Origin of the sequence: Flavobacterium omnivorum (assembly GCF_900099915.1) — a bacterium.
Classification (GTDB): domain Bacteria; phylum Bacteroidota; class Bacteroidia; order Flavobacteriales; family Flavobacteriaceae; genus Flavobacterium; species Flavobacterium omnivorum.
In genome coordinates this window covers 230,685-461,370 of sequence record NZ_FNDB01000001.1, presented here as the reverse complement: position 1 = coordinate 461,370, position 230,686 = coordinate 230,685, and the positions used below count along the sequence as shown (strand labels likewise).

The following is a 230,686-nucleotide window of genomic DNA, read 5'->3' as shown; positions in this document are numbered from 1 at the left end:
AAATCAGACTTGATGGATTTCATAATATTACCAAAACCAATGATTGGGCTTTTAACTGATTTAATGGTGAAAACATCTTGATTAACAAATTCAGGGTTTTTATCAGGACCCATTTCATAACTTTCTATTTCCGGTTGTCTGTAACTCCACTCTAACGGATATTTTTCTGAATTTACTTCTTGAGCAGTTAACTTAGTTGCCATCGCAACCAGCATTAGTACTGTGATTAAAATAATTTTTTGCATAATGTTCGATTTTTGATTGATGATTGATTTTAATTTATTCTGCGTAATTTCTATTGACTAAAACTGTTTTTATAGCATTAAAATTCTTGTTGAATTTATCCAATGCCGATTCTCTAAATGATTGACTTAATTCTGATTCAGCATTAGATAACAAACTATTTGGATCTATTGAAATAGTTTTTCTGTTTTTTTCAATTGATTTATTAGTAGTTTTAGGCTCAAATTTAGTGTTACTAACTTCCGCTAATAATTTTTCTGCTGAAACGTATCTATTGATGCTGTTTGATTGGTAATTCTTATTTTCAGATACAATGACTACATCTTGATTTCCTCGTGATGGATTGCCGTTTGAAACTTTATCTTCTTTAGTATTAAATTCTTTTGACTGCTTATTCACATTATTATTTTCAGCAACAACTTTATACTCCTTCGTTATTGTTTTTTGAATCTGGCTAGATACAACGTCTTTACGTAGTACTTCTGGCTTTTCTAAATTATTCTCATCTGGTTTTTCTTCTAGAACTATTGGAGCAGTCGGATCTACTTTTACAATTTCAACTCCATTAAAAAAAACAGTGCATACAAGTAGAAAACCTACAAAACTCGCAGCAATGTAAATCCAATTAGTATTCCGTTTGCTTTTTGTTTTTTCAGCAGAATCTAACATAGCTTCTAATCGGTCCCAAGCTTGTGCAGAGGGCTGAATAGTTCTTCGTTCCAACTTCTGTTTTATTTCAAGATCTAATTTATTCGGTTCCATACTCGTAATTTTTCAAGGTATTGATCTGTGCTTGCAGCATTTTTCTAGCATGCGACAATTGCGATTTTGATGTTCCTTCCTTAATCCCTAACATACTGGCAATTTCATGATGCTTGAATCCTTCGATAGCATACAAATTGAAAACCATTTTGTAGCCGTCCGGCAAACTATCTATCAAAAATTGAATGTCAGCAATTGCAAATTGGCTTTCAGTATTGTTAAAACTTCCTTCAAAATAAGTTTCATCTTCAATATATTTCAACTTTTTCTCCACTCGAATAAAAGAAATACATTCGTTGACCATAATTCTCCTTATCCAGCCTTCAAAACTTCCTTTGTGCTGAAAATTCTGCAGATTTGTAAACACTTTCATAAAAGCGGTAATCATAAGGTCTTCAGCCTGATGAATGTCTTTTATATATTGGCGGCAAACGCTTAACATTTTTGGAGAAAACAGCGTGTAAATCCGCTGTTGTGCTTGTCGATTGTTTTCGACAGCCAACAGGATCAATTCATTTTCCTCTTGATGTAAGTTGATTACTTTCATAAATAAATGCAATGGCAAAATTCAATTCCAATATTTTCATTGCTAGTGCAATTCATTTTTTGATAGTGAAACTGACTTCTATTAGCATAGACGATTTACAATGCAAAAAGGTTGCATAGCAATAAAATTAATTTAAAAAAAATATCGTTCACTGAGATTCTTTTTTCGTCAGAATGACAAAATGATGCTATTTTTTTCTTTCAATAACATAATTGACCATTAAGATCAGTGCATCTTTAAACTCGGAATCAGGATAATTATCCAGCAATAAAAGTGCTTCTTGCTGAAATTCAACCATTTTTTGTTCCGCATAAAGTAAACCATTATTGTTTTTTACAAAAGCAATAACTTCTTTTACGCGTTTCTTGTCTTTATTATGGTTTTTAATGGAATTAATTAACCAGCTCTTTTCTTTAGATGTAGTAGTATTCAAAACATGAATAAGAGGCAAAGTCATTTTTTGTTCTTTGATGTCGATTCCGGTCGGTTTCCCAATGGCTTCATCCGTATAATCGAATAGATCATCTTTTATTTGAAAAGCCATTCCAATAAGCTCCCCAAATTTTCGCATATTCTCTACCTGAACCTCATCTTCAATAACTGATTTTGCCCCAAGGGCACAACAGGCAGCAATAAGTGTAGCGGTTTTTTTTCGAATGATTTCGTAGTATACATCCTCTGTGATATCTAGTCTTCGGGCTTTTTCTATTTGAAGTAACTCGCCTTCACTCATTTCGCGCACAGCGACAGAAATAATGCGGAGCAAATCGAAATCACCATTATCAATAGAAAGCAACAGTCCTTTAGACAATAAATAATCCCCAACCAAAACTGCAATTTTATTTTTCCAAAGTGCGTTGATGGAGAAAAAACCTCTTCTACGATTACTGTCATCGACTACATCATCATGAACTAATGTTGCGGTATGAATCAATTCGATAACGCAGGCGCCTCGATAGGTTCGTTCATTTATGATTCCTCCTGAAACCATTTTGGCCGTCAGAAAAACGAACATAGGCCGCATTTGCTTCCCTTTTCTATTTACAATATAATAGGTAATCCTATTTAACAACGCCACATTGGAGGTCATCGATTCGTAGAACTTTTTTTCAAAAAGTTCCATTTCATCGAAAATAGGTTGTTTAATTTGAGAGGTCACATTCATTAGAATTCAAAGATACTATTTTTAATAAAAGAACGTTATCTATTTTACACTTAGAATTGAATTCTTTGCTTCCGGTTAATAAATTATAAAAACAAAAATTAATTAAATCCAGAGTATAAATATCTATTATTCAATTAATTATAACAAAACTACTTAATAGTATTATCATGAAAACAACTATAATAATACTCATCACCTTTTTATCATTGCGTTTATTTAGTAGTTGCGATACTAGTGATAAAATTGAAAACACTACAGTATTATCGGTTAAAGATATTACTGTAGATTCTAAAATTGATGCCTCCTTAGATTACATCATAAATATAGTTGAAGATCAGTATGCGGTGCAACAAAGTACTGCTAACAAAACTAAAACCACTATCAAAAGTATTTTACCTGCTTGTGCAACAAGTACAACTTTATTAGCCAATGGTTCTTGGACGAGAACAATCGACTTTGGTACTGGAGGCTGCATGATGCTAAACGGTAACAGTATAACAGGAAAAATTATTATCCGGTTTTCCCATGATTTTAATGCCACTGAAAGGACTTTATCCTATAGCTTTGAAAATTTTTATCACAATGGCAAACTGTTTCAGGGCAATAAATCCATCCGTTATTCCCTAAAAACTACTAAACTACTTGCAGCAGTCCATCCTGTCTCAATATTTACCGTTGATATGATAATAACTTTTGAAGATGGGAAAATTTATACTAGAACAGGTACTAAAACAAAAGAAGTGATCGGAGGTAACAATACGCCTCTCAGCTGGGAAGACACTATTTTTCTGGCAACAGGGAACAGCACTACTGTATTTCCAAATGGAACGTCCATTAGCCGTGTGATCACAACACCGCTGCGTTATGTGTTGCGCTGTAAATCCATATTTCCATTAGAAGGCATTCTTGCTATCACAAAAAATAAATCTGAAGGAACCTTAGACTTTGGCAAAGGAACATGTGATAATTTAGCTCTACTAACGATTGCTGGAGTCGCTACAGAAATTATATTAGAAAAATAAAAACTAAAACAGGATTGCATAGTAAAAATAGTAATCCTGCTTTATTCAGCTTCTTTGTTAGCCAGTTGACCACAAGCTGCATCAATATCTTTTCCGCGACTGCGCCTTACTTTCACAACAATTCCACTTGCTTCCAGCGCTTGGATGTAGGCATCTATGGATTCTTCTGAAGCTTGTTGAAATTCTCCATCATCAATAGGATTGTATTCAATCAAATTGACTTTACAAGGAACATATTTGCAGAACTTTACTAATGCATCAATGGATTCTTTATTATCATTGATGTCTTTCCAAACCACGTACTCGTAAGAGATTTTGCTTTTGGTTTTTCGGTACCAATATTCTAATGATTCGCGTAAATCAGCTAACGGAAAATTAGTGCTAAACGGCATAATTCTAGAACGAATTTCGTCAATAGCGGAGTGCAAAGAAACGGCGAGTTTGAATTTAACGTCATCATCGGCCAGTTTTTTTATCATTTTAGGAACTCCCGAAGTCGATACCATAATTCGTTTTGGTGACATTCCCAAACCTTCTGGCGAGATAATCATTTCGATTGCCTTCAGCACATTGTTGTAATTCATGAGCGGTTCTCCCATTCCCATAAAAACAATATTCGACAAGGGATGATTATAATACAACCGACTTTCTTTATCTATGGCAATTACCTGATCGTAAATCTCAGCAGGTTCTAAGTTGCGCATTCTTTTTAATCGCGCTGTTGCGCAAAAATTACAATCTAAACTACAGCCTACTTGACTGGAAACACAAGCCGTCGTTCTGGTATTTGTTGGGATTAAAACTGATTCTACCACCAATCCATCGTGCAACCGAACGGCATTTTTAACTGTTCCATCTTCACTGCGTTGCATTGTGTCGACTTTGATGTGATTGATAACAAAATTAGCTTCTAGCATTGTTCGTGTTCCTTTAGAAACATTAGTCATATCATCAAAACTATGTGCTCCTTTGCTCCACAACCATTCATAGACTTGATTGCCACGAAAGGCTTTATCGCCATTAGCAACAAAAAAATCTCGTAATTGTTCTTTTGATAAGGCTCGTACGTCTTTTTTCTCCATTTCCATGGTGCAAATTTAATGACAATTTGTTGATTTGTTGTTTTGATAATTTGATAACTTTGTACTCCATTGAAAAAAAATTGAAAAATGCATTTCATTTCCCAAGAATTAGAAGATTATATCGAGCAACATTCCGAAAAAGAACCGCTTTCACTAGCTGCTTTAAACAAAGAAACCTACCAAAAAATCTTGTTGCCAAGAATGTTAAGCGGTCATTTTCAAGGTCGCGTTTTGAGTATGTTGGCTAAGCTGATTCGGCCCATGCATATTCTTGAAATTGGAACTTATACAGGGTACTCCGCCTTGTGTTTATGCGAAGGCATGCAGGAAAATGGAACACTTCATACCATTGACATCAAAGAAGAATTAGTGGATTTTCAAAGAAAACATTTTGACAAATCACCTTGGGGAACACAAATATTTCAGTATTTGGGAGAGGCAGTTGACATCATTCCGACCCTTGATCTAAAATTCGATTTAGTTTTCATTGATGCGGACAAGGAAAATTACCTTAACTATTTTGAATTAATTGTTCCAATAATGAATAAGGGAGGAATTATATTGTCGGATAATGTTTTGTGGAGCGGTAAAGTTCTTGAACCTCTAAATCCCAAAGATTTGAGCACAAAAGTGTTATTAGAATACAATCAGTTACTAGCAAATGATTCAAGAGTAGAAACCGTCTTGTTGCCTATTAGAGATGGATTGACAGTAAGCAGAGTACTCTAGTTGTAACAATTATCGAAGAAAAAGTCTGCCTTGAAGTTGATTCCCCCAATTTTTGAGGGTAAAACATAAGCCTCCAAATTTTTGGAGTTATAAAATCACAACTAATCTCTTACGGGTAACGGAAAATACCGTTTTTGTGCTGTTTTGTATATCTTATACATTAAAAAACCAAAAGTAAATCCAAATAAATAACCGGATAAAATGTCTAGAGGATAATGCAATCCCAGATAAATTCTACTGTAAGCAAAGATCAAAGGCCATAAAAACAGAAGACTAAAACATTTGAAATGCGATCTTAAAGTAAAATATATCAAAGTAGCGACCGCCATTGAATTTGAGGCATGACCGGAGAAGAAACTGAAGGATCCTCTGACTTGAACCACACGAATAAAGGAATTGATTTCAGGATTGTTACAAGGCCGCAATCTTTCAAAACCATTTTTGAATACATTGGTCATTTGATCCGTAAAAGTTACCAGTATAGCTACAAAAAAGAGTAAATATAACGTCTGTTTTGCCCCCAGTTTTTTGAAAATAACGTACAATAAAAGTAAAAAAAGTGGAATCCAATTGCTCTGTTTGGTTATGATTATCCAAAGGCCGTCATAAGCTTTCGAACCTAGACCATTTAAAAACACAAACAATTCTATATCTAAAGAGAGTAATTTTTCTAGCATTATCCTTGACGTTTTATAGGTCCCGTACTCTCTTCAATTACTTCTTTAGTTGCCTCTATTGGAGCCGTTGATTCTCCCAGTAAACCGTCTTTGGCTTTATTTATTTCTGTGGTGATATTTGCCGATATATCGTTAAATTGAGAAGTATCGCCTAGTAGATTATCCTTCGCTTTATTAATTTCAGAGCTGATGTTTCCTCGTATATCACTCAAAGATTTTGCATCAAAACCATTAGCCTCTGCTCCTTTTTGAATTTCGCTTTTAATATCATTAGTAGCATTTTTCAATTGCGCCATTGCTTTACCCATGGTACGAGCTATTTCAGGAACTTTATCAGACCCAAAAAGCATCAGTACTATAAACATGATGAAAATTAATTCACCTCCACCTATACCAAACATATATTTTGTTTTTTATTGTTACAAAGATATTACTTTTTGAATCTTTGACTTTTAATTATTTCATAAAAAAAAAGACTCTTTTCAGAGTCTCTTTTATAATTTGGTCTTTATTTAATCAAATTTGGTCTTTATTTCTTCTTTAGGCCAAGTGTTATTTGTCACATCTATATCAGCTGTTTCTAACTTTGGATCTAATTGAATTTTTTTGATAGCCTTTTCAGTAGCGTATACTTTCTTAGCAGTATCATTATTTTTTCGCCAAATTTGAGCGGGATATTTGAACATTTCCTTTGTATCGTCTTCATAAATTAATTCAACGATAATAGGCATTAACATACCTCCTGGTTTGTTGAATTCAACTTCATAGAAATACTTTGGTGATTTTAATTTTGCTTTTTCATCAGCTGTAAAATTTTTACTTACATATTCCGAAAGTAAATTTACGTCTGCAAGGGCTAATGCTTTTTTATCTTTAGCAGATAATTCTTCGCTTGCACTAGGAACTAAATAGACGAAAGGTCCTTTTTCTTGACCAAATCTTCCTCTTCTAACTACAGCGTCCTTCAATTCTTTAGTAGCAGTCTCAGAAACATAATATTGTTTTACCTCTTTCACTCCGATATCTACAAAATCAGTGGAGTAAAACCAGCCTCTAAAAAACCAATCTAAATCTACCGCAGAAGCATCTTCCATGGTTCTAAAAAAGTCTTCCGGTGTAGGATGCTTGAATTTCCATCTGTTCGCATATACTTTGAAAGCATGATCAAACAATTCTCTTCCCATAATAGTTTCTCTTAGAATATTTAATCCTGTTGCTGGTTTACCATAAGCATTAGCTCCAAACTGAACAATCGTTTCCGAGTTGGACATTATAGGTTCCAAGAATTTTTGATCTCCACTCATGTAAGGAACAATTTTACTTGCTGGTCCACGACTAGAAGGGAAATTGGTTCCCATTTCTTGTTCCGCCATATATTGCATAAAAGTATTCAATCCTTCATCCATCCAAGACCACTGACGCTCATCCGAATTTACGATCATTGGAAAGAAGTTGTGTCCTACTTCATGAACTACTACTCCAATCATTCCGTTTTTAGTTCGCTCAGAAGTCACTCCCTTTTCGTCAGGACGACCATAATTCCAACAAATCATAGGATATTCCATCCCCTGATCCTCTGCTGATACGGAAACTGCTTTTGGATAAGGATAATCAAATGTATGGGCTGAATAGCTTTTCAAAGTATGCGCTACTGTTCTTGTAGAAGTTTCTCCCCACAGCGGATTCGCTTCTTTAGGATATACTGAAACGGCCAGAACCGTTTTATCGTTTAACTTCACTGCCATGGCATCATAGATAAATTTTCTTGATGTAGCAATTCCAAAATCCCTTACGTTTTTTGCACTGAATTTCCATGTTTTCTTTTTGTCTGAAAATCCTTTTTCAGTGGCTTCCGCTTCCGCTTGAGTTACAATAACGACAGGATTATCATAAGATTTCAAAGCTAATTCGTATCTTTTTACTTGCTCGGGTGTAAACACTTCGCTTCTATTCATCAACTCTCCCGTTGCCTCCATAACATGATCCGCAGGAACAGTAATATTGACATCAAAATTTCCAAAAGGCAACGTAAATTCTCCTGTTCCCCAAAACTGCATATTTTGCCATCCTTCCACGTCATTATACACTGCCATTCTAGGATAGAATTGTGCAATTACATATAATTTATTACCATCTTTCTCAAATAATTCATATCCGGAACGACCTCCTTCTGCTCTATAATTATTAATATTATAAGACCATTTGATTGCAAAAGAAAATTTCTCTCCCGGCTTCATTGGTGTATCTAAATTGATACGCATCATAGTTTGATTGATTGTATAAGACAAAGGATTTCCTTTAGCATCTTTTACGAACTCTATGTTGAACCCGCGCTCCAACTCTTGTTTCAAAAATTTATTAGCAAAGTTTCCTGCTGGAAAAACCTGCTCCATTCTTTGACTTTCTGCCAAAGGTGTTTGGGAGGTTTTCGCAGCTTGGTTTTGATCCAACTGTACCCATAAATACTCTAAAGTGTCTGGCGAATTATTGTAATACGTAACGGTTTCTGAACCGCTTAATTTAGAGTTTTTATCATCAAGCTCTATGTTAATCTTGTAATCTGCTTGTTGTTGATAATACGCTGGACCGGGCGCTCCTGAAGCGGTACGAAACATGTTAGGTGTAGCTAGCAAATCGTACATCTGGCTAAACTTATTGCTGTCGTACTTTCCGGTTTGTTTTGGTGTGGTGGGTGCTGTTTTTTCTTGCGCAAACAATAATGCAGGAAGAAATAAAAATAAAGATAATTTTTTCATAGGTAAGAATCTGGTTTTTCAATGGGTGAAAATAATAATTTTAAGTAGATCTATCTAAATTTATTAATATTTTAACACTCCCTTGGAAGTTGACTCCGTAAAGAGCAACGTGTTTTTAACACCCATAACAGTAAAGTGCATAATGTTTTGCTGCTCTGAGTTCCCTTCAGTGATTACTGCATTATAGATTTCAATGGAATTTATTTTTTGAATTTCCTTAATACTAAAGTAACAAATAAGCACATCGCCCTCCATCTCTTTGCTTTTGAAATGAATTGGCTTGACCTGACCATTAACTTTAATATTGAATTTTTCGTTAAAGTATTTTTTAAAAAAAATTAAATCTTCATCTGTTTCCTTTTCTGATCCTAGATTAATTTTCTTTTGGTACTTTTTCCCAATAGAGGTGTTTAAATCATCTACAAATATACGAGTCGTTATCTGGAGCATTTTCTTTTCCGGCGCATAATTAACTTGATACAGTGCAACATAAAATTTATGTGCCGTAAATGAGGTTAATGTTAGAAATAATAGGCCAAAAAAAGTAATTAATATTGTTTTTTTCATTCGAAGATTCTATTTGTTTTTTACGGGAAAATGGTATCGCCATTCTTCAATCTTATTTGTATTCTGGAATCATGGCGATTTCATTTTTCAAAAGTAGTAATTCTTTTAAACTCTTCATTCTTGGTGATTAAAAAATCAATCAGCATGAATTCATCTTGCTGATTAAGTAGGGTTCTTGATTTTGGATCATTCTCGCAATAATCAAGAAATAGTGCAATTTCTTCGCTTTTCAACTTCAAGGTATTGGTAAAAAAATAACGATCTAATCCTTTCGAAACAACATCCGAAAAATCCACTAGAGCATTTGGTCCTTCTTTTACCGCCACATCTTTTTTAAATACTTTAGAAACCATTTTGAAAATCCTAACAAAATCCATTCCGTTTTCAATAGTTCCATTTGATGGCATCGTTCTATTTATTGGCGACGATTTTGCATCGTCAATGAATTCGATATCTACAATTCCTTGAGAATTTCCTATGGCGGGTTTTATATCTGTTTTTCCTTTCACAATTACTTCTTTTAGCAGCGTCGTTTGTGCTTCTAATAAGACTACAAACAAAGGTTTTATAAAATCTTTGTCCTGAAGCACAATTTTCTTAGACTTGAAAGCAGGGCTTGAGACTAGCAGCGTGTCTTTGGCTTTAGCCAAAATATCAAAAAAACCTTGGTTGCTAATGAAAGTTCGGGTTTTAGAGTTCAAATTAAAAACATATCCGTTGTCTACCAATGTGGATTCATTTGTAAATTGACCGTGTAAAGATTTCCTGTTTCCATTTTGACCAAAGGTGAATTGGCTAAAGAAAATCAAACAAAGTAGTACTATTTTAGTTTTCATCTTGGTATTGTTAGTTATGTTAGTTTTTACTTTGCAATAAAGTTTTATATTCTTCTGCCAAAGCTATCAAAAAAAATGAAGTTTTTTGTTCATTTTTAGAATGTAAAACTTTGACAAAATTTTCGTTTTCTACTACAAAATACTTGAACCCATTTACATATTCCGCAGCTATCTTTAATTGTAGCGTGAAATATTCCTGATGATACAATTCTGAAATCAATTGTATATTCATTTCTTTTTTCTCTACGACAACTAATTTCTTAAGCCGTTTCGTTCTACCATTAATCTTATTGATAAGTGGATCTAAAGGCATTCCACCAGCCAATATACCCAATAACATGATTGCTTTGAAATCTCCTGCGGTCTTCAAATGCCTTTCTGCGGGATTATAATTTACAGGTTCTTTAGCTACAATACCTAATGAAAATACCGAAATATGCTTGTTCTTAACAATCACTTCCTTCAATTCATTCGTTTTAGCCTGCATGTGTATTACCAATCGATTGCGTATTATATCATTGCTGCTAATCTTTTTTTCATAGGTTTTAAAATTTACCTCTTTAAAAACAAGTATATCATTGGCTTTTGCCAAAATAGAAAAAGTACCGTCATTATTTGTTAAAGAGGTATTACCACTTGTTAAATTTAAGATAGTAATTCCATTGACACCTATAGAATCAACTGTAATTTTCCCATGAAGTAGCTTTTCATCGGCGGTTTGTCCAAAAGATATTTGGCAAACGAAAGATAAAAAGAACGTAAAAACTTTACTTATTTTCACTAACAATGATCTCGTTATAATTTTCAGCTAATTTTACAATTAAATACATCGTTAAAGTCTTGTTTTTTGCTCTTAATGCATTTGCAAAATCAGAATCTTCAATACAAAAATATTGAAATCCCTTGATGTAATCGGCGGGTATTTTTAAAGTTTCGGTATAATAGTTATCCTCAAAAAGGACGTCAATTCTAGCCAAAAGCTGCTCTTTTTTTTCAACGATAATTTCTTTTTTCAGCATGGCTTTTCGCCCAGATATAGTATTCAGTAATCCATCGATTCCTCCACCAGAAGTTGCTGTATATAATTTCCGCTCCGCAGCTGTATATTTTTTTTGGCCATAAGGAATAATTCCTAAACTCTCCGCTGAAATAGCCGACTCGTTAATGACAACCTCTTTCAAAATAATACTTTTGGAAACCATTTGCAAAGTAAAAACTTCTTGTTCCAGATCCTGCTGGCTCATTTTTCTGCGAACAGATTCTAGATTAACGGCAGTAAACACCAAAATATCTCCTGCTTTAACGGGGATTTTAAAAAACCCATTTGCATCTGAAATTGTTGTTTTTTCTGCTGTTAAATTCACAATATTAATGCGATCCACGGATGCAGAATCAGCACTAATTTTTCCATGAATCTCTTTTACTGCTTCTGTTTGTCCAAAAGTAACTTGCACCAACAAAAAGAGGAACAACTGTAGTGTATGTTTAATTTTCACTGGCAATTATTTGTTTGTACTTAAACGCTAATTCTCCTAATAAAAAACCAGCCATTGTTACATTTTTAGACTTCAGAACCGCTACAAATTGTTCATTTTCAACACTGTAATACTCAAATCCTTTGACATACTCTGACGGGATTTTCAATTTATGCACAAAATAGTCAATCGTAAAAAGGTTCTCTAATTGTTGTATATAAAATTCTTTCTTTTCTACCTCAACTTCTTTTTTCAACATTTTCGTTCTTCCCGAAATCCAATTTAATAATGGATCAGCCGAAACAGACCCTCCCATCATAGTTCCAGCAGTTGCAGAGGCATTAAGATCACTAGCAGTATATAACTTTCGTTCTGCTGGTGAGTATGACTTTTGCCCCTTTGGAATTATTCCTATTGCTGTTGCATTAATGTCGTTTCTCACTACAACTTCGCGCAATTCATTTATTGTGGGTATCATTTTTACCCGAAGTATTCCTTGCTCAAAATCTTTTGGAGTCAATCTCATTTTGGTTTCGTTAAATTGTGCTGCTCTAAACAATAAAGTGTCACCAACGGCTGCTTGTATATTGAAATCACCATTTTGACTTGTAATTGTAACCTTATCTGTTTTTTTATTAAGCACATAAACACCTTCTAAAACGGCAGCATCAGCAGTAACTTTTCCATTCAATTGCTGTGGAGACTTTTGTTGTGCGAACACATTTGTCGCTGCAAAAACCAGAAATAAATAAACAATTTTAAGCATTTGTCTGAAGGCGGTTATTGACCCTTTGTAAAAGTATCTTAATGCAATCTAAAATAACTACTAATGAGTTGGTAAAAAAATGTTAATTAAAAATTAGAAATAAAAAAGACTGATTTAATACCTTTAGCACAAATTATTCACAAAAATGAAAAACATACTAATCGCAAGTACCTCAACACTCGCAAACGAGGATTATCTGGCGTATTTATTGCCTGAATTACAATTACATTTTAAAAACTGTTCGACCATTCTTTTTATTCCTTATGCAAGACCAGGTGGTATTTCGCATGAAGAATATACCAATAGTGTTGCATTGGCTTTCGCCAAAATTAATAAAAAAGTGATAGGAATTCATGAGTTTGAAGATGCTGCATTAGCTGTAAAAAGCGCAGAAGGAATTTTTACGGGAGGCGGAAATACCTTTGTACTGGTATCTCAATTACACAAAAACAATGTTATGGCAATTCTTTCACAAGTAATAAAAAACGGTACACCGTATCTGGGAACTAGTGCAGGAAGTAATATTTGTGGGCTCACAATGCAAACTACTAATGATATGCCTATTGTATATCCTCCAAGTTTTCAAACTTTGGGAGTAGTTCCGTTTAATTTGAATCCTCATTATTTAGATCCAGATACAAATTCAAAACACATGGGTGAAACTCGTGAAACCAGAATAAAAGAGTTTCATGCCTTTAATTCATTGCCAGTTCTAGGACTTAGAGAAGGAAGCTGGCTGGATGTAAAAGGAGATTCCACTACCCTGAAAGGAAATTTGACTGCCCGACTGTTTAGACAAAATCAAACTCCTGTGGAATTAGAAAGTGGAACGGATTTAAGTTTTATAAAATAATAGAATAAAAAAAAAGCCAAAACAATTAAGTTTTGGCTTTGAAGAGCGAAAGACGAGGCTTTCCGTATCTGTTCGTTCACGGGATAAACTTCTCGCACAACCTTAAAATAAAAAACCTCAAAAAAATTTTGAGGTTTTAGAGCGAAAGACGAGGCTCGAACTCGCGACAACCAGCTTGGAAGGCTGGAGCTCTACCAACTGAGCTACTTTCGCATTATAACAGTAAAGAAACTTCAAAAAAAATTTAAAGTTTAGAGCGAAAGACGAGGCTCGAACTCGCGACAACCAGCTTGGAAGGCTGGAGCTCTACCAACTGAGCTACTTTCGCATTAACAACGGTGCAAATATACTTAATAAGTTTGCTTGAATGCAAATTTATTTCCCAAAAAGTCTCAATCTGACTCCTAGCCTCTTTTTTTAAAAAGGGAAATCAAATCATAAAGAATTTAATATGAAAATATTATACCTTTATAGTACACAAAAAAAAATATTTAAAAATTAATTCAAAACAGCAAAAAACAGTCACTTTGGATGCATTTCAAGTACATCAACTTTGTCTTACGGTTCAAAATCCGATAGAAAATTCGTGATTTAATAGTGATACTTTAGAGACAACCCTTCATGTTGGATTTTATTTTGCACTCAATCTTATCGCTTCGCATACTATAATTGGAGCTAAAATGAATTGTTTACCATGGAAAAACAAGAACAAATGTGGGGAATCATGGTTTCAAGCAAAAAGAAAAGGGCCGAGAGTATTAATGATATGTAAATAGAAAAAATAATACAATCAAGATATACCCTGTTTCATGAAGTCACAAACCCTAAGGAAAGCAGTTAGAATTACAAAAAAAAGTTGCCTCACAAAAAGACTATTTTATTGAAGGGAAAGAAATTTGAAACCCTTTTACCAAGCTAAAAAAACTAAGCAATGAAAAATTTATTTATAATTTTACTGCTGATCTCCTTCTTTAGTTGTAAAAAAGAAACACTAAAAAGTGCTGTAGTTTTAAAAAAAGAAATCCCCATGTTGCTTATTCAACCTGAAGGAAAACCAACCAATATCGACTCTACTTTGTTACTTTCATTCAATAACAAAGTGCTCTCCAATTTTTATAAAGCAACAAATTACAGAACCGTTTGGCAATCAGAAGAAAAGAGAAAAATAATACTCGAGGAACTTAGCCGATCAGATGAGGAAGGATTACAACCAGAAGATTACAACCTCAAATCGTTATTTGATTTTGAAAAAAAAGCGCGCTCTCTCGACTCTTTAGGTTTGGCGAAATATGATATTTTACTAACTTCAAGTTTGCAAAAATACATTGCACACCTTACAAACGGAACTGTAAATCCAAGAAAACTATATAAAAATTGGGATTTAAAAGAAAACTACATTGACCTTAACACTACAGTAGTCCAATTGCTTAACAGCGATTCATTGACTTATGAAATAGAGCAATTAAAACCGAATCATATCGTTTACAAAAGATTAAAAAAAGCACTTCAGCTCTTAAACAATTTCCCAAAAGACAACTTCAAATCGATAAAATTTACAAAAATAATAACCCCAAAAGACACCACTGCCTCCATCATTGACATCAAAAAAAGATTGATTTATTGGAAAGACATGCAACCTAATGATAGCCTTACCCCTATTTATGATCAAGAAATGGTTACGGCCTTAAAAAGATTTCAAAGTCGCCACGGTTTAGCCGCCGATGCAAAAATTGGAGCCGGAACCATTGCTTCACTTAATTTTTCTAAAACCCAACGCACACAACAAATACTGGCTAATCTGGAACGCTGGAAATGGTTTCCCAAACAAATGGGAAACGAATATATTATCATCAACATTCCCGATTACAAGTTGTTACTCGTTAAAAACAAAGATACGCTGAGAACCCACAGAGTAATCGTGGGAAGAACTAAAAGAAAAACTCCCATATTGTCGTCTACCTTAACTCAAGTGGTTTTTAACCCAACTTGGACAGTTCCACCAACTATTCTAAGAGAGGATGTTATTCCTGCCATTTTGAGGAGCCGAGAGTATTTGACACAATCGAACATTAAGGTTTATGATGCTACAGGAAGATTTGTAAGTCCTTACGAATGGCAGTTATCTCAAGCGAATACGTATCGTTATGTACAAAGTCCAGGTACTTTTAACTCGCTAGGCATGGTGAAACTTATTTTTCCTAATCGCTTTTCAGTATACTTACACGACACAAATCATAGGGATTATTTTGAAAAGATAGACCGTTCTTTAAGCTCTGGCTGTGTCAGAGTAGAAAATCCTTTAGAATTAACTGAATATTTACTCCATGATCCAGTTTCTTGGAACTTAGAAAAAATCACAGAAACGCTTCAAAAAGAAAGAACTAAATTTGTCAAAATCAAAAAAGAGGTGGCTATCCATCTATTATATTGGACCGCTTGGAGCGAGAACAACAACTTAATTTTCAGGGATGACATTTACAATCTTGACGCTAATTTGTACAATAAATTAAGAAATTGATTTTGTTCCAAATTTTGACACTCTTGAAGGATGATAAATAAAGAAACAGGATTTATCTTTTATGGCACTGATAATTTCCTTAGATAACTCAGCTGGAACAGCTGGGCAACCTTGGCTTCTACCTAATCTGTGGTTGTTTTTGATAAATGAATTAGAAACATAATCTGCTGCATGCATTACCACGCCTCTTGCTCTTGCATTATCATTTACTCCTTTTTCTAAACCATCTAGTCTAAGTGACATTCCATGTTTACCACTATAAATTTCACCTGTTGAATAAAACCCTAGGCTACTTTTAAAAGATTCTGAAGCATTTGAAAAATTAGAAGCAAATTCTTCTCCAGTATTTCTTCCATGCGCAACAAGAGAATGAAACAATATATCGCCAGTGGCTAAATCAATAACCCAAAGTCTTTTAGTATTAGAAGATAAACTAAAATCGATTAACGTTAGAATTTCTTTTTTTATCAATCCTTTTTCTTTCAAGGTATAATATCCTTTCAAAGCCTCCGTGAAACTTTCTAATTTTGGTAATGAATATGTACTAGAATGTAAATTATGGTACGCCATTTCGATTTTAGTATCAACAGTTGGCTCTAGCTTTTCGGCATAAGCAATTGAGGCACTAATCTTTGGTTCAGGAGAAATTGCAGCACTTGGGCTAAAAGAAAAAAGCATAAATAAAATAGTAAGAAGTGTCGTATAAATCATTGATTTTCTTTAAGTTACAGATTAATTCGGGTTGCAAACGTACAGTTAAATTTATCAAACTTAGTGCCTTTAACAAAAGTTTAGTCTTCTAATAACGCAAACTAGGATTAATTATTGAGTGAATAATCATAAAAAAGGCAATTTCTATGTTAATTTTATTACTTTCGTTTACATTCAATCCCAATTTATGTCAAAATTATATTTTACTACTCTCTTTTTTTTAATTTTCTTCAGTTTTGAAATTTACAGCCAAAAAAAGACACTGCAGGCAAAATCCACCTCAGAAAACATAACAATCGACGGTAAAATGAATGAGAGAATTTGGGAATCAGCCGCTATCGCCTCGGATTTCATCATGTTCGAACCTGATAATGGCAAACCGATCAGTACTGATAAAAAAACAGAAGTAAAAATATTGTATGACAACGACGCCATTTACATATCGGCCATACTGTACGATAATGAACCCGATAAAATCCAGAGAGAGATAACAAATAGAGATGTTTTTGGGGTTTCCGACCATTTCTCCGTTTACATCAATGGATTTAACGATGGTCAGCAAGATTTTCGTTTTTTTGTTAGTGCTGCAGGCGTCCAAATGGATTGTTTAGCCACGGAAGATTATGAGGATTTTACTTGGGATGCCATCTGGGATAGTGAAGTAGCGATTACGGAATTTGGCTGGGCCGTTGAAATGAAGATTCCTTATGCCGCTTTACGATTTTCCAAAGCCGAAAAACAAACCTGGGGATTGAACTTCATGCGGGAAATCAAGCGGGATGTGCAGAAATACACTTGGAATCGCATAGACACTAAAATTGGAGCGATAATACCCCAAGCTGGAATCCTAGAAGGAATTGAAAGCATACAAACACCCACCCGACTTTTTCTTATCCCGTATACATCAGCGTACTACCAAGAAAGTGACATTGGCTCTGACAGAACTTTCAAAGCGGGATTAGATCTAAAATACGGCATCAACGATTCCTTTACATTAGATGCAATTTTAGTCCCTGATTTTGGACAGACAAAATTTGATAATGCTATTTTAAACCTATTGCCTTTTGAACAAAGATTTGAAGAAAACAGACCTTTTTTTACCGAGGGAACGGATTTATTTAGCAAAGGTAGTTTGTTCTATTCCCGTAGAATTGGCGGCGCTCCCAGCACAGAGCCAACTATTACCGAGCAGGAAGAAATTACGAATTATCCCAGCACCGTCAATTTAATCAATGCTATAAAAATATCAGGACGAACTGAAAAAGGGTTAGGAATTGGATTTTTGAATGCCGTTACTGAAAAAACTAAGGCTACAATTATGAATACGGCTAATGGCCAAGTCCGAAAGGAAGTGATTGAACCATTAACAAATTATAATATGTTTGTTCTGGACCAACGATTCAATCAAAACTCCTCTGTTACCTTCGTCAATGCCAACACTACTAGAAACGGAGAATTTAGAGATGCAAATGTTTCAGCACTATTATTTGATTTAAACACTAAAGCGAACACCTACAATTTATACGGCGACTTTAAATACAATACCATCAATACTATTCATGATTATGATGGATTTAAAACAGAAATAGGAATGGAGAAAACAAGCGGAAAATATCGGTATGGATTTTCCGGGAAATATGTGTCTGAAAACTATGATGTCAATGATTTAGGAATAAATTTTTATTCGAATTATCACAATGGATATGCTCATGGAAGCTATAGAATAGTAAATCCAACTAAAGTTTTCAATACTTTCAGGATAAACGAATACGTAAATTTTGAAGTAGACAACACTTCTAAAAAATTACAAACAGGTGCTTTTGGAACTGAAATAAAAGCAACAACGTTAGACAATGACACATTGGAATTATTACTCGAAATTTCACCTTTGGAAACATTCGATTTTTACGAACCGCGTGAATATGGAAAATATGTATTTGTTCCAGAAAAAATTATTACCATACTCAATTTTACTTCCAATGATAATCATCCTTTTACAATAATTGTACAACCTACGTTCACAAAATACAATGAGAAAGGCCGAAATAGTTATGGTTTTTATCTCGGCCCAAAATACCGTTTCAACGACAAATTTTCGTTAGCGTACGCAGCTGAATACACAAAAATGAACAATGATCGCGGTTGGGTTGCCTTTGACGATTCTGGAGTTGTATTTGCAGAACGCAATCGTGAAATCCTTCAAAATGATCTTATTGGTAAATATTCGTTGAACAATAAAATGACTATCAATTTAACGGCTCGATACTATTGGTCGTATTCTAAAAATCACGACTTTTTGACGCTTCAAAACAGTGGTTATTTAACTCCAAACAACACTTATACCTTGAACAAAGACCGTAATTTCAATTCATGGAATTTCGATTTATCCTATTCTTGGTGGTTTGCTCCTGGAAGCGAAATCTCGATTTTATATCGTAGCTATGGATTAGAAAGAGCTAGTGTAGTCGAAAAAGATTTATCAAAAAACATTAAAAACATCTTTAATAGCGACCTTACCAATGTGCTTTCTATTAGCATTCGCTATTTTATTGACTACAATTCTGTTAAGAACAAATTTTAAATTTTTTATATTAAACTGTAACATTCCATTAAAAATGAAGTCTATTAAGGCAACCTTTGGAGTGAAATGGCGTTTGCTGCCTTGAAGCTATTTTGGTTTTTATATTATAGCAATCAATTATCAATCAATCAATCGCTTCATGAAAAATCAATTTCTATTTTGTTTTCTCTTACTATCCTTTATTGGCTTCAGCCAAAAAAAAGTACTCCAAACTAAATTCATTTCGGAAAAAATCGAAATTGATGGAAAACTAGAGGAACCAATCTGGCAATCAGCTGCGATAGCTTCTGATTTTATCATGTTTGAGCCTGATAATGGCAAACCAATTCCCGAAAATAAGAAAACTGAAATTAGAGTATTATATGACAATGATGCAATTTATATTGGTGCCTTACTAAACGATGAAAATCCTGAAAAAATTCTGAAAGAAATCACCCAAAGGGATAATTTTGGAACATCTGATCTTTTTGGTGTTTTTATCAATGGTTTTAATGACGGACAGCAAGATTTTCAATTTTTTGTAAATGCCGCCGATGGCCAGGCTGATTGTATTACGACTGATTCCAATGGAGAGGATTATTCCTGGGATGCTGTTTGGAAAAGCAAAGCAGTGATTACTGATAAAGGTTGGGTTGTAGAAATGCGTATTCCTTATGCTGCATTGCGTTTTTCAGCAGAAAAAAAACAAACTTGGGGCCTTAATTTTTTTAGAGAAATAAGACGAGACCGTTTTAAATATACTTGGAATTTCATTGATTCAAAACTGGGAACCTTTACCCAACAAACCGGTATTTTAGAAGGAATTGAAAATATAAAACCCCCTACCAGACTCTTTCTTTTGCCGTATTCTTCTTTTTACGTAAATGCAAATGCAGCACAAAAAACGTACGGAACACTTAAAGGCGGTTTGGATTTAAAATATGGAATAAACGACGCTTTTACGCTAGATATGATTCTTATTCCTGATTTTGGCCAAACAAAATACGATGATCAAATCCTGAACTTAGGCCCATTTGAGCAACAATTCAACGAAAACAGACCCTTTTTTACTGAAGGAACAGACTTGTTTAGCAAAGGGAATTTAGTTTATTCAAGACGAATTGGTGGAAACCCAATTAATTATCCAAGCCCTGAAGCGAATGAAGAAATTATTGACAATCCTGCAAGTGTTAATCTTATCAATGCTTTAAAAGTATCAGGAAGGACTAAAAACGGATTAGGAGTTGGGATTTTAAATGCGGTCACTGAAAAAACTTTCGCAACCATTTTCAATAAGAGTACACAACAAACTAGAAAAGAAGTAGTAGAGCCACTCGCCAATTACAATGTTTTAGTTTTAGACCAACGCTTTCGCAAAAATTCCTCCATCGCGTTTGTAAATACTAATGTGACTCGAAATGGAAGTTTTCGCGATGGAAATGTGACTGCACTAGTTTGGGATTTGAATACCAAGAAAAACACGTACAATCTTGCTGGTGATTTCAAGTACAGTTATGTTAATAGTATTGAAGCTAAAAAAGGGATTAATTCCCAATTGAACTTCTCAGAAACGAGCGGAAAATTCCGCTATGGAGTTGGTGCAGATATTACCACTAGGGATTTTGACAATAACGATTTGGGTATTAATTTCGAAACTAATTATTACAGTATTTATGGCAATTCAAGTTATAGAATTTTGAATCCAACCAAGTATTTCAACTCTTTTAATGCTAGAATAAACGCTTACTCTCAATTTCAAAAAGAAACGGGTAAAATTCAATCCAATAATATTAACATTCAGATTAACTCAAATGACAAAAAAAATCATTATTTCGGATTAGGAATGGACGCTAATCCCATAGAAACCTATGATTATTACGAACCAAGAGCAACGAATCGATTTGTTATCAGACCCACTAAAATTGGCGGATTTATTTATATTTCTACTAATTACAACAATCCTTTTGCGATTGATTTTAATCCATCCTATGCCGTTTTTGATGAGGCTGGTCGAAATTCTTACGGTTTTTCCGTTGGTCCACGGTACCGATTTAGCGATAAATTATCCCTAAACTACAACTTCAATTTTTTCAGACAAAACAATAATAAAGGATATATTGACAGCATCAATGACGATATGAATGCAGCTACGCCAAACACAATCGTCTTTGCGAATAGAAATGTAATAACGTATTCCAATACACTTTCTGGGAAGTACGCATTGAACAGCCAAATGACCTTTAACATTGCACTGCGTCATTACTGGTCGTATGCTGAAAACAAAAATGCTTTATCCCTAGAACAAAACGGAAGATTAGTAGATTTTACCGGATACACCGCAAATAAAAACTCAAGTTTTTATTCTTGGAATGCAGACTTGTCCTATACTTGGTGGTTTGCGCCAGGGAGCCAAGTATCGGTTTTATATCGAAATAATGCGGGGGCCTTTGAAAGGAATATTAATAAAGAATTCACGAATAATGTTACGAACCTTCTCACGAATGAAGCATTAAACCATGTTTTCTCCATAAGTGTGCGGTATTTCATCGATTACAATGAGGTTAAAAATAAATTCTAAATGCATTAATTTTAAAAAACAGAACCATCCACAACCAAATCATCATTATTTGTTATGCTTAGCCTCTGAATCTATAATAGTGATTTTGATTCTCTTGAAGATTTTTAGAAATACTTTATCTTTGCTTAAAATAAATTTGCAATGAATAAAAAAGTAATTCTTATGATTTTGGACGGTTGGGGTAAATCTCCTGACCCAAAGGTTTCTGCTATCGATAATGCTAACGTACCTTTTATTAACAGTTTATACAGAAATTATCCCAGCGCTCAACTTCGAACAGACGGTTTAAATGTTGGACTACCTGAGGGACAAATGGGAAATAGTGAAGTGGGCCACATGAATCTTGGTGCGGGGCGAATCGTATATCAAGATTTAGCCAAAATTAACCTTGCTGTTGCGCACGATACACTCTCTAAAGAGCAAGTTTTAGTTGATGCCTTCACGTATGCAAAAATAAACAACAAGAAAGTTCACTTTTTAGGTCTAGTATCTGATGGTGGCGTACACTCTCACACGTCTCATTTAAGAGGTTTGATTGACGCTACACAACAACACGGTTTACAAAAAGTATTCATACACGCCTTCACTGACGGTCGTGACGTAGATCCAAAATCTGGAAAACATTACATTCAAGATTTACTAGATTATATAGCCACTACTAGTGTAAAACTGGCTTCGGTAATAGGACGCTATTATGCAATGGATCGAGACAGACGTTGGGAAAGAGTAAAACTGGCTTACGATTTATTGGTAAACGGAATTGGAACCCATTCAACGAATGCAGTGGCTAGTATTGAAGAAAGTTATGAAGTCAATGTAACCGATGAATTTATTCACCCAACAGTTGTGGTGGATGAATATGACCAACCAGTAGCCACAATTGAAGAAGATGACGTGGTAATTTTCTTTAATTTCAGAACAGATAGAGGAAGAGAATTAACTGAAGTATTGACGCAAATAGATTGTCATGAGCAAAACATGCACAAACTCAATTTATATTACGTCACGTTGACCAACTATGACGAAACGTACCAAAACGTAAAAGTCGTTTACAACAAAGACAACATAACAGAAACACTTGGAGAGGTTTTAGAAAAAGCCCACAAAAAGCAAATTCGTATTGCCGAAACAGAAAAATATCCACACGTTACTTTCTTCTTTTCTGGAGGAAGAGAGCAGCCTTTTATTGGCGAAAGCCGCATTCTAAAAAACTCTCCAAAGGTAGCCACTTATGATTTACAACCGGAAATGAGTGCCTTTGAATTGACCGACGCACTTATTCCCGAACTCTATAAAGGGGAAGCTGATTTTGTTTGTCTTAATTTTGCTAATGGGGACATGGTAGGACATACTGGAATCATGAACGCTGCGATACAAGCGTGCGAAGCGGTTGACAAATGCGTAGAAAAAGTGATTACAGCTGCACTAGAAAACAACTATACTACTATCGTAATCGCGGATCATGGAAATTGTGAAACAATGATTAATCCTGATGGAAGTCCAAATACAGCACATACGACAAATCCAGTTCCAATCATTTTGGTAGACAAAGAAATAAGAACCATTCACGATGGCGTTTTGGGTGATATTGCACCAACCATCTTGGAGTTGATGGGCGTAGAAAAACCGGAAGTTATGACCTGTCATTCGCTTCTTTAAACAAAATAAATTTTAGCAAATTTAAAAGCCATTCTAAATTGAGTGGCTTTTTTTATAAATAAAAGTTAAAATTTCATTGTCAATAGTATTGCTATTAATTTTGCTATTAATTTTGACACCAATATAAAAAATATAGAAAATGAAAAAGAGCTTAATTTTGGCATTTTTACTTGTTGGTACAAATGCACTGTTTGGTCAAATTAAGTTTGATCGCAATAAAGAATATAATAATCTTGAAGAGGCCTTAAAAAACCCTGAAATGATTTTTAAACTTAACTTGAGTAATCAAACCCTAAAACTAACGGATATTGATTGGTCAAAGTTTATTAACCTCGAATATCTTAATCTTAAAAACGATCATTTAAAAGAGATCCCAACAGGAATTACACGACTAAAATCATTAAAAATAATTGATTTGAGCGGAAATGATTTTAGCAAATTACCAAGCGAGTTTTCAAATTTGACTAAATTAGAAGAGATTTTTTTAAATGATGAAAAAAACATGAACCTACCCAAGACACTCAATATCTTAGCTAAATTACCCAATTTAAAATCGTTGCACTTAGAAAACGACCAATTAAAATCACTTCCAAGTGAAATTTTAGCTTTTAAAAACCTAGAATACCTGTACTTGAACAAAAATGACTTTAAAACGATACCTGTATTAAAACCATTAGACCACTTAAAGTATTTAGATTTAAAGGATAACAAAATAAAACCAGAACTTCAAGATATGAAGAATTTAAACTTTGGTTTGAAAATTAATTTGTAATAGAGAAATATAAATGAGTATTTTAATTTTTAATTGCACTTGACTTTATCGTCAGTAACAAAAAATTATAGCGAATTTCCAACCTGCAGTATCTTACTAAAATTAGCACATATGAACTCTATTTTATCAAACATTATAATCACGGTCAACGACACCCTTTATGTAAAGAATCCTGAAACTTCCCCTTTAGGCAAGAAAATCATTAAACATAGTATCTTAATGATTGACCAAATTGGTTTTGAAAGCTTTACTTTTAAAAAATTAGGTGAATGCATCGGTTCGAATGAAAGTTCGATTTATCGGTATTTTGAAAGTAAACATAAATTAATGTTATATTTATCTTCTTGGTATTGGGGTTGGATAGAATATAGATTAGTTTTAGCAACAAATAATCTACTCGTTCCGTTAGAAAAATTAAAAAAAGCAATTACCATCGTAACAGAGAAAATAGAGGATAATTCGTCTACCGCACATATAGACGAAGGTATTTTAAATAAAATTATAATTTCAGAGTTTACCAAAACAATTTTAACCAAGGAAGTTGATGAAGAAAATAAGGAAGGTGTTTTCCTTGTTTATAAAAGTATCATAAATAGAATTGCTGATATGATAGTAGCAGTAAATCCTGATTATAAATTTGCCAAAAGCTTAGCTTCCTCCATCGTGGAAGGCGCCTTGCATCAACATTTTTTAAAGAATCATTTAAAAACAATAACCAATTGTAATGAAACTATTTCACCCACTGATTTCTACATTGATTTAGTTCAAAGAATTACAAAATAATATACAATGAAAAAAACGCCATTACAAAGATTTTACAACCTACTCGCTTTAGACAGAAAAGATGTTTATCAAATATTTTTCTATGCCATTTTTGCAGGATTAATCAGCCTATCGTTGCCACTAGGAATTCAAGCAATAACAAACTTGATCCAATCAGGAAGAGTTAGCGCTTCATGGATCGTTTTAATTGTTTTGGTAGTCTTTGGCGTTGCATTAACTGGAGTTTTATCGCTCATGCAATTGCGAATTACAGAAAACTTGCAACAAAAAATATTTGTTCGCTCTTCATTTGAATTTGCTGCTCGTTTGCCAAAAATAAAAATGGAGGAGTTATACAACAGCTACCCTCCAGAATTAGCCAATCGTTTTTTTGATACGATGACCATTCAAAAAGGAACCTCAAAGCTATTAATCGATTTCTCGGCAGCATTATTACAAATAGTCTTCGGTTTGATTCTATTGTCCTTGTATCACCCTTATTTTATAATGTTTGGCATTTTATTGTTTTTCCTTTTATATTTTATATTCAAATTCTCTTTTAAATCTGGACTTGAAACTAGCTTAAAAGAATCTAAATTTAAATACAAAGTAGCTGGATGGTTGCAAGAAATGGCGCGAAACAATTTTAGTTTTAAAAATGACCTCAACTATAATTACGGCTTGCAAAAAAACAATAATCTAGTTGCAGATTATTTAACTAATAGAGAAAAACATTTTAATGTAATCAAAAGTCAATTCACACAATTGATTATTTTTAAAATGATTATTACTGCGAGTTTATTATCGATGGGTGGTTTTTTAGTATTGTCACAGCAAATGAATATAGGACAATTTGTGGCTGCAGAAATCATTATTTTAATGGTGATCAATTCGGTCGAAAAAATAATAGTTGGATTGGAAACATTCTACGACGTACTTACTTCAATTGAAAAAATAGGGCAAGTAACAGATCTAGAATTAGAAGAGGAAGCGACTTTTAAAGGTGATATGTGTTATGCCAACATTTCATTAGAAACAGAAAACCTCACCTTCAAATTCCCTGACTCCCCTGGACACATATTAAACACCTTAACATTGAAGATCCAGCAAGGTGAAAGAATTGCAATCGAAGGAGAAAATGGCTCTGGAAAAACGACACTCATTCGAATATTATCTGGTTTATTACAACCCACATCTGGATCTTTTTTTATTAATGATGACACCTTCAATAAAATAAACCTGAAACAGTACCGTTCTCAAATTGGAAGTATTATCTGCGGCGAAACCCCATTTGAAGGAACACTATTAGACAATATAACTTTCAATGACACTGCTGTAAAAACTGAAAATTTAAAAGCAGTTCTTGACGGAGTCCAACTTTCATCCTTCATTAAATCATTGCCAAAAGGTCTCGAGACCCATATTTTTCCGGAAGGAAAACAATTATCCTCTTCTAATGCTCAAAAAGTATTGTTAGCACGCAGTATACTCCACAATCCCAAAGTACTGTTCTACGAAGATCCAACTGATAAGATGGATGACAAAGTGGCGAATCAAATTATTGACTTCATCACTTCGGATAAACACAAATGGACGATCATCGTTTCTTCGAAGAATCCTTATTGGAAAACTAAATGTACTCGCAGCATCACCATGCAAAATGGGGCAATTCAACTTGATTTAAAAAATAATTAGCCATGCTAAACATATCTAATAACAAAACAAAACTGCAGCCTCTTGACCGCTACGACACTGTTAAAAACCTAACGAACAGACCTCATTATAAAATTTTAAATAAAATAATAGCAGGTGTATCCATTGTGGCTGTAGTGGGACTATTTCTGCCTTGGACACAAAATATTTCCGGAACTGGAAGCGTCACCACATTACAACCAGACCAAAGACCACAATCAATTCAAAGTGTAATCTCTGGTAGACTTGAAAAATGGTATGTGCAAGAAGGTGATTTTGTCAAAAAAGGAGACACCATTGTATTTATCTCGGAAATAAAAGAGGATTACTTGGATCCAAACTTAGTACAAAACACCAAAAACCAAATAGATGCCAAAAAACAATCTTTGCAATCTTATGGGTCTAAGGTAAGTACTTTAACGGGACAGATTCAAGCCATCGAAAGGGAAAAAGTCCTAAAACTGGAACAAGGACAAAACAAAATCAAACAATCATTTTTAAAAATAAAGAGTGATAGTATGGATTTAGTTGCTGTAAAAACACAGCTAAAAATAGCGAACACGCAATACAATCGTTCCGTTACATTGAATAAAGAAGGGTTAAAACCACTGACGGATATTGAGGAAAAAAGACTGAAATTACAGGAAGTAGAAGCCAAAATTATTACTCAGGAAAACAAATTTTTAACTAGTAAAAACGAATTAATCAATGCTAAAGTTGAAATAAACAGAATAAGCGCTGAGTATGCAGAGAAAGTTTCAAAAGCCAATAGTGATAAATTTACCGCGTTAAGCAGTCAATTCGATACGGACGCCCAAGTGAATAAACTCCAAAATCAATACGCAAATTATAGCATTAGAAATGGAATGTATTACATTAAAGCATCACAAAACGGCTATGTCAATAGAGCCATTCAATCCGGTATTGGAGAGACCATTAAGGAAGGAACACCCATAGCAACCATCATGCCCTCCGATTATGACATTGCTGTAGAAACTTTTGTGAATCCAATTGATTTGCCTTTGTTAATTAAAGGCGAAAAAGTCAGAGTTTGGTTTGATGGTTGGCCTACTATCGTATTTTCGGGCTGGCCAAATATGTCCTATGGAACTTTTGGTGGCGAAATTGTTGCCATTGAAAATTTCATAAGTGATAACGGTAAATACCGCGTATTAATAGCACCTGACAAAAATGAAGATCAGTGGCCTAAGCAGCTGAGCATAGGAGCAGGTGCACAAACTATCGCCTTGCTAAACAACGTTCCTGTGTGGTTTGAATTATGGAGAACTTTAAACGGATTTCCACCAAATTATTACAAACCCGCTCCTAAAACCACAAAAGAAAAGAAGTAATGAAACATGTATTTTTAGCGTTTTTATTCTTTGGGTTTGCTGTCACAGCGCAAAATAGTCCCTCAAAAGAATTTACCTACACTGAGTTTCTAGGGTATGTCAAGAAATATCATCCACTGGTAAAAACTGCCAATTTAGAAATCAGTAAATCACAAGCTAACTTGATGATGGCGCGAGGTGGATTTGATCCAAAAATCGAGGTCGACTTTAGCCAAAAACAATTCAAGGATAAAGAATATTATTCAATTTTAAACAGCAGTTTCAAAATTCCTACCTGGTATGGAATCGAAATTAAGGCAGGCTTTGACAACAATGAGGGCATTTATCTAAATCCTGAAAACACAGTTCCTAATCAAGGATTAACCTCGCTTGGCATCACAGTGCCGCTAGGCCAAGGGCTATTTATTAATCAAAGAATGGCTGATGTTCGAAAAGCAAAAATGCAAATGCAACTCAGTCAGGCAGAACGAAAATTGCAAGCTATTGCGATATTGTATGATGCCTCTTTGGCGTATTTTAATTGGAAGAGAAATTTCAACGAAGTGCAATTGTATGAAGAGTACAATAGTAATGCACAAATAAGGTTCAAAGGAATACGGGCACTAATCCAGCAAGGAGACAAACCGTCAATCGATAGCGTTGAAGCTGGGATTATTGTAAAAAACCGAATATTAAACTTAGAAGATTCTGAGCTTAAATTGGCTAAAGCCAAATTAGAACTGTCTAATTTCCTTTGGTTAGAAAATAACATTCCACTTGAATTATCTGACGAACTGATTCCCGAAATACAACTGGAATTCACAATACAAGAAAGTTTAAAAACGAATAATTTGCTAAACTCTGATTTCTCTATTACCAACCATCCAAAAATCAATGCCCTGCAAAGTAAAATTGATATGCTAAACGTGGAAAAAAAGTTAAAAGCCAACATGCTTTTACCAAAGATTGACGTAGGATATTCTTATATATCAGAACCGAGCTATATTGATAATTACCAATTTCAGGATTATAAAATTGGATTAGATTTTTACTTCCCGTTGTTCCTGCGAAAAGAACGCGGAAGTTTGAAATTAGCGAAGTTTAAGGTACAGGAAACCGAATTTGCATTGGATCTAGAAAAAGTGCAGTTGACTAATAAAATCAATGCCCAGAAAATGGAAATTGAATCGCTTTTGAGGCAAAAAGAACTAATTAAAGGGTTGGTTCAAGACAATCTCACGATGTTAAATTCAGAAGAACGCTTGTTTTCTTTTGGCGAAAGCTCCTTATTTTTAATCAATATTCGAGAGAATAATTTAGTGATTGCACGTCTTTCAAAAATAGCCTTGGAGAACCGATTTTACATTTCCAATTCAGAACTTTTTAAAATAATGGCTAATCCGGATTAACTAATTTATAAAATTGTATTTTTGCACTCTGAAAATTCGAAATTATGATTATTGTAAAATCCCGTGAAGAAATAGAATTAATGCGTGAAAGTGCGTTAATAGTATCAAAAACATTAGGAATGATTGCTTCTGAAATAAAAGAAGGAGTTACCACTTTATATCTGGATAAATTAGCGGAAGAATTCATTCGTGACCATGGTGCAGAACCTAGTTTTCTAGGTTTATACGGATTCCCAAACTCGCTTTGTATGAGTCCAAACTCACAAGTAGTCCATGGTATTCCAAATAACAAACCATTAGAAAGTGGCGATGTCATCTCTGTGGATTGTGGCGCTTACAAAAACGGATACCATGGCGATCACGCGTACTCGTTTGAAATAGGTGAAGTGACACCAGAAACTAAAAAATTATTGCAAATTACTAAGGAATCATTATACATAGGAATCCGCGAACTCCGATTAGGAAATCGTGTTGAGGACGTAGGAAATGCAATCCAAAAATATACCGAAGCACACGGTTACGGCGTCGTTCGGGAACTTGTAGGTCACGGCGTGGGTCAAAAAATGCACGAAGACCCTGAAATGCCTAATTATGGCAAAAAAGGAAGAGGAAAACTTTTTGTAGAAGGCATGGTGGTCGCTATTGAACCAATGATCAACCAAGGAACTAGAAACATCAAACAACACAAAGACGGCTGGACTATCACAACCGCTGATGGAAAACCATCCGCCCATTTCGAGCATGATGTTGCTATTATTGATGGAAAACCAGAGATTCTATCTACTTTTGCCTACGTCTATAAAGCATTAGGAATTGTGAGTAATGAAGAGGATGAGTTTAGAAAAGTGCCGCTGGTCTTGTAAAAAACTTAGCAATTAAAAATAAATTACATGACCTTAATTGACTTATATGGTTCAAAAAAAGTTAAACACATAAGTCATTTAAGGTCCTATAAGAAAATCTAAATTTACAGAAGCGAAACTTTCTAAACAAACATGAAAAAACTTTTTAAATTAATACTCAATACTATTCCCCGTCCTTTATTAATAAGGCTGAGTTATGTAGCGCGACCTATCATTGCATTTACTTTAAAAGGAACAAAATTCACTGATCCTATTGACGGAAAAAGTTTCAAATCGATGTTGCCTTATGGCTACGAAACACAACGTAACAACGTGCTTTCACCAAGTACACTTTCATTGGAAAGACACCGATTGTTATGGTTGTATTTAAATGAAGAAACCGATTTTTTTAAATCTGAACTAGTTTCAGATTCTTCTTTTACGAATACTAAAAAAATTAAATTAGGAGATGCTGAAACAAATTCAGCATTAAAAGTTTTGCACTTTGCACCGGAACAAGCTTTTTATAAGTTATTTCGAAACCAGAAAAACCTAGATTACACCACAACCGATTTATTTTCACCTCTTGCTGATGTAAAGGCTGACATTTGTGATTTGCCTTTTCAGGACAATCAATATGACGTAATTTTGTGTAATCACGTTTTAGAACACATTCCGGATGATACAAAAGCCATGCAGGAATTGTATCGGGTTTTGAAACCGGGAGGAATGGCTATTTTACAAATTCCACAGGATTTATCCAGAGCCACCACTTTTGCCGATGATACTATTACGGATCAAAAAGAACGCGCTAAAATCTTTGGTCAATACGATCACGTACGCATTTATGGACGCGATTATTTTGATAAATTACGAAGTATCGGTTTCAAAGTAATTGAAGAAGATTACACCAATAAAATTGCACCTGAATTAGTAGAAAAATATTGTTTGGCAAAAGGAGAAATTATTCCGGTTTGTTTTAAATAATTCAATCCATAAATTCACATCATAAAAAAACCTGCTAAAGTTAATTTTAGCAGGTTTTTAGTTTATAAATAAATTGGTTTATTTAACTCCAATTTGATGGCTTTCTAATTTACCATTTATATAAATTTTTAAAACATAAACTCCCTTATTTAAACCACTAACAAAAAATGAAGCTCTATTATCTTTAATTTGAATTTTGGCTTTTGATTTTCCCATAATATCAAATAATTCTCCTGAAATCTTAGCATTCTTTTCCGGAAGATTATTTGCATCTCTTAAATCTATGTTTACTATTTCATTTGAAGGATTTGGATAAACCAAAAATGTTTTTTCGTCTTCTGATAGTCTCATTAAATTATTGCTACAATTGACAACTTCAAAATACAACTCACTCCATTCGCTCCAACCACAATTATTTTTAGCTCTAACTCTAACTCCTGTTTGACCAATATAATTAGGAGCTACATAAATTAGATTTCCTTGCGTATTTTGAGCAATTACGATATTTGTATTGATTCGTTCCCATTCCCAATTTGTTTTTTCCCACATTTCAGTAGTAGTCATACCCATAACATTTGCTTCTAGACTATTTGTTAAATCAAACGAGGGTAAACCTAGTTCTTGCTGGCAAAAAGTACCACTACATATTGTAGAGTCATTTGGACAAATTAGTCCAGTTATTTGTGGAACACCTACCCAGATTGTTTTTGTTAAAGTTAAATTCCCACAATTACCCCCCATAATCAAAGAAAGAATTACTTGACCAGATACATTTGGAAAAGCAGTTACTGATATATTTGCTGTTCCATTTGCTGATAAGCTGACAAGATCTGCACCTAGTGTAATTGTCCAATTGTAAGATGCGCCTCCAGCTGGCACTGTGTAGTTTGAGGTTGTACAAAGAAAATCCGCACCAGTTATTGATGTATTTGAGCAAACATAACTACAATCAAAAACTTGATTATTTGTTGTACTGTTGTCCAATTCAGTTGCAAGCCAATCGCCATTTCTTCGATTAAAAGAAATATGTTCCGCATTTAAACTACTATTTTCGTTTGAAGATGTAGTGAAATTATTGAAAGGAATGGCTTTTGTTCCTAAAGGAGGACTTGAAGCTGTGTATCTAAAAAAATAGTCTGAATCATTTAAAATAGAATAACCGCTTCCTACATCTAAAGCACTTGTAGCTGGTATAAAATCAAAATTTAAATTTACGTCTAAGTTGTAGTCATAATTATAAAACAAATTGTTATCTCCTCCATTTTCTGAAATTGCTAAGGCATTTGGAGTTACTCCGCCCGGATAATTTTCGATAAATTTATCACCGCTTTGAGAATCAACAGATTTATCAAAAATAGTTCTGGTAATTGGTATAAGCCAAAGTAACTTTTTTTCATAAGTTAATCTTCCTTTATATATTCTTGCAGTTCCAGTCGAAGGAAAAGCATTGGCTCTAAATTCTAAATCTAATTTGGTATTTCCTGGTAAAAAACCTAAAAGTGAGGCAGATGTATCATTTAATGTAACCCCAATTAATGGATCGACATTTGCAAACAAATACATTATGAAACTAGTTAAAACTGATGTTCCACCATTTCCTGTTACCGTAACTAATTCTTGATTGGAAACTAATCCTTGACTTGATGCACAATGACTGGCATTGCTTAATGCAATATTTCTGGTTTGCTGTGGATAGCCAAATTGTCTTAATTCATTTTGCCAAGTGGTATGAACCGTATTTGTTCTATTACCATTAGTATCTACGGTATTTAAAAGCATTTGATTTATCGCTGGTGCATCTAATAAATTATCGATGGTTGCTAAACCAACGTTTCCAACGCCATTCACTGGAATGGTTATGTTGCCTAATGCCGTTTGTATAAACTCGTTTACAGTGTGTCGCGCCATATTTAGAATTCCGAGCGGAATGTGAGCACCTTGATGTGGCGCATCGTGACTAATGTACAAACTAGTATCGTGATTAAAACCGTTATTTTCCATATCCCGCAAGGCATAACGGGCAACTAAGCCGCCCATACTTTGCCCTAAAACCACATTTTTATTCGAACCTGTTTTATTATCATTTACCCATTTAATAACTGCTTCTAAAACATAGGCATTTCTCTGAATAAAATCGGTACCATTGTTCCAATTGACATAAATAATATCATAGTCAACTGCGGTATTGTTAATTAAGAAATTTTCTAATTCTACACTTTCAGAATTGTCAACTGATTGAAAAAAACTATTAATATCAGAATCACCAATTGTTCCACCTTGACCTAATAAACCTGTGTCCAATCCTTCGGCTACAATAAGTGGATTGCGCAATTCGTTACAAGCACCACCACGCACTACTTGAATAGTAGCTGAGCCAAACAAACCTTGATACGCTTTTGTAGCTGGAATAGTAAACACTTGCGGCTCGCCACAAGCTGTGTTTCTGGCAAGCATTCCAGTATCGGCTTGAGTAATTTTTACTTTCTGTCTGCAATATTTGTATTGACCACCAGTTAAAATTCTATAGGTCCAAGTATAAACACCAACTGCTGTATAAGTGGTAGAAGCAACAACTCCGTTGGTTAAAATTTTATACCCTGTACTGTTGCCAAAATCTATTGCAATTTCTGTTACACTAGCATTAGTGTGCCAAAGCGTTGCTGGTAAAACCACATCAACTGTGCTTTTGTTGAGCATTATAACCGCTGATGTTATGGCAAAGGCTTGTTTACTATCATAAGGATTTTGCCAAACTCCGTTTGTGTATTTATCGTCATACTTATCATTAATAACTACTATTTTGTTATTGCTAAGCGCATTAGCATTAATTTTAGAATAGTTAAAAAATAAACCATTTAACACAACAGCAGCTTTGTTACTGAATTTGGCAATATCGTTTTGTTGTTTTTGCCAAAATTTCCAATCTTTTAATTCTTGCTGTGGTGGCGCAATACCTGTTACATTGAGTTGCGTTGTAGAAGATACAATAGAATTGTAAACTAAATTATAACGTTCTACATCGATATAATTGTTAGTGCGTAAAACCCCATCGAACTGGGCAACGTCTATAAGATCGAAACCATAATCTAAAAGAATGTTGTGCGGAATTCTGTTTTTTTCTAGCGGTGCAAACTTGGCATTGATGTCTGCCGCTAAAGAGGTATTGATGTTTTGTGCAGTTGTAAAGTAAGAAACGCACAAAAAAAGTACTGTTAAAGCATAATTTTTCATAATTTTGAAGTTGGATTAGACAAAGTTGAACGGTTGTTTAATTTAAGCTGTTGAAAGACTGTTCCGTCTAACGGAATGGTCTCTCTTTTTTAGGTTTGTTATATCATATATTTCTTTTTTTAGTTTGTGTATTGCATATCGAAACGACCGTTGGTAATTTTAATTTCAGCTCCATTATTGTCCAAAACCGTAAATTCAAAGGAGCCAGAGATAATAAAATTAGTAGGGTCAAATCTTGTTATTATTAATATTCCTGGGTTTACAGTTGTGGTAGCTCCGCTAAATGTAATACCACCACCTATATTATATTCTCCAAAATAATTATTTACCAATTCTTCTTTTAAAAGATAATTTACCTCTTGAATTAATGGCATATCAAGGCATCCAATATTGATTGATTTAAGATTTGATCCTCCATCCGTACTTCCATAAATACTTAGTGTATAAGCACCATTAACAAACTGATAAAAAGCATTAGGCGAGTTTGTGCCAAATTTTGGCGGTACAAATGCTTTACCATCAATTAAACATCCGAATGTTTGAGCACCTGTTTGTGTGGCTGGAGGTAGTTTTTCTAACTCTGTTTTAGGTTTGTCATCGTCTTTGTCGCAGCAACTCAATGTAAAAGTTGTGAGTAATAGAAATAGTAGGTTTTTCATAGCATAAGATATTAGTAATTAATGTTTTGTAAATCTACCTAAAAAGCAGAAAAACTTTAGCAAGTATTTTGTTATTAAATTGTTGTTGTTTTTAATTAATTGTTTGAGAAACAAGTACATTTTGAAATAAAATAATACATAAATATCCGTGCGCAACTCGATTTTGTCTAGATTACCAAAAGTGGTATTCATTTAGGTTGTTTAAGGCGTTACTTATTTCTTACTTTGTAAATGCTATCTAGTTTACAACAAACTATAACAAAAAGTAATGATTATCTTTTACTATATTGACGCCTTTAAATTAATAAATGCTCTAATTTTATTTTTTTGGCTAAGAGTAATTATTCCGGTTTGTTTATATAATATATAAAAAAACCTGCTACTTCCATGAAATAGCAGGTTTTTAGTTTATAAATCAGTAGGCCTATTTTTTCTCTGGCATCAACATTCCAATAACTTTATCTTTAGTAAGGTATTGTTTTGCAATGTTCTGAAGATCCTTAGCAGTAACTGCATTGACCATTTCTTCAAATTTCAATACGTCTTCTGGACTGTTGCCATTCGTGTAAGATCTTGTGAAATTAGACAACCAATACCTGTTTTCTTTACTGTCTTTTCTGAAATCAGCTAATTCTCCTTCTTTGAATTTAGCTACATCTTTTTCATCTGGACCATTATCAATAATGTTCTGCAATTCTTTTAAAGCAGAAGCTGTCAATTTCTCCGCATTATCCGGTCCACAAGGGAAACCAATAGTGAAACTGTACATTGAATTTGGAATTTTACTCAAACTCCCTCTTGCAGAAACCCCATAAACACCACTTTCGTTTTCACGTAATTGCTCTATTAGTTTAATAGTCAAAACTTCTCCTAATGCTTGCATGCTCATCGCATCTTTAGCGGAATATGTTGCATCACCGTAATACATAATAGTGACATTACTCTTAGGATCTGTTCCTTTATTAACTACTTTTTTCAGGTCCCCTTTTAGCATTCTATATCCTAAATCTACTGCTTTTTCTTTTTTGCCAGTAGCAGGTAAAGAGGCTAAATACTTAACTGCATACCCCTCCATCGCTTTATCATCGATGTTACCTACAAAATAAAACTCAAAATCAGCCGCATTCGCAAAACGCTCTTTGTATTTCTTATAGGCTAATGCATAATCCGTTTCTCCCCATGTTTTTTCATTAGGAATCAACCCGTTAAATCTTGGGTTTTCTTTATTCAAATACGAATAAAACTCTTGCTGAAAATAAAATGAAGGAGTAGAAGCCATATTATTAAAGAAAGAAGCCTGTTTTTGTTTGTAACCATCAAAAGCAGTCACATCCATATTCAAATCTGTGAAATAAGCATGCGTCATTTGGAAAAGATATTCTAAATCCTTTGGAGTAGCATTTCCACGTAAACCTTCTGTTGTAGTTCCAATATATGGATTTACGCTCGCTATTTTACCCGTCATAAATTTATTAATATCATTCAATTTTAATCCTGAAAATCCAGCTTCTGATAAAGCACCATTGGCAAATTGAACTTTTTTCATATCCTCATTAGAGTATAAATTAGTTCCTCCAAGACTCACCGCTTCAAAAAGAATTTCATCATTTTTGAAATCTGTATTCTTATACGTCACTTTCACACCATTAGATAAGACTAGTGTCTTTGTGCCAATTTTAGCATTGTTCTCACGGCTAACAATAGTACCGGGTTTTACTTCGTTTCGTATCAAACTTGATGCAACAGCAGCATCTTCATAAGGTTTAAGATCCTCGGCATTTACTTTCAAAGCATCAAGAACTTGTTGTTCTGTCACTTTTTTCAAACCTTCTTTTTCGGGACCAGTAAGAATAATGACACGGTTGTCTTCTTTCACATAATCTTTAATTAAACTATTTACGTCCTTTAAAGTAATCAAAGGCATAACCTGTTTCATCGTTTGGTACGTCCATTCAATTCCAGGAACTGGTTCTTTTTCTAAAAAATTAGCTTGATACTCCCCTACAAAATTTACTGAATTTGTTTTTTCTCTATCATTGTATGCTTTTTCAATAGAAGCAAGAAACTCTAATTTCGCACGTTCTAACTCGCCTTGCGTAAATCCAAATTTCTTTGCTCTTTCATTCTCTGTTACTAAAACTTTCAAGGCGCTTAATTGTTTGTCCTCTTGAGACATTGCCACAGATTGATATCCTTTTTTATTTCTGGCAAAAGTGCCTCCATAGTACGAATATCCATAAGTAAAGGGAGGTGTAGCTGAGTTTGTAAGTTCATCTAATCGCGTGTTCAATAATGTCGAGAATAATCCCTCAACCAAAGAGTTTTTAAAATCTCCTACTGTTACCACTTGCTTTGGAGCTCCGTAATCTTTATAAAGCAATTGTACTTGCGCGCTTGAAGCTTCTTTATCACTTTCGACAGCTACAAAAGTTTCTTTGTGATTAGGCACATCGTAAATTTTTCTTGGTTTTTCCTTAGCTGGATTTTTATAAGTTGAAAAGTGCGAAATAATTTTTTGCTCCATTTCGGCCACATCAATATCACCCACCACAATTACACTCATCAAATTAGGTCGGTACCAATCTTTGTAAAAATTAATTAGCGATTGGTACTTGAATTTTTCTAGAACTTCTTTTTGACCTATTGGCAAACGCTCCGCATAATGAGAATCATGCATCATTTTTGAAATATAGCGTCCTTGCATTCTTTTTCCTGCTCCTAATCCCAATCTATATTCTTCTAAGACTACGCCTCTTTCTTTGTCAATTTCTTCTGGAGTTAAAACCGTATTGAACGCCCAATCTTCTATAATTTGGAATCCTTTTTCTAATTTTTCAGGATCGTCTGATGGAATTGGTAAAAAATAAACTGTCTCATCAAAACTGGTATAGGCGTTCAAATGTTGTCCAAACTTCACCCCTATACTTTGCAAATAATCAACCAACTGATTCTTTGGAAAACGCTTGGTTCCATTAAAACACATGTGCTCCATAAAGTGCGCTAATCCTTGTTGGTCATCGGCTTCAAGAATAGAACCAGCGTTCACCACCAAACGAAGATCTACTTTATTCTCTGGTTTGGCATTTTTCTTGATGTAATACGTTAGGCCGTTTTCAAGTTTGCCTGTTTTGACACTAGAATCAAAAGGAATGGCTTTTGAATAATCCATTTGCTGTGCGAAAACAGCTAAAGGAAACAGCATTATTCCAAATACTAAATTGTTAATTTTTTTCATAAGGTTTGTTTGTTTGAAGTAAAAATAATACGATTACTCTTAATATCTAACATTATTGTATTTTAATTAACAGAAATTACACACGAAAAATAACTTTTTTGAAAATAAATAAATAAATTAAAAACAGGAGTATTCCTTATATTTACCGAATCTTAAGCACTGCAAAATGACACAATTATTTTTCAAAAAAGTACTCCTTTTTTCTGTTGTATTTCTGACCTGTACCGCTTTTGCGCAAGCAGAAAAAGAAGTGGCACCTCCCTTTAATATTAAAACCATCTCATTTGTACAAAATGATAAAAATATAATACCAATTGTAAAATTAGGAGAAGGATTTCAATTGCAATTTGATGATCTTTTTGGCAATGAAGCTAATTATTATTACGAAATTATTCATTGTAACTACAATTGGAACCCTACCGAAATACCTAAAAATGAATACTTAGAAGGGTTTGACAACCAAAGAATTCAAGATTACACCAACTCATTTAATACCCTACAAATCTATTCCCATTACAAATTAGCAATTCCCAATCAGTTTACCCAACAACTAAAGATCAGTGGAAATTATATGCTTAAAATTTTAGATGAAAATAGAGAAGTTGTGTTCTCTAGAAAATTCATTCTTTATGAAGATTTAGTCACCGTTCCCATCCAGGTAAAACGAGCACGAACAGTAAGTAATATTGAATCCAAACACAATTTAGATTTTACCATTAGATCCAACACCATTACTTTTCAAAATCCGTTACGAAATGTAAAGGTGCTTTTACTTCAAAACGGCCAACTGAATAGTCCCATAAAAAATATAATTCCACAATATACAATTGGAAATGATTTGATTTACAAATACGATTCTGAAACTCAGTTTTGGGCTGGAAACGAATTTTTATTTTTCGAAAATAAAGAAATAAGGGCTGCCAGTAATAATGTCGCTCGTATCGATTCTAATACTGCGATCTATGGATCCCATTTATACACTAGCGCGGCCAGAACTAATTTTCCATATGTATTTACCCAAGATGTCAATGGCGACTTTGTTGTCAAAAATATAAATGCGGCAAACAGTGAAATAGAAGCGGATTATGCTTGGGTTTATTTCAGTCTTTCGGCTCCTACTTTCAGATTAAATAAAAACATTTATGTCACTGGAATGTTCAATAATTACAATAATACTCCCGCCTATAAAATGGACTATAATCCGCAAAAAGGAATTTATGAAAAGGCAATTTTAATCAAGCAGGGGTTCACAAACTTTCAGTATGTAGTTGCTGATGACAAAGGAGTTATTGATTCTGAAAATGCAATTGACGGTAATTTTTATCAAACTGAAAACGACTACACTATTCTAGTTTATTACAGAGAAAGCATTGATCGTTACGATCGAATTGTCGGCAGAGGAATGGCGAATTCATTAAATATAATTAACTAAAAAAACTTATTTAATTTTTGTAAAACAAAATCAATTTTTTGTAAATTTGACCTTATTAACCACCACTTCATCCACATAATATGGTTTCTCAAATAACAAGAGGTATAAAAATATCGGTATTGACTAGTTTTGAAGGCACCTACTTCAAGAACTACAAGATTCACTTTGCCTTTAGTTACGTAATCACAATTGAAAACCACAGTAAGGATTCCGTTCAATTGATTTCACGTCATTGGGAAATTTTCGATTCTTTAAATGAAATAGAAATCGTAGATGGCGATGGAGTTATTGGCAAAAAACCAGTTTTAAAACCAGGAGAATTGCATACCTACAGTTCAGGTTGTTTACTATCATCCCCTTATGGCGCTATGAAAGGCCATTTTAATATGATTAACTTTACCACCACAAGAAACTTCAAAGTGATTGTACCTACGTTCAGGTTGTGCGCACCATTCGCGTTAAACTAGCTTTTTAACAGTTTCCTTTTGAGCCTATCCTGCTATCCATTTCAAGTTTTTGCCCTCTCCTTTATTTTTTTCTAAGTAAAATAAGGAGCTTCTAAAGTCGCTCTTATTTCACAAGAAAAAATATAATGAGACCCCAAAAAGCTTTCCATTGTTATCAGGGCTACCACACGACTATTCCTTTTTATCGCCTTTAGTTTAGCTCGAAAATATCATTTCTTTAAAGAAACCTTCGTACTTTTGTGCTTTAGTTACAAAGACACAACACCCATTTTCTAATTTTATAATTTTAAAAATATGTTAAAAGGATTTTTTCACGTACCAAAAGCAGTAAACGAGCCTGTAAAAGGGTATGCACCTAATTCACCTGAAAAAGCAGCTGTTCAAGCAGCTTATACTAAAATGTGGAATTCTAAAATCGACGTTCCTTTATATATCGGAAGCGAAGAAATTAGAACTGGAAATACAAAAAACATGTCTGCTCCTCACGACCATAAACATATTGTTGGAACCTATCACCTTGCTGAAAAATCTCATGTTGAGCAAGCAATTGCAAATGCACTTGAAGCTAAAACTGCTTGGGCAAATATGGCCTGGGAACAAAGAGCCGCTATTTTCCTAAAAGCAGCTGAATTGATTGCTGGTCCATACAGAGCAAGAATAAATGCTGCAACAATGATTGCACAGTCTAAAAATGTTCATCAGGCAGAAATTGATGCTTCTTGTGAATTCATCGATTTTTTACGTTTCAACGTAGAATTTATGACCCAAATTTACAACGATCAGCCAAAATCAAATTCGGATATGTGGAACCGTTTAGAGTACAGACCTCTTGAAGGTTTTGTGTATGCGATTACACCGTTCAACTTTACTGCTATTGCCGGAAATCTTCCTGCAAGTGCTGCCATGATGGGGAATGTTGTGATTTGGAAACCAAGCGACAGTCAAGTGTTCTCTGCACAAATCATCATTGAAGTTTTCAAAGAAGCAGGAGTTCCTGATGGCGTTATCAACGTTGTTTTTGGAGATGCTTTGATGATTACGGATACTGTTCTGGCAAGCCGTGATTTCGCTGGAATTCACTTTACAGGTTCAACTCATGTATTTAAAGATATCTGGGCAAAAATTGGAACAAACATTCACCATTATAAAACCTACCCAAGAATTGTTGGTGAAACTGGAGGAAAAGATTTTATCATCGCTCATCCAAGTTCGAATCCAAAACAAGTAGCAACAGGAATTGTTCGTGGTGCATTTGAATTTCAAGGTCAAAAATGTTCTGCAGCTTCAAGATCTTATGTTCCAAAAAGTTTGTGGCCAGCAATAAAAGAGCAATTAATCACCGATACAAAATCGATGAAAATGGGTTCTCCTGAAGATTTCGGAAACTTTATCACTGCGGTAATTCACGAAGGTTCATTCGACAAATTGGCTGGTTTTATAGACCAAGCTAAAAAAGATGCTGATGCCGAAATTATCGTTGGAGGAAACTATGACAAATCTGTTGGTTATTTTATTGAACCAACGATTATCGTAACTACAAATCCTCATTATTCAACCATGGAAACGGAATTGTTCGGACCCGTAATGACGATTTTCGTTTACGAAGACGACAAATGGGAAGAAACTTTAGAGCTGGTTGATACCACTTCAGAATATGCGTTAACAGGTGCGGTTTTCAGTCAAGATCGTTATGCAATTGAGCAAGCGACTACCAAATTGCAAAATGCGGCCGGTAATTTCTACATCAATGATAAACCAACGGGAGCTGTTGTAGGAATGCAACCTTTTGGTGGCGCAAGAGCATCAGGAACAAACGACAAAGCGGGTTCAGCATTGAACTTGTTGCGTTGGGCTTCGCCAAGAACGATCAAAGAAACTTTTATCACTCCAGTTGATTACAGATATCCGTTTTTAGGAGAATAAATTAGTCCTAAAGTTTGAAAGTCGAAAGTCTGAAAGAACTTTAACAATAGCAAAAAAAGCCGAATCTAAAATTTTAGATTCGGCTTTTTTTATATTTTTTCTACTCAGTTCTATCTTTCGACTTTAAGACTTTCGACCTTAAGACTACGATTGAAACTTCAAAGGCAAATGCACCACTTTCTTACTTTCAAAGAATTCATCTTCAAAGAAATCAGCAAGATTGTACTCCGTTGCTTTTGGAAAGTCTTTTAACTCTTCAGTTAAATCACCTCCTTTTAAATACAGAATTCCATTTTTCAATTCGTGTTTGTTGTTCTTTTTGATTTTGGTTTTCACCCAAGAAACAAAATCCGGCATATTCGTTACGGCACGACTCACGATAAAGTCGAAATCTCCTTTTACATTTTCGGCACGTAATTGCTCCGCTTTTACATTTTTCAATTCTAATCCTTCGGCAACAGCCTGAACCACTTTTATTTTTTTGGCAATGATATCAATCAAATAAAAACGCGTTTCCGGAAAAAGAATCGCTAATGGAATTCCTGGAAATCCACCACCGGTGCCCACATCAAGAACATAAGTACCCGGTTCAAAATTTATAATTTTGGCAATTCCCAACGAATGCAAAATATGTTTAGTATACAAAGCATCAATATCTTTCCTCGAAATAACATTGATTTTTTCATTCCAATCATGGTATAAAAAATCCAGCTTTTCGAACTGTTCTTTCTGAATATCAGTTAAATTAGGAAAATACTTAAGAATCTCGTCCATCTATTATTTTTTTAACAAAAGTAATACTTTACAGTTAAAATATTTATCTCAATTTTGTATATCGAAAAATTTATAATAATTACCTTTGAACTTTATTGAAAATATATGAGTAATAATGCGCCAACATTTGCTAAGCAAGATAGCCTAAAGTTTTTTAGAACACTTAACTCACGGGTTAACAATTACTTCAAAGAAAACAACATACAAAAAACAGGAAACTGGAAACTATATCTGAAAACTATAATTCTCTTCTCCGTCTTTCTTGCGCCCTATTTTTTAATTCTAACACTTGGTATGCCATTTTGGGCACATCTTCTTTTGACCATTGTTATGGGAATTGGAATGGCTGGAGTAGGAATGAATGTGATGCACGATGGAAATCACGGATCCTATTCTAATAAAACCTGGGTTAACAAATTCATGGGCGGAACTATTTATGTTTTGGCAGGAAATGTTCACAACTGGCAAGTACAACATAACGTTTTGCACCATACCTATACAAACATTCCGGGTCACGATGAGGACTTAGACGCAGGACGCGTCATTCGTTTTACAAAAGATGCAAAATGGTACAATTTTCACCGTTTTCAACAATATTATTCTGTTTTTCTTTATGGATTGCTAACCTTCAACTGGGCAATCACAACTGATTTTAAACAGATGCGTAATTATATTAAAAGGAAATTATCGTACGGAGAATTAAAAAGTCCGAAAGTACTTTGGACGACATTAATCATTACAAAAGTAATCTACGTTTCTATCTGGATTGTATTGCCAATCGTTATTGGAATCACCTGGTGGAAAGTATTAATAGGCTTCTTCGTAATGCATTACACTGCAGGTTTAATTTTAAGTGTCGTGTTTCAATTGGCACATGTTGTTGAAGAAACGACTAATCCATCTCCAAATGAATTAGGCGAAATGGACAATACTTGGGCGATACACCAACTGTTTACCACTACGAATTTTGCACCAAAAAACGCAATCGTAAACTGGTACACAGGAGGATTGAATCACCAGATCGAGCACCATATTTTTCCAAATATCAGTCACGTACATTATGGAAAAATTGCCAGTATCGTAAAAGAAACGGCTCAAGAATGCAACTTGCCGTATTACGAATACAAAACAATGCGAAGTGCTGTTATTGCTCATTTCAAGCATTTGAAAGAGCTGGGAATGAAACCGGAACTTACATAATCATATAACACCTAGAGATGCACTGCGGTGCATCTCTACTAATTAATAAACTAACTACAACCTATTACAATGAATCCATTATCCGATAGAATTAACAATCTAGCAACATCACAAACACTAGCAATGGCTGCTTTAGCCAGAGAATTAAAAGCACAAGGAAAAGACATTATCAGTTTAAGTTTAGGCGAACCTGATTTTAATACGCCTGACTTTATCAAAGAAGCAGCAAAAAAAGCGATTGACGAAAATTACAGTACTTATTCTCCAGTAGAAGGATATGCTGAATTAAAAGAAGCCATCTGCAGAAAATTCAAAAGAGACAATGATTTAGACTACAAACCATCTCAAATTGTAGTTTCAACTGGAGCAAAACAATCGTTATACAACATTGCACAAGTAATGCTAAACGTTGGTGACGAAGTTATTTTACCAGCTCCTTACTGGGTTTCGTATTTCGAAATCGTAAAACTATCCGGTGGAGTTCCTGTAGAAGTTCCTACATCTGTAGATACTGATTTCAAAATCACACCAGAACAATTAGAAGCGGCCATCACGCCAAAAACAAAAATGATGTGGTTCAGTTCTCCTTGTAACCCAAGTGGATCGGTGTACAACAGAGAAGAATTAACGGCTCTTGTTAAAGTCTTGGAAAAATACCCACATGTATATGTTGTTGCTGACGAAATCTATGAGCACATCAATTTCTCAGGAACTTTTTGCAGCATCGCTTCGATCCCAGGAATGTTAGAAAGAACAATTACCGTAAATGGAGTTGCTAAAGCCTTCGCCATGACAGGATGGAGAATTGGATATATTGGCGCACCAGAATTCATCGCTAAAGCGTGTACAAAAATTCAAGGTCAAGTAACGTCAGGAGCAAATTCTATCGCACAACGCGCTACTATTACAGCAGTAGATGCTGATCCAAGTGTATTGAAACACATGGTTGACGCTTTCCATAGCCGTAGAGATTTAGTGGTAGGATTATTAAAAGAAATTCCAGGAGTAAAAATCAATGTTCCTGAAGGAGCTTTTTACGTATTCCCTGATATTTCTTCTTTCTTTGGAAAAAAATTGAGAGGAACCGAAATCAAAAATGCAATGGATTTATCAATGTACCTTTTGGCCGAAGCTAACGTAGCAACGGTAACAGGTGACGCTTTTGGAAATCCTGACTGTATCCGTTTCTCTTACGCAACCAGCGACGAGATCTTGAAAGAAGCATTAAAAAGAATCAAAGATGCTTTGGCACTATAGTCAAATCTCATAAAATCGAAAGTTAGAAACTCAAAAATCCAACTTACAATACCATCAAAGCCTCAAGATATTCTTGGGGTTTTGTTGTTTTTGGGCGTGACCACAAAGGTCGGGCTTTCCGCTGCAATCTTTTTATTTTTAAAGAAAAAATATAAAGGATTTCCACTGCTATCCCTCACGCAAACCCTGCCAAAATCCTAATTATGCTAATCCAGTAAGGAATGTTCGCCAGCTGTCACTCTATTAACAAACCACTCAAGAACAATCGATATTTGTAAGAAAAAATTAATATATTTGGAAAGAAAGTAAAATAATTAGAAAATGACATTAAAAGAAGCCGTATTAAAAAGTTTAGAAGATATTAATAACATTACCAATTACTTAGCGGTTCTCAATCATATTGTTGACAAAAATTATTATGACTTTGGTGGTGCAAAAACTCCTAGCTCAACAATTTCAGCAATTCTTGGCGACTTTATACGTAATGGTGACACCAGAGTAAAACGAATTAAGCAAAATGGAGGGACATATTCGTACTATTTGACAAAAAACGAACAAAATATTGGGATTGAAATTTTAAGTGGTGATACCGATAATCAAAGTGCAAAACCCATCAAGATTAATAAGTCAAAAACTTATGACGAAAGAGATCTGCATAAACTTTTAAGTAGTTATTTAAAAAATACAGACACTTACTCTAAGACCATTTTTCATGAACAATCAAATGGAAAAGACAACAATCAAATTTGGACACATCCTGATATGGTTGGAATCAAATTTTTAAATTTACAGACAAAAGCAAGTCAAAATTTTCTAAAATCCATAAATCGTATTGATACTTTTAAACTAAGTTCATACGAGTTAAAGAGAGAAATCAATAGTGACAGCGAACTAAAAAAAGCTTTTTTTCAAGCCGTTTCAAATTCAAGTTGGGCTAACTATGGATATTTAGTAGCATTTGAATTTAGTGATAGTTTAAATGAAGAAATGGCAAGATTAAATCAATCATTTGGAATTGGAATAATTCAGCTGAATGCAAATCCATATCAAAGCAAAGTCCTTTACCCCTCAATTTTTCGTGACTTAGACTTTAAGACTATTGATAAACTTTGCAAAATGAACAAAGAGTTTGAAAGATTTATTGAACAAACAGAAAAATTAATGACCGCAAACGAAAAATACGTCACTGGCGTTGAAAAAGAGCTTGACGAATTTTGCGATAATTATTTTGTAAACGACACAGAAGTAGAAAATTATTGCATAGAAAAATACATACCAGTAAACGAAGTATAGTGCAAATGGCTTCAACAGTATTCTAGTTCACTTAATTTCATTCAAATCAAGATAACAATTTACTCAAATTTTTTGTATAAGATTGGCAGCAACTCTTTCCGCGTCCATAAAAAATAACCAAATTAATATCAATAATCTAAACCCAAACCATCATGCTCACTGCCATCAACCCAAAGTTACCTATGCGTAACAAAATAATCACAAGAGATTTCTATATAAACCAATTGGGTTTTAAGGAATGGGGAAACGCAGATTTTGACGGGTATTTGATGGTGCAAAAAGACAGTATTGAAATTCATTTTTTTGAATTTGCAACAATTAATGCTGTCGAAAATTACTCAGGAGTTTACATTCGGGTGCAGGATATCGAAACCGTTTATAAAAACTTCTTGAACAACGGCGTTACCATTCATCCCAATGGTCCTCTGGAAATCAAGCCTTGGGGACAAAAAGAATTTGCGATATTGGATCCTGATCATAATCTATTGACTTTCGGGCAAAATTTGTAGGTAATCTGCAGTCATAAAAAAGCAATTTAGTATTTTTACATTCTAATTAAGACTTCAAAAAAAATGAAAATACTATTGCTAGGCTCAGGCGAATTAGGAAAAGAATTTACAATCGCTGCACAACGTATCGGACAAACCGTAATCGCGGTGGACAGTTACGAAAATGCTCCGGCAATGCAAGTTGCCCATGATTTTGAAGTCATCAACATGCTAGACGGAGATGCGTTAGACAAAATCGTCGCCAAACACCAACCAGATTTCATCGTTCCTGAAATAGAAGCCATTAGAACCGAACGTTTTTATGATTACGAGAAACAAGGTATAAACGTAGTTCCTTCTGCGAAAGCGTCAAACTTCACGATGAATAGGAAAGCGATTCGGGATTTAGCGTCCAAAGAATTAGGTTTAAAAACCGCCAAGTATCGCTACGCCACCACTGCCGAGGAATTACAAAAAGGAGTCGAAGCCGTTGGAATGCCCTGCGTGGTAAAACCCTTAATGTCTTCGTCTGGAAAAGGACAATCAACCATAAAAACCGAAGAGGATATCGAAAAAGCATGGAATTATGCCGTGGAAGGTTCCCGCGGCGATGTGGTAGAAGTAATTGTAGAAGCTTTCGTCAAATTCAATTCAGAGATTACTTTATTAACGGTGGTACAAAATAATAATCCAACACTTTTCTGTACGCCAATAGGTCACCGGCAAGAACGTGGCGATTATCAGGAAAGCTGGCAACCCGCCAGAATATCCGACAAGGATTTATACGAAGCGCAAGACATGTCCGAAAAAGTAACCGAAGCCTTGGGTGGCGCAGGACTTTTTGGAGTCGAATTTTTCTTGGCTGATGATGGCGTTTATTTCTCGGAATTATCGCCTCGACCTCATGATACAGGAATGGTAACTTTAGCCGGAACGCAAAACTTTAATGAATTTGAGTTGCATTTACGAGCTATTCTCAGTTTACCTATTTTCGAAATTACATTAGAAAAAGTGGGAGCGAGTGCTGTAATTTTAGCTTCGGAAAATTCTACAAATCCAACCTATTCCGGAATAGAAAAAATTGCTTCCTTACCCAAAACAGATTTCAGAATCTTTGGCAAACCAACTTCTCGTCCGCACAGAAGAATGGCTGTAGCTTTAGTCAATGATACTTTAGAAACTCCAATTGAAGAAGTGGTAGAAAAAGCGAAGAAAGCAGCCAGTTTGGTTACCGTGCATTCGTAATTTACTATAGATAATATTGTCAAGTCGAGCGCAGTCGAGACTCAACGGTTAGTCTCGACTGCGCTCGACTTGACAAACGTCTTAAGGAAACGAGATTGATCCCCCATTACTTTTTAGAAACACGAAAATCTGTCGGAGTCATTCCTGTATATTTCTTGAACAATCGGGTGAAATACGAATAATCATCAAAGCCTAATCGCGTTGCAATTTCATTGACGGTAAACTTTTTATCCATCAACATGCGTTTTGCTTCGAGAATGATTCTGTCTGTAATTACTTCAGTAGTGGTTTTTTGAAGCATTTCATTGCAAATCCTGTTCAAGTGTTTCAAAGTTATAGCCAATTGCGATGCATAGAAAGAAGGTGCTTTTTCTATCCTATAATTATTTTCTAAAACCGTTTCAAACATTTTAATTTTCACATTGTAGGAATGTGCTTCGTGCAGATGGGTTTCATTATATTTTCTGGCAATTTCAATGTGGATAATATCTAACAAATTCATGATTTTATCTTGATTCAACAGCTGATCCGATTGCGTTTCTGCAATCAGACTTTCAAAATAAGGGAGAATTGCTTTTGATTCGGTTGCATCGAAAATCATTTCCGGCTTATTGTCCACCGAAGAATAAAATGGATAGTCGGCGATTGTTTTTTGTCCAAAATACAGATTATACATTTCCTGCGAATAGAAAATTACAAATCCTTCCACATCATCAGACAAATGCCAATGATGCATTTGTCCGGGTTGCAGGAAAAACATACTTCCCTGCTGAATCGCAAACACATCAAAATCAATTTCATGTGTTCCCGAACCTTTAGTAAAAAAGACTAGAACATAGGAATTATGTCGGTGCGGTTCCTCTACAAAACTATGATCAATTAAATGATTCTTGAAGGTATTAATGTACAAATCACTATTCACTGAATTACAGTTAAATCGCTGAATGTTATAAATAGGATATTTTTTCATTTTGTTAAAAATGTCTTTATTGTGCTACTATAAGCGAATATAGAAAACATCCATGACATGAATAAGAAATACCTTTGATAAAATTTATAACGATGTCAAATTCTATTGTACACATCCTGCATAACGATTGCCCTCACTGTCTTCAGGGGAAAGTTTTCAAAGAAAAAAATATTTTCTTACACATTGGGTTTCCCAAAATGAATGAATATTGCCCGCATTGCAACAATAAGTTCGAGAAAGAACCTGGCTATTTTTATGGCGCCATGTATGTGAATTATGGTCTGACAGTGGCGCAAAGTATTGCTACGTTCACTATTGCTCAATTTTTCTTTACTGAAAATTTTGATTTACGAATCATTCCAATCATTGCGGTGGTGATTATTGCCATGGCTTCTATTAATATTCGTCTTTCCAGATTATTGTGGATTTACATGTTTAAAAATTATTCGATGTAAAAAAACCTGTATCTTAGCTAAAGGAAAAATTGAAACATTTATGAAAAAGTTACTATACTTAGCTATTTTATTCTCTGCAACACTTGCAAGTGCTCAGGATAAAGATAAAAAAGAAGAGCCAAAACCTCAAATTGTCGAAGCTTCGTGCGGACAATGCCAATTTGGAATGGAGGGTCACGGTTGCGAATTAGCAGTTCGCATCGAAGGAAAATCCTATTTTGTTGACGGAAGTTCCATCGATTCCCACGGAGATGCACATGCCAGTGATGGTTTTTGTACCGCTATTAGAAAAGCGGAAGTTGTTGGTAAAGTCGTTGACAATAAATTCAAAGTCACCTCATTTAAAGTATTACCTAAAAAATAGAAAAAGGGCTTAAAGAAAATTCTTTAAGCCCTTTTGAACTACTTCGATTTCATACTTGATTTTAGATTGATATTCTCAAAACTGGAAACATCTATTACTTCTTCTAAATCCACATCAAAGGAAATTTGTATACTATCACCCACCATTGTTACTGGCAATTGATTGGATATTTGGGATGAACCCACAAAAATATTAGGATAATCTTTGACCTTGAAATAATAGAAACTATTCCCGTTTTTGACATCATTCTGGATTCGGGTCACCACTGATTTCAGTATTTTTTTATTGGAAACACTATTCGGATTTATTTTATTATCCGACATATTATATACGTTTTTAAACGAAGTCAACGTTTCTCGCATTGTATTGCCCACCCCTACAATGGTATAATCTGAAATGGCTACCATCGCAAACATTTTAACTAATCCGCCATCATCTTTCAGCGTCATCACATAGGTGGGAATGTTATTAATATTGTAAGGAATAGGCAAAGAAGCCTTGTATCCTTTTTCTTGAACTTTCCCTTGCGCGGAACTTTGAGCAGCAAATTCAGTTGCACCACCTTGTTTGTAAAAGGTAGTTTCTTTGGTTCTGGTATCTACCAATACAAAACCCACTGCCGACTCATCTTTCCCCACCGAAGTCAATCCAGTATACCAATACGATTTATTGTTCTTTCCGTAAACCAATGTCAAACCTTCTGTAATTTGAAGTTTGTCCGCGTTAGAAAAATTCCAATACCCGTGCACATATTCACCCCAATCGTTCAATTGATCTTCAATAAAATCCAATGGCTGGATTCGATCAACCCATTTTGGAGTTGCGGCAATACGATACTCATTCATAGTACCAGATTGTGCATCAACGACAATAGTTCCAATAGCCTCTTTTCCAGCAAAACCAATTTTTTTTCCATATTTGGTAACAATCCAAAATGGTTTTCCTGCATCATCTATTTCAAAACTAAAATCAGCCAAACCAACAGTAGCATTGCCGTTAAAATAAACGTGTCTGTGAATATCACTTTGAAAATAGGCGCCTGGTTGGTATTTAATTTTGATATCCTTCCCTCCTATACTCTGAACTAATTTTACATCACGTTCATTAGTTGCAGAAACCATAACATATCCCGCGGTTCCTTCTTGATTGTTAAACCATTTAAAAAAACCCGAATGCAGTAGCGGTGCTACCCAATACAAATTGTTATCTACTTTTTGGATGCAAAAATCACCTAATTCTACTTGACTTCCTAAAGCAGGTTGCGAACCTAAAACTTTTTCTCCCAAAAGATGGGCTAGTTCCTCATCGACCACACGGATTTTATCAATAGAAATTGGAGCAATGTGATTGGTGATTTTTTGACCGTTTTTAACCTCGCCAATTAATTTTTGATACGAATCGCTTCGGAAAATTTTTATGCTGGTTACAAAAGGAAGCGCAATACAATACACTAAAAGCATTCCTGCCAGAATAGACAAAAACTTGTTTGGCTTGGAAACAATCTTAACTTGTTTGGTTTGCTGCGAAACGGAAAGCCCTATTGAAAACAAAATTCCAAGAATCACCAACAGTAAAAAAATAACAGCAAAACCAGTAAAACCATAATGAAGTACAGGCAGGTTGATGTAAAAAAGTAAAAATCCAAAAAGGAATAAGAACGCAATGGAGAAAATCTTTTTCATAATATTCAATCTTTATAGTTTCTAATTAGTCTTTAATACTACTAAATGTTACACATTAGAAAGCGTCAATTTTAAAGAATAGAGTCACCTGATTTGTAATAGCACAAAAAATAGTATTTTTGCATCCCGATTGAAACTAACTTTTCAATCTTCAAATTTTTTCAATCTTTAAAATAAACACATGAAAGCATACGTATTTCCAGGTCAAGGCGCGCAATTTACAGGAATGGGTAAAGAATTATATGAGAATTCTGCGCTGGCAAAAGAATTATTCGAAAGAGCCAATGAAATTTTAGGTTTCCGTATCACAGACATCATGTTTGAAGGAACAGCCGAGGAATTGAAAGAAACCAAAGTGACGCAGCCTGCTGTTTTCTTGCATTCAGTGATTTTAGCAAAAACATTAGGTGAAGATTTTAAACCAGAAATGGTAGCTGGACATTCATTAGGTGAATTTTCCGCTTTAGTAGCTAATGGTGCTTTGTCCTTTGAAGATGGATTAAAATTAGTTTCACAAAGAGCTTTGGCCATGCAAAAAGCCTGCGAAATAAAACCATCGACAATGGCTGCCGTTTTAGGATTGGCTGACACTATTGTGGAGGAAGTTTGCGCTTCTATTGACGGAATTGTAGTCGCTGCAAATTACAACTGCCCAGGGCAATTAGTGATTTCTGGAGAAACATCAGCAGTCGAAAAAGCGTGTGAAGCGATGAAAGCAGCAGGTGCAAAACGGGCGTTATTATTACCTGTTGGCGGTGCTTTTCACTCACCAATGATGGAACCTGCTCGTGAAGAATTGGCTGCAGCTATTAAAGCGACTACGTTCTCAACTCCTGTTTGTCCGGTATACCAAAATGTAACGGCTAGTGCAGTTTCTGACCCAAACGAAATCAAAAAGAACTTAATTATTCAGTTGACTGCTCCGGTAAAATGGACACAATCTGTACAACAAATGATTGCTGACGGTGCTACTTTATTTACTGAAGTAGGTCCAGGAAAAGTATTAGCTGGATTGATTGGAAAAATTGATAAAGAAGCGGTTACTGCAAATGCGTAAATTTTCGAATATCTTATAAAACTGAAAATCCCAAATTATTATTGTGATAATTTGGGATTCTTAGTATATTTTTATGGAGATGCACTGCAGTGCATCTCTACTATTGTGCATTTTTAAGAACGAATTTTCTGTTCCCATTTCCAGGCACTTGCCATCGCTTCTTCCAGCGTAGATTGCGCTTTCCATCCCAAAACATCGTTCGCTTTATCGGTATTGGCGTAAGCCGAAGTTATATCACCTTCTCTGCGTCCTACAATTTTATAAGGCAATTTTTTACCACTCACTTTTTCGAAAGTATGGATCACTTCTAAAACGGAGCTTCCGGTTCCGGTTCCCAGATTAAAGGTTTCTACTTTAGCTGTATTTCTTTTGTTCAGTAAGCGTTGCAAAGCGATAACATGGGCTTTCGCCAAATCGACTACGTGAATATAATCGCGAATGGCAGTCCCATCCGGAGTTGGATAATCGTCTCCATAAACAGCTAATTCTTTGCGCAATCCATAGCCAGTTTGAGTAATAAACGGCACTAAATTCTGAGGAACTCCTATAGGCAATTCTCCTATTTCAGCTGATGGATGTGAACCGATAGGATTAAAATAACGCAATAAAATAGCATTAATATTAGTAACCTTGGCAGTATCAGTTATTATTTCTTCTCCTATTTGCTTTGTATTACCATAAGGCGACATCGCTGTTTGAATAGAAGCATTTTCAGTAATGGGCATAGTTTCGGCTTGACCATAAACCGTACAAGAAGAACTGAAAATAAAATTCGCTTCCGGTTTTTGCTGCAATTCCTGCAAAACGTAAACCAAGGCATTGATATTATTTTCATAGTACAACAACGGATTTTCTACACTTTCTCCCACTGCTTTCGAAGCTGCAAAATGAATGACACCTGAAATATCATGATGCCTTTTGAAAAAATCCTGCACTTTTTCTTTTTCGCGTAAATCTAATTTTTCGAAAGCCGGAACTTTTCCCGTAATATTCTGAATTCCGTCCAAAACACTCAAGGAAGTATTTGATAAATTGTCTACAACTATAACTTCATATCCTTCGTTTTGCAATTCAACTACGGTATGTGATCCTATAAAACCCAAACCTCCTGTAACTAGTATTTTCATGATATCTTGTTTTTAGATGAACGCGATGTATTACGTCTTCTCGTTTATAAAAAAGACGCGATACATCGCGTCTCTACTAAAATTATCCTAAATATTCTAAAACCGAATCCGTGATAAACTTAATTTGCTCGTCATCTAATTCGGTGTGCATAGGCAATGAAAGGACTTCCGTCACTAATTGATTGGTTACTGGAAAATCTTCTTCTTTGTAACGAGAATCAGCGTATGCTTTTTGCGAATGCAACGGAATTGGGTAATAAATAGCACAAGGTATTCCTTTGTCTAATAAATGCTGCATCAAACCATTCCTGTCAGCACCAATAATTCGTAACGTATATTGATGGAAAACGTGACAGTCGCAAATATCACAAATACTTGGCGCAACGATATTTTTATGCCCTTCAAAAGCAGCAGAATATTTCCTGGCTGCGTCTTGTCTGGCTCTTCCATAATCATCTAATAAAGGCAACTTAGCGTTCAAAACCGCTGCCTGAATACTGTCTAATCTAGAATTTACACCTACAACATCATGATGGTATCGCTCATACATTCCGTGATTTACAATTCCGCGAAGTTTGTGCGCCAAAGCATCATCATTCGTAAAAATCGCTCCACCATCTCCATAACATCCAAGATTTTTAGAAGGAAAAAACGAAGTTGCTCCCACGTGTCCAATCGTTCCCGCTTTCTTTTTAGTCCCATCCGAAAATTTACAGTTGGCACCAATCGCTTGCGCATTATCTTCGATAACGTATAAGTTATATTCTTTGGCGATAGCCATAATAGCTTCCATATTGGCGGCACGACCAAACAAATGTACCGGTACAATTGCTTTTGTTTTTGGCGTAATCGCTTTTTTGATTCCTTCAATAGAAATATTCATGTTGAACAAATCCACATCTACTAAAACGGGAGTCAATTGCAATAGAGCAATGACTTCCACTGTCGCAGCAAAAGTAAAATCGGCAGTGATTACCTCATCACCGGGCTTTAAATCCACTCCCATCATGGCAATTTGCAACGCATCGGTTCCATTTGCACAAGGAATTACGTGTTTTACGTCAAGATATTCTTCTAAAGATTTTTGAAATTGATGAACTTGAGGTCCATTAATATAGGTATTAGTGTCTAAAACTTCCTGAATAGAAATGTTAACGACGTCTTTTATTTTTTCATATTGACTTTTTAAGTCAACCATTTGGATTTTTTTCATTGTAATTTATCTTTAATGTTCGAAAGAATACCAATTCTTAATACAGTAAATACTTTCTTAAAACGAAGAACAAAAATAGTTATTTATGAATTGAAACCAATGCAACCGACAGGAAAAAAGATAATATTCCAATGAAATAAAAAGGAAGTACCCGTAACCAAAATTTAAATATTACTGCAGAAGAAATTAAAATAAAGAAAACGTATTTTAGCCCAAAAATTTAAATGATGTTTTCATTATATAATTTAATGGTTCAATTTGCTGGTTTTTTATTAAAAATCATGGCACTTTTCAATCCAAAAATGAAACTTTTTGTAGATGGCAGGAAAGTTGTTTTTCCTGTTTTGGAGCAAAAAATAAAACCCTCGGACAAAACGATCTGGTTTCATGCCGCATCACTTGGCGAATACGAGCAAGGTTTACCCGTAATTGAAAAAGTTAAAGAACAATTTCCTACGCACAAAATCGTGGTTACTTTTTTTTCTCCTTCGGGTTATGAAGTCCGTAAAAACAATACTGTTGCTGATGTTACAGTGTATTTGCCTTTGGACACCAAGAAAAATGCACAACAATTTCTACAACTCGTTCATCCCGATTTAGTGTTTTTTATCAAATATGAGTATTGGCCCAATTATTTATTTGAACTCAAAAAATCAAATACTAAAACCTATTTGGTTTCAGGAATTCTTAGACCAAATCAACTGTTTTTTAAATGGTACGGTGCTTTTTACAGAGACGCGCTGGATGCGTTCACGTACTTTTTTGTTCAAAATGAAACTTCTAAAAAGCTACTGCAGCAGTTAGGAAAAAACAATGTTGCCGTTTCTGGTGACACCCGTTTTGACCGAGTGGCCACAATTTTAGAAAAAAATAATTCGCTAGATTTTATTTCTGATTTTAAAGACAATAAACTTACCATTGTAGTGGGAAGTTCATGGCCAAAAGACGAAGATTTAATAGTCAATTTTATTAATTCGAATACTTTGAATGTGAAATTTATAATTGCGCCACATAATATTAAGGAAGACCAAATTCAACAGTTAAAAAACAGCATCACTAAAAAAACTGTTTTATTCTCTGAAAAAGAAGGAAAGCAGCTTGCCAATTTCGATGTTTTCATTATTGACACCATCGGGATTTTAACTAAAATCTACAGTTATGCAGATATTGCGTATGTGGGTGGCGGTTTTGGTAATCCCGGAGTTCATAATGTATTGGAACCCGCTACTTTTGGTGTTCCAATCCTTATTGGCCCTAACTATTCGCATTTTGCAGAAGCAATTGCGCTAGTCAATATGGAAGCTTGTCTTGCGGTCAGCAATCAAAAAGAATTAAACGAAGCTCTTGAGAACCTAATACGTAATGATGACATTCGTAACGAAAAAGGACACATGTGCAACACTTTTGTACAAATGAACAAAGGCGCTACTACAATCATTTTAAAACATATTCTGAATGATTGAGTTCAAACCTATTACTACTGCTGATATAGAAACCATCGTCTCCATGATGCAGGAATTTTATGCTATCGATAATTATCCCATCAAAAGTGACGTTTCCAAAGCTTTGTTTGAAGAATTTATTTCTAATAAAAATCTGGGCAAAGCATGGCTGATTGTATCAGACAACGAAATTGTGGGGTATCTAATTCTAACCTTTGTTTTTAGTTTTGAATACCAAGGAAAAATTGCTTTTTTAGATGAATTATATGTGACTGAAAAATCTCGTGGAAAAGGGATTGGCAGTGAAGCCATTGCGTTTATTAAAACTGAAAGTCATAAACTATCGTTAAAACTGATTTATCTGGAAGTAGAACCGCACAATGAAAAAGCACAAAAATTGTATCTTGCCAATGGTTTTGAATCGCACAAAAGGCAATTGATGCAATACAAAATCAAATAAAATTACACTCTAAATTTAATACCATGAAAATTTTAAAATTATTCTTATTACTATTTGTCATTCAGACGCAAGCCCAGCAGGGAGGCATGTGGATTCCTTCGCTGCTGAAAGGAATGAATGAAACCGAAATGAAAAATCTGGGTATGAAAATGTCCGTACAAGATATTTATGATGTGAATCAGTCGAGTATGAAAGATGCGGTTCCACATTTTAATGGAGGTTGTACCTCAGAAGTTATTTCCCCAAAAGGATTGATTTTAACCAATCACCACTGCGGATATTCACAAATCCAATCCCACTCTACTGTCGAACAAGATTACTTGACAGATGGATTTTGGGCCTATAAAATGGAAGACGAATTACCAAACGAAGGTTTGACAGTAACTTTCATTGTCAAAATAGATGATGTAACCGTATCCGTTCTGGAAGGAACTGCTACACTTACCAGCGAAGCTGCCAAGCAAAAGAAAATTCAAGAAAACATTTCGGCATTAAGTAATTCGTTGCCAAAGGAAAATTGGCAGGAAAATAAAATCCGTACCTTTTATGAAGGCAATCAATACATGCTTTTTGTAACAGAAACCTTTACGGATGTTCGTCTAGTTGGCGCTCCACCTACATCAATAGGGAAATTTGGTTCCGACACAGATAACTGGGTTTGGCCACGTCATACCGGAGATTTTTCATTGTTTAGAATTTATGCGGACAAAAACAATCGCCCGGCTGCCTATTCAAAAGACAACGTGCCTTATACGCCTAAACATTTCTTGCCTATTTCATTAGATGGCGTAGCCGAAGATGATTTTACTTTGGTATTTGGTTACCCAGGAAAAACAAACGAATATTTACCTTCGGTTGCGATTGAGCAAATTGTAAACGAACTGAATCCTGCAAAAATCGAAATCAGAGACAAAGCCTTGAAAGTTGCCGATAGTTTTATGCGAAAAGACAATGCTATCAAAATTCAATACGCTTCAAAATATGCAAGTATTGCCAATTATTGGAAAAAATGGATCGGCGAAACGCAGGGCTTACAAAAATCAAATGCAGTTGCTGTAAAAGAAGAGTCTGAAAAAGCCTTTCAGCAAAAAATAACAAAAGCAGGCAAAGAAAAAGAATACGGAACATTGTTGGCTGACTTTGACAAAAACTATAAGGAAATTGCTCCTTATGCTTTAGCAAGAGACTATTTTACAGAAGTAGTATTGCGCAATACTGAATTGTTGAGTACAGGATATAAATTATATCAATTGGAGCAAGTATACAATGCTAGAGGAGAGCAAACTTTCAATGACAGAAAAAACAATTTGATTACTGGACTGGCTGATTTTTACAAGAATTTCAATGCAACTGTTGATGAAAAAATTTTTGAGCAGTTAATCGAATTGTATGCGACAAAATCCCCAAAACAATTTTTACCAAAAGGCTTGGTGAATGTGAACGCTAAAAATCTAGCTTCGGAAGTTTATACCAAATCTCAACTGAAAAATTACGCTGGTTTGAAACAATTGCTATCCGGAGATGCCCGTACTGTTTTGGCAAATTTAAATAATGATCCAGGTTTCTTGCTTGTAAAAGAATTAGCCGACAAATATTCTAAAGAAGTTGCGCCAAAATACGACGAGCTGAACTTAACGATTACGGCATTGCAACGCACGTACATGAAAGCGCAATTAGAATTGAATACAGAAAGCCGTATTTTTCCGGATGCTAACAGCACCTTACGTGTAACCTACGGAAAAGTAAAAGGATACGAGCCTAAAGATGCTACAGTGTACACTCCAGTAACGTATTTAGACGGCGTAATGGAAAAATATATTCCAGGAGACTATGAGTTTGATGTTCCTGCCAAATTGATCGATTTATACAAAACAAAGGATTACGGTCCTTACGGCGAAAATGGAAAAATGCCTGTGTGTTTTATTGGTACAAATCACACTACAGGAGGTAATTCAGGAAGTCCGGCAATTGACGCTAACGGGAACTTAATAGGGCTCAATTTTGACAGAGTTTGGGAAGGAACAATGAGTGATATTTATTACGATCCAAGTATTTGCAGAAATATCATGGTCGATATCCGTTACGTACTGTTCATTATGGATAAATATGCCGGAGCAAAAAACTTAATCAGTGAATTAAAACTAGTGCATCCAAAGAAAATTAAACCCTTGAAAAAGAAAAACTTACAAAAAAAATAGACGCAAAATAAGGCCTACAGAACGCTATCAAACAGTAATGACCCATTTATACTAACTGGCATAATAATTGGTATCTGTTTGTATGTTGACAAAAAATATTATTTTTTAAAAAAAAAATAAAAAAATATTTTACATATTAAAAAATTTATATCTTTGCCACGAATTAATAATTAACCTTTTATATTAAATTAAGATGAAAAAAGTATTTTTAAGTTTAGCTGCTGTTGCTGTATTGACTGTTGTATCATGTAAAAAAGCTGACGCTCCTGCTGAAGATTCTGCAACTGCTGTTGATTCTGCTGCTATGGTAGTTGATTCTGCTGCTATGGTAGTTGATTCTGCTGCACAAGTTGTTGATTCTGCTGCTGCTGCTGCTACTGGTGCTGCTGAAGTTGCTACTGACGCTGCTACAGAAGTAAAAAAATAATTAGAAGTCAAATTCTAAAAATTTTAAAGCCATCCGCTCTGCGAGATGGCTTTTTTAATTTGCAACAGTTTCCTCAACAAGAAATAGCTTTACAAAACAAAAAAAAGAGAGTCTTGGCTATAATACCAACACTCTCTTTTTTTTATCAATTCAATTAAAAACCTCAATCAATAAAAATAAAATCATTTCCTGAGAAATCTAATATTTCAGATACAAAACCATATTTTATGATTTCGTCAATTCCCTTTTGTAAACGTAAAGAAGTAGTATACTTCCTGCTTGTTGCAAAATGACTATCACCAAGCATTAATTTGAAATAAAACTTCCCACTAGAAGATTTAAACTTCAAAAAATTAGCCGATTGCATATTCGTTTTAAATCTTTCGATATCTTCTTCACACTCAAACTTGAGTTCATAACTCAAACTCGTAAAAACAACTTTTCCCTTCCTGGAAGTAAATACAAATTTATATTCGTCGTTATATCTTTTACTAATTACAAAAGCTCCCATAGTTTATTAAAATAACAAATATTCAAATTACAGATTACTAAAAAAGGAGTTGCTATTAGTTTCTAAAAATTTACTTATTTATCAAAAACCATAAAAACAAAAAAAAGCCTCTTCAATTGAAGAGGCTTTAGTACTCAGAGCGGGACTTGAACCCGCACGAACATTGCTGTTCACTGGATTTTAAGTCCAGCGTGTCTACCAATTTCACCATCCGAGCATTATGTGGTGTGGAGCGAAAAACGGGGCTCGAACCCGCGACCTCGACCTTGGCAAGGTCGCGCTCTACCAACTGAGCTATTTTCGCATTTTCAATTCTTAAAAAAAACCGCGATACTTGTTCTGTATTGCGGATGCAAATTTAGGACATTTATTGAATTACACAAGCCTTTTTTGCAAAAAATTTACAGATAAAAGTTAACCTTCTGATAACGTAAACTTTAAAACGAAAAATTTATTTTCTGGTCAACATTCTTTTAATTTCATTGAGTTTCATTAGTGCTTCCATCGGAGTAATGGTATTAATGTCCAAATTTAAGATCTCTTCTTTGATCTCTTCCAACAAAGGATCATCTAGATTAAAAAAGCTCATTTGCATGTCGTCTTGCGCTGCTTTAATACCGTTTAAAGCATCACTAGAATGATTTTTCTCCAATTTTTTCAAGAGCTTTTGTGCTTTCAAAATTACAATTTGCGGCATTCCAGCCATCTTCGCCACATGTATCCCAAAACTATGGGCGCTTCCTCCTTTGACCAATTTTCGAATAAAAAGTACCGTATCTTTCAATTCCTTTACAGCCACATTATAATTCTGAATTCTAGGCAATGATTCACTCATTTCATTCAACTCATGATAATGAGTTGCAAACAAAGTTTTAGGCTTAGAAGGATGTTCGTGCAAAAACTCTGCAATTGCCCATGCGATAGAAATCCCATCATACGTACTCGTACCTCTTCCAATTTCATCTAAAAGCACTAAACTACGATCAGAAATATTATTTAAGATAGAAGCAGTTTCATTCATTTCGACCATAAAAGTAGATTCGCCCATCGAAATATTATCGCTTGCTCCTACTCTGGTAAATATTTTATCGACAATTCCCATTCTCACGCTTTCTGCAGGAACAAAACTCCCCATTTGACACAAGAGTACAATTAAAGCAGTTTGGCGCAAAATAGCCGACTTTCCAGACATATTAGGACCTGTAATCATGATCAATTGCTGCGTTTCACGATCCAAGAAAACATCATTGGCGATATAAGGCATTCCAAAAGGCAATTGTTTTTCGATAACGGGATGCCTTCCATTTTTAATTTCCAGTTCGAATGTTTGATCGAGTTCCGGACAAACATATTTGTTTTCAATGGCCAATTGCGTGAACGAACAAAGACAATCCAACTGTGCTATTAAATTAGCATTCATCTGAACAGGCTTTATGTAAGTTGCAATCCAACTGACCAACTGTTCAAACAATTCTACTTCTATTTTATGAATTTTTTCTTCGGCACCCAGAATTTTGGTTTCATATTCTTTTAATTCTTCGGTAATGTAGCGTTCTGCATTGACCAAGGTTTGTTTCCGAATCCATTCCGTGGGAACTTTGTCCTTGTGCATGTTCCTAACTTCGATGTAATATCCAAAAACGTTATTAAAAGAGATTTTCAACGACGAAATTCCAGTTGCTTGTGATTCTCGTTTTTCAATTCCTTCCAAGAATTCCTTTCCTGAAGTTGATATGGCCCTTAGCTCATCTAATTCGGCATTAATCCCTTTGGCAATTGCATTCCCTTTGGCAATAGCAACAGGAGCATCTTGGTTCAAAACCGTTTTAATTTTTTCACGTAGCAATTCGCAACTGTGCAAACTGTCACCGATTACTTTTACAGCTTCTTGTGGGCTTTCCAAAGCCAATGTTTTTACTGGAATAATTGCATCTAATGATTCTTTCAAATACACCACTTCGCGAGGCGATACTTTTCCAGCTGCAATTTTTGAAATCAACCGCTCTAAATCGGAAATTTGCTTAATTTGATTTTGGATGTTTTTCAGAACGCTTTGATTTTCTTTTAAATAAGAAACCACTTGGTGCCGACCTTGAATTTTATGACTGTCTTTTAACGGCAATGCCAACCAACGTTTTAGCAAACGACCACCCATTGGCGAAAGCGTTTTATCAATAACATCAAGCAGCGTGACCGCATTTGGATTATAACTGTGATATAATTCTAAATTTCGAATCGTAAACCGATCCATCCAAACATAGGCGTCTTCGGCAATACGTTGAATCGCAGTTATATGTTGCACTCGATTGTGCTGCGTCTCAGATAAATAATACAAAATAGCGCCCGAAGCAATAATTCCTTCTTTGAGTTCTTCGATTCCAAATCCTTTTAAAGAAACGGTTTGAAAATGTTTAGTTAAGGTTTCGAATGCGTAATCTTCCTTATAAATCCAGTCTTCGAGATAAAAACTATGGTAATCGTCACCGAAAATTTCCCGGAAATCACTTTTATTGTTTTTTGGAATCAGAACTTCACTTGGATTAAAATTCTGCAACAGCTTATCAATATATTCTGCGTTTCCTTGAGCTGTCAAAAACTCTCCGGTGGAAACATCAAGAAAGGAAATTCCTATAGATTTATTTGCGAAATAAATGGATGCTAAAAAGTTATTCGTTTTAGATTGTAAAACCTCATCATTCATAGAAACCCCGGGAGTTACTAGTTCAGTAACACCACGCTTTACGATAGTTTTGGTCATTTTAGGATCTTCAAGCTGATCACAGATAGCTACACGAAGTCCCGCTTTTACTAATTTTGGCAAATACGTATTCAAAGAATGATGTGGAAAACCTGCCAAAGCCGTTTCCGTCTCAGAACCCGCTCCACGCTTAGTCAAGACAATTCCTAAAATTTTAGAAGCACGTACAGCATCTTCACCAAATGTCTCATAAAAATCCCCCACACGAAACAAAAGACAAGCATCAGGATATTTCCTTTTTATCTCGTTGTATTGTTTCATTAACGGTGTTTCCCTAACTATTTTATCTTTAGATGCCAATGGTTTTGTGTTTGAAATTAAATAAAATTTAAGCGAATTTATAGATTTTAAAACAAAAATGCGATCTCCTTGAAAAATTAAACTATTTTTTTAAGAGAATATTAAGGCGTAAATTCTAATTTTTACATAGCTTTGTGAATATTTATAAAACTGAACAAAGATGAAAAAAATAATTGCTCTAGCCTTGCTAGTTACTTTAGGAGTTACTACTTCTAATGCACAAGAAACAACTAAAAAATTAAAAGCCACCAATACTAAACTTGCTACTGCAAAAGTAAATGGAGCTGGAATGGTGTTTGTTACAGAGACTATTGATTATGGTACTGTCGCTTACAACTCTGACGGCCGACGTGAGTTTGTATTCACTAATAACGGAAACAAACCCTTAATCATAACTAATGCTCAAGGTTCATGTGGTTGTACTGTACCAACATATCCAAAAGAGCCAATTGCTCCAGGTGCAAAAGGTGTTATTGGAGTAAAATATGATACTTCAAGAGCAGGACAAGCATTTACCAAAACAGTTACTTTGACAACTAATGCTGTTGTACCAAGTAAAACACTTACAATAAAAGGAAATGTTTTAGCTGCTGATGCTGCAAAAAGCTAAATTTTAAAAAACAATAATAAAAAGCTCCCTCCTTGTCGGGAGCTTTTTTATGCATAAAAATCCCAAAAAAATATGAGAAAGCTTGAAAACAGCGAATTGGATCGAAAATCCATTGAAGCTTTTAAACAATCGGAAAAAACACCCCTTATTTTGGTTTTAGATGATATTCGCAGCTTGCATAATATTGGTTCTGTTTTTAGAACTGCCGATGCTTTTTTAATTGAAAAAATTTATTTGTGCGGCATCACTGCAACTCCTCCTAATAAAGAAATTCACAAAACAGCCCTTGGTGCCACAGAAACAGTTGTTTGGGAACATCAGAAAAATGTATTAGAAGTCATTGAAAATTTAAAAAAAGAAAACGTAATCACACTTGCCATAGAACAAGTGGAAAGTGCTATTTTTCTACAAAATTTTGAGATTAAAAAGGGAGAAAAATATGCTTTAGTTTTTGGAAACGAAGTCTATGGAGTTTCACAAGAAGCAGTTGCGCTGTGTGATGGCTCCATCGAAATCCCACAATTAGGCACCAAACATTCTTTGAATATATCTGTAAGCGCAGGGATTGTGGTTTGGGATTTATTTTCTAAAATGAATTGGCCGAAATAAAAAATGCAAAAAGAATCAGTACTTTTATAGAATGAAAATTAATGTTTTTTTGAAAATAATTTTAATTATTTTGTTCTTCATTCCGAAGGCAAGTTTTGCAATTGATACTAATCCTACAATTTCGGCATCGGGAAACCAGACCTATTGTCCAGGTAGTTATACAAAAATTACCAGTTCTGGTTCTGTTCAATTAAGTGACCCCAATAATGTTGTAAATCAAATTTATATTCAAATATCTACAGGTTATATTAGTGGCCAGGACAAATTAATACTAACTAACCTTCTCTCTCATCCAACAATTGGAGTAGATACTTTCGATACAATCACAGGAAAACTGAGAATATATGCTAATGGGGCAACAGTGGCAGATTTTGTAGCTGCCATAGAAGATATCGTATTCTACAATTCCTCAACTTCACCTTCTGGAACTCGGACTTTTTCTATCACTATTGGTCAGGCAAACTATTTGCCGAGAAATAAGCATTTTTATGAATATGTTTCCTATCCAGGAGTCAAATGGAAAGAAGCGAAAGATGCAGCCGCACTAAAAGTTTATTACGGTTTGCGAGGCTATTTAGCAACCTTAACATCAGACGACGAAGCGATACTAGCGGGAGTACAAGCCAAAGGCGCAGGATGGATTGGAGCTAGTGATGATTCATCAGAAGGAGCATCAGAGGGTGATTGGAAATGGGTAACAGGTCCGGAAAAAGGAAGTTCTTTTTGGCGTGGGAACGGAAGTGGTTATCGTACTCCTCCATATTATTATGACTTTTGGAATGAAACTGGTAATGATTCAAGTAAGTGGGAACCCAACAATGAAGGAAATGAAAACTATGCTCATATTTTATATAATGTTGGTAAAAAAGGCTCTTGGAATGATTTATCCAATTCAGGCAGTACTGATCCAACAAGTGATTATTATCCATTAGGTTACATTGTTGAATATGGTGATTTAGATCCCGGAGATATTAATGCTATTCAAATCTCAGCTAGTACCACAATTACAATTCCTAAAATAACATCTACAACACCCAATTCAAGATGTGGTTCCGGGCCAGTTACACTGAAAGCTACAGCCACAGATGGAACAATCAATTGGTATGCTACTTCCTCAGGTGGAACGCCATTAACAACCGGCGACACTTATAATCCAGTCCTAACAAATACCACAACTTACTATATAGATGCAGGATGCTCCACTTCCAGAATTGCCATAATTGCCACCATTATAAATTTACCAGATGCACCAGTTGTTATCTCACCTGTTTTCTATTGTCAAGATGAAGCTCCTGTTGCTTTGTCTGCAACTATTTCTCCAAATAGTATCTTAAATTGGTACACCGTAGCAATAGGTGGAACTTCAAATGCAACAAGACCTATCCCGTCAACAACAACAATTGGCACAACATCCTATTTTGTGAGCCAAACGAATACTGCTACAGGTTGTGAAGGACCTCGTTCTGAAATAAAAGTAACCAGTAATGCGCGGCCTCTAGCTCCAGTTGCCAGTGACATTAGTTATTGCCAAAACGAAACTGTAATAGCGGCTTTAAACGCAACAACATCTACAAATTGCACTTTAAATTGGTATGTCTCTGCAACGGGTGGAACCCCAAGTTCATCAAGCCCTATTCCAGCAACAACAACTGTAGGCATTTCCTCTTATTTTGTGAGTCAAACTAGTAACATTACAAATTGCGAAGGACCTCGTTCCGAAATAAAAGTAACCATTAACGCGCGTCCCTCTGCTCCAGAAGCTACTGCCATTAGTTACTGCAAAAATGAGATGGCACTTCCATTATCTGCAACGGCAGCTACAAATTGTATATTAAATTGGTATACCGCAGCAACGGGCGGAACATCTACTACAACAAATCCTGTTCCATCTACTACAAACCAGGGTTCAACATCTTATTTCGTGAGCCAAACTAATAGCACTACTGGATGTGAAGGTCCTAGAACGGAACTAATAGTTACTGTAAATGCACTTCCCGTTGTGGTAAATATCACTATTTCTCAATGCGACACCGATGCAATTCCAGATGGAAAAACTTTGTTTAATTTAAGGGTAAATAATAGTGTAATTTCGGAAAATTACACAGAGGAAACTTTTACCTTTTACAACACTCAGGAAGGCGCAAATAACGCATTAGCTTCGGATTTAATTGTAAATGATTTGTCCTTTGAAAACACAACTGCTTCCACAACTGTAATTTGGGCGAGAGTAGCCAATAATACTACTGGTTGTCATACCGTTGCCGAAATAATACTAAAAGTCTCAGCCACCAACATTGATCCAAACTATAAAATCCCAATATTAGTAGTATGTGATGATAATTTAGACCTCAATGGAAACGACACGAGTGACAACAACAAAAGAGACGGAATAACTACTTTCGACATGACAGCGTCTAAAGCCGTAATACAAAACCTTTTGCCTACTTCGGATACTTACACTATCAATTACTACAAAAATGAAGCGGATGCCTTGGCAGAAACTAACGTAATTACAGATATTTCGAATTATAGAAATATTGGCTACCCTAATTCTCAAGATATTTGGATGCGGATTGACAGTAACTTAGATAATGCCTGTTACGGTCTAGGCCCGTATTTGACTTTAATTGTTGAAGCTTTACCTGTTGCAAATACAGTTGTTATTCCTCGACAATGCGACGACAACAACGATGGAATATTTACATTCAATACTTCTTCGTTGGAATCTGATTTATTACAAGGACAAACCAATGTTACGGTTACTTATTTCGATCTAGCCAATAATCCTCTGAAAGATGCTAACGGAGTTTTGATCACGAGTCCATTTCCGGCAAATTTTCTTTCAACTTCTCAAACCATTAAGGCGGTTGTAACCAATAATACAACTCAACAATGTTTTGATGAAACAACCATAACATTTATTGTAGATGCTTCGCCAATTGCTAACGCTGTTCCTTCAGACCTTACAACAACTTGTGACGACGAAGCGAATCCAATCAATCAAGATGGGAAATTTGCGTTTGAAACCGCTTTATACGAATCCATTATTTTAGGTGGACAAACTGGAATGATTGTCAAATATTACGATCAAAATAATATGCTTTTGCCAAGTCCATTACCCAATCCATTTGTAACCAATACACAAAATATTACTGTAAATGTTCAGAACCCATTAAACACAATTTGTACGGCATCGACGACATTAAATTTTGTTGTCAACCCTATTTCAAATATTGACTTGAATTTGGATGGCCTTTCAAATGAACTAGTTTGTTCCAATCTTACGAGCTTTTTTGTAACGCTGGATGCAGGTGTTTTAGACGGTTCACCAACAAGTAATTACGATTATATTTGGACGAAAGATGGAATAATTTTCGGCACAAATTCCCCAACATTAAATGTAAACACTGTGGGAGATTATACCGTTGAAGTAATCAATAATGCGGGATGCAGTCGCATTAGAACGATAACGGTCAACGCTTCGAATGTAGCTACTATTGACTCTATTGATATTGTAGACTTGACAAATAGCAATACATTGACAATTAACACTTCTGGAACTGGAGATTATGAATACAGCTTGGATGACCCCAATAATTTTTGGCAAGACTCCAATTTTTTTGATAATGTTCCTGCTGGAATTCACGAGGTTTTCATCAATGACAAAAATGGTTGTGGTATCGCTAGTCAAACTATTTCTGTAATAGGAGCGCCAAAATTCTTTACACCAAACAGCGATGGTTATAATGATTATTGGAGTATTAAAGGAATAAATAACACTTTCAATTCAAAATCGATCATCTACATTTTTGACCGATACGGAAAACTCTTAAAGCAATGGGTTCCTAATTCAAGTCAAGGTTGGGACGGCACTTTCAATGGAACACCTTTACCAACAGATGATTATTGGTTTTCCTTGAAATTAGAAGATGGAAGAGAAACAAAAGGCCATTTTACTTTGAAAAGATAAAATATTTTATTTACTAATTTTCTTTTGTATCTGCTCTAAAATGTAAAGATAATCTTCTTGATTTTTTACAAAATCTCGGTCTGATACATCAATTATCAAAACATTCAAGTCCGTCTGAGATTTGATATAATCCAGATAACCACTATTGATTTTATCTAAATATTCTGCTGGAATTTTTTGTTCATAGCTTCTGCCACGCTTTTTTATATTTTGCAAAAGCCGTTCTGAATTTTGATACAAATAAATATACAAATCCGGTTTGGGCATTTCTCTGTAAATGATGTCAAATAGATTGCGATACAAGCGATATTCATCTTCGGCAAGTGTTATTTTGGCAAAAATCAAGGATTTAAAAATATGATAATCAGCAACCAGAAAGTCTTTAAACAAATCAAATTGTGCCAAATCATCGGATAATTGCTGGTATCTATCCGCAAGAAATGACATTTCAAGTGGAAATGCATACCGGTTTTGATCTTTATAAAATTTAGGTAAAAAAGGATTATCTGCGAAACGTTCTAACACGGTTTTCGCATTGAAATCCTCAGAAATTTTTGTAGCCAAAGTAGTTTTCCCCGCTCCAATGTTCCCTTCAAAGGCAACATAATTGAATTGCTCCAACGGAATATTTCGCAAAGGCTGTGTTAAATCCTGCACAATTGTACAAACACTGTCATCTGGAGATATAAGGATTAATTCCGATATGTTTTTTTGAAGAACGGGATGTTTCCAATCCAATGCTAAATCCTGAACGGGAAGCAATACAAAATTCCTATTCTGCATTAACGGATGTGGAATTTGGAGTTTATCAGTTGTAATAATTTCTAAATCGAATGCAATCAAATCAATATCAATCGTGCGAGATTGGTATACTTTTGTCTTGTTTCGCAAACGCCCCAACCGTTTTTCAATTTTTAAGACCTGCGTCAGAATTTTAGCTGCGGAACTGAAAGTATGCAAAACCACTGCACAATTATAAAAAGCATCACTTTCAAATCCCCAAGCGGGCGTTTCATACAATCTGGAAACTTTTATAACCGTACCAACTTCCTGATGTATCCATTCTAAACAGCGCTCGATATTTTCCAAACGATTGCCTTCATTACTCCCTATCGATAAAATAACCTGATGCTGTGATTTCATAATTAGGTGCAAATTAACTAAAAGAATTTTAGAATTAGCAATATATTTGCATCAGGTATTGATAAATAAAGTGGAAAGGTCTAAACGATTGCTTGTAACATTTTCTGCTTTTTTACGACCTATAAAAAAAATATAATTATGAAATTTTTAGGCAATGTATTAGCGACGATTATAGGGATTTTTGTTTTTTTCATGCTGTCCTTTTTTGGAATTATACTCATTGGGGCTCTATTTGGTGGTGAATCAGAAGGTGTTACAGTAAAAAACAATTCTGTAATTGAATTAAACTTAGAAAACATACAAAATGATTATGCCGGAAAATACAAAGATCCGTGGGTAACTATTTTTTCAGAAAACAAAAAAGTAGGCGTTACAGATATCATTAATGCCATTGAAGAAGCAAAAACAGACAATGATATTAAAGGTATTTCTATTCTAAACAATGCTTCATCATTAGGCATGGCGCAAAGTAAAGCTTTGAGAGATGCTCTGGAAAGTTTTAAAAAATCAGGAAAATTTGTAATGGCGTATGCCAATTCGTATTCTCAAAAAGAATATTATTTGAACTCCGTTGCCAGCCCAATTTATATTAATCCGGTTGGAGAAATGGATTTCAAAGGGTTATCTTCTGAAATTATGTTCTTTAAAGATTTTCAAGAAAAATCAGGATTAAAAATGGAAGTTATTCGTCACGGAAAGTACAAAAGTGCAGTGGAACCCTTTTTAGAAAATAAAATGAGTGATGCGAACAGAGAACAAACAACAGCATTATTAAATTCTGTTTGGAGTTCCATGACTTCTGACATCGCAAAAAGCAGAAACATATCAGTGGCTAAATTAAATGAAATTGCTAACGGACTTCTAGCCCGAACTCCAGAAATGGCAAAATCACAAAAATTAATTGACATTATTGCCTATGAAGATGTGTACCATAATGCCATCCAAAAAGCGCTTAAAGTAGCTAATGACGAAGACTACAACAGCGTATCGGTTGTGGATTACGCTCAAAAAATCGCTACAACCTCACAAACTTTCGACAGTTCAGATCAAATTGCCATTATCTATGCCCAAGGAGAAATATTGAGTGGTGAAGGCGATGTAAATGTGATTGGAGAAGGTTCTATGCGTCGTTCGTTACAAGAAGCTCGAAAAAATAAAAATGTAAAAGCCATTGTGCTTCGCATTGACAGTCCCGGAGGAAGCGCTTTGACATCAGATTTGATTTGGAGAGAAATTGAATTGACCAAAAAAGTAAAACCAATAGTCGTTTCTATGGGGAATTATGCAGCATCAGGTGGCTATTATATTGCTTGTAATGCCAACACAATTTTTGCAGAAGAAAATACAATCACAGGTTCGATAGGGGTATTTGGAATATTACCAAACTTTACACCATTGGCTACTAAAATTGGTATCTACACAGAGCAAGTTAAAACGCACGAAAATTCAGCAAATTATAGTCCCTTTGTCCCTTTGGACGAAAAATTCAAAGCGGTGACTTTAGAAGGTGTTGAGCACATTTATAAAACCTTTGTCACCCACGTAGCACAAGGAAGAAAAATGACATTTGCACAAGTGGACGCTATCGCTCAAGGGAGAGTTTGGACTGGATCAGAAGCACTTAAAATTGGACTAGTAGATAAAATTGGAGGCTTAGATGATGCAATTGCAAAAGCGGCTTCTTTGGCAAAAGTGAAAAGTTACAGTACTCAAAATTATCCAGAATACGAGAAAAACTTTAATGATCTTTTAGCTAATCTTCCGTTTGCAAAATCGAAAGCTGATTTCATAAAAGAAGAAATAGGAGAAGAAAACTATCGTATGATGCAGGAAATAAAAAAGTTGCAAGCACGAAAAGGAATCCAAGCCATCATGCCGTTTGAAATCAAGATTAATTAATTTTTAAAATATCCGTTCAAAATCCGTTTAAATAATTATTTGAACGGATTTTTTTTTAAATCTAAAATGTAAACCAGACCGCTCCACAAAACTGTTGGTGATTTCAATATACACATCTAAATTATATTCCACTATTTTTGTGGCTGTAGGGCATCATTTTTGCAGAATAAATAATATTAAAGAAAATCAAATTATGCTAAAGACAATTTTAAAAATTATTGGAGCTCTTATCATCCTGTTCCTAGTTGCATTATTTACAATTCCTTACTTTTTTAAGGATCAAATAAAAGCTAAAATTGCTGAAGCAATCAATGAAAAAGTGGACGCACGAGTTACTTTTTCTGATGTGGATTTAAGTTTGATCAAAAGTTTTCCAAATGCAAATGTTTCACTCGACCAATTAGTGATCATAAACAAAGCCCCTTTTGAAGGAGATACTTTAGTTTCTTTGGACGAATTAGATTTAAAAATGTCTATCAAAGAATTGTTCAAAGGCAAAGAGGAAGCTATAAAAATTGACGGAATCACTTCAAAAAATGGATTGATCAATATCATTTTCAACAAAGACGGAATCGGGAATTATGATATCGCCTTAAAAAATCAAGAAACTGCTAAGGCTGGCAAAAGTGATCCTTTATCATTAACGATTAAGAATTATGCTATTGAAAATTTCAAGTTTCGTTATTTTGATGAAAAATCAAAAATCAAAATGGTAATCGACAGTATCAATCATGAAGGTGTTGGAGATTTTGCAGCCCAAAAATTAGATTTGGTTACTAAGTCCACTGCGAAAATCACTTTAGATATGGACAAAGTCAATTACATGAGTAATGTTGCCTTGACGCTCGATGCCATTTTAGGAATTGATTTAGAAAAAAGTAAATATACCTTCAAAGAAAATAAAGCGTTGATCAATCAATTACCGTTGGAATTTGATGGTTTTATCCAAATGGTAGAAACCGGACAGCAATACAATTTGAAATTTAAAACCCCAACTTCTACTTTCAAAAACTTCTTGGGAATTATTCCTGCGGCGTATGCGTCTAGTCTGGACAATGTGAAAACAACCGGAGATTTTACCGTTGCGGGTTTTGCCAAAGGCTTATATTCTGACACAAGGGTTCCAAAATTTAATATTGAAATCGCGTCCAAGAACGCCTCCTTCAAATACCCTAACTTACCAAAAACAGTTCAAAATATCGTTATTGACACTAAAATCATCAACGAAACTGGTATTCTAAACGACACGTATGTCAACTTAGACAAACTCTCTTTCAAAATTGACCAAGATGTTTTTAATGCTAAAGCCAACATTAGAAACATTACGGAAAATGCAATTGTCGATGCTGTTTTGAAAGGAACTATCAATTTAGCCAATCTTTCACAAGCGTATCCTATAAAACTGGACAAACCACTATCAGGAATTTTAAAGGCGGATGTGACTACAAAATTCGACATGCAATCTGTAGAGAAAAGTCAGTATGAAAATATCAATAATGCGGGAACTATGAGTTTATCCGGTTTCAAGTATGCAGATGAAAATGGCAAAACAATGAACATTAGCACTGCCGTAGTTCAATTTAATCCGAGTCAAGTCAATTTGAAAGAACTGAACGCGACTACCGGAAAAAGCGATATTAGTGTAACCGGAGTTTTAGAAAATTTCTACGGATTTATATTTAGAAACCAAGAGTTGAAAGGAAATTTATACATGAATTCGAAACAATTAGCCGTTGACGATTTCATGACAACTGGCGAAACGGCGAAAACGGGAACAGCAACAGCTAAAAAACCAGACGCTATGAAGATTCCTGCGTTTTTAAATTGTACGCTTACGGCAAAAGCGACTACGGTTTTATATGATAATTTAACCTTGAAAGACGTATCAGGAAAACTGATTGTGAAAGATGAAAAAGTAACTTTAGAAAATGTGAAAACATCTATTTTCGGTGGAACAATTGGAGTAAATGGAGCTGTTTCCACAAAAGGAAAAACGCCGGTTTTCAATATGGATTTAAAATTAAATCAAGTCGACATTGCGCAGTCGTTCACCCAACTGGATCTGTTGAAAAAAATAGCGCCAATTGCGGGAATCATCAACGGAAAATTAAATTCAAGCATCAAATTAAACGGAAATCTAAATGCAACGGAGTTTACTCCTGACTTGAAAACGCTTACCGGAGATTTATTAGGACAACTACTTTCTACGACGGTAAATTCAAAAAATTCGACCTTACTGACGGCTCTAGGCTCTAACTTGAAATTCATTGATGTGAGTAAAATCAATTTAAACGATATCAAAGCGGCAATTACGTTTAAAGATGGGAAAGTAAATGTTAAACCATTTGACATCAAGTACAAAGATATCAAAGCAACAGTTGGAGGTACTCATGGTTTTGACCAAAGCATGAATTACAATTTAAAATTTGATGTTCCTGCTAAATATTTGGGCTCGGAGGCCAATGCATTAATAGCAAAATTATCTGCTGCTGATGCTGCTAAATTAGAAAGCTTCCCGATAAATGCCGTATTAGTAGGTAATTTTACGAATCCTAAAATCACCACGGATATTAATAGTGCGGTAACTAAATTGACGACTCAATTGGTTAACCAACAAAAAGACAGACTGGTAAAACAAGGAACTTCGGCTTTAACGGATTATATCAATAAAAACAAGAAACCCGGAGACACTACTAAAACAACCACTCCTCCTGTGCCAGCGACTAAGGAAGAAGTAAAAGCGAAAGCCTCTGAATTATTAAATGGATTGTTTAATAGAAAGAAAAAAGTAGATACTACAAAAATAAATTAAGACCTCTTCATAAAACAAAAAAGAGGAATTTCACCAAGTGAGATTCCTCTTTTTTATTGAATTTTATACTTGAATCTAAACAACAAAACTATTTGCTTTTGAGATTTTACCATTAAGGAATTAAGAAAAATTAAGCTCTAAATCTTAATGAAACTTAATTTCTTAATGGTTAAAAAAATACATGAAAAAATATTTAAACCATTAAGGAATTAAGAAAAATTAAGCTCTAAATCTTAATGGAACTTAATTTCTTAATGGTTAAAAAACCTATGTTTCTTATACATTAATCGTCACTACATAACCTTCAGAACCACGAACATTGAAAACTGTTCCATCTTCAAAAAGTAAATATTGTCCTTTTATTCCGGTCAATTTTCCTTGAAAGTGAGGCGATTTATCCAAGCTTAAACTTGCAACTTTAGTAGGATATTCTAGGACGGGATAATGCATTTCGTACAAGTCATTCTTCTGCGAATAAAAGTACTCCTGAACTTCCGTTGGGATTAAATTTTCGACTTTCAATCGTTCCGCAACTAAGTCAATTTGCTCCACATTATTCGTCAACATTTTTCTCCAATTGGTTTTATCGGCATAATAATTTTTCAGCGCTACCTCGGTAATTCCAGCTAGGTATCGATTAGGAACTTCCACAATAGAAATCGCCTGTGTTGCGCCCTGATCAATCCATCGGGTGGGCATTTGGGTTTTGCGGGTCACGCCTACTTTGACTTCACTGGACAAGGCCAAATATACAATATGCGGTTGCAATTGTACTTTTTCTTCATACGCCAAATCTCGATCTTGAATTCCAAGATGAGCGGTACTCAGCTCTGGTTTCATAATCCAATCGCCAACAGCCGCGCTGGAATAGAAACAATCATAACAAAATCCCTGACGGAATATTTTTTTCTTTTTTCCACAATTCAAACACTGAAAGCCTACAAAACTAATTTCTAGGTTCTTGTTCAGCAATTGGTTTATATTCAAAAAACTATCCTCGAAAACTAAGTAATATTGAATTGGGTTTCCAAATTCAGTTTGCATTTTTTTGAGTACACCTTCGTATGTCATTGTGATTTTAGATTGTTGATTAACGATTTCTGATTTTAGATTTAGCGATCCCATTTTAGAATTCAGATTAGTAGCATCCTTTACTGAGTTCAAATCTTTACTGTGATATAGAATTGTTTTTTGCAAAAAAACACTATTTTTGATATTTTGACAAAGTTAGTATTTGTCAATCGATATTCAAATCTTATCTTTTAGCCTTTTTCTAATAGAAAAAAATCTGAAATATAAAATCGTTAATCAACAATCTGAAATCTATATGCCACTAACCATAATCAATTCGTTTGCATCCTGGGTTCTCAAACAAAGAATTCATCAGATCGAACTTTTCTTGAAATATCCAAATGAAGTTCAGGAAGAATTGCTTATGAATTTACTTCAGGCTTCTAAAAATACTGTTTTAGGCAAGCAATACGAATTTGCTACAATAAAATCTTACGCAAATTTTACAGAGCGAGTTCCGATTTCGACGTATGAAGAATTGCAGCCGCTGATAGAAAGAACACGCAAAGGAGAACAAAACGTTTTTTGGGAAACACCTATAAAATGGTTTGCCAAATCCAGCGGAACAACCAATGCCAAAAGTAAATTTATTCCGGTAAGCAATGAAGCCTTAGAGGATTGTCATTATAAAGGAAGTAAAGATTTGTTGTGTTTGTATTTGAATAACAACGAGGATTCCGAACTGTTTCTGGGAAAAAGTCTGCGTCTTGGCGGAAGTTCCCAAATCTATGAAGACAACAACACGTTTTTTGGCGATTTATCCGCAATTTTAATCGAAAACATGCCCATTTGGGCGGAGTTCAGCAGCACGCCAAGCAACAAAATTTCCTTGATGAGCGAATGGGAAACTAAAATTGCAGCGATTATAAACGATACAAAAAACGAAAATGTAACCAGTTTTGCCGGTGTTCCTTCCTGGATGTTAGTTTTAATGAATAAAATGCTGGAAGAAACCGGGAAAGGAAATCTATTCGAACTTTGGCCTAACTTAGAAGTCTACTTTCACGGAGGCGTAAATTTTGAACCGTACCGAGAACAATACAAAAAAATACTCCCTAAAAAAGAGTTTAAATATTACGAAATATACAATGCCTCTGAAGGTTTTTTTGCCATTCAGGATTTAAATAATTCCAGTGATTTATTATTGATGTTGGATTACGGAATTTTCTATGAGTTCATTCCAATGGATACTTTTGGGACACCAGATCAAAAAATTATTCGGTTAGCAGATGTAGAATTATTCAAAAATTATGCTTTGGTAATTACTACCAATTCTGGTTTGTGGCGCTATTTGATAGGCGACACCGTTCGTTTCACATCATTGAATCCGTACCGAATTCGGGTTACGGGCAGAACCAAGCATCACATTAATGTTTTTGGAGAAGAATTGATGGTCGAAAATACCGATCAGGCTATAGCCAAAGCGTGTAAACTAACCCAGACGGAAGTAGTTGATTACACGGTTGCGCCTATATTTATGGAAGGCAAAGAAAAAGGTGCCCATGAATGGATGATTGAATTTAAAAACCCTCCTGCTGATGTATCACAATTCCAGAAAGCATTAGATGAATCTATACAATCCTTAAACTCCGATTATGAAGCAAAACGCTACAACAACATGACGTTAAATCCGTTAGTAATCAATGTAGCGCGGAAAAATTTGTTTTACGATTGGTTAAAAGACCGTGACAAATTGGGCGGACAACATAAGATCCCAAGACTTTCTAACCAAAGGGATTACTTGGAACAATTGAAAAGCATGCAGTTTCAAAGCGTATAAAAATAATTAAAAAGATGAAAAACACCTTCTACATCTTGATTGCACTTTTTGTATTGAGTTCCTGCGGACCGCACAGAATGAGTTGCGGCGCAAGAGGAATTTGTAAATCTCCCGATAAACAAACATTTGAACAACCTCAAAAAATAAAGCATAAAATTACAGTAGCGTTTTATACCTTACCAAATAAGTATTCTAAATAAAAAAGTTATTCTAGTAAACAAACACTCACTTAATGTGCAGTTTTTATTTGAATATCCAGGTCAAAAAATTAAATTAACATCATGATAGAAAACATCGCCTATTTCGTTCCAGCACTTTTAATTTTAATTATTTCAATTATTTTGATTGATTTGTATTTATTAGCTCGAAAAACACTTGTACTTAAAATAAAATATTATTCAGACCTAGTGAATAGAATTAAACCTAAGGAATCTGAAAATCTCCCGACCAACAAACATGACTAAAACCTGAAAAAGTGTTTACTGTTAAAGCATAAAAAAGGCTGTACAAAAACGAATCTGGTACAGCCCTTATTATTTTTTATCATTATATAATTTACTCCTCCTCCATCATATCAATATGCCTGTCGTGGTAACCTAAAAGGTATAAAACACCGTCGAGTCCTAAGCTGGAAATAGAACTTTCTGCTTTTTCTTTTACCGTAGGTTTGGCATGAAAAGCAATTCCTAAACCTGCCAAATTTAACATTGGCAAATCATTGGCGCCATCACCAACTGCAATGGTTTGATTGATATGAATCCCCTCTTTATCGGCAATGGCTTGAAGGTATTCTGCTTTCTTTTTACCATCAACAATTTCGCCAAGATAATTACCAGTCAATTTCCCGTCTTTGATTTCCAATTCGTTAGCGTGAACGTAATCAATCCCTAATTCCTTTTGCAGGTATTTCCCAAAAAAGGTAAATCCCCCGGATAAAATAGCGGTTTTATAGCCGTAATATTTCAAGGCCTTCATCAAGCGATGTGCTCCTTTCGTTATTGGCAGATTTTCAGCAACATTTTGCAGTACGTCCTCACTTAAACCTTCTAACAAAGCCATACGTTGCTTGAAGCTTTCGCTAAAATCAATTTCGCCGTTCATCGCTGCTTCTGTAATGGCTTTTACTTGCTCGCCGACACCAGCCAATTCAGCCAATTCATCAATTACTTCCGTTTGAATTAAGGTCGAATCCATATCAAAACACACCAAGCGGCGGTTTCTGCGGTACATATTATCCTCTTGAAAGGAAATATCTACATCCAATGTTCTGGAAATTTCCATAAAACTGGCGGTCATAAACGTTTTATCGACAATCGTTCCTGTAACTGATAATTGTATGCAAGAACGCGGAAACTCCTCTTTCTCCAAAATAGAAACCCTGCCGGTTAATCTTTTGATCGCGTCAATATTTAAATTTTGGTTTGACAATATTTTAGTGACAGCCGCCAATTGAACTGCTGTCAGGGTTTCGCCTAGAACATTGATGGTATAGCGCTGTTTGCGTTGTCCTTTGACCCATATTTCATAATCAGGAATAGAAATTGGTATGAACTTTACTTTCACGCCCAATTCATAGGCTTTGAACAATAAATCTTTTAAAACAGGCCCTGAAGAGGAACCCGCTTTTATTTCAAATAAAATACCTAGAGAAAGCGTATCATGGATATCTGCTTGACCAATATCCAGAATAATGGCATCGTAAGTCGCCAAAATGGATGTTAAACCAGCAGTAACTCCGGGTTTGTCCTGACCTGAAACTTTTAGTAAAATTACTTCTATTTCGTCTGTATGCATGCTATGTTTATATGATTTAGAATAGACAAAAATCGACAATCTGAAGTTGATAAAAAAAAATATCGCTCCTTTTTTCAAACAATAACAAATAGTGTAATTTCCCCATAAAAAAACCTGTCCAAATGAATGAACAGGTTCGTATTTTTAAGAAAAATGCATTTTTTATGATGCAATCTCCAAACGTTTCAATAAATTTTTATTCAACGTTTCTTTAGCGTAATCCACGTCAATTTCTAATATTTTGTCTTCAGAGCTTGGTAATTCATACATCGCATCAGTTAAGATGGCTTCACATAAAGAACGCAATCCACGAGCTCCTAATTTGTATTCTAACGCTTTGTCCACAATAAAATCCAACGCTTCATCTGTGATGGTAAAAGTTACTTCATCCATCAAAAACAATTTCTCGTATTGTTTGATTAGCGCATTTTTAGGTTGTGTCAAAATCGCACGCAAGGTTTCTCTGTCTAAAGGATCCATGTGTGTCAATACTGGCAAACGACCTATAATCTCCGGAATCAATCCAAAATCTTTGATGTCTTTTGGGATAATGTATTGCAACAAATTGTCTTTATCAATATTATCCACATTTTTTGAAGTAGAATACCCCACGGCTTGACGGTTCAATCGTTTCGAAATAATTCTTTCGATTCCATCAAAAGCACCACCGGCAATAAACAAAATATTCTGAGTATTTACCTCAACAAATTTTTGGTCTGGGTGCTTGCGTCCTCCTTTTGGTGGCACATTCACAACAGTTCCTTCTAATAATTTCAATAATGCTTGTTGCACTCCTTCACCAGAAACGTCACGTGTAATAGACGGATTGTCACTTTTACGTGCAATTTTATCTATTTCGTCAATGAATACAATTCCGCGTTCTGCTTTGGCTACATCATAATCAGCAGCTTGCAAAAGACGCGTCAAAATACTTTCGACATCTTCCCCAACATAACCTGCTTCAGTAAGAACGGTAGCATCAACAATAGCTAAAGGTACATCCAACATTTTTGCAATGGTTTTAGCCACCAATGTTTTTCCTGTTCCTGTTTGTCCCACCATGATGATGTTACTTTTTTCAATCTCAACCTCATCGTCTAATTGCTGTTGCATCAAACGTTTGTAGTGATTGTAAACTGCAACCGACATTACTTTTTTAGTTTGGTCCTGTCCAATAACATATTGATCCAAGAACGCTCTGATTTCTTTTGGTTTCTTCAAAATCAAATCTCCAACCAGTTTCGAACTTCCGCCAGATTTTAATTCTTCTAAAACAATTCCGTGCGCTTGTTCGATACATTTATCACAAATATGTGCATTGATACCAGCAATCAACAATTGAGTTTCTGGCTTCTTTCTTCCACAAAACGAACACTCTAATACTACTTTTGCCATTCTTTTTTTGTTTAAAGTTTAAAAAGTTTAAAGTTTAAAGTTCCCGCAGTAACCTTAAACTTTAAACCTTAAACTTGTAACTATTTTTATCCTCTTATTAAAACCTCATCAATCATTCCGTATGCTTTTGCTTCTTCAGCAATCATCCAATAATCACGCTCACTATCTGTATGAACCTTATCGAAAGTCTGTCCGGAGTGGTGAGAGATAATTTTATATAATTCATCTTTCAGTTTCAACATTTCACGTAGGTTGATTTCCATATCAGTAGCAACTCCTTGCGCTCCTCCTGATGGTTGGTGAATCATTACTCTTGAATGTGGCAATGCCGAACGTTTCCCTGCAGCTCCTGCACATAACAGCACCGCTCCCATAGAAGCTGCCATTCCTGTACAAATTGTTGCTACATCTGGTTTGATGTATTGCATCGTGTCATAAATCCCTAATCCTGCGTAAACGCTTCCTCCTGGAGAATTCAAGTAGATCTGAATATCTTTAGAAGCATCGGCGCTTTCAAGGAACAACAACTGTGCTTGAACGATGTTTGCAATTTGGTCATCAATTCCTGTTCCAAGGAATATAATTCTGTCCATCATCAATCTGGAGAAAACGTCTAATTGTGAAATATTCAACTGACGTTCTTCGATGATATATGGAGTCATGTTTTTGGGAGTCATTGCGCCTACGATTTTATCGTAATACATCGAGTTTACGCCGTGGTCCTTTGTAGCAAATTTTTTAAATTCTTTACCGTAGTTCATATTTTTTTGTTCTAAGTTTTACGTTATATCTTGTGATTCCATTTAATGCAAAGGTCATACCTCTTTATAAATGATGTCAATATGTCTTATTTTTTAGCCCAGATGGAAGAGAAAAGCTTTTTGAATTCCGTTTTTTAGTTTTTTTATTCTTGCAAAGCGACTGAAAGAAGCTCTTGCAGGAATTTAAAAAACTAAAACGGGAGAAAAAACTTGAAACGTACAGCTGGATTAGCTCCTGAAATTAATTCAAACAAAAGAGCGCCAAAAAATATTTTTTCTGACGCTCAAATATAACTATTTTTTATTGTTTCGTATCTGTAATCAAATCATAAAATTTTAATAATCTCTTGCTCTTAGGGCTTTTGACTTTGAACTTTACGACAGTACAAACTCTTATTTATTCTCCGTAAGAAGCAGCAATAAATTCGTCATAAGTTACTTCTTTAGTAGTAGGATTTGCTTTTTCTTTAAACAATTCCAATAATTTCTCAGCAACAACTTGGTCAGAAAGTCTTTTCACTTCGTCTTGGTTAGACAACACTCTAGCTACAATTCCTTGAACTTCTTCGTCAGTAGGATTTGTTTGCCCGAATTGCGCCATTTGCTGACGGATATTTTTTGTAGTGAATGTTTTCAAATCTTCAAAAGTGATTTTGATGTCAGATTGAGCCATTGCTCTACCTTCGATCAATTGAAAACGCAATCCTTTTTCAGAACGTACATATTCTACTTCAGCTTCCTCAGGAGATAGTTTTTTCTCTCCTACAGTTTGCAACCATTTTTTAAGGAATTCAGCTGGTAAATCAAATTTTGTGCTTTCGATTAAGAACTCAGTAACATCACCTAATAATTTTTGGTCCGCTTGCTGTGCAAATTGAGTTTCAGCATCTTCTTTGATTTTTGCTTTCAATTCTTCAAGTGAAGAAACAGTTCCAGCTCCAAACAATTTGTCAAACAATTCTTGGTTCAATTCTGCTAATTCAGCAGTGTTGATTGCTTCGATTGTGAAGTTTACATCAACCTCTAAACCGTGAACGTCATCATGACTTACTTTCATCACGTCCATCAATTGGTGGTCGTCGTCAAATAAACCTTTAGTATTTACAGTCACTACATCACCTACTTTTTTACCTATGAATAAATCAAAAGTCGCTTTGTCTTTGAAAAGATCCGCAGCAATAGTAGTAGCGTTATTAATTCCTTTTTCTTCGTTAGTGAATGTTCCAGTTACATCTGAATCTGCAGCAACAACTTCTTGAGGAATTGCAGTTCCAAATTGTTTTTGGATTCTTTCCAACTGGCCTTCTATTAATTTATCATCCGCAGTAACTACATATTTCACGATGTCGTTTTTAGCTTCAAGATCCAATTCGAAATTAGGAACCAATCCTATTTCATATTCAAAAACCAATTCTTCCGCACTCCAATCAAAGTCTTCGTTTACTTTAGCAAGTGGCGTTCCAAGAAGGTTTAATCGTTCTGATTGTACGAAACGCTCTAGAGCCAAATCAACAACTTTCTGAACTTCTTCTTGTTTGATCCCTTTACCGTATTGTTTTTCAACAAGATCTTTAGGCACCGCTCCTTTTCTAAATCCCTTAACAGTTGCCAAAGGCATTTTTTCGTTTATTCTTTTTGCAACTTGTCCTTTGTAATCCATCTGAACTACAGTCATTACAATTGTCTCAGTTACTGCGTCTGTTGCTACTCTTTTGATATCCATCTTCTTCTTTATTTATATTATAAATTCGGACTGCAAAATTATAAAATTTTTGCAACCCAAACAAGCTTTTTACCATTTTGAATTTTAGGCAGTTATTTGACAAAATCACAGGATGGAAAAGGAAAATAATTTGGGCGTGTCCCTGCGTAAAAACTACGGGTCAGGCTGTTCGTTGCAATCTTTTATTCCGCTGCGTTTCATAAAAGGATTTACACTGCCATCCTTCACGCGGGCCTTAGTTTTCAACAATAAAAAGTTGCTTTGAAAATTTGTAATAATTTATTTATATATTTGAAAATGAATAATACACGAAAGTTGTAGTATTTACAAACAAGCTATTTAACAAAGAACTTAATGGAAAGAAGGTTAACCGAAAATATCCCAATATTAGGTAGAGTTCAAGTAAATCTTGTTGACTTAGCAAGTCGCATTTACAATATATATCTATCAGAAAAAGAGGTTGAAAGACAACAATCTTCTGCACACCTAGGTCTTATATCGAAAGCATTTCAGGGAATAAATCACTCTAGATATGACTATTTAATTCTTCAATGTGTAATTTCAGAAATTGCAGATAACACATTTAAAGGAACAACGGTTTCTCAAGGCTCAATTAATATTAACGGAAAAAAATATATAGGAAATGATATCATAAAAAGTTGGTTTTTACTTTCAAATTTTGGTCATTGTAAAAACACAATTGCCGACGAAAAAGCATTACTTCTAAAAGCAGTTCAAAGAAAAGGTTTTAAGAGTTATTTAGTAAATTGTATCAAAGATGAACAACTTAGAGATTGGAGTGAAAAAACAATTAATGATTTCGACTATGTGAACTTTCATCACATTCTTTCATTGAGGAGAATCTATAAATGCTTACCGAGATTGGTCGATTTTCAAAATGAGATAATTTCAGTTTATAAACTGCTATTACTCGATATCAATCAAACTAGAATGATTTCGGATCCAAAAAAGGTTGAACAGCTTAAAATAATTCATCGTAATGTACGTAATCTTGGAGTTATTGCACTTGATACGCGAAACTCCTCGTTACCTGTTTCAATTGATATATTATCAGCAATTTTATCTTTTGATTTTTACGATGGTCGATATCAACAATCAAAAGCAAGTGACATCTTTAACCCAATACTTTCTCTTCTTTATAAATCTTTGTATTTAGATCCAAAAAGTCAAACGTACCAAAGGTCATATGAAATATCAGGTTTAAACAATATGACAGGGAGTTTTTCAGACATAATTGAATTAGCAACAAATGAAGGTTTAGCAAATCCTAACTCTACAATCCTACATCATTTTTTAAGAATAGAGCTTCATATAAACAACTTAGAAGATGAAGATACAAAAGATGCGCTAAGAAGTATACTAACTGTAAAAAGAGGGGTGAATAGCGTTGAATCTTCAATGGACTACAATCCATTTACATCCATTAGAGTAATGGATTTCTATTTAATCCCTCAATTGTTCAAATTGAAGCACTTACCAAAATTTCTCTCAAACATATCAGGAATTCTTGAAAAACAAGTTCAAGGAACTTACAGAAATCACGTAAAACATAGAGGCGAAATTGTAAAAGGTGTAAAAAGAGGCATCACTAAGGCAATAGTGGAAGAAGACCAGAAAGAAATTATTATCGATTCCTTGACTAATAGTATTTTTGAGGAAGCATGGAGAGAAGTACAGACACAAAATATTCCACCTTTTAAAGATATTTTATGGGCAGTATTACGCTATCATATTGACGATAAATTCTTCTTTGATATTGACCACCATACAGAAACCGAATTCAAATATTTCGGCATAATACTTCCAAGTGGGCTTGACTTATTAAACCCTGACATTACAAGCGCAATCGAATCAACATCTGATCACGATAGAAAACATGAATTGAAGCAATTACAAAAATCAACAAGTAAAAAGTTCAACGGAACAACTATAGCCTGCATAGCACGAATTACAATTTACGATTACTCCAAAGCTCCTGAGCATAGAATAGTAACTGATATTGATTCATTAGTTTTAAAATTCAACGATAAAAATATGTACTTAGAATTACATGAATCAAAGAATACAAAAAATCCATACACAGCTGCAAAGAAGGATATAAATAAAAAACTTATTAGAATTTTAAATAAAAACTGTATTGGCAGGCAAATTAGAGAAGTAAAAGGCTATGGTGCCAAAGTCTTAATTAAACACGATTCATAACCCAGCTCCGCAAAGTATCCTCCGCTCGTACCCACAAACAAAAACAAAAATTAAAAAAAAGGCACGAGCGGGACGCTCGCGCAAGCATAGGATTATTTTGAAAAAAACGTAAAAATTAAACCCAAATAAAATGAACAAAAGAGAAGTTACTTTTTCAAACCTTATTAAACTAATTAAAGACAGAAGACCTTTTTCAATTATAGGGATTGTATTTATTTTTTCATCAATTTTCATTTTACTTCCAAGCATTTTATTTATGACAAAGTCGTTTGTTGAAGCGTATCAAAAATATGACTTTAAGAAAATTGAGCAAAATGGAACTGAAAAAAATGCAAAAATTACTGATTTAAGACCTATAAATAATGTCACAATAAATGGGGAACATCCATTAAAAATAAGCTACGAATTTTTAGACAATGGTGTAATTAAATCTGATAAATTCCAAACTATGGATTTAGAGAAAACTAATGAAATGAAAATTGGAAGTGAAATAAAGATTAAAACTTTTGAAAATCAAACCAAAATTCAAAATTTAGAACCTTTTATTTTTCCATTTTATTTATTTTACATTTTACCATTTATCTTTTTTGTTCTCGGTTCTGTCTTTTCGGCTATAGGTTTAATTCCTGCTTTGAGAGATTATAATTTATATAAGAATGGACTTGTGAAAGAAGGAACTATTATAGCATTAACACCAAACTCAGGTTTGCCAATAACAAATATTGGGCAAAGTATTCTAATCAACTATTATTACTTAGCAGCAAACGGACAAAAGATATTTGGAAAATCTAAAACAACAGATTTTTCAATAATGACAGAGAAAAAAGCAGAAGATAAAATCAAACTTTTTGTTTCTGAAAACGACGAAACTAAATCATGCATGGTTCCGAAATTGGAAGCTATGAAAAATAATTGGAAAATATAAAAAAACACCGCCAGCTCCACAAAGTGTTCATTCAAAAAATAAATTTTCCGTAAAAGCGGAGCAAATGTCTCTGACTTTCCGACCCGCTGGTCAAAAACTGTGATCCGGTGTAAATTACCCGTTTTAAAATAAGGGCATTTAAGGGAAACAGTTCGAATACGTTTTATAAAAAGCAAAAGGGGAATGTTTTACCATTCCCCTTTTACAAACTACAAATATAAACTAGTTGGTAATTGTTATTATTCCCGTCATCATACCGTGAAATTCACAGTTGTAATATAAGGTGTTAGGTGCATTTGAAGGAACCACGATTTTCACCGCTCCACTTACTGCGCCGTTATTTGTAACTCCAGAGTTGTACGCATTGGCAGTTCCCGTACCTTGAACCGTATTAATGTAAAAAGGGTGTCCCGGTAAATTCACATTAAAAGTATATGTACCGCCTCTTCTTAAGGTTAAGTTTGGATTACTTGCGTTAGTTAATCCTTCACCATTAAAAATATAAGATGAAGAACCGCTATTAGTAACAGAGTATGTTTTTGTTTCAACCGTTCCAGCACCGCTTCCAACACTTGAACCAATATTTCCTTGCGCAACAATAGTCGACATGTTAGCATCGCTCAAGTGTGCATTTACGTAAGCCGCTAATGTTAAAAACTGCGTGTACGTTACTGCAGCGCCACCTACTAATGAAGCTACTTGTGTTTTGCTAACTCCGGTAGTACCATTTACTGGATTCAAACCCGCAATGATGTTTCCACCAGTAGCTACATTTTTTTCATGTATATGCGCTGGGTGACTCGCACCTGCCGCTGTTCCTATCAGTTTGATAGTTACTAATGTAGTTTGATTTACACGCTCTGCAAATTCTACAGTACCACTAATTCCTGCAACGTCTTTTTGATCTAATACATAACTTACTTTTTTTCCTGTTAACTCATTTTGTCCAATATCGCCTTGAGCAACAAGAGTAGCTAAATCAGTAGTACTTTGATGAAAATTGATGTACCCGTTAAAGCTTAGTAATTGGTCATAACCAAAAGCAGTTCCGTTATCTAGTTTAGAGATATTTGTAACGCTTAATCCTGTACCACCCGTTACTGGTTTGAAAGAAAATACAATTCCACCACCTTGAGCTGCTGTGTTTGCATGAATATGCCCAGGGTGTGAAGCACCATTTGTAGTGTTTTGCAATTGTACAACTGCTAATGCCTCACCGTTTACTCTTTTAAAAAAACTAGCAGTTCCAAAAATTGTTGGAAAAGCAACGCTACCCAAAGGGTATACCTTTGAAACTCCAGTAAGTTGATTCTGTCCTATATCACCTTGCGCCACAAGTGTAGCTAAGCTACTTGCACTTAAATGAACATTGATATACCCATCAAAATTAAGTAGTTCTTGATAAGTAATTTTTGTGCCATTATCTAGCGCATTAAATACAGTAGTACTTTTTCCAGTCGTACCGTCAACTGCTTTTAACGTAAGTGCTATATCACCTCCTTCGGCAGCGGTATTTAAATGAATATGTGCTGGATGTGATGCTCCTGCAACAGTATTTTTTAATTCTAATTCTACGCTTAGCGTTGCATCACTTTTTTCAATAATAGTTGCTGTTCCTGTTACACCAGAAGTTCCTACTGAGCCTAATTGATAGACTTTAGAATTGACTACAGTTGGCGCCGGAGCATCATCATTGTCACAAGCGACAAAAAATAGAGAAATACCCAGGACCAATAACAATGATTTTACTTTTAGACATTTCATATTGTTTAATTTTTTAGATTTAAGATTAAACAAATATAAACATTTTTTTAAATTTAGCTAAAAATTAAATTAAAAAAATTAAATTGAAGTTCTGATTTTTAAAGCTCTATACACAAATAAGCCCATAAATGCGTTAAAATGCAAAATTTCGACTTGAATTATACTGCCCTAAAAACAAGATCGTATATTGTAAAAAGTAGCTAGGTTCGCTGTATTGCTGGATTTTTAGCAACAGCTGCGACTGGATATCAAGAAACAGACATCAAATTTTAATTACTAATTTTGCTCCACAATAAATCAATTGATAAACGAGCTAGGATAGAATTACTGAACAAATCGATACTTTCTACAAAAAGTTATGGTAAAGACAAAATTTACATTCCAGGAGGAAAACGGGAGAACGATGAAACAGATGCTCAAGCACTCGTAAGTGAAATTCAAGAAGAGCTGACCGTACAACTTGATCCAAACAGCTTGCAGTACATAGGTGTTTTTGAAGCACAAGCACACGGACATCCTACTGAAGTCCTGGTAAAAATGACCTGTTATGCGGGAACGCTTCAGGCAAGTTCTGAAATTGAATTTTTTACATGGTTAAATTATTCCGACAGAGATAAAATTTCAGCAGTAGATCAATTGATTTTAACTACCCCGCTTCACAAAGTGTTTATTCAGAGAATAAATTTATCGTTTAAGCTGCGCAAATGTCTCTTACTTTGCGCCCACAATAATGATCAAATAATCAATTGATGTAAAGTGTTACTGGCAGATAGACATGGTTAGTAACTCTGGATATTTTTCAGAGCCTAAGAGCTAAGCAGTTGGACTTATTTAATGGCGAACTATAAAATGAGTGAAATATTATTTAACATAAGAGTCATATAAGCATTAAACCTTAAATGACCTTATTGTTATTTAAGGTATATAAGCCTAAGAAATGAAACTTAAATGACTTATATGGTAAAAAAAATGTGCCATTGTTTTTTTCTTATTGCTTATAAACTCAGATTTACATTCAAATCTCTTTTTATAAAAAAACTAATTACAATCTAAATCATCTATATTTACTTTGCAATTAGAACAAAACAACCAAGTTTGCCGATTTTTAGGAGAACTGACTTAATTAATTGTAAAACCTTTTTACGGACAGTAGAAAACAGTACAGAGAAATGAAAAAAATAATTTTAGTAGCCGGTGCGACAGGAAATTTAGGGCTAAGAATAGTAAAAGCTTTACTAAATAAAGATGCTGAAGTACGTGCAGTTGTTCGTTCCAACAGTGATATTGAAAAAATAAAAGAACTTGAAAATTTAGGTGTTAAAATTTATAAAGTGAGTAGTTGGAATTTAGAAGAATTAAAAGCTTCTTGCGTTGGTGTTTCCTGCGTAGTTTCCGCTTTAGCCGGATTACGTGAAGTGGTTATAGATGCCCAACAAGTTTTGTTAGATGCAGCAATAACAGCTAGCGTTCCTCGATTTATTCCGTCAGACTATTCATTAGATTTCACCAAGTTTTTCTATGACGAAAACCGAAACTTGGATCTAAGACGTGAATTTCACGAGTACCTTGACAAAACTTCAATTAGTGCAACTTCAATTTTTAACGGAGCTTTTACTGAATTACTAATAGATGAAATGCCTATGATTCTTTTCAAGCAGAAAATGATTCTGTACTGGGGAAATAAGGATTACAAATTGGGCTTTACCACAATGAATAATACCGCAGAATTTACAGCCAAAGCAGCTCTGGATTCAAATACTCCTCGATACCTTAGAATTGCAGGTGACCTAATAAGTCATCGTGAACTAAAAATAATAGTTAGTCAGGTAACAGGGCAGAATTTTCGTTTATTTAGACCTGGTGGACAAAGACTTCTTGCTATAATTATAAAGATTGCAAGAAAATTAGCGCCGGGAGAAAAAGAACTTTATCCTGCTTGGCAAGGCATGCAATACATGCACAATATGATAGATGAACGTTCAAAAATAGCAAAACTCGATACTAGCCGCTACCCAGAAATACATTGGACAACGGTAAAAGATTTTCTACTTAAACATCCTGGGAAAAAAAATATTTAAACTATTTGAAAGTTAAGTTATTTAGCAAATAAAAAAAATCGACGACCCAGCTCCGCAAATGTATCTGACTCTTACCTCATCTACAATACGCACAGCCAAAACCAATAATAAAAAAAGCCTCGAAAAATAATTTTCGAGGCTTTTTAAGATTGTGTTTATGAATTGTAGCCCGTAGCGGAATCGAACCGCTCTTACATGGATGAAAACCATGCGTCCTAACCGATAGACGAACGGGCCTTGTTTTGTATTGCGGGTGCAAAAATAGAGCTATTTTTGAGATGCACAAAGCCAAACCTAAAAACCTTCAAATAAAAATAGTCTCTATTGCATTCGGTAATTGTAATCAATTCAGAACTAACACTTATCAATAACACGACTGTTTTTTAACAAGCTGATTTTTCAAAGAACAAATCTAAAGTCCAATACGAAGGTGCCGCTTGTGAACACAAAAAATAAAAAACATTCCTTAATTCACAGTTACTTTTGTACTTTTGAAAGCAATCATTAAACTAAATAGATGACAACGTATTTAAAATATCTCCTTTCACTCTTTCTGGCTTTTGGCCTGATGGTGAATGATGGTACTTTAGATGCTCCATCAAATTCAGCAGATTATTATCAATTCTCGAACGTAATTCTTAGAAGAGAATTAAACTATAAGGATTCGAAATTATATTTGTTCCATCAGATAAATTCGGCTGAAAAAACTTCATTCCTATTTCAGTTAGCCTTCCTACAATTCCAAGATAGTTACACTCTTCAAATTCCGGTTCTTCTAAAATTACAGACGCTGCTTTATCAAAAAGTAAAGTTATTTGCAATGCAACACATCTTCATAAATGAGATGATTACTTCCCGAAATTCCTATAAAAGTTTATACACAGCCTAGAAATTTCTTTCTACGCATTTATGCAATTCCATGCATAAAGATGATACCAAATGTCTAATCATTTATCATTTACAAAATGTATAAACACACTAACAAATCCCGTTTGGAGAAATCCAAGCGCCCTATTCTTTGGGCAAAAAGAAAAATTATGCTAATCATTACTGCTTTTATGATCGGAATGTCAAACGGAATGAACGTGGGAGACAAAATGATTCACGGAAATCAAAATCAAACAGAACAGCAAGATAAAAAAGATTGATCTGGGGATTCATAAATAAGTTTTGAAGTTCTAGTTTCACAAGGTTCAATTTCTTTTCACTTTCAAAAGGTTTTCCCATCACGTACAAACACCACTATTTAAGAAAATGCAATGGCGTTTTTTGTATTTTGCAACAGCATTTAATTCTAAAATGACAACATGAATAAAAAGCACACAGATAGTATCATAATAGGAGCAGAATTATCAGGTATAGGCGCTGCCTGTCATTTGCCCCGTAAAATCCAGACAAAACCTCTGTTATTTTAAAAGCAAGAGCAGCACTTGGAGGTACCTGGAGTCTGTTTCAATATCCCGGAATCCGTTCCGATTCGGATATGTACACTTTTGGCTATTCCTTTAAAACATGGGAGGACCAAAAGTCGTTCGCTGATGAGCCTTCTATTTTAAAATACCTAAATGAAGCCTTAACTTAATGACATTGCGCTCTTGCTAGCGGAGGATTAAATTCAATAGTTAGACAATCCTATCTTTCCGTAGCATTCCAAAACAAACAACCAATTATTCAAGTTACGACAGCCTCCCGACTCCACAGGAAATCCAATAGAAACAAAAAAAGTGATTCTTTGCGGTAAAAAACTATCTTAGCAGTAGTAATTTAAAATTCAGTTGTATCATTTGCTAACCTATTCAATTCTTCAAAAAATCTTTTAAAATGAAATTCATAAAAAACTATTTGTTGCCACTCTGTTTCATTCTCTCTTCACTTTTCTCCAATGCACAAACAGCTGCTCGTGAAAGCGCAGCGGCTAAAATGGATCCTTTTATTCCAGTATTAGAATATCCATTAATAAAAGGATCCAAGTGGACTGGTGTAATACCGGTAAAAAATGTAACTGATAAACCCGAAGCCAATACGGTATACAAGTTACTTTTTGACCTTACCCAAAACGGCACGGCCACAGGCATGGTTGACAAACCAAACGAAGGGCTGGAGGAAATTGCACGGATTATAAATCTACATGCGGCGGCCGGCATTCAACCAAAAAACCTAAAATCTGTTGTAATTGTGCATTCAGCTGCTATTTTATCCGTTTTAAATAGCGCAGCCTATGAGAAAAAATTCAACTATTCGAATCCCAATGCTGATTTGATAGATCAGATGCAAAAAGTTGGAGTACATTTTGTTCTTTGCGGGCAGACGATGAATCTCAGAGGTGTTGAAGGAGCCGAATTGTATAAAAACATATTCATTGCTGAGGCAGCAAAGGTGGCCTTGACAAAATACCTAACTGCTGGATATGTCTCCTTTGTGATCAGCGGGGCGCATTAAATAATTCTATTTGATATAAGTAATAAGAATAAAACAATGGTACATTTTTTTTACCACATAAGTCATTTAAGTTTCATTTGTTAGGCTTATATAACTTAAACAACAATGAGGTCATTTAAGGTTTAATACTTATATGACTACTATGTTAAATATTATTTCACTCATTTTATAGTACGACATTAAATAGGTCCAACTGCTTAGCAAGTTTCTAAATTGTGAATACAGAAAATTATTTTACTAACATATTCTTTGGAACAACTAAGTGACCTAAGGATTTATAAGACAACACAATCTTTCTAATCTAGCCCTACTCCTTTTCAATACATAATGCAAAAAATATAAAATGAAAAAAGGCTCTTTTAAATTCCAATACATTCTAGCTGTGCTATACGGAATGGGTACTTTCTACCTTACTTCAAAGGAAGCACTGTTGATTACTTTTGGAGCGTTCCTAGTTGCCGGCGGTTTGTTCGGATTTATTTGGCCCAGAGAATCTTGGCGCTGGGGACTTTGGTTATTGGGACCGCTTTTTGTATTAATGAGCTTTAGTATATTGTTTGCTGGTCAGTTGGACGTTTTCATAAAAAAAGACTTGCCTTCTTTAATGGTTGCGGCAGTCTCTTCTTTTTTGGGAAGTTTTATATTTGCTCGAGTGAAGCGCCGCTCTCGCAATAGACCCTAACCTCCAATTAAAGAAAAGGTATTGTTTTATATTTCTTTAAAAAGTAGAAGTGTCACAATTAGGTTTCTATTTGTAATTAATAGTTGATAATTTAGTCTCTTCACATGAACTAAAAGTGATATCATTACTCATTTATCCAAATTTTAACAAAGTAATATCATTTAAAAAAATTAACCAAACACCTCCTTTTAAATTCCCATAGTAAAATGAATTCAATTGATAAACTGGCTTGGATTGAACTCCAAAACAAATCCATCCTATCTACAAAAAGTTTTGGAAAAAACAAATATTATATTCCTGGAGGAAAACGGGAGAACGATGAAACAGACGCTCAAGCACTTGTAAGAGAAATTCAAGAAGAGCTTACAGTACACCTTGATCCAAATAGCCTGCAATACATGGGTGTATTTGAGGCTCAAGCACATGGACATCCAGCATGTATTCTGGTGAAAATGACGTGCTACTCTGGCTCATATTCTGGCGAATTGCAAGCCAGTTCAGAAATTGAAGAAATAAGGTGGCTTAAATACGCTGACAAAGACAAAATTTCAGAAGTGGATCAATTGATTTTTGACGAATTAAAACAGCAGGATTTGTTAGATTGACAACACTACTCAACCATGACGGCGCACATGCAATGCAAGCCGCTTCCGGGTAATTCCATGATTAGATAAACTAACCTCTTTTAAAGTATTGGCGCAAAGCACCCATGAGATTAAACACAATTAGAACAAAACAACTACATTGACCATTATCATAAACAGTTAATTTATGAACTGTAAATTTTGAAGCAGATTCCTAAAATCAATGCATTTTATTGGGCATTAATTATCAGTGCCAATACAATGGGAGAAACGGCAGGGGATTTAATCTCTCAACCTCTTAATTTAGGATACGGTGGCGGAACAGTTGCCTCGCTCATTTTGTTCCTTATTGTATTGACAATTTCCATTTTTTGAAAAAACCAAAAACCACTTCTATATTGGATCGTAATAACAGTAGCAAGTACATTAGTTACTACTATTTCCGACTTTCTTTCCAAAGCCTTATCGGTCACTTATTAAGGGGTAACGCAGGAAACAGGATCTATTTATGCCACCGTTTTGTTAGTTTTTCTATTGGCCTTCACTTTTGGCATTTGGAAATGGCATTCCAAAATAGACACGATTGAAGGTGGATTAAGTAAGACCCCTGAATTTTTATATTGGCTGGCTATTTTGACGTCCAGCACACTAGGAGCAGCATTAGGCGATTTATTAGTACACGACGCGCCTTTGGGTTTTGCCGGCAGAACATTACTTTTAGTAAGCTTGCTGATGGTTGTTGTTTTACTGGTGTTTTTTTACTAGAGTAGCAAGAGAATTTTTATACTGGTTGGCTATCATTTTGACACACCCAATTGGCGCGACAATGGCAACTATTTGACAAAACCAGAAGGAATAAATTTAGAAAATATAAAGGCAAGCATGGTTTTAATCCTTGTTTTTATTGTTGTAATTGCAACCGGCAAATTAGTTCTTAAAAAACAACCCGAATAAAAAACCCATAGTTGTTGTGTCATAAGAAAAGATTGTACTGCAATTAGCGTACTTATGATAACCATTTCTGCACCAAATTCATTCTCTTAATTTCATATATTTTCCCAGCGAAGTAAGAATATTGTAATCAAACAGCTAAGAACAGAAATTAATGCCGGCTAAACTGCCAGTTCTGGAAACTCAATTTAACAGGAAACAAAAACAATCCTTTATTTTTTTATAATATTAATTGGTATATTTGATAAAACGAGGAAAGACGACTCTTTTTTAGATTTATCTACCCGAAGTAATCCTAAATAACCAGCACTTTATTGGAAAAATCCAAAAATAAAGAAAAGCTGATCTAAAATTTTATCAAAAAAAGAGTAATGAAATTATCGAAACTATTTAAAGAATTTTACGAAAGTGAAAAAGCAGGAGGTATAATTCTACTGATTGTCACCATTGTTTCTCTTTTGTTGGCTAATTCTCCCATTCAGTCGAACTACATTGGCTTTTGGCAATTCGATGTTGGTGGACACAGTATCACCCATTGGATAAATGATGGATTGATGGCAATTTTCTTTTTACTTATTGGTTTGGAACTGGAACGCGAAATTTACAAAGGCGAACTCTCGGATATAAAAAATGCTTCTTTTCCTCTCATTGGTGCTATGGGCGGTTTTCTGCTTCCTGCGGCTATTTTTCTTTTATTCAATTATGGGACAGCTACGCAATCAGGAGCAGGTATTCCCATGGCAACGGATATTGCATTTGCCATAGGAATCTTATCCTTATTAGGGAATAAAGTACCCATCTCACTAAAAATATTTCTTACAGCATTAGCTGTTATGGACGATCTAATAGCAATAATAGTGATCGCTATTTTTTATACCAAAACGATCATTTGGACTAACCTATTGATTGCATTAGCGCTATTCAGTATTTTGCTTTTACTGAACCGTCTTAAAGTTAAAAATCTAATTCCCTACCTACTTGGAGGTATTGCCATGTGGTATTTTATGTATAATTCAGGGGTTCATGCTACAATTACGGGCGTTTTACTGGCTTTCGCCATACCCTTTGGTAACGGAGATAAAAATTCGACCTCCTATATTTTACAACACGTTTTACATAAGCCTGTGGCATTTATAATTTTACCTCTTTTTGCCATTGCTAACACTGGTATTGCGATAGGAGCTGATTGGCAAGATGGATTAGGAGAAGCCAACAGTATTGGAATCATTGCAGGTCTTATAATAGGAAAGCCTTTGGGTATTTTTGCTTTTGCTTTTTTGGGGGCCTCGCTCGGACTTTGCAAACTTCCTGAAGACTTAAAATGGAAAAATATTATTGGCGTAGGACTTTTGGGTGGTATAGGATTTACAATGTCCATTTTTATAACTATCCTTGCTTATGAAGATGCAACCCTTATTAACAGTTCCAAAATAGCAATTATAATTGCTTCACTTGCCGCAGGAATTGTAGGGTTTTTATTTTTAAAGATGACCTTAAAAACGCGATAGCCCGCATTTACAAATCATAGTCATAGCAGTTAGAATGGCCTGGCATTGCCCCCTGACTTTTTATAAATTAATAACACCATTACCCCTCGAAAATGTTATGGTGTTTTTTGTTGATTCTATTTTGTATTTTGCAGCAGTATTTCTTTCTAAAACAACAACATGAACACGACACATACCGATTGTATCATCATAGGAGCTGGCTTATCCGGAATAGGCGCTGCCTGTCATTTGTCCCGTAAAAATCCCGATAAAACCTATGTGATTTTAGAAGCAAGAGCAGAACTTGGAGGCACCTGGAGTTTGTTTAAATACCCGGGAATCCGTTCTGATTCGGATATGTATACTTTTGGCTATTCCTTTAAAACATGGGAAGACCAAAAAACGTTCGCAGACGGACCTTCTATCTTGAAATACCTGAATGAAGCGGCCGACGAATATCAAGTAAGAGATCATATCCGATACCAACAAAGTGCCGTTTCGTATAACTTTGATACCAAAGAAAAATTATGGACGGTAACTACTGTAAACAGTTCCACAGCGGAACAAACAGTTTACACGTGCCAGTTTATCTTTAGTTGTAGCGGTTACTATAATTACAGCAAAGGCTACACCCCCAAATTTAAGGATCAGTCGCATTTTGAAGGTCAAATAATCCATCCTCAACAATGGCCTGACAAATTAGCTGTTGCCAATAAAAAAGTGGTAGTAATTGGAAGTGGAGCCACAGCGGTTACCATCGTACCTGAACTTGCTACCGAAGGAGCTCAGGTTGTAATGTTGCAGCGATCGCCAACTTATATTGCCGCCTTGCCCAATAAAGACAAGATTGCCGACCGATTGAAACACCTATTCCCAAAAAAAATAGCATACAGGCTAATCCGCTACAAGAATATTTTCTACTCGATTATCTTTTTTAATCTCTGCAAGTTATTTCCAGAAGCGATGAAAAACTTCATCATCAACGGTGCTAAAAAAGGCTTGGGTGACTTTCCAGTAGACCCTCATTTTATTCCCAACTACAACCCATGGGAACAGCGTTTTTGCATTGCCCCAAACGGAGATTTTTTTAGAGCCATCAGGAAAGGCAAAGCGACAGTGGTTACAGACCATATCGATCGTTTCTTACCCAATGGAATTTTATTAAAATCGGGCGAGACATTAGCGGCTGATATTATCATCACGGCAACAGGTCTTAATTTAGTGGCCTTCGGAGGAGTAAAAATTCAATTGGATTCAAAGCCCTTTGATGTTTCTAAATCTTTTGTTTATAAAGGCCTAATGTTAAGTGACCTACCCAACTTCTTTATTTTTGTGGGCTATACCAATGCGTCGTGGACGTTGAAAAGTGATCTTACCAGCGAATATATTTCACGGGTTTTAAAATATTTAGACAAACATAATTACAAAGCGGTAGAAGCAAAAGTAATTGAGACTGATTTAAAACCGGTTCCGCTACTTAACCTCAACTCTGGATACATCAACCGATCAGCGAATATGCTTCCCAGTCAAGGAAATAAGGCCCCTTGGCGCATTTATCAAAACTATGTTTTAGATTATAAAATGCTCCGACTGGATTCCGTGAAAGACAAACGACTAAAGTTTTTTTAAAAATTAGACGCTCGAAACAAATGCAATATTTAAATTAATAATTTCAAACTCTATTGAACTTACTGAGTAAAAATTGCAAATTATCAATTACTTTTAGTAGTCCGCGGGTAATTTTTTTTACTGAAATAATATTCCCAGTTTTTCTTTAAGATTATTTTCTTTTTTTGTAGAGATGTGCTGCTGCTAATAGTATAAGTGCAAAAATCAAGATAGAGCCCCACCAAAACCAATGCATTCCCATAAATGAGTAGCCATCCATGAGCATTCCTTCATGTCCTGTAGTATTCATAATTTTATCGTATTAGCAAGATATAGTGCTCCTGCGGTTATAATTGTACTGAGATTTTGCACCTCTTTTCAAAGCAATACTCAAGCTCGTATTTTAGAAAAACACGTTCTGAGTGTGATTAATAATTGACATTCAACCCAAAACCCACTCCCATATCACTATCATAATGGGTGGTGATTCCAAGATTTTTGCCAATAATGTATTTTAATCCTGCCATGTATTCTTTATCAGTATTAACCATAAAGGCCATTCTCAAGCGTTTTGCAACTGGAATATCTTCTCGCATTAACTGCATTCTTATATTTCCATCATGATATACTTCAGCTTGCGCAATTATTAGTAGTGGCAGTGTGTAACTAAAACCTAAACTTACTTGAATACGTTGGTCTTTAGTACTTTTTTGACCAAAAATATTTTTCTCTACTTCATTATAACCTAGCTTTCTGTATCGAGCATCAAAACCAATAAAGGGCATAAACCATTGATTTCTTCCAATGTATCTACCTATATGTGTTTCTGATTCATAACCATGATCATCATTATATCCTAAGCGCCATTCTGTAGCAAAACTCCAACGCGCACTTTGTACCATTGCTTGCCCATCATTTCCGTTAGTAGCAAAATCATTTTCAGCCATAAAATGCAATCCGTTACTTTCTGATTGCAACTTTTTATAGGCTACTGCTTTATTTGGTAAGTAGGGGTTTAGTTGCGAATTTTCATAGCTAAACACTCTATTCATACCTGCCATCATGTGATAGAGAATGTGACAATGAAAGAACCAGTCTCCATCAGCATTTGCTGCAAATTCAATCACATCTGTTTCCATAGGCATGATATCCAATACATTTTTTAATGGAGCGTAGTCCCCTAGTCCGTTTAACACTCTAAAATCGTGTCCATGTAAGTGCATTGGGTGACGCATCATGGAATTATTGAACAACGTGATGCGAACAATTTCTCCTTTTTTAATTAAAATTTTATCTACTTCTGAAAGTACTTTATTATCCATACTCCACACATACCGATTCATATTCCCTGTTAATTCGAACCGTATTTCTCGAACAGGAGCGTTTTTGTCAAGTGTAGTCTTCGTAGGCGATTTTAGCATTCCATAATTCAAGGTAGTGATATCTCCATTCATTACATGTTTTGAATGCTCCATTTCAGCATCCATTTTCATTGGCTCTTTGTCCGATTTAGAATGGTCCATTCCAGCATCCATTTTCATTGGCTTCTTGTCTGCAGCCCCAACTATTTCTGGATACATCACCGTATTCATATCCATTTTTTGCATAGACATGTCCATTCCCATGTCATTCATAGTTCCGTCCATATTCATCATGTTATTCATCATCTTCATGCCTTCAAAATATTTTAGTTTTGGCATTGGACTACTTAATTGTTTAATCCCTTGACCAATATAAATTGATGTTGATTTAGTTCTGTCTTCGGGTGTAGCTAAAAATTCATACGAAGCATTTCCAGCAGGAATTGTAACAATGACATCATAGGTTTCAGAAACACCAATGATTAATCGATCCACTTCTAAAGGTTCAACATCATTTCCATCATTAGCCACTACAGTCATTTTTCCACCGGCATAGTTTAACCAAAAATAAGATGAGGCGCCACCATTAGAAATTCGTAAACGTACTTTATCACCTGCTTTAAATTGCGAGAGTTGACTTTCATTCTGTCCGTTTATTAGAAATTTATCATAGTAGATATCACTCACATCCATGGCCAACATACGTTTCCATTCGTTGGTTAATTTGGTTTGAAAATGTCCTGCTTTAATAGCTTCGGCATAACTTTGCGTGGTTCCTTTTTTAATAGCAAACCAATCGGAAGCATTGTGCAACATCCGATGCACATTCTCAGGTTTATAATCGGTCCATTCACTTAAAATTACTGGGATTTGCGGAATATCATCTATTCCATTTCTAAAGGTTGGATCATCTGATTTTTTATTTAAAATCATAGAACCGTACATTCCTATTTGCTCTTGCAAACCACTATGGCTGTGGTACCAGTGTGTTCCTGATTGAATTATTGGGAATTTATACACAAATTCCGCTCCTGGTTCAATAGGCATTTGCGTCAAAAAAGGCACACCATCTTCTTTATTGGGCAACATTAAACCATGCCAGTGCAAAGAGGTAGACTCCTTCAAATGATTGTAAACATGAATTTCGGCTGTATCACCTTCGGTAAAAGTTAATGTAGGCATAGGAATTTGTCCATTTACTGCAATGGCTCTTTTTTCTTTCCCTGAAAAATTAACAATCGTATCGCGAACATGTAGGTCGTAGCGAACCGTTCTTGACGGCGCACTTTTAACTAATTTCTTAACAATCCCCTCTTTGACAGTCGTATTGGTTGCAGAAACAGTAGCATGATTACCGTGGAAATCTTCTGTTGCTGCTTTAGACTCAACAGGTTTTGCTTTTACTGAAACCGCTGTTTTCACTATTGGCTTTGACGCTTGTTTCTTCTGCACCGGTTTTTTTTCTGGTTGTGCCTTTTCTTTAATCAAATCCATACCACACTTAGGACATTTTCCGGGTTTAGTAGCATGAATTTCAGGATGCATTACACAAGTATAGGTTACAGGCTGTACCTGTTGAATAGCCATTTTTCTGGAAATATTTCTGTCATTGCTATTTTCCGCTTGCACAAAAGTACCAATAAACAGAATCAAAACTATTAGTATTATTCTCATTTTTAACATTCTAAATTTTGAATTAATTATTATTTTTTCTAAATCGGTTTAACATTACCAACGCAAAAAGAAGCAGCACAATTACTAAAATTAACCAAAATGGATTCATTCCCATGAAAGAATATTCTCCCATATGCATTTCTCCGTTACCGTTATTTAACATGATTCTTTAAGCTTGTGGTTAGATTAAATATTAATGATGCGCTTTATGATCTTCTTTCTTTTCTGGTTTTTTATTCATCGTTTTCATTTTTTTCATGTCCATTTTTTTACCTTTCATTGTTTCCATCATTTTCATCATCTCGGGACTATCCATCATCTCTTTGCACATTCCAGACATCATAGCATCATCTCCTTTTGATAATTCCATCATGTTTGCCATCATACTTTTCATCATTTCGGGATTATCCTTCATTCCTTTCATCATTTCGGACATCATACCTTTCATCATTTCCGGATTTTCCTTCATTATTACCATCATTTTAGCATGATTCTCTTTCATCATTTCTGGATTATTCTTCATCATTTCTGACATCATACTTTTCATCAATTAGGGATTTTCCTTCATCATTGTCCTCATTTTCGCTTGACTATCTTTCATCATTTCCTTTTCTTTCTCCTGCATCATCATCATACCACTTTTGCTGTTCATAAGTATACCCATCATCTCTTTAGACATACTTTCATTATTAGCAATCTCATTCATAATTTCCATTCTCTTATTTGACTTTGAGAGAACCTGATTGGTTGACTGACAGGAATATAGAAGGCCAATTAACCCAATCGATAATATAATTTTTTGTGCTGTTTTCATGATATTGAATTTATTTGTTAAAACTATTAACCCAATAAAGGTCTGCGTTTTAAAACGAAAAAACCTTGTTGAATTTTGAAAAAAATTTATATAATCACTTCCTATTTTTATTCAAAATTAAGGCTAGTCAACGAACCGAATTTCATTCTTTTCTTAGTAGAAAATCACTTGCACTTTTTCTATTACACTACGATTGCACTTTCATATTGTTTTTTTACGAACAATTTCAACAGAACATTTTGCATGAAGTGCAACGGACTGTGAAACCGATCCTAATAAAAGACGGTCGATAAGACCATAACCATGCGATCCAAGAACAATTAAATCAGCGCCAAACTTTTCCGCTTCATCAACAATAACAGTTTTAGGAACTCCCTCTATTGCCTGCGTTAAAACTGCAAGTTCAGGATTTTTATTTCTAATAATTTCCGCTGCTGCAGCTACAGACTTCTCTGCAAATTGCAAAGAATTCATATTAGCATCGTCGTAATATTCCGTTAAAACTCCCATTGGAGCCACATTCATAAGAGTATCTCCATCATAAACTGAGATGATTTTTACTTTTGTATTTAGAGGTAAAGTCCAATGAGCAAAATCTTTGACCATTGCTAAACTAAAAGGCGAACCATCGGTTGCTAATATTATTTTCATTTGAGTATACTATTTTTTAGTTATTGAAAATCAATTAATTAAAAAATAAAACCAATTAAAATCGTACTATAAAGTTAAGAAAATTTCTTCGCATTCAATGTAATTTTCCATATTTAAAACAACCCAAACCTAATTTGCAACCGAGCATAATACAAGTTGTAACTCCAAAAAATTGCAACAACTTCTTTATTTAAAGCTTTAAACTTCGTAATCTTAATGCATTTGCGATGACAGAAACCGAACTAAAACTCATTGCCAAAGCAGCTATCATTGGCGAGAGCAAAACTCCAAAAAACGGATACAAAACTCCCGCAGCAATTGGAATTCCCAATACATTATAGAAAAAGGCAAAGAATAAATTTTGTTTAATATTTTTCATAACCGCGTGGCTTAAATTCTTGGCCTTAACTATTCCTTGTAAATCGCCTTTTACCAACGTAATTTTAGCACTTTCAATAGCTACATCCGTTCCGGTTCCCATAGCAATGCCTATGTCGGCTTGCGCCAAAGCAGGAGCATCGTTGATTCCGTCCCCCGCCATGGCTACAATTTTCCCTTCGGATTGTAGTCGTTTAATTTCTTTGAGTTTATCTTCTGGTAAACAACCCGCTTTATAAGAACTTAAATGCAATTCCTGAGCGACTGCTTTTGCCGTATTTTCATTGTCACCCGTCATCATAATCACCTCAACACCTTGACGTATTAATTCTTTTATGGCTTCGACACTTGTTGGTTTTATGGCATCCGTTATCGACACAAACCCCGCTGCAATTCCGTCAACTGAAATATAGGAAACTGTTTTACCTAATTTTTGCTCAGCGATAATCTGATTTTCCAGTTCGGGCGAAACTGTAGCGCTCACTTGTTCCATCAATTTTTTATTTCCCAGCGCTACTTTTTTATTGGTTACCGTACCTGTAACCCCTTTTCCAGAAACCGCTTCAAAATCCTTCACTTCGATTAATGAAACGGTTGCAGCTTTCGCAAAATTGACTACGGCTTGCGCCAAAGGATGTTCGCTGTACTGATTTAGAGAAGCGATGCTTTGCAATAAAGAATCATCATCATTATTTATAGCGAATACTTTCTCTACAGAAGGTTTTCCTTCCGTAATTGTTCCTGTTTTATCGGTAATCAGAACATTTACTTTGTTCATATTTTCCAGGGCTTCCGCATTTTTTATCAACACTCCAGATTGGGCTCCTTTCCCTACACCCACCATCACTGACATTGGCGTGGCTAATCCCAAAGCACAAGGACAGGCAATAATTAATACCGCAATCGCATTAATAAATCCGTAAACCAATGCAGGTTCCGGTCCAAATTTTGCCCAAACAAAAAAAGTGATTACTGAAGTAATAACAACTATTGGCACAAAATATTTGGCAATTTTATCAGCTAGTTTTTGAATTGGAGCTCTGGAACGACTCGCATCATTTACCATTTGCACAATTTGCGAAAGTACCGTTTCTGAACCTATTTTTTCGGCAATCATCACAAATGATTTGTTGCCGTTTATGGTTCCGGCAATAACGGAATCATCAATCTTTTTGTCAACGGGAATAGGTTCTCCCGATATCATGGATTCATCAATCGTACTTTCTCCATCGGTAATCTTCCCATCTACCGGTATCTTATCTCCCGGTTTCACCCGTAACAAATCCCCTTTTTTTATATCATGAATGGAGATTACTTTATCATTTCCATCAATCACCAAAGTGGCTTCGGTTGGAGCCAGTTTCAACAATTCTTTTATCGCTCCGCTGGTTCTACTATGTGCTTTGGCTTCTAAAAGCTGACCCAGCAAAACTAAAGTTAGGATTACCGTTGTTGCTTCAAAATACAGATGCACTGTTCCGCCTTCTGTTTTGAATTCATTTGGAAAAAGTTCCGGAAAAAACAGGCCAAATACACTAAATAGAAAAGCGACCCCAGAACCGATTCCGATGAGCGTAAACATATTTAAATTCCATGTAATTAGAGACTTCCAGGCACGCACAAAAAACATCCAACACGCATAAAAAACCACGGGAAGTGATAATCCAAACTGTACCCAATTCCAACTTGACATATCCATTAATTTCATCAAAGGATTATTAGGTATCATTTCTGACATCGCAATGATAAAAATAGGCAGCGTAAAAACAACGGCAATTTTCATTTTACGCACTAAGTCAAGATACGTCTTGTTATCTTCGCTTTCGCTAGGTTCCATAGGTACTAAATCCATTCCGCATATCGGACAGGAACCCGGCCCTTCCTGGATTATTTCAGGATGCATGGGGCAAGTGTACATTGTTTTTGCGGGAATTAAATCGGGTGCTTTTACCAAATCCATTCCGCAAACAGGACAATCTCCCGCTTTGCCATATACTTTCTCCCCTTCGCAATGCATGGGACAATAATATTTTCCTGCCGCATTCTTGGGGATGTCTGTTTCCTCTATATGATGGTGACTGCCTTTCTCGTGTTGATGTGTTGGAGTACCACAGCACGATTTCGCAACTGGCTCTTCCGCTTTTTCATCAGCTGCAACATTGGTTGAACTCAATTCGGGTTCTTTTACTAAATGCATTCCGCAAACGGGACAATCACCCGGTTCGTCATATACTTTATTGCCTTCGCAATGCATAGGGCAATAATATTTTCCTGCCTTATTCTCGGGTATCTTGGCTTCGTCTTTATGATGTTGATTACTGTTTTTGTTTTGTTGACCTATTGGAGTACCGCAGCAAGATTTCCCAGCTGGCCCCTCGATAGTTTTTTCTTCAGCAGCTACCGGCTTGCTTATCTCAATAGAATAATTCCCGGCAGCAGCTATGGCTTCTTGCAACTGTGTAGTAGGAATATGTTTTTCCATTGTGATGGTTGCTAATGATGGCTCTAATGAAACAACAGCTTCAACCCCATCAATAGCATTCAGTGTTTTCTCCACTTTGCTGCGACAACCATCGCAACTCATTCCGGTAATGGTAAAGGTATGTTTCATTTCTTTGCATTTTTAAATTAACATTACAAATATCCGAATGAGACTACTTTATTTTGTTACACAATTCTGGATAAGCTTTGTATAATTTACAATTCATCGAGCTGTTTTCTATTTTTATCCTTCAATTGCTTGAAATGGGTCGGGGTAAAACCAGTAGTTTTTTTGAATTGATTACTTAAATGCGCCACATTACTATAGTTCAGCTGGAATGCAATTTCACTTAACGTCATTTCGTTGTAGATTAATAGTTCTTTTGCCCGTTCAATTTTTTGAGCAATAAAATAATGTTCGATTGTTGCCCCCTCTTTTTCTGAAAATAGCTTACTCAAAATACTATAATCCTGCCTTAAATCTGCGGCTAAATAATTTGACAAATTACCTTTCAGTTGTTCCTTTTTATAATGTACCAAGCCAATTATTAAATTTTTAATCCTTTCGACAGTCTTATTTTCCTTATCATCTAATAGTTCAAAACCAAGTAAGCTCAGGTTTTTTGACAGCAATTGCACTTGACTTTCGTCCAAATCACTTCTAATTTCTACTTCCCCTAATTGCATCGCAAGAATAGAAAGCCCCATTTTTTCCAACTCTGCCGAAACGGCCATTTCACAACGGCCACAAACCATGTTTTTTATATAAATTTTCACTTTATTACTTTTTGCTTTCGAGACGAATAATCATTTCATTCATTTGCTTAATTTCTCTTTCTTGAGCAGCAATTATATCTTCAGCTAATTTTTTGACTTCTGGATCTTTAAAATCTACATTACTACTTGTCATGATGGCGGATGAATGATGAGGAATCATAGCTTTCATATATTGTACGTCTCCAATAAAAGTTTGTGTTCTTAAAAGATAAAATGTTCCAAAAAATGTAAAAGTAGCAAAGACTATTATTGCAAAATTAATTTTAGTATTTGGGTACATTTTCCACATGAAAAGTAACATACTGACGGTCATTACCGCAATCATTAAAGTAGTCATTTAAAAACGAGTAATACTATTATAAATATGACTGAATTCAGCAACATTTAAAAACATTATCAGATACATGAGTATAAATGAAACGGCCATTATTAGGGCAAATTTTGCGTAAGGCTTGTTCTTTGATTCTCTGTTATTATGCTCCATAGTTTTGTTTGTTTTTATTTTAGTTCTTGATTGCCATTCGATATAATTATCAGATAACGTCTTTTTTATAATTATTTGAATTTTTAAAGTGTTTTCAAAGCTACTTAACGCAGAACTAATTCAGCCAATTTTTTTATCATAAACACCAAGTAAAAAGGTTTTAACTTTTCATCCACGCCATTAAATCGACTCCATTGCGGAATATTGACCTTCACTAATTATGGTCTAGGCAGCGGTAATTACTACTTTTTGGGTTGCGTCCATTTCTGATTTAATTTCAATCATTGAGCTAGATTCAACTCCACTTTTAACAATCCCGTTTTTAATTTTTCGAATTATATATTAATTGCTTATTTTGCTCAAATGACAGCATCTTTGGGAGTAAATAACCTTTCCTATCAGTTTGGATTTATTTTGCCAATACCGGAATATAGGACCGCAACGCCAGGTTATAATTGAGTATTTTCATTCCAATTTGCACTAATTTACAATCCGAATTAAAAGAAATCTGAAGTCTGGATTAATAAATGAAGGAAACTTTGGCTACAAGATATTCAACGCCTTAATGGTTTTTTTCACTTTTACAAGATAATCATCGCAGGACATTCCGGTAACAGTATAGGTATGGTTCATCGGGTTATTCTTAAAATCCGTCTTAAGGATTTAGCATTAAGACGGATTTGGCTAAATAAAAAATCAATTTCTATTTTTTGTCAGTATTTAAATTTTCGGAAACAGGCTCCGTTAATTTCATGCCACACTTAGGACATTTATCATTCAATTTCCCTTGAACTTCAGGATGCATTGGACAAGCATACATCGTTGGATTATTTTTCATCATTTTTGTGTCATTACCCATCATGGTTGAATCAGTATGCATCATCATCGTAGAGTCAGAATTCATCATGTTGGTATTATCATCCATCATATGAGTATCATTTGTTGGATTTTCTTTATTTTTTTGGTTACAAGAAATTAACACAAAAGCAGCCATCAGGGTAAAAAAAAATATTTTTTTCATGATTAAAGTTTGTTAATTACAGATGAATTTCTGCATAGTAATATTATGAAGAAATAGCTTTAAATTTGTTATGTTTTTATTGATTTAAATTACATAATTCACTGTACACGAGTAGCAAAACAGAACTAATTTCATCCATTTTTTCAACAAAAAAACAAATAATATTCTGCATCGCACCTTTTTATGTAATTTCTTATCATTATATATTTGACATTTTGTACAAAAGCTATTTTTGCTTTTTAAAAACCAATTGATATACTATCTCTTTTACTTTCTATCCAATTAATCAACACTTTTTTATTTTCTTGTGTAAGTATGGCATTTTTATGTATCAGTGTGTACGACGCTAATGGCATTTCATCAGATTCAATTTGCTTAACAATTCGTTCTAATTTGTTTCCCTGCTTGCGTTGAGAATAATCGCCAAACGTACTGAAATTCAAGTTTTCTTTACCTTCTATAATATGACTATCCAAAAACATTCTCGCGGGTTGAATGTAAGAGTACCACGGATATTGTGTGTTGTTACTGTGACAATCATAACAAGAAGTTCGCAAAATGTTTTTTACATCGGATGGAACGGCGTAAATTTTGCTGAAATGGCTTGGTAAAACCTGCCCGTAATCTAAATTGCGGGCAGGTTGATAAAATTGTATCAGCAAAAAAATAATCAAACCTAAAATGAATATTTTTTTGACACTAATTTTCATTTAAAATGTTTTTCTTACAGATCCGCAAGTCAGCATTTGGGAACCAAAGTATGGATTTTTGATTTCCTTAGTTTCACTTATCCAATAACCACTTTTCCCTTCGTCATACATTGGACAATAATCTTGATACAATTTTTGAGTAGTTCCAAAAGTTTTTATCAAATCATTGATGTCTTTGCTCAACATGGCAAAATGTTCTCTTTGATGTTCAATTTTCCCAGAATTATCGCCAATATGTTCTGCATGCTCCTTTGCATCATCTGCGATATCAACATATTCCTTTTTCAATTTCGCATCTAGTGATTTTGAATCTATACTATTTAACGTCGAATATATAGCTTTCCCCGCGTTTGCAGCTCCTTTTGAATCATCTTTCACAAGAGCATTTTTAAGTTTTAAATAATTGCTTACAATTTCATTAATTGTAAACGAAGTTGCCGAAACTGTTTTTGTGGTAGCCCCAGCATTTTTTGTTTCTGCATCAGTGGTACTGGCGTCCTCTTTTTCCGTTGTTGCACTTTGCGCCACTTTTTCGGTTAGTTCCATACCACATTTTGGACATTCTGCGCCTTTTTCACCGGTAACTTCAGGATGCATCGGACACGAATACAATTCCGAAGTCGTTTTGGTTACAACTGGAATATCAGTTTGCGTTTCTTTGTTTTTTTGGTTGCAAGAAACGGATACTAATGCTAATGTGATTATTGATAGGATTGTATTTTTCATTTTAATAAATTATTAATTGTTAATTATTTTATTCAATTGTCATACTTTTTGACGACATCTTTTTTTAGAATCCAGTTGAAACCCAGTATCACCTATCTTATTTTGAAACATTAAAAAAGTTATATTCTAAATTCAGATAGAATCCATTTGGCGCAGACCGTAACATAGAACTGTACAATTCGTGCCTATACGCAACATCAATTCGTGCCTGACTGTTGATGATAAATTGAATGGAAGGCACAATGTCTAAATACGATTTTCCGTTTTCGTTTAATGTCTGCCCAACAAATTCAAACATTGTATTAATATTTGTCTGTTTAAAACTAGTGTATTTTTTTGGATACATCAATCTTCCAAAAGACAAGGTATAATTAGTTGCGTTATCACTTTGCGCTGTTGGAAATCTATAATTAGGTTTATTATCAAAAGCCTTTTCAAAACTAATCGAAGCACTTATGGCTATCTTTTTTATAAGCTGTGTAGCGACAATTCCCGTTTCAAAACCAGTATTGTGCCCCATAATTTCTATCTGTTCCTGATGGATATCGGCATTATTAAAACTGTATCTTCCAAATGCTGCCATTCGAAAATGACTTTGTAAATCATCCGTGGAAAGGAAGCGATATTTAGTATAAAAACTGGCGCCTTCAGTAACCAATTGATTACTTCTATTGCTGACAAACATGGATGTTCTCACCATCAAATTTTTATTTATACCCCAAGTTACTTCGGGCATGAGATGATAACTGTATCCTGATTTCATTTGCTCCTTAAAAATGGATTGTGCCAAACGAATTCCTACTGAACCGGCAGGAACATTACTTGCCGGATCAGTTACCACAAAAAGCTCCTGAGCTGATATTCCCTGAATAAGAAAAAGCGTTAATATTGTTAAGAATTTTCTCATTAAATTATAGTTTTAATATGGTAATCATCTTCATTATCTAATGAATAGGAAGCCGTTTTTGAAAACGTTTTAAGCAATTTTTTATGCTCTTTTTGAGTTACATACCCTTTATCATAAATTTTCAATTTTGTTTCTCCGTTACTATTCTGAAGTTCTTCACCTAATAAAACCAAAGTGGAACCGTTAAATAAAATAGTTTTATCTGCTTGGATTTTTAAGCTTTCCGCAGGCATTGTGACTACTAATGAACCAATAAAGAAACCTGCTTTTTCAACAGCTTCTTTCAGTACTCTTGGCATTATTTTACTATCTTTTTTAAAATAAACCGTAAAGGTATTCGTGTTCAAATCAGTACTCACGCTATCCACACCATCAGTTGCTTTCAGTTGTTTGTTGATCGCATTGGAACACATAGAACACGTTAAACCTGTAGCAATTATTTCCGCTTTTGAGATTTGAGCGTAAGATTTTAAGCTTGTCATTAAAACCAAACAAGCGATACCAATGAATTTTAAATTTATATTTTTCATTTTCATTATTTTTTGATATGTATTATTATTTGTTCCTCCGTAGGATTGATAGCAACGAGTTTTCCCGATGCATCAAATAGATACGAATTGGGTAATGCTTCTACTCCAAAAAGCAATGCTGATTTAGCATCAAAGCCTTTAGCGTCAATTAATTGCTCGTATGCTAATTTATCTTTTTGAATGGCATTAATCCATTTCGTTTTATCTGTATCAAGCGATATCCCAACAATTTCGAAGTTTTCATCTTTATAATCATTATACAATGGAGCCAGTTTTTTATTGGCTATTCTACATGGCGCGCACCAAGAAGCCCAAAAATCAATTAAGACCGTTTTTCCTTTTAGCGAAGCCAAATTTATTGTTAACTCTTTATTGTTATTAAGTTCTAAATCAGGTAAACTATCTCCAATTTTCATTTGGGCTGTTGCAGTTGAAATACTGATTAACAAACTGAATAGCAGTATTATTTTTTCCATATTATATTCCTTTAAACACTTATTTAATCGTTTCAACAGTTTTACCACACGTCATCATTTGAGATCCGTAATATGGATTTTTTACTGCATTTTCTTTGCTCAACCAGTTCGCACCTTTACCGCCGTTTGCCATTGGACAAAACTGAAGATAGACTGGTGTTTCATATTTAGCCACTTTGATCAATTCGTACATTGATTTTGAAAGTGGAATAAAAACTTCTCTTTGTTTTTTTATGTCTTGCGTTGCCACAATTTCTTTGGAACCAACCATTAAACCTTTCATTTCTTTCATCCAAACCATGTGAACATTCATCGCAAGCTCGTCCATCTTAACTACATCTGCAGCCGTCAGAAAATCTTTAGAGATAATGGATGCTGCTTTTCCATCTGTTTTCACCAAAGCATCTTTCAACAAGAAATAAGTATCAAACACAACTTTTAAAGGTGTGTCTACTTGCTCTTTTACAACTGTATTTTCAGTGTGATTGGCATGATTTGAATGATTTTCTGTAGTAGTGGTTTCCATTTTCATTTCGGTAGAAACGGCTACTTTTGCCTCTCTTTCATATTGGCAACATCCGTGTAATGCATCATAAGTAGCATCTGGAGCAAGAAATTTATCACTGTCGTAACCCGCTAAAGCAACCCTTTTTAAGATTTCGTCCTGACTCGTTTTAGTAGAATCATACGTTAGTGTTGCCATTTTCGTGTCTTTGTTCCACTCTACCTTTGCCACTTTCTTTAAAGTTCCAGCAGTTTCGATAGTGCTTTTACACATGTCACAGTTTCCATATATTTTAACGATTTCGGTTTTACTGTTTTTAATTTGCGCGCTCGCAAATGTGACTGAAAGCAATAGTGTAATTGCCATCAATATTTTTTTTATTGAGTTCATTGTATATTAATTTTGAAGTGAAATAGTCGGAACAATAAGTAAACCATAGCTTGCACAGCTACAATTAAATGGTATTCGACAAAATTTAATGATTTTTTACAGCCTAAAATAGACTGAAACAAACAGTCTTTCGGCTGTCACAAAAGAAATTTAGCTTATTTTAGGGGGAAGCCAAATAGAACGGAAATCAGAGGAAATGAAGATTTCTGAGTAATAATAATTTTGCTTTTTAGTTGAAAAACTAAAGAGCTGATCGTTAAATTCTGCGTAATGAACTGAAGTCATTCCTAAATAAACGGTTGAACTGCTGCAGGTACTACTTTTGCAAGCACCTTTACAACCTTCATGTGATTTCTCATTTGAAGATTTTTCACTTTTACAACAATCTTTTTTATTCTTTTTTGGAGAGGACTCTTTTTTGCAACATTCCTTTTCGGTTTTTGTTCCACATGCCAAAGCCACAGTCGGTGTCATAAAGAAACCGATCATAACTACTAGCAGTATGTAAAACTTTTTAGACATTGCAAATTTTATTGAAGACAAAGGTAAAAAATTAATAAATAAAGGAAATAAATTTATTCCCAAATACGTGTTAAAATAGCATTTGTTATTTTCCGTCTCCTAATATCCCATTCATTATAGATTGTAATATAGACAATATGATGCTAAAAAATAAGGCGGTCAAAAAGGTATCCACACTAAATCCACCTACGATTTTTGTACACAACAAAATCATTAGTGCATTGATAATCAATAAAAACAAACCTAACGTAAGAATAGTAACCGGTAAGGTAAGAATAACCAATATTGGTTTGATAAATATATTGAGAAAGCCAAGAACAATTGCTACAATTAACGCGGTAGTAAATCCATCCACACGAACCCCAGGCATAAAGTTCGCAATCAGCAAAACTAAGGCCGAAGTAACAAGAATTTTAATTAGTAAGTTCATGGAGTTTTGTTTTAAAGTTTAATAAATGTAGTAAAAATTTAAAAGGATTGTATTTATTTTAAAAAGGAAGTTACTTTTTGATAAAATTCAGCTGGGTTTTCAGCATGAAGCCAATGTCCTGCTTTAGGAATAGTTTCGATACTTGAATGCGGGAAATGATGTTTTATAGTGTCAAAATCGCTATCTAAAATATACTTAGAATTCCCCCCACGAATAAATAACGTAGGTTTATCAAAAATGGCATTCTCTGACAGCGGAACTCCTATTTCTTCCATTTTAGCATTAAAAACGGCTAAATTAAAGCGGAAAGCCAATTGTCCTGGCTCTTGCCAATATAAGCTTTTCATCAAAAATTGTCTAGTTCCAAAGTCAGAAATAAACTGCGACATGATTTCTTCAACATCACTTCGGCTTGGTTTTAGTGAAAAATCAACGGCGTTTAGGCCTTCCAGAATTTCCTGATGGTGTTGCGGATAAAATTTTGGTCCAATATCCGCAACAATTAATTTACTTACTAGTTCAGGATGTGATATTGCCAATAGCATCGCTACTTTCCCGCCCATGGAATGTCCTACAATAGCAATATTCTCTAGCTTATGACCTTGACAATACTCGACAACATCCTGAACCATGATTTCATAACTAAAGTTTTCCGAGTGCAAGCTTCGTCCATGATTTCGTAAATCAAGAATATGAACCTGAAAATCAACGGCAAATTGCGTTCCTAGTGTTTTCCAATTATCCGACATTCCCAGAAATCCGTGAAGAATTAATAGTGGCTTGCCTGTTCCTTCTATCTTTGAATATAACATGTGATTTTTGATTGTGGATTAATGATTTTAGATAGTTGATTCCAATTTGGTCTATCCAGATTCATAAATCGTTTTTTTTTATGAACTATTTCAATTTTTGCAAATACATATTAACCACATTGTCCAGCCCCAGATAAATGGCTTCAGCAATTAACGCATGACCTATGGATACTTCGAGTAATCCAGGAATATTTTGTTTAAAAAACTGGATGTTATCTAAACTAAGATCGTGGCCTGCGTTAATGCCCAGTCCAAGTTCATTGGCCAAAATAGCAGATTCTGTGTACGGTAAAATTGCGTTTTGATTCCCCAAACCGTATTGACGTGCAAATGCTTCCGTGTACAATTCGATTCTTTCAGTTCCAATTTTTTTTGCTCCTTCGATCATTTCCAAAACTGGATCTACAAAAATAGAAGTCCTAATTCCGTTACGCTGAAATTCCTGAACGATTTCAGTTAAATAGGAGCCATGCTTAATAGTGTCCCAACCCGCATTTGAGGTTATTGCATCTATTGCATCTGGCACCAAAGTCACTTGAGTAGGTTTTATTTCTAAAACAAGATCCAGGAAAGTTTTCTCGGGATTCCCTTCTATATTGTATTCCGTATACACGATTGATTTGAGATCTCGAGCATCTTGATATCGGATGTGACGTTCATCCGGACGCGGATGAATCGTGATTCCTTGTGCTCCAAACTTTTGAATATCGGCTGCAACTTTTAATAAATCGGGCACATTTCCTCCACGAGCATTGCGCAAAGTGGCTATTTTATTGATATTTACACTTAACTTTGTCATTAAAATTCCTTTTTATTTTGATACTACTATTTACTTGAAGCAAAAATACAAAGTTAAATCTAGGAGTTTTTGCTTATTTTTGATTATTTTGCATCGAATATTGCCAATTGATTTATGACAGAAATTACAGAATATATAACTAACGATTTTAGAGCGATTGACAGTCAGGATAGTATTTCAACTGTTCAGGCTTTTTTTGACGGCAGTCACTTTTCGCATTTTCCAATAATTGAGGAAGGAATTTATATCGGAAGTATTGCAGGAGATGACATAGAAACTTTTGACCCTGAGAAGAAAGTGACTGATTATCGGTTTACACTTGAAGGTTTTTTTGCTAGAACCAATACTATCTGGCTTGATGTTTTGGAAGTATTTGCAAAAAATCATACCAATTTAATTCCAGTTTTAGATGAAAACAATGTCTATGTAGGGTACTACGAAATAGAAGATATTCTGAAATTTTTTCACGAAACCCCGTTCTTAAAGGAACCGGGTGCCATTATTGTGGTCAAAAAACCAATTTTAGATTATTCGATGAGTCAAATTACCCAAATTGTAGAGAGTAATAATGGTAAGCTTTTGGGCTTATTCATTTCTGAAGCAGATGTGGAAAGCGTGGAAGTGACCCTAAAAATAACGTTGGGCGCCATGAACGAAATAATCCAAACTTTTAGAAGATACGATTATGAAATCATCTCAGAGCATCAGGAAGACAGCTACATCAGTAATTTAAAGGAACGTTCTGATTATTTAGATAAATACCTTAATATATAGTTCTCATTTGACTGATTATTGGTTTAGTCCGTTACATGCCAAAATAAACAAATCACCATTAAACGATTCAATAAAAAGATGAAAGTAGCTATCTACGGCCAATATTATCAAAATAGTACCGAACCCATTATAAACGACATCTTTGTCTTTTTCAATAAAAATAAGGTAGAGATGATTATCGAGTCTCATTTTTTGTTGATGCTTAATGAACGGAAGATTGTCGAAAAAAAATATAAAACGTTCAGTTCTCATACAGAAATCGACTCCAGTTTTGATATGCTTATTAGCATAGGAGGAGATGGAACTATTTTGAGAGCCGCTACATTAGTGCGGGATTCAGGCGTTCCAATTCTAGGAATAAATGCTGGACGATTAGGATTTTTGGCAACTGTTCAAAAGGAGAACATTGCTGAATTTATGCAATTTGTAATAGATAAAAAATATACTATTTCTAAAAGAGCCTTGTTGAGTTTAAGTTGTTCGCCACCAAATGAATCTATTGAAGAAATCAATTTTGCGATGAACGAAATTACAGTTAGTAGAAAAGACACCACCTCGATGATTACGATTGACACGTATCTGAATGATGAATATTTGAACTCGTATTGGGCAGATGGTCTAATCATATCGACTCCCACGGGTTCTACCGGGTATTCTTTGAGTTGTGGCGGCCCCATTTTGACTCCTGATGTCAAAAGCTTAGTTATTACACCCATAGCACCACATAATTTAACAGCTAGACCATTGGTAGTGCCTGATGAAACTGAAATTAGATTGAAAGTTACAGGAAGGGAAGAAAACTATTTAGTTTCCTTAGATTCCAGAGTCACCTCTGTAAAAAATGAATCCATACTAACCTTAAAGAAAACTCCTTTTCAAATAAACATGGTGGAAATTCCGGAAGAAACTTTTTTAAAAACGTTGCGCAATAAATTACTGTGGGGAGAGGACAAGCGGAATTAAATCTATTTTTTCAAGAGCCATACGATTTTATCAAATTTTTCCGTTTAAATGAAACAAATGCATAATTAGCGGTTGTTACTGCACTAATTAGTAAAAAAAACTACATTTAGCAGAATGGGTATTGAAACGTAATGATAATTATTATATTTGCACGCAATTTTTGATTTAATGAACAAGATTTTTTATTTATTTATTTGCTTATTCTCAATGATGGGCGTTCAAGCTCAGTTACATGAGATTGGTATTTTTCTAGGTGGAAGTAATTATATTGGAGATGTGGGTCCTACAACTTACATCGCGCCTAATGAACTTGCTCTTGGAGTTCTTTTTAAATGGAATAAAAGTCCAAGACATGCTTACCGATTTTCTTATACACAATCTGAAATCACTTCAAGTGATTTAGATTCACAAGAAGCCGGCAGAAATCAAAGAGGCTATCGGTTTGAAAACAATTTAAAAGAAGTATCTGCAGGTCTTGAATTCAATTTTTTTGATTTCAACCTTCATGAATCAAGTGCTAAAATCACTCCCTATGTGTTCTCTGGCTTAAGTTATTTTCTAACAAAATATACCTTAACTAATACTCAAACGGGAAATTCGGTTAAAAGCAGAACAGAAAGAAGGAAATCAGTAGCTATACCAATGATTGTAGGAATCAAGTCAAACATCTCGCCCCGTTTCATATTAGCATTAGAAACCGGAGCAAGATATACATTGACTGACAATATAGATGGAAGTTACAATCAAAATTTTGGAAATATAAATAACAATGATTGGTACGTGTTCACAGGAGTTACGTTAACGTACACTTTTGGCCAAAAACCCTGTTATTGTGCAGAATAAAGAGATGAATTTACTACAGAATATTGACGTGGCAAAACTGCCAAAACATCTAGCCATCATCATGGATGGAAATGGGCGTTGGGCAAAACAGCAAGGACTTTTGAGAGCTTTGGGTCATGAAAGCGGAACAAAATCCGTAAAAGTAATCATAGAAGCCAGTGCCAAGCTAGGCATCGAATTCCTTACTTTATATGCCTTCTCGACCGAAAACTGGAACAGACCGAAACTAGAAGTTGACACCTTGATGAAAGTGCTGATCAATTCCTTGAAAAAAGAACTCACCACATTGCAAAAAAACAACATCAAACTAAATGCTATTGGAAATATTGACAAATTACCAAAATCAGCTCAAAAAGAACTTCTTGATGTAATTGACAAAACAAAAGACAACACACAAATGACGCTAACCTTGGCGTTAAGCTACGGTTCTAGGGAAGAATTAGTCGCAGCGGTAAGAAATATATGTAGTAAAGTTAAAAATAATATAATTTCAATAGACGCTATTGACGATTCCATTATTAATGAGCATCTTTACACGCAAAATTTACCGGACGTAGATTTATTAATACGAACAAGTGGAGAACATAGGATAAGTAACTTTTTGTTATGGCAGATTGCCTATGCAGAATTGTATTTTACTGACATATTGTGGCCAGACTTTAAAGAACAAGATTTATATGAGGCTATCGTTAGTTATCAAAAAAGAGAACGTAGATTTGGAAAAACAAGTGAACAAATTAAATAATTTTTTAGTGTTAAATAAAAGCATAAAAATAGCCCTTACCGTTTTGATTTTTGGAGGTTTTACACAAGTTAAAGCACAAGAAAGAGTTCCTTTTGATCAGGGTAAAAAATATATTCTAGCAGATGTAGCCATAGTTGGCGATATCAGTTTTAACTCCCAAACTGTGGTGACTTTTTCTGGCTTACAAAAAGGACAGGAAATCACAATTCCAGGTGAAGAAATTAGTGCTGCTATTAAAAAATTAGGAAAATTAGGTCTCTTTGACGAAATCTCTTTTTATGTAAATAAAATCCAAAATGACAGTATTTTCCTTGATCTAAATATTATCGAATTACCCAAATTAAATCAGGTGAAATTTGTTGGCGTTAAGAAAACTAAAACGGAAGGTTTAATCAAAGATAATTCATTGACCAAAGGAAAAGTAGTCAATGAAAACTTAGTCACTACCACTAAAAACTACATCGAAAATAAGTATAAGAAAGACGGTTACTACAACACAAAAGTAAACATTAATACTGTAAAAGATACTGCCACAGCAAACCAAGTCAACATGCTTGTAACTATTGACAAAGGTCAAAAAGTAAAAATCCAGAGTATTGACTTTGTTGGAAACACAAAAATATCTGATAAAAAATTGCGCAAAGCAATGAAGGATACAAAACAAAAAAACCCGTTCCGACTCTTAAAAGCATCTAAATTTATAAAAGATAAATACAAAACCGATTTAGAAAAAGTAATTGCTTCCTATAAAGAAAGAGGATATAGAGATGCTAGAATAATTTCAGATTCTGTTTCTTTTGACAAAAATAAAAATGCACTAAACATTACAATAAATCTAGAAGAAGGGAACAAATATTATTTTGGAGAAATTAAATTTTTAGGAAATACCGTTTATACTGATCAAGGATTAAGTCGAATATTAGGCGTAAATAAAGGAGACATCTACAATGGCGTGCTTTTGGAAAAAAGAATTGCAGATAAGTCTAAACCAGACGCAGAGGATATTACTAATTTATACCAAAACAGTGGTTATTTATTTTCAAATGTAAATGCTGTTGAAGTAAAAACAGCCAACGACACTATTGATTTTGAAATCCGAATCACTGAAGGTCCAATTGCTTACTTTAATAAAATCACAGTAGTAGGAAATGACAAGACTAATGACCGAGTAATTTACCGAGAGTTGAGAACAAAACCAGGAGAAAAATACAGTAAAGATGAGCTAGTAAGGACCATTAGAGAAATAGGACAATTAGGATTTTTTGATCCAGAAGCGATTGATCCTAAATTCAAAAATGTAGATTCTGGAGCAGGAACTGTAGACATTGAATACAATCTTGTTGAGAAAGGTTCCAGCCAAATTGAACTTCAAGGAGGTTATGGCGGAGGCGGTTTTATTGGTACACTTGGACTGTCTTTTAACAACTTTTCAGCTAGAAATTTACTCAACAAAGATGCCTACAAACCACTTCCTATGGGAGACGGTCAAAAAGTATCCTTGCGTTTACAAGCTAGTACGTTTTTTCAAACCTACAGTGTATCGTTTTCAGAACCATGGTTTGGAGGTAAAAAACCAGTATCCTTTAGCACATCACTATCTTATAGTAAACAATTTTTAAATAATTTTGTAACCCAAAGAGCAGATAAAACGAAAAGTTTTGACATCCTAACCTTATCGGTAGGTTTGGCTAAAAGACTTACTGTACCGGATGATTATTTCGTATTGTCTCAGTCCGTGAGCTACCAATATTATGCATTAAACAATTACAACACAGGGTTATTTACTTTTGGGAATGGAACTTCTAGAAACCTTGCCTATACCGTAGGACTTACAAGAAGCAGTAAAGGTGTGAATCCAATATTTCCAACCTATGGCTCAGAATTTAGTCTTTCAGCAAAATTAACTCCTCCTTATTCCTTGTTTAATGGAGTGGATTACGCAACACTAGGAGATCAGGAAGAATATAAATTGAAAAACACTGTCGATCGACAAAATGTACCTGATGCAAATGGAAACATCGTTAGCATAGGTGATTATATTGACATTAATGGAAATAAGGTAACGGACTTTAGACTAGCAGCTGCAGACGTCAGCAAAGTCGATCAAAAACGATTTAATTGGCTAGAATACTATAAAATAAAATTCAAGGCAGACTGGTACACCAAAATTTATGGTAAATTAGTCCTTAGAACATTGACCGAGTTTGGTTTCCTTGGCGCATACGATCAAAATAGAGGTGCTGTTCCATTTGAAAGATTCTTTCTTGGTGGTGATGGATTAGCTAATTTTCAAATGGATGGTAGAGAGAATATCCAATTAAGAGGATATCCTAATAACTCTTTGACTCCTACAAATGCTGCTGGAGAACAAATTGGAGGTACTGTTTTTAACAAATTTTCAATGGAATTGCGTTATCCTATTACCTTAAAATCATCCGCATCAATTTATGCATTAGCATTTATGGAAGCAGGGTCTGCTTTTGCAGATTTTAAAACCTATAATCCTTTTGCCCTAAATCGTTCCGCTGGAGTTGGGTTGCGTGTATTTATGCCAGCATTTGGTTTATTGGGAATCGATTTTGGACATGGTTTTGATGCGTTACCAGGACAAGCGAAAGCGAATGGATGGGAAACTCACTTTATCATTGGACAACAATTCTAAAAAAAATTGGTTGACAATTTCTAATAGAAAACCGTTATGACAAAACAATTTTTATGTCTATTTTTAGCCTTCATTACTGTTCAAACAATGGAAGGACAAGCCAGAGGAAATAAACTGGGCTACATTGATATGGAATACATTTTACAAAATGTACCTGATTATACGGAAGCAAAGATCCAATTAGAACAGAAAGCTCAAAAATGGAAACTGGAAATTGATACTAAAAAAATTGAAATCAATAAACTAAAAGAGGCTTTAAAAGCAGAAAAAGCATTACTCACAAAAGAATTAATTGACGAAAGAGAAACAGAGATTAGTTTCCTTGAAAACGAAAATTTAGAATACCAACAAAAAAGATTTGGTGCCAATGGCGATTTGATACTACAAAAATCTATTCTGGTAAAACCAATACAGGACCAAGTATTTACCGCCGTTCAAGATATCGCAGAGCGTCTTAAGTACGACTTTATATTTGACAAAGCCTCCGACTTGACGATGCTATTCGCAGCCAAAAGATTTGATATTAGCGAGCAAGTTTTACGGATCTTAAACCGCACTGAAAAAAGAGAACAGCTAACTAAAAAACAACAAAAAGAAGCGGAAGCCAGAGAGCTTAAAGAAGATGCTTTAGACAGCAATCCTGCACTAGCCGACAGACAAAAACTCTTAGAGGAGAAAAAAGCTGCAAGAGAAAAAGTTCTAGAAGATCGAAAATTACTTCAAGAACAAAAGAAAAAAGAATATGACGACAAAAGGAAACAAATTCAAGACGACAGAGAGGCTAAAAAAAATGGCACGGTTTCTGCAAATATAACTAAAGAAGGAAGTACAGCAACTCCAACTGGCGTTGACACAACCAAAGAAGCTGCTGATCAAGCAACACAAAAACAAGCGGATGCAAAGGCCAAATTATTGGAAAACCGCAAAAAAATCTTTGAAGATCGCAAAAAGGCATTAGAAGAAAGAAGACAAAAAATACTGGAAGATAGAGAAGCGCTGAAAAAAGCAAAACAAGAAAAATTAAAAGAAAATACAAACAATAATTAATTACTTAATATTTTAAAAACGATGAAACAAATCAAAACTCTACTAATTGCTGCAATTTTAATGTTAGGAGCAAATCAAACAATGAATGCACAAGCAAAGACAGCACATGTTGATGTAAGTGAAATTATGACAAAAATGCCGGCAATGTTAGAAGCTCAAAAACAATTAGATAAATTGAGTACGACTTACGACGCTGATTACAAAAAAATGGTTGAAGAATACCAAGGAAAATTAAAAAAATACGAAGCAGAAGCTGCAACGGTAACTGAAGCTATAAATGGTGAACGTTCTAAAGAAGTGCAGGATATGCAAAAAAGAATTGTTGACTATAGAGACAATGCTCAAAAAGAATTGCAACAAAAAGAATCTGATATCGTAAAACCATTAATGGAAAAAGTAAGAGCTTCAATCCAAAAAGTGGGTAAAGCAAAAGGATTCCAATATGTATTAGACGGTTCTTCTCTTTTACTTGCAGATGGTCCAAATTTGACTATGGATGTAAAAAAAGACTTAGGCTTCTAAAAGAATTTTTTGTCGTATAAAAGCTGCTCAATCTCTTATCAGGTTGAGCAGTTTTTTGTTTAAATCAAATCGTAGGAATTCTAAATCGTACAATGTAACTTTGTTACTATGAACAGCAATAATCAACCCATAGGGATCTTTGATTCCGGCATTGGCGGTACTTCTATTTGGTCAGCAATTCATCAATTGCTTCCAAACGAAAAAACTATTTATCTAGCAGACAGTAAAAATGCTCCTTATGGACAAAAATCCAAGGAGGAGATAATTGCATTGAGCATGAAAAATACAGAATTTCTGCTAGAGAGGAACTGCAAATTAATTGTAGTGGCATGCAATACTGCCACAACTAACGCCATTCAAGAGTTAAGATCGAAATACGATGTTCCGTTCATTGGAATTGAGCCTGCTATAAAACCGGCCGTTACAAATTCTAAAACACAAATTATAGGTATACTAGCAACACAAGGCACTTTAAATAGTGAACTTTTTCACACGGCGGTAGCTAAATATCAAGATACTACAATAATTGAACAAGTGGGTCATGGATTAGTCCAACTTATTGAAAATGGCGAAATTAATTCACCAGAAATGACTCAATTACTGCAATCGTATCTTACTCCAATGATCGAAGCCAATATGGATTATTTAGTGTTGGGTTGCAGTCATTTTCCCTATCTTATACCACAAATAAAAGAAATACTCCCCAATCACATTCATATTATTGATTCAGGTCAAGCTGTTGCCAAACAGACTCAAAAAATATTAGCCGAAAGAATAGGTTTTTCTTCGGCCGAAAAAACTGAGCCTGTTTTTTATACCAATGTCAATTCAGAGGTTTTAAAAGAGATTTTAGAAAATAAGTATACTGTAATAGAAAAAAATTTCTAGAGAATTTAGTTATTCTCCTTCCTTAAACCAATTGGAATACATCACATAATTATTGGAAATGCGTTCAATTTCTCCGGCAAAGTCAGACTGGTCGATGTCTTTTACTTTTTTTGCAGGAATACCAGCCCAAATTGAGCCTGATCCTACAACTGTATTTTGTGTTATCACAGCTCCTGCCGCAACGATAGAATTACTTTCAATCACACAATTGTCCATTACAATAGCTCCCATTCCTATCAATACATTATCATGAACCTCACAACCGTGCACTATTGCATTATGTCCAATAGAAACATTATTACCAATTACAGTTGGGTGTTTTTTATAAGTACAATGAATGATGGCTCCATCTTGTATGTTTACTTTATTCCCGATTTTAATAAAGTTAACATCGCCTCTTATAACCGCATTGAACCAAACACTACAATTTGATCCAAAGCTAACGTCCCCAACAATAGTTGCATTTTCGGCTACATAACAATCCTCAGGAATAGCGGGTGATTTGCCGTTTACAGATTTAATAAGCATAAATAAATGTTGAATTAATTAATTGCTGGACAGTTACAATCGTATTTTACAGGTCTGCAAAATAAATCGATTCCTAAAGTGATTTGGTGATAACCACCGTTATCAAACTTAACGGCTCCGGACAATTGAGAATAGGTGTAAGCAAACATAAACTTATCAAAATTAACTCCAACAATAGGTGTGATATACTGTAATTTTTGATTAGAAATTGTATTGCCAACCAAAAATTCGGCCCCATCAAAACTTCTTCGGTAGGACAATCCGGCCCAAACTCGTCCAAAATCAAGATTTTTATATGCTTTCAAATTAATATCAATCGCCTTTTCTCTAGTTTTTTCTACCATTTGAAATAAAAGAGATGGTTCCCATAATATTCGATCACGATCCCCAAAGATATATCCTGCACTCAATAAATATTTCCTTAAATTATCACTTTCATATTCTGTGTAAATATCTCTTCTTGTCTCTATCGCATTTTTTACTGTAGCATGTGCATAAAAATCCAGAAAATTATAAGAAGCACCAACATCAACATTAAAATAAGCATCTTTCTGCACTATAGTTCCATCAATAATTGGATCAAAATCACCCGATTGTCTGAATTCAGTTTCGTCTAGCTGGCTTTGAATAAAACCCGCGCTGATACCAAATGACAATTGGTTCAAATCAATTTCATCTCTGGAAAACATTAAATGATAGGCGTAAGTAAATTTAATTCCTTTTTGGGAATGATAACCGTTTTTATCGTTAAAAAGAATAACACCTGCTCCTGCATTTTCTCCTACCCTACCATTAAAACTAAGGGTTTGCAATTCTGGAGCATCTTCCTGATCAAACCACTGTTTCCGACCAGTTAGCCTAATTTTAGCGCAATTTGCAGCACCAGCCATGGAAGGATGTATCAAATAATAGTTATCTGACAAATAATCAGAATAAACCGGAATTCCTTCTTGTGAAAAAGAATAATGAGATATAAAGAATAGCGCAGCAAAAATTCTAATTTTATGATACATTGAAATACTTTTTGGTTAAATGAATAATTTCTAAATCAATATAAAGTTTTGCAATCAAAACGATGAAATGTCTTATCTCAAATTAAACTAAAGTTAATTTATTCATTAAAAAATCAAATATAGTTATTCGTAGAAAATAACTTTAGTAAATTTGTAAAAATTTCAAAAGCCATGAACAAAGTTACTATAAAAGAAACACAAAACCCAACGATATTAAAGTTTGAATTTCAAGATTTTATCACTGAAAATGAAAGTTTTGAGTTCAAGAATATTGACGAAGCTAAAACGTCTCCACTAGCGCAACAACTATTTTATTTGCCCTTTGTAAAAACAATTTATATTTCAGGTAATTTTATCGCCATCGAAAAATACAATATTGTTGAATGGGAAGATGTTAAAGATGCCGTGGCCGAGCAAATGGAAAAATTTGTCACCGATGGCGGAACAATCATCACCATAGATGAAAATAAAACTAAAAAACAGCCCGTTACGGTATATGGCGAGACAACGCCAAACCCATCCGCTTTAAAATTTGTAGTAAGCAAGATGCTAACAAAAAATGCCATTGAATTCAAAAATATTGATCAAACTGCTGCTTCACCTTTAGCTAAAGAACTGTTCAAATTTCCTTATGTAAAAGAAATATTCATTGATGAAAATTACATCTCAGTGACGAAGTATGAAATCAATGAATGGCAAGAAATAACTTTAGAATTAAGAAGCTTCATTAAACAATATATCGAAAATGGGGGAACTGTTTTAGATGAAAATTATGTTGCGACTGTCACCGCTGAGGAAACTACAAAAGCAAAAGAATTTGACAATCTAGATGTTACCTCTCAACAAATCATCAACATCCTAGAAGAATACGTAAAACCTGCAGTGCAAGCTGACGGTGGAAACATTGCTTTTGATTCGTACAATGAAAACGACAAAACTGTAAAAGTGATTTTGCAAGGCGCCTGCAGTGGTTGTCCATCATCCACTTTCACGTTAAAAAGTGGAATCGAGAATATGTTGAAAAGTATGTTAAACGACGAAAACATCAAAGTTGAAGCTATAAACGCCTAATTAAACTCATAACCTATTGCTTTATTGATAGTTACGAAAAATAAATTCTCTTTTAAAGATTGAATTCAAAAAAAATAGGTAAATTTATGCCTCACTAAATACCTAGAAATCATGTCAATATTAAAAGTAATAGAAGTACTTTCAAACTCAGAAATTAGTTGGGAAGATGCTACTCGTAAGGGAGTGGCTAAAGCCGCAAAATCCGTAAAACACATTCGTTCGGTCTATGTTCAAGAACAAAGTGCAGTGGTCATTAATGGCGCTGTTACGGAATTTAGGGTCAACTTAAAATTAACTTTCGAACTCGAATAGATTAATACAAAAACAAATTTAAAGCGTTTCATTAGAAACGCTTTTTTTATTTATGACCACTTAAATCTTACGGTTGCCTGATTACTCTTTATTATTTCGAGCCTTTAGAATAATTTCCTTATTTCTTAAAAAGCTACTTTAAATATAACACAAACCACAGAAAGCCCCTAAATTATAAAGACTGTTTTGGTGGAACGTGCAAAAAAGCTTCACTTCACTTTGATAAATAACTGCCATTATTACCGAAAATTTTAGTTTTATCCAAAGTGAAACTAAATACTTTGAACGCAATTTGCTGATTATAAACAAATTATTAATACTCGAAATAGGAAATCTTAAAAAAAAATGACTACTATTGTAAGGCAAATTAAATAAAAATAATATGGGACTATCTTCATTTTTTAAAAAATTATTTGGCTCAGCCAAAGAAACAGCAAGCGATTTAGCAGAGAAAGTAGATATTGCTTTTGAACAAGCCAAAGAAACGACAGCACCTTACTTGGAAAAAGCAGAAAATTTTGCAGAGGAAACATTTGAAAAAGTAAAAGAAACAGCAACACCTTACCTTGAAAAAGCTGAAAATTTTGCGGAGGAAACATTTGAAAAAGTAAAAGAAACAACAACACCTTATCTTGACAAAGCAGAAAATTTTGCAGAGGAAACATTTGGCAAAGTAAAGGAAACAGCAACACCTTATCTAGAAAAAGCAGAGAATTTTGCTGAAGACACCACAAAAAAAGTAAAGGGAACAACTACTCCAATTGCCGATAAAGTAGAAAATTTTGCCACTCAAGATAAAGAAACTGTGGGTGACTATTCCAGTACAGCAAGTAACTCATTAGAAACTGCGGAAGATGCCTTAAAAGAAACGGCAGAATTAACAACAGCTAAAGTAGAAAATCTATCCAGTGAAGCCAAAACTGCTCTATCCAATACTCTAGAAATAGTAAAAGAAAAAACGGAAACAATAGGTATGAAAGCAGAAGAAGTATCCAAAGACCTCGCAACGAATTTTTCAGATACTTTGGACGTAATAGAAGAAAAAGCCGATCCAACTATTCAAAAAACAGAGGACTTAGTTGATACTGCTAAAATAACTATTTCAGACATTGTTGAAAATAATGTTGAAAAAACAAGCACTTTTGTGGAGGATTCCGATGATCAAGCAAAAATAATTACCACAAAAGCTATAAATAAAATAGAAGAAGACGCAGATTAATTTATTAAAAAATAATTTATTTGTATTTTTGCTATTCAAACTTAACCTTCTCCTTTGAGAAGGTTTTTTATTTAAACAAAATGAATCTAGACCCGAAGGAACTTACAGATTACGCCAACACTTTTATAAAAGTACTAGTTGACTATTCTCCAAAATTAATTTCTGCTTTTATTATTCTATTTGCAGGACTCTATATCATCCGACTCATTAATAGATTCATCAGAAGGTTAATGGTTAAAAGAGACTTGGAACCAACATTAACTAAATTCCTAGCAGACATCTTACTTTGGGTATTAAGAGTCATCTTATTTGTTTCGTTTATTTCCAAATTAGGGATTGAAACTTCTTCATTTGTAGCTATTCTTGGTGCCATGGGACTTGCGGTAGGTTTATCACTTCAAGGTTCGTTATCTAATTTTGCTGGGGGAATGTTGATTATACTTTTCAAACCGTTTAAAGTTGGAAATACGATTGAAGCACAAGGAGTTACAGGAACAGTCTACGAAATACAAATATTCGTAACCAAACTAATCACTTTTAATAATCAAACCATTTTTATACCCAACGGATCATTGTCCAATGGAAACATCATCAACTACTCTCTTCAAAACACAAGAAGAGCAGATTTAACCATATCCATTTCCTATGACACCGATATTAGAAAGGCAAAAGATATAATAACATCCGTTTTAAACAATAATCCCAAAATACTACAAATACCAGCTGCCCAAGTATCCATAAAAGGCTTAACAGACAGCGGTATACAACTAGCGGTGAGGCCTTGGGCTACAAATGAAGACTTTTGGGATGTTTACTCAGACACTTTAGAAAATTGCAAACAAGCTTTTGATGCAGCAGGTATTTGTTTCCAACCGTTTGTAAAGGAATCGACTACCAAAACTAGTACTGCAGTTGACCCAAAACAGCAAAATTAAAAAATAGCTCGTAGTAGAAAGATTTATTGTTTTTTAGGAGCAGTAACCAAAAAATCCTTCAGGTAATAGGGTTCAAAATAAGCGACGTCCACGGTGTCGTTTATTTTGAATTTTGCATAACTCAATGCACTCATTTCTTGAGCAGAAGGATATTTTATATCTTCTAGAAAAACACAATTCCCTTTCGTTAAAACCAACTTACATTTTTCAGTGCTATCTCCCACAAAATAAAGTGTTTCCTCTAAATCGTCAAAGGAATTTTCAGTAATAATTTCAGCGAGAACTTCTCGTTTTTTTTCAAAATCAGGTGTAAAGATGGCGCTATATACCTCCATTCTTCTTGCATCAATCATTGGAACTATTAATCCATCAGAAATAGTCACTTGTGAAGCCAATGCTTGCAAAGTATCCACAGCAATTAGTGGAATGTCTAAGGCATAACAGAGCCCTTTTGCTGCTGAAACTCCAATCCGCAATCCCGTATAAGAACCAGGACCTTGACTTACTGCTATAGCAGAAAGATCATTCAATGTAATCCCTGCATCTTTAATTATTTGTTCAATAAATACATGGAGACGTTCTGCGTGTGAATATCCTTCTTCAGCTATTTCCTTATAGAAAATCGTTTTCCCTTCTTTAGCAAGAGCAACAGAACAGTTCTTCGTTGCCGTCTCAATGTTTAATATATAGCTCAATACTAGTTTTTATTTTAAATTAAAAATCACAATCACAAAATTATATTTTATGATTGTGATTTCAAAATTATTATGCTACAGCTTATTTTTTACTTTCGTCTTTTTTATCTTTATCACTTAGTAATGCCACTTTATCACCTGAATTCAAATCCTTAGTAACTGTTGAATAAGGGCCTGTAATAACTACGTCTCCTTTTTGAAGACCAGCCAAAACTTCGATATTTGTGTCGTCTTGAATTCCGGTTTTAATGATTCTGATTTTAGCTTTATCACCAACTTTCACAAAAACACACTCGAACTTTTTGTCGCTCTTGGGCGCAGCTCCTTTTTGATCTTCATTAGGATCAACCACTTTAATCTCTTTTACAGCCGCTGTATCAGATTTTATTACAACAGAACTTATTGGTACTGATAATACATTACTTTTCGTATCGGTAATGATGTCTACTGTTGCAGTCATACCTGGCCTAAAAGGAGAGTACGTATTTGGTCTTCCCTCTAATAAGTCTTCATACGATTCCTTAAGAATTCTCACTTTTACTTTAAAATTAGTCACCTGATCAGCTGTTAGAGCAGAACTTGCCGAATTAGAAATACTAGTTACGATTCCTTTGAATTGTTTTTTCAAATACGCATCCACTTCCACTTTTGCTTCGTCTCCTACTTTAATTTTTACAATATCATTTTCATTTACATCTACTTCTACTTCCATGTTATTTAGATTGGCTACTCTTAGGATCTCTGTTCCTGTCATTTGCTGTGTCCCTAAAACCCGCTCGCCTAATTCGACATTTAACATCGAAATAGTTCCATCTGCAGGTGCATAAATTGTGGTACGCCCTAAATTATCCTTAGCTTCATTTACAGTTGCTGCTGCGCTTTGCACATTAAAATAAGCCGTTTGTTTCGATGCTTTTGCTACTTCATAAGAGCCAACAGCTTTATCCCAATCTGCTTTTGAAATAATTCCTTTTTCGAACAATGTTTTATTTCGGTCATAATTGGATTTCGATTCCTTGAAAGAAGCATCTGCTTGGCTTAAATTAGCTCTAGTTCCAGATAAATTTGAAACAGAACGATTGTAACCTGAAGTATATAAATCAGGATTTATTTTAACCAACAGATCTCCTTTTTTAACGACTTGACCTTCTTTTACATTTAATGAAATAATCTCTCCTGATACTTCTGATGAAATTTTCACTTCAATTTCAGGTTGGATTTTCCCCGTAGCCGAAACAGTTTCAACAATAGTTGTAGGGACAACTTGAGCTATTTCTACTTCAGTTCCCTTATCTTTATTACCGATTACTCCTGATTTTGAAAGCACTATAAGTCCAGCAATGATCACTATTGCTCCGCCTATTAAGATATAAATTGTTTTTTTAGACATAATAAATTAGTTTTTGATGAGAGGAATTCCAAAATAGAATTCTAAGATTTTAATTTTAAAAATGTAATCGTACTTTGTTCTAATGACTTCTGACTGCGCATTAGTCAATAAAGTTTGAGATTGGTTGAAATCAAAGGAATTCATTAAACCTACATCATATTTTTCTTTTGCGTAATTATAAGCTACCTGTCTTGCTTCAAGAGCCACAACAGCTGCTTCATTTGCATTAAGCGAGCCCTTCGCATCTGCAAACGCTGTGAAAACGTTTCTCTGCAAGTCAAGGTCTTGTTGTTCAACCGCAATTTTAGATCTTTCTAAACTTACTTTAGAGCGATCTACATTATTACGGGCAGAAAATCCATTAAAAATTGGAATCGATAACTGGACGCCAAAAGATTGTCCTTTATTGTTGCTAAATTGATCAAAAAATGGTGCTGGACCTCCCAAAACCCTTGTGAAATTAGGACTCAAAACATTTTGATTTGTACCTTCTACAAAACCTAAAATAGAAGTAGGATTTGCAGTATTAGGTGCTACACCAGTCACTCTGTCGCTGTAGGAAACTCTAGAATTAAAACTGTAAAATCCTTGTAACGTAGGTTGGTAAGCGCCTTTAGCAATGACTACATTTTTCTCCGCAATTTCCAAATTAGTTCTAGCAATTTTCAATTCGGTTCTACCTTCTAAAGCCTTATCATAAATTGCGTTTGGAGTTTGTGCCAAAATATTATTTTCATCTCTAAAATCACTATCGTCTACCACATCAAAATTCTCAAAATCTTTTAATTGCAATAGTTGGGCTAAACTCAATTTAGAAATTAGCAACACATTCTCGGCAACTACGACATTTTGATTGTTCAACGCTACGGTAGCTTTAATATCCAATAAATCCCCGCGAGGAATCGATCCTGCATTTACTAACTCTTCAGAACGAGCATATTGTTTTTCATTAATTCCTAGTTGTTGCTTTTGAACCTTAAGGTTCTCTTTGTTAAAAAGTACTTGCAAAAAAGCGTTCGCTACATTCAGCGCAATATCCTCCTGCATTTTTAACAATTGATATTTGGCAGCTACTATGGAAAGATTTGCTCTACGAAGCGTGTTTTGGTTTTGCATACCTTTATAGATATCTATCCCAACATTGGCACCAGCCGAGGTAAACTGGGTGGTTTGATTCTGAAGCAAACCAGTCGTAATATCTTGGTTTAAACCAATATTCCAAGAGTGAGACGCGTTAACATTCAAAGAAGGCAAAAAGTTTCCAATGGCTCCCCTCTTGTCGATAAGTGCTGTTTTAGAATCCAGCTCGGTCTGCTTTATGGATATATTATTCTGGACAGCATATTGTACACACTCTTCTAAGGTCCACTTTTTATTTTGTGCCTGACTTATTGAGCAACAAAATAGTAAGGTAATTAAACTGAGAAAACTTCCTATGTTCATACATTTTTGAATAAAAGTGCAGTATACTGCAAACAAATTTAACTTTTTCTACTACAGATCTATGGAATAAAATAAAAATTTACTTTCTTAAAATCCATTATAAAACAATTAGACTTTCGAAATTACCATTTGTTACAAAAAATTTTAAAAAAAGAATTCTTTTGTTAATTTTGCTACTTTAAACCAAACTAAAAATGCTGAAATTCAATCTCAATGTCCTCACGATCTCTATTTTTTTATTGCTTGCAAGTTGCGGTACAACCACTAAAATAGCAGCATTAAAACCAGAACCAGATGACGCTACCCCTTTGCAATATGAAAACGTAATTTCATACATAAATTTACCCATCACGGTCAAAATAAAAGATATCGAGAATCAAACCAATGCGCTCTTAAATGGATTAATTTACGAAGACAACACTATCGAGGATGACGACATAGAATTGAAGGTTTGGAAACTTGCTCCAATTACAATAAAAAACAATCTCGGTGGAAAAGGAGAAAAAATAAGTACTATTTTACCATTAAAAGCTATTATTAAATATAGGATTGGCACCAAAAAAATGGGGATAGAAATGTATGATACCCGTGAATTTCATCTTGATGGTATTGTCACCTTAGTAAGCGATGTTGCCTTAACAAATTGGAAACTAAATACAAAAACAGAGCTACAATCACTAGAGTGGAATGAAAGCCCTACAATGACTATTTTTGGAAAAAATGTTCCTGTTACTTATTTGATCAACCCTGCCATAAAACTATTTAAATCAAAAATAGAACGAAAAATTGACGACGCTATCTCAAAATCTATGGACTTCAAACCCAATGTTCTGACTGCAATAGAAAAAATTTGCACGCCTTTTTTAATGAATGATATTTATGAAAGTTGGCTGCGAATTGTTCCTATTGAAATATATTCCACTACCGCTAAATTAAAAAATGACAATTTCGTACTAGAAATGGGGATGAAGTGCAACATGGGAACATTAATTGGAAAAAAGCCAGAAACAAAATTCAACGCATCCAAAATCACCTTAAGGACAGTTACCAAAATCCCCGAAGATCTTTCCGCAAACATTGTCGCTATTTCAACCTATCAAGAAGCCTCTAAAATTATGACGAAGAATTTTTATGGACAGGAATTTGGATCAGGATCAAAGAAAGTAAAGGTTCAAAATGTAGCTATTTGGCATAAAAATGGAAAAATGATAATTGCCCTAGATCTATTGGGATCCGTGAACGGAACGATTTATCTTTCTGGATTTCCAAAATATAATGAACAAACCAAAGAAATATTTTTTGATCAATTAAGCTATGCTTTAGATACCAAAAACAAACTGATGCAAACAGCTAATTGGCTAGCACAGGGAATAGTGCTTAAAAAAATCGAACAGAGTTGCCGATACTCTATAAAACCAAATCTTGAAGAAGGTCAAAAAAATATGATGACTTATTTAAAAAATTATTCTCCTATGCAAGGAGTTTTTATAAACGGTAAAATGGAGGAGATTCAATTTCAAAAAATTCAATTAACAAATCAAGCTATTATTGCCTTCATAAAAATTAATGGAAGCGCCAACGTAACGATCAATGGACTAAAGTAATTTTAGAAAAAAAACAGAAGACGAAATTCTTAACTAGATTTATTCTTTTTCATACGATAAATAGCATATCCAATCCCTGCAACAAGAATATAAGGGATTACCATTAAGTACACAATTCCATCATTTACAGCCGCTGCTTTTGCCGTATTTCCTTCACTAGTTAATGCAGCACGACACATTGCACATTGTGCATTTGCAGTAACTGAAAGGAGACTGAAAACAAAAAGAGATACGCAAACTACGATCTTCTGAACTTTAATTTTTACTTTAATATACATAATAAGGCGAAATCATTAAATATACAACTACTCCAGTAATGGCAACATACAACCAGATTGGAAAAGTAATCCGAGCTATTTTTTTGTGCATCTCAAAATTTTGTGCCAATGCTCTGACATAAGTAATCAACACCATTGGAATGATAGCAATCGATAAAATAATATGAGTAACTAAAATTAGTAAATAAACAATCCTCAATGATCCTATGCTTGTCTTTTCAGTATCTTCTAAGATGCGGTTGTGATTTAAATCTCCAAAAACAGCTGAATCACTAGTCATGTGATAAGCTACATACATTACTAAAAAAGCAAGAGACAAAGTGATAGCACTTGTCATTAATATACTATGAATTTTTCTGTTGCCGTTCTTAATTGCAACAACTGCTGCGATTAATAGAATGGCTGTAATACCGTTTGTAGTGGCGTAAATAGGAGGTAAAAAAGAAAGAGGTTCTACAATAATACCAAAATCTTTTAGCTTTACACCAAAAAGGATAGCAACAGCAACCGGTATTATGATAGATACGGCTACAATTAACTTATTATATTTCTTTTCTAAAGATTGCTCTTTCATTTTACTCTTTTAATAAAATATTAATGTCTTGTTGAATGTTTCTCACTCCTTTTTTATCTAAACCATCATAATACAAAATTGGATTTCCGAAATCATCATTTCTACATCGGATATTTCCATTCTTATCAATTAAGGCAAACAATCCTGAATGTTCAAAACCACCTACAACTTTTTTATTTTCACCAGCATAAAGATTGAACCCTTTATTGGCTAAATTAAAAATATACGCTTTATCTCCAGTTAAAAAATTCCAATTTGAAGACTTAACGCCCAATAATTTTGAATGATCTTTTAATACTTGTGGCGTGTCGTGTTCAGGATCGATTGTAATAGATACAATTCCAAAGTTTGGATTACCAAAGAATTTTTTTTCAATGAGAAGCATACTTTGATTCATCTTGGGACAAATTGTTGGACAGGTTGAAAAAAAGAATTCCAACACATATACTTTCCCTTTATAGGACTCGTTAGTTATTTTCTGATTGTCCTGATTAATTAATTCAAATTTAGGAGCTGGCCCTATTTTGATCAATTGATCCTCATTAGCCGTTATTGGATTCACTCGGTCTAATCGGTCACCTTGAACCACCTTATCATTCTTTATTCTTTCTACTATCTTAGGAACGGCATAAATACCAAAAATTAAAATAATAAATGAAATACCTATATATGATTTATTTTTAAGCATCGTAAGTTAAAATTAAATTTTTCTAGTAGCGTTATTATTCTTCTTGAGTGCAGCACGATATTCATAAAGAATAACCTTAAAATCATCTAGCATCTCATTGCTCAACTCTGCCGGATGAAAAGTGTTGTATCCCTCTTTACTATTTTTTACCAATTTCCTTCCTCGAAGATTTCTTTTTTTATCAATGATATAGACTTTGGGAGTTCCAAATTTATCGTCTAATTTTTCAACCAATTTTAATTGGGAGTGATAAGAAGTAATCTCAGCAGGCGAGGCAAATACAAAACGCCATTGTGCAACATCAGTAAAAGCAGCTAAAGCATCTACTACTTTCTTTGCATCTGCTTCAGTTCCAATTGGACAAATGACAACAAATTGTACATCTTTAAACTTGTGATACGTTTGATAAATTTTTTGATTTAGATTAAAAAAATTACCTCTATTTCTTAAAAGTTCTGTTCCAGAAAAACCAAGAACAGTTACTTTTCCATTCAAAGTAACTTTTTTACCATCTAAAGAATGCCAATTACCAAGATCAGCTGTATTAGGTGTAACAGTTGGCAGTTTGGTAAAACCATTCACGCCAGAGGCGAAAAATAGATAAGCAACGATAGGCAAAATAAATAGAACGAAAAGAACAATATTTTTTTTCATTATGCTGTTTCAATTATTACTATAAAATAAAAAAGGTATCCGCCAAGACGGATACCCTATTTTTGAATTAATATCTTGTTAAAAATTCCATTTGATAGTAGAATTTTTAAAAACCCCGTAAATATAATCCCCTTCGGTTAAAAGGATGAAGAGTATATATAAAATCAGAAAAATTACTGGAAAAACAACTGCACTTTTTAGGGTGCCTTTTTCACCTTCCATGTGCATAAATGCCCATACAATGTAATATGCTTTAAAAATAGTAAGGGCATAAAAGATCCAATTAAGTAAATTCATACTTAAAAAATCATTCATAAAAAGAACATCTGGTTTTAAAATCCCCAAATAAACTTCTACTACTGTAACGGCAGACAATATTCCGAAAACTTTCCAGATTCTACCTATGTTAGATACGTGTTCGTGTGACATGATAATTACTTTTTGAAATTAAACTAGATAGAAAACCGTGAATACAAATACCCAAACTAAATCGACAAAATGCCAATAAAGACCAACTTTCTCAACCATTTCATAACTTTTTCTCTTTTCATACGTTCCGATAAGCACATTGAAAAATATAATAATATTTATAATCACTCCAGAAAAAACGTGAAATCCGTGAAAACCTGTGATAAAGAAAAAGAAGTCAGCAAAAAGTTTACTTCCATACTCGTTTCGTTGCAAATTAGCCCCTTCAACGACATAATGGGCCTGACTTAATCTTGCCACCGACTCTTCTCTCGAAAGAATTGTTTTTTGCTTTTCTTTGGTTACAACCTCAGTTCTAATCAAAAGTTCTGGATGGGCTTTAAAACCTGCTTGCACTTCAGCTACAGAATAAGAGGGTAAAGATCCCTCACTCATGAACCATTTCCCTTTACTTCTTGTCAATTGCTCTCTGTCTTCCGGCAAAGTCATTGCAAAATCAGCCAAAGCTACGCGGTGTCCTTCTTTATCTACAAATTGAAGTAAACTACCTCCTTTTGTCTCAATAGCACCATATTCCCCTTTTATGAAATTTTTCCATTCCCAAGCTTGAGATCCTACGAAAATCAAACCACCGATAATGGTCAAAAACATATAAAGAACTACCTTGTTTTTTTTCATTTGATGCCCTGCATCCACGGCCAAAACCATTGTCACAGATGAAAAAATCAAAATAAAAGTCATTAATGCAACATAATACATCGGAGCAGATACTCCATGCATAAACGGAAAGTGAGTGAACACTTCGTCAGCCAATGGCCATGTCTCAATAAATTTAAATCTAGAAAAACCATAAGCTGCAAGAAATCCAGAGAACGTTAAGGCATCTGATACGATAAAAAACCACATCATTAATTTACCATAACTTGCTCCCATTGGCTCATTGCCACCTCCCCAAGTTTTTTCTTCACTATTAGCAGTAGTAACTGTCGCTTCCATAAAAGTTATTCGTTAAAAAGTTCCCAAATTTACGTTTTTTTCTTATTTAAAGAAATATAAAAACAAAAACAAATAAACCCATAATAAGTCAAGAAAGTGCCAGTACATTGCACCAAGTTCAATTCCAAGGGTTTGAGATGAATTGTATTTTTGTTTAAAATGATTATAAATTATAATTAGCAGTGAAATCACGCCACCAGCAAGGTGAATCAAGTGCACAACAGTAACTACATATAAAAAAGTAGTTGTGATTGAGCTTCCACTTCCCGTGAAATAATACCCATTATCTACTATTTGTCCAAAACCTACGAACTGCAAAATTACAAACAAAATTCCTAGAACTAATGTAGTCAAAAGAAAAAGTGTCGTTTTACTTTGATTGTTTTTTTGAATTGCCTTTTTAGCCAAGTGAAAAGTCACACTACACCCTATAATGGCAATTGTACTGTAATAAAAAGCGGTTGGCAATTGAAAATCTTTCAACCAATCTGCTCTGGATTTACTCACTACGAAAGCACTCGTAAGTCCCGCAAACATCATGGTCATACTCACCATTGCAAACAACAAAATCAATTTGTATGACCGTGCTGTTCTGGATTTTTGTTCCTCTACTGTCATTATCATTTCCATAACTATCTTAAAAATTTATCTAATATATAAACTAACTGCAATAATGTAATATAAGACACACTCACTAACATCAAGGTTCGGGCAGCTTTTGCAGTTCTTAATTTATACAATTGAACGGCATAAAATAACATCCACAATCCTAGTAAAAATACAACAACAGCCGCAATTGGCGTTATGTACAAACGTCCTGTATATCCAAAAACCGGCAAAATCGATGCTAAAATGAGCCAAACTGTATATAGTATGACCTGCAATGCGGTTCCTTTATCTTTTTTACCTGTAGGCAACATAAAAAAGCCCGCTTTTTCATAATCTTCATATAAAAACCAGCCGATCGCCCAAAAGTGCGGAAATTGCCAAAAGAATTGTATTAAAAACAACGTCCCTGCTTCTATTCCAAATTCTCCAGTAGCCGCAACCCAACCCAACATAAAAGGAATTGCCCCTGGAAAAGCACCGACAAAAACAGACAACGAAGTCATGGTTTTTAAAGGTGTGTAAACACTCGTATATAAAAATATTGAAATGGCACCAAACATGGCTGTTTTCGGATTGATCGTATAAAGTAACACAATCCCAATAATCGTCAGAAGACTTGCAATAACCACAGCGGTCCCGCGAGACATTCTACCAGCCGGAACCGGACGATTTTTTGTTCGATCCATCAATGCATCTAAATCTTTTTCAATAACTTGATTAAAAGCATTAGAAGCTCCCACCATACAATAACCACCAACAGCTAATTTCAAAAGTGTGATCCAACCCAAAGATTGCAAATCATTAATCCCAAGCATATATCCAGCTATAGACGAAAAAACAACGCTAATAGCAAGCCGTGCTTTAGTGATTTCGCGGAAATCAATGTAAACGGATTTTAATGAAAGTGTACTTTGTGTTGCGTTCAATGTTTAGGATTATTTACTTTGTAATAACTTTTGCAAAAGTAGGCTATCAAAAGGGATTTGACAAAAAACAATTCATAAAAAGAGTACTAAAAAATAAAATAACAATTAATAGTCAAAATACCAATTAAAGATATCCGCTCTCAACCCTACAGTGAGCCAATTCGTGCTTTCACTAAAAGCAGTCGCTGTGTTTTTAGTTGGGTCAAAACTTCTATAAATAAAACTTCCAAATAATTTTAAATTGGTTGCAGGATTTACCAAGTATCCTCCCTGAAAATCAGCAATAAAGACAGCAGTTTTATTTCCTTGCCCTACTTTTACCCCACTATCAAATGGTCTATTTTCATCGTAATCCTTATAAATATTCCCTCCATAATTAAAACCATTGTCGATTGAATCAAAATCCAATCCCCGTGTTCCCACAGTGATTTTTGCATCAGCAAAATACCTTCCTTTATTATAACGTGCAATAGCGATCAACTCTTTAAAATTACCTCCCCATTGATGCCCAATACTTTGATTATTATGCCCGTAATTTGTAATTGGCATGCTGTGAGAATAGACGTATGGTCGAACATGATTGTACTCTAATTGCAGTAGTAAACCATCCATTTTGAAAGCATTATAATATTTGACTCCCAACTGATATCCATACTTATTTTTCCAACTATTGTCTCCTTTTTTAACATCTCCTAAAGAAAACTCATCCAAAATAAACTGGCCATAAAAATTAATCTGATTGCTCCATTTGTATTTATAGGTTAACCCTAGAATAGCATTTCCGCTTCTAGCCGAAGAAGCAAATTCAACAGAACGGTAAAAAATAATTGGATTTACAAAACTCACATCAAATCCTCTGTCATTGGTATTCGTCCAAATCACTGATTCAAAGAAACCCAGATTTAATCTATTTGAAACGTTCCAACTCAAATAGTGATTTGCCATGAACTTTGTAGCATACGTTCTTTCTAATGTAACCTCCGGACGAACATCTTTGAGCCACATATAGGTATTGGTATATTTTATTTTCCAAAAATTAGTATTCAATTTAAAGTAAGGATACGGACTAGCGCCATCACTTTCTAACAAAGAGCGGTATCCATCTCCAATAAAATTCCTACCATAACCCAATTGCAAATCAATATATTTGCTTGGAGCAAAAGTTAAATTGGCTTCTGCCAAAGGGAAATCATACGCATCTGTTTTGAAATCTTTTGCAATTCCCATCCCTGGAATAATCGCAGGATTTCCTCCTGCTGGCTTGATCGATTCTGCATACCGATTGTAATAATCTGCAAAACGTCCCTGACTTTCAAAAACGGTCGTAGTAAAATTGAGCTTTTTGCCCAGTCCACCACGAAAATTAATTCCACGTGTGTTTACGTAAGTGTAAGAAGCCTCGCTTCCTGAAGCCTTACCAACCTGTAGATCAAATATAGGATTCAACGTAAACCAATAGTCATCCCCTTGAATTTCTACTGTATTTTCATTCCACAATTTGCGTGCCCACCAAGTGGTAGCTTTCTTTTTCAGCTTTTCCTGTGCCTCTTTTAGATTATAATATTTTGACACTTCAGCATACGTATATGGTTTTGAAGCAGTGTGGTTGTTACTACCCATCTGATTTAACGAAGCATCAAATTGCGCATAATAACTATGAGAAAAAGGCACATTTAAATGACTATCCAAATCAGGATTGTCAAATTTGGAATATACAATACTATCCAGTTCTGTTAATTTTTTAGTGTTGTTTAGCGCAATTTTGACTTTCGCCAAAGTATCTGCAACTACTACTTCTCTACTTTTTAAAGGGATCGCAAGTGCCATGGTAAATTTAGCATACGTAGGCTTTCCGTTATAGGTTGCTGGTTGAATTTTTGGAAATTTACCAAAAACTCTTTTTGTTTCTTGAATCAGTTCCTCCTCTGTGGCATCAATATAAATCACCTTAAAATTACCATTGCTATCTACTTCAAAAAGCACTTTGACATTTCCTTGAAAATCATTTTGTTTAAGACGAGCTGGAACTTCAAAATTTGTAAAAACAAAATCCTGTACCTGATTGTAAAAACAAGACTCTAAAGCCTTGAATTGTAAATTCAGGCAGTCCGAAAAAATAGGAAAACGCTCAGCAGAGTTGCTGGATTGAACTGTAACGCTTGTAATTTCTTGAGCAGAAATAGTAAAAGAATACATAATTAAAAATAATGCCAACCACCCTTTGTTCATGCTTATTTTATTGTTAAATTTAATATTCATTAGTTGAATTTTGACCATTAGCTATTTTTTTTGCGCCAGAGGTCCCTATTCGTTTCACCCCCAACTGAATCATTGCAACAGCTTCCTCATACGTGCGGACTCCACCAGCTGCTTTTACAGGAAGTGGAGACGCGTTTTCAAGCATCATTTTTATAGTAGGAATAGTAGCGCCGTTAGGTAAATTATTCTCTGTAGTGTAAAACCCCGTTGATGACTTCACAAAAACCTTTGAAATAAGTTCTTGTTCAAAATTAGAAACGATTACATTCTTTATCAAACTCGATAGTTGTATAATTTCTTTTTCGCTCAGTGCAGCCACTTCAATAATCCACTTGACCACTTTATTATTGGCCAATCCCAATTGAGTACCTCTTAAAATTTCTTCTTTTACTAAATCAGCATCCCCTTTTTTGAATGCTTCGTAGTTACAAACAAAGTCCAAATCATCGGCTCCATCTTGTATGGCCTGAACCGCTTCTTTGAGTTTATCTTCTATGGCTGATTTCCCTTCTGGAAAATCAATCACAGTACCTATTTCCAACATAGAATTCGCTTCATTAATCATCTTTTTGGCCAATGAAACTCTGTTTGGCCGAATCATAATAAGCTTAAAATGTTCCTCGACAGCCTCCTGAATAAATTCCTGAGCAACAAGAATATTTTCTTCTTCAGTGATCCCTGCTTGTTCTGCGGTTTTTAAATAGGTAGAATCTAAGTATTGCTTTATATTCATGGCATTTAAATTTCTTGGTTACAGCACATTCTAAGTCACAAAAGTACATTTTATCTGCAAACAAGTTTGAATTAAATATTTTCTCTTTATTTTGATATTGCTAAACCACAGTTAAAAGGACTTTATAATCAAAAAAGAATAACGAGCTACAGAGCGTTAAAACATGAATTTTTCATCAGAGCTATTCTACATATTCCGTACGAATAGGTACAAAAATGAAAAATCCCACCGAAGTGGGACTCTCTATATTCTTAACTTTATTTAAACTTAGTATTCAAATTAAATAACCAAATCAACGCTATTGACAAAGTCGCTCCAGACATATTTGCTAAAACATCAAAGACATCTGCTTTTCTGGTTTCTGTTAATAAGTTTTGTGCTACTTCAATCGCTATTCCAAAAAAAACAGAGAATAGAAAGGAAAACAGCAACGATTTTAGGTTATTCAAATTAGACGAGCTACTTTTTAAAAATAAAAAGCATAACGTTGTTAACACAAAGTGAAAAAACGCATGAACAAGCTTATCTAAATTTGATACATTTCCCAAGGGAACATTATTTAATTGCACCAAACAAAAAAAGGTAATTATTCCAGACCATACTAAAGCGGCCCAAAAATAGAGCTGTTTACGCACCTATTAATTCCTTGTAGGATTCGCTAGAAAGTAATCCATCAACTTGTTCCATGTTTGCTATTTTAACTTTAATCATCCATCCTGCTCCATAAGGATCAGAATTTACACTTTCCGGGGTGCTTTCTAGCGCATCATTGAAAGCAATAATTTCACCTGCTACAGGAAGAAATAAATCAGAAACGGTTTTAACAGCTTCCACTGTTCCAAAAACTTCATCTTTCTCTAACGACTGATCTAAAGTTTCTACCTCAACATAAACAATATCTCCTAATTCTTTTTGTGCAAAATCAGTGATTCCTACTGTTGCGATATCGCCTTCAATACTAACCCATTCGTGATCCTTCGTGTACTTTAAATTTGCTGGTATGTTCATCTAAATTGTAATTGATAATTATTAATTGATAATTGAAATTTGCTGTTACAAATGTAACAATCTTATGTTCAAATCAGGTTTAGATTTCGAAAAATTAATTCCCAAAATTATACCGAATTGTAAATCCAGAACGAACATTGGTCAATGGAAAAGAAGTAGAGATTACCGCCTTCGAAAAAGAATGATCGTAATAGAAAATTGCTGTCAAATTTTTGCTAAAAGCATAATCCGCTTTGACTTTTATGGACCAGATATTCTGCCCACCTGCTAATTGATTATTATCATAATCTAAATAACGAACAATGGTTTGATTATTTCTATACCCTATATCAGCAGCCAAATTAATATCACTTTTTATTATTCCTGTTGGATTATCAGCTAATCTTGAAGAAAAAATGACGTCTTTAAAGCGATACCCTAATCCTACAATATATTCAACCCCTTTTACTTCTGTCAACAAATTATTATCAAAACTCATCGATAAAGCTCTGTCTTTTTTAATTTCGGTAAGCACTTTTAAAGAACTTTTTAATTCAAAATCCATTCTTAAAAGCGGACTGAATTGTTCTACCAGATTAATATTAGACATAATGGTCTGATTGAAAAAATTACCGCTGGCATCCACTCCGTTTGGTGCATTGTCATATTCAAAGTTAGATCTAAATGCATTTATAGTATAGGAGGCTCTATAATTATGTTGCAAAGAGAAACGCTTGAAATTTTTCTTAAAAACCCCATACCGCATCAATCCATTGTATTTTATTGCCCAGTTTGGGATAGGGAAACTTCTAAAAATACCTAGAGAAACCGCAGATGCATCCCCTCCTGAATAAGCAGCTAAAAAGGCGGGCAACAATACGGCCTGATTGTTTTTTCCATAACCTAAAGGAAAACCTTCTGCATCTCTATTTATTGGATTATTAATATCAATTCCTCGATCTGTAGCTAAACGATTTGCAACTGTGAGACGGTTCATCCTAAAATCATCAAAAGCAGCTGAACTATTTTCATCGCTTGTAGCAAATGACGTTTTTATCAAAACTGCTGATATAGAAAAAATACCGGTGTTATATGGAGATCTAGCGTTATAAACTCCATCCGTAACATCATATTGTTCCGAGAAATTTTCAGAAAAAGCCCTATCCAATGTCAAATCAATTTTCAAATCGGGAAACAAATCGACATTAGCTGTTGCTTTAAACAGTTTATTCGTTACTTGAGTGAAATTTTGATTGAAGTCGGGGTAATTCGTCAGCCAACCGTTCTTAGCTGCTTCATACCTAACGTCATCCTGGCTTCCAAATATAAAGCCCAATGAAGGTCTTGAAGATCCTAAGAACCCAACACCTGGAGTATACCCAGGCAAAATTGTACCGCTATTGTATGTGTAGTTCATCTGAATATTCTTGACGCTGGTCAGAACTCCGATCAAGCCATCAAGAAATGCATTGTTTTTAGGAAGTTGATTGGCATTGGCATTCACTATTTTTTCGCCTGGTTTTGGCGCAATCATTTTCGGTTTTGGTAGTGTTTTGTTTGTATTTTTAGTCAGTCCTAAATATTTATACAACATATCCATGTTGAAGGCTGCATTTAAATTATTAGAACTTGCATTTTGAATTGTATTTCCTAAATTATAATCAGCACCATCAATATTAATCTGAGACAATGCATTGGAGGTGCGTTGCCAACTGTAGTCACCCGTGTAGGAGTAGTTTGCTTTTATGAAGCTGAATAATGGTATTTTGTTTATTGGTATATCATAATTCACAACTAGTTGCTGCATGTGTTGGTTTGGATCTCCTATGTCCCAATAACTATCCCAAATAGTAAAACTGTCGATGGGTTCATTATTTTCATTCAAATAATTTTTTACAATATTACTAGAAGATGCCGTATAATTTAATTTCAATGATTTAGTTAGATTATAATTGAAACCATATTGATAATTAAATGCAAAATTTCTGCGGTAAAGTGGGTCAAGGCCTATTCCTTCCACCTCTACCTGTCTAAATTGTTGGCGGTTATACTGTCTATTGATATTCGTATTAAACGAAATATTAGCAGGTAAATAATTAAAGTTAAAGTCACTCAATAACTTCCAGTAATTACTTTTTTTCAAAAACTTAGCTTTCTTGAATGGCTCTACTGGTTTAGGCTGAAAAGTGTACGCATAATCAACAGAAGAATTTGCCTGTTGGTCTACAAAATCTTCGATTTCAAAATCATGTCGTTCCACTTCGTTAAATGACTGAGAGAAGGTAAAATTTTCAGGATCGTAAACATGTTGTTTTTGTTCTGGTTGGCGTTCTTTTCTGACACCAATAAAATTGATGCTTTTTCGCTTGGTGTAATCAACCGCTCTGCTGGTAATATTGTCTTTCTTATTTTGATCCGTTGTATTATCTAACAACTGTTTTAATTTTATGTCTTGATTGAAAGGGTCGTACTCTGGCGTGATCGTTTCTTCGCCTATAGCATAATTAAAAGGCAGATTGACACCCCATTTTTGAGGCAATAATTTTCCAAGGTTCACATTCGTCACTATCGTGTATTGCTCCGTATCTTCCCGACTTCTCTCATTAGGACCTTGTTCTAATGATCCAAAACCAATTGTGCTTTTTCTACCCGATGCGGAGACCGTTGCAAAATCAGCTAAATTTGTGTCTACATTCAATACTGCAGCCATTCCGCCTTGGTTGTCCATATCCGCTAAACGAAGTTCATTAAACCAAACTTCTCCTTTTATATCATTGCGTAGATCACTGTTTTTCACCCCTACCATAAGTGTACGAACCAGTCCAAAATTTGGATTTCCTTTTATCCCTAACTTCAAGGTATTGGTCCCGTCCCCTTCTGGTTTAGAAGGATCAGCATCTGGATAATAAATTCCATCTAGTGGCAATGTATTTGGATCCACACTCATTGCTGAAATTTTCAATTTTGTCAACAAAGCCAATGACAAATCCATTTCATTTTCTTCTGGCCAAACTACTTCGCCGCTCAAAGGACTACAATCAGAATTGGACGCAGAGGAGGGAACAGTTACTTTTAAAGGAATCTCAATCTGGTAGAAATTTTGTGTAAAATCATTTCCAAAACGAATAAAACCAACCATCTGATTGTCTTGAAGAGGAATTTCACCTGGCAACGATTCAGCATGCAAAAACATTTTCAATTTCTTAAATTGACGCATATCGATACTTACATTTTTAAAAACGGCTCTGGAATCTTCCGGCTCTAATCCGTTTCCTGAAACCCTCAATGCTAAAGACTGCTCATTTTGATTAATTACGGTGTTATTATTAAACAATTGCTCTCTTTGTACTCCATGAGGCGTAATGTAATTCACCGGACATCTTTGATTATTTTCCTGAACGTTGACCGCCAAAACATCTAAGTTAGTGTTGTCATCAGCACTGTTTGTGTCATTAAAATCAAGCGTATTGGTATATCGCCTCCACTCGCCACGAACTAAGTCTAAGGCTCCAAAACGAACTGTAACTTCTTCACTAAAACCCGTCATAAACATCCTCATGAAACGAATGGATCTAAAATCAGAAATATTCCCTATCGTGTTTTCAGGCTGAGCAACCGGGATTTTAAATTGCAACCATCGGGCTTCGGTAGTGGAGCCATCCGGCAAAGACACTTGTGTGTTTCTGACATCAGTTATATAATTTTGACCCACGTTCATTCCGGGTTGCACATCAATACTATATTCATAATAAGCATTGATTGTATTCATGGTATTGTCTCGGTTGATATCCTCCACGTCAGGAACGGTTGACGACCCTCTATTGGGGTCATTGATATCTACCGCAGAGTTTCCGTCAGTACCATTGTACATTTTGTAGCGGTCTAAAATTCCTCCATCTGCATTCAGATAAAAAGTATAATCATCAGCAGCTGGATCCAGTTCCGAAGCAAAATTAGTATACACGCTTCCCTCATTGGCATTAGCCAAACCATCCAAACCTATATCTTGATATCTTCTGTTATCCACATTGGTATCAAAGGCATAAATCAAGGACTGAGATGCAGGAACATCTCCCCACAAAGGCCTTGGATTGACCAATATCTGATCGGGACCCAGCCCATTTTCATACTGCTTTCTTCCATCTTTTAGAACATCTTCCGAAATTTCTCCTAAATTGAAGTATATTTTTCCAGTATTTGATACTGGAGCCTGACCATTTCCTACGTACGGATCTAACACCCAAAACTGAATATACTCTACGTTTCCTTGTTCAAAATTTGTTGAATTTAAAGAACGCATAATCCCTCCAAAATTTTCATCTGGATTTGCATTTACATTTGAATTGTTGTTATAAGGCCCTCTTTCAGATGGATAATAACTCAAATCCAAGGTGTTTACTACTTGCGTCTGCCCTTGGGCAATATCAGTCAGAGGATACAATTCTCTGCTAAAAATCCTTCTGGTTTTATTGAAAGACAAGTCTTCATTTGAGATTCCAACGGGCTTCTGAGTATAAAAAACGGGATCAATTGAATACCAAGCTAATTTAGCTCTTTTGAATCCATAGCTCAAATCATTGGCACTGGCATTAAAATCATAACTACTTGTTGTGTTTCGGTCTGGTGTTGATGCTAAACTCCAGGAATAAGGGGAACGCATGTCAATTGTAGACTGAGATCCTTCAAAATCATCTACATAAATGGTCGATTCACCCTGAAACTGATCTGCTTTTGGCGAGTCCGGTTTCAAAAAAGCTATTTCGCCTCTTACCGATAGATTGGAAGGTACATCCGTGTCAATATTTGGCAATTTATTTACTAAACGGGTCAAGAAAGGAACTTCTGTTGAGAAATTAGTATTGAAACCAAAAATAGTGTTGTTTACGGATTCCTGTCCGAAACTAGATTTTTGTGTGAACGGTCTTTCAGACATTTTCAAGAAGGTTCCTCCTACCACAAAGTTGTCCGAAATTTTATGTTCAATATTTAAACCCATAAACCTTCTGGTTTGCTGACCAAAAACAGAGTTATTTTCCAAGGAGACTTCGATGGGTGTATTTGATGCCTGCAAGGACGGATCCAAAATTTGAACACGACCTAACTGATAATTAACGCTATAATCTATCCCTTCTACTAAGAGTCTTCCTGCTGCGGTAACTACCACTGACCCTTGAGGAACATTGAATGCCCCAATTGGTATACCATCGCCACCACTCGATTTGTATTTCCCTCGTAATAAGAATTTGTTTTTTTCACTATCCTGCAATGCTCCTGCCTGTGTATTTCGATACATGCTGCGAAACACATATTTCTTTTGATTTTCATTATAAGAGCTGACATTGTTGTAGTTTTCAGAGGAACCAGCATTCGACAATTTTGAAAATAGCAGTTCCCCAAAAGGCTCTTTGGTAGTAAATAGAATCCTTCCGTTTTGCGCATCTATTGTTAAGCCTGGCATAAAATCAAAAAAACCGTCCCCTCCAGCTTGAGGATCGTTATTGTAATTTAACTTATCTAAATTAAATACCTTCAACAAAGGGGTCTCAGCAACTTCGTTTTCTCTTGAAGGATTCGTTGGAAAAGGACTTCCTGGAACCTCTGTAATATAATTTAGAGGCGAAGGATCTGAATAAAGAATATTAAATCTAAAATCTTGTTGTTTCAATTGGTACCCACCTTGAATCTGATAGATATTTTTCATCATCAAATTCCAAATTGGATTTTTAACATTGGTCAAATTGCTTTTCAACATTTTCAAAACCAAACTCTGCGAAATGATAGCCTGATTGGAAGGACTATTTCCTGTCACAACAGTTGCGTCTACTCCATCGTTTCCAAATTCACCCACTTGGTACACTTTATCTCCAATGGTGTATTGATAAGCAACCGCTAAAACCTCATCATTAGCCAATCGCTGTTGTAACGAAATAAATCCTAATTGTGGATTGAAGCTGTATTCATTAGGATTCAGTTTTCTTGCGTTTTCTAATTTCGAATAATCCTGACCTTCACTTACCGTTATATTAAAACCAGAATTCGCAGTCACGATTTCACGAATATTAGGATTCAACAAACCTGTTCCAGCGTTTATTTGTGCTGGATTGTAATCATTATTTGAATTGTCAGTAGGAGAATCTATAGGATTGTTGAAAATCCCTGTAGAAGGATCTAAAACAACCACTTCGTTATCAGGAATACCGGATAATTGGCCTTCTCCTAAATCCTGAAGTGCAATGATATTTCTCAGGTTATTATTGTTTGCCAATACCCGATTTTGCTTGTTAGTTACCCAAATCTCAATCCTAGAGATCTGTACTCTACTATCAATGAATGGATAATTTGCCAGCGATTTATCATATCGATTTCTAAAATATTGGGACAAGAAAAAGTGTCGGTCACTATCATAGTCCAAAGCAAACATTTCAAAATCCTCTATCGTGCCTCCGCCTTGCGCTATTAAACTTTTTGTTTGTGATTTTTGCTCTGAAAAAACACCAGTTATTGTTGTTTTTCCAAATTGCAGTTGGGTTTTTACTCCAAATAAACTTTGTGCTCCCCGAATTAAAGAACTATTTAAAGGCATACTTACATTACCGACTTCAATTTTTTGAATGATATCATCCTCTGTAGGAGCATAATCTAATTTGATTAAATTTTGAAAAGCAAATGTAGACTGTGTATCGTAGTTCGCATTTACATTGAGTCGCGTTCCTACTTTTCCCATTAAACTCATGCTGATTCTCTGCTCAAAATCAAATGAAAGATTGGATCGGTTTCTAGGAGAAAAGGATGGATTATCTTGTTTTGTGTACCGCATTCCCAAATCCATTTCAACAGATCCCGTGGGTTTTACATCAATCGTATTGCTTCCAAAAATAGATTCAAAAAGACCTGACTTCACATAATATCTAGGCAATAAATCTCTCTTAGCAAGTTCACTTCCTTCTTTCTTGCCATCAATAGCATCTACTTTTTTCTTAAAATAATCACGCATGGATTCTTTTAAGACTAAATTTTCGTATTCTTTTGGCGTTAAAATAATAGGATAATTAATGGAAAATCCATCTACGGAATTGGTATAAACATAACGATCCGTAACTGGGTCGTACGTGTAAGCAGATAAAATACTTTGTGGGTTTTTAAGTTGCAGTTTTCCCAAAGAAAATCCAGTTTTTACAGTATCTTGAGCCACTTGCTCTACTTGGGCCTGTGACAGAAAACCACAAAATAAAACAAGCAAAAAAATAAAAATTTTATGCATACAACTCGGGGTTCTTGAATACCTTTTAAAGATTTTTCAAAGCTTTTTTAATGATTGATTCTACAGAAGCATCTGGATCTTCTTTGACAATCTTTTCTATAATTTTTTCTGAAGTTTTTCGTACAAATCCTAAAACTTCCAAAGCTGATAACGCTTCATCTCGATTTGTATTGCTTTGTGACATAGAAACTTCGTCTAAATCATATAATTTTAAGACTTTTTCTTTTAAATCTAAGATTACTCTTTGTGCGGTTTTACTCCCTATCCCTTTAATTGACTGAATGGTAACTACGTCAGCAGATGCTATAGCATTAGTGATTTGTTTTGGGTCAAGTGAAGAAAGCATAGTTCGAGCGATGCTTGCTCCTATTCCGGAAACGGATAATAAAAGTCTGAAGATCTCTCGTTCTGACTTTTCTATAAAACCAAAAAGTGTATGCGCATCTTCCTTAATTTGAAGATGCGTATATACTTTTATGAAATCTGTATTGGGTAATAAAGAATACGTATGTAGGGAAATATTAACATGGTAGCCTACGCCGCCACAATCTATGATTATATGCGTTGGTGATTTCTCAGCTAATTTTCCTTGTAAATGTGTGATCATGATTAATAAAATATTGCCAAATATAATGAAATTAACATACTTTTATGTTTTACTGGCAACTTTAACTATTTACTTTGATCCCATTTAGTTAAATCTGCTTGATTTTCTTTGCCTGTTTTTCCTGAGCATCGATTACTGCAATAGCGGCCATGTTTACCATTTCCTCCACGCTAGCACCTAATTGAAATATATGAACTGGTTTTCCTAGTCCTAACATGATAGGCCCAATAGAATCAATCTTGTTCAATTCTTTGAGAAGTTTGTACGTGATGTTTGCAGAGTCCAGATTTGGAAAAATTAAAGTATTTACTTTTTTACCTGCTAATTTGGAAAAAGGAAATTTCGCTTTTAGTAATTCTGGGTTTAAGGCAAAATCTGCTTGAATCTCCCCGTCAATTATAATATCAGGATGATTTTTATGTAAATAAGAAACTGCTTCTCTTACTTTGGCTGCGTTTTCGTTTGTAGAGGATCCAAAATTAGAAAATGAAATCATTGCAATAACTGGCTCTACCCCAAACATTTTAGCCGTTTTAGCGGTCATGATTGCTATTTTAGCTAAATCATCAGCAGATGGATTGATGTTGATCGCCGTATCGGATAAAAACATTGGCCCACGAGCCGTCATCATCATATTAGTAGTAGCAACAATAGAAGCTCCCGGTGCTTTTTCGATTAATTGCAGTATGGGTTTAACAACTGAAGGATAGCTTCTGGAATGTCCTGTTACCAGTGCATCAGCTTCGCCTTCATTAACCATCATTGCGGCAAAATAATTGCGTTCCCGCATTAATTTTTGTGCATCTAAAAAGGAAATGCCGCGTCTTTGTCTAGAAGACCAATACGTTGTAGCAAATTTATTTCTTCTATCTTTTTCCTCTTCAATTTTAGGATCTATAATTTGAACATCTGCATCAAAACCAATTTCTGCTTTTAATTCTAAGATAATTTCCTTATTACCTAATAAAATTGGAAAACCAATTCCTTCTTCCAATACGATTTGAGCTGCTTTTAACACATCTAAATGGTCTGCTTCAGCAAAAACGATTTTTTTAGGATCCATTTTAGCTCTATTTGTAATCAAACGAAGCATTTTGTTATCATTTCCTAAACGATCTAAAAGTTCTTCTTCGTATTTATTCCAATCCGTGATAGGATTCAATGCTACACCAGAATCCATTGCTGCTTTGGCAACAGCCGGAGCAACAATCGTGATTAATCTTGGATCAAAAGGTTTAGGAATAATATATTCTCTACCAAAATTTAATTTAGTAGCGCCATAAGCAATATTAACTTGTTCAGGAACGGATTGCTTTGTCAATGCCGCTAATGCTTTTACAGCTGCCATCTTCATCTCCTCATTTATTTTAGTAGCTCGAACATCAAGTGCGCCTCTAAAAATGTACGGAAACCCAAGCACGTTGTTCACCTGATTGGGATAATCTGAACGACCGGTAGCCATAATTACGTCTTTCCGAGTTGCAACAGCTAAGTTATAGTCTATTTCTGGATCTGGATTTGCCATTGCAAAAACAATAGGATTATCAGCCATTCCCAACAACATTTCTGGCGACATGATATCTCCCGTAGACAATCCTAAGAATACATCGGCATTGACTAATGCTTCTTGTAAGCTCAAGGAAGGAATATCTTTAGCGTATTTCAACTGTAAATCAGATAGTTTTTGATTGTCTTTAGTTAACAATCCCTTGCTATTGAACATAAAAATATTTTCAATTTTCACACCCAGCAAAACATACAAATTAGCACAAGCAAGTGCAGCGGAACCAGCTCCTGAAACCACTAATTTTACGTCTTCTGCTTTTTTATCTGCTAATTCTAATGCATTCAACAATGCCGCAGATGAGATGATGGCCGTACCATGCTGATCGTCATGCATTACTGGAATATTTAATTCTTCTACCAACCTTCTTTCGATTTCGAAAGATTCCGGCGCTTTAATATCTTCAAGATTAATTCCACCAAAAGTTGGTGCTATATTTTTTACCGTTTGAATGAATTCTTCAATGTCTTTTGTTCCAATTTCGATATCGAAAACATCAATATCAGCAAAGATCTTAAACAACAATCCCTTTCCTTCCATTACTGGTTTAGAGGCTTCCGGTCCAATATCACCTAATCCTAAAACAGCGGTTCCATTTGTGATTACTGCGACTAAATTTCCTTTAGCGGTATATTTATAAACATTGTTTACATCTTTTGCGATTTCTAAACACGGCTCAGCTACACCAGGAGAATAGGCCAAAGACAAATCTCTTTGTGTTGCATATTTCTTAGTGGGAACTACTTGAATTTTACCAGGAGTTGGCTTTGCGTGGTATAATAATGCTTCTCTTCTTTTGCTATTCTTTTCCATTGTTTTAGATTTTATTCTAGTTTACAAAGATAGAAGACTTGGTTTAAAAAGTCAGCTTTTATCCTATTCTTTTAAAAAAATCACACCCTCAATAACAACCACCAATAAAAATAGCCGCAAAAAATGCGGCTATTTTTAGTATTTCGTTTAGCTCCTTTTTATTGCGTAATGTAAGAGTTTAAATGCTGAATGGTATCTTTTTGCAACTCGATTATAGCTTTTACCACATCACTGATGGAGATAATTCCTATTACAATATTGTTTTCAAGAACCGGCAAGTGTCGTACTCTTTTTGTACTCATTAATTCCATGCAATACTCTAAATTATCCGATGGGCTCACGGTCACCACATTTGTTTCCATGATTTCATGAACAAAAGCTTTCTTTGAAGATTTTGATTTCAAAACGATTTTTCGAGCATAATCCCTTTCAGATAAAACGCCTTTCAAAACAGTATCTTCAATGATAAGAATTGCTCCAATGTTTTTTTCGCTCATCACGGTTAATGCTTCATATACAGTGTTAGTGGAAAGTACGGAATATACTTCCTTTCCTTTAGTGCTTAAAATTTGATTAACAGTCATAATTGATTCATTTAGTGAATCATAAAGTTAAAAAAAATATGCATTCAAACAACAAAAATATTTTTTAGCATTAAAATAGATCCTCTGGCGAAATTAATTCTCCTAATTTTATTTTTAATTCTGTGCTTAAAATTTGCAATCCATATTGATAGGACGCATTCATCCAACCAAAACCTTCCTTTGCGATGTAATCAAATTCTGTTCCTACATTACCATATTCGGCAAAAACCTTATGTGAACTGATTTCCAAATCGAATTTTTCTGGAATTGTTCCATTGTATTCTACAGCATTTATCGTAATTAACCACAACCATCGGTACACCATTTCTTGTGCTTTATCTAAATAGTTATACTTAAGTAACCCTTCCCATAACAACATTTGATGTGGTGCCCATCCAAAAGGATAATCCCATTGTCGTTGCGGTTCGTCCATGGAGATATTAGCACTACTCGCTTTCGTACTTCCTGTGATTCCACCTGTTTTTATAAAATGCGGCAGGGCTACTTCCACTAATTTTTTAGCTTGATTTTCAGTACACAATCCTGCCCACAAAGGAAAAAAGGTTGTAGCTGCCTCAAATGGAAATTGTTCTTGGTTAACAAAATCATAATCAAAATACATTCCCGCAGCTTCATTCCAGCACAATTCATTAATCTTTTCTTTTCTAAATGCAGCCTTTTGTTCCCATTCGTTTGAAGTACACTTTACATCTCCAATTTGAAAGGTGTCCCCAAAATAGGTTGCAATTAAATAAGCAATGTCTTTTTCGTATTTATAAAGAAAACTATTTACATCAACGGAATTTAAGTTCGCACACCTATTTATGAGTCGATCCGTGGTGTCATGACCACTTTCACGCAAGCTTCGGTCATGAACAAAATACAGATCCAAATCAGCGTCAACCAATTTTCTTTCTAAATATTCTTTCTCAAATGCGCGAATCGGCATGTTATATTTTTTAGCATAAGGCGCTAAAACATCGTCAAAATGCCCAGGCTCCACTTCAAAGGGCATTCCAACGCCTTCCGCTTTATATCGGTTCAAACCCGTTTCTGTTAATCGGTTTCCTAACACCATCCAAACCGTATTGTATTCTAAAATAATAGCATCCAAATGGCTCTTTAACCATTCTTGGTTAGGCACATTTTCTTTTACAATTTCAACAATTAGAGAGGAATACAATGGCGGTTGTGTTCTTGTCAAGTAATAACTTCGGTTTGCATTCAGAATTTTGCCGTAATGTGTAATTTGGTATTTAAAGTTCTCCGCGATAGCCATAGCTTTTTCGAGTTGGTTATCAATTAAAAGACCAACCCCAATAAAATAACTATCCCAGCCGTACATTTCATTAAATCTTCCGCCAGGGACTACAAATGGAACTCCTTGCAAACTATCTATTTTTTGTTCTAAAGCCAAAGCTAAAATCCCTGGTTTATTGTTTAAAGTAGCCACATATTCCATGGAATAATTTACAGGTAAAATAGCTACTTTGAAATTCTGAAGTTCTTTTTCTAAATCTTGAAAATAAGAAACCCCTTGTTTGTCCGTCGCAGCAACATAAAGTGTTGGGACATCACTATTGGTTTTTTCGTCTTCAAGAATCTGAGTCAAGCCCTTCTTGTCTATCGTTCTAGTGAGTTCATTCCAATAATCATATTTGATTTTTCTTGAAATTCGATCGACAGGATTTTCTTGTATACGGGCTAGGTCTACTTCACCCATCTCCATTTTACTTTCTTTTAGCACTGCTAATTCTTGAAGTAAATTTGACAAATAATAGGTTCCCGTAATAACCTGTTCTTGCTTTGTCTTTTCATCAATTAACACAAATCTTTTAGGGCCTTGGTCGTCTTTGGTGATTTTTTTATCTTGATCAGTATCTTCTTGAAGCAAAAGTTCTCGAAAAGTTTTATCTATGTTCAGTGAGAATTTCATGATTTAGCAGTAAGTTTTTTTAGAATAAAGAAAGAAATAAGCAATAATGACATTGGAATTAGAGTATAATAAAAGGCATTTTCCGGACCTTCATTTTTAAATAAGTAACCAATAACTCTAGAACCCAAAGTACCCCCAAGTGCAGAGAAGACGACTATTAAACCCGTCATGGAACTGTGTAGTTTTTTTGGCAAAGCACTTAAAACCACCGAATTTAATAGCGGATAAATAGGCGCAATAAACAGTCCCACTAATGGAAATGCAAATCCTATTATTGGAATATCGCCAAGCGAATTGATTTCTTTGACATCCAAGCCCACTGTTTTAGGAAGTACAAATATTACAATGAGCATAGCAGCTACAATACAAAAACTAAGTATCCAAATCCAATTGACCCTTTTTGTAATTACTCCTGCTAAAAGTCGTCCTACAGCTAATGAAATAGCCAAAATACTCGCCATCATAATACTTATATTCTCTGGAAGATGGAGCACTTTACTATTGAAAGTAGGCAACCAAGACATGATTCCCTGCTCAATCATTACAAACAAGAATGCGCTGATCACAAAAACAATCGTCAATAATTTCGCAAACAATTTAAACATTTGCTCAAAATCATCTACTAAATTAACACCCGGAATATCAGTTTGATTTTCGAATTTAGTAAAAAATAAAAAACCAAATGACAGTAACGAAATCCCAGCTAACAACCAATATACGTTCAACCAAGCATCAGGATTCGCATCAGAATTAAAAGCGGGAAATAGGAAATAAGCGAGGGCAATTCCAATCATAAATACGCCTTCAATGCTACTCATCAAACTATTATGTTCTTGTTGATTCTCCGTAATTGTTCCAATAAGCGAATAAACAGACACTTTTATCAACGCAAAAGAAACGCCTACAGTTGCAAAAAGTACCTTAGCCATATCAAATGAATTTCCAAAATACATACTAATACATGCCACAGAAACCATGGCCAGACCAATAAGCATGGCTTTTTTATACCCAAGCCTTGGCAAAAACGAAGCAATTAGAAAGGACACTATAGCGATAGGTAAATCCTTGTAAGCTTCTAGAACGCTTGCCTGCAATTCATCAACGCCATAATTTTTTTGTGCCTTTAATATCACAATTCCCACGCTGTTCAGTAGAATTGCAAATACAAAGTAATTGAGATACATGGCAATTTTAACCGTACTTTTTTTCATCTTTTAACTAATGTTTTAGGTGAACTATTATTTAGTACTAAATTATAGTCCACTAATTAAATATTCTTAAATGTGATTTGAGTTCTGCAATCTCGATTCATTTTAATATTTGAACAGGTCTGCTTTTTTTTAGATTCCAATACGAAATTTAAAAACTCATAATGTTTGTGATTCCGTTTTCTATATGGTCAATCGTAAAACTATTTGTTAAAAGGTTCACTTTTAAATGTGCAAGCGCGTCATCGTTCACCCATTTTATATCTATACCAGTAGCATCGGCATCGTTAATTTCTATTTGGCCGGAAAAAGCAGCAGATGTATTACGTAAACGAATAATTTGCAACTGTTTCTGAACAACGTCAGTTTTCAAACCTTGCTCAATATCCTGCATTGACAATGCAGTACGATTAATTTCTTTATGTCCTGCACTTCCGCCATTATCTGCCGCTTCATAATTGTTTTTTCCCGCAAAAATATCTAAGTACCACACTTGTGGTATTCCTGGAACAAACATTTGGATGACTCTTGCTAAAAGCAACTTTTGCTCGTCCTCTCCCAAAGCACTAAAAAAAGTAGCATTGATTTGATAATAAGAAATTTTATTTCCTGAAGGATCGTATAAGTTTTTAACACGCCCACCACGTTCCATTATTGTAGTCATTATCCCTTCAATCTCGGCATCCTCTAACAATCCTTTATTATAAAACCCATTTACCTCTTTGCCTTTCAAGTCTAAAACAGGAATTCCATCATGGCAACCTAACATGTTTACTGTTTTGTATCCTTTAGCAATAATTTCTTTGGCCCAGCTTAACAAAGCACTACTTGTTTTGTTTTCGATAGTATGTATCGTTAAACCTGGTAAGAAAAAGTCGTAAATATAGTATCCTTTAGTGGCAACCTCATCATGTAGATGCAAACCATACTCTGCATGAATTTCTGGCAGAAGCATCAAATTATTTTTTTGTGCGATTTGATTAATACGTTCTAGATATTCCCAAGTTCCCGGTTTATTAAAAAAATTGGACTCCCCAACTTCTTTGTGCAAATAGGCGAAAGCATCTAAGCGAAGAATAGTACATCCGTAACCCTTGAGCTTTTTCAGGGTCTCCTCATAGAAATCCCAAACCAAAGGTGATTTCCCATTGACATCCATTTGCCCTAAATAGGAACGATTTTGTTCTACAATTTGTAAAATATCAGCTTTTAATGGCGTACAATCTTTAAAATCAATCGTTGTAAAATCTTGATTATTTGCTATGGCCTGATTAATGACTGGAACAATATATAAACATTGCGCTTCCGTTAATCCTTTTATGTTTTCCAACTCATCTATTGTGATTGAATTGTAGGTGATTTGTTGATAAAAAGTATTCCAATAGGGTTGTTCTGAACCATCTGGAAAACGCACTTTTAGGATTGGCAACCCCAACTTTCTCATGAATAACTTGTTGAGAAACTCTGGTTTTGGAATGATAATTCCATCTTCATTTTTAACACCGTTTCCCTCCCAAAATTCATTCCAATTGATGAAAAAATCTTTATACTTAGATTTATTTCCATACTGCAATAGGTCTTTGAACTGAGGAGATGCAACAGAAAGATGGTTTAAAACAATGTCAAATTTCAATTTAATTTGAAGTTCTTCTAAATCTTTTAAGTCCTTAGTGTCCACTAAATCTGTATTAATATCATAATCAATAATAGAAAAACCTCTATCTAAGTCACTATTGAAAAAGGTAGGCAAGACGTATAACAAAGAAAAAACATCTTTGAATTCGGTCATTTTGAGCATTTCAATCGTATCACTGAATTTTTCACCAATACTATCTGGATACACATTAAGCATTACACCATTGCTGATTTTCGTACTATTTTGTTGCATGATATTTTATAAAAGTTTTGAAAGGATATTGATATTATCCGGTAATCGACCCACATTTTGCAATTTTAAAGCGGCTAATTTTAAAGCAATATCTAAACATTCTTGGATTGATTTTTCCTTGATATAAGCAAATAAAAATCCGGACCAAAAGGCATCGCCAGCACCTGTCGTGTCCATAACCTTATCAATCTTTATAGCTGGCATTTCAATTACTTTTTCTCCTTTTTGAGATAATTTCACCCCTTTGCTGCCTAAAGTCAAACAAACAGTATCCGCACCTTGATCATGAAAAAACTGAAAAATTTCTTCATGAGGAAGTTCTTTTTCAAAAAGGCGTAGCATATCGTCCTCACTAATTTTTATCAATGGATTGAATTGGCAATAGGTTTTAATTACTTTAAACGCTTTCTTTTGACTTTTCCATAGTTTTCTTGCGTAATTCACATCGATACTCAGCTTACAACCTAGGTTATATGCTTCTTGCGCCTTTTTTAAGATCGTTTTTTGCGCAGGATTTTTACTCAATGCAAAACAAGTAGTGTGAAATATGGTTGTATTAGCTAGTGTTTCACTTGAAATTTGCTCTTCATAAATACAACAATCTGCAGAGCGATACGGTATGAAATCTGGAGTACCGTCTGATCTTGAAACAAAAATAACGCTTGTAGATTTGTCTTCTAAAATGTTCAAATGATCCGTATTCACTCCAACATCACCAAGTCGCTCCGCAATATATGTCCCAAAACCATCGTTCCCTACCGTTGCAACCATAATAGTATTTAAACCCAATCGGGTTGAATTCATAGCAACGTTAGTAGGGGAACCGCCTAAATACCTATGATAATCTCTTGTTTCATTTATCAATACTCCTTCTTGATGCCCGATGAAATCAACAAGAACTTCACCTACACAAAGAATGTCTATTTTATCCATCTTGTTGTCTATTGAATTATTCACTTACTTTTATCTTTTTTATTTTTATCAATAGTGTACATACTGCTGCAATCGCTAATAATACCCCTGCAAAACTTATTGCTTGACGTGGATCATTGTCTAGAAAATTCCTTAGTATGAAACCAAATGATAGGTTTTGAATAATCATAGGAATCACAATCATCATATTAATAATACCCATATACACGCCATATCTTTCTTTTGAAATAACAGCAACAACCATCAAATAAGGAATTCCCATCATACTTGCCCATGCAATTCCATAACCAATAATCACTGCAAAAAACACATATTGATTTTGTACCATTGGAAACCATAAAAAAGAAACGGCCCCAAATAACAGACACACAAAATGAATCATTTTAGCACCATGCTTTTTGGCTAATTTTGCCAAATAAAAAGCAATTGAAAAGGTAACTATAAAACCAAATGCACCGATTAATCCGTTCCATTCTACCGCTTTTTCATAGCCTGCAGGGTTCTTTGGGGTTACATCCCAAACGGATAATGCAATACTTTTTGAATTATTTTGCCAATAACACATCATCGCATACCATTGAAACAAATACACCAAGAAAAGTTGCCACATTACTTTTGGCATTTCCAAAACTGCTTTGTAGATATCAATAAAAGGAGAAAAAATATTTAAAGGCTCCGCTTTCAAAACAGCCAATTCTTCCTCAGTAGGCGGAATTTCCTTGGTTTTACTCATGCTCCACCAAATAGAAGTAACAGAGAGTACAGCACCTAGAAAAAAGGAAGCGTATATCCAAGTGGGCAAAGAACCTGTGTAACCAACAAAGACAATTGGAAACAGAAAAAGAGAGATATACGCTAAAAACTGCCCAAAACCAGTAAAGAAACTTTGTGCTTGAAAACCCATTGGTTGTTGTTCTTCATCTAGTGTATCTGCAATAAAAGCACGATAAGGCTCCATCGCAGTATTGTTACCCACATCTAGAATCCAAAGTAAACCGGCTGCCATCCACAGTGAACTGCTGAATGGAAATAAAAATAAAGCGATACTACAAATTATGGCTCCAATAAAAAAGTACGGTTTGCGCCTTCCCCATCTTGGATGCCATGTTTTATCACTCATTGCCCCTATGATGGGCTGAATCAGTAATCCCGTTAAAGGTCCCGCAAGATTTAATATCGGAATTTGATCTGGACTGGCGTGCAAAAAATCATAAATGGGATTTACAGCACTTTGTTGCAAGCCAAAACTATATTGTATTCCAAAAAAACCAACATTCATATTGATTATTTGCCAGAAGCTTAATTTTACCTTTAAATTCATTCTAGGTGGTTAATTTGTTAATTTTTTCTAAATTTAATTTTAATATTGCCAATTAAAAACAGAATAAAAACAAAAACGTTTTCGGAAGACCCGAAAACGTTTTCGATTATTTAAATCAATTAAAAAAACCTTTCTATTTTGATGCAAAAGGGACAATTATTCGGGTCTCCCATTCCAATTCATTTCCTCCATTAAAAGGATTTGACAAGAAATTTTCCAACACTTTATTTTCCAATGCAATATGGTGCTTTTCTGCATAATCCAGTAGCGCAAACCAGGCTCTATCTGAGGTTCTGAAATTTCCAAAATAAGTCGCTTTCAATCCTTTGACTGCTGCTAAAGTTTTGAATTTTACTACTTCATTCTCAATGATTATTGTGTTTTTATCAATTGGAAAACAATAATTAAAATCGATCTTTTCTTGATCTAGATTCCAATTTGTAATTTCAATATAAGGTCTTCCTATAATTTTTATTTTATTTTCAAACAAAAAACCGGTAATTATTGCATCGTTTCGAATCATTGTTTGTCCTTTTTCCTGCAATACACTTTTCAACTTAATGTAAGCTACAAATGTTTCTTCCGAAGTTCCTTCTCCATCAATTCTTACTTTAAAACTTTTCAAGTGTTGGCCCAAACCTTTCTTAAAATCAGTTATTTTTTTGATCTGTTCTTGCTTGAAATCTGTATTGAAAAAAGGCACTGTTAGTTTATTATACCAACTATGATTCCTATCTTTTACCCCGACATTCACTTTAGTCACCGAATCGTTTATAGCGGTAATATCCCACGTATATTCCATTTGGACGGCTCCTTTTTTCATTTCTTGTTTGATAAAATCAAAGTTTCGTTTTTCTACGATCGTATACTTTTCTTTTTCTTTTTCCCATTGAACAACAGACCACTCCTGAATTCCTTGAAAAACGGTTCCAGTAGCTGCATTTACTTTAAACGAAATGCAATAATCAGTCTTCTTTACAAATAAATACCAAATTAAAAACAAGGATAAAAACGCACTACAAACTATTATAATTTTCTTTCTGACTGTCATTATTTTTTAATCATCTTTAATTTTTCGACAATAAAATTTCCTATAGTTTTACCATGATCAATTCCGTTTACAATGGCGGCTCTGTAATGAATTCCTCCATACAAGCGACTCATAGCCGCTTCCTGGGCGGCGGCGTTAAAAGATCCGAAATTTCTTTTTGGCAACCCAAACTGCAATTCAGTATCATCTGTATACGAAAAATTATCTCCAAAAACTGAGGTTAAAACTATTGCTGAACATGTTGAAACCACAGAATGACCGCTAGTATATTCTGGAAAAGGAGGCGTTTGCAATAAGGGTTTCCAATTTTCATCAATATTCTGATTGATTACTGTTTCCGGACGTACTACATTACTTTTGAATTTTTGATCCCAACAACTGATAAAACCTTCAAAAATACCAATCGAGGTTTTCGTGTAAGCAAAAACTGTTTTAGCAAAATCAGCGTTTGATTTTTTTGAGGCAATTTTTACAATTCCTATCCAATGAGCTCCTGGTGTAATTTTCTTTTTAGCGAACATCATGTGTCCTTGGGAAACCGAAACGTAAGGATTACAATCCCAGAATTGAGCAATTTTAATTTCTTCTGAATTATCTCCTTTTTTAACCATCTCTTTGCTAATATCATAGACTTCTTGAACTTCTTTAAAAAAAGGAGATTTTTTATCTAACGAAAATGCAAAAGCAGGAATTGGTTTAAATTGAGCGGCAGAGTCAAGAACCAAAGTCCTTATTTCACCCCAATGTGGCTCCACGGCATCCATGTATGCTGGAGGTGTAGGTTGCCATCTTCCTGGTTGATTGGCATAAACCGAAAATTTAGACATCGTACGTGTTTCTTTATAATTGTCTTTTGCCATCCATTTCTTTATGCGCTCAGCAACTTTTAGTCCGTATTCTTTAGAAACTGTAAACTCTTCTTCATTTTCGTCAGTCCATTTTTGATATAAACTATCTCTGAATTTGTCTACTATTTCCTCTGAGAAAACTAATTGCTTACTTAGTTCCATGTGTGCGACAAGAGCTGCCAAAGGCTGATTCACGGCACTTTTCGAATCTAACTTGGGTATTGAATCTAACCCGTTCAATTGATTCTGAAGACTGATATACATCTTACTGTTTTGAGCCATGATTTCATAAGCCGCAATGTTTGGATACACAAAAATCCTACTGGCAACAGGTGGCGAAAAGATATCATGAATCATAATTTGAGTAACATTATCTATTGCAGCATGGTATTCATCTGTAGTAACTACAATAGATTTTTCCTTTTTACATGAAATAAAAAGAAGACTAATTATTGCAATACTAAAAAATTTTGCTTTCATTTTTATTAATTTGTAGGTTGCTTTCTATTTCCATTTTTAGCTGAAGGCATTTCGTAAAGTTCTGCTTTTTTATTGTTGATGGTAACCAGCATGTATTTTTTGCCATTTAAAGTAATAATATCAAGGTTTCTAACCGCTTTTTGGGTCAAATCAATTCCTACTTGATTACCTAAAAATATGGTTTTCTCGTTTTTGATTAAAGCTCCTGAAAAACCGTCAAACCTGCTGTGGTATGGAGAAACTCCAAAATAATTTCCTGCCGCAAAAACTTCCTCTTTCGCATCTGAATCAAAATTAGCTTTTAGAAAACTAGTAATAGGAGCGACTTGCATTTTATTTGAAAAAGGAACAAAAGTGAATTTCCCTTTATCGTTTCTTAAGTAACCGGACTTCAAATTATGTACTTCAAATAACTTTGCTTTTTCAAGCATTTTTGGATCAAAAACTTCTTCCAGTGTTTTTCCTGCGAAAGATTTATAACTATTGAATTTCTTTTTTAGCATTCCGCTGAATTGTTCCGCTAATTCGTCCAGCCCTAAAGTTGTGTAGTATTTTGCGTTTTTTTCTATTGCCACAATAGTTTCAAAAGATCCGTTAGCGTCAAAATCATCATAATACATTTTCATTGGAAAATCCTGTGAAGCTTTAAATTTAGAATTCATTCCCCAGTTTCCAACCAAATAATCTTGATCGCCATCCTGATCGATATCAAAAGGAATTATGGATTGCCATAATCCATTGCTTTTTTCCGGAAAAACAGTTGCTGTTACATCCGTAAATTTACCGTTTTTATTTGCGAAAAATGTAGGTTTCATCCATTCTCCAATTACAATTAAATCCATTTTTCCATCCTTGTTGAAATCAGTAAAAACAGCAGCTGTAACCATTCCGATTTTTTCAAAAGTTTTGCTCTGGACCACCGTAAAAACTCCTTTGTTATTGTTTAACAAATAGCCATCTGGAAGGCTGCCAAATCTATTGTTTATGGAATTATTACCCACAAAAAGGTCTAAGTCTCCATCATTATCATAATCAAAAGCCTTAACAACAGAGCCGTTTTGTGCTATTTTAGGCAATGCTACTTCAAGAAATTGAATGCTTTTATTCAAATACAAACGATCCTGTAAGTCCGCTGCATTTTCACCTCCACCGGAAGCAACATACAAATCATTCAATTTATCATTATTGAAATCTCCAATCACTACGGAAGCGTCTTCAAAAACAGAATCCTTTTCGATTTCAGCCACTTTATTTTTTACAAATCCAGTAGCATTTTGAAAATAGATCATTGCTTTTTTACCTTTGGAACCACCAAAGAATATATCCTCTTTTCCATCGCCGTTTAAATCCCCAATTGCCGTTGCAGGACCTCGATCTGACCGTTGATACGGAATTAATTTTTGAACTAAAAAGTCGATATAGTCATTTTCCTGATGCACAAAATCGATTCCTAATCCTGTTTCTAACTTTTTAAAAATGGGTAAAACAGTAGGATGTAACTTTTTGTAATCAAAAGCGTTCCTGTCTTTATTTGCTTTTATAGTGAGCGTTTGAGCCGTTTTAACATTCTTCAAGGTTTGGTAGGTCTTATCGGGCCAAATCACAACTAATGAATCAATTTGTTTTGTTTTACCATAGCCAAAATGGATTATTGGTTCAGATGAAGATTGAAATCCCCTAGTAGTCTGCAGTTCCTTAAATTGTTTTTTACCTTTGGAATACGAAATTACTTTGGCTCCAATTCCAAAAGTATTTTTTCCTATAAATCGCAGTTTCAATTTTAAATAGTTTGCTTTCGCATCCGTTTTATTAATGTAAACTGACGCAATAGCATTCGTATTATTAGTGATTACATCCAAATCTCCATCATTATCGAGATCAGCATAACCGCTACCATTTGAGATTATAGAATCATTTTCGATCCAATCCTTCGAGCGGTTTTTAAATTGTAAATCAGTTGCCCCTTGAAAAACATAATTCGTTACATTCCCCTTTGGCATTCGCTTCAAAGCCTCTTTATCTAGTAACTTTGTGGTGTTAATTTTACTTTTTATTTGATCATTTGAATAATATTTTACATAGTCCAAATCATTTGGACGCTTTGGAATTCCGTTACTTACAAAAATATCCTGCTCCCCATCTTGATCATAATCCCCAAATAAAGTACTCCAACTCCAATCCGTTGCCGCTACACCGCTCAACAAAGCTGTTTCAGTGAAACCGCCTCCCGCTTGATTAAGCTGTAGCATATTTCTGGAGTATTGGTAATGATAGCCTAATTTTTCGGTTCTCATTTTTAGCATTTGTACATTATCATCCCCAAGAGAAGATTTCAAAACTTTTTCATCTTCGGGAAGCATATCTAAACTCAGAATATCAGGAAAACCATCATGATTTACATCTGCAACATCAACCCCCATAGAAAAACGACTGGTGTGACCAAAATACTGTTTGAGACTCTCGGTAAAAGTGCCATCGCCGTTATTTAGATAATAGTAATCATCCTCGTGAAAATCATTGCCTACGTAAATATCTGGATATCCATCTAAATTGAAATCAGAAACCGCCAATCCCAAACCGTAGCCATTCGCACCGCCAAAAATTCCTGCCTGATCACTTACATCGACAAATTTTCCGTTATCATTGCGAAATAATTTATCTCCACACTCATAGCTTCTTTTGTTTCTAACGGAAGCATTACCAAAAGAGGATTCAGAGTGCACGGCGTGATTCAATAAATACATGTCTAAATCTCCATCTAAATCAAAATCAAAAAATGCTGCCGAAGAACTATAATTATCAAGATCTAATCCGTATTCAGCCGCGCTTTCTGTAAATGTGTTGTCCTTGTTATTGATGAATAATTCATTTTGACCTTCGAAACCATTAATGCCTACTACCGCACAAACATAAATATCAAGATAACCATCTCCATTTACGTCAGCCATAACGGTACCGGTGTTCCAATCACTTTGACCTTCTACTCCGGCTTTTACCGAAATTTCTTCAAATTTATTTTTTCCTTTATTCAAGTATAATTTATTTTTTCCTTGATTAGATGTAAAATAAATATCAACTAAACCATCGTTATTAATGTCGCCAAGAGCTACACCACCACCATTATAATAGTACAGGTAATCTAAAATGGAAATGTTTTTAGACTCAACTAATTCGTTATTGAAATTGATATTACTGTCGTCAGAAGACAGTTTTTCAAACAATTGCCCTTCTTTTTTGGAACAACCCATAAACAGCAATGAAGCCAGTCCTATTCTGAAAAAATTATTCATTACGTCTAAATATTTTTGGGGTATTATCATTAACAACAGCTATAATCGATACCGTTTTATTTTTGTCTTTAATTAGCTTCAGGTTTTTCACCTCTCCTCTAATGAAGAAACCAGATTGATTATAAGGCAACCAAGAAAAAGTTCCGTTTTTACTACCTAGAAGAACGCTACCGTAGTTGGCATCCAATCTGGAAAACTGTGGTTTAAATTCGTATTGATTTCCTCCCAATACCAAATCCAAAATTCCGTCACTATTCACATCCATTATACAAATTGAATTTACAGATGAGAATTGAACTTCTTTTGGGAGTGTTTTAATTTCAAATTTACCATTTCCTTTATTTATTGCAATGATACTTTCTTGTATATTAATCGTCTTTTGTATCGAATTACTAACTATTTCTGGGACAAATAATTCTTGAAAGGTCTTGGTAGCATAATCCTTGTAACTCAAATTTTTCTTTTTGATCGATGGAATTTGTCGCGCTAATTCTTGCTTTAAATTTATTGGTAAATCTTTACCTTCAATTGATTGAGTTGCTATTTGTTCAATAGTTCCATTATTATCAAAATCATTGACAAATAATTTCAATGGGTTTGCAGCAGCTGGTTTGTACGGAGTATTTGTCCCTTTATTACCCAAAATTAAATCTTTCTTACCATCATTATTTAAGTCCACACAACGCACTGCGTTCCAGAAACCTTTGTAATCAATAAGATTAGATTTATATTCAGTCAATCTTCGACCGGTATTTTTGAAAATCATTGGAGCGGTCCAATCACCAACCAAGATTAAATCTTTTTTGGAATCATTGTCAATATCTTCCCAAATGGCATCAGTGATCATTCCAACAGTATTAATTTTGAATGCCTTTTTGTCAATTACATTAGTGAAATTTCCTTTTCCATCGTTTTCCAATAACAAATGCTTCGGATCAATTCCATATACACCGGGAACGCTTCGACTTCCAATAAATATGTCCATATCGCCATCATTATCAAAATCATAAGGAGCTATTACAGCTACATTATTATTGGTCGTTGGCATATTAGTTTTGCTTTTTGCAAAAACTCCTTTTCCGTTATTTAAATACAAACGATTTTCATAGTTGGCCTGATCTGCTTTTTCATTTCCACCTGAACCTACTAACAAATCAATATCACCATCATTATCTGCATCAAAGAAACTGGCTGCCGTATCTTCAAAATTAAAATCGACATCTAAGTCTTGCTGTGAAGTTATAGTAAAATTACCATTACCATTATTCAAATATATTTTACCGGCCTGACCTTTGGCTCCGCCAATAAAAACATCTTCATTTCCGTCACCATTTATATCCGCAACGGCAAGCGAAGGACCTTCTTGCGAAAGCATTTTAGAAATTAATCCTTCATAATCAAAATCAATATAATTATTTTCTTTATGTGTTAAAAAAGTTGTTTTCTTTTCATTAAACAAGGGTTTTGATGTTATAGCTTTTGGAACATAATCTACTTTGGCATTTACAATATTCAAATTAATAGTAGAATTATTGACGATTTTTTTAATGGTTTGAAATTTACCGTTTGGCCAAATCACTTGCAGGGAATCAATTTTTTTAGTTCCAATTCCAAAAGTCATTACATAATCAATTGAGGATTGAAAACCTCTGGAAGGAATTAATTCTTGTCTCAGAATTTCTTTACCCGAGAATAATTCGACAACACTTCCAACAGCAAACTTATTTTGGCCTTCACCTTTCAACCTTACTTTTACGAAATGATTATTTTTGTTTTTCTCTGAATTATTTCGATAGACGAAAGATTCCATATTAACATTATTGACAATCAAATCTAAATCGCCGTCATTATCTAAATCTCCATAGGCAGCGCCATTAGAAAAACTAGGAGTGTCTAGTCCCCATTTCGTAGCTTCATTACTAAAGGTCAAATTTTTATTATTCTTGAAGGCGTAATTAGGGATTGGGGTACTTGGCATTTTACTGATAATAGTCTGAATTTCTTCTTTTTTACCTGTAACCACCATTTTTTGCATAAATTCATTGGCAAAAAAGTCAACAAAATCTTGATTCGTTAAATCGTTATAAATTCCGTTACAAACGTAAATATCTTTGTATCCGTCATTATCCATATCAAATAACAAAGCGCCCCAACTCCAGTCCGTTTTGGCAACACCAGCATGATTTGCTATTTCAAGAAATTGATTATTCCCATTATTAATTTGCAATGTATTTTGCATGTATTGATAATAGAAATCTAAATTTACTTTTCTTGTAAATAAATCATAATTTTCAAAATTTGTAGTCGTTTTTAAGCGTTCGTCCGGTTCCGGTAACATATCCGTTACAAAAATATCGGCTTTCCCGTCATTGTTGACATCTGCCATATCAGCTCCCATGGAGGATTGACTAATATGTGATGTCCATCCCTGAATTTGTTCGGTAAAGGTTCCGTTTTTATTATTGATGTATAAATAATCTCTTTCATAAAAATCATTCGAAATGTAAATATCCGGATATAAATCCCCGTTTACATCTCCTAGGGTAACTCCAAGACCAAAGCCTATCAAACTACCATAAATACCTGATTTTTCACTTACATCCACAAATTTTCCGTTATCATTACGCAATAGTTTATCACCTCCACCTTTTAATATTTCGGCAACATCCCAATCTTTATCTCTTAAATCTCTTTTATTAGAATAATTAAGGCTGCTTACTGGAATAAAACTATTGTTTAAAATATAAACGTCTAAATCCCCATCTTTATCATAATCAAAAAAGGCTGCATGAGTTGTAATTCCAGTATCAGCCAGATTGTATTCAGCTGCTTTTTCAGTAAAAGTATTATTGCCGTTATTGATAAAAAGCTCGTTTTTTTGTTGATTTCCTAGACTATTCCCTGCGTTACACACATAAATATCAAGGAATCCATCCGCATTTAAATCAACCATTACTACTCCTGTAGACCAGGTTTTGGTTCCTTCGACACCTGCTTTTTTAGAAATATCTTCAAATTCAAAATTTCCTTTATTTAAATATAATTTGTTGGTTCCAAGATTTGAAGTAAAATACACATCAGAAAGACCATCATTGTTGATGTCACCAATAGCAACACCTCCGCCATTATAAAAGTTTCGGTATTTGAATATATTCATATCCGCTCCATTCTTTACTTCATTAACAAAATTAATTCCTGTTTTAGAAGCGTCTAATTTGGAAAACAAAGCGTCTTTATTTTCTGAATTTTCTTTGGAACAATTGGAAAAAAGTAGAATAATTAAGGGTAATAAGACAAAACGATTTGACATATTATATTGTGGTATTTTAGTTAGGGAATTGTATGAATTAGAATTGCCTAATTTATATAATATTGGTATAAAAAAGAATAAAATAGTTAAAAAATAAAGAGGGTAATAAATACCCTCTTTATGACTAACTCAAAAAACAATAAATAGTAAACAAATCTTTAGTAACCTGGATTTTGTGTCAAATTCGCATTAAACAATGCATCGGCAGGAATTGGAAATAAAATATATTTATCAGCAGAAACATAAGGTTTCAATTCTCTAATTGCTAAGAATTTACCAAAACGAATCATATCATTTCTTCTCCATCCTTCTAACCACAATTCTTTTCCTCTTTCTAAGTACACTCCATCCAAAGTAGCAGCAGAAGCCGCTTGACCTGATCTAGCAGCGATGTCGGTCATAATAGTTCCAACACTTCCTGTACCGCCTCTTAATATTGCTTCCGCTTTCATTAACAAAGCATCAGAATAACGCATGAATACATAATCATTATCAGGAGTATTAATGTTAGCTGCATCTGGAATGTATTTTTGCATTCTGATACCAGCCGTCTCTAACGTAGTTCCGCTTGTAATTAAAGTTACTGCCGGAGTAAAAAATAATGGATTCCCTCTTCTATCTTTCAATGCAACTGTTCCTCCTGGCTTGTACATTTGGCCTACTTGTAATCCAACAGGATTTCCGAAAGCAGAGATGATTGCCGCATCAGCATTTTTGATACGTCTGTCATTTGGATTAAACTTGTTGTAGTATTCTGCAACAGTAGAGAACCCATTCCATCCATCAGGAGTTTGGTTGTAGTGCATTGACATTCTCCAGTGGTATTGAATTCCTCCACCTGCTCCACCTCTTGTATTCTTAGCCGAGAATAAGATCTCCGGTGAAGTATTGTTCGCAGGTTTAAAATTATCCCAATAATCTGAAGCTAAACTACTACTGATTGCATTTATATGTCCCACCACTTTATTCATGTCAGCGGCAGCAAATGTATAAGGACCTACAGCAGCAGCAGCGGTAAATACTCCTTTATTCAAATACAATTTAGCTAATAGAAAATGCGCTGCATCTTTGTTAGCAAAACTAGCATCATTAACTGTTCTTGCAGGGAGTTGAGCTACCACAGCTTCTAATTCGCTAATTACGAAATCAGTTGCCTCAGTTCTAGTCCAAACTTTTGGATTGTCTGTTAACTTGGAACCTGCTTCTCTGTAAGGAACTTGACCAAACAAATCAATTACATTATAATAGTAGAATGCTCTCAAAAAACGAGCCTGAGGCACTTCAGAAGCCGTACCATTTTCTACTACTAAACTACAGTTGTAAACATTAGACAATAAAGCATTCCACGCATTTCTTACCTCATTGTGATCCGGTGCCCAGGTATGTACGTGAATTTGTCTCCAAGTAGCATTATCATCCCAGTCACCACCTCGTGTTGGTCCCACTAACGCATCTGTTGACATTTCATCCAAAGCAAACATCTGTCCCTGAGTTTCAAAGCTTCGCAACCCTTCATAAGATGATTGTAATAAAGCCGCAGTATTAATAGCGCCACCCTCTTCAGAACTATTAATATAACCATCTAATACTTCTTCATCTAAATTGGTGCAACTTACGCCTAACGCAATTGTGCTTACAAAAAAGATGCTTTTTATAATATTTATTCTTTTCATTGTTCTATTAATTAAAATGTTACGTTAATACCAACAGCTACACTTTTTTCTCTTGGATACGATAAGTATTCCATACCTGCCGAAGGCACTCCATTCAAAGATTTATCTGTATCCACCTCTGGATCAGATCCAGAATAACTGGTGATGATAAATAAATTAGACGCATTTACAAAGAAACGAGCTGATTTCATTTTAAACTTCTCTATTACATCTCCTTTGAAAGTATATCCCAAAGTTAAATTCCCCATTCTTAAGAAATCTCCTTTTTCTAAATACCTAGTAGATGGTGCAGAAACATCCGCCGTCGATTGAGGTGATGTCGCTACTTCTAGTGTTACGTTTTTACCTGGATCACCACTAAATGCACTTTTAGCGAAATTAGCATTGGTTGTGTTATTATAGATGTAATGACCAAACGCTCCGTAGAAAGAAGCACTAGCATCGAAGCCTTTGTATGCTAAAGAAGTATTGAAACCAACATTGATTTTAGGTAAAGGTTGTTTGTCTAATAATTTTTTATCTGCAGTACCTAAACCCGTATCGTTACCGGCTGCATCTGCATAAATAGACATTCCATCAGCATCATACCCTCTCCACTCATAAAGATAATAAGTGTAGGCAGGGTAATTAGTTGTAACTATTTGAGCATAAGCTCCAGACAAACCTTGACCGTTTAACGCTCCTGTAGCAATAAATCCTGCGAAGTTTTTTACTTCGTTTGATAAAAAGGAAGCATTACCTGAAATATCCCATGTGAAATCTTGCGTATTAATAACGCTATAATTCAAAGAAACTTCTACCCCTTTATTGATTAAGTTACCAGCTAAGTTCACAAAACGTGGCGCTGGCGGGCCTGGTTGAGAAGAGGCCGATGGAACTGGAAAAATTAAATCTTTGGTATCTCTTTGAAAATAATCAACAGAACCAGTTAACCTATTGTTTAACAATTCAAAATCAGCACCTACACCATACGATTTAGTAGTTTCCCATCTTAAATTTTCATTTGCGTTGATTTGTTCACCAACACCTCCATCTATTGCATAGGAAGCTCTTGCTATAGCGGAATTTGGTGCAAACTCTTGATTTCCTGTGATACCATAATTTCCTCTAACTTTGAAACTATTGAACAAACCCTCTTGATCTTCGATCACTTTGTAAGCAATACCTACAGAAGGGAAATAATCATATTTGTTATTTTTTCCTAGTTTAGTAGAACCATCAGCACGTAAAGTAGCCGTTACAATTAACTTTTTGTATAAAGTAGCATTTACTCTTCCAAAATAGGACTGCAATTCTACTCTATTTCTGAATGAATTAACTCTAAACTCATTTCTCAAACCCGCTTCGATATTGTCAATTAAATTTGTTTGTTCAGGCCTGTAACCTTTTCCCGTAGCAGTACTTCCATCTACAGTGTAATCGTAATACGAATAACCCACTAAGGCATCTAAATTAAAATTTTCACTGAAATCATTATTATAATTCAAGGTATGCTCAAAAGTTCTATTGAATTTATTCAAGTTAGAAATACTAGCCTGTCCATATTTAGTAACTAAAGTCTGAGGATCCGTTGCTTGAGCAACATTCGTGATTTGAATTGTTGGCAATAACTGACTTTTTCTACTTGAATTTGAGGTCTCTACACCAAACAAAAATTGGTATTTCAATTTACTATTGATCTTCCAAGTAGTATTAATACTAGCTAATAATTTGTTAGTATTTGTATAATCTTTGTATGCATTTAGCAATTGAACAGGATTCAAATAATCATTTCCTACGAAGGTGTAAGATCCGTCAGTTGCATAAATAGGTAGCGTTGGATTCCAGTATAGCGCTGCGCCCATAAGATTCCCAACTGCTCCAGCATTATTAGACAATAAAGTAGCCTCATCTTTCAAAGAAGCATAAATTATTCTTTCCTCTATTTTTAATGCACCATTGAAGTAATCATTTGAATTGTAAACAGTAGCGTTGTATTTATCCAACCCTGTGTTTTTAACGATACCATCCGTACTAGAAGCACCTAATGAAATTCTAGTATTGGAATTTTCTGTAGTTTTAGCAAAAGATAAATCATGATTAGTTGAAAAACCACTTCTCAAAACAGCATCTTCCCAATCATAAGATCTAGATCCCTTATCTTTACCACCAGCAGCAACAAATTGATTCGCATCCATAACATCCAGGTTACCTGACAATTTACTGAACTGTACAGAGGAGCTGTAATTTATTTGTGGTACATTCGATTTTCCTTTTTTAGTTGTGATTACAATTACTCCATTAGATCCACGAGAACCATATATAGCGGTAGAAGAAGCATCTTTCAATACACTTATACTTTCTATATCATTTTGATTCACAAAGTTTAATGGATTTTTAGAAGAAGAACTTCCTAATAAATCATCTCCACCACCGGAAACATTTCCACCATCCAAAGGAACTCCATCAATAACGATTAATGGGCTATTCCCTGAACGAATAGATGAATTACCACGAACTCTAATTGCTACACCAGCTCCAGGCTCACCACTAGACTGTGTAACTTGAACACCCGCTACCTTACCTCTTAATAATTGTGCTGGCGACGGAGAAGAAACATTATCAAAATCTTTTGCACTAATTTGATCAACTGCACCAGTCGCATCTTTCTTTCTCACTGAACCGTAGCCTATCACTACAACTTCCTTTAATTCAGCGGAGTCTTCATTTAATACCACATTAACTGTGCTTTTTCCTGCTACATTTAATTCTTGAGTTTTAAGACCAATGTAACTAAAAACTAAAACTGCGTTTGAGCCCACATTCTTGATAGTAAATTTTCCATCGAAATCAGTTTGTGCTCCATTTGTTGTTCCTTTAACTAAGACAGAAGCCCCTGGAAGTGGACCACTGGCATCCGATACTGTACCAGACACATCTTGCGAATACGTCAAACTTGTACAAAGTACCGCTAGAAACACCATCAAGCCTTTAATTAGACTATTTTTCATACGTAATAAATAAGTTGGTTAATAATTTGTTTAAATGGTTTGTTTAAATATTAACATCAAACATAAATATAAATTTATGATAATATTAAGATATTAACAAACTATAACGTTTTCGTTATGCCGAAAACGTTTTCGATTTTAAAATTAATACCTTAAAAATTTAATAGTAAAATTATATTAACCATAAAAATAGGAGCTTAAAAAACACATTAGTTCACTTTATTAGCAATTATATTACAAATCGATTGTCGATTAATCAAAAAAAAGCCTTTTAACAAAATATCATTGCGAATTATTCATCATTATTAAGTTAAACACAACAAATTGACAATATACACTCAAGACTTTTAATTATTAAAAAAATAGTAGCTAAAATTAGCGATTCCTTTTTTTACCCCTCAATTTAAAGGCTCAAAATAGCATAATAACAAAACGTGTTATAGTAAAAAAAAATCGCTTCAAAATTTTTATATTAGCAAGTATAAACCTATAAAAATAAAAGTAATCCCTTGTGAGATTTAAAAATAAAAACCTCGACATAAGGGAAATCGAATCGATAATGCTCCTTTCTGACTTTAGCTGTTTTTTAAACCAACTATATTCTTCTTTTAGCTTGAAGCTTTCTATCATCACAACAAGGAATGAAAGCAACCTAGCTTTATTTTTTTAAATTAAAGGAAGACCTACTCTTGTAATAACAAATTTCAAAAAGTAGGTGCCAAATAAAAAACAAAGACCAATTGAATTAAAAAATAGCAAACAAAAAAAGCCACGAACACCAATTTAAATCCTTTCAAAATGGATCAATTTAGTATTCGTGGCAGATAAAATATTTGAAAATTACTTAATTTCTATAGTTTTATTATCCACTCCAAGACCAATAATCTTAAGCGATTTCCATTGTTTTGGCAACAATCCTTTATTGTATTTTAGTCCCATATCAGTTTGTTCCACTCCACCAAAACCATAAATAACCGCCTGAAGCATGGCTCCTGCTCCGGTAGCAAAATACGGATTATTACTATTGGCCGATTCCGAGAATACTCCAAAAGGTGGTCTACTGTTTGGCAAATACGATTTTACAAAATAACTATACGCTTTTTCTTTATCGCCCAAGCGCGCATACAAAACGGACAATACTCCAGAAGCCATTGCTGGACCGTCCTTTTTATCAATTTTTTCAGCGTAATATTCTAAATCTCTTTTTATTTGATCTTTGTCTGTGATTACGTGTAAAGGATATGCTAGTAAATTCACATCGGCTTGTTTGATCATTTGCCCTTGATATCCTTTGTAATTTTGTGTTATTCCTTTTTCGGTATGTATGGCTAATTTTTCAGATACTGCTACCCATTTTGGATTTATTGGTTCGCCCAAAATTGTTGCTGCTTTGATCGTGTTTTTCAAAGACTCAATAGCGGAGGCATTAGTAAAAGCATTATCATCTACATGTTGCGCATATTCATCAGCACCGACTACATTTAAAATAGAAAAACTTCCATCCTGATTTTGCACCACTCGACTTACCCAGAAATCAGCAGTTTCTTTTAGAACTGTCCATTCTTTTCCCAACCAAGATTTATCTTGCGTGTAGGCGTAATAATTCCAAAATGCAATCGAAACATCAGCCGTAATGTGCTGCTCAAAAATACCGGTCAGCGCCCACGTTGGTGTAGCTTCTTCTCCTGTATCATCAGATTCCCAAGGATACATTGCTCCTTTATAGCCGTAAATAAAAGCTTTTTGTTTTGCTTTTTGCAAACGGTCTGAACGGTAATCTAAACACGATTTTGCCATGTCAGGCTGCAGCGCCAAAAGCGTTGGATACATCCAAAGTTCCGTGTCCCAAAAAATATGTCCGTTATATCCTTGAGATGATAATCCCATAGGTGCAATACTTTGTCTGGTATCAGGACGGATATACGAATACAAATTATACAATGCAAAACGAACGCGTTGTTGGGCATCTAAATCTCCTTCAATTTGTATGTCGCCTGTTTTCCATAGTTCAGCCCAAGCTTGCTTGTGTCGGTTTAATAATTTATCAATTCCTTCCTGTAGCGCATAAATGGGTTGTCTTTCGGATTCATTTAAAGGATCTGTAACATCTTTAGACGTGCAAATTCCTCCTGCAACTGCAAAACGATATTTTTTTCCTTTCAAAAGTTTTTTGGTAAACCCAACTTCATTTCCGGTTTGTTTTAAAGTTTCACTTTCACCATCAAAAAGAAAAGTCGTTGAAGCCGCAACTGTATATTTACCCGTTAGTGTTTTGGCAGTTGTTCCAAAAACCGGCATTAAATATTGATTGTCTTTCAACACTCGAAACTGACTTTTAGCGTCTTTCAATTCGTCAGGAACAACCATATAATTGTTAGCCGTGATTTCTATATCTTTAGTAGGAGTAATTTCGACAATTGCCATCGCTGAAAAAGGAATAGCTCTATTCGCTAAAATAGTATAGTTAATAGTAGCCAAATCCTTAAATGAAAAGGAAGTGGTACTCGTTCCCTCTTTCATCGAAATCACCTGACTCCAATTATCAATATTATCAGACTTGATTTCCTGATTATTGATGTTCAAATGCAGATTCAGAAATTCTATTCCGCGAACTATTCTGCTGATTCCATTTTCGGGACTTCCATCATAAACGCCATTCAGAATAATTTCTTTTGTTTTTAAAGGCGTATCATCGGTAACAATTCCTATTTGACCATTTGCCATAGCAACACCAAAATAATTTTCTCTTGAATTTGCGTATAAATGCCACTCATCTGATTTGCTTTGACTAAAAGCGACTGAACTTAGTAAGAGCATGAAAAACAAACTTTTAACTTTTGAAATCATAGTTTAATTTTTTAATAATATTTTCAAACTTATATAATTTATTTCTTAAAATGATTAATAGTTACATAATCTACCTTGAATACAAATCGAAAACGTTTTCGGCAAATCAAAAACGTTTTTACTCCTAATATTTTGAATAATTAAAAAATAGAATCCTATTTTTATACAGACACTATAATAATTAAACCTTATTTTAATGAAGTTCACAAATAAAATATTCCCCTTTTATTTCGTATTCGGAGCCTCTTTATTCTTGTTTTCCTGTAAAGAAGAAGCAAAAAATGAAGTTGTTACCATCGCTTCTTCCGATAGTATAAAAACTGATTCCACGGTGCAATACAAAGAACCTTACAGACCACAATTTCATTTTTCTCCAGAAAAAAAATGGATGAATGACCCAAACGGAATGGTTTTCTACAAAGGAATTTATCATCTGTTTTACCAATATTATCCTGACGACATTGTTTGGGGACCGATGCATTGGGGACACGCAACAAGTACGGATTTAATTCATTGGACAAATAAAAAAATCGCTTTGTTTCCTGACAAATTAGGAATGATATTTTCAGGAAGCGCCGTACTAGATTTAAAAAACACTTCTGGTCTTGGAACAAAAGAAAACCCGCCAATGATTGCCATTTTTACCTATCACGACATGGCAGGTGAAAAAGCGGGAACAACAAATTATCAAACACAAGGGCTCGCCTATAGTCTGGATGAAGGCGAAACTTGGTTGAAATATGATGGAAATCCAATTGTTAAAAATTCCGGTCTAAAAGATTTTAGAGACCCTAAAGTTTTCTGGAATCCCGAAACCAATACTTGGAATATGGTATTAGTCGCAGGTGATCACGCACAATTTTATACTTCAGAAAATTTAATTAATTGGAAATTCGAAAGTGAATTTGGAAAAAATATAGGAGCGCACGGCGGTGTTTGGGAATGTCCTGATATTTTTAAATTAAAAGTTGCCGGTTCCAATGAAGAAAAATGGGTTTTACTCATTAGTATCAATCCTGGCGCGCCAAATGGAGGCTCCGGAACACAATATTTCGTAGGTGATTATGATGGAAATAGTTTTAAAACCTCACAGAAAGACATCAAATGGATTGACAATGGTGCTGATAATTACGCAGGTGTCACGTACAATAATGCTCCTGACAATAGACGAATATTCATAGGCTGGATGAGTAATTGGTCCTACGCTAGAGACACACCTACAAAAAACTGGAGAAGCGCGATGACACTTCCTCGAGAACTATCACTTGCTATAATAAATGGTGATTATGTTCTGAAAAACACTCCTATAGAACAATTCAAAAAACAAGAAACTGTAGCATTTACAAAAGATGAAATAATCCTAAAAGCGAATCAAAAAACTACATTTGATTACCAATATTTGAATCAGTCAGCAGTACAATTGAATACCAAAAACGAAAATTTAAAATTGGTTTTTTCCAATGAAGTAAAGGATTCTCTGGTTATCAATTACGATGCGAAAGGAAAGACTTTTTCTGTAGACCGAAGACATTCCGGTATAGTAAATTTCGAAAAAAGTTTTGGAGAAAAAATTCACAACACCAAAATTCTGAACATTACTACCAAAACAATCGATTATAAAATTATATTAGATTGGTCCTCAATTGAAATTTTTCTTAACGGCGGAGTATACAGCTTTACGGAACAAATTTTTCCTAACAAACCGTACACCAAACTCAGCATTCAATCGGATAGGAATCAAGAAATTAAAAACCTTACCATTTCTAAAATAAAGGGAATCTGGTAAAAATCTTTTATAACAACCAAAATAATTAACCAAAAAATAAAATAATGAATAACAAAAAAATACTTTATTGGTCCATTGTCGTTGCATTTGCAGGATTTTTATTTGGATTTGACACTGTAGTAATTTCGGGAGCTGATAAACAATTGCAGCAATTATGGGGTTCTTCTGATTTGTTCCATGGACTAGTAGTGATGTCATCCGCATTATGGGGAACGGTTATTGGCGCCATTTTTGGGGCGTTTCCAACGAATATTTTAGGTCGAAAAAAGACGTTAATAATCATTGGATTACTATTTTTTGTTTCCTCGGTGGGAACGGCATTCGCCAATGATCCTGTTTTCTTTTCCATTTTTAGATTTCTTGGAGGAATCGGTATCGGAGCATCTACTATTGCGGCTCCAACCTATGTTTCTGAAATTGCTCCAGCAAAAGACAGAGGAAAACTGGTGGCTTTATATCAATTTAATATTGTTTTTGGTATTCTGATCGCATTTACATCAAACTATTATTTACAAGATATTGGAGAAAATGCTTGGCGATGGATGTTAGGAATACAAGCGTTCCCTTCTTTTCTATACATTATTTTGGTATTTGGAATTCCCGAAAGTCCGCGTTGGATTTTAGAATACAAAAAAGACAGAGAAAAAGCAGTCGCTATTTTGAAACAAATTAATAGTGACGCCGCAGTGGAAGCGGAAATCGCAGCCATCGAAAAAGAAACATTCCATGAAGAAAAAAACGAATCTATTTTCATGGCAAAATACAGAAAACCATTAATGCTTGCATTTTTCATTGCATTTTTCAATCAACTATCTGGGATTAATGCCTTTCTATATTATGCACCCCGAATTTTTGAGTTGGCAGGATTAGAAAAATCAGCTTCTTTTTTGAGCAGTATCGGAATTGGAGTAATCAATTTGATCTTTACTATGATTGGAATCTCGCTAATCGATAAGTATGGAAGAAAAACATTGATGTATTTGGGTTCTGTAGGATACATCATTTCTTTGGGATTAGTGACTACGGCTTTTTATTTTGAGTGGAAAGGAATGGCTGTTCCATTATTTTTCTTCTTGTTTATAGCCTCACACGCGATAGGACAAGGAGCCGTGATTTGGGTATTTATCTCAGAATTATTCCCAAATAAATTAAGAGCCGCTGGGACTTCTTTTGGAACGTCTGTCCACTGGATTTTAGCAGCTTTAATTCCGTCTTTTATTCCGTTTTTGTTTAAAGAAATTGGAACAACAACCGTTTTTGCCATCTTTTGTATCATGATGGTTTTCCAATTGCTTTGGGTATTTACAAAAATGCCGGAAACCAAAGGAAGAACATTAGAAGAACTATCTGAAAGTCTATCAAAAAACGAATAACCATGAATAAAAATATAATCTGTTTTGGAGAAGTTTTGTTTGATGTTTTCCCTACACACCGAAAAATTGGTGGAGCGCCATTAAATGTTGCATTAAGACTCGCATCACTTGGAATAAATGCACAAATAATAAGCCGAATTGGAAAGGATGAAATCGGTAAAGAAATCTTTGCTTTTATTAAAAAAAACGGAGTTGCTACCGATACAATTCAAATAGACGAAAACTTATCCACTGGTCAAGTCATTGTCCAATTAAACGACAAAGGTTCTGCTTCCTACACCATCAATTATCCTGTTGCTTGGGACAAAATTATATGTATTCCGGAAGACGAAATCAGGGTCAAAAAAGCGGATGCACTTGTTTTTGGCAGTCTTGTATGTAGAGATCCTATTTCACAAAATTCACTTTTAGAAATCATAAACTATGCAAAATACGCTGTTTTTGATGTGAACTTACGTGCTCCCTTTTACACTAAGGAAATACTAATTAATCTGATGATGCAGTCTGATTTTATAAAATTCAATGATGATGAATTATATGAAATAAGTGCTTTCCTGAATTCTCCCTATCATTCATTGGAACAAAACATACTTTTTATTGCAGAACAGACCAACACAAAACATATTTGTGTAACTAAAGGAAGTCACGGCGCTGTTTTGTACTACAATGAAAAAATGTACTACAATAGTGGCTACAAAATTGATGTTGTTGATACGGTAGGATCCGGAGATTCTTTTTTAGCGGGTTTACTTTCTAAACTACTATATAAAGAAAATCCGCAAGAAGCGATTGATTTTGCTTGTGCTTTAGGAGCGATTGTTGCCAAGAATGAAGGAGCAAATCCCAAAATTTCCAGTAAAGAAATCAATGATTTTATGCATCCTAAAAAGAAATTTGAAGAACTAAAATCATAATACTTGACAATGAATTGGTCTTAATTTAGCTTTCTGTTTTAAAAATCGTAAAAAACAATTAAACTGTTTCTTGAAAATTGATTTGCAATAAATAAATTGTAAATTCGTTTTCAAGAAGCGGTTTTTTGCTTTCAATACCAGAGAATTCAACCATGAACAACACCACTCTCAAAGAGATAGCCGCACAATTAGGAATTTCGATTACTACCGCTTCAAAAGCTTTGAAAGGGTACTCTGATGTCAGTGAAAAAACAAAAAAAGCAGTAATTGAACTTGCTCAAAAACTTAATTATACTCCAAATAGCTTTGCTGTAAATCTAAGAACCAAAGAATCAAAAACCATAGGTTTAATAATTCCCACTTTAGTTCATGATTTTTTTTCTTATGTAATTAAAGGAATCCTTGAAGAAGCAGAAAAAAGAGATTATTTAGTTATTATTTTACAATCCAATGAAAAATTAGAGTTTGAAAAAAAACAAATTGATTTACTTTTAAACAAAAGAGTAGATGGTATATTGATGTCATTGTCTAATGAAACCGGTGATTTTGATCACTTAAAATCAATCATTTCTCATAATACTCCCTTAGTACTTTTTGATAAAATTGCTAAACTTGTCCATTGTTCCAAAGTAACTATTAATGACAAAAAAGCGGCTTACGATGCTGTATGCTATCTCATAAAAAAAGGCTACAAAAAGATAGCCCATTTTAGAGGTTCTTATTTACCTCAAAATGCAATTGATCGATTTTTAGGATACAAAAAAGCACTAGAAGATAACGGTATTATTTATGATTCTTCTCTAGTTTTTGTATGTGAAAACAATGCGGATTTCCAAGACGGTTATGAAAATGCTAAAAAAGTGATGGATGAACATCCAGAAATTGATGCAATATTTGCAGTTACCGATTTAGTGGCCATTGGAATCATTAAGTACTTTAATGAAATAGGGGTTTCCATTCCACAACAAATAGCAGTTTTAGGTTTCAGTAATTGGTTTATGTCAAGCGTAATATCCCCAAAACTTTCCACGATTGACCAACCCGGTTTTAAAATTGGAAGCAGGTCAGCATCGATTCTATTTGATGAAATCAATCTAAAAAAGAATAACTTACCAATAGTTTTCCAATCCATTGAATTAGAAACCAGTATCATTGAAAGAGAATCGACATAAAAAAATTGAATTTATTAATACATCTTACCGTTGTTTATTTTATATAACGAATCCATATTAATTTGTTTATTTTGATAAAAAAACTATAAATAAGATAAAAATTAATATCTTGGTAAAGAATATTTTAAGTTTCATGCGTCAATTGCAAACATAGATTAAAGGCTGGCAAAGATTTAAAGCAAAGTTGTTTCTATAAAATATTTTCCTAAAATTAAATCTGTACAAATTCGATTCATGAAAGATATCACTCTTAAGGAAATTGCAACAAAATTGGGAATTTCAATAACTACTGTTTCGAAAGCGCTCAAGAATTATCCTGATGTTAGTGAGAAAACTAAAAAGTCAGTAATTGAGCTTGCGCAACATTTACATTATACCCCAAACAGTTTTGCCGTAAATTTAAGAACCAAAGAATCTAAAACTATAGGCTTAATCATTCCTGAAGTAGTCCATCATTTTTTCTCAAATGTGGTAAATGCTATTATTGATCAGGCCGAAAAAAGTGGATACTTGGTAATCATATTACAGTCAAATGAGACGCTGGCTTTAGAAAAAAAGCAAGTGGAATTACTAATAAACAAGAGAGTGGACGGCATCATCATGTCTTTATCTAATGAATCTAATAATGATGATCATATCAAGGAAATTATGAATCGGAAGATTCCTTTTGTGATGTTTGACAAAATTGCCAAGCTTTCAAAATGTTCCAAAGTAATCATCGACGACCAAAAAGCAGCTTTTAATGCCGTTCAGCATTTAATAGATAATGGTTGCAAAAAAATAGTTCATATTCGTGGCCCATTAAATCCTCAAAATTCAATAGACCGATATATTGGCTATAAAAAAGCGTTAGAGAAAAACAACATTCCTTTTGACGCAAAATTAGTTTATACTTGCGAAAATGTAACCTTTGAAGAAGGAAGAGCATTTGCTGAACAAATAATTGAGGAGCACTCTGATGTGGACGGGATATTTGCAATAACAGATTTAGTTGCTGTAGGTGTTTTGGCTTATTTCAATGAAAATAAAATTAATGTTCCGGAACAAGTAGCAATAATTGGTTTTAGTAATTGGTTTATGTCACAAGTTCTGACACCGAAACTAAGTACCGTTGATCAACCGAGCCACGAAATGGGAATTGCATCTTTCAACCTATTACTGGAAGAAATGAATTGTCATAAAGAAGGAGTTCCTTTTACGCCAAAAACACTTGAATTAGAAACTACCGTTATCATTAGAGAATCTTCAATTCGATTGAAAAATTAGAATTTAAATACTTATTCAAGGAAATTAATGTTTCTTTTTATTCCTTGAAACTTCGCTCTTTTAAGTGGGGAATTTTTAAAAACTGCTTTAAATGTTTCTTCGGTTATTTCTAACCAGTCCTTTTTAGACATGGCAAGTAATTCTGGATTTGGATTAAATAAAGGTTCGTTATGCTGTTTTGAAAACTTATTCCAAGGACAAACATCCTGACACACATCACATCCAAAAGCCCAATCATCAAATTTCCCTTTCATTTCGTGAGGAATATTTTCTTTTAATTCAATCGTAAAATAAGAAATACATTTACTTCCATCAACAACATAAGGCGCAACAATTGCCTCAGTAGGACAAGCATCAATGCAGGCAGTACAAGTTCCACAATGATCTGTGGTAGGATTATCGTAGTCTAACTCTAAATCAATAAGGAGTTCCGCAATAAAGTAAAAAGAACCCACTTTTTGTGTCAATAAATTACTGTTTTTGCCAATCCAGCCTAAACCACTTTTGGCTGCCCAGGCTTTGTCTAATACAGGTGCAGAATCTACAAAAGCACGTCCAGAAACCTCGCCTATTGCAGATTGAATTGAAAATAAAAATTCTTTTAGCTTCTCTTTAATTACAAAATGATAATCTTCACCATAAGCGTACTTAGAAATTTTAAACGAATCAGGATTTTGAAATTGTTCTGGATAATAATTTAACAAAAGTGAAACAACACTTTTAGCATCATCCACGAGCAACTTTGGATTTAATCTTTTGTCAAAATGGTTTTCCATATACGACATTTGCCCATTTCTATTCCTATTTAGCCAGTCCTCCAGTCTTGGAGCCTCTTCTTCAAGAAAACCAGCTTTGGCTATACCGCAGGACAAAAAACCAAGACGTTTGGCCTCGGATTTAATGAATTGGGTATGTGTAGTTTTTGAATTTATAATGCTAAAGATAACGAAGGGAATTCTCTTCTTAATATATTAAAATAATCCACCTTGCACATTAATTTTTACTTTTCCTAAATGGGAATAGGCTTTCTCAGTTACTTCCCTACCTCTTGGTGTTCTCATAATAAATCCTTCTTGAATCAAAAAGGGCTCGTACACCTCTTCTATAGTTTCGCTACTTTCAGAAACGGCCGTAGCCAAAGTTGACAAACCAACAGGTCCTCCCTTAAATTTATCAATAATAGTATTTAATATTTTATTATCCATCTCATCCAATCCATGAGCATCAACATTGAGGGCTTTTAAAGCGTAACGAGCAATTTCTATATCAATGGTACCATTGCCTTTTATTTGGGCAAAATCACGCACGCGACGCAACAAAGCATTAGCAATTCTTGGAGTTCCTCGGCTTCTACCTGCAATTTCTATGGCTGCTTCCATCGAAATAGGCATTTTAAAAATTGCGGCACTTCTTTCAACAATTGTAGTTAGTAATTCCGTTGTATAATACTGCAAACGAGATGATATTCCAAAACGGGCTCTCATGGGAGCAGTCAAAAGACCAGAACGAGTCGTTGCTCCAATTAAAGTAAAAGGATTTAGATTAATTTGTACAGTACGAGCATTTGGCCCAGATTCAATCATGATATCGATCTTAAAATCTTCCATTGCTGAATACAAATACTCCTCCACTATGGGACTCAACCGATGAATTTCATCAATAAACAAAACGTCTCTTTCTTCAAGATTAGTTAACAAACCAGCCAAATCACCTGGCTTATCCAAAACAGGACCAGAGGTGATTTTAATTCCAACTTGTAACTCGTTAGCCAAAATATTAGCTAAAGTTGTTTTTCCAAGTCCCGGAGGTCCATGAAAAAGAGTATGGTCAAGAGCTTCGTTTCGTTGATTTGCAGCTTGAACAAAAACTTTTAAATTTTCCAATATTTGATCTTGACCGGCAAAATCATCAAAAGAAAGTGGTCTTAATTTTTTTTCAAGATCAAGCTCTTCTGCATTATAACCATTTGACGTTGGGTCTAAATTTTCATTCATGAAACAAAGATAAAGAAAGAAATGAGTTAACTAGAATTCAAATTGATCCTTTTCGAAAATTGCTTTGAAAAAACAGTAAAATCTTGACAAGAAGGAAAAATTAAAAGTTATAAATTAAAAGACAAAAAAAAAGCCCTTACTTTCGTAAAGGCTTTTCCTATTATTTTAGTGATGTAAAACTTCTTCACCTTCTTTCATTGGCACATTCTGCGGTACAAAATCCACATCGTGAGATGGATTACTATAATCATAAGGCCAACGATATACCTCAGGAATTGCACCTGGCCAGTTACCATGAATGTGTTCTACAGGAGCAGTCCATTCTAAAGTATTTGATTTCCATGGGTTCATTACTGATTTTTTCCCGTAGAAAATACTAACAAAGAAATTATATAAAAAGACCAATTGAAAAGCTCCACCAATTAATGCAAAAGTCGTAATCAATACATTAACATTTTGTAAATCATCAAATAATGGAAAGTTAGTATTTGTATAATAACGTCTAGGCAAACCAGCTAATCCAATAAAGTGCATTGGAAAGAAAACACCATAAGCACAAATTGCAGTTACCCAAAAATGCACATAACCAAGATTCTTATTTAACATTCTTCCAAACATTCTTGGAAACCAATGATAGATACCAGCAAACATACCATAAAGAGCAGATATACCCATTACTAAGTGAAAGTGAGCTACAACGAAATAGGTATCATGGACATTAATATCAAGTGTACTATCTCCAAGAATAATTCCTGTCAAACCACCAGTAATAAATGTAGAAACTAAACCAATTGAAAATAACATAGCCGGATTCAACTGCAAGTTACCTTTCCAAAGTGTTGTGATGTAATTAAAAGCTTTAACAGCCGAAGGAATAGCAATCAACAATGTTGTAAATGTAAACACAGAACCTAAAAATGGATTCATTCCAGATACAAACATGTGGTGACCCCAAACAATAGTTGATAAAAACGCAATAGCCAAAATTGACATAATCATCGCTCGGTAACCAAAAATTGGTTTACGAGAATTTGTTGCTATAACCTCAGAAGTAATTCCCAATGCCGGAAGTAAAACAATATAAACTTCTGGATGCCCTAAGAACCAGAACAAGTGCTCAAACAATACAGGTGATCCACCTTGATAATGTAAAACTTCTCCAGCAATATAAATATCGGATAAGAAGAAAGAAGTACCAAAACTTCTATCGAAAATCAAAAGTAAAGCTGCAGATAAAAGAACTGGAAAAGAAACAATACCGATAATAGCAGTAACAAAGAAAGCCCAAATTGTAAGTGGCAATCTTGTCATAGACATTCCTTTAGTTCTTAAATTAATTACTGTAACTACATAGTTTAAAGATCCCATTAAGGAAGATGCGATAAAAATAGCCATAGAAACCAACCATAATGTCATTCCCATCCCAGAACCCGGAATCGCTTGTGGTAAAGCACTAAGCGGCGGGTAAATTGTCCATCCAGAAGATGCTGGACCAGCTTCTACAAAAAGAGATCCAATCATGATGACACTAGATAGAAAAAACAGCCAGTAGGAAATCATATTCATAAACCCAGACGCCATATCTCTAGCTCCAATCTGAAGCGGTATCAATAAATTACTAAAGGTTCCGCTGAGTGCCGCGGTTAATACAAAGAAAACCATTATCGTCCCGTGTATTGTGACCAATGCTAAATAAATATCGTTAGCCATCACTCCATTAGGAGCAAACTTATCTCCAAGTAAAATATTGAAAATTCTAAATGATTCTTCAGGCCATGCTAATTGCATTCTAAAAAGCATAGACATTCCTACTCCAATAATTCCCATAAATATACCGGTAATCAGATATTGTTTGGCAATCATCTTATGATCAATACTAAAAATATATTTAGTAATAAAAGTGTCTTTATGGTGGTGTTCGTGTTCGTGATCTATTGCGTGATCGTGACCTTCTGCTGACATATATGTTTACTTTAAATTTTCTTAATTAATTATTTAACAGGCATTACTGCAACAACTTTTACAGAATCACCTGCCTTTGTAGAATGAACTCCAGCTGCACCGTCTGTTGTAGCTGTTTCACTCGCTAAAGCGGCTTTGACTTCATTCACCACAGTAGCTTTATCTTTCAACCAAGCCTTATAATCTTCGGGAGTGTCTACTATAATCTTCATTTGCATGTTGTAATGAGAGGCACCACAAATTTTATTACAAAGAAGCAAGTAATCAAAAGTATAAGGATCCAAAGCAGTTTCACCCTTGGCAACAAGAGCAGCACTTTTTTTAGTTCTAATAGCATTAATGTTAGCTACTTTTTCAACCATGTATGGCAATTCTCTGTACTCGGCAGTAGTATATATTGGTTCAAAAGCAAATTGAGTCACCATTCCTGGAACACAATTCATTTGCGCTCTAAAATACGGCATATAAGCGGAATGTAAAACATCCTGAGAACGCATTTTAAAGAGAATTTTTTTACCCTTTGGAATATGAAGTTCCGTTACAACAATATCATCTTGAGCGTAAGGATCAGCTAAATCAACACCAACAGCATTGGCACCTTCAATATACCTAACATTTGCTTTTCCCAAAACATTATCATCCCCTGAATATCTTGCTTTCCAGTTAAATTGTTGTGCATACAATTCAATAACAACAGTATCTTCATCCTCATCAACAAACATAATATTTGTCCAAGCATACAAACCGTATAATATCAAACCTGCCAAAACAACAGCCGGGATAACGCTCCAGATTGCCTCTAACTTATTATTATCTGCAAAGTATAATGCTTTCTGATCCTTCTTTCCTCTGTATTTAAAGGCAAAGTAATGCAGCAAAACCTGAGTAATTGCTTGAACAATAAAAATAAGAGCCCAGGTAATGTTCATCAGGTTGTCCACTTCACCCCCATGGGCTGAAGCAGGAGTATGAAGAACAAGCGGACCCCATTTAAATAATCCGTAAATTGAGAAAATATAAATAAAAGCTAAAAAACCAAACATTAAATAACCTTGAACGTTATTATCAGCATCTGTAGCTACTTCCGAACTATCTGAATTAGAACCAACTTGCGTCAGATCGAATATTTTAGTCAATTGCCATAAAGCAACAGCTAATAAAACTAAAACTATAATTACCAACAAACTTGTCATCTGTTTTTTACTTTAAATATTAATAATGAAAATGTTTACTTTCTTCAATGAAAGGATTTCTTTTTGGCAACAAAGGTACTTTGGTTAATGCTGTAAAAACAACATAAATAAACAATCCAAGGAAGAAAAGTACAGAAGCAATTTCAGAAATTCCAATAAACCAACGGTCACCCACAGTTCCAGGCATAATCATATTAAAGAAATCAATATAATGACCTGCCAATATTACAACACCAGCCATAACTATAACCCATGTAATCCTTTTGAAATCTGTATTAATTAATATTAATAAAGGAAAAACAAAGTTCATGACCACAGCCCCAAAAAACGGAAGGTTGTACAATTCTATTCTAGTAATAAAATAAGTTACTTCTTCAGGAATGTTTGCATACCAGATCAGCATGTATTGCGAAAACCATAAATACGTCCAGAAAACACTGAAACCAAACATAAATTTCGCCAAATCATGAATATGACTTGTATTCACATGGTCCAAAACGCCTTTTGATTTCAAATATAAAGTAACTAAGGCTATCGTTGTAATTGCACTCACAAAGAAACTTGAGAATACATACCAACCAAACAAAGTACTAAACCAATGCGGATCAATAGACATAATCCAATCCCAAGACATTATAGATTCGGTTACGATAAAAAACACAAGAAACATCGCAGAAAGCTTAAAGTTCTTTTTGTAATTAAGATTATCATTTGCATCGTCTTGTGCCAAACAATTCTTTCTAGAATAATAACGGTATAAATTCCATCCAATCAAAAAGATTGCAGCTCTTATAATCCAGAAAGGAAAATTCAAATACCCTGATTTATTAGCAATCAGTTTATCTGTAGCCACTATTTCAGGATCCAACCATATAAAAAGGTGATTTAGATGAAAACCACATAGTAGTAGGAAAATGAAGAAGATAACAGATCCCACAGGCAAATAAGCCGTGATACCTTGCATAATTCTAAATAAAACCGGAGACCAACCTGCCTGTGCAACTTGTTGGATAGCATAAAATGCCAAAACACCAAGTGAAACTAACATAAAAAAGATACAAGCAACGTAAAAAGCAGCCCAAGGCTTATTTTGTAGTTGATGTAATACATGATTAAGGTGTTCTAAATGTTCCGCTTCTTCACTAACAACATGACCTTCTTTTTTGATGATTGTCTCGGCATGCGCCACTTCAGAATGAGCCTCTTTAGCCACCACAGTGGTGTCATCAGTAGCTGGCATTGTAGCAGCTGTATCCTCCACTTTTGTTTCAGTATTTACCTCATGATTAGCACTGGATGCATCATGTTTAGTCTCAGACGAACTTGAGGCTTCATGTTTTGCTTCACCATGACCACCATGACTTTCGGCCGCAAGAAGTTTTTCAACATCTTGAATATCTTTTGGTGCAGTTAAAAAACCATATCCAATCCCTAATAAACCTATGGCCATTAGAATGAATGAAAGAGTTTTTAATTTACTTGAAAATGTATACATATCTATAACGATCAGTTTGTTCAACAATTATAATTTTGCTCTTAATTCAACAACATAAGAAGCTACCAACCAACGCTCATGCTGGTCTAATTGATTGGAGTAAGCGCCCATGGAATTTATCCCATAAGTCATAACATGATAAATGCTACCTTCATTAATATCCCTATCTTTATAATTAGGAATACCCAATAATTTCCCTTGCGTTACTAATTTACCTTTACCGTTTCCTTCATTACCATGGCAAATTGCGCAATATATTTCGTAGAGCTCTTTAGATTTCGCGTGATCTTTTTCAGATATTGAATCTAGAGGAGATGCCGAATTTAGTTTGGCTAAATCATAACCTTCTGTAGAATTATCAAAACCATAAGGAACAAAGCCTCTTTTAATAGTTCCATCAACAGGTAGTTGACCCTCTTTACCATTTTTAAAAGCGGTCGATTCAGCATAAGTGTCGTACCCTATATGCTCATACATATTTGGGAAATATTGATAGTTAGGTGCCGTTGTATTATGGCACGAAGAAACTAAAATAGTTATCCCAAAAAGAAGTGTTATTTTATAAATACTTTTCATATCTCTAATTAATGCTTTTCTATTACTTTAACTTCTACAGCTCCGGTACCTTGGAAAAAAGAAATTAATTCTTCTTCATTATCATTTACCGCAACTTCCATTAAGAAATGGTCATCAGTAGTTCTTACATCAGGATTTTCAGCTTGCTTGAATGGCCATAATTTACTTCTCATGTAGAAAGTTATTACCATCAAATGCGCTGCAAAAAACACGGTCAACTCAAACATAATTGGAACAAAAGCTGGCATGTTTTCTATATAACTAAAACTTGGCTTCCCACCAATATCTTGTGGCCAATCTTGAATCATGATATAATTCATCATTGCCGTTGCAACCGAAATTCCAACACAACCATAAAGAAAAGCACAAATGGCTAATCTTGTAGGCGCAATTCCCATAGCTTTATCCAAACCGTGAACCGGGAATGGAGTAAAAACTTCCTCAATATGGTGATGAGCTGCTCTGGTTTTTTTAACCGCATCCATCAAAATATCATCGTCATTATAAATGGCGTATATTACTTTATTACTCATGGTGTGAATCTTTATTTGCTTCTCTTTCTCTTTTGTAATTATCTCCAGTACCTTTCAAAATTGTTTTTACCTCTGCTTGTGCGATAACTGGGAATGTTCTTGAATACAATAAGAACAGCACAAAGAAGAAACCGATTGTTCCGATAAAAATACCAATATCAACAAATGTTGGTGAAAACATAGTCCAAGATGATGGTAAATAATCTCTATGTAACGAAGTTACGATAATTACAAATCTTTCAAACCACATTCCAATATTTACAACGATCGAAATTATGAACGAAAACATGATACTTGTTCTTAATTTTTTAAACCACATGAATTGCGGTGAGAAAACATTACATGTCATCATTGACCAATAAGCCCACCAGTAAGGTCCAGTAGCTCTATTAAGAAAAGCATATTGTTCATATTCTACTCCAGAATACCAAGCAACAAACAATTCCGTAATGTAAGCAACACCTACTATAGAACCCGTAATCATGATTACAATGTTCATTAATTCTATATGTTGAACAGTAATGTAAGCCTCAAGATTAGAAACTTTTCTCATGATAATCAACAAAGTGTTCACCATTGCAAAACCAGAGAAAACCGCTCCAGCCACGAAATAAGGAGGAAATATTGTTGTATGCCATCCTGGTATTACAGAGGTAGCAAAATCCATCGATACAATCGTATGTACAGAAAGTACAAGAGGAGTAGCTAAACCAGCCAATACTAGAGAAACTTCTTCAAAACGTTGCCAATCTTTTGCTCTACCGCTCCAGCCAAAACTCAGTATTGAATATACTCTTTTGTTAAAAGGAGTTACAGCTCTATCGCGCAACATCGCAAAATCAGGTAACAAACCAGTCCACCAGAAAACTAATGATACCGAAAGATATGTAGAAATTGCAAATACATCCCAAAGCAATGGCGAGTTAAAGTTAACCCAAAGAGAACCAAACTGATTCGGTATAGGTAAAACCCAATACGCTAACCATGGACGACCCATGTGGATAATTGGAAACAAGCCTGCTTGAATAACGGAGAAAATTGTCATTGCTTCTGCAGAACGGTTAATCGCCATTCTCCAACGCTGACGGAAAAGCAATAGTACTGCAGAAATCAATGTTCCTGCGTGACCGATACCAACCCACCAAACGAAGTTCGTGATATCCCAAGCCCATCCAACAGTTTTATTTAATCCCCATGTTCCAATCCCTGTAGATACGGTGTAGATGATACAGCCTAATCCCCAAAGGAAGGCTATTAATGCAATTGAAAATACAATCCACCAATGTTTATTTGCTTTCCCTTCAACAGGCGCAGCTACATCTACAGTTACATCGTGATATGATTTATCACCTATAACTAAGGGTTTTCTAATGGTTGCTTCGTAGTGAGACGACATAATCCTTTATATTGATTCTTAATTAATTCTTTTTTTGTACTAGGTATTTCTAACTTTAACGTGATAAATCACATTTGGTTTTGTTCCAACATGCTCCAATAAGTGATACATTCTTTCATCAGCAGCTAATTTTGCAATTACTGCTTCTGTATCATTTACATCTCCAAATTTCATTGCTCCATTAGAACAAGCATTTGAACAAGCGGTTTGAAACTCCCCATCAACGACCGGTCTTCCTTCGTTTTTAGCCTTCAAAATAGTCGCTTGTGTCATTTGAATACACATTGAACATTTCTCCATAACTCCACGAGAACGAACATTGACATCTGGATTTAGTACCATACGTCCTAAATCATCATTCATATGATAATCGAATTCACTGTTTTTGTTATACAAGAACCAGTTAAAACGACGTACTTTATACGGACAGTTGTTAGCACAGTAACGAGTACCAACGCATCTGTTATAAGCCATGTGATTCTGACCTTGACGAGAGTGCGAAGTTGCAGCAACTGGACAAACTGTTTCACAAGGTGCGTGATTACAATGTTGACACATTACCGGTTGAAAAGAAACTTGTGGATTATCACCCGCTTTCTCCATTTCATTAAATGTAGATAGGGAACTAGACAAACCTGCAATATTTTCTTTTCTTTCATTATCACCTTCAAAAGTACTTTCAGAAGAATAATATCTATCAATACGCAACCAGTGCATATCACGACTTCTTCTTACTTCCGATTTTCCAACAACAGGAACGTTGTTCTCAGCATGACAAGCAATCACACAAGCACCACAACCTGTACAAGCATTTAGGTCAATAGAAAGATTAAAATGGTGACCCATCGAACGATCAAATGAATCCCATAAATCAACCTTCGTAGCTTCTACTTCTTTATGATCCAAAGAAACCATTGGTTGTTCATTCCAAACGTGGGCATCTTTTGTATTGAAAATTTCTAACGAAGTTTCTTTGATGATATCTCCTCGTCCCATTAATGTTTTCTGACCTTGAACACAAGCAAACTCATGTTCTCCTCCAGCTTTGACTAAAGTTACAGATTGTACAGTATTGAAACCTTTATATAGAGCGTAGGCATTTAAACCTACCATCATTTCTTCCTTCAAAGCCGCTTTGCGACCGTAACCTAATGCTAAACCAATAGTTCCAACAGCTTGGCCTGGTTGAACAATAACTGGAACATTTTCCAGTTTCAACCCATCCGCAGTAGTAATAGTAGCATAACTTCCATTTAAGCCTCCATTTGCTACAATTTCATTGGAAAGCTCATATTTCTTAGCGTCCGCGTTAGAAACAGTAACATAGTTATCCCAAGAAACTCTTGTAATTGGATCTGGAAATTCTTGTAACCAAGGGTTGTTCGCCTGTTGTCCGTCACCCAAACCAGTTTTAGTATACAAAACCAACTCTAGTCCTTGTACTGGTTTTGACTGAACAAGCGCGCTTGCGGCAGCACTATAATCTGCAGATCCTGCAGAAACAGCTGGTATAACTCCAACAAAAATTCCATCATGCAATACTTTATTCCAAGAAGAACCTGCATTTGCTGTTGCTGCATTACCCTTAATATAATCGTAAAATGTTCCTGAAAGACCATTTAAGGACAATAAGACATCTTGAAATTGTTTTGTATTAAAAAGCGGTCGTATAGTAGGCTGAGTGATTCCGTAAGTACCTTTTGTAAAACTTACATCATTCCATGATTCCAAATAATGCGGAACGGCAGCAGCTACTGTACTTAACAAAGCAGTTTCATCTTCTTTCAAAGAAAATGAAACCGATGTCTTCACCTTTTTTAGACCTTCAACGAAAGAAGCACTATCCGCGAGAGTATAAACAGGATTAACACCACTCATAATCAAAGTATGAACGCTTCCTGCTTTCATATCAGCTACTAATTGAGCAACTTTTGCATTTGATCCTTTTCTAATTTGTCTAACTCCTAAAGTACTAAAAGCTTCACTAGCTAATGCTTGGTTAATAGCCAAGACTAATAATTGAGCATTTTTATCATCAATACCAGATACCAAAACACCTTTTGAGCCAGCAGCCTTTAATTGTTGAGCTGCTTTTGTAACTTCTGATTTAAATTTATCTTCTAAACTTACAGTGAAGGCAGAACCCGTTACAACGTTGTATATGTGAACTAATGCTTGTTTTTGATTAGAAGTAGACATTGGCAGTCTTTTATCAGCAGCAGCACCAGATAGAGTCATATTTGCTTCTAACTGAAAATGGCGTGACATTTTACCTGCCTTAGGAACTCGTCCTTGCGTATAACTTGAGTCATACCCACCACCTTGCCAATCCCCAAGGAAATCAGCTCCAACAGAAACAATAAGAGACGCTTTTGAGAAATCGTAATCTACCAAAGCTCTTTCTCCATAAACCGTTTCAAATGCATCCAATGCTTCAGATGAGGACACTGCATCGTAAATTACATGTTTAGCATTTGGGTTTTTGCCTAGAAATTCAGCTATCAATTTTTCAGTTGATGGACTAGCAAGCGTATTTGTTAATAGCACAACCTGACCACCTTTTGCTGCAGCATCAGCTATACTAGATTTAATTTTAGAATCAACAACAGACCATGCAGCATTTTTACCTTCAACTTTTGGCTCTTTTAAACGCAGACTATCATACAAAGACAATATCGACGCATGAATTCTTGCATTAGCACTAAACTTAGCACCAGCCATGGTGTTATTGTCTATTTTAATAGGACGCCCTTCACGAGTTTTTATTAAAAGATTAGCAAAATCAAATCCATCAAAAACGGAAGTTGCATAATAATCCGCAACCCCAGGAATGATTTGCTCTGGCTGAAGCACATAAGGTATTGATTTGTTTACAGGACCTTCGCAAGCTGCAAGCGTAGCCGCAGCAGTACTAAAACCAACGTACTTTAAAAAATCACGACGTGATGTTGATGAAGAAGACAAAGAGTCACTATTTCCTAAAAATTCATCAGTAGGAATTTCTTCAACAAATTCGTTATTTTTAAGCGCCTCAACAATAGAACTATTTTTGTCTAGTTCTTCAACACTTTTCCAGTATTTTTTGTTTGATGACATATATAAATATTAAAATCTTAATAATTTGATTAATAATGGCATTTACCACATTCTAAACCTCCCATTTGGGCGGCAGTCAGTTTGTCTACCCCATATTTCTTAGAAAGCTGCTCATGAATTTTAGTGTAATATTCATTCCCTTCCATTTTAACTTCCGTTTTTCTATGGCAGTTTATACACCAACCCATTGTCAAAGGAGCAAATTGTTTTTGAATTTCATATTCTTGTACTGGACCATGACAAGTTTGACATTCAATACCGGCCACATTAACGTGCTGCGAGTGATTAAAGTAAACAAACGATGGCAAGTTGTGAATACGTATCCATTTCACAGGTTCTGTTTTTCCAGTATATTTTTGATTAGTTGCATCCCATCCAACAGCCTTGTATAACTTTTGAATTTCCGCATCATAAAAAGCTTTAGAATATTCTGGCGTAGCCGTTGTATCTGAAACTTCTCCAATACTTTTATGGCAATTCATACAAACATTCAAGGAAGGAATTCCAGAATGCTTGCTTACTCTAGCGGACGAGTGACAGTATTTACAACTGATTCCATTACTTCCGGCATGTATTCTGTGCGAATAATGTATCGGCTGTATTGGAGCATAATCCTGATCAACTCCTATTTGCATTAAAAAACCATAAACAAAATAAGCACTAGCCAGCAATAAAAATACCGCACTAACTAACACCAAAAATTGATTTCTAGCAAAAGCTTTCCATATAGGTGTTGTTGGAGTTTTCGGAGCTACCTCAATACCATTCGCTTTAGCAACTTTGGATAAAACTTTGTTTACTAAAAACAACATTACTACCAAAATAAGCATCACGAGTGACAAGGCTCCTAATATAATGTTGTTTGAAACACCACTATCAGACGAAGCAGTTCCAGGAACAGCTTCTGTTGCAGTTGCAGCCGCAGGAGCTTCAGCCTTTGGTTCTGAAGTATAAGCAATAATATTGTCTATATCCCCATCCGTAAGTTGAGGAAAAGCTGACATTACTGCCTTATTGTTTTCCTCATACACTTTTACAGCTTGCGCATCCCCAGACTTAATTAGCTCAGAGCTGTTACGAACCCATTTATGAAGCCATGAAGCATCATATTTAGCCGCAATACCTCTAAGCATCGGACCAGTTGCTTTTGCATCTAGTTTGTGACAAGCAGCACAGTTTGCACTAAAAAGCTCTTTACCCTTAACAGGGTCAGCACCTTGTGAAGGAGCTGCAGCATCTGGAGCTGCGGCGTCAACCGCAGGAATAGCTTCTTGAGCAAATGAAGTAAAGGAAATAGATAGCATCAAAGCTATGCTAAAAAATAATTTCCTTGAGATCGAATTATGGTTACCCACCTTTTTCATATAGTATAATGATTATCTACTAAAAATTGGCACAGTTTTTTCTAAGTGATTTATAAAAACTGATCCTTTATTTTAAAACTTGCACAAAAATACGACTTAAGAACTATTCTCAAAACCTTAAAATAGTCTTAATTTCAATTTATATCTATTCTAAATAACATTTGATCTTGAGTATCGTTTCTTAAATATTACTTTTGTGCAAAAACAATCACATTATGAGAATTTTAGCCCTACGAAAAGCCTTTTTCATCTCCCTCACATTCTGCATTTCCTATCTGAACACCAATGCACAAGATGGAAATATAACTGTAAAACAAGACTCTAAATTTGAACAATTTTTAAATGAAAAGAGAAAAACTAATATTTCGAATGCTATAAATGAACGCTATAAAATTCAAATATTCAGCGGAGAAAGTGAAAAAGCAAAAAGCACATTGAATGCCTTTAGACAAGAATTTAGAGAAATAGAAGGTACCATCTTTTTCTTTACACCCAACTATAAAGTCTGGGTAGGAAATTTTAAAACAAGAATTGACGCCGAAAGAAATCTTATAGAAATTCGAAAAAGTTATCCTAATGTGCATTTGATAAGACCTAATAAGTAAAATTAACCTTCTTTAAATTAAAACAAGAAACCACTCAAATAGAGTGGTTTCTTGTTTTAAAATGCTTTGTCTTCCTAATGTTATCGGCCACAATTAGGACGTTTAAAGCAGCCTTTTTGCGGTTAATCACACATGAGCCAATATGAGACTAAATAACCCAGTAAACGCTTTATCATAATACATTTACAAAACGTGACAACACCTTTAAAAACAACCTACTCGATAAAATAAAACCAATTCAAATTGAAAAGGTTTCCCGTTTTAATTTGTTTATAATGCCTTTGTTTGTGGGTACAGTTTGCAAAACTACGCTAACAGCTACATCTTGAACATATCAAGGACGTCGGAGTTTTAAAACCAGCACTGAAGTCGAAAAAAATATAGCCAACGTTAGGAATAGAAACAAAAATACCCTTCTGATATAGCCGAGCAGATAACTTTCAGTTTAAAATTTAAGCAGAAACAAAAAAGCAACTCAAATTTAGCTGCTTTTTTGTTTGTCGACATTTTAGTTGCTATTGTTTCAGGACATGAGATGCGCTAGCGTTTATGAGATAATTATATAATATCCGAGCCATTCGGGTTAATATCTCTTCAGGTATTTTTGCCAATTGTCAGGTTACATATTTTTCATTTGTTCTATAGTTCCTTCAGGAATAGGCTCTTTATAATAATCTAATCCTTTCGATTTTAAAAATGTAATAACCTCCATTTTTTTCTTGTATTGTTCCGAGTCTAAATCAAATATAGAACATCTTAATAAATATAAAAAAGAAACATCTTCTCTTCCTACTCATACAAAAAGTGTTATAGGCACCTTATAATGAGCTCCGTTTTCTAAAAGATACATCACCACATCCATTTGTTCTAGTATTAAAGCTTCAGATAAAGCAGTTTGAACAATTCCCATTTTAGTATAATTGATATCAGCTCCCGCCTCAACTAATAGTTTTACAATTTCAAGATTGTTTTTTTCCATTACAGAAGGCAAAACAGCTTTAGTTAATGCAGAATTCCTTCCCGAATTGATTCTCTTTTTTGGATCAGAAAATACATTTTCGATTGAATTTGGAGCTCCTTCATAGGCTAATAGCAGTTTTAAGTATTTTGGATCAGCATTGCCTGCAGCAACTATCAGAGATTTTCCTCCTTTAAACGTATCGTGCTGATTAGGTTTTGCTACCAATTCTACTAGTGTTTTTTACTGAAGCATACTCACTATTAAATATAGCCAGCATTAACAATGTCTTACCAAACCGAGAATATTAATAATCTACCGAGACCTTTTTTTGAAGTACTTCTTCCTTTATTTTTTTGATATCCCCAGCTTCGACTGCTTTGGCAAGTGTCCAAGCAGGAGTGCTTTGAAACAATCTGTAATCGTTGCCCATTAATTTACTTTCATCAACTGGTTTTTCCTGATTGTAACAACTGGCAAGACAAAACAAAATACTAATAAAAATTATTTTTTTCTTAATATAATTAAATGTTCAACTAAATAAAAAAAATCCCGATTACTCGGGATTTCTCATAAATATTTTAAAATTCTATTTCAATTTCTTCTTAACAGCTACTTCATGGTACGATTCAATAACATCTCTTTCTTCGATGTCGTTGTATCCTTTTACTTGAATACCACAATCATATCCTTTAGCTACTTCTTTTACATCATCTTTGAAACGTTTCAATGCTAATAGTTCTCCTGTAAAGACAACCACACCTTCTCTAATGATTCTCATCTTAGCACTTCTGACAATTTTACCGTCCATTACCATACAACCAGCAATTGAACCAACTTTAGAAATTTTGAAGATCTCTCTAATCTCTGCTGTACCTAAAATCTCTTCTTTCATTTCAGGAGCTAACATTCCTTCCATTGCATCTTTTAAGTCATCAATAGCAGCATAAATAATAGAGTAGTAACGGATATCAATTTCTTCTTTATCAGCTAACTGCCTTGCATTTCCAGCAGGACGAACATTAAATCCGATGATAATGGCATCTGATGCAGAAGCCAACATTACGTCAGTTTCAGTAATTGCTCCAACCCCTTTATGGATAATATTGATTTGAATTTCTTCGGTAGATAATTTAGAGAACGAATCAGATAATGCTTCAACAGAACCATCCACATCTCCTTTAAGGATAATGTTTAATTCTTTAAACTGACCCAATGCAATTCTACGTCCAATTTCATCCAATGTAATATGACGCTGTGTACGTACGGATTGTTCACGCATTAATTGAGAACGTTTAGAGGCAATTTGTTTCGCTTCTTTTTCGTCTTCAAAAATATTGAATTTATCACCCGCAGTTGCTGCTCCATCAAGACCAAGAACTGAAACCGGAGTCGAAGGACCCGCTACAGTTACTATGTTCCCTCTTTCATCATGCATGGCTTTAATTTTACCATGATGCTTACCAGCCAACATATAATCTCCAATTTTCAACGTTCCGTTTTGAACTAAAATCGTAGAAACATATCCTTTTCCTTTGTCCAAGAATGCCTCAACAACAGTTCCTTGTGCCGCTTTATTTGGATTTGCTTTCAAATCTAAAAGTTCTGCTTCTAACAATACTTTTTCTAATAATTCCTTCACACCTGTTCCCACTTTCGCAGAAATATCATGTGATTGAATTTTTCCACCCCAATCTTCAACCAATAAATTCATACCTGCTAATCTTTCTTTTACTTTTTCAGGATTAGCGTTTGGCTTATCAATTTTATTGATAGCAAATATGATAGGAACACCAGCTGCTTGAGCATGGCTAATTGCTTCTTTGGTTTGCGGCATGATGTCATCATCAGCAGCAATCACAATAATAGCAATATCGGTAACTTGAGCACCACGAGCACGCATCGCAGTAAATGCCTCGTGACCTGGTGTATCTAAGAATGCAATTTTTTGTCCGTTATCCAAAGTTACTCCGTAGGCACCAATATGTTGTGTAATTCCTCCAGACTCCCCAGCGATTACGTTTTCTTTACGAATGTAATCCAGCAACGATGTTTTACCGTGATCGACGTGACCCATTACCGTCACAATTGGCGCTCTGAAAACTAAATCTTCTTCTCTGTCCTCAACAACTTGAATCGCTTCTTCGATGTCAACAGTAATAAATTCAACTTCATAACCAAATTCATCTGCAACGATAGTCAAGGTTTCTGCGTCAAGACGTTGGTTCATGGTTACCATGATTCCAAGTGACATACACGTACCGATCACTTTCGTGATAGGCACATCCATCATGATTGCAATTTCACCTACCGTAACAAACTCAGTAACCTTAATGGTTTTACTTCCTTCGTCAATAGCTCTTTGCTCATCATCAGATTTCTGACGGTGCGTATCTCTCTTATCTCTTCTGTATTTAGCCGCTTTAGATTTACCACCTTTACCTTGTAGTTTCTCTAAAGTCTCTCTAATTTGATTTTTAACTTCTTCTTCAGTAGGTTCTACTTTTGCAACAATAGCAGGTCTGTTTCCTTTTACAAAACCAGGTCTTGAACTTCTGTTCGCATTAAATCCACCGCCACCTACATTAGGCGTAATCTTGTTAGGATTTGGTGCACCAGGAACTCCTGGTATTGCGGGCGGTCTTGGCGCACCTGGTTTAGGAGCAATCCTTTTGCGCTTATTTTTATTTGCATTGGCTGCAGCCGAACCTGGAGCACCCGGTTTATTCGGAGTGATTTTTGGTTCTTCTTTTTTCTTTTTCGGCTTATTGAACTGAGATAAATCAATTATCTGACCTGTTAAAGTAGTTCCCGATAGTTTTTGATATTGCGTAGTGATGGTTTCATCAACAGGAGCTTCATCTGCTTTCGCAGGCTCAGTTTTCGCAACCACTTTTGGTTCAGCAGCAACTTCTTCTTTTGGAGCCTCTGCTTTAACTTCTTTTATTCCAACAATAGGTTTTACCTCTTTTTTGTCTGAAACAATTTTTTCTTCCAAAGCCTTTTCTTGCAACGGTTGTTCTGGAGTTACTTTTTCTGGAGCCACTTCTTTTACAACTGGTTTTACTTCCTGTGCCTTAGCAACTGGAGTTTCAACTTTGTCAACTGCTTTTGTAGGCGAAATAATGGAGGGTTTCTTTGGATTCAGGTCAATTTTACCCACTTGAACAGGTCCTGCTATAACTGCTCGCGCTTTTATAACCTCCTGTTGTTTTAGACGATCCTCCTCAATTTTGCGTTTGTCTTCAATTTCTTTCTCTCGTTCTAAACGCAAAGCCTCTTTTTCTTTCCTTTTCTCTTCTCCTACTTCTTTAGAAGCTTCTTTATTCCCTTTGTCACCTGCAAACTGACCGCACAAGACCTTGTACACATCATCAGAAATCTTTGTGTTTGGATTTGCCTCAATAGCAATTCCTTTATCTTTTAGATAATCCACAGCTCTTTCCAAAGAAATATTCAATTCCCTTAAAACTTTGTTTATTCTAATAATTCTCTCTTCAGACATACAACCTTTTTATTATTACCTTTTTTGTTATTCCTCACTCTACTCCCGCCTCGGTACCTACCGAGTAAGAATTAATTGTAAAGTGGCATGTTTATCGTTGAAGAAATAGTGACTAACTGTCAAATTCCTCTTTCAATATTCTCATTACATCTAAAATCGTTTCCTCTTCTAGGTCTGTTCTGCGTACTAAATCTTCGACATCTTGTTTTAAAATACTTTTTGCAGTATCTAAACCAATTTTTGCAAACTCTTCAATAACCCAGTCTTCAATTTCATCTGAAAACTCTGTTAATTCAACATCATCCTCATCAGCAGTTGCACCAGCAACATCGCCTTCGCGAATAACATCTAACTCATAGCCAGTCAACAAACCCGCTAATTTAATATTATGTCCACCACGACCAATTGCTTTTGAAACTTCTTCAAGCTTCAAGAAAACCTCTGCTCTTTTTGTCTCTTCATTAATTTTAATAGATGACACTTTAGCTGGACTTAAAGCTCTAGTAATAAACAATTGAATGTTACTAGTATAATTAATTACATCGATATTTTCATTCCCTAATTCACGAACAATTCCGTGAATACGAGACCCTTTCATACCTACACAAGCTCCTACTGGATCAATTCTATCATCGTAAGAATCAACGGCTACTTTAGCTTTTTCACCTGGGATTCTCACTACTTTCTTAACCATAATTAAACCGTCAAAAACTTCAGGAATTTCTTGTTCAAACAATTTCTCTAAAAACTTCTCCGAAGTTCTAGACATGATGATTTGAGGTTTATTTCCTTTTAATTCAACGCTTTCAATTATTCCTCTAACATTATCTCCCTTGCGGAAAAAATCAGAAGGAATTTGTTTTTCTTTTGGCAAAATGATTTCGTTTCCTTCATCATCAACCAAAATTACAACTCTAGGACGCACATGGTGTACTTCAGCAGTATATATATCGCCAATTAAATCTTTAAACTGTTTGTAAAGATTTGTATTGTCATGCTCATGAATTTTTGAAATTAAATTTTGGCGTAGCGCTAAAATTGCTCTTCTTCCTAAGTCAATTAACTTCACTTCTTCAGAAACTTCTTCACCAATTTCAAAATCAGGCTCGATTTTTCTAGCTTCAGTTAAAGTAATTTCAAGGTGATCAAAATCCAAATCTTCATCAGAAACAATCACTCTTCTTTGCCATATTTCCATATCTCCCTTATCAGGATTTATAATAATATCGAAATTATCATCTGAACCGTATTTTTTTTTCAATGCATTTCTAAATACATCTTCTAAAATTGCCATAAGCGTTACACGATCAATAAGTTTATCATCTTTAAACTCTGAGAATGAATCGATTAATGCTAAATTTTCCATGCGAATTCTTTAATTAAAATGTTACTGTAACAATTGCTTCTTTTATATCTTCATAAGGCAACTTAAGTTCTTTTTGAACTGTTTCTTTACCTTTCCCTACCTTTTTAGGTTCTCTTGCTTCCCAAGACAAAACTACAAAATCATCACTAGCTTCTACTAATTCTGCCTCAATTATTTCTGTCCCAGTTTTTACAATCAAAGTTCTCCCGACATTTTTCTTGTATTGCCTTACTAATTTCAATGGCGACCCAACCCCTACCGAAGCTACTTCTAAGGAATAATCTTGTTCTTCCCGATCCAAGTCATTGTCTATAAAACGACTTACATCTATACAATCCTGAAGCGCTACTCCATTATCACCATCTACAGTCACAATAACCTTGAAAGCATCAGTGATAACAAGGTCTATCAAAAAAATTGATGGCTTTTCTAGAAGGCATTCTGCCAATAACGTATTTACTTTTTCTTTAAATGTCATATTTTTATAAAAAGAGGGGACATTTAGTCCCCTCATTATCTAGATTTTAATAAATAACGGTGCAAATATAGTGTTTTTTTTTATAAACTAAAATAATCACTTGGTGTAAAATAATTTCTTACCTTTAAAAGTCAATTAAAACAACCGTTTTTACCATAATTTAACACTTTCTTATTATGAAACGTATTTTAGTTCCCACCGATTTTTCTGAACATGCCGAAAAAGCTTTAAAAGCAGCAGCATTGATTGCAAAAAAAACTAAATGCGAACTATTTATCTTGCATTTATTAGAAATACCGAATCAGATGAACGAAGCAATAACAGGAGGCAACGGCAGTCTTGAAGAAACGCTGTTTTTAAAAAAAGCCAATGAGAAAATACAAAAAACTAAAGAGCAACCTTACTTAACTGGAATTTCTGTACACGCTTCCGTTCAATATGAAAGAGCTTTTAGTGGCATTTTAGCCTTTAATAAAAAAAATAAAATTGATCTCATCGTAATGGGATCTCATGGAACCTCTGGCATTGAAGAGCTTTTGCTTGGCTCCAATACCGAAAAAGTGGTGCGCCTCTCTGAAATACCAGTTTTAGTCATCAAAAAAGAGATAGGCGAATTAAAATTCAAAAACATGGTATTCGCCTCTGATTTTTCACCAGAAACAAAAAAACCTTTTGCCAAAATGCGAGATTTTGCCGCAATTTTTGAGGCAAATCTATTTTTAGTTTTTATCTGCACCCCAAACAGCTTTAAGACTACTCTTGACGCGGAAAAAACAATGAACAAGTTCATCAAGAACTACGACATTCAAAACTACTCTTTACACATTTTTAATGATACTACTATCGAAAACGGAATTGTCAATTTTTCAAAAACTATCGATGCTGATTTAATAGGACTTTGCACCCACGGTAGAACTGGATTAGCTCATTTCTTCACTGGAAGCATCAGCGAAGACGTAGTCAATCATTTTACAAAACCCATCATCACCTTCAAAATCTGACTCCTGATTAACTTCAATCTTGTAAATCGCATTTATAATTTAAAGAAATAAAAATTCAATAAGAATTTCTTAAATGTATTCCATAAAAAAAAGCCCCTCAAAATTGAGGGGCTTTCTGTTGGTCTACAAGGACTCGAACCTTGAACGACTGCACCAAAAACAGTTGTGTTACCATTACACCATAGACCAGCATTGCTGCTAAGCGAGTGCAAATTTAAAATAATATTTAGTTTGTACAAACTTTTTTAGCCTTTTTATCAAAAAAAATTTGCCTTAATTTGAATTTAGAACTAGAATATGATTAAAAAACCTCACAATCAACATGTTATTAAATTGCAATACTTTTCCAGAAAATAATGTTAATGCTACTATGGTTAAACAAAAAAACATTTTCTTTGTAACTTACAATTAAATTAAATTTTAGTACATGGATAAAGCAGCATTCAATTTCAATAAATGGAATACCATCATTGGTTGGCTTACATTTGGAATCGCATTATTAACCTACACTTTGACTGTTGAACCTACCATGAGTTTTTGGGATTGTGGTGAATACATTGCTACTGCAGCAAAATTAGAAGTTGGACACCCACCGGGAGCTCCATTATATCAAATGATTGGTGCTTTTTTCGCCATGTTTGCTGCTGATGATACTAAAATTGCCTTAATGGTCAATATGATGTCCGTATTCTCCAGTGCATTTACCATTTTATTTTTGTTTTGGTCCTCATCCATGGTGCTAAAAAAATTAGTTTCTCGATTTTCAGACTCAAATCTAAAAGAGGAACCGCTTAAGCAACTAAATAAAAGTAATGAAATTGTAATATTAGGAAGTTCATTTGTTGGCGCTTTAGCTTATACATTCTCTGATAGTTTTTGGTTTAACGCTGTGGAGGCCGAAGTTTACGCGATGGCTTCTTTATTTATTGCGTTGCTATTTTGGCTGGGTTTACGCTGGGAACAAGACATGGATAAACCAAGAGGAAACAAATGGTTACTAATCATTTCTCTTGTTGTTGGTCTTTCCTTTGGAGTTCACTTCATGGCATTACTAACAATTCCTGCCATAGGCTTTCTTTATTTTTTCAAAAATTATAAAGTTGTTACTCTTAAAAGTTTCCTCATTGCCAATGTAGTGGTAATAGCTATTTTACTTTTTATTTTCAAATTGCTCCTTCCAATGACCATGGGATTCTTTGGTAAAACCGAAGTCTTTATGGTGAATAGTCTAGGATTACCATTTGATTCAGGAACTCTATTTGTTACTGTTTTGCTGGTAGCCTTGTTTTATTTTGGATTAAAATACACCAACAACAAAGGTCTTGCAACTGCCAACACCTTAATTCTATGCATCCTTTTTATCCTAATTGGTTTTTCTACATGGACGATGTTACCGATTCGCGCTAACGCCAATACTGTGATCAACGAAAATAAACCTTCTGATGCTCGTGAAGTTCTTGCCTACTACAATAGAGAACAATACGGAGTCAATCCATTGTTTTACGGCCCTCAATATACCGAAGGATTTGCTGGTTTAGACAAAAACAATCCCTATCTGGACAAAGCACCCAACTACGAAAGAGATTATAAGACCAACACCTACGTTATTGTAAATAATTTCAAAAATGCAGATCAAAATACAGATGATAACCACAAAACGATATTACCAAGAATGTGGAGTGGTGACCATATTGAAAATTATATGAATTTTACAAATCCTCCTGAATTTAGGTTAAACCCTAATTATGCTTATGAGGATGATTTAGCTAAATACGGCATTGATCCAAGTCAACTAAGCGAGGAAGATTATAATAAGGCTATTGCACAACTGAAAAACGAAACACAGAAAACCATAAATGAATTCAGACAAGCCTACGCACAAAAACAAATTGATAATGAAGGGTATATTAAGTTCCTAAAAAGCTATGGTGATTATCTTATCGTTGAGAAACCTGCAACCGTGGACAATCTAGGTTTTATGGTTGAATACCAGTTTGGGTATATGTACTGGAGGTATTTAATGTGGAACTTTGTTGGTCGTCAAAATGATATTCAAGGAAGATACGATTACCTCGATGGCAACTGGCTTAGTGGGATATCGTTTATAGATGAATTGCATTTAGGAAGCCAAGAGAACCTACCTTCGGATGTGTTGAATAATAAAGGCCGAAATGTCTATTTCTTCCTGCCATTTATTCTTGGTCTAATTGGTTTAATGTACCATGCAAATAAAGATCTTAAAAGCTTTTATGTACTCCTTGCTTTATTTCTATTTACTGGAATAGCATTGAAAATCTACTTAAATGAAAGACCATTTGAGCCTCGAGAAAGAGATTATGCTTTAGTGGGTTCTTTTTACGTATTTGCAATTTGGATAGGTTTTGGGGTTTACGCCTTATATGAAAGTGCGCAAAAATATTTAGCCCCAAAAATTGCTGGCCCAATAGTTATCTGCGCCAGTTTACTAGCTGCTCCGGTACTTATGGCGTCTCAAAACTGGGATGACCACGATCGTTCTGGAAAATACACTGCTGTAGCGATGGCAAAAGCATACCTTACCTCCTGCGACCCTAATGCAATTTTGTTTACTATTGGTGATAACGATACTTTTCCGCTTTGGTACGCTCAAGAAATTGAAAAAGTAAGAACGGACGTCAAAATTGTGAATACTCAATTATTCATGACGGATTGGTATATCGATCAAATGAAAACCAAAACATACGAGTCAGATCCATTGCCTATTTCATTTACTCACGATCAATATGTAGGTGACAAACTGGACTATGTAGCCCACATTCCTAAAATTGAAAGTCGTTGGGATATAAAAGATTTCATGAGTTTCATAAAAAACCCTAAATCTACTGTTGAAATGCAAAACGGTCAAACCATTCATTTTTATCCTACGAATAAAATCAGAATTCCAGTTGACAAAGACATTATCATCAAAAACAAAGTTGTTTCCCCTAAATACAATGACTCTATAGTTCCATACATTGACTTGGACATTAAAGGCAATGCCTTATATAAAAATAGATTAATGATGCTAGATATCGTTGCCAACAACAATTGGAAACGCCCTATTTACTTTAGTGGAGGTGCATTTGATAATGAAGATTATATCTGGATGAAAGAATACTTGCAATTAGAAGGTATGGTTTATAAATTAGTTCCAATAAGAACCATCATCCCTAAAGATGGAGGTCCGCTTGAAATGGGACAAATTGATGCCGATAAAATGTATGCCAAAGTAATGAAATGGGATTGGGGAAATAGCGAAAGCCCAACCATTTATCATGATCCAGAGACTCGAAGAAACAGTATAACCTACCGAACCAATCTCTCAAGATTAATGAATCAGCTAATTCTTGAAGGACAAAAAGATAAGGCTAAAAACATTATCGATTTGGCTATGACAAAAATGCCAGTGGAATATTTTGAATATTATTCCTTAGTAGAACCTTTCGCTGGTGGATATTACAAAATTGGCGAAAAAGTAAAAGCACAGCAATTGCTAACAAAACTAGTGGGTAAGTACCAAGAAAACCTCAACTATTACGGCAACCTTAAATCTTCTGAACAAAACAGTATTGCAACTCCTATTATTATCGACATTGAGCGCTACCGAAGTCTCTTGCAGGTGATGAAAGAGAACGGCGACCTGGATTTCTACAATACAAACAGAATCACGTTCAACACCTACATTAAAATGTTTGAACGTTTTGGCCGTGAAAAAGAATAATTTTAAGTAGAAAGTAAGACGAGGAGTTGCTAATAAATTTATTGTGTCATAAATTTATTAGCAACTCCTCGTGTCTTTTTAAAAATTAAGGAAGAAATAATTTGTAAAAAACAGATTACTTCTTAGTTTCGATTAAATAAAAACCAGCATTATATTTATATTCCTAATTTTCAACTGATGAGCTTCTACTGGATAAAGACCAACTGGTTCATAAAAAAGATATTTTCTAATTATATATGGGACGTTTCCAATACAGGAAATACCGTTTACCTTACATTTGACGATGGCCCTGTTCCAGAAGTTACAGGATGGGTTTTGGAAGAATTAAAAAAATACGATGTAAAAGCAACTTTTTTTTGCATAGGAGAGAATATCAAAAAAAACTCAGCCCTATTTAAAAAATTAATTAATAACGGCCATGAAGTAGGAAACCACACATTTAATCATCTAAATGGTTGGAAAACAGAAACGGAAACTTACATAGAAAACACAAAACGTTGCGAAGATGTCATTCAAAGCAATAGTAATTACACTTTAAAATCTAAACTATTCCGCCCCCCTTACGGCAAATTAAAAAGGTCTCAAGCAAGAGAAATACGAGCATTAGGATATGACATAATTATGTGGGATGTACTCAGCGCTGACTTCGACACGACCCTATCCAAAGAAAAATGTTTAGATAATGTATTATCAAATATAAAACCAGGAAGTATCATTGTTTTTCATGACAGTATAAAAGCCTTCAAAAACCTGGAGTACGTGTTACCAAGAACGCTAGCTTTTTTAAAAAATAATGATTTTCAATGCGCTGTTTTATGAAACAAAAGACAGAGTTACAATTGTTCCTGAACGATTCCAATAAGCGTATTGGCATCTAATTCTCCAGACTGTCTCCAGATCATTTGACCTTGTTTATAAATCATCAAAGTAGGCAAGCCTTTGATGCGTAGGGCATCCGCTAACTCTTGATTTTTATCTACATCAATTTTTATGACTTTTGCTTTATCGCCAAGAGCAGCTGCTACATCTCTGATAACAGGATGCATTGAAACGGAAGATTCGTTCCATTCTGTGTAAAAATCGATTAACACAGGTACTTGAGTATTTATAAGTTCTCCAAATTTTGACATAAAACCAAAAATTTAATTTTTTAAAATTCACTAAAAAGAGATATTTATTTTACAAATGTAGCATTTTTAACGTATTATGCCTCATTAACACCTTTTTTTAGTTCAATGACCGTTATTTCCGGCATAATACCTACTCTACCTGGGTAAGCATGAAAACCAAAACCTCTATTAACGTAAACGTATCTACCTAGATTTTCATATAAACCCGCCCATTGTTTATAGACGTACTGTGCCAAACTCCATTTAAAGTAACCTGGGATTTCAATACCAAATTGCATTCCATGAGTATGTCCAGAAAGTGTAAGATGATAATGTTTATCGTCATGTTGCACCACATGTTCCCAATGCGAAGGATCATGGCTCATCAAAATCTTGAAATCTTCTTTCTTTAGTTGCCCTGAAGCCTTGCTTAAATCTCCGGCTTGTTTAAAATTATGACCCCAATTCTCAACACCTACTAAGGCTATTTTATCTTCTCCTTTTTGGATAAAAGTATGTTCATTCAACAATAAATCGAAACCTATTTCCCCGTATAAGTTTTTTATAGCTTGAAAATTATCTTCTTTTGCGGCCTCCGTTGGCCACGTAACATATTCTCCATAATCGTGATTGCCCAAAACCGAATATTTACCATATTCGTGCTTTTTAATTTTATTGAATGTTTCTATCCAAGGATGCATTTCCTTTGCATCCGTATTCACGATATCGCCTGTAAACAAAATAAGATCTGAATTTTGCTCATTTACCAAATCAATGGCATAATTAATTTTTTCTGGATTATCAAAACTTCCACTGTGAACATCTGATATTTGAGTAATCGTGAAACCATCAAAAGAATCTGGTAAATCTGGAAAAAAGATGCGTTGCTTGATTACTTTATAATTGTATTTTCCAACGGTTACCCCATAAATTAATGACAAAAAAGGAACTGCTGCTAATCCCAGTCCTATTTGACTCACAAACTTTCTTCTAGAATTAAGGAAATCCGTGCCCTTGTCATAATCTACAAAAAAATTAACAGATCCTACACACAACCTGTAGATGTCTTCCCCCATTAATGTAAGTGTCAAAATTAATTTTGGAACATAAACAATCAGCAACAAACCCATGGTAAACATCATTTGTTGTGTTTGCCCTACGCTTCGGTCAAATTGCATCAAAGAATAGACAATATATACTAAAAATAAGAGGCTAATAAACTGAATTGAAAACAATGCTGGCCTTGATTTTATCAAAGTTTTTAATACTTGAAAAGTGTAAAGCTCAATAATGAGAAGAATTAAACACAAGAATACGATACGAAAGATCATTATAAAAAATTTTTAACAAAATAACAAAACAATTTACTGAAATGGTTTTTTATTAGTTAAAGTTTAACGCTTGATTAAAGCTAAAGAACAGCTGAAATTTGAAAAAGTGAGTTAAAAATAAAAACCGCATTATTACGTTTAAAATAATGCGATTTTATCTCATTTTTTTTTAAAGCTATCTCATTGTCATATTAAATGATCGTATTGTCATATTTTTATCATTACCAGCCGTTCTTTCTGAATATAATTCTAAATAATCACCACTATCCAGCTGAACATTAGCCAATATTGGAATGTTCTGAATAAATCCAGAATTAGCATCAATAAAAGATTCAGAAGATGTTATTTTAGACACTAATACCCCTAAAGAATTAAATCTTTGAAAGTAAAATATGTAATCCGTATTACCTGTTGTTCCTGTAGATTCAAAAGCTAATGAAGCCGAAACAGTAAAGCTTTTTGTTTTTTTTCCTAAATAGACTAATCTGTTGTTGGTTGAAGCATTAGTCGTTCCCATTCTATATAAATTAGTCGCTATTGTAGTTCCTGGGACTTTTACCGGTGAATTTACTGTCGGGTGATTAAAGACCGGGCTTGTTAAAGTTCTATTCAAATAAATGTTACCCGATGAAAATGCATCACCTTCATTTGGAATTCCCGCGCACCTAACAGACCAACTGTTATTAAAATTATATCCAGAATAAATTACAGGAGAATATGATTTTACATAAGCCCCTGCACCCGAAACTGCCCCTGTAAAAACAACTGACTCCATAACCGCATCTCCAGATATTGTCGGACTAGAAGATACGTCAAAGCCAATACTTGTTCCTGTAACTTCACTGAAACCACCTTGTTTTTGCACTAGACCAAAAGTACCTACTAACTTTTCATACGTTCCTGAATTAGCAAGAGATGTACTACCACCAAACCAACCTGTATTATTAATCAATAACTTATTTATATCCTGATAAATAACTCCATTAGCGTTACCAAAATATTGAACGATACTCACAAATACCAATGAAAAATTTTTGATAAGACCTACATTAGCTGAATTTCCGATAATAGCATCTCTTAAAATAAGATTTTGTGTTTGAGCCCCAATAGCTCCTGGCCCTGTAATATTAAAAATATTCCCTGCAGAAGCAACCAAAGTTAATACTCTAATTGACCCTCCAGTTGTACCAACAAAAAGATCTCCAGTAGTTTTTACCAATTTGTCATCTCCAGAGTCCAAACCAGCAATATAAGCGTTATTTAATTCAATAGGTAGATCTAAGATTACTTGCCCGTTAATCTCATATAATGTGCCGGGATCCAACAGATACTTTGCATTACTTCCTGCCGTTTTCTCCGCAGCCAAAACTGTCGCCAAAACATCTGTAGATCTTATACGTTTAAAGTTTGTTCTGCCTGTAGTGGCACTATTGATTACATTCCACGAGGTTATTGCTGAATTGTAGTGGTAAAAAGATTTTAAATCAATGTCATAAACCATTAATCCATCGGCTGGCGACGCAATAGCCGTTCGTTGTGCCGTTGTCATTCTAGGGGTCAACATTCCTTGGGTTGTCGATGAAACATCTAAAACAGAACTTGCGTTTGGTGTTATCGTTCCTATGCCCACCTGTCCAAACAAATTTGTTGTTATTATCATGAAAAATAACAAAAAGGCTTGCAAAACATTTGTAGTAGCGTAATTTTTTTTCATAATAAATAAAATAAAAGATGAAATAATAGAGAATAAAATGGATTCTCAAAACCATTTGGTAAAATTAAACAATATGTCGATTAAATACATATTATGTCGACCAAATACATCTTTTTAATTATAACATATAATTAATCTTATAATTTAAATATATTAAAATTAGCCATTTGCTATTTATAGCTGTTTTCTTTCGAGTAAAAGCATACGGAATCATTACTAAAAAAATACACACTAGTTTAATTTTCATTAGCTTGAAATTAGTTCGTATTGCAGATATAAACAGAAATTTTTCTGAACAGCTCTCCTTTATCTCACAAGTTTTGTACTTTTGAAAACTTTACAAAAATCACAATTCATGTCACAACAAAAACGCCTGTTCCTTCTAGATGCTTATGCCTTAATCTTTAGAGGGTATTACGCCTTCATAAAAAACCCAAGAATCAACTCCAAAGGAATGGACACTTCAGCTATTATGGGATTCATGAATTCCTTAATGGATGTAATCAAAAGAGAAAAACCAGATCATTTAGCTGTCGCTTTTGATAACGGTGGAAGCCAATTAAGAAACGAGATTTTTCCGGAGTATAAAGCCCATCGCGATGCTACACCAGAGGCCATAAAAATTGCCATTCCTTATATTCAAGAACTCTTAAAAGCCATGCATATCCCTATAATTGAGGTCAAAGGATATGAAGCTGATGACTTAATTGGAACAATTGCCAAGCAGGCGGAAAAGCAGAATTACAAAGTCTTTATGGTTACACCGGATAAGGATTTTGCACAACTGGTTTCTGAAAATATATTTATGTACAAACCCGCCCGAATGGGTAATGGAATCGAAATTTGGGGAATCCCCGAAGTTTTAGCCAAATTCGAAATTGAAAGACCAGATCAAGTAATTGACTTTCTTGGGATGATGGGCGATGCAGCCGATAACATTCCCGGACTTCCTGGCGTAGGCGAAGTTACTGCTAAAAAATTCTTGAAGGAATTTGGAACCATGGAAAATCTTTTAGCTAATACCGATAAGCTAAAAGGTAAAATGAAAGAAAATATTGAAGCAAACAAAGAAAAAGGATTATTATCTAAAACCTTGGCGACAATTTTACTAGATTGCCCCGTTATTTTTGACGAAACAGACTATGAATTATCAACTCCTGATGTCGAAAAAACAGATGCGCTATTCAATGAATTAGAATTCCGTAGAATGGCAGAGCAGTTTGATGCCATATTCAAAAAAGGAGGAACTGCCTCTACCAATATCAATCCGGTTGACGAAACCAAATTGTACAAAAAACCACAACCAAAAAGTGAAGATCAATTCGACTTATTTGGAAGTGCGATTCAAGACGATTCATCTGATGAAACACGTCATCAATATTATAGTTCATTAGAAAATACAGAACATTCCTATCAGATAATTCAAGGAGATTTAGGCCTGCGATTGCTATTACAAAATTTGCAAAAACAATCTTCTGTTTGTTTTGATACAGAAACAACTGGACTAGATGCTTTGCATGCTGAGTTAGTCGGAATATCCTTTTCGTACGAAAAAGGAAAAGGATTCTATGTTCCTTTTCCAGAAAATCAAGAGGAAGCACAGACTTTAGTCGAGAAATTCATTCCTTTTTTCGAAAATGAAAACATTGAAAAAATTGGACAGAATTTAAAATACGATTTAAAGATTCTTTCTAATTACAATATTACCGTGAAAGGAAAATTATTCGATACGATGATTGCACATTATCTGATTAATCCGGATATGCGTCATAATATGGATATTTTATCGGAAACGTATTTAACATATTCTCCACAATCCATTGAAACCTTAATTGGTAAAAAAGGAAAAAACCAAAAATCAATGCGTGATGTTGAACTTGAGGAAATAAAAGAATACGCCGTTGAAGATGCTGATGTAACCTTGCAACTCAAGGAAATATTCACTTTGGAATTAGACAAAACTGGAACCAAGAAACTTTTTGAGGAAATCGAAATTCCATTAGTAAAAGTTCTGGCAGATATGGAAAAAGAAGGAATCCATGTAGATGTAGATTTCTTAAAATCATTATCGAAAACATTAGGCGATGACATTAAAATTTTAGAAGCCAACATCTTTGAAACTGCTGGCGAGAAATTCAATTTGGCTTCTCCAAAGCAATTAGGCGATGTTTTATTCGATAAATTAAAAATTGGAGGTGTAAAACAAAAGAAAACCAAAACCGGTCAATATGCAACCGGAGAGGAAATCTTGAGTTATTTAGCTGCTGAAAACCCAATTGTAAAAGACATTCTGGATTGGAGACAATTAGTGAAACTACAAAATACTTATGTTGAGGCTTTACCAAACCAAGTTGATAAAATCACAAACCGCATTCACACCGATTACATGCAAACGGTGGCTGCAACAGGTCGTTTAAGTTCGAATAATCCCAACTTACAAAATATCCCGATTCGTACCGAACGTGGAAGACAAATTAGAAAAGCATTTGTGGCCCGAGATGAAAATTACACTTTGGTTTCTGCAGATTATTCTCAAATAGAATTGCGTGTAATTGCCGCATTGAGCGGGGAAGAAAACATGATTAAAGCATTCCAAAATAACGAAGACATTCACAAATCTACTGCTTCAAAAGTCTTTAATGTCCCGCTGGAAGAAGTGACTCGCGAGCAACGAAGTCATGCCAAAACGGTCAATTTCGGAATTATATATGGGGTTTCAGCTTTTGGATTGAGTAATCAAACTAACTTATCTCGCAAAGAGAGCGCTGATTTAATTGAGGCGTATTACCAAACGTATCCAAGATTAAAATCCTACATTCAGGAACAAATAGATTTCGCAAGAGAGAACGGTTATGTACAAACCATTTTGGGGCGTCGCCGCTATTTAAAAGATATCAATTCACAAAACGCCATTGTTCGCGGTGGTGCAGAACGAAATGCGGTAAATGCACCAATTCAAGGAAGCGCTGCTGATATTATCAAAATTGCGATGATAAACATTCATGACAAACTAACGTCTGAAAACTGGAAAAGTAAAATGTTGTTACAGGTTCACGATGAGCTTGTGTTTGATGTACATAATGATGAACTCGAAAAAATCAAACCAATGATTAAGCACGAAATGGAACATGCTTTTAAACTTGATGTACCTTTGGATGTAGATTTAGGAATGGGGAAAGATTGGCTGGAAGCGCATTAAAATAACTTTTCATTAACTCATAAAAAAAATCTCTAATCATTCAAAAACGATTAGAGATTTTTTTATGCTGTTTATTAAAATGAGTTGCTATAATTTTCTTGTAGACTCTCTTTCTTTCAATTTTGTTTTGATTACCACCGTTTCATAAGGAACGTGCTCTTCTTTAGATTCTAATCTATCAATGAGTAATTTAGCAGCCACTTCACCTATCTCAATTCCGTGCTGACTTACCGTCGTTAAACTTGGAGACAATCTGCGGGAGGCAAGAATTCCGTCCGCAAAACCTATGATAGAAAGTTCTTCGGGAATTTTGTATCCTTTTTTGAGCCCAATTCTCAAAGCAGCTACGGAATCGTTTTCATCTAAAGCAAAAATACCATCGATTTTATTGGTATCAAAAATAGTTTCTATCTGATTATTTAGATTTTCATCCGAATCAGTTCTCAAAATTATAGCATCGTTAACAGGAATCTTGTTGTTCTCCAGAGCCTTCAGATAGCCTTCGACACGTAACTTCCCAACGCTCAAATTATCAACTGACGAAAACAGAGCGATGTTTTTGCAACCTAAATCAATCAAATGCTGGGTAGAATCCAGCGCCGAATCAAAATCATCTACAATTACTTTATCACAATCAACACCGTCTGCAATTCGATCAAACATTACGATTGGAGTTCCATCATTAATGATTGCAGAGAAATGCTCGTAATCTTGATTTTTTTGTGCTTCCTCAGAAACTGAAACTATAAAGCCATCAATAGTTCCATTGCTAAGCATTTCTAAAGTATGCGCTTCTTTTTCAGCTGATTCGTTGGAGATACACATAATGACATTGTATCCTTTTTCATCAGCGATTTTCTCAATACCGCTAAACACTTTAGCAAAAAAGGAATTTAGGATATTTGGAATAATAACGCCAATAGTTTTGGTTTTTCTATTTTTAAGGTTCAGACCAATTACATTAGGCTTGTAATTTTTAAGCTTCGCATATTCTTTTATTTTCACTTTAGTTAGGTCACTTATTTCCGGACTATCATTCAGTGCTTTTGAAACTGTTGAAACAGAAACATTAAGTTCTTTTGCGATTTGTTTTAACGTAGCTTTAGCTTTCATAAAGGGATATTTATTGTAATTGATAAAGGAAAAATACCTACAAGGTATAAATAATTAGAATAATAACTGTTTAATTGACAAAAATAGCATTTATAATAGAGAATTTAGGTTTAAAAAATCAGGAATAGTCAATAAAATCATAAAAAAAATCATGATTCCAGTAACTTCACTGCACGTGTAATAATCCAAAATTTGACAATAGAAATTAATTTTAAATATCCATTTGATAATCAGCACTAAAACAAGATAAAAATAATAGTTTAAGGTATTTGCATTTAAAATAATTAATTGTACTTTTGCAACCCCTTTATTGGGGATGGAATGTTTAATTAAAATAATATTATGGACGCATTAAGCTACAAGACACAATCAGCAAGCAAAGCCACCGTTACAAAAGAGTGGATTGTTGTAGATGCTGATGGGCATAACTTAGGTCGTATGGCTTCGAAGATCGCAATGATCCTTAGAGGGAAATACAAAGCAAGTTACACACCACATGTTGACTGTGGAGATAACGTAATTGTTATCAACTCAGAAAAAATCAACCTTACAGGAAACAAGATGAAAGAGAAAACTTACATCCGTCACACTGGCTACCCTGGAGGACAAAGAACTTTAACTGCTGAAGTATTGCAATCAAAAAACCCTGCATTACTAGTTGAAAAAGCGATAAAAGGAATGTTACCTAAAAACAAGTTAGGGGCTGAACTTTTTAGAAATTTAAATGTTGTTGTAGGATCAGAGCACAAACAAGGGGCTCAAAAACCTAGAACAGTTAACCTTAACGATCTTAAGTAATGGGAGTTATTCACAAAATCGGTAGAAGAAAAACCGCTGTTGCACGTGTTTATGTTTCGGAAGGAACAGGAGTAATCACTGTAAACAAAAAAGCATTCGAAACATACTTCCCAACTGCAACTTTACAGTACAAAGTATTACAACCGATGTCTATGACAGAAAATGTAAGCAACTTTGACGTAAAAGTAAACGTTTACGGAGGTGGTTCAACTGGTCAAGCAGAAGCTGTAAGAATGGCATTAGCACGTGTTATGTGTGAAGTAAATGCTGAGAACAGAGCTATCTTGAAACCAGAAGGTTTATTGACAAGAGATCCAAGAATGGTTGAACGTAAGAAATTCGGTCAGAAGAAAGCTCGTAAGAGATTTCAATTCTCTAAACGTTAATACTGAACTTCAATCTGAACTCGTTTCAGGTTTTCAAGAACACATACTGAATTTAATTCAGTATAATTATTCTAAAGTTGCTGAAAAAATTTCAGCATAAATTTAAAAAAACAAAGTTGTTGTTGCTCTCCTACCGAGGTAGGAAATAGTTTAGCATCTAAATGTTTAAAGCCGGGAGACCGCCATTTATTCATTGCTAATCAACAGAACGTAAACTAGAACAAAAATGGCAAACAAAGTAGAAGTTAAAGACTTACTAGAAGCAGGTGTTCACTTTGGACACATGACTAGAAAATGGGATCCAAACATGGCTCCTTACATCTATATGGAGCGTAATGGTATACACATTATCAATCTATATAAAACTGCAGCAAAAATTGAAGAAGCGAATGAAGCTTTGAAAAAAATCGCTGCATCAGGTAGAAAAATATTATTCGTTGCTACCAAAAAACAAGCAAAAGACATCGTTGCTGAAAAAGCAAAAGCTGCAAACATGCCTTACATCACTGAAAGATGGCCTGGTGGAATGCTAACTAACTTCGTAACTATCCGTAAAGCTGTTAAAAAAATGGCTACTATTGATAAAATGAAGAAAGATGGTACTTTCATGACTCTTTCTAAAAAAGAGCGTTTGCAAGTAGATCGTCTTCGTGCTAAATTAGAGAAAAACTTAGGTTCAATCGCTGACATGTCAAGACTACCAGCTGCATTGTTCGTAGTTGATATCAAAGCAGAACACATCGCAATAAAAGAAGCTCAAAAATTAAACATTCCAGTTTTCGCAATGGTGGATACTAATTCTGACCCAAGAGAGGTTGAATTCGTAATCCCATCTAACGATGATGCTTCTAAATCAATTGATAAAATTTTAACTTTGGTTACCGCTGCAATTGTTGAAGGACTTTCTGATAGAGGTTCTGACAAAGAAGGCGAAGCAACTGCTGAAGTTGTTGCTCCTGCTGAAACGGTAGCTCCTGCTGTAGAAGCTGCAGCTCCAACTGCAACTGAAGAATAAAACAAAAAGAAATTCCAAATTCTAAAATTCCAAATTCCAAAAATTATCTCAGCAATGATTTAATTTATCAATTGGATTAAGGATTTCTGAATTTGGAATTTTTTATTAAAACTATTTTTTAATTTAAAATAAAAAAATTATGGCAACAATTACTGCTGCAGACGTAAATAAATTAAGAACAATCACTGGTGCAGGTATGATGGACTGCAAAAAAGCCTTGGTTGAAGCAGAAGGAGATTTCGATTTAGCGATCGAAAACTTACGTAAAAAAGGACAAAAAGTAGCTGCTAATCGTTCTGATAGAGAATCTACAGAAGGTGCTGCAATTGCTGTTGTCAATGCGGACAAAACTGCTGGAGTTGTGATCACATTAAACTGTGAGACTGACTTCGTAGGAATGAACGAAAGCTTTGTAAAAATGGCTACTGAAATGGCAAATTTAGCATTGAACTACAATACTAAAGAAGAATTTTTAGCAGCTGACTTCAACGGAATCACTGTTGCTGATAAATTAATCGAACAAACTGGAGTTATTGGTGAAAAACTAGAAATTAGAACTTTCGAGAAATTAGAAGGTGCTTTTATCGGTTCTTACATTCACTCCGGAAACAAAATTGCTACTTTAGTGGCGCTATCTGCAAATGTAGAAGGTGCTGAGGAAGTTTCAAGAAACGTGTCTATGCAAGCAGCTGCAATGGCTCCAATTGCTTTAGACGAAACCGGTGTTGATGCTGACACAATCGCTAAAGAAATCGAAATTGCTAAAGATATCCTACGTCAAGAAGGAAAACCAGAAGCAATGTTAGACAATATCGCTAAAGGTAAATTAGCTCGTTTCTTTAAAGACAACACGTTAGTAAACCAAGATTACATCAAAGACAACAAAATGAGCGTTGCTGCTTATGTTAAATCTTTAGACAAAGATCTTATCGTTACCGGTTTCAAAAGAGCTGCGTTAGGATAGATTGATTTTTTGATTTCAATAAACACTATTTGATATCATATAGATATAAAACCCCATTTCAAATTACTTTGAAATGGGGTTTTATAATTAAAATTTATTCATTAAAAAACTACTGCGACTAATAAATAATGAGTACCGCAAATTATACAATAACGATTTGATTAAATTAACAATGAATTCCACTCCTACTTATACATATCGTGAAAATATAATTCAAAAATAATTTTAACTAACATTGTTTGTTTTTTTTATTAAAAAAATTATAATTATTGTATATTTTTTGATAATTTTAACATTTTAAACCCAAATCTTAAAATTATGAAACATTTATTTATTGCAGCTCTAGCCTTGTTCACGTTTTCCTCGTGTACTGACGAAAATTTAAACTCTCCAGAGGTAGTACAAAAAAAGGTACAACCAAGTTATGTTGCGAACCAATTACTTATTAAATTCAAACCTACAGAAACTGGAGCTAAAACATCAACAAGTATTTTATCTTTAATTGGAGGAACTACAGTAGAAGTTATCAATACTAATTCTATGAAAGCTTCCAGTGCTAAAACAAGCACGACAAGTGGAAATCTTTTATTAGTAAATTCAAAGTTAAGCACAATGGATGCTATTGAGCTTATTAAAGATTTAAAAGGAGTAGAATATGCAGAGCCAAACTGGATATACAATCATTTTGCAGTTTCAAATGACACTTATTATTCCAATAGTTCACTTTGGGGCATGTATGGATCTACAACTTCTCCATCGAATCAGTTCGGTTCGCAAGCTGCAACTGCCTGGGCAAACAATAAATTAGGATCAGCAACTGTGTATATCGGTATTATTGACGAAGGTTATATGTATGCTCATGATGATTTAGCAGCAAATGCAGGTAAAAACCCAGGAGAAATAGATGCTAATGGCATAGATGATGATGGCAATGGCCTTGTTGATGATGTGTATGGCTGGGATTTTGCAGGAAACAACAATACTGTTTTTGATGGAGTTGATGATGATCATGGAACACATGTAGCAGGAACAATAGGTGCTGTAGGTGGCAATGGAAAAGGAGTTGCTGGTGTTGTATGGAATGTAAAAATGATAAATGCCAAATTTTTAAGTGGAACAGGCGGAACATTAGCTAATGCTATTAAAGCAATTGACTATTTCACTGATTTAAAAACAAGACATGGCTTGAACATTGTAGCTACTAATAACTCTTGGGGAGGAGGAGGATTCTCACAAGGTCTTCAGGATGCAATTGAGAGAGCCAATACTGCTGGAATACTGTTCATTGCTGCTGCAGGGAATAGTGGAACTGACAATGATGCCACACCAAGTTATCCTGCAAGTTATCCTAACGCAAATGTAATCGCAGTTGCTTCAATTACAAGTACAGGAGCTTTGTCAAGTTTCTCTCAATTTGGCGCAACATCAGTAGATATAGGAGCTCCAGGCTCAGGAATTTGGTCAACAGTTCCTGCAAGATCTAAAGGTAAGTTTATATCTAGCTATGCTAGTTATAACGGAACTTCAATGGCAACTCCACATGTTTCTGGAGCGGCAGCTTTGTATGCATCTTTGAATCCTGGAGCAACAGCGGCACAAATTAAAGCGGCACTATTAAACAGTGCTACTCCTACTTCATCTCTTTCTGGAAAATGTGCAACAGGTGGTAGATTGAATGTAAGCGGATTTTAATCCAATTAAAACTAATTAAACAAAGGAGTCCACAAGTTGGACTCTTTTTTTTAGGGTAATATATTTTTTTTACATCGTTTAAAAACTGGAATCATTAAAATATACTAAGTAGAGAATGAAAACAAGAAGATATGTTAGATCTGATTGCTAAGCACAAATTGACTTATTTAATTAAAAATTTTAACTTAATAATCGAAAAACTGTCTCCAACCAAAATACTAAAGTTACATGATCCTTCTTTTTTACCGCAATGATTAGAAATTAATCAAACGATTTTATTCAATAAAAATAATAAAAAAAACCATGTTTAAAATAAATCTAAATCGGAAACATCAATACAAATTAATACTTTTCAAATAAAATATTAATTTTGATTACAAATTGTAAATCATGTTCAAAACTAAAAAAGATCTTGTCTTTGTTATTCTAGCCGGAATCTTTATCACTAATGCTGTTACGGCAGAACTCATCGGCGGGAAACTGATACAAATAGGTCCGTTTGTAATGAGCATTGGTATTTTGCCTTGGCCTATTGTTTTCCTGACAACTGATTTAATCAACGAATATTTTGGAGAAAAAGGAGTAAAGAAATTGTCTCTAATCACAGCCTGTTTAATCGCCTACTCTTTCCTTGTTTTACTTTTCGCGATCAATATACCCGCCGCAAAAGGAATAAGCCCAGTCAACGATGAGCAGTTTTTTGCCGTTTTTGGACAAAGCATGTGGATCATAGTGGGAAGTATTATTGCGTTCTTGGTTTCTCAATTGATAGATGTAATTGTTTTTTGGTTTTTCAAAAACCGCACAGGAAACAAAAAAATATGGCTTAGAGCCACAGGTTCCACTGTCATTTCGCAATTATTCGATTCTTTTATTGTTCTGGGAATTGCTTTTTGGTTGCCCGGAAAAATAAACTTTGACATTTTTATAACCTCCGCCTTAACAGGATATACCTTTAAACTCGGCATTGCCATCCTTTTGACTCCTTTAATTTACTTGGGTCACTACATTATAAAAAACTATTTAGCCTCAGAAAAAGAATAATTATGGACGAAAAAACAAGATGTGGTTGGTGTACTTCCAGTGATTTATACAAAAAATACCATGACGAAGAATGGGGTGTTCCCGTTTATGAGGACCAAAAATTATTTGAATTCTTAATCTTAGAAACTTTCCAGGCGGGACTAAGTTGGATTACAATCCTAAAAAAGAGAGAAAATTTCCAATTGGCTTTTGATGATTTTGACTATAAAAAAGTAGCCCTTTATACTGAAAATAAAATCCAGGAATTACTCCTTGATGCAGGAATTATTCGCAATCAATTAAAAATTCGCGCAGCCGTTTCTAATGCTGCTGCCTTTATGAAAGTGCAGGAGGAATTTGGCAGTTTTTCTAAATACATTTGGGCATTCACCGCTGGACAACCTATTCAAAACAACCGACAATCCTTACAAGAAGTCCCTGCAACCACTACGCTATCAGATGAAATTAGTAAAGATTTAAAAAAACGTGGGTTTAAATTCGTTGGTTCTACAGTGGTTTATGCACACATGCAAGCCACCGGAATGATCGATGATCACGTATCTGATTGTTGGAAAAAAAGTTAATATCTAAAAATCATTTACTTTCCAATATCTCCATAAAATCAGTTCTTTCTATTTCGCGACACCCCAAACTTTCAAGATGCGGATTATAAACTTGACAATCCAGCAGTTTATAATTTTCTACTTTTAATTGATGAACCAAAGCTATAAAAGCCACTTTGGAAGCATTAGAAACTTTAGAAAACATGCTTTCACCACAGAAAACATGTCCTAAATCAATTCCATATAAGCCACCCACCAAAACGGCATCTTGCCAAACTTCAACGGATTTAGCGATTCCTAATTCGTGCAATTTACAGTAGGCCTCAATCATATCATTGGTAATCCAAGTTCCGTTTTGACCGTCACGTTCTATATTCTGACAGTTTGAAATTACATCCCTGAAATTTTGATTAAAAGTAACCTTGAAAACATTTCGATTCAGGATATTTCGCATGCTTTTAGAAACAATCAATTCATCGAGAAACAAAACCATTCTGGGATTTGGTGACCACCACATGATGGGCTCGCCTTCTTCAAACCACGGAAAGATCCCGCTTGTGTAAGCAAGCTGTAATCGTTCCGAAGATAAATCTCCACCAACGGCTAAAGTCCCATCGTGATTGGCTTGCTCGACAGGAGGAAAAAATAAGGTTGGGGATAAATAATACATTTTTCAATTTCAAAAATTAATGGTACTAGTAAAAAACAAAAAAAGTCAGAAATTCAAGTAAAACTTAAACTTCTGACTTCTAAATTCTAACTTTTTTATCTCCTAGAATGGCAAATCGTCTGCTTCTTCTTCGTTTAGGTTTGTTGCTGGTGCAAAAGCTTCAGCAGCCGGCATTGGAGGCATTTGTGAAGCAGTCGCTTCAGTAGCTACTCTTTCTACTCTCCATCCTTGAATTGCATTAAAATATTTAGTCACTCCTTGTGGATCAACCCATTCGCGTCCTCTTAAATTGATCGAAACTTTTACGGCTTCACCAACTTTAAAACTGTTCAATAAATCACATTTATCTTGTACAAATTCCACTAAAATATGTTGTGGATATTGTTCTTCCGTGGTTACAACTAATTCTCTTTTCAAGAAACTTCCGCTTCCCACATTTTTTGCATCCCCAAGCATTTTAATTTTTCCTGTAACTTCCATCTTCGTTATTTTTAATGTTATTTATTTTTTTATTTTTTTGCCAAAAGCACTTTCCAGGCAGACAGAACATCCTCGTCGTCCAGATATTTTTTAGCCTCTAAGTGTACTTTATGCTGATCATCAGCACTCAAAACGCCTTTCACAGCAAATTTCTGTTTTACAAATATACTAACTTCTTCCATTGTAGGCAAGGCTTCTACATTCCCCAACATGCCTAAATCATTTCCGTTAAAAACTGGACTTTCTTTTACAAAATTTGGAATTGCATCCACCCCAATTCCCAAAGTTGTCAATGGTTTTGGCACTTCAAAAAGTCCTTGGTTGGATCTGGAATACCAATTCCCTCCTAACCTGGAAACTAAATCGATTTTATATTGATCAATAGCTCCATTTTCGTCTAAAACAGATTCGGAAATATGAATACGTACCACTTCACAAAGCACTAAATTCCCAGCTCCACCTTCGGTTCCCAAAGGAATAATCTGAGTGACTTTGCATTCAAATTGAACAGGAGATTCTTTTACTCTAAAAGGTTTTACGACCTCTGATGCAATTGGCGTCAAGCCAGATTTCACAAATTCATCTACGCCATCAGCATATTCTGTACTGGCCAGAGAAATTTGCTGCACCATATCATAATTGACCACATTAATGACTACTTCACGGGTACCTTCAACATTTATTAAGGTATGTTTTATCGAATTATCACGCACCCGTCTTGCTGGCGAAAATATAAGAATAGGCGGATTAGCACTGAACACATTGAAGAAACTAAAAGGCGATACATTAGGATTCCCATCAGCGTCCATTGTACTAGCAAAAGCGATAGGCCTAGGACCTACAGAACTTTGCAAGTACCCTTGTAACTTTGCCGTTTCAATACTTTTAGGATCAATCGTAATCATAATTTTTATTTATTTCTTAAAGATACAAAAGTAAACAATTGAATTAAGTTTAAGAAGCAGTTGTGTAGAAATAGAATGAAATTAGGTTTTAGATATTTCAAAAATAAATTCTTTGATTGAAACTAAAATACAAAAGCTTTTATTTCGTTATATTTATCATTCAAATTTTCATTTATGCAGTTTTCTGAAAGAAGAAATACAACCCGTTGGATTATCATTTTTGCCTCTTTTTTTATAATTTCCTTAATTCTTTGGAACACTTACACTTTTTTTCAAATTTTTAAAAATGAAGAACGCTTAAAAATGAACCTTTGGGCACAAGCCCAAAAAACACTGATTAACGCGGGCGAAAATACAGAAGTCGAACTTCCACTTCAGATTTTCAGCAACAACACTTCGATTCCCATTGTGCTCACCGAAAATGATAGCATCATAAATACCGTTAATATTGATGAATCCGTTGTAGAGAACAAGCAAAAAGCAATCGCTTTTTTACGAGACTTAAAAAATGAAAATGAGCCTATTGTAATTGAATACGTCCCAGGAAAATTTCAAAATTTATACTATGGTAATTCTGCTTTACTGAATAAATTAAAGTATTATCCTGTTGCCTTGGTACTTATTATTGTTTTATTTGGAAGTTTGGTTTATAACTTTTACCGGAGTACCAAAATGGCTACGCAAAATAAACTTTGGGCCGGAATGGCCAAAGAAACCGCACACCAGATAGGAACGCCGCTCTCTTCCTTAATTGGCTGGGTCGAACTCTTGAAATCTGAAAATGTAGACGAAAGTACCACCTTTGAAATTGAAAAAGACATTGAGCGTTTGCAAACCATAACCGACCGTTTCTCGAAAATAGGATCGGAACCCAAATTAGAAAACAAAGATATCGTAGCCGAAACTCAACAATCCTACGACTATTTACAATCCCGATTTTCCAAGCAAATTGAGTTTTCATTTAAGGCGCCAAAGTCGCCTATTATGGTTTCATTGAATCCCACTCTACACAGTTGGACCATAGAAAACTTAGTGAAAAACGCCATAGACGCGATGAAAGGCAAAGGAAAACTAGCCTTAGAAATTGAGCAAGAAGGAGATTATGTAAAAATAAATGTATCAGATACCGGCGGCGGAATTCAGAAAAATCAATTCAAAAGTATTTTCGAACCTGGTTTTACCACCAAAAAAAGAGGTTGGGGATTAGGACTTTCATTGACCAAAAGAATTGTAGAAGAATACCACAAAGGAACCATTAAAGTCTCACATTCCGAAATTGGAAAAGGAACAACGATGCAAGTGAGTTTAAAAAAAGCCCTCTAATTTGATGAAATTCTATTCTGGGTGATTTTAAAAAACATTGTTTTTCTACTAATTTTAGACTTGCTCAAATAGTTTTGTACAAATGAAACATGTTCATTGGCTTGTGCCAAAGCTTTACTCAGGGATTTTTTGATTGAAGCCACATTAGCTGAATTCTCACTTCCTACAGCACCCAATGCATAGATTGAGTCTTGGCATTTAGCTAGTTTTTTCTGTGGAGTCTGGATCATATTGCTAATTTCATCGTCTGAAAAAGTAGGCTTGAACTGATTGTTTCGGTAATGAACAAAATCATTCAGCAAGACAACTGCAAGGTTCATTTCGTTTACAATTGCGTTTAATTTCTCGATATTGGCATTTCTTCGCAAATACTCTAATTTTTTCTTTTTGAACTCAAAACGTTCTAGAACCAAAGCGTTTTTTAATCCGTTTTTTTCTATTCTTTGTGCTGAGGCATGCAACTGATCGGCTTCAGACAGTGCATTGTATTTGCTGATTTCTTGTTCATAATCAAAGTATTTTTTGGATGTATTCATTTGGACTTTTCCTTCGTAAAATTCACCATTAGTAATGGGATAGTGCAGAAATTGCCATAAATAGTCAAATGGAATATGCGAGGCAATTATTTTAGCTGGATCGGCCTTAAAATAAAGATTATTTAGTTTTTTAATAAATTGCCCATTGTGAACGTATCCCGATCCCCAAGTTGGATCAAACAAATACCATTTATTGTCTACTTTTGCAGCAGTCCAAGCGTGCGCTAATTTTCCTATTGTACCATTTTGCTTATTGTAACCTTGGATAATATAGGACTCAATTCCAATTTTATCAGACAGTTCCTTTAGAACGGCAGCATAATGACTGCAAACTCCTTTTCTAGTTTTTAAAGTTCTAGTAATTTTATCTTGCGCTGTTTCACTAAAATTAACGGCATATCTATTAGCTACATCATATCTAATATTTGATGCAGTCCAGTAAAAAGCAGCTCGAATTTTATCCGCCTCTGTTTTAAAATTAGTATTGATATATGCGGCAATTGCCGTTGTAGAAGTAGTCTGATTTGAAGGAATAGCGGTCATTTTAGCGTCGACTAGCATATTTCCTATACTGCCTTGACCAAAACTTAAAAGTGAAATAAAAAGTGCAAAAAGTATAAAATTATTTTTCATATTGTAGCAGGGACTCAAAGTAAAAGGGAATAAGTTTTCACCTATTCCCTTTTAAACGAAAACCATACCAATTTATTTTATTTGTCCAACTTTTATAAATTCGATTGGATTTTTATTGCTAATGCTTCAAATTCATCTTTTGACATGGACACTTTATTTTGAAAACGCATTTCATCCATTTCATTCAATGGAATCAAATGAACATGTGCATGCGGCACCTCGAGTCCTACAACTGCCATACCAATTCGTTTGCATGGAACTGTTTTTTCAAGGGCAATTGCTATTTTTTTAGAAAATTGCATGAGTCCAATATATAAATCATCTTCAATTTCAAAAATCTTATTGATTTCTTGTTTCGGAATACAGAGTGTGTGTCCTTTTGCATTTGGATTTACATCCAAAAAAGCTAAGAAGTTTTCGTCCTCTGCAATTTTATAACACGGGATTTCTCCGTTAACTATTTTAGTAAATATTGACATAGCTGATTTGTTACAGTGGTTTATTGTTTAAAACATTAAAGAAATAACCAGATAGACTTAAAAAAAATTAATCTCTTGTGATTTCTAAAATTTCGAATTTTAAAACTCCATTTGGGACTGTAATCTCTGCAAATTCACCTACTGATTTTCCTAATAATCCTTTACCAATTGGCGAAGTAACAGATATTTTTCCAGTTTTTAAATCGGCTTCACTTTCAGCTACCAAGGTATATTTCATTTCCATTCCATTGGTCTGGTTTTTGATTTTGACATTGGACAAAACCAACACTTTAGAAACATCCAGATGTGTTTCATCAATTAATCTAGCGTTAGAATGTACTTCTTCTAGTTTAGCGATACGCATCTCTAGCATTCCTTGTGCTTCTTTGGCTGCATCGTACTCTGCGTTCTCAGAAAGATCGCCTTTGTCTCTTGCTTCGGCTATATCAGCAGATGCTTTTGGACGCATTACGCTTTTTAAATAATCCAATTCTTCTCTTAATTTCTTCAACCCTTCTGCGGTGTAATACGATACTGTACTCATAACTTCTTACTTTATATAAATAGAAAAAATCCCATCAGGACGGGATTTCTTTCCACAAAGATACTACTATTTTTTTTTCGTCTATAAATATATGTTAATCATATATAATTCAAAGTTAAATAAATTAAATTTGTTTCACTAATACTTTGACACTATTTTAAAATGAAAAAATATTCCTTCTTTTTATTAATTCTTCCTTTACTTTTTTCGTGTAGTGATTCTGGTTTTAACAATACAAATCCATATCTGCCTAATTATAGTTTTACTATGGATATCAATATGAAGTTGCCTTCCTATTCCAATCTAAAGTTTGTGAGTAACGCTGTTATTATTCCTGCACTTGGAGTACGAGGCGTTATTATTTTTAATACTGGAAGCGGCTATAATGCATTTGACGCTGCATGTCCTAATCAAGCTTTAAGTTCTTGCTCCACTATGACTATCAAAGGCATCAATGCTGTTTGTAGCTGTGACAACATAGAATACAGTTTATTTTCTGGCCAGGGACCATTACAATATCCTTTAAAGCAATATCGGGTTCAAGTAAATGGAGATGTGTTGCGCGTTTATAATTAAATCAAAAAATCCTGACAGCGAACCATCAGGATTTCATCCAATAACAAACAATTCAATTCTCTAAAACTTCAACGTCAATCCCACTAGGAAATTAATTCCCGCTTGCGGATAATAATACGGATAAACATCATACATATATCCATTAGAATCGTATTGCTTGTCTAAAAAGTTATTCACTAAACCCGTTATAATTATTTCTTTAAAAATAGTCTTAGGTTTAAAAGTGTAGGCAATGTTCAAATCATTCACGAAGTAATCTGCCAACTTAGCGGCAGGCAATTCAATGTTGTTCATGTATTGTTCCCCAACGAATTTTTGCAACCAAGAAACATGCAGATTTTCAATGGGCGTATAGACCAAAATATTTCCTGCAATAACGGATGGTGAATACGCAATATCAGTAGTTCCGTAATTTTGACCTGCAACAGCTAAATCCAAATTTTTATTTGCACTCAAGGTAAAATTTGGACGAATAATCAACTGATCTGTCAATGCTATTGTCGCATCCACTTCCAGCCCTAAGCGATAACTTTTTTCGCTGTTGGAACGTATTGGAGCACCTACATCATCTAAATTTCCTGTCAGAATCAATTGGTCTTTGTAGGCCATATAATATACGTTTGTATTGAACTGTACTTTCTCTGCAACGTATCTCCAACCCAATTCAAAGTCATTTAGCTTTTCTGGCTTTACGTTTCCGCCTTCATAATCACTTCTATTTGGTTCACGATTGGCTCTGGCATAGGATAAATACACAGAATTTCCAGCATTGATCGTATAGGTTAATCCTGTTTTGGGGTTAAAGAAATTGAAAGTATCATCCACAACTGTTGGCTGAACGCCATTCGCCTCGTAATTCACTGATCTATATTGCAAATCTCCAAATAAACTTAGCTGTTCCGTGATTTGGTAATTGGCTTTCGCAAAAATATTTCCATCCGTTTTATTGGCATAATCATCATAGTAGCGATCTCCCAACTCACTCTGAGAAGCATTTCGTGCCCAAATAACTTTTCCAAAATGGTCGCCTTCATATTTGTTCCAACCACCACCAAAAATCACATCCAGATTTTCATCCTTATAATTAGCAGAAAAAGTAGTTCCGTAGAAATCATTTTCCAACCATTTTTGACGCACTAAATCCGTTCTGTTTATTGTTGTTCCTCCAATAGTAATGGGCGTCAAGTTATAGCTGGAAAATCTAGCATCTTCTTTATAGTTTTCATAAAATCCTTTGCCTTTTGT

191 protein-coding genes and 6 tRNA genes (2 of these 197 only partly in view) are annotated in these 230,686 nt (G+C 34.6%); 82 read left to right on the top strand and 115 right to left on the bottom strand.

Annotated elements, in window-relative coordinates:
- The 4 genes from BLS90_RS02035 to BLS90_RS02020 all read right to left on the bottom strand — a co-directional run.
- Positions 1–245 carry the 5' end (the start) of a hypothetical protein gene (locus BLS90_RS02035; protein WP_245705025.1) on the bottom strand. The gene continues 1,351 nt to the left of window position 1, outside the view, so only the first 245 of its 1,596 coding nucleotides appear in the window; its start codon is at positions 243–245; its stop codon lies off the left edge, out of view.
- A 34-nt stretch (positions 246–279) separates the two neighbouring features.
- Entirely contained in the window at positions 280–1,005 is a 726-nt protein-coding gene (locus tag BLS90_RS02030) for a hypothetical protein (protein WP_091254559.1), read from the bottom strand.
- Positions 992–1,552, bottom strand: a complete 561-nt coding sequence (locus BLS90_RS02025; RefSeq protein ID WP_091254556.1) for an RNA polymerase sigma factor — start codon at positions 1,550–1,552, stop codon at positions 992–994. Before BLS90_RS02025 ends, BLS90_RS02030 begins: the two co-directional genes overlap by 14 nt.
- A gap of 187 nt (positions 1,553–1,739) precedes the next feature.
- Positions 1,740–2,717, bottom strand: coding sequence for a polyprenyl synthetase family protein (locus tag BLS90_RS02020; protein ID WP_091254553.1), 978 nt, complete (start codon positions 2,715–2,717; stop codon positions 1,740–1,742).
- Positions 2,718–2,884: 167 nt separating this feature from the next.
- Between BLS90_RS02020 and BLS90_RS02015 the strand changes: the two genes are divergently transcribed.
- A complete protein-coding gene (locus BLS90_RS02015; protein ID WP_139171371.1) occupies positions 2,885–3,739 on the top strand; it encodes a hypothetical protein in 855 nt (284 codons plus the stop codon).
- A 41-nt stretch (positions 3,740–3,780) separates the two neighbouring features.
- On the opposite strand, the gene rlmN is transcribed toward BLS90_RS02015, so the two are convergent.
- Positions 3,781–4,827: a 23S rRNA (adenine(2503)-C(2))-methyltransferase RlmN gene (gene rlmN, locus BLS90_RS02010; RefSeq protein ID WP_091254546.1), complete on the bottom strand. Its 1,047-nt coding sequence runs from the start codon at positions 4,825–4,827 to the stop codon at positions 3,781–3,783.
- An 81-nt stretch (positions 4,828–4,908) separates the two neighbouring features.
- Between rlmN and BLS90_RS02005 the strand changes: the two genes are divergently transcribed.
- Positions 4,909–5,550: an O-methyltransferase gene (locus tag BLS90_RS02005; RefSeq protein WP_091254543.1), complete on the top strand. Its 642-nt coding sequence runs from the start codon at positions 4,909–4,911 to the stop codon at positions 5,548–5,550.
- 101 nt (positions 5,551–5,651) lie between these two features.
- Here BLS90_RS02005 and BLS90_RS02000 read toward each other — a convergent pair whose 3' ends face one another.
- The 8 genes from BLS90_RS02000 to BLS90_RS01965 form a co-directional block, all read right to left on the bottom strand.
- Positions 5,652–6,227: a phosphatase PAP2 family protein gene (locus BLS90_RS02000; protein ID WP_091254540.1), complete on the bottom strand. Its 576-nt coding sequence runs from the start codon at positions 6,225–6,227 to the stop codon at positions 5,652–5,654.
- Positions 6,227–6,628 (bottom strand): twin-arginine translocase TatA/TatE family subunit, encoded by a 402-nt coding sequence (locus BLS90_RS01995; protein ID WP_091254537.1) that lies wholly within the window; start codon positions 6,626–6,628, stop codon positions 6,227–6,229. The genes BLS90_RS02000 and BLS90_RS01995 overlap by 1 nt, the downstream gene beginning before the upstream one ends.
- 111 nt (positions 6,629–6,739) lie before the next feature.
- A complete protein-coding gene (locus tag BLS90_RS01990) occupies positions 6,740–8,983 on the bottom strand; it encodes a M1 family metallopeptidase (protein WP_091254533.1) in 2,244 nt (747 codons plus the stop codon).
- A 63-nt stretch (positions 8,984–9,046) separates the two neighbouring features.
- A complete protein-coding gene (locus tag BLS90_RS01985; RefSeq protein WP_091254530.1) occupies positions 9,047–9,550 on the bottom strand; it encodes a DUF6702 family protein in 504 nt (167 codons plus the stop codon).
- 80 nt (positions 9,551–9,630) lie between these two features.
- Entirely contained in the window at positions 9,631–10,386 is a 756-nt protein-coding gene (locus BLS90_RS01980; RefSeq protein ID WP_245705024.1) for a hypothetical protein, read from the bottom strand.
- A 19-nt stretch (positions 10,387–10,405) separates the two neighbouring features.
- Positions 10,406–11,167, bottom strand: a complete 762-nt coding sequence (locus BLS90_RS01975) for a peptidase associated/transthyretin-like domain-containing protein (RefSeq protein WP_139171370.1) — start codon at positions 11,165–11,167, stop codon at positions 10,406–10,408.
- Positions 11,154–11,882, bottom strand: coding sequence for a hypothetical protein (locus BLS90_RS01970; RefSeq protein ID WP_245705023.1), 729 nt, complete (start codon positions 11,880–11,882; stop codon positions 11,154–11,156). The genes BLS90_RS01975 and BLS90_RS01970 overlap by 14 nt, the downstream gene beginning before the upstream one ends.
- On the bottom strand, positions 11,872–12,627 hold the full coding sequence (locus BLS90_RS01965; protein ID WP_091254523.1) for a hypothetical protein: 756 nt from the start codon (positions 12,625–12,627) through the stop codon (positions 11,872–11,874). The genes BLS90_RS01970 and BLS90_RS01965 overlap by 11 nt, the downstream gene beginning before the upstream one ends.
- Positions 12,628–12,772: 145 nt before the next feature.
- On the opposite strand from BLS90_RS01965, the gene pepE reads away from it, so the two are divergent.
- Positions 12,773–13,480 carry a dipeptidase PepE gene (gene pepE / locus BLS90_RS01960; protein ID WP_091254519.1) on the top strand — a complete coding sequence of 236 codons (708 nt, stop codon included), beginning with the start codon at positions 12,773–12,775 and terminating at the stop codon, positions 13,478–13,480.
- Positions 13,481–13,620: 140 nt separating this feature from the next.
- Here the strand turns inward: pepE and BLS90_RS01955 are convergent.
- Positions 13,621–13,693 (bottom strand) — tRNA-Gly (locus BLS90_RS01955).
- Between the two features lie 42 nt (positions 13,694–13,735).
- Positions 13,736–13,808, bottom strand: a tRNA-Gly gene (locus BLS90_RS01950).
- Between the two features lie 603 nt (positions 13,809–14,411).
- On the opposite strand from BLS90_RS01950, the gene BLS90_RS01945 reads away from it, so the two are divergent.
- Positions 14,412–15,998: a L,D-transpeptidase family protein gene (locus BLS90_RS01945; RefSeq protein WP_091254516.1), complete on the top strand. Its 1,587-nt coding sequence runs from the start codon at positions 14,412–14,414 to the stop codon at positions 15,996–15,998.
- On the opposite strand, the gene BLS90_RS01940 is transcribed toward BLS90_RS01945, so the two are convergent.
- Entirely contained in the window at positions 15,987–16,709 is a 723-nt protein-coding gene (locus tag BLS90_RS01940) for a murein L,D-transpeptidase catalytic domain family protein (RefSeq protein ID WP_091254512.1), read from the bottom strand. The genes BLS90_RS01945 and BLS90_RS01940 overlap by 12 nt on opposite strands.
- Before the next feature lie 307 nt (positions 16,710–17,016).
- Here BLS90_RS01940 and BLS90_RS01935 point away from each other — a divergent pair, with 307 nt between their 5' ends.
- The 10 genes from BLS90_RS01935 (at position 17,017) to BLS90_RS01890 (ending at position 31,301) form a co-directional block, all read left to right on the top strand.
- Complete coding sequence (locus tag BLS90_RS01935) at positions 17,017–19,290, top strand: DUF5916 domain-containing protein (RefSeq protein WP_245705022.1); 2,274 nt, start codon at positions 17,017–17,019, stop codon at positions 19,288–19,290.
- Between the two features lie 139 nt (positions 19,291–19,429).
- Positions 19,430–21,847, top strand: a complete 2,418-nt coding sequence (locus BLS90_RS01930; protein ID WP_091254506.1) for a DUF5916 domain-containing protein — start codon at positions 19,430–19,432, stop codon at positions 21,845–21,847.
- A 141-nt stretch (positions 21,848–21,988) separates the two neighbouring features.
- A complete protein-coding gene (gene gpmI / locus BLS90_RS01925; protein ID WP_091254503.1) occupies positions 21,989–23,506 on the top strand; it encodes a 2,3-bisphosphoglycerate-independent phosphoglycerate mutase in 1,518 nt (505 codons plus the stop codon).
- A gap of 139 nt (positions 23,507–23,645) precedes the next feature.
- Entirely contained in the window at positions 23,646–24,278 is a 633-nt protein-coding gene (locus BLS90_RS01920; RefSeq protein WP_091254499.1) for a leucine-rich repeat domain-containing protein, read from the top strand.
- 111 nt (positions 24,279–24,389) lie between these two features.
- Entirely contained in the window at positions 24,390–25,061 is a 672-nt protein-coding gene (locus tag BLS90_RS01915) for a TetR/AcrR family transcriptional regulator (RefSeq protein WP_091254496.1), read from the top strand.
- A gap of 6 nt (positions 25,062–25,067) precedes the next feature.
- On the top strand, positions 25,068–26,735 hold the full coding sequence (locus tag BLS90_RS01910; protein ID WP_091254493.1) for a peptidase domain-containing ABC transporter: 1,668 nt from the start codon (positions 25,068–25,070) through the stop codon (positions 26,733–26,735).
- 2 nt (positions 26,736–26,737) lie between these two features.
- On the top strand, positions 26,738–28,084 hold the full coding sequence (locus BLS90_RS01905) for an HlyD family secretion protein (RefSeq protein ID WP_091254490.1): 1,347 nt from the start codon (positions 26,738–26,740) through the stop codon (positions 28,082–28,084).
- Entirely contained in the window at positions 28,084–29,472 is a 1,389-nt protein-coding gene (locus BLS90_RS01900) for a TolC family protein (protein WP_091254486.1), read from the top strand. Before BLS90_RS01905 ends, BLS90_RS01900 begins: the two co-directional genes overlap by 1 nt.
- Positions 29,473–29,516: 44 nt before the next feature.
- On the top strand, positions 29,517–30,335 hold the full coding sequence (gene map / locus BLS90_RS01895) for a type I methionyl aminopeptidase (RefSeq protein ID WP_091254482.1): 819 nt from the start codon (positions 29,517–29,519) through the stop codon (positions 30,333–30,335).
- 132 nt (positions 30,336–30,467) lie between these two features.
- Entirely contained in the window at positions 30,468–31,301 is an 834-nt protein-coding gene (locus tag BLS90_RS01890; protein ID WP_091254479.1) for a class I SAM-dependent methyltransferase, read from the top strand.
- Positions 31,302–31,379: 78 nt separating this feature from the next.
- Here the strand turns inward: BLS90_RS01890 and BLS90_RS01885 are convergent, their stop codons facing one another.
- The 3 genes from BLS90_RS01885 to BLS90_RS01875 all read right to left on the bottom strand — a co-directional run bounded on the left by BLS90_RS01885 (position 31,380) and on the right by BLS90_RS01875 (position 38,426).
- Positions 31,380–34,532: a T9SS type A sorting domain-containing protein gene (locus BLS90_RS01885; protein WP_091254475.1), complete on the bottom strand. Its 3,153-nt coding sequence runs from the start codon at positions 34,530–34,532 to the stop codon at positions 31,380–31,382.
- Between the two features lie 119 nt (positions 34,533–34,651).
- Positions 34,652–35,191: a hypothetical protein gene (locus BLS90_RS01880; RefSeq protein ID WP_091254471.1), complete on the bottom strand. Its 540-nt coding sequence runs from the start codon at positions 35,189–35,191 to the stop codon at positions 34,652–34,654.
- Between the two features lie 424 nt (positions 35,192–35,615).
- A complete protein-coding gene (locus BLS90_RS01875) occupies positions 35,616–38,426 on the bottom strand; it encodes a M16 family metallopeptidase (protein ID WP_091254468.1) in 2,811 nt (936 codons plus the stop codon).
- A gap of 166 nt (positions 38,427–38,592) precedes the next feature.
- Here BLS90_RS01875 and BLS90_RS01870 point away from each other — a divergent pair, with 166 nt between their 5' ends.
- From BLS90_RS01870 to pruA, 3 genes are all read left to right on the top strand, one after another.
- Positions 38,593–39,858 carry a type IX secretion system plug protein gene (locus tag BLS90_RS01870; protein ID WP_091254463.1) on the top strand — a complete coding sequence of 422 codons (1,266 nt, stop codon included), beginning with the start codon at positions 38,593–38,595 and terminating at the stop codon, positions 39,856–39,858.
- Positions 39,859–39,938: 80 nt separating this feature from the next.
- Complete coding sequence (gene apaG, locus BLS90_RS01865; protein WP_091254460.1) at positions 39,939–40,325, top strand: Co2+/Mg2+ efflux protein ApaG; 387 nt, start codon at positions 39,939–39,941, stop codon at positions 40,323–40,325.
- Positions 40,326–40,619: 294 nt separating this feature from the next.
- Positions 40,620–42,248: an L-glutamate gamma-semialdehyde dehydrogenase gene (pruA, locus tag BLS90_RS01860; protein WP_091254457.1), complete on the top strand. Its 1,629-nt coding sequence runs from the start codon at positions 40,620–40,622 to the stop codon at positions 42,246–42,248.
- 144 nt (positions 42,249–42,392) lie between these two features.
- Here the strand turns inward: pruA and rsmG are convergent, their stop codons facing one another.
- Positions 42,393–43,022: a 16S rRNA (guanine(527)-N(7))-methyltransferase RsmG gene (rsmG, locus tag BLS90_RS01855; RefSeq protein ID WP_091254455.1), complete on the bottom strand. Its 630-nt coding sequence runs from the start codon at positions 43,020–43,022 to the stop codon at positions 42,393–42,395.
- 105 nt (positions 43,023–43,127) lie between these two features.
- Between rsmG and BLS90_RS01850 the strand changes: the two genes are divergently transcribed.
- From BLS90_RS01850 to purT, 5 genes are all read left to right on the top strand, one after another.
- Entirely contained in the window at positions 43,128–44,222 is a 1,095-nt protein-coding gene (locus BLS90_RS01850; protein WP_091254453.1) for a fatty acid desaturase family protein, read from the top strand.
- 69 nt (positions 44,223–44,291) lie between these two features.
- The gene (locus BLS90_RS01845) at positions 44,292–45,479 is read left to right on the top strand and encodes a pyridoxal phosphate-dependent aminotransferase (protein ID WP_091254451.1); all 1,188 of its coding nucleotides are present in this window, start codon (positions 44,292–44,294) and stop codon (positions 45,477–45,479) included.
- Positions 45,480–45,800: 321 nt separating this feature from the next.
- Entirely contained in the window at positions 45,801–46,772 is a 972-nt protein-coding gene (locus BLS90_RS01840) for a hypothetical protein (RefSeq protein WP_091254448.1), read from the top strand.
- Between the two features lie 152 nt (positions 46,773–46,924).
- Positions 46,925–47,281: a bleomycin resistance protein gene (locus BLS90_RS01835; protein ID WP_091254444.1), complete on the top strand. Its 357-nt coding sequence runs from the start codon at positions 46,925–46,927 to the stop codon at positions 47,279–47,281.
- A 63-nt stretch (positions 47,282–47,344) separates the two neighbouring features.
- A complete protein-coding gene (gene purT / locus BLS90_RS01830) occupies positions 47,345–48,505 on the top strand; it encodes a formate-dependent phosphoribosylglycinamide formyltransferase (protein WP_091254441.1) in 1,161 nt (386 codons plus the stop codon).
- 106 nt (positions 48,506–48,611) lie between these two features.
- On the opposite strand, the gene BLS90_RS01825 is transcribed toward purT, so the two are convergent.
- A complete protein-coding gene (locus BLS90_RS01825) occupies positions 48,612–49,475 on the bottom strand; it encodes an AraC family transcriptional regulator (protein ID WP_091254436.1) in 864 nt (287 codons plus the stop codon).
- A 92-nt stretch (positions 49,476–49,567) separates the two neighbouring features.
- Here BLS90_RS01825 and BLS90_RS01820 point away from each other — a divergent pair, with 92 nt between their 5' ends.
- Both BLS90_RS01820 and BLS90_RS01815 read left to right on the top strand, forming a co-directional pair.
- Complete coding sequence (locus BLS90_RS01820; protein WP_091254433.1) at positions 49,568–49,930, top strand: DUF983 domain-containing protein; 363 nt, start codon at positions 49,568–49,570, stop codon at positions 49,928–49,930.
- Between the two features lie 40 nt (positions 49,931–49,970).
- Positions 49,971–50,294 (top strand): DUF6370 family protein, encoded by a 324-nt coding sequence (locus BLS90_RS01815; protein ID WP_091254431.1) that lies wholly within the window; start codon positions 49,971–49,973, stop codon positions 50,292–50,294.
- Positions 50,295–50,332: 38 nt separating this feature from the next.
- Here BLS90_RS01815 and BLS90_RS01810 read toward each other — a convergent pair whose 3' ends face one another.
- The gene (locus BLS90_RS01810) at positions 50,333–51,976 is read right to left on the bottom strand and encodes a hypothetical protein (protein ID WP_091254428.1); all 1,644 of its coding nucleotides are present in this window, start codon (positions 51,974–51,976) and stop codon (positions 50,333–50,335) included.
- Between the two features lie 181 nt (positions 51,977–52,157).
- Here BLS90_RS01810 and fabD point away from each other — a divergent pair, with 181 nt between their 5' ends.
- Positions 52,158–53,033, top strand: coding sequence for an ACP S-malonyltransferase (gene fabD, locus BLS90_RS01805; RefSeq protein ID WP_091254424.1), 876 nt, complete (start codon positions 52,158–52,160; stop codon positions 53,031–53,033).
- A 113-nt stretch (positions 53,034–53,146) separates the two neighbouring features.
- Here fabD and galE read toward each other — a convergent pair whose 3' ends face one another.
- Both galE and BLS90_RS01795 read right to left on the bottom strand, forming a co-directional pair.
- Entirely contained in the window at positions 53,147–54,160 is a 1,014-nt protein-coding gene (gene galE / locus BLS90_RS01800; protein WP_091254421.1) for a UDP-glucose 4-epimerase GalE, read from the bottom strand.
- An 82-nt stretch (positions 54,161–54,242) separates the two neighbouring features.
- The gene (locus BLS90_RS01795) at positions 54,243–55,373 is read right to left on the bottom strand and encodes a DegT/DnrJ/EryC1/StrS family aminotransferase (RefSeq protein ID WP_091254417.1); all 1,131 of its coding nucleotides are present in this window, start codon (positions 55,371–55,373) and stop codon (positions 54,243–54,245) included.
- Between the two features lie 227 nt (positions 55,374–55,600).
- On the opposite strand from BLS90_RS01795, the gene BLS90_RS01790 reads away from it, so the two are divergent.
- The 4 genes from BLS90_RS01790 to BLS90_RS01775 all read left to right on the top strand — a co-directional run bounded on the left by BLS90_RS01790 (position 55,601) and on the right by BLS90_RS01775 (position 59,900).
- Positions 55,601–56,836: a 3-deoxy-D-manno-octulosonic acid transferase gene (locus BLS90_RS01790; protein WP_091254414.1), complete on the top strand. Its 1,236-nt coding sequence runs from the start codon at positions 55,601–55,603 to the stop codon at positions 56,834–56,836.
- Positions 56,829–57,275 (top strand): GNAT family N-acetyltransferase, encoded by a 447-nt coding sequence (locus BLS90_RS01785; protein ID WP_091254411.1) that lies wholly within the window; start codon positions 56,829–56,831, stop codon positions 57,273–57,275. Before BLS90_RS01790 ends, BLS90_RS01785 begins: the two co-directional genes overlap by 8 nt.
- 23 nt (positions 57,276–57,298) lie before the next feature.
- Positions 57,299–59,473, top strand: a complete 2,175-nt coding sequence (locus tag BLS90_RS01780) for a S46 family peptidase (RefSeq protein WP_091254408.1) — start codon at positions 57,299–57,301, stop codon at positions 59,471–59,473.
- Between the two features lie 193 nt (positions 59,474–59,666).
- Positions 59,667–59,900, top strand: coding sequence for a PG1828 family lipoprotein (locus BLS90_RS01775; RefSeq protein WP_091254405.1), 234 nt, complete (start codon positions 59,667–59,669; stop codon positions 59,898–59,900).
- Positions 59,901–60,063: 163 nt separating this feature from the next.
- Here the strand turns inward: BLS90_RS01775 and BLS90_RS01770 are convergent, their stop codons facing one another.
- From BLS90_RS01770 to mutS, 4 genes are all read right to left on the bottom strand, one after another.
- Positions 60,064–60,411, bottom strand: a complete 348-nt coding sequence (locus BLS90_RS01770) for a YegP family protein (RefSeq protein ID WP_091254402.1) — start codon at positions 60,409–60,411, stop codon at positions 60,064–60,066.
- 131 nt (positions 60,412–60,542) lie between these two features.
- A tRNA-Leu gene (locus tag BLS90_RS01765) sits at positions 60,543–60,628 on the bottom strand.
- An 11-nt stretch (positions 60,629–60,639) separates the two neighbouring features.
- A tRNA-Gly gene (locus BLS90_RS01760) sits at positions 60,640–60,715 on the bottom strand.
- 147 nt (positions 60,716–60,862) lie between these two features.
- A complete protein-coding gene (gene mutS / locus BLS90_RS01755; RefSeq protein ID WP_091254399.1) occupies positions 60,863–63,430 on the bottom strand; it encodes a DNA mismatch repair protein MutS in 2,568 nt (855 codons plus the stop codon).
- Positions 63,431–63,629: 199 nt separating this feature from the next.
- Here mutS and BLS90_RS01750 point away from each other — a divergent pair, with 199 nt between their 5' ends.
- The 3 genes from BLS90_RS01750 (at position 63,630) to BLS90_RS01740 (ending at position 68,658) form a co-directional block, all read left to right on the top strand.
- Positions 63,630–64,079, top strand: coding sequence for a DUF1573 domain-containing protein (locus tag BLS90_RS01750; RefSeq protein ID WP_091254394.1), 450 nt, complete (start codon positions 63,630–63,632; stop codon positions 64,077–64,079).
- Positions 64,080–64,151: 72 nt separating this feature from the next.
- Positions 64,152–64,688 carry an RNA methyltransferase gene (locus BLS90_RS01745; RefSeq protein ID WP_091254390.1) on the top strand — a complete coding sequence of 179 codons (537 nt, stop codon included), beginning with the start codon at positions 64,152–64,154 and terminating at the stop codon, positions 64,686–64,688.
- Positions 64,689–64,737: 49 nt separating this feature from the next.
- On the top strand, positions 64,738–68,658 hold the full coding sequence (locus BLS90_RS01740) for an Ig-like domain-containing protein (protein ID WP_175455413.1): 3,921 nt from the start codon (positions 64,738–64,740) through the stop codon (positions 68,656–68,658).
- Between the two features lie 6 nt (positions 68,659–68,664).
- Here the strand turns inward: BLS90_RS01740 and folK are convergent, their stop codons facing one another.
- Positions 68,665–69,801: a 2-amino-4-hydroxy-6-hydroxymethyldihydropteridine diphosphokinase gene (gene folK / locus BLS90_RS01735; RefSeq protein WP_091254384.1), complete on the bottom strand. Its 1,137-nt coding sequence runs from the start codon at positions 69,799–69,801 to the stop codon at positions 68,665–68,667.
- A gap of 138 nt (positions 69,802–69,939) precedes the next feature.
- Between folK and sppA the strand changes: the two genes are divergently transcribed.
- Complete coding sequence (gene sppA, locus BLS90_RS01730) at positions 69,940–71,700, top strand: signal peptide peptidase SppA (RefSeq protein WP_091254382.1); 1,761 nt, start codon at positions 69,940–69,942, stop codon at positions 71,698–71,700.
- A gap of 193 nt (positions 71,701–71,893) precedes the next feature.
- A complete protein-coding gene (locus BLS90_RS01725) occupies positions 71,894–74,512 on the top strand; it encodes an AsmA-like C-terminal region-containing protein (protein WP_091254379.1) in 2,619 nt (872 codons plus the stop codon).
- A gap of 276 nt (positions 74,513–74,788) precedes the next feature.
- On the opposite strand, the gene BLS90_RS01720 is transcribed toward BLS90_RS01725, so the two are convergent.
- On the bottom strand, positions 74,789–75,583 hold the full coding sequence (locus BLS90_RS01720) for a DUF2797 domain-containing protein (RefSeq protein ID WP_091254648.1): 795 nt from the start codon (positions 75,581–75,583) through the stop codon (positions 74,789–74,791).
- A gap of 256 nt (positions 75,584–75,839) precedes the next feature.
- Between BLS90_RS01720 and BLS90_RS01715 the strand changes: the two genes are divergently transcribed.
- The 3 genes from BLS90_RS01715 to BLS90_RS01705 all read left to right on the top strand — a co-directional run bounded on the left by BLS90_RS01715 (position 75,840) and on the right by BLS90_RS01705 (position 77,827).
- Entirely contained in the window at positions 75,840–77,363 is a 1,524-nt protein-coding gene (locus BLS90_RS01715; protein WP_091254646.1) for a GH3 auxin-responsive promoter family protein, read from the top strand.
- A gap of 14 nt (positions 77,364–77,377) precedes the next feature.
- The gene (locus tag BLS90_RS01710) at positions 77,378–77,563 is read left to right on the top strand and encodes a hypothetical protein (RefSeq protein WP_091254375.1); all 186 of its coding nucleotides are present in this window, start codon (positions 77,378–77,380) and stop codon (positions 77,561–77,563) included.
- 81 nt (positions 77,564–77,644) lie between these two features.
- On the top strand, positions 77,645–77,827 hold the full coding sequence (locus BLS90_RS01705; protein WP_091254371.1) for a hypothetical protein: 183 nt from the start codon (positions 77,645–77,647) through the stop codon (positions 77,825–77,827).
- 91 nt (positions 77,828–77,918) lie between these two features.
- Here the strand turns inward: BLS90_RS01705 and serB are convergent, their stop codons facing one another.
- From serB to BLS90_RS01685, 4 genes are all read right to left on the bottom strand, one after another.
- Complete coding sequence (gene serB, locus BLS90_RS01700) at positions 77,919–79,157, bottom strand: phosphoserine phosphatase SerB (RefSeq protein WP_091165569.1); 1,239 nt, start codon at positions 79,155–79,157, stop codon at positions 77,919–77,921.
- Positions 79,158–79,319: 162 nt separating this feature from the next.
- The gene (gene clpX / locus BLS90_RS01695; protein ID WP_091254369.1) at positions 79,320–80,552 is read right to left on the bottom strand and encodes an ATP-dependent Clp protease ATP-binding subunit ClpX; all 1,233 of its coding nucleotides are present in this window, start codon (positions 80,550–80,552) and stop codon (positions 79,320–79,322) included.
- Positions 80,553–80,638: 86 nt separating this feature from the next.
- Complete coding sequence (gene clpP / locus BLS90_RS01690) at positions 80,639–81,313, bottom strand: ATP-dependent Clp endopeptidase proteolytic subunit ClpP (RefSeq protein ID WP_073351820.1); 675 nt, start codon at positions 81,311–81,313, stop codon at positions 80,639–80,641.
- A gap of 397 nt (positions 81,314–81,710) precedes the next feature.
- The gene (locus BLS90_RS01685; RefSeq protein WP_091254365.1) at positions 81,711–83,036 is read right to left on the bottom strand and encodes a trigger factor; all 1,326 of its coding nucleotides are present in this window, start codon (positions 83,034–83,036) and stop codon (positions 81,711–81,713) included.
- A gap of 354 nt (positions 83,037–83,390) precedes the next feature.
- On the opposite strand from BLS90_RS01685, the gene BLS90_RS01680 reads away from it, so the two are divergent.
- Positions 83,391–85,259, top strand: a complete 1,869-nt coding sequence (locus BLS90_RS01680) for a hypothetical protein (protein ID WP_091254362.1) — start codon at positions 83,391–83,393, stop codon at positions 85,257–85,259.
- Between the two features lie 130 nt (positions 85,260–85,389).
- Positions 85,390–86,184 (top strand): hypothetical protein, encoded by a 795-nt coding sequence (locus BLS90_RS01675; RefSeq protein ID WP_091254358.1) that lies wholly within the window; start codon positions 85,390–85,392, stop codon positions 86,182–86,184.
- Between the two features lie 222 nt (positions 86,185–86,406).
- Here BLS90_RS01675 and BLS90_RS01670 read toward each other — a convergent pair whose 3' ends face one another.
- Entirely contained in the window at positions 86,407–87,948 is a 1,542-nt protein-coding gene (locus BLS90_RS01670) for a hypothetical protein (protein ID WP_091254354.1), read from the bottom strand.
- A 282-nt stretch (positions 87,949–88,230) separates the two neighbouring features.
- On the opposite strand from BLS90_RS01670, the gene BLS90_RS01665 reads away from it, so the two are divergent.
- Positions 88,231–88,698 (top strand): NUDIX hydrolase, encoded by a 468-nt coding sequence (locus tag BLS90_RS01665; RefSeq protein WP_175455412.1) that lies wholly within the window; start codon positions 88,231–88,233, stop codon positions 88,696–88,698.
- A 419-nt stretch (positions 88,699–89,117) separates the two neighbouring features.
- Positions 89,118–90,026: an NmrA family NAD(P)-binding protein gene (locus BLS90_RS01660; protein WP_091254351.1), complete on the top strand. Its 909-nt coding sequence runs from the start codon at positions 89,118–89,120 to the stop codon at positions 90,024–90,026.
- A 165-nt stretch (positions 90,027–90,191) separates the two neighbouring features.
- Here the strand turns inward: BLS90_RS01660 and BLS90_RS01655 are convergent.
- Positions 90,192–90,263, bottom strand: a tRNA-Glu gene (locus BLS90_RS01655).
- A 280-nt stretch (positions 90,264–90,543) separates the two neighbouring features.
- Here BLS90_RS01655 and BLS90_RS01650 point away from each other — a divergent pair.
- From BLS90_RS01650 to BLS90_RS01615, 9 genes are all read left to right on the top strand, one after another.
- The gene (locus BLS90_RS01650) at positions 90,544–90,915 is read left to right on the top strand and encodes a hypothetical protein (protein WP_091254347.1); all 372 of its coding nucleotides are present in this window, start codon (positions 90,544–90,546) and stop codon (positions 90,913–90,915) included.
- Positions 90,916–90,991: 76 nt separating this feature from the next.
- Entirely contained in the window at positions 90,992–91,174 is a 183-nt protein-coding gene (locus BLS90_RS01645; protein ID WP_091254343.1) for a hypothetical protein, read from the top strand.
- Positions 91,175–91,847: 673 nt separating this feature from the next.
- Positions 91,848–92,465, top strand: coding sequence for a DsrE family protein (locus BLS90_RS01640; RefSeq protein ID WP_091254340.1), 618 nt, complete (start codon positions 91,848–91,850; stop codon positions 92,463–92,465).
- Positions 92,466–92,808: 343 nt separating this feature from the next.
- On the top strand, positions 92,809–93,147 hold the full coding sequence (locus tag BLS90_RS01635; protein ID WP_091254336.1) for a hypothetical protein: 339 nt from the start codon (positions 92,809–92,811) through the stop codon (positions 93,145–93,147).
- Positions 93,148–93,353: 206 nt separating this feature from the next.
- Positions 93,354–93,752 (top strand): NUDIX hydrolase, encoded by a 399-nt coding sequence (locus tag BLS90_RS01630; protein ID WP_091254332.1) that lies wholly within the window; start codon positions 93,354–93,356, stop codon positions 93,750–93,752.
- A gap of 180 nt (positions 93,753–93,932) precedes the next feature.
- Positions 93,933–94,106, top strand: a complete 174-nt coding sequence (locus BLS90_RS16620; protein ID WP_139171369.1) for a hypothetical protein — start codon at positions 93,933–93,935, stop codon at positions 94,104–94,106.
- A gap of 144 nt (positions 94,107–94,250) precedes the next feature.
- Complete coding sequence (locus BLS90_RS01625; protein WP_175455411.1) at positions 94,251–94,496, top strand: hypothetical protein; 246 nt, start codon at positions 94,251–94,253, stop codon at positions 94,494–94,496.
- 557 nt (positions 94,497–95,053) lie between these two features.
- Entirely contained in the window at positions 95,054–96,190 is a 1,137-nt protein-coding gene (gene nhaA, locus BLS90_RS01620; RefSeq protein ID WP_091254326.1) for a Na+/H+ antiporter NhaA, read from the top strand.
- A gap of 159 nt (positions 96,191–96,349) precedes the next feature.
- The gene (locus tag BLS90_RS01615; RefSeq protein WP_091254323.1) at positions 96,350–97,798 is read left to right on the top strand and encodes a flavin-containing monooxygenase; all 1,449 of its coding nucleotides are present in this window, start codon (positions 96,350–96,352) and stop codon (positions 97,796–97,798) included.
- Between the two features lie 151 nt (positions 97,799–97,949).
- Here the strand turns inward: BLS90_RS01615 and BLS90_RS16740 are convergent, their stop codons facing one another.
- The 19 genes from BLS90_RS16740 to BLS90_RS01530 all read right to left on the bottom strand — a co-directional run bounded on the left by BLS90_RS16740 (position 97,950) and on the right by BLS90_RS01530 (position 114,225).
- Positions 97,950–98,087, bottom strand: a complete 138-nt coding sequence (locus tag BLS90_RS16740; RefSeq protein WP_175455410.1) for a hypothetical protein — start codon at positions 98,085–98,087, stop codon at positions 97,950–97,952.
- Between the two features lie 118 nt (positions 98,088–98,205).
- Entirely contained in the window at positions 98,206–100,812 is a 2,607-nt protein-coding gene (locus tag BLS90_RS01610) for a multicopper oxidase domain-containing protein (RefSeq protein WP_220083860.1), read from the bottom strand.
- Positions 100,813–101,005: 193 nt separating this feature from the next.
- Complete coding sequence (locus BLS90_RS17035) at positions 101,006–101,359, bottom strand: hypothetical protein (RefSeq protein WP_245705021.1); 354 nt, start codon at positions 101,357–101,359, stop codon at positions 101,006–101,008.
- Positions 101,360–101,362: 3 nt separating this feature from the next.
- Positions 101,363–101,626, bottom strand: coding sequence for a hypothetical protein (locus BLS90_RS17030; protein ID WP_245705020.1), 264 nt, complete (start codon positions 101,624–101,626; stop codon positions 101,363–101,365).
- Positions 101,627–101,827: 201 nt separating this feature from the next.
- A complete protein-coding gene (locus tag BLS90_RS01600; protein WP_091254320.1) occupies positions 101,828–102,277 on the bottom strand; it encodes a universal stress protein in 450 nt (149 codons plus the stop codon).
- A 190-nt stretch (positions 102,278–102,467) separates the two neighbouring features.
- Complete coding sequence (locus BLS90_RS01595) at positions 102,468–105,266, bottom strand: heavy metal translocating P-type ATPase (RefSeq protein ID WP_091254317.1); 2,799 nt, start codon at positions 105,264–105,266, stop codon at positions 102,468–102,470.
- A gap of 86 nt (positions 105,267–105,352) precedes the next feature.
- The gene (locus BLS90_RS01590; protein ID WP_091254314.1) at positions 105,353–105,871 is read right to left on the bottom strand and encodes a helix-turn-helix domain-containing protein; all 519 of its coding nucleotides are present in this window, start codon (positions 105,869–105,871) and stop codon (positions 105,353–105,355) included.
- A 46-nt stretch (positions 105,872–105,917) separates the two neighbouring features.
- A complete protein-coding gene (locus BLS90_RS01585) occupies positions 105,918–106,238 on the bottom strand; it encodes a DUF305 domain-containing protein (protein ID WP_394331015.1) in 321 nt (106 codons plus the stop codon).
- 862 nt (positions 106,239–107,100) lie between these two features.
- Positions 107,101–107,418, bottom strand: coding sequence for a heavy metal-binding domain-containing protein (locus BLS90_RS01580; RefSeq protein WP_091254311.1), 318 nt, complete (start codon positions 107,416–107,418; stop codon positions 107,101–107,103).
- 239 nt (positions 107,419–107,657) lie between these two features.
- Positions 107,658–108,128, bottom strand: a complete 471-nt coding sequence (locus BLS90_RS01575) for a heme-binding domain-containing protein (protein WP_091254308.1) — start codon at positions 108,126–108,128, stop codon at positions 107,658–107,660.
- Complete coding sequence (locus BLS90_RS01570; protein WP_091254305.1) at positions 108,129–108,854, bottom strand: DUF3347 domain-containing protein; 726 nt, start codon at positions 108,852–108,854, stop codon at positions 108,129–108,131. It lies immediately after the preceding gene.
- A gap of 97 nt (positions 108,855–108,951) precedes the next feature.
- Entirely contained in the window at positions 108,952–109,761 is an 810-nt protein-coding gene (locus BLS90_RS01565) for a hypothetical protein (protein WP_091254302.1), read from the bottom strand.
- Complete coding sequence (locus BLS90_RS01560; protein ID WP_091254641.1) at positions 109,761–110,291, bottom strand: heavy-metal-associated domain-containing protein; 531 nt, start codon at positions 110,289–110,291, stop codon at positions 109,761–109,763. The genes BLS90_RS01565 and BLS90_RS01560 overlap by 1 nt, the downstream gene beginning before the upstream one ends.
- Before the next feature lie 5 nt (positions 110,292–110,296).
- Positions 110,297–110,767 carry a TlpA family protein disulfide reductase gene (locus tag BLS90_RS01555; RefSeq protein WP_091254298.1) on the bottom strand — a complete coding sequence of 157 codons (471 nt, stop codon included), beginning with the start codon at positions 110,765–110,767 and terminating at the stop codon, positions 110,297–110,299.
- A gap of 19 nt (positions 110,768–110,786) precedes the next feature.
- The gene (locus tag BLS90_RS01550; RefSeq protein ID WP_091254294.1) at positions 110,787–111,662 is read right to left on the bottom strand and encodes a DUF3347 domain-containing protein; all 876 of its coding nucleotides are present in this window, start codon (positions 111,660–111,662) and stop codon (positions 110,787–110,789) included.
- 150 nt (positions 111,663–111,812) lie between these two features.
- Positions 111,813–112,184: a hypothetical protein gene (locus BLS90_RS01545; RefSeq protein WP_139171367.1), complete on the bottom strand. Its 372-nt coding sequence runs from the start codon at positions 112,182–112,184 to the stop codon at positions 111,813–111,815.
- Between the two features lie 85 nt (positions 112,185–112,269).
- Positions 112,270–112,614: a phage holin family protein gene (locus tag BLS90_RS01540; protein WP_091254289.1), complete on the bottom strand. Its 345-nt coding sequence runs from the start codon at positions 112,612–112,614 to the stop codon at positions 112,270–112,272.
- Positions 112,615–112,667: 53 nt separating this feature from the next.
- On the bottom strand, positions 112,668–113,426 hold the full coding sequence (locus tag BLS90_RS01535) for an alpha/beta fold hydrolase (protein ID WP_091254285.1): 759 nt from the start codon (positions 113,424–113,426) through the stop codon (positions 112,668–112,670).
- Between the two features lie 85 nt (positions 113,427–113,511).
- Positions 113,512–114,225, bottom strand: coding sequence for a pyridoxine 5'-phosphate synthase (locus BLS90_RS01530; protein ID WP_091254281.1), 714 nt, complete (start codon positions 114,223–114,225; stop codon positions 113,512–113,514).
- A gap of 114 nt (positions 114,226–114,339) precedes the next feature.
- Between BLS90_RS01530 and BLS90_RS01525 the strand changes: the two genes are divergently transcribed.
- From BLS90_RS01525 to murI, 8 genes are all read left to right on the top strand, one after another.
- A complete protein-coding gene (locus BLS90_RS01525; protein WP_091254278.1) occupies positions 114,340–114,999 on the top strand; it encodes a CBS domain-containing protein in 660 nt (219 codons plus the stop codon).
- 78 nt (positions 115,000–115,077) lie between these two features.
- Positions 115,078–115,962, top strand: coding sequence for an NAD kinase (locus tag BLS90_RS01520; protein WP_073352093.1), 885 nt, complete (start codon positions 115,078–115,080; stop codon positions 115,960–115,962).
- Positions 115,963–116,130: 168 nt separating this feature from the next.
- Positions 116,131–116,805, top strand: a complete 675-nt coding sequence (gene porG, locus BLS90_RS01515; protein ID WP_091254275.1) for a type IX secretion system protein PorG — start codon at positions 116,131–116,133, stop codon at positions 116,803–116,805.
- Positions 116,806–116,809: 4 nt separating this feature from the next.
- On the top strand, positions 116,810–117,550 hold the full coding sequence (locus tag BLS90_RS01510; protein WP_073352097.1) for an isoprenyl transferase: 741 nt from the start codon (positions 116,810–116,812) through the stop codon (positions 117,548–117,550).
- Positions 117,483–120,212 (top strand): outer membrane protein assembly factor BamA, encoded by a 2,730-nt coding sequence (gene bamA, locus BLS90_RS01505; protein ID WP_091254271.1) that lies wholly within the window; start codon positions 117,483–117,485, stop codon positions 120,210–120,212. Before BLS90_RS01510 ends, bamA begins: the two co-directional genes overlap by 68 nt.
- A 36-nt stretch (positions 120,213–120,248) precedes the next feature.
- Positions 120,249–121,259, top strand: coding sequence for an OmpH family outer membrane protein (locus tag BLS90_RS01500; protein ID WP_091254268.1), 1,011 nt, complete (start codon positions 120,249–120,251; stop codon positions 121,257–121,259).
- A 21-nt stretch (positions 121,260–121,280) separates the two neighbouring features.
- Positions 121,281–121,781 carry an OmpH family outer membrane protein gene (locus BLS90_RS01495; protein WP_091254264.1) on the top strand — a complete coding sequence of 167 codons (501 nt, stop codon included), beginning with the start codon at positions 121,281–121,283 and terminating at the stop codon, positions 121,779–121,781.
- A gap of 108 nt (positions 121,782–121,889) precedes the next feature.
- Positions 121,890–122,669, top strand: coding sequence for a glutamate racemase (murI, locus tag BLS90_RS01490; RefSeq protein WP_091254261.1), 780 nt, complete (start codon positions 121,890–121,892; stop codon positions 122,667–122,669).
- 9 nt (positions 122,670–122,678) lie between these two features.
- On the opposite strand, the gene BLS90_RS01485 is transcribed toward murI, so the two are convergent.
- Positions 122,679–123,197, bottom strand: a complete 519-nt coding sequence (locus BLS90_RS01485) for a gamma carbonic anhydrase family protein (protein ID WP_091254258.1) — start codon at positions 123,195–123,197, stop codon at positions 122,679–122,681.
- A gap of 14 nt (positions 123,198–123,211) precedes the next feature.
- The gene (locus BLS90_RS01480) at positions 123,212–124,210 is read right to left on the bottom strand and encodes a PorP/SprF family type IX secretion system membrane protein (protein ID WP_091254253.1); all 999 of its coding nucleotides are present in this window, start codon (positions 124,208–124,210) and stop codon (positions 123,212–123,214) included.
- Positions 124,211–124,381: 171 nt separating this feature from the next.
- Between BLS90_RS01480 and BLS90_RS01475 the strand changes: the two genes are divergently transcribed.
- The 4 genes from BLS90_RS01475 (at position 124,382) to BLS90_RS01460 (ending at position 127,747) form a co-directional block, all read left to right on the top strand.
- On the top strand, positions 124,382–125,281 hold the full coding sequence (locus BLS90_RS01475; protein WP_091254249.1) for a NifU family protein: 900 nt from the start codon (positions 124,382–124,384) through the stop codon (positions 125,279–125,281).
- A 111-nt stretch (positions 125,282–125,392) separates the two neighbouring features.
- Positions 125,393–125,593, top strand: a complete 201-nt coding sequence (locus BLS90_RS01470) for a dodecin family protein (protein WP_091254246.1) — start codon at positions 125,393–125,395, stop codon at positions 125,591–125,593.
- Between the two features lie 382 nt (positions 125,594–125,975).
- Positions 125,976–126,812, top strand: coding sequence for a hypothetical protein (locus tag BLS90_RS01465; protein ID WP_091254242.1), 837 nt, complete (start codon positions 125,976–125,978; stop codon positions 126,810–126,812).
- Between the two features lie 80 nt (positions 126,813–126,892).
- On the top strand, positions 126,893–127,747 hold the full coding sequence (locus tag BLS90_RS01460; RefSeq protein ID WP_091254239.1) for a mechanosensitive ion channel family protein: 855 nt from the start codon (positions 126,893–126,895) through the stop codon (positions 127,745–127,747).
- A 23-nt stretch (positions 127,748–127,770) separates the two neighbouring features.
- Here the strand turns inward: BLS90_RS01460 and tsaB are convergent, their stop codons facing one another.
- From tsaB to BLS90_RS01445, 3 genes are all read right to left on the bottom strand, one after another.
- The gene (tsaB, locus tag BLS90_RS01455) at positions 127,771–128,442 is read right to left on the bottom strand and encodes a tRNA (adenosine(37)-N6)-threonylcarbamoyltransferase complex dimerization subunit type 1 TsaB (RefSeq protein ID WP_091254235.1); all 672 of its coding nucleotides are present in this window, start codon (positions 128,440–128,442) and stop codon (positions 127,771–127,773) included.
- A gap of 82 nt (positions 128,443–128,524) precedes the next feature.
- Positions 128,525–129,832 carry an efflux RND transporter periplasmic adaptor subunit gene (locus BLS90_RS01450; protein WP_091254232.1) on the bottom strand — a complete coding sequence of 436 codons (1,308 nt, stop codon included), beginning with the start codon at positions 129,830–129,832 and terminating at the stop codon, positions 128,525–128,527.
- A 6-nt stretch (positions 129,833–129,838) separates the two neighbouring features.
- Entirely contained in the window at positions 129,839–131,275 is a 1,437-nt protein-coding gene (locus BLS90_RS01445) for a TolC family protein (RefSeq protein ID WP_091254227.1), read from the bottom strand.
- A gap of 194 nt (positions 131,276–131,469) precedes the next feature.
- Here BLS90_RS01445 and BLS90_RS01440 point away from each other — a divergent pair, with 194 nt between their 5' ends.
- Complete coding sequence (locus BLS90_RS01440; RefSeq protein WP_091254223.1) at positions 131,470–132,879, top strand: DUF4403 family protein; 1,410 nt, start codon at positions 131,470–131,472, stop codon at positions 132,877–132,879.
- A gap of 29 nt (positions 132,880–132,908) precedes the next feature.
- On the opposite strand, the gene BLS90_RS01435 is transcribed toward BLS90_RS01440, so the two are convergent.
- From BLS90_RS01435 to BLS90_RS01300, 28 genes are all read right to left on the bottom strand, one after another.
- Complete coding sequence (locus tag BLS90_RS01435; protein ID WP_091254220.1) at positions 132,909–133,157, bottom strand: hypothetical protein; 249 nt, start codon at positions 133,155–133,157, stop codon at positions 132,909–132,911.
- The gene (locus BLS90_RS01430; RefSeq protein WP_091254216.1) at positions 133,147–133,731 is read right to left on the bottom strand and encodes a DUF420 domain-containing protein; all 585 of its coding nucleotides are present in this window, start codon (positions 133,729–133,731) and stop codon (positions 133,147–133,149) included. Before BLS90_RS01430 ends, BLS90_RS01435 begins: the two co-directional genes overlap by 11 nt.
- Before the next feature lies 1 nt (position 133,732).
- A complete protein-coding gene (locus tag BLS90_RS01425) occupies positions 133,733–134,419 on the bottom strand; it encodes an SCO family protein (RefSeq protein ID WP_091254211.1) in 687 nt (228 codons plus the stop codon).
- Between the two features lie 12 nt (positions 134,420–134,431).
- Positions 134,432–135,073 carry a GNAT family protein gene (locus BLS90_RS01420; RefSeq protein WP_091254207.1) on the bottom strand — a complete coding sequence of 214 codons (642 nt, stop codon included), beginning with the start codon at positions 135,071–135,073 and terminating at the stop codon, positions 134,432–134,434.
- Between the two features lie 78 nt (positions 135,074–135,151).
- Complete coding sequence (locus BLS90_RS01415) at positions 135,152–135,502, bottom strand: cytochrome C oxidase subunit IV family protein (RefSeq protein ID WP_091254204.1); 351 nt, start codon at positions 135,500–135,502, stop codon at positions 135,152–135,154.
- Between the two features lie 18 nt (positions 135,503–135,520).
- Positions 135,521–136,498 carry a cytochrome c oxidase subunit 3 gene (locus tag BLS90_RS01410; protein ID WP_091254199.1) on the bottom strand — a complete coding sequence of 326 codons (978 nt, stop codon included), beginning with the start codon at positions 136,496–136,498 and terminating at the stop codon, positions 135,521–135,523.
- Between the two features lie 42 nt (positions 136,499–136,540).
- Entirely contained in the window at positions 136,541–137,128 is a 588-nt protein-coding gene (locus BLS90_RS01405; protein WP_091254196.1) for a cytochrome c oxidase subunit 3, read from the bottom strand.
- Positions 137,129–137,130: 2 nt separating this feature from the next.
- On the bottom strand, positions 137,131–138,033 hold the full coding sequence (gene cyoE / locus BLS90_RS01400; protein WP_091254190.1) for a heme o synthase: 903 nt from the start codon (positions 138,031–138,033) through the stop codon (positions 137,131–137,133).
- Between the two features lie 105 nt (positions 138,034–138,138).
- Positions 138,139–140,262, bottom strand: a complete 2,124-nt coding sequence (locus tag BLS90_RS01395; protein WP_091254639.1) for an energy transducer TonB — start codon at positions 140,260–140,262, stop codon at positions 138,139–138,141.
- Positions 140,263–140,281: 19 nt separating this feature from the next.
- On the bottom strand, positions 140,282–141,025 hold the full coding sequence (gene deoC, locus BLS90_RS01390) for a deoxyribose-phosphate aldolase (protein ID WP_091254186.1): 744 nt from the start codon (positions 141,023–141,025) through the stop codon (positions 140,282–140,284).
- A gap of 257 nt (positions 141,026–141,282) precedes the next feature.
- Positions 141,283–141,594 carry a VanZ family protein gene (locus tag BLS90_RS17025; RefSeq protein ID WP_262488554.1) on the bottom strand — a complete coding sequence of 104 codons (312 nt, stop codon included), beginning with the start codon at positions 141,592–141,594 and terminating at the stop codon, positions 141,283–141,285.
- Positions 141,595–141,652: 58 nt separating this feature from the next.
- Positions 141,653–142,033, bottom strand: coding sequence for a glycine cleavage system protein GcvH (gene gcvH, locus BLS90_RS01380; protein WP_091254180.1), 381 nt, complete (start codon positions 142,031–142,033; stop codon positions 141,653–141,655).
- A gap of 94 nt (positions 142,034–142,127) precedes the next feature.
- Positions 142,128–149,273, bottom strand: coding sequence for a T9SS outer membrane translocon Sov/SprA (sov, locus tag BLS90_RS01375; RefSeq protein ID WP_091254177.1), 7,146 nt, complete (start codon positions 149,271–149,273; stop codon positions 142,128–142,130).
- A gap of 25 nt (positions 149,274–149,298) precedes the next feature.
- A complete protein-coding gene (gene ruvA, locus BLS90_RS01370) occupies positions 149,299–149,880 on the bottom strand; it encodes a Holliday junction branch migration protein RuvA (RefSeq protein ID WP_091254174.1) in 582 nt (193 codons plus the stop codon).
- A gap of 88 nt (positions 149,881–149,968) precedes the next feature.
- Positions 149,969–152,257 carry an NADP-dependent malic enzyme gene (locus tag BLS90_RS01365; protein ID WP_091254171.1) on the bottom strand — a complete coding sequence of 763 codons (2,289 nt, stop codon included), beginning with the start codon at positions 152,255–152,257 and terminating at the stop codon, positions 149,969–149,971.
- A 158-nt stretch (positions 152,258–152,415) separates the two neighbouring features.
- A complete protein-coding gene (locus BLS90_RS01360) occupies positions 152,416–152,841 on the bottom strand; it encodes a CBS domain-containing protein (protein ID WP_091254169.1) in 426 nt (141 codons plus the stop codon).
- 70 nt (positions 152,842–152,911) lie between these two features.
- Positions 152,912–154,777 carry a trehalase family glycosidase gene (locus tag BLS90_RS01355; RefSeq protein ID WP_091254166.1) on the bottom strand — a complete coding sequence of 622 codons (1,866 nt, stop codon included), beginning with the start codon at positions 154,775–154,777 and terminating at the stop codon, positions 152,912–152,914.
- Entirely contained in the window at positions 154,774–155,988 is a 1,215-nt protein-coding gene (locus BLS90_RS01350) for an MFS transporter (RefSeq protein ID WP_091254164.1), read from the bottom strand. The genes BLS90_RS01355 and BLS90_RS01350 overlap by 4 nt, the downstream gene beginning before the upstream one ends.
- Positions 155,989–156,136: 148 nt before the next feature.
- On the bottom strand, positions 156,137–157,873 hold the full coding sequence (locus BLS90_RS01345) for an alpha-amylase family glycosyl hydrolase (RefSeq protein ID WP_091254161.1): 1,737 nt from the start codon (positions 157,871–157,873) through the stop codon (positions 156,137–156,139).
- A gap of 6 nt (positions 157,874–157,879) precedes the next feature.
- Positions 157,880–158,806 carry a carbohydrate kinase family protein gene (locus BLS90_RS01340; RefSeq protein WP_091254636.1) on the bottom strand — a complete coding sequence of 309 codons (927 nt, stop codon included), beginning with the start codon at positions 158,804–158,806 and terminating at the stop codon, positions 157,880–157,882.
- Positions 158,807–158,822: 16 nt separating this feature from the next.
- Positions 158,823–160,127 carry an MFS transporter gene (locus BLS90_RS01335; protein WP_091254158.1) on the bottom strand — a complete coding sequence of 435 codons (1,305 nt, stop codon included), beginning with the start codon at positions 160,125–160,127 and terminating at the stop codon, positions 158,823–158,825.
- A 133-nt stretch (positions 160,128–160,260) separates the two neighbouring features.
- Entirely contained in the window at positions 160,261–161,178 is a 918-nt protein-coding gene (locus BLS90_RS01330) for a hypothetical protein (protein ID WP_091254156.1), read from the bottom strand.
- Positions 161,178–162,506: a vanadium-dependent haloperoxidase gene (locus BLS90_RS01325; RefSeq protein ID WP_091254154.1), complete on the bottom strand. Its 1,329-nt coding sequence runs from the start codon at positions 162,504–162,506 to the stop codon at positions 161,178–161,180. Before BLS90_RS01325 ends, BLS90_RS01330 begins: the two co-directional genes overlap by 1 nt.
- A gap of 5 nt (positions 162,507–162,511) precedes the next feature.
- A complete protein-coding gene (locus BLS90_RS01320; RefSeq protein ID WP_091254151.1) occupies positions 162,512–165,796 on the bottom strand; it encodes a VCBS repeat-containing protein in 3,285 nt (1,094 codons plus the stop codon).
- Positions 165,789–169,106: a VCBS repeat-containing protein gene (locus BLS90_RS01315; protein ID WP_091254149.1), complete on the bottom strand. Its 3,318-nt coding sequence runs from the start codon at positions 169,104–169,106 to the stop codon at positions 165,789–165,791. Before BLS90_RS01315 ends, BLS90_RS01320 begins: the two co-directional genes overlap by 8 nt.
- 158 nt (positions 169,107–169,264) lie before the next feature.
- Positions 169,265–170,779, bottom strand: a complete 1,515-nt coding sequence (locus BLS90_RS01310) for a RagB/SusD family nutrient uptake outer membrane protein (protein WP_091254146.1) — start codon at positions 170,777–170,779, stop codon at positions 169,265–169,267.
- 11 nt (positions 170,780–170,790) lie between these two features.
- On the bottom strand, positions 170,791–173,769 hold the full coding sequence (locus tag BLS90_RS01305; RefSeq protein WP_245705019.1) for a SusC/RagA family TonB-linked outer membrane protein: 2,979 nt from the start codon (positions 173,767–173,769) through the stop codon (positions 170,791–170,793).
- Positions 173,770–174,609: 840 nt separating this feature from the next.
- On the bottom strand, positions 174,610–176,616 hold the full coding sequence (locus tag BLS90_RS01300) for a glycosyl hydrolase family 95 catalytic domain-containing protein (protein ID WP_245705018.1): 2,007 nt from the start codon (positions 176,614–176,616) through the stop codon (positions 174,610–174,612).
- Between the two features lie 196 nt (positions 176,617–176,812).
- Here BLS90_RS01300 and BLS90_RS01295 point away from each other — a divergent pair, with 196 nt between their 5' ends.
- The 5 genes from BLS90_RS01295 to BLS90_RS01275 all read left to right on the top strand — a co-directional run bounded on the left by BLS90_RS01295 (position 176,813) and on the right by BLS90_RS01275 (position 183,127).
- Positions 176,813–178,402, top strand: coding sequence for a glycoside hydrolase family 32 protein (locus BLS90_RS01295; RefSeq protein ID WP_091254144.1), 1,590 nt, complete (start codon positions 176,813–176,815; stop codon positions 178,400–178,402).
- Positions 178,403–178,446: 44 nt separating this feature from the next.
- The gene (locus BLS90_RS01290; protein WP_091254141.1) at positions 178,447–179,775 is read left to right on the top strand and encodes a sugar porter family MFS transporter; all 1,329 of its coding nucleotides are present in this window, start codon (positions 178,447–178,449) and stop codon (positions 179,773–179,775) included.
- A gap of 2 nt (positions 179,776–179,777) precedes the next feature.
- The gene (locus BLS90_RS01285; protein ID WP_091254138.1) at positions 179,778–180,689 is read left to right on the top strand and encodes a carbohydrate kinase family protein; all 912 of its coding nucleotides are present in this window, start codon (positions 179,778–179,780) and stop codon (positions 180,687–180,689) included.
- Between the two features lie 152 nt (positions 180,690–180,841).
- Positions 180,842–181,861 (top strand): LacI family DNA-binding transcriptional regulator, encoded by a 1,020-nt coding sequence (locus BLS90_RS01280; protein ID WP_091254134.1) that lies wholly within the window; start codon positions 180,842–180,844, stop codon positions 181,859–181,861.
- A gap of 234 nt (positions 181,862–182,095) precedes the next feature.
- Entirely contained in the window at positions 182,096–183,127 is a 1,032-nt protein-coding gene (locus tag BLS90_RS01275; protein ID WP_091254132.1) for a LacI family DNA-binding transcriptional regulator, read from the top strand.
- A gap of 11 nt (positions 183,128–183,138) precedes the next feature.
- Here BLS90_RS01275 and queG read toward each other — a convergent pair whose 3' ends face one another.
- The 10 genes from queG to BLS90_RS01225 form a co-directional block, all read right to left on the bottom strand.
- On the bottom strand, positions 183,139–184,059 hold the full coding sequence (queG, locus tag BLS90_RS01270; RefSeq protein ID WP_394331017.1) for a tRNA epoxyqueuosine(34) reductase QueG: 921 nt from the start codon (positions 184,057–184,059) through the stop codon (positions 183,139–183,141).
- A gap of 39 nt (positions 184,060–184,098) precedes the next feature.
- Positions 184,099–185,121 (bottom strand): Holliday junction branch migration DNA helicase RuvB, encoded by a 1,023-nt coding sequence (gene ruvB, locus BLS90_RS01265; RefSeq protein WP_073352187.1) that lies wholly within the window; start codon positions 185,119–185,121, stop codon positions 184,099–184,101.
- A gap of 165 nt (positions 185,122–185,286) precedes the next feature.
- On the bottom strand, positions 185,287–187,083 hold the full coding sequence (locus BLS90_RS01260; protein ID WP_091254127.1) for a cytochrome c oxidase subunit I: 1,797 nt from the start codon (positions 187,081–187,083) through the stop codon (positions 185,287–185,289).
- 29 nt (positions 187,084–187,112) lie between these two features.
- Positions 187,113–188,276: a cytochrome c oxidase subunit II gene (locus tag BLS90_RS01255; protein ID WP_091254124.1), complete on the bottom strand. Its 1,164-nt coding sequence runs from the start codon at positions 188,274–188,276 to the stop codon at positions 187,113–187,115.
- 19 nt (positions 188,277–188,295) lie between these two features.
- Complete coding sequence (locus BLS90_RS01250) at positions 188,296–189,771, bottom strand: cation-translocating P-type ATPase (protein WP_091254120.1); 1,476 nt, start codon at positions 189,769–189,771, stop codon at positions 188,296–188,298.
- A gap of 27 nt (positions 189,772–189,798) precedes the next feature.
- Positions 189,799–190,347 carry a c-type cytochrome gene (locus BLS90_RS01245; RefSeq protein ID WP_091254116.1) on the bottom strand — a complete coding sequence of 183 codons (549 nt, stop codon included), beginning with the start codon at positions 190,345–190,347 and terminating at the stop codon, positions 189,799–189,801.
- Positions 190,348–190,355: 8 nt separating this feature from the next.
- A complete protein-coding gene (locus BLS90_RS01240) occupies positions 190,356–190,880 on the bottom strand; it encodes a DUF3341 domain-containing protein (protein WP_091254113.1) in 525 nt (174 codons plus the stop codon).
- Complete coding sequence (nrfD, locus tag BLS90_RS01235; protein ID WP_066080449.1) at positions 190,873–192,276, bottom strand: NrfD/PsrC family molybdoenzyme membrane anchor subunit; 1,404 nt, start codon at positions 192,274–192,276, stop codon at positions 190,873–190,875. The genes BLS90_RS01240 and nrfD overlap by 8 nt, the downstream gene beginning before the upstream one ends.
- A gap of 39 nt (positions 192,277–192,315) precedes the next feature.
- Positions 192,316–195,372, bottom strand: coding sequence for a TAT-variant-translocated molybdopterin oxidoreductase (locus tag BLS90_RS01230; RefSeq protein ID WP_091254111.1), 3,057 nt, complete (start codon positions 195,370–195,372; stop codon positions 192,316–192,318).
- Between the two features lie 29 nt (positions 195,373–195,401).
- Positions 195,402–196,736: a c-type cytochrome gene (locus BLS90_RS01225; RefSeq protein ID WP_091254108.1), complete on the bottom strand. Its 1,335-nt coding sequence runs from the start codon at positions 196,734–196,736 to the stop codon at positions 195,402–195,404.
- 215 nt (positions 196,737–196,951) lie between these two features.
- Between BLS90_RS01225 and BLS90_RS01220 the strand changes: the two genes are divergently transcribed.
- A complete protein-coding gene (locus BLS90_RS01220; RefSeq protein WP_091254105.1) occupies positions 196,952–197,341 on the top strand; it encodes a sporulation protein in 390 nt (129 codons plus the stop codon).
- A 793-nt stretch (positions 197,342–198,134) separates the two neighbouring features.
- Here BLS90_RS01220 and BLS90_RS01215 read toward each other — a convergent pair.
- The 5 genes from BLS90_RS01215 to rimP all read right to left on the bottom strand — a co-directional run bounded on the left by BLS90_RS01215 (position 198,135) and on the right by rimP (position 203,648).
- Positions 198,135–198,527 carry an ankyrin repeat domain-containing protein gene (locus BLS90_RS01215; RefSeq protein ID WP_091254101.1) on the bottom strand — a complete coding sequence of 131 codons (393 nt, stop codon included), beginning with the start codon at positions 198,525–198,527 and terminating at the stop codon, positions 198,135–198,137.
- Positions 198,528–198,606: 79 nt separating this feature from the next.
- The gene (locus BLS90_RS17215) at positions 198,607–198,732 is read right to left on the bottom strand and encodes a hypothetical protein (RefSeq protein WP_262488551.1); all 126 of its coding nucleotides are present in this window, start codon (positions 198,730–198,732) and stop codon (positions 198,607–198,609) included.
- Positions 198,733–198,888: 156 nt separating this feature from the next.
- Entirely contained in the window at positions 198,889–201,804 is a 2,916-nt protein-coding gene (gene infB, locus BLS90_RS01205; protein ID WP_091254094.1) for a translation initiation factor IF-2, read from the bottom strand.
- A 112-nt stretch (positions 201,805–201,916) separates the two neighbouring features.
- Positions 201,917–203,170: a transcription termination factor NusA gene (gene nusA / locus BLS90_RS01200; RefSeq protein ID WP_066080468.1), complete on the bottom strand. Its 1,254-nt coding sequence runs from the start codon at positions 203,168–203,170 to the stop codon at positions 201,917–201,919.
- Between the two features lie 13 nt (positions 203,171–203,183).
- Positions 203,184–203,648, bottom strand: coding sequence for a ribosome assembly cofactor RimP (rimP, locus tag BLS90_RS01195; protein WP_175455409.1), 465 nt, complete (start codon positions 203,646–203,648; stop codon positions 203,184–203,186).
- 176 nt (positions 203,649–203,824) lie between these two features.
- Between rimP and BLS90_RS01190 the strand changes: the two genes are divergently transcribed.
- Entirely contained in the window at positions 203,825–204,649 is an 825-nt protein-coding gene (locus BLS90_RS01190; RefSeq protein WP_091254086.1) for a universal stress protein, read from the top strand.
- 118 nt (positions 204,650–204,767) lie between these two features.
- Here BLS90_RS01190 and BLS90_RS01185 read toward each other — a convergent pair.
- Positions 204,768–204,838 (bottom strand) — tRNA-Gln (locus BLS90_RS01185).
- Between the two features lie 238 nt (positions 204,839–205,076).
- Between BLS90_RS01185 and BLS90_RS01180 the strand changes: the two genes are divergently transcribed.
- Both BLS90_RS01180 and BLS90_RS01175 read left to right on the top strand, forming a co-directional pair.
- Positions 205,077–208,388: a glycosyltransferase family 117 protein gene (locus BLS90_RS01180; protein WP_091254083.1), complete on the top strand. Its 3,312-nt coding sequence runs from the start codon at positions 205,077–205,079 to the stop codon at positions 208,386–208,388.
- Positions 208,389–208,565: 177 nt separating this feature from the next.
- Entirely contained in the window at positions 208,566–209,207 is a 642-nt protein-coding gene (locus BLS90_RS01175) for a polysaccharide deacetylase family protein (protein WP_091254080.1), read from the top strand.
- 14 nt (positions 209,208–209,221) lie between these two features.
- Here BLS90_RS01175 and BLS90_RS01170 read toward each other — a convergent pair whose 3' ends face one another.
- The 3 genes from BLS90_RS01170 to BLS90_RS01160 form a co-directional block, all read right to left on the bottom strand.
- On the bottom strand, positions 209,222–209,518 hold the full coding sequence (locus BLS90_RS01170; protein ID WP_073352222.1) for a thioredoxin family protein: 297 nt from the start codon (positions 209,516–209,518) through the stop codon (positions 209,222–209,224).
- Positions 209,519–209,592: 74 nt separating this feature from the next.
- Positions 209,593–210,828, bottom strand: a complete 1,236-nt coding sequence (locus tag BLS90_RS01165; protein ID WP_091254078.1) for a metallophosphoesterase — start codon at positions 210,826–210,828, stop codon at positions 209,593–209,595.
- Between the two features lie 175 nt (positions 210,829–211,003).
- On the bottom strand, positions 211,004–212,542 hold the full coding sequence (locus BLS90_RS01160; RefSeq protein WP_091254075.1) for a hypothetical protein: 1,539 nt from the start codon (positions 212,540–212,542) through the stop codon (positions 211,004–211,006).
- 355 nt (positions 212,543–212,897) lie between these two features.
- On the opposite strand from BLS90_RS01160, the gene polA reads away from it, so the two are divergent.
- A complete protein-coding gene (polA, locus tag BLS90_RS01155) occupies positions 212,898–215,741 on the top strand; it encodes a DNA polymerase I (protein WP_091254072.1) in 2,844 nt (947 codons plus the stop codon).
- An 87-nt stretch (positions 215,742–215,828) separates the two neighbouring features.
- Here the strand turns inward: polA and BLS90_RS01150 are convergent, their stop codons facing one another.
- Entirely contained in the window at positions 215,829–216,854 is a 1,026-nt protein-coding gene (locus BLS90_RS01150) for a LacI family DNA-binding transcriptional regulator (protein WP_091254068.1), read from the bottom strand.
- 342 nt (positions 216,855–217,196) lie between these two features.
- Between BLS90_RS01150 and rplM the strand changes: the two genes are divergently transcribed.
- From rplM to BLS90_RS01115, 7 genes are all read left to right on the top strand, one after another.
- A complete protein-coding gene (gene rplM / locus BLS90_RS01145) occupies positions 217,197–217,652 on the top strand; it encodes a 50S ribosomal protein L13 (protein ID WP_066080505.1) in 456 nt (151 codons plus the stop codon).
- The gene (gene rpsI, locus BLS90_RS01140; protein WP_066080508.1) at positions 217,652–218,038 is read left to right on the top strand and encodes a 30S ribosomal protein S9; all 387 of its coding nucleotides are present in this window, start codon (positions 217,652–217,654) and stop codon (positions 218,036–218,038) included. Before rplM ends, rpsI begins: the two co-directional genes overlap by 1 nt.
- A gap of 226 nt (positions 218,039–218,264) precedes the next feature.
- On the top strand, positions 218,265–219,053 hold the full coding sequence (gene rpsB / locus BLS90_RS01135; protein ID WP_091254064.1) for a 30S ribosomal protein S2: 789 nt from the start codon (positions 218,265–218,267) through the stop codon (positions 219,051–219,053).
- A gap of 139 nt (positions 219,054–219,192) precedes the next feature.
- On the top strand, positions 219,193–220,017 hold the full coding sequence (gene tsf, locus BLS90_RS01130; RefSeq protein WP_091254062.1) for a translation elongation factor Ts: 825 nt from the start codon (positions 219,193–219,195) through the stop codon (positions 220,015–220,017).
- Between the two features lie 318 nt (positions 220,018–220,335).
- Positions 220,336–221,709, top strand: coding sequence for a S8 family peptidase (locus BLS90_RS01125; RefSeq protein ID WP_091254058.1), 1,374 nt, complete (start codon positions 220,336–220,338; stop codon positions 221,707–221,709).
- A gap of 390 nt (positions 221,710–222,099) precedes the next feature.
- Entirely contained in the window at positions 222,100–222,753 is a 654-nt protein-coding gene (locus tag BLS90_RS01120) for a queuosine precursor transporter (protein WP_091254054.1), read from the top strand.
- Positions 222,754–222,755: 2 nt separating this feature from the next.
- Entirely contained in the window at positions 222,756–223,316 is a 561-nt protein-coding gene (locus tag BLS90_RS01115; RefSeq protein ID WP_091254050.1) for a DNA-3-methyladenine glycosylase I, read from the top strand.
- Between the two features lie 10 nt (positions 223,317–223,326).
- Here the strand turns inward: BLS90_RS01115 and aat are convergent, their stop codons facing one another.
- The 3 genes from aat to BLS90_RS01100 form a co-directional block, all read right to left on the bottom strand.
- Positions 223,327–223,965, bottom strand: a complete 639-nt coding sequence (gene aat / locus BLS90_RS01110; protein ID WP_091254046.1) for a leucyl/phenylalanyl-tRNA--protein transferase — start codon at positions 223,963–223,965, stop codon at positions 223,327–223,329.
- A gap of 102 nt (positions 223,966–224,067) precedes the next feature.
- Positions 224,068–224,445, bottom strand: coding sequence for a DUF3127 domain-containing protein (locus tag BLS90_RS01105; RefSeq protein ID WP_091254044.1), 378 nt, complete (start codon positions 224,443–224,445; stop codon positions 224,068–224,070).
- 29 nt (positions 224,446–224,474) lie between these two features.
- Positions 224,475–225,350: a flavin reductase family protein gene (locus tag BLS90_RS01100; RefSeq protein ID WP_091254041.1), complete on the bottom strand. Its 876-nt coding sequence runs from the start codon at positions 225,348–225,350 to the stop codon at positions 224,475–224,477.
- Positions 225,351–225,524: 174 nt separating this feature from the next.
- Between BLS90_RS01100 and BLS90_RS01095 the strand changes: the two genes are divergently transcribed.
- The gene (locus tag BLS90_RS01095) at positions 225,525–226,673 is read left to right on the top strand and encodes a sensor histidine kinase (RefSeq protein WP_091254038.1); all 1,149 of its coding nucleotides are present in this window, start codon (positions 225,525–225,527) and stop codon (positions 226,671–226,673) included.
- Here BLS90_RS01095 and BLS90_RS01090 read toward each other — a convergent pair.
- The 3 genes from BLS90_RS01090 to greA form a co-directional block, all read right to left on the bottom strand.
- A complete protein-coding gene (locus BLS90_RS01090; protein WP_091254036.1) occupies positions 226,670–227,842 on the bottom strand; it encodes a transglutaminase domain-containing protein in 1,173 nt (390 codons plus the stop codon). The genes BLS90_RS01095 and BLS90_RS01090 overlap by 4 nt on opposite strands.
- A gap of 92 nt (positions 227,843–227,934) precedes the next feature.
- Positions 227,935–228,321, bottom strand: coding sequence for an HIT family protein (locus BLS90_RS01085; RefSeq protein WP_091254035.1), 387 nt, complete (start codon positions 228,319–228,321; stop codon positions 227,935–227,937).
- A gap of 67 nt (positions 228,322–228,388) precedes the next feature.
- Complete coding sequence (greA, locus tag BLS90_RS01080) at positions 228,389–228,865, bottom strand: transcription elongation factor GreA (RefSeq protein ID WP_073352474.1); 477 nt, start codon at positions 228,863–228,865, stop codon at positions 228,389–228,391.
- A 162-nt stretch (positions 228,866–229,027) separates the two neighbouring features.
- Here greA and BLS90_RS01075 point away from each other — a divergent pair, with 162 nt between their 5' ends.
- Positions 229,028–229,441 (top strand): Rieske (2Fe-2S) protein, encoded by a 414-nt coding sequence (locus tag BLS90_RS01075; protein WP_091254032.1) that lies wholly within the window; start codon positions 229,028–229,030, stop codon positions 229,439–229,441.
- Between the two features lie 60 nt (positions 229,442–229,501).
- On the opposite strand, the gene BLS90_RS01070 is transcribed toward BLS90_RS01075, so the two are convergent.
- Positions 229,502–230,686, bottom strand: partial view of a TonB-dependent receptor gene (locus BLS90_RS01070; RefSeq protein WP_091254029.1) — the 3' portion only. It continues 987 nt past the right edge of the window; the window shows 1,185 of its 2,172 coding nt (coding positions 988–2,172); the start codon falls outside the window, past its right edge; the stop codon is at positions 229,502–229,504.

Excerpts from the sequence above, each read along its gene's own strand:
- BLS90_RS02030 (WP_091254559.1), bottom strand. The coding sequence starts at position 1,005 with ATGGAACCGAATAAATTAGATCTTGAAATAAAACAGAAGTTGGAACGA.
- BLS90_RS02025 (WP_091254556.1), bottom strand. The coding sequence starts at position 1,552 with ATGAAAGTAATCAACTTACATCAAGAGGAAAATGAATTGATCCTGTTG.
- BLS90_RS02020 (WP_091254553.1), bottom strand. The coding sequence starts at position 2,717 with ATGAATGTGACCTCTCAAATTAAACAACCTATTTTCGATGAAATGGAA.
- BLS90_RS02015 (WP_139171371.1), top strand. The coding sequence starts at position 2,885 with ATGAAAACAACTATAATAATACTCATCACCTTTTTATCATTGCGTTTA.
- rlmN (WP_091254546.1), bottom strand. The coding sequence starts at position 4,827 with ATGGAAATGGAGAAAAAAGACGTACGAGCCTTATCAAAAGAACAATTA.
- BLS90_RS02005 (WP_091254543.1), top strand. The coding sequence starts at position 4,909 with ATGCATTTCATTTCCCAAGAATTAGAAGATTATATCGAGCAACATTCC.
- BLS90_RS02000 (WP_091254540.1), bottom strand. The coding sequence starts at position 6,227 with ATGCTAGAAAAATTACTCTCTTTAGATATAGAATTGTTTGTGTTTTTA.
- BLS90_RS01995 (WP_091254537.1), bottom strand. The coding sequence starts at position 6,628 with ATGTTTGGTATAGGTGGAGGTGAATTAATTTTCATCATGTTTATAGTA.
- BLS90_RS01990 (WP_091254533.1), bottom strand. The coding sequence starts at position 8,983 with ATGAAAAAATTATCTTTATTTTTATTTCTTCCTGCATTATTGTTTGCG.
- BLS90_RS01985 (WP_091254530.1), bottom strand. The coding sequence starts at position 9,550 with ATGAAAAAAACAATATTAATTACTTTTTTTGGCCTATTATTTCTAACA.
- BLS90_RS01980 (WP_245705024.1), bottom strand. The coding sequence starts at position 10,386 with ATGAAAACTAAAATAGTACTACTTTGTTTGATTTTCTTTAGCCAATTC.
- BLS90_RS01965 (WP_091254523.1), bottom strand. The coding sequence starts at position 12,627 with ATGCTTAAAATTGTTTATTTATTTCTGGTTTTTGCAGCGACAAATGTG.
- pepE (WP_091254519.1), top strand. The coding sequence starts at position 12,773 with ATGAAAAACATACTAATCGCAAGTACCTCAACACTCGCAAACGAGGAT.
- BLS90_RS01945 (WP_091254516.1), top strand. The coding sequence starts at position 14,412 with ATGAAAAATTTATTTATAATTTTACTGCTGATCTCCTTCTTTAGTTGT.
- BLS90_RS01940 (WP_091254512.1), bottom strand. The coding sequence starts at position 16,709 with ATGATTTATACGACACTTCTTACTATTTTATTTATGCTTTTTTCTTTT.
- BLS90_RS01935 (WP_245705022.1), top strand. The coding sequence starts at position 17,017 with ATGAATGAGAGAATTTGGGAATCAGCCGCTATCGCCTCGGATTTCATC.
- BLS90_RS01930 (WP_091254506.1), top strand. The coding sequence starts at position 19,430 with ATGAAAAATCAATTTCTATTTTGTTTTCTCTTACTATCCTTTATTGGC.
- gpmI (WP_091254503.1), top strand. The coding sequence starts at position 21,989 with ATGAATAAAAAAGTAATTCTTATGATTTTGGACGGTTGGGGTAAATCT.
- BLS90_RS01920 (WP_091254499.1), top strand. The coding sequence starts at position 23,646 with ATGAAAAAGAGCTTAATTTTGGCATTTTTACTTGTTGGTACAAATGCA.
- BLS90_RS01915 (WP_091254496.1), top strand. The coding sequence starts at position 24,390 with ATGAACTCTATTTTATCAAACATTATAATCACGGTCAACGACACCCTT.
- BLS90_RS01910 (WP_091254493.1), top strand. The coding sequence starts at position 25,068 with ATGAAAAAAACGCCATTACAAAGATTTTACAACCTACTCGCTTTAGAC.
- BLS90_RS01905 (WP_091254490.1), top strand. The coding sequence starts at position 26,738 with ATGCTAAACATATCTAATAACAAAACAAAACTGCAGCCTCTTGACCGC.
- BLS90_RS01900 (WP_091254486.1), top strand. The coding sequence starts at position 28,084 with ATGAAACATGTATTTTTAGCGTTTTTATTCTTTGGGTTTGCTGTCACA.
- map (WP_091254482.1), top strand. The coding sequence starts at position 29,517 with ATGATTATTGTAAAATCCCGTGAAGAAATAGAATTAATGCGTGAAAGT.
- BLS90_RS01890 (WP_091254479.1), top strand. The coding sequence starts at position 30,468 with ATGAAAAAACTTTTTAAATTAATACTCAATACTATTCCCCGTCCTTTA.
- BLS90_RS01885 (WP_091254475.1), bottom strand. The coding sequence starts at position 34,532 with ATGAAAAATTATGCTTTAACAGTACTTTTTTTGTGCGTTTCTTACTTT.
- BLS90_RS01880 (WP_091254471.1), bottom strand. The coding sequence starts at position 35,191 with ATGAAAAACCTACTATTTCTATTACTCACAACTTTTACATTGAGTTGC.
- BLS90_RS01875 (WP_091254468.1), bottom strand. The coding sequence starts at position 38,426 with ATGAAAAAAATTAACAATTTAGTATTTGGAATAATGCTGTTTCCTTTA.
- BLS90_RS01870 (WP_091254463.1), top strand. The coding sequence starts at position 38,593 with ATGACACAATTATTTTTCAAAAAAGTACTCCTTTTTTCTGTTGTATTT.
- apaG (WP_091254460.1), top strand. The coding sequence starts at position 39,939 with ATGGTTTCTCAAATAACAAGAGGTATAAAAATATCGGTATTGACTAGT.
- pruA (WP_091254457.1), top strand. The coding sequence starts at position 40,620 with ATGTTAAAAGGATTTTTTCACGTACCAAAAGCAGTAAACGAGCCTGTA.
- rsmG (WP_091254455.1), bottom strand. The coding sequence starts at position 43,022 with ATGGACGAGATTCTTAAGTATTTTCCTAATTTAACTGATATTCAGAAA.
- BLS90_RS01850 (WP_091254453.1), top strand. The coding sequence starts at position 43,128 with ATGAGTAATAATGCGCCAACATTTGCTAAGCAAGATAGCCTAAAGTTT.
- BLS90_RS01845 (WP_091254451.1), top strand. The coding sequence starts at position 44,292 with ATGAATCCATTATCCGATAGAATTAACAATCTAGCAACATCACAAACA.
- BLS90_RS01840 (WP_091254448.1), top strand. The coding sequence starts at position 45,801 with ATGACATTAAAAGAAGCCGTATTAAAAAGTTTAGAAGATATTAATAAC.
- BLS90_RS01835 (WP_091254444.1), top strand. The coding sequence starts at position 46,925 with ATGCTCACTGCCATCAACCCAAAGTTACCTATGCGTAACAAAATAATC.
- purT (WP_091254441.1), top strand. The coding sequence starts at position 47,345 with ATGAAAATACTATTGCTAGGCTCAGGCGAATTAGGAAAAGAATTTACA.
- BLS90_RS01825 (WP_091254436.1), bottom strand. The coding sequence starts at position 49,475 with ATGAAAAAATATCCTATTTATAACATTCAGCGATTTAACTGTAATTCA.
- BLS90_RS01820 (WP_091254433.1), top strand. The coding sequence starts at position 49,568 with ATGTCAAATTCTATTGTACACATCCTGCATAACGATTGCCCTCACTGT.
- BLS90_RS01815 (WP_091254431.1), top strand. The coding sequence starts at position 49,971 with ATGAAAAAGTTACTATACTTAGCTATTTTATTCTCTGCAACACTTGCA.
- BLS90_RS01810 (WP_091254428.1), bottom strand. The coding sequence starts at position 51,976 with ATGAAAAAGATTTTCTCCATTGCGTTCTTATTCCTTTTTGGATTTTTA.
- fabD (WP_091254424.1), top strand. The coding sequence starts at position 52,158 with ATGAAAGCATACGTATTTCCAGGTCAAGGCGCGCAATTTACAGGAATG.
- galE (WP_091254421.1), bottom strand. The coding sequence starts at position 54,160 with ATGAAAATACTAGTTACAGGAGGTTTGGGTTTTATAGGATCACATACC.
- BLS90_RS01795 (WP_091254417.1), bottom strand. The coding sequence starts at position 55,373 with ATGAAAAAAATCCAAATGGTTGACTTAAAAAGTCAATATGAAAAAATA.
- BLS90_RS01790 (WP_091254414.1), top strand. The coding sequence starts at position 55,601 with ATGTTTTCATTATATAATTTAATGGTTCAATTTGCTGGTTTTTTATTA.
- BLS90_RS01785 (WP_091254411.1), top strand. The coding sequence starts at position 56,829 with ATGATTGAGTTCAAACCTATTACTACTGCTGATATAGAAACCATCGTC.
- BLS90_RS01780 (WP_091254408.1), top strand. The coding sequence starts at position 57,299 with ATGAAAATTTTAAAATTATTCTTATTACTATTTGTCATTCAGACGCAA.
- BLS90_RS01775 (WP_091254405.1), top strand. The coding sequence starts at position 59,667 with ATGAAAAAAGTATTTTTAAGTTTAGCTGCTGTTGCTGTATTGACTGTT.
- BLS90_RS01770 (WP_091254402.1), bottom strand. The coding sequence starts at position 60,411 with ATGGGAGCTTTTGTAATTAGTAAAAGATATAACGACGAATATAAATTT.
- mutS (WP_091254399.1), bottom strand. The coding sequence starts at position 63,430 with ATGAAACAATACAACGAGATAAAAAGGAAATATCCTGATGCTTGTCTT.
- BLS90_RS01750 (WP_091254394.1), top strand. The coding sequence starts at position 63,630 with ATGAAAAAAATAATTGCTCTAGCCTTGCTAGTTACTTTAGGAGTTACT.
- BLS90_RS01745 (WP_091254390.1), top strand. The coding sequence starts at position 64,152 with ATGAGAAAGCTTGAAAACAGCGAATTGGATCGAAAATCCATTGAAGCT.
- folK (WP_091254384.1), bottom strand. The coding sequence starts at position 69,801 with ATGAAATCACAGCATCAGGTTATTTTATCGATAGGGAGTAATGAAGGC.
- sppA (WP_091254382.1), top strand. The coding sequence starts at position 69,940 with ATGAAATTTTTAGGCAATGTATTAGCGACGATTATAGGGATTTTTGTT.
- BLS90_RS01725 (WP_091254379.1), top strand. The coding sequence starts at position 71,894 with ATGCTAAAGACAATTTTAAAAATTATTGGAGCTCTTATCATCCTGTTC.
- BLS90_RS01720 (WP_091254648.1), bottom strand. The coding sequence starts at position 75,583 with ATGACATACGAAGGTGTACTCAAAAAAATGCAAACTGAATTTGGAAAC.
- BLS90_RS01715 (WP_091254646.1), top strand. The coding sequence starts at position 75,840 with ATGCCACTAACCATAATCAATTCGTTTGCATCCTGGGTTCTCAAACAA.
- BLS90_RS01710 (WP_091254375.1), top strand. The coding sequence starts at position 77,378 with ATGAAAAACACCTTCTACATCTTGATTGCACTTTTTGTATTGAGTTCC.
- BLS90_RS01705 (WP_091254371.1), top strand. The coding sequence starts at position 77,645 with ATGATAGAAAACATCGCCTATTTCGTTCCAGCACTTTTAATTTTAATT.
- serB (WP_091165569.1), bottom strand. The coding sequence starts at position 79,157 with ATGCATACAGACGAAATAGAAGTAATTTTACTAAAAGTTTCAGGTCAG.
- clpX (WP_091254369.1), bottom strand. The coding sequence starts at position 80,552 with ATGGCAAAAGTAGTATTAGAGTGTTCGTTTTGTGGAAGAAAGAAGCCA.
- clpP (WP_073351820.1), bottom strand. The coding sequence starts at position 81,313 with ATGAACTACGGTAAAGAATTTAAAAAATTTGCTACAAAGGACCACGGC.
- BLS90_RS01685 (WP_091254365.1), bottom strand. The coding sequence starts at position 83,036 with ATGGATATCAAAAGAGTAGCAACAGACGCAGTAACTGAGACAATTGTA.
- BLS90_RS01680 (WP_091254362.1), top strand. The coding sequence starts at position 83,391 with ATGGAAAGAAGGTTAACCGAAAATATCCCAATATTAGGTAGAGTTCAA.
- BLS90_RS01675 (WP_091254358.1), top strand. The coding sequence starts at position 85,390 with ATGAACAAAAGAGAAGTTACTTTTTCAAACCTTATTAAACTAATTAAA.
- BLS90_RS01670 (WP_091254354.1), bottom strand. The coding sequence starts at position 87,948 with ATGAAATGTCTAAAAGTAAAATCATTGTTATTGGTCCTGGGTATTTCT.
- BLS90_RS01660 (WP_091254351.1), top strand. The coding sequence starts at position 89,118 with ATGAAAAAAATAATTTTAGTAGCCGGTGCGACAGGAAATTTAGGGCTA.
- BLS90_RS01650 (WP_091254347.1), top strand. The coding sequence starts at position 90,544 with ATGACAACGTATTTAAAATATCTCCTTTCACTCTTTCTGGCTTTTGGC.
- BLS90_RS01645 (WP_091254343.1), top strand. The coding sequence starts at position 90,992 with ATGTATAAACACACTAACAAATCCCGTTTGGAGAAATCCAAGCGCCCT.
- BLS90_RS01640 (WP_091254340.1), top strand. The coding sequence starts at position 91,848 with ATGAAATTCATAAAAAACTATTTGTTGCCACTCTGTTTCATTCTCTCT.
- BLS90_RS01635 (WP_091254336.1), top strand. The coding sequence starts at position 92,809 with ATGAAAAAAGGCTCTTTTAAATTCCAATACATTCTAGCTGTGCTATAC.
- BLS90_RS01630 (WP_091254332.1), top strand. The coding sequence starts at position 93,354 with ATGAATTCAATTGATAAACTGGCTTGGATTGAACTCCAAAACAAATCC.
- nhaA (WP_091254326.1), top strand. The coding sequence starts at position 95,054 with ATGAAATTATCGAAACTATTTAAAGAATTTTACGAAAGTGAAAAAGCA.
- BLS90_RS01615 (WP_091254323.1), top strand. The coding sequence starts at position 96,350 with ATGAACACGACACATACCGATTGTATCATCATAGGAGCTGGCTTATCC.
- BLS90_RS16740 (WP_175455410.1), bottom strand. The coding sequence starts at position 98,087 with ATGAATACTACAGGACATGAAGGAATGCTCATGGATGGCTACTCATTT.
- BLS90_RS01610 (WP_220083860.1), bottom strand. The coding sequence starts at position 100,812 with ATGAGAATAATACTAATAGTTTTGATTCTGTTTATTGGTACTTTTGTG.
- BLS90_RS17035 (WP_245705021.1), bottom strand. The coding sequence starts at position 101,359 with ATGAAAAGTATGATGTCAGAAATGATGAAGAATAATCCAGAAATGATG.
- BLS90_RS17030 (WP_245705020.1), bottom strand. The coding sequence starts at position 101,626 with ATGAAAACAGCACAAAAAATTATATTATCGATTGGGTTAATTGGCCTT.
- BLS90_RS01600 (WP_091254320.1), bottom strand. The coding sequence starts at position 102,277 with ATGAAAATAATATTAGCAACCGATGGTTCGCCTTTTAGTTTAGCAATG.
- BLS90_RS01595 (WP_091254317.1), bottom strand. The coding sequence starts at position 105,266 with ATGAAACATACCTTTACCATTACCGGAATGAGTTGCGATGGTTGTCGC.
- BLS90_RS01590 (WP_091254314.1), bottom strand. The coding sequence starts at position 105,871 with ATGGCCGTTTCGGCAGAGTTGGAAAAAATGGGGCTTTCTATTCTTGCG.
- BLS90_RS01585 (WP_394331015.1), bottom strand. The coding sequence starts at position 106,238 with ATGATTGCGGTAATGACCGTCAGTATGTTACTTTTCATGTGGAAAATG.
- BLS90_RS01580 (WP_091254311.1), bottom strand. The coding sequence starts at position 107,418 with ATGAAAAAAATATTTTTTTTTACCCTGATGGCTGCTTTTGTGTTAATT.
- BLS90_RS01575 (WP_091254308.1), bottom strand. The coding sequence starts at position 108,128 with ATGAAAATTAGTGTCAAAAAAATATTCATTTTAGGTTTGATTATTTTT.
- BLS90_RS01570 (WP_091254305.1), bottom strand. The coding sequence starts at position 108,854 with ATGAAAAATACAATCCTATCAATAATCACATTAGCATTAGTATCCGTT.
- BLS90_RS01565 (WP_091254302.1), bottom strand. The coding sequence starts at position 109,761 with ATGAGAAAATTCTTAACAATATTAACGCTTTTTCTTATTCAGGGAATA.
- BLS90_RS01560 (WP_091254641.1), bottom strand. The coding sequence starts at position 110,291 with ATGAAAAATATAAATTTAAAATTCATTGGTATCGCTTGTTTGGTTTTA.
- BLS90_RS01555 (WP_091254298.1), bottom strand. The coding sequence starts at position 110,767 with ATGGAAAAAATAATACTGCTATTCAGTTTGTTAATCAGTATTTCAACT.
- BLS90_RS01550 (WP_091254294.1), bottom strand. The coding sequence starts at position 111,662 with ATGAACTCAATAAAAAAAATATTGATGGCAATTACACTATTGCTTTCA.
- BLS90_RS01545 (WP_139171367.1), bottom strand. The coding sequence starts at position 112,184 with ATGTCTAAAAAGTTTTACATACTGCTAGTAGTTATGATCGGTTTCTTT.
- BLS90_RS01540 (WP_091254289.1), bottom strand. The coding sequence starts at position 112,614 with ATGAACTTACTAATTAAAATTCTTGTTACTTCGGCCTTAGTTTTGCTG.
- BLS90_RS01535 (WP_091254285.1), bottom strand. The coding sequence starts at position 113,426 with ATGTTATATTCAAAGATAGAAGGAACAGGCAAGCCACTATTAATTCTT.
- BLS90_RS01530 (WP_091254281.1), bottom strand. The coding sequence starts at position 114,225 with ATGACAAAGTTAAGTGTAAATATCAATAAAATAGCCACTTTGCGCAAT.
- BLS90_RS01525 (WP_091254278.1), top strand. The coding sequence starts at position 114,340 with ATGACAGAAATTACAGAATATATAACTAACGATTTTAGAGCGATTGAC.
- BLS90_RS01520 (WP_073352093.1), top strand. The coding sequence starts at position 115,078 with ATGAAAGTAGCTATCTACGGCCAATATTATCAAAATAGTACCGAACCC.
- porG (WP_091254275.1), top strand. The coding sequence starts at position 116,131 with ATGAACAAGATTTTTTATTTATTTATTTGCTTATTCTCAATGATGGGC.
- BLS90_RS01510 (WP_073352097.1), top strand. The coding sequence starts at position 116,810 with ATGAATTTACTACAGAATATTGACGTGGCAAAACTGCCAAAACATCTA.
- bamA (WP_091254271.1), top strand. The coding sequence starts at position 117,483 with ATGAGGCTATCGTTAGTTATCAAAAAAGAGAACGTAGATTTGGAAAAA.
- BLS90_RS01500 (WP_091254268.1), top strand. The coding sequence starts at position 120,249 with ATGACAAAACAATTTTTATGTCTATTTTTAGCCTTCATTACTGTTCAA.
- BLS90_RS01495 (WP_091254264.1), top strand. The coding sequence starts at position 121,281 with ATGAAACAAATCAAAACTCTACTAATTGCTGCAATTTTAATGTTAGGA.
- murI (WP_091254261.1), top strand. The coding sequence starts at position 121,890 with ATGAACAGCAATAATCAACCCATAGGGATCTTTGATTCCGGCATTGGC.
- BLS90_RS01485 (WP_091254258.1), bottom strand. The coding sequence starts at position 123,197 with ATGCTTATTAAATCTGTAAACGGCAAATCACCCGCTATTCCTGAGGAT.
- BLS90_RS01480 (WP_091254253.1), bottom strand. The coding sequence starts at position 124,210 with ATGTATCATAAAATTAGAATTTTTGCTGCGCTATTCTTTATATCTCAT.
- BLS90_RS01475 (WP_091254249.1), top strand. The coding sequence starts at position 124,382 with ATGAACAAAGTTACTATAAAAGAAACACAAAACCCAACGATATTAAAG.
- BLS90_RS01470 (WP_091254246.1), top strand. The coding sequence starts at position 125,393 with ATGTCAATATTAAAAGTAATAGAAGTACTTTCAAACTCAGAAATTAGT.
- BLS90_RS01465 (WP_091254242.1), top strand. The coding sequence starts at position 125,976 with ATGGGACTATCTTCATTTTTTAAAAAATTATTTGGCTCAGCCAAAGAA.
- BLS90_RS01460 (WP_091254239.1), top strand. The coding sequence starts at position 126,893 with ATGAATCTAGACCCGAAGGAACTTACAGATTACGCCAACACTTTTATA.
- BLS90_RS01450 (WP_091254232.1), bottom strand. The coding sequence starts at position 129,832 with ATGTCTAAAAAAACAATTTATATCTTAATAGGCGGAGCAATAGTGATC.
- BLS90_RS01445 (WP_091254227.1), bottom strand. The coding sequence starts at position 131,275 with ATGAACATAGGAAGTTTTCTCAGTTTAATTACCTTACTATTTTGTTGC.
- BLS90_RS01440 (WP_091254223.1), top strand. The coding sequence starts at position 131,470 with ATGCTGAAATTCAATCTCAATGTCCTCACGATCTCTATTTTTTTATTG.
- BLS90_RS01435 (WP_091254220.1), bottom strand. The coding sequence starts at position 133,157 with ATGTATATTAAAGTAAAAATTAAAGTTCAGAAGATCGTAGTTTGCGTA.
- BLS90_RS01430 (WP_091254216.1), bottom strand. The coding sequence starts at position 133,731 with ATGAAAGAGCAATCTTTAGAAAAGAAATATAATAAGTTAATTGTAGCC.
- BLS90_RS01425 (WP_091254211.1), bottom strand. The coding sequence starts at position 134,419 with ATGCTTAAAAATAAATCATATATAGGTATTTCATTTATTATTTTAATT.
- BLS90_RS01420 (WP_091254207.1), bottom strand. The coding sequence starts at position 135,073 with ATGAAAAAAAATATTGTTCTTTTCGTTCTATTTATTTTGCCTATCGTT.
- BLS90_RS01415 (WP_091254204.1), bottom strand. The coding sequence starts at position 135,502 with ATGTCACACGAACACGTATCTAACATAGGTAGAATCTGGAAAGTTTTC.
- BLS90_RS01410 (WP_091254199.1), bottom strand. The coding sequence starts at position 136,498 with ATGGAAGCGACAGTTACTACTGCTAATAGTGAAGAAAAAACTTGGGGA.
- BLS90_RS01405 (WP_091254196.1), bottom strand. The coding sequence starts at position 137,128 with ATGGAAATGATAATGACAGTAGAGGAACAAAAATCCAGAACAGCACGG.
- BLS90_RS01395 (WP_091254639.1), bottom strand. The coding sequence starts at position 140,262 with ATGAACAAAGGGTGGTTGGCATTATTTTTAATTATGTATTCTTTTACT.
- deoC (WP_091254186.1), bottom strand. The coding sequence starts at position 141,025 with ATGAATATAAAGCAATACTTAGATTCTACCTATTTAAAAACCGCAGAA.
- gcvH (WP_091254180.1), bottom strand. The coding sequence starts at position 142,033 with ATGAACATACCAGCAAATTTAAAGTACACGAAGGATCACGAATGGGTT.
- sov (WP_091254177.1), bottom strand. The coding sequence starts at position 149,273 with ATGCATAAAATTTTTATTTTTTTGCTTGTTTTATTTTGTGGTTTTCTG.
- ruvA (WP_091254174.1), bottom strand. The coding sequence starts at position 149,880 with ATGATCACACATTTACAAGGAAAATTAGCTGAGAAATCACCAACGCAT.
- BLS90_RS01365 (WP_091254171.1), bottom strand. The coding sequence starts at position 152,257 with ATGGAAAAGAATAGCAAAAGAAGAGAAGCATTATTATACCACGCAAAG.
- BLS90_RS01360 (WP_091254169.1), bottom strand. The coding sequence starts at position 152,841 with ATGACTGTTAATCAAATTTTAAGCACTAAAGGAAAGGAAGTATATTCC.
- BLS90_RS01355 (WP_091254166.1), bottom strand. The coding sequence starts at position 154,777 with ATGAAATTCTCACTGAACATAGATAAAACTTTTCGAGAACTTTTGCTT.
- BLS90_RS01350 (WP_091254164.1), bottom strand. The coding sequence starts at position 155,988 with ATGAAAAAAAGTACGGTTAAAATTGCCATGTATCTCAATTACTTTGTA.
- BLS90_RS01345 (WP_091254161.1), bottom strand. The coding sequence starts at position 157,873 with ATGCAACAAAATAGTACGAAAATCAGCAATGGTGTAATGCTTAATGTG.
- BLS90_RS01340 (WP_091254636.1), bottom strand. The coding sequence starts at position 158,806 with ATGGATAAAATAGACATTCTTTGTGTAGGTGAAGTTCTTGTTGATTTC.
- BLS90_RS01335 (WP_091254158.1), bottom strand. The coding sequence starts at position 160,127 with ATGAATTTAAAGGTAAAATTAAGCTTCTGGCAAATAATCAATATGAAT.
- BLS90_RS01330 (WP_091254156.1), bottom strand. The coding sequence starts at position 161,178 with ATGACAGTCAGAAAGAAAATTATAATAGTTTGTAGTGCGTTTTTATCC.
- BLS90_RS01325 (WP_091254154.1), bottom strand. The coding sequence starts at position 162,506 with ATGAAAGCAAAATTTTTTAGTATTGCAATAATTAGTCTTCTTTTTATT.
- BLS90_RS01320 (WP_091254151.1), bottom strand. The coding sequence starts at position 165,796 with ATGAATAATTTTTTCAGAATAGGACTGGCTTCATTGCTGTTTATGGGT.
- BLS90_RS01315 (WP_091254149.1), bottom strand. The coding sequence starts at position 169,106 with ATGTCAAATCGTTTTGTCTTATTACCCTTAATTATTCTACTTTTTTCC.
- BLS90_RS01310 (WP_091254146.1), bottom strand. The coding sequence starts at position 170,779 with ATGAAAAGAATAAATATTATAAAAAGCATCTTTTTTGTAAGCACAATT.
- BLS90_RS01305 (WP_245705019.1), bottom strand. The coding sequence starts at position 173,769 with ATGAAAAATAGTCTAATTAAAGGCTTGATGGTGTTTCTAGCGGTACTT.
- BLS90_RS01300 (WP_245705018.1), bottom strand. The coding sequence starts at position 176,616 with ATGATTTCAAAAGTTAAAAGTTTGTTTTTCATGCTCTTACTAAGTTCA.
- BLS90_RS01295 (WP_091254144.1), top strand. The coding sequence starts at position 176,813 with ATGAAGTTCACAAATAAAATATTCCCCTTTTATTTCGTATTCGGAGCC.
- BLS90_RS01290 (WP_091254141.1), top strand. The coding sequence starts at position 178,447 with ATGAATAACAAAAAAATACTTTATTGGTCCATTGTCGTTGCATTTGCA.
- BLS90_RS01285 (WP_091254138.1), top strand. The coding sequence starts at position 179,778 with ATGAATAAAAATATAATCTGTTTTGGAGAAGTTTTGTTTGATGTTTTC.
- BLS90_RS01280 (WP_091254134.1), top strand. The coding sequence starts at position 180,842 with ATGAACAACACCACTCTCAAAGAGATAGCCGCACAATTAGGAATTTCG.
- BLS90_RS01275 (WP_091254132.1), top strand. The coding sequence starts at position 182,096 with ATGAAAGATATCACTCTTAAGGAAATTGCAACAAAATTGGGAATTTCA.
- ruvB (WP_073352187.1), bottom strand. The coding sequence starts at position 185,121 with ATGAATGAAAATTTAGACCCAACGTCAAATGGTTATAATGCAGAAGAG.
- BLS90_RS01260 (WP_091254127.1), bottom strand. The coding sequence starts at position 187,083 with ATGTCAGCAGAAGGTCACGATCACGCAATAGATCACGAACACGAACAC.
- BLS90_RS01255 (WP_091254124.1), bottom strand. The coding sequence starts at position 188,276 with ATGACAAGTTTGTTGGTAATTATAGTTTTAGTTTTATTAGCTGTTGCT.
- BLS90_RS01250 (WP_091254120.1), bottom strand. The coding sequence starts at position 189,771 with ATGTATACATTTTCAAGTAAATTAAAAACTCTTTCATTCATTCTAATG.
- BLS90_RS01245 (WP_091254116.1), bottom strand. The coding sequence starts at position 190,347 with ATGAAAAGTATTTATAAAATAACACTTCTTTTTGGGATAACTATTTTA.
- BLS90_RS01240 (WP_091254113.1), bottom strand. The coding sequence starts at position 190,880 with ATGAGTAATAAAGTAATATACGCCATTTATAATGACGATGATATTTTG.
- nrfD (WP_066080449.1), bottom strand. The coding sequence starts at position 192,276 with ATGTCGTCTCACTACGAAGCAACCATTAGAAAACCCTTAGTTATAGGT.
- BLS90_RS01230 (WP_091254111.1), bottom strand. The coding sequence starts at position 195,372 with ATGTCATCAAACAAAAAATACTGGAAAAGTGTTGAAGAACTAGACAAA.
- BLS90_RS01225 (WP_091254108.1), bottom strand. The coding sequence starts at position 196,736 with ATGAAAAAGGTGGGTAACCATAATTCGATCTCAAGGAAATTATTTTTT.
- BLS90_RS01220 (WP_091254105.1), top strand. The coding sequence starts at position 196,952 with ATGAGAATTTTAGCCCTACGAAAAGCCTTTTTCATCTCCCTCACATTC.
- BLS90_RS17215 (WP_262488551.1), bottom strand. The coding sequence starts at position 198,732 with ATGGGCAACGATTACAGATTGTTTCAAAGCACTCCTGCTTGGACACTT.
- infB (WP_091254094.1), bottom strand. The coding sequence starts at position 201,804 with ATGTCTGAAGAGAGAATTATTAGAATAAACAAAGTTTTAAGGGAATTG.
- nusA (WP_066080468.1), bottom strand. The coding sequence starts at position 203,170 with ATGGAAAATTTAGCATTAATCGATTCATTCTCAGAGTTTAAAGATGAT.
- rimP (WP_175455409.1), bottom strand. The coding sequence starts at position 203,648 with ATGACATTTAAAGAAAAAGTAAATACGTTATTGGCAGAATGCCTTCTA.
- BLS90_RS01190 (WP_091254086.1), top strand. The coding sequence starts at position 203,825 with ATGAAACGTATTTTAGTTCCCACCGATTTTTCTGAACATGCCGAAAAA.
- BLS90_RS01180 (WP_091254083.1), top strand. The coding sequence starts at position 205,077 with ATGGATAAAGCAGCATTCAATTTCAATAAATGGAATACCATCATTGGT.
- BLS90_RS01175 (WP_091254080.1), top strand. The coding sequence starts at position 208,566 with ATGAGCTTCTACTGGATAAAGACCAACTGGTTCATAAAAAAGATATTT.
- BLS90_RS01170 (WP_073352222.1), bottom strand. The coding sequence starts at position 209,518 with ATGTCAAAATTTGGAGAACTTATAAATACTCAAGTACCTGTGTTAATC.
- BLS90_RS01165 (WP_091254078.1), bottom strand. The coding sequence starts at position 210,828 with ATGATCTTTCGTATCGTATTCTTGTGTTTAATTCTTCTCATTATTGAG.
- BLS90_RS01160 (WP_091254075.1), bottom strand. The coding sequence starts at position 212,542 with ATGAAAAAAAATTACGCTACTACAAATGTTTTGCAAGCCTTTTTGTTA.
- polA (WP_091254072.1), top strand. The coding sequence starts at position 212,898 with ATGTCACAACAAAAACGCCTGTTCCTTCTAGATGCTTATGCCTTAATC.
- BLS90_RS01150 (WP_091254068.1), bottom strand. The coding sequence starts at position 216,854 with ATGAAAGCTAAAGCTACGTTAAAACAAATCGCAAAAGAACTTAATGTT.
- rplM (WP_066080505.1), top strand. The coding sequence starts at position 217,197 with ATGGACGCATTAAGCTACAAGACACAATCAGCAAGCAAAGCCACCGTT.
- rpsI (WP_066080508.1), top strand. The coding sequence starts at position 217,652 with ATGGGAGTTATTCACAAAATCGGTAGAAGAAAAACCGCTGTTGCACGT.
- rpsB (WP_091254064.1), top strand. The coding sequence starts at position 218,265 with ATGGCAAACAAAGTAGAAGTTAAAGACTTACTAGAAGCAGGTGTTCAC.
- tsf (WP_091254062.1), top strand. The coding sequence starts at position 219,193 with ATGGCAACAATTACTGCTGCAGACGTAAATAAATTAAGAACAATCACT.
- BLS90_RS01125 (WP_091254058.1), top strand. The coding sequence starts at position 220,336 with ATGAAACATTTATTTATTGCAGCTCTAGCCTTGTTCACGTTTTCCTCG.
- BLS90_RS01120 (WP_091254054.1), top strand. The coding sequence starts at position 222,100 with ATGTTCAAAACTAAAAAAGATCTTGTCTTTGTTATTCTAGCCGGAATC.
- BLS90_RS01115 (WP_091254050.1), top strand. The coding sequence starts at position 222,756 with ATGGACGAAAAAACAAGATGTGGTTGGTGTACTTCCAGTGATTTATAC.
- aat (WP_091254046.1), bottom strand. The coding sequence starts at position 223,965 with ATGTATTATTTATCCCCAACCTTATTTTTTCCTCCTGTCGAGCAAGCC.
- BLS90_RS01105 (WP_091254044.1), bottom strand. The coding sequence starts at position 224,445 with ATGGAAGTTACAGGAAAAATTAAAATGCTTGGGGATGCAAAAAATGTG.
- BLS90_RS01100 (WP_091254041.1), bottom strand. The coding sequence starts at position 225,350 with ATGATTACGATTGATCCTAAAAGTATTGAAACGGCAAAGTTACAAGGG.
- BLS90_RS01095 (WP_091254038.1), top strand. The coding sequence starts at position 225,525 with ATGCAGTTTTCTGAAAGAAGAAATACAACCCGTTGGATTATCATTTTT.
- BLS90_RS01090 (WP_091254036.1), bottom strand. The coding sequence starts at position 227,842 with ATGAAAAATAATTTTATACTTTTTGCACTTTTTATTTCACTTTTAAGT.
- BLS90_RS01085 (WP_091254035.1), bottom strand. The coding sequence starts at position 228,321 with ATGTCAATATTTACTAAAATAGTTAACGGAGAAATCCCGTGTTATAAA.
- greA (WP_073352474.1), bottom strand. The coding sequence starts at position 228,865 with ATGAGTACAGTATCGTATTACACCGCAGAAGGGTTGAAGAAATTAAGA.
- BLS90_RS01075 (WP_091254032.1), top strand. The coding sequence starts at position 229,028 with ATGAAAAAATATTCCTTCTTTTTATTAATTCTTCCTTTACTTTTTTCG.